The sequence below is a fragment of the Agromyces sp. Y558 genome (genome assembly GCF_059445415.1).
In genome coordinates this window covers 54,545-282,646 of record NZ_JCAIUH010000002.1, presented here as the reverse complement: position 1 = coordinate 282,646, position 228,102 = coordinate 54,545, and the positions used below count along the sequence as shown (strand labels likewise).

General features: G+C 68.2%; 211 protein-coding genes, 3 tRNA genes, 1 pseudogene and 1 riboswitch (2 of these 216 only partly in view). Of the genes and pseudogenes, 82 read left to right on the top strand and 133 right to left on the bottom strand.

The window, feature by feature from the left end:
- Positions 1–818, top strand: the 3' portion of a protein-coding gene (locus tag AC1C2T_RS13115) for an RNA polymerase sigma-70 factor (protein WP_495385606.1). 103 nt of this gene lie to the left of the window's left edge; 818 of the gene's 921 nt are visible here — the last part of the coding sequence; its start codon lies beyond the left edge, outside the window; the stop codon is at positions 816–818.
- 35 nt (positions 819–853) lie between these two features.
- Here the strand turns inward: AC1C2T_RS13115 and rdgB are convergent, their stop codons facing one another.
- From rdgB to murI, 3 genes are read right to left on the bottom strand one after another with little or no spacing between them, the layout of a single operon-like run.
- On the bottom strand, positions 854–1,471 hold the full coding sequence (gene rdgB, locus AC1C2T_RS13110) for an RdgB/HAM1 family non-canonical purine NTP pyrophosphatase (RefSeq protein WP_495385605.1): 618 nt from the start codon (positions 1,469–1,471) through the stop codon (positions 854–856).
- Positions 1,472–1,475: 4 nt separating this feature from the next.
- Positions 1,476–2,249: a ribonuclease PH gene (gene rph / locus AC1C2T_RS13105; protein WP_495360561.1), complete on the bottom strand. Its 774-nt coding sequence runs from the start codon at positions 2,247–2,249 to the stop codon at positions 1,476–1,478.
- The gene (gene murI / locus AC1C2T_RS13100) at positions 2,246–3,109 is read right to left on the bottom strand and encodes a glutamate racemase (RefSeq protein WP_495385604.1); all 864 of its coding nucleotides are present in this window, start codon (positions 3,107–3,109) and stop codon (positions 2,246–2,248) included. The genes rph and murI overlap by 4 nt, the downstream gene beginning before the upstream one ends.
- A gap of 55 nt (positions 3,110–3,164) precedes the next feature.
- On the opposite strand from murI, the gene AC1C2T_RS13095 reads away from it, so the two are divergent.
- Positions 3,165–4,484 carry a nicotinate phosphoribosyltransferase gene (locus tag AC1C2T_RS13095; RefSeq protein ID WP_495385603.1) on the top strand — a complete coding sequence of 440 codons (1,320 nt, stop codon included), beginning with the start codon at positions 3,165–3,167 and terminating at the stop codon, positions 4,482–4,484.
- A 110-nt stretch (positions 4,485–4,594) separates the two neighbouring features.
- Here AC1C2T_RS13095 and AC1C2T_RS13090 read toward each other — a convergent pair whose 3' ends face one another.
- The 3 genes from AC1C2T_RS13090 to AC1C2T_RS13080 are packed head-to-tail and all read right to left on the bottom strand — an operon-like array spanning position 4,595 to position 7,240.
- A complete protein-coding gene (locus AC1C2T_RS13090) occupies positions 4,595–4,882 on the bottom strand; it encodes a DUF3039 domain-containing protein (RefSeq protein WP_495360564.1) in 288 nt (95 codons plus the stop codon).
- A 10-nt stretch (positions 4,883–4,892) separates the two neighbouring features.
- A complete protein-coding gene (locus AC1C2T_RS13085) occupies positions 4,893–6,467 on the bottom strand; it encodes a hypothetical protein (RefSeq protein ID WP_495360565.1) in 1,575 nt (524 codons plus the stop codon).
- Positions 6,443–7,240, bottom strand: coding sequence for an ABC transporter ATP-binding protein (locus tag AC1C2T_RS13080; protein WP_495385786.1), 798 nt, complete (start codon positions 7,238–7,240; stop codon positions 6,443–6,445). The genes AC1C2T_RS13085 and AC1C2T_RS13080 overlap by 25 nt, the downstream gene beginning before the upstream one ends.
- A 508-nt stretch (positions 7,241–7,748) precedes the next feature.
- Here AC1C2T_RS13080 and AC1C2T_RS13075 point away from each other — a divergent pair.
- Together AC1C2T_RS13075 and AC1C2T_RS13070 are read left to right on the top strand one after the other, a co-directional pair.
- Positions 7,749–8,339, top strand: coding sequence for a hypothetical protein (locus AC1C2T_RS13075; protein WP_495385602.1), 591 nt, complete (start codon positions 7,749–7,751; stop codon positions 8,337–8,339).
- 240 nt (positions 8,340–8,579) lie between these two features.
- Complete coding sequence (locus AC1C2T_RS13070; RefSeq protein WP_495385601.1) at positions 8,580–9,272, top strand: phosphocholine cytidylyltransferase family protein; 693 nt, start codon at positions 8,580–8,582, stop codon at positions 9,270–9,272.
- A 203-nt stretch (positions 9,273–9,475) separates the two neighbouring features.
- Here the strand turns inward: AC1C2T_RS13070 and AC1C2T_RS13065 are convergent, their stop codons facing one another.
- Positions 9,476–10,018 carry an ECF transporter S component gene (locus AC1C2T_RS13065; RefSeq protein ID WP_495385600.1) on the bottom strand — a complete coding sequence of 181 codons (543 nt, stop codon included), beginning with the start codon at positions 10,016–10,018 and terminating at the stop codon, positions 9,476–9,478.
- 103 nt (positions 10,019–10,121) lie between these two features.
- Between AC1C2T_RS13065 and AC1C2T_RS13060 the strand changes: the two genes are divergently transcribed.
- Positions 10,122–10,949 (top strand): ABC transporter permease, encoded by an 828-nt coding sequence (locus tag AC1C2T_RS13060; protein ID WP_495385599.1) that lies wholly within the window; start codon positions 10,122–10,124, stop codon positions 10,947–10,949.
- Between the two features lie 23 nt (positions 10,950–10,972).
- Positions 10,973–11,737, top strand: a complete 765-nt coding sequence (locus tag AC1C2T_RS13055; protein ID WP_495385598.1) for an ABC transporter ATP-binding protein — start codon at positions 10,973–10,975, stop codon at positions 11,735–11,737.
- A gap of 20 nt (positions 11,738–11,757) precedes the next feature.
- Here the strand turns inward: AC1C2T_RS13055 and AC1C2T_RS13050 are convergent, their stop codons facing one another.
- Positions 11,758–12,168 (bottom strand): hypothetical protein, encoded by a 411-nt coding sequence (locus AC1C2T_RS13050; protein WP_495385597.1) that lies wholly within the window; start codon positions 12,166–12,168, stop codon positions 11,758–11,760.
- A 150-nt stretch (positions 12,169–12,318) separates the two neighbouring features.
- Positions 12,319–13,680 carry an HNH endonuclease gene (locus AC1C2T_RS13045; protein WP_495385596.1) on the bottom strand — a complete coding sequence of 454 codons (1,362 nt, stop codon included), beginning with the start codon at positions 13,678–13,680 and terminating at the stop codon, positions 12,319–12,321.
- A gap of 152 nt (positions 13,681–13,832) precedes the next feature.
- Between AC1C2T_RS13045 and AC1C2T_RS13040 the strand changes: the two genes are divergently transcribed.
- Genes AC1C2T_RS13040 through AC1C2T_RS13030 form a run of 3 tightly spaced genes read left to right on the top strand, consistent with a single transcriptional unit; the run spans position 13,833 to position 16,099 of the window.
- The gene (locus AC1C2T_RS13040) at positions 13,833–14,828 is read left to right on the top strand and encodes a hypothetical protein (protein ID WP_495385595.1); all 996 of its coding nucleotides are present in this window, start codon (positions 13,833–13,835) and stop codon (positions 14,826–14,828) included.
- Between the two features lie 19 nt (positions 14,829–14,847).
- Positions 14,848–15,654, top strand: a complete 807-nt coding sequence (locus AC1C2T_RS13035; protein ID WP_495385594.1) for an alpha/beta fold hydrolase — start codon at positions 14,848–14,850, stop codon at positions 15,652–15,654.
- A complete protein-coding gene (locus tag AC1C2T_RS13030) occupies positions 15,647–16,099 on the top strand; it encodes a GbsR/MarR family transcriptional regulator (RefSeq protein WP_495385593.1) in 453 nt (150 codons plus the stop codon). Before AC1C2T_RS13035 ends, AC1C2T_RS13030 begins: the two co-directional genes overlap by 8 nt.
- A 126-nt stretch (positions 16,100–16,225) precedes the next feature.
- Here AC1C2T_RS13030 and AC1C2T_RS13025 read toward each other — a convergent pair whose 3' ends face one another.
- The 5 genes from AC1C2T_RS13025 to AC1C2T_RS13005 form a co-directional block, all read right to left on the bottom strand.
- Entirely contained in the window at positions 16,226–17,530 is a 1,305-nt protein-coding gene (locus AC1C2T_RS13025) for a CDP-glycerol glycerophosphotransferase family protein (protein ID WP_495385592.1), read from the bottom strand.
- 185 nt (positions 17,531–17,715) lie between these two features.
- The gene (locus AC1C2T_RS13020) at positions 17,716–18,561 is read right to left on the bottom strand and encodes a glycosyltransferase family 2 protein (RefSeq protein WP_495385785.1); all 846 of its coding nucleotides are present in this window, start codon (positions 18,559–18,561) and stop codon (positions 17,716–17,718) included.
- An 85-nt stretch (positions 18,562–18,646) separates the two neighbouring features.
- Positions 18,647–19,459, bottom strand: a complete 813-nt coding sequence (locus AC1C2T_RS13015) for a CDP-alcohol phosphatidyltransferase family protein (RefSeq protein ID WP_495360577.1) — start codon at positions 19,457–19,459, stop codon at positions 18,647–18,649.
- Between the two features lie 5 nt (positions 19,460–19,464).
- Entirely contained in the window at positions 19,465–20,496 is a 1,032-nt protein-coding gene (locus AC1C2T_RS13010; RefSeq protein WP_495360578.1) for a glycosyltransferase family 2 protein, read from the bottom strand.
- Between the two features lie 151 nt (positions 20,497–20,647).
- Positions 20,648–22,489, bottom strand: coding sequence for a S1C family serine protease (locus AC1C2T_RS13005; protein ID WP_495385591.1), 1,842 nt, complete (start codon positions 22,487–22,489; stop codon positions 20,648–20,650).
- Between the two features lie 164 nt (positions 22,490–22,653).
- On the opposite strand from AC1C2T_RS13005, the gene AC1C2T_RS13000 reads away from it, so the two are divergent.
- Complete coding sequence (locus AC1C2T_RS13000) at positions 22,654–23,871, top strand: pyridoxal phosphate-dependent aminotransferase (RefSeq protein ID WP_495385590.1); 1,218 nt, start codon at positions 22,654–22,656, stop codon at positions 23,869–23,871.
- Here the strand turns inward: AC1C2T_RS13000 and AC1C2T_RS12995 are convergent.
- A complete protein-coding gene (locus AC1C2T_RS12995) occupies positions 23,858–24,700 on the bottom strand; it encodes a carbon-nitrogen hydrolase family protein (RefSeq protein ID WP_495385589.1) in 843 nt (280 codons plus the stop codon). The genes AC1C2T_RS13000 and AC1C2T_RS12995 overlap by 14 nt on opposite strands.
- A 199-nt stretch (positions 24,701–24,899) precedes the next feature.
- Here AC1C2T_RS12995 and AC1C2T_RS12990 point away from each other — a divergent pair, with 199 nt between their 5' ends.
- Positions 24,900–26,357, top strand: coding sequence for an MFS transporter (locus AC1C2T_RS12990; protein WP_495385588.1), 1,458 nt, complete (start codon positions 24,900–24,902; stop codon positions 26,355–26,357).
- Between the two features lie 165 nt (positions 26,358–26,522).
- Here AC1C2T_RS12990 and AC1C2T_RS12985 read toward each other — a convergent pair whose 3' ends face one another.
- Positions 26,523–26,684, bottom strand: a complete 162-nt coding sequence (locus AC1C2T_RS12985) for a hypothetical protein (protein WP_495385587.1) — start codon at positions 26,682–26,684, stop codon at positions 26,523–26,525.
- Between AC1C2T_RS12985 and AC1C2T_RS12980 the strand changes: the two genes are divergently transcribed.
- Positions 26,674–27,285, top strand: a complete 612-nt coding sequence (locus AC1C2T_RS12980; protein ID WP_495385586.1) for a hypothetical protein — start codon at positions 26,674–26,676, stop codon at positions 27,283–27,285. The genes AC1C2T_RS12985 and AC1C2T_RS12980 overlap by 11 nt on opposite strands.
- Positions 27,286–27,369: 84 nt before the next feature.
- Here AC1C2T_RS12980 and AC1C2T_RS12975 read toward each other — a convergent pair whose 3' ends face one another.
- From AC1C2T_RS12975 to AC1C2T_RS12960, 4 genes are read right to left on the bottom strand one after another with little or no spacing between them, the layout of a single operon-like run.
- Complete coding sequence (locus AC1C2T_RS12975; protein WP_495385585.1) at positions 27,370–27,813, bottom strand: PPOX class F420-dependent oxidoreductase; 444 nt, start codon at positions 27,811–27,813, stop codon at positions 27,370–27,372.
- 9 nt (positions 27,814–27,822) lie between these two features.
- On the bottom strand, positions 27,823–29,319 hold the full coding sequence (locus AC1C2T_RS12970; protein ID WP_495385584.1) for a carboxylesterase/lipase family protein: 1,497 nt from the start codon (positions 29,317–29,319) through the stop codon (positions 27,823–27,825).
- On the bottom strand, positions 29,316–30,020 hold the full coding sequence (locus tag AC1C2T_RS12965; protein WP_495385583.1) for a VC0807 family protein: 705 nt from the start codon (positions 30,018–30,020) through the stop codon (positions 29,316–29,318). The genes AC1C2T_RS12970 and AC1C2T_RS12965 overlap by 4 nt, the downstream gene beginning before the upstream one ends.
- Positions 30,013–30,612, bottom strand: a complete 600-nt coding sequence (locus tag AC1C2T_RS12960; RefSeq protein ID WP_495385582.1) for a TetR/AcrR family transcriptional regulator — start codon at positions 30,610–30,612, stop codon at positions 30,013–30,015. The genes AC1C2T_RS12965 and AC1C2T_RS12960 overlap by 8 nt, the downstream gene beginning before the upstream one ends.
- A 194-nt stretch (positions 30,613–30,806) precedes the next feature.
- On the opposite strand from AC1C2T_RS12960, the gene AC1C2T_RS12955 reads away from it, so the two are divergent.
- A complete protein-coding gene (locus AC1C2T_RS12955) occupies positions 30,807–31,802 on the top strand; it encodes a Glu/Leu/Phe/Val family dehydrogenase (RefSeq protein ID WP_495385581.1) in 996 nt (331 codons plus the stop codon).
- 122 nt (positions 31,803–31,924) lie between these two features.
- Here the strand turns inward: AC1C2T_RS12955 and AC1C2T_RS12950 are convergent.
- Positions 31,925–32,001 (bottom strand) — tRNA-Met (locus AC1C2T_RS12950).
- A gap of 461 nt (positions 32,002–32,462) precedes the next feature.
- Between AC1C2T_RS12950 and AC1C2T_RS12945 the strand changes: the two genes are divergently transcribed.
- Entirely contained in the window at positions 32,463–34,118 is a 1,656-nt protein-coding gene (locus tag AC1C2T_RS12945; RefSeq protein ID WP_495385580.1) for an MDR family MFS transporter, read from the top strand.
- Between the two features lie 145 nt (positions 34,119–34,263).
- On the opposite strand, the gene AC1C2T_RS12940 is transcribed toward AC1C2T_RS12945, so the two are convergent.
- Positions 34,264–34,337 (bottom strand) — tRNA-Met (locus AC1C2T_RS12940).
- Between the two features lie 251 nt (positions 34,338–34,588).
- Between AC1C2T_RS12940 and AC1C2T_RS12935 the strand changes: the two genes are divergently transcribed.
- The gene (locus AC1C2T_RS12935) at positions 34,589–35,974 is read left to right on the top strand and encodes a glycoside hydrolase family 18 protein (protein ID WP_495385579.1); all 1,386 of its coding nucleotides are present in this window, start codon (positions 34,589–34,591) and stop codon (positions 35,972–35,974) included.
- Between the two features lie 32 nt (positions 35,975–36,006).
- Here AC1C2T_RS12935 and AC1C2T_RS12930 read toward each other — a convergent pair whose 3' ends face one another.
- From AC1C2T_RS12930 to AC1C2T_RS12920, 3 genes are all read right to left on the bottom strand, one after another.
- Positions 36,007–36,882 carry a class I SAM-dependent methyltransferase gene (locus tag AC1C2T_RS12930; RefSeq protein WP_495385578.1) on the bottom strand — a complete coding sequence of 292 codons (876 nt, stop codon included), beginning with the start codon at positions 36,880–36,882 and terminating at the stop codon, positions 36,007–36,009.
- A 1-nt stretch (position 36,883) separates the two neighbouring features.
- Positions 36,884–39,715, bottom strand: a complete 2,832-nt coding sequence (locus AC1C2T_RS12925) for a UPF0182 family membrane protein (protein ID WP_495385784.1) — start codon at positions 39,713–39,715, stop codon at positions 36,884–36,886.
- Between the two features lie 131 nt (positions 39,716–39,846).
- Positions 39,847–40,971, bottom strand: a complete 1,125-nt coding sequence (locus AC1C2T_RS12920; RefSeq protein WP_495385577.1) for a YlbL family protein — start codon at positions 40,969–40,971, stop codon at positions 39,847–39,849.
- 220 nt (positions 40,972–41,191) lie between these two features.
- Between AC1C2T_RS12920 and AC1C2T_RS12915 the strand changes: the two genes are divergently transcribed.
- Positions 41,192–42,511, top strand: a complete 1,320-nt coding sequence (locus tag AC1C2T_RS12915; protein WP_495360843.1) for a zinc-dependent metalloprotease — start codon at positions 41,192–41,194, stop codon at positions 42,509–42,511.
- 920 nt (positions 42,512–43,431) lie between these two features.
- On the opposite strand, the gene AC1C2T_RS12910 is transcribed toward AC1C2T_RS12915, so the two are convergent.
- Together AC1C2T_RS12910 and nudC are read right to left on the bottom strand one after the other, a co-directional pair.
- Positions 43,432–45,207, bottom strand: coding sequence for an ATP-dependent helicase (locus AC1C2T_RS12910; RefSeq protein WP_495360593.1), 1,776 nt, complete (start codon positions 45,205–45,207; stop codon positions 43,432–43,434).
- Entirely contained in the window at positions 45,192–46,142 is a 951-nt protein-coding gene (nudC, locus tag AC1C2T_RS12905; RefSeq protein ID WP_495360594.1) for an NAD(+) diphosphatase, read from the bottom strand. Before nudC ends, AC1C2T_RS12910 begins: the two co-directional genes overlap by 16 nt.
- A 93-nt stretch (positions 46,143–46,235) precedes the next feature.
- Between nudC and AC1C2T_RS12900 the strand changes: the two genes are divergently transcribed.
- Positions 46,236–47,495, top strand: coding sequence for a phosphotransferase (locus AC1C2T_RS12900; protein ID WP_495385576.1), 1,260 nt, complete (start codon positions 46,236–46,238; stop codon positions 47,493–47,495).
- Here AC1C2T_RS12900 and AC1C2T_RS12895 read toward each other — a convergent pair.
- On the bottom strand, positions 47,405–50,701 hold the full coding sequence (locus AC1C2T_RS12895) for an ATP-dependent helicase (protein ID WP_495360596.1): 3,297 nt from the start codon (positions 50,699–50,701) through the stop codon (positions 47,405–47,407). The two genes, AC1C2T_RS12900 and AC1C2T_RS12895, sit on opposite strands and share 91 nt — an antisense overlap.
- On the bottom strand, positions 50,698–53,865 hold the full coding sequence (locus AC1C2T_RS12890; RefSeq protein ID WP_495385575.1) for a PD-(D/E)XK nuclease family protein: 3,168 nt from the start codon (positions 53,863–53,865) through the stop codon (positions 50,698–50,700). Before AC1C2T_RS12890 ends, AC1C2T_RS12895 begins: the two co-directional genes overlap by 4 nt.
- A 93-nt stretch (positions 53,866–53,958) precedes the next feature.
- Here AC1C2T_RS12890 and AC1C2T_RS12885 point away from each other — a divergent pair, with 93 nt between their 5' ends.
- Together AC1C2T_RS12885 and AC1C2T_RS12880 are read left to right on the top strand one after the other, a co-directional pair.
- Complete coding sequence (locus tag AC1C2T_RS12885) at positions 53,959–54,183, top strand: DUF3107 domain-containing protein (RefSeq protein WP_495353491.1); 225 nt, start codon at positions 53,959–53,961, stop codon at positions 54,181–54,183.
- A gap of 1 nt (position 54,184) precedes the next feature.
- Positions 54,185–54,490 carry a hypothetical protein gene (locus AC1C2T_RS12880; RefSeq protein ID WP_495360598.1) on the top strand — a complete coding sequence of 102 codons (306 nt, stop codon included), beginning with the start codon at positions 54,185–54,187 and terminating at the stop codon, positions 54,488–54,490.
- Positions 54,491–54,512: 22 nt separating this feature from the next.
- Here the strand turns inward: AC1C2T_RS12880 and AC1C2T_RS12875 are convergent, their stop codons facing one another.
- The gene (locus tag AC1C2T_RS12875; RefSeq protein ID WP_495360599.1) at positions 54,513–55,226 is read right to left on the bottom strand and encodes a ferritin-like fold-containing protein; all 714 of its coding nucleotides are present in this window, start codon (positions 55,224–55,226) and stop codon (positions 54,513–54,515) included.
- A 207-nt stretch (positions 55,227–55,433) separates the two neighbouring features.
- Here AC1C2T_RS12875 and AC1C2T_RS12870 point away from each other — a divergent pair, with 207 nt between their 5' ends.
- Positions 55,434–56,969: a DEAD/DEAH box helicase gene (locus tag AC1C2T_RS12870; RefSeq protein ID WP_495360600.1), complete on the top strand. Its 1,536-nt coding sequence runs from the start codon at positions 55,434–55,436 to the stop codon at positions 56,967–56,969.
- Between the two features lie 265 nt (positions 56,970–57,234).
- On the opposite strand, the gene AC1C2T_RS12865 is transcribed toward AC1C2T_RS12870, so the two are convergent.
- Positions 57,235–58,107 (bottom strand): PHP domain-containing protein, encoded by an 873-nt coding sequence (locus AC1C2T_RS12865; protein ID WP_495385574.1) that lies wholly within the window; start codon positions 58,105–58,107, stop codon positions 57,235–57,237.
- A gap of 110 nt (positions 58,108–58,217) precedes the next feature.
- On the opposite strand from AC1C2T_RS12865, the gene AC1C2T_RS12860 reads away from it, so the two are divergent.
- Together AC1C2T_RS12860 and AC1C2T_RS12855 are read left to right on the top strand one after the other, a co-directional pair.
- Entirely contained in the window at positions 58,218–59,234 is a 1,017-nt protein-coding gene (locus AC1C2T_RS12860) for an endonuclease/exonuclease/phosphatase family protein (protein ID WP_495385573.1), read from the top strand.
- A gap of 103 nt (positions 59,235–59,337) precedes the next feature.
- Positions 59,338–60,909: an aminopeptidase P family protein gene (locus AC1C2T_RS12855; RefSeq protein WP_495385572.1), complete on the top strand. Its 1,572-nt coding sequence runs from the start codon at positions 59,338–59,340 to the stop codon at positions 60,907–60,909.
- A gap of 97 nt (positions 60,910–61,006) precedes the next feature.
- Here the strand turns inward: AC1C2T_RS12855 and AC1C2T_RS12850 are convergent, their stop codons facing one another.
- Positions 61,007–61,348, bottom strand: coding sequence for a TIGR02611 family protein (locus AC1C2T_RS12850; RefSeq protein ID WP_495385571.1), 342 nt, complete (start codon positions 61,346–61,348; stop codon positions 61,007–61,009).
- Between the two features lie 67 nt (positions 61,349–61,415).
- Positions 61,416–62,153: a YflT domain-containing protein gene (locus AC1C2T_RS12845; RefSeq protein WP_495385570.1), complete on the bottom strand. Its 738-nt coding sequence runs from the start codon at positions 62,151–62,153 to the stop codon at positions 61,416–61,418.
- Between the two features lie 79 nt (positions 62,154–62,232).
- Here AC1C2T_RS12845 and AC1C2T_RS12840 point away from each other — a divergent pair, with 79 nt between their 5' ends.
- The 5 genes from AC1C2T_RS12840 to AC1C2T_RS12820 all read left to right on the top strand — a co-directional run bounded on the left by AC1C2T_RS12840 (position 62,233) and on the right by AC1C2T_RS12820 (position 66,619).
- A complete protein-coding gene (locus AC1C2T_RS12840; RefSeq protein ID WP_495385569.1) occupies positions 62,233–63,561 on the top strand; it encodes a magnesium transporter MgtE N-terminal domain-containing protein in 1,329 nt (442 codons plus the stop codon).
- Entirely contained in the window at positions 63,548–64,069 is a 522-nt protein-coding gene (locus tag AC1C2T_RS12835) for a DUF1003 domain-containing protein (RefSeq protein WP_495360607.1), read from the top strand. Before AC1C2T_RS12840 ends, AC1C2T_RS12835 begins: the two co-directional genes overlap by 14 nt.
- Complete coding sequence (locus AC1C2T_RS12830) at positions 64,056–65,267, top strand: Mrp/NBP35 family ATP-binding protein (protein WP_495385568.1); 1,212 nt, start codon at positions 64,056–64,058, stop codon at positions 65,265–65,267. The genes AC1C2T_RS12835 and AC1C2T_RS12830 overlap by 14 nt, the downstream gene beginning before the upstream one ends.
- A 4-nt stretch (positions 65,268–65,271) precedes the next feature.
- Entirely contained in the window at positions 65,272–66,192 is a 921-nt protein-coding gene (locus AC1C2T_RS12825; RefSeq protein ID WP_495385567.1) for a hypothetical protein, read from the top strand.
- A gap of 139 nt (positions 66,193–66,331) precedes the next feature.
- Entirely contained in the window at positions 66,332–66,619 is a 288-nt protein-coding gene (locus AC1C2T_RS12820) for a hypothetical protein (protein WP_495360610.1), read from the top strand.
- An 86-nt stretch (positions 66,620–66,705) separates the two neighbouring features.
- Here AC1C2T_RS12820 and AC1C2T_RS12815 read toward each other — a convergent pair whose 3' ends face one another.
- The 5 genes from AC1C2T_RS12815 to AC1C2T_RS12795 form a co-directional block, all read right to left on the bottom strand.
- The gene (locus AC1C2T_RS12815) at positions 66,706–67,497 is read right to left on the bottom strand and encodes an ABC transporter ATP-binding protein (protein ID WP_495385566.1); all 792 of its coding nucleotides are present in this window, start codon (positions 67,495–67,497) and stop codon (positions 66,706–66,708) included.
- The gene (locus tag AC1C2T_RS12810; protein ID WP_495360612.1) at positions 67,494–68,273 is read right to left on the bottom strand and encodes an ABC transporter ATP-binding protein; all 780 of its coding nucleotides are present in this window, start codon (positions 68,271–68,273) and stop codon (positions 67,494–67,496) included. The genes AC1C2T_RS12815 and AC1C2T_RS12810 overlap by 4 nt, the downstream gene beginning before the upstream one ends.
- Positions 68,270–69,169, bottom strand: coding sequence for an ABC transporter permease (locus AC1C2T_RS12805; protein WP_495385565.1), 900 nt, complete (start codon positions 69,167–69,169; stop codon positions 68,270–68,272). The genes AC1C2T_RS12810 and AC1C2T_RS12805 overlap by 4 nt, the downstream gene beginning before the upstream one ends.
- A complete protein-coding gene (locus tag AC1C2T_RS12800; protein WP_495360614.1) occupies positions 69,166–70,236 on the bottom strand; it encodes an ABC transporter permease in 1,071 nt (356 codons plus the stop codon). The genes AC1C2T_RS12805 and AC1C2T_RS12800 overlap by 4 nt, the downstream gene beginning before the upstream one ends.
- Positions 70,237–70,779: 543 nt before the next feature.
- A complete protein-coding gene (locus AC1C2T_RS12795; protein ID WP_495385564.1) occupies positions 70,780–72,357 on the bottom strand; it encodes an ABC transporter substrate-binding protein in 1,578 nt (525 codons plus the stop codon).
- A 464-nt stretch (positions 72,358–72,821) separates the two neighbouring features.
- On the opposite strand from AC1C2T_RS12795, the gene AC1C2T_RS12790 reads away from it, so the two are divergent.
- Positions 72,822–73,712: a serine hydrolase gene (locus AC1C2T_RS12790; protein WP_495385563.1), complete on the top strand. Its 891-nt coding sequence runs from the start codon at positions 72,822–72,824 to the stop codon at positions 73,710–73,712.
- A gap of 106 nt (positions 73,713–73,818) precedes the next feature.
- Here AC1C2T_RS12790 and AC1C2T_RS12785 read toward each other — a convergent pair whose 3' ends face one another.
- Complete coding sequence (locus AC1C2T_RS12785) at positions 73,819–75,384, bottom strand: ABC transporter substrate-binding protein (RefSeq protein ID WP_495385562.1); 1,566 nt, start codon at positions 75,382–75,384, stop codon at positions 73,819–73,821.
- 393 nt (positions 75,385–75,777) lie between these two features.
- Here AC1C2T_RS12785 and AC1C2T_RS12780 point away from each other — a divergent pair, with 393 nt between their 5' ends.
- A complete protein-coding gene (locus AC1C2T_RS12780; RefSeq protein ID WP_495360618.1) occupies positions 75,778–76,155 on the top strand; it encodes a hypothetical protein in 378 nt (125 codons plus the stop codon).
- 14 nt (positions 76,156–76,169) lie between these two features.
- On the opposite strand, the gene AC1C2T_RS12775 is transcribed toward AC1C2T_RS12780, so the two are convergent.
- Positions 76,170–77,735 (bottom strand): pyridoxal phosphate-dependent decarboxylase family protein, encoded by a 1,566-nt coding sequence (locus AC1C2T_RS12775; protein ID WP_495385561.1) that lies wholly within the window; start codon positions 77,733–77,735, stop codon positions 76,170–76,172.
- Entirely contained in the window at positions 77,732–79,108 is a 1,377-nt protein-coding gene (locus AC1C2T_RS12770) for an MFS transporter (RefSeq protein ID WP_495385560.1), read from the bottom strand. The genes AC1C2T_RS12775 and AC1C2T_RS12770 overlap by 4 nt, the downstream gene beginning before the upstream one ends.
- 55 nt (positions 79,109–79,163) lie before the next feature.
- Here AC1C2T_RS12770 and AC1C2T_RS12765 point away from each other — a divergent pair, with 55 nt between their 5' ends.
- Positions 79,164–80,714: a succinic semialdehyde dehydrogenase gene (locus AC1C2T_RS12765; RefSeq protein WP_495385559.1), complete on the top strand. Its 1,551-nt coding sequence runs from the start codon at positions 79,164–79,166 to the stop codon at positions 80,712–80,714.
- A gap of 42 nt (positions 80,715–80,756) precedes the next feature.
- On the opposite strand, the gene AC1C2T_RS12760 is transcribed toward AC1C2T_RS12765, so the two are convergent.
- The gene (locus AC1C2T_RS12760) at positions 80,757–81,149 is read right to left on the bottom strand and encodes a sec-independent translocase (RefSeq protein ID WP_495385558.1); all 393 of its coding nucleotides are present in this window, start codon (positions 81,147–81,149) and stop codon (positions 80,757–80,759) included.
- A gap of 92 nt (positions 81,150–81,241) precedes the next feature.
- Between AC1C2T_RS12760 and AC1C2T_RS12755 the strand changes: the two genes are divergently transcribed.
- Both AC1C2T_RS12755 and AC1C2T_RS12750 read left to right on the top strand, forming a co-directional pair.
- Positions 81,242–81,874, top strand: coding sequence for an O-methyltransferase (locus tag AC1C2T_RS12755; protein ID WP_495360623.1), 633 nt, complete (start codon positions 81,242–81,244; stop codon positions 81,872–81,874).
- A 50-nt stretch (positions 81,875–81,924) separates the two neighbouring features.
- Positions 81,925–82,965, top strand: a complete 1,041-nt coding sequence (locus AC1C2T_RS12750) for a zinc-binding dehydrogenase (RefSeq protein ID WP_495385557.1) — start codon at positions 81,925–81,927, stop codon at positions 82,963–82,965.
- A gap of 63 nt (positions 82,966–83,028) precedes the next feature.
- Here AC1C2T_RS12750 and AC1C2T_RS12745 read toward each other — a convergent pair whose 3' ends face one another.
- The 3 genes from AC1C2T_RS12745 to dapE all read right to left on the bottom strand — a co-directional run bounded on the left by AC1C2T_RS12745 (position 83,029) and on the right by dapE (position 85,701).
- On the bottom strand, positions 83,029–83,202 hold the full coding sequence (locus AC1C2T_RS12745; RefSeq protein WP_495353471.1) for a DUF3117 domain-containing protein: 174 nt from the start codon (positions 83,200–83,202) through the stop codon (positions 83,029–83,031).
- A 140-nt stretch (positions 83,203–83,342) separates the two neighbouring features.
- Positions 83,343–84,575 carry a hypothetical protein gene (locus AC1C2T_RS12740; protein WP_495385556.1) on the bottom strand — a complete coding sequence of 411 codons (1,233 nt, stop codon included), beginning with the start codon at positions 84,573–84,575 and terminating at the stop codon, positions 83,343–83,345.
- Positions 84,576–84,600: 25 nt separating this feature from the next.
- Positions 84,601–85,701, bottom strand: coding sequence for a succinyl-diaminopimelate desuccinylase (gene dapE / locus AC1C2T_RS12735; protein WP_495385555.1), 1,101 nt, complete (start codon positions 85,699–85,701; stop codon positions 84,601–84,603).
- A gap of 102 nt (positions 85,702–85,803) precedes the next feature.
- On the opposite strand from dapE, the gene dapD reads away from it, so the two are divergent.
- Entirely contained in the window at positions 85,804–86,757 is a 954-nt protein-coding gene (gene dapD / locus AC1C2T_RS12730; protein WP_495360628.1) for a 2,3,4,5-tetrahydropyridine-2,6-dicarboxylate N-succinyltransferase, read from the top strand.
- A 168-nt stretch (positions 86,758–86,925) separates the two neighbouring features.
- The gene (locus AC1C2T_RS12725) at positions 86,926–89,526 is read left to right on the top strand and encodes a penicillin acylase family protein (protein ID WP_495385554.1); all 2,601 of its coding nucleotides are present in this window, start codon (positions 86,926–86,928) and stop codon (positions 89,524–89,526) included.
- A 147-nt stretch (positions 89,527–89,673) separates the two neighbouring features.
- Here the strand turns inward: AC1C2T_RS12725 and AC1C2T_RS12720 are convergent, their stop codons facing one another.
- The 5 genes from AC1C2T_RS12720 to AC1C2T_RS12700 form a co-directional block, all read right to left on the bottom strand.
- Complete coding sequence (locus tag AC1C2T_RS12720; RefSeq protein WP_495360630.1) at positions 89,674–90,984, bottom strand: citrate synthase; 1,311 nt, start codon at positions 90,982–90,984, stop codon at positions 89,674–89,676.
- A 182-nt stretch (positions 90,985–91,166) separates the two neighbouring features.
- A complete protein-coding gene (dapC, locus tag AC1C2T_RS12715) occupies positions 91,167–92,282 on the bottom strand; it encodes a succinyldiaminopimelate transaminase (protein ID WP_495385553.1) in 1,116 nt (371 codons plus the stop codon).
- 2 nt (positions 92,283–92,284) lie between these two features.
- Positions 92,285–92,605, bottom strand: a complete 321-nt coding sequence (gene fdxA, locus AC1C2T_RS12710; protein ID WP_056658762.1) for a ferredoxin — start codon at positions 92,603–92,605, stop codon at positions 92,285–92,287.
- Between the two features lie 38 nt (positions 92,606–92,643).
- Positions 92,644–93,027, bottom strand: a complete 384-nt coding sequence (locus tag AC1C2T_RS12705) for a DUF6113 family protein (RefSeq protein WP_495385552.1) — start codon at positions 93,025–93,027, stop codon at positions 92,644–92,646.
- Complete coding sequence (locus AC1C2T_RS12700) at positions 93,024–93,473, bottom strand: hypothetical protein (protein WP_495385551.1); 450 nt, start codon at positions 93,471–93,473, stop codon at positions 93,024–93,026. The genes AC1C2T_RS12705 and AC1C2T_RS12700 overlap by 4 nt, the downstream gene beginning before the upstream one ends.
- A 161-nt stretch (positions 93,474–93,634) precedes the next feature.
- On the opposite strand from AC1C2T_RS12700, the gene AC1C2T_RS12695 reads away from it, so the two are divergent.
- Entirely contained in the window at positions 93,635–94,444 is an 810-nt protein-coding gene (locus tag AC1C2T_RS12695) for an enoyl-CoA hydratase/isomerase family protein (protein ID WP_495385550.1), read from the top strand.
- A gap of 87 nt (positions 94,445–94,531) precedes the next feature.
- Here AC1C2T_RS12695 and AC1C2T_RS12690 read toward each other — a convergent pair whose 3' ends face one another.
- From AC1C2T_RS12690 to AC1C2T_RS12665, 6 genes are all read right to left on the bottom strand, one after another.
- Positions 94,532–95,344 carry a M23 family metallopeptidase gene (locus tag AC1C2T_RS12690; RefSeq protein ID WP_495385549.1) on the bottom strand — a complete coding sequence of 271 codons (813 nt, stop codon included), beginning with the start codon at positions 95,342–95,344 and terminating at the stop codon, positions 94,532–94,534.
- Positions 95,345–95,575: 231 nt separating this feature from the next.
- Positions 95,576–97,480, bottom strand: a complete 1,905-nt coding sequence (gene typA, locus AC1C2T_RS12685; RefSeq protein ID WP_495360636.1) for a translational GTPase TypA — start codon at positions 97,478–97,480, stop codon at positions 95,576–95,578.
- A 237-nt stretch (positions 97,481–97,717) separates the two neighbouring features.
- A complete protein-coding gene (locus tag AC1C2T_RS12680) occupies positions 97,718–99,487 on the bottom strand; it encodes a dipeptide ABC transporter ATP-binding protein (protein ID WP_495385548.1) in 1,770 nt (589 codons plus the stop codon).
- Entirely contained in the window at positions 99,484–100,437 is a 954-nt protein-coding gene (locus AC1C2T_RS12675) for an ABC transporter permease (RefSeq protein ID WP_495360638.1), read from the bottom strand. The genes AC1C2T_RS12680 and AC1C2T_RS12675 overlap by 4 nt, the downstream gene beginning before the upstream one ends.
- On the bottom strand, positions 100,427–101,356 hold the full coding sequence (locus AC1C2T_RS12670) for an ABC transporter permease (RefSeq protein ID WP_495360639.1): 930 nt from the start codon (positions 101,354–101,356) through the stop codon (positions 100,427–100,429). The genes AC1C2T_RS12675 and AC1C2T_RS12670 overlap by 11 nt, the downstream gene beginning before the upstream one ends.
- A 187-nt stretch (positions 101,357–101,543) precedes the next feature.
- Positions 101,544–103,166 (bottom strand): peptide ABC transporter substrate-binding protein, encoded by a 1,623-nt coding sequence (locus tag AC1C2T_RS12665; protein WP_495360640.1) that lies wholly within the window; start codon positions 103,164–103,166, stop codon positions 101,544–101,546.
- Between the two features lie 207 nt (positions 103,167–103,373).
- Between AC1C2T_RS12665 and AC1C2T_RS12660 the strand changes: the two genes are divergently transcribed.
- Positions 103,374–104,138 (top strand): CPBP family intramembrane glutamic endopeptidase, encoded by a 765-nt coding sequence (locus AC1C2T_RS12660; RefSeq protein ID WP_495360641.1) that lies wholly within the window; start codon positions 103,374–103,376, stop codon positions 104,136–104,138.
- Here the strand turns inward: AC1C2T_RS12660 and AC1C2T_RS12655 are convergent.
- From AC1C2T_RS12655 to gcvT, 4 genes are all read right to left on the bottom strand, one after another.
- On the bottom strand, positions 104,084–104,590 hold the full coding sequence (locus AC1C2T_RS12655) for a hypothetical protein (RefSeq protein WP_495360642.1): 507 nt from the start codon (positions 104,588–104,590) through the stop codon (positions 104,084–104,086). The genes AC1C2T_RS12660 and AC1C2T_RS12655 overlap by 55 nt on opposite strands.
- A 140-nt stretch (positions 104,591–104,730) precedes the next feature.
- On the bottom strand, positions 104,731–107,649 hold the full coding sequence (gcvP, locus tag AC1C2T_RS12650; protein ID WP_495385547.1) for an aminomethyl-transferring glycine dehydrogenase: 2,919 nt from the start codon (positions 107,647–107,649) through the stop codon (positions 104,731–104,733).
- A gap of 8 nt (positions 107,650–107,657) precedes the next feature.
- The gene (gene gcvH, locus AC1C2T_RS12645; RefSeq protein ID WP_495360644.1) at positions 107,658–108,029 is read right to left on the bottom strand and encodes a glycine cleavage system protein GcvH; all 372 of its coding nucleotides are present in this window, start codon (positions 108,027–108,029) and stop codon (positions 107,658–107,660) included.
- A gap of 82 nt (positions 108,030–108,111) precedes the next feature.
- A complete protein-coding gene (gcvT, locus tag AC1C2T_RS12640) occupies positions 108,112–109,341 on the bottom strand; it encodes a glycine cleavage system aminomethyltransferase GcvT (protein ID WP_495385546.1) in 1,230 nt (409 codons plus the stop codon).
- A gap of 219 nt (positions 109,342–109,560) precedes the next feature.
- Positions 109,561–109,679: riboswitch (glycine riboswitch) on the bottom strand.
- Between the two features lie 178 nt (positions 109,680–109,857).
- Between gcvT and AC1C2T_RS12635 the strand changes: the two genes are divergently transcribed.
- From AC1C2T_RS12635 to AC1C2T_RS12605, 7 genes and pseudogenes are all read left to right on the top strand, one after another.
- Positions 109,858–110,592 carry an NUDIX hydrolase gene (locus AC1C2T_RS12635; RefSeq protein ID WP_495385545.1) on the top strand — a complete coding sequence of 245 codons (735 nt, stop codon included), beginning with the start codon at positions 109,858–109,860 and terminating at the stop codon, positions 110,590–110,592.
- Positions 110,589–111,911 (top strand): annotated as a pseudogene (gene nadA, locus AC1C2T_RS12630) (quinolinate synthase NadA); the annotation flags it as partial. The gene AC1C2T_RS12635 and the pseudogene nadA, both read left to right, overlap by 4 nt.
- Before the next feature lie 241 nt (positions 111,912–112,152).
- Positions 112,153–113,799, top strand: coding sequence for an L-aspartate oxidase (nadB, locus tag AC1C2T_RS12625; RefSeq protein WP_495385544.1), 1,647 nt, complete (start codon positions 112,153–112,155; stop codon positions 113,797–113,799).
- Positions 113,799–114,710, top strand: coding sequence for a carboxylating nicotinate-nucleotide diphosphorylase (gene nadC, locus AC1C2T_RS12620; RefSeq protein WP_495385543.1), 912 nt, complete (start codon positions 113,799–113,801; stop codon positions 114,708–114,710). Before nadB ends, nadC begins: the two co-directional genes overlap by 1 nt.
- A complete protein-coding gene (locus tag AC1C2T_RS12615) occupies positions 114,707–115,852 on the top strand; it encodes a cysteine desulfurase family protein (RefSeq protein WP_495385542.1) in 1,146 nt (381 codons plus the stop codon). Before nadC ends, AC1C2T_RS12615 begins: the two co-directional genes overlap by 4 nt.
- A complete protein-coding gene (locus tag AC1C2T_RS12610) occupies positions 115,849–116,016 on the top strand; it encodes a hypothetical protein (protein ID WP_495385541.1) in 168 nt (55 codons plus the stop codon). Before AC1C2T_RS12615 ends, AC1C2T_RS12610 begins: the two co-directional genes overlap by 4 nt.
- A 238-nt stretch (positions 116,017–116,254) precedes the next feature.
- Positions 116,255–117,712 (top strand): DHA2 family efflux MFS transporter permease subunit, encoded by a 1,458-nt coding sequence (locus tag AC1C2T_RS12605; RefSeq protein WP_495385783.1) that lies wholly within the window; start codon positions 116,255–116,257, stop codon positions 117,710–117,712.
- Between the two features lie 144 nt (positions 117,713–117,856).
- On the opposite strand, the gene AC1C2T_RS12600 is transcribed toward AC1C2T_RS12605, so the two are convergent.
- Entirely contained in the window at positions 117,857–119,620 is a 1,764-nt protein-coding gene (locus AC1C2T_RS12600) for a VWA domain-containing protein (RefSeq protein WP_495385540.1), read from the bottom strand.
- Positions 119,621–119,828: 208 nt separating this feature from the next.
- On the opposite strand from AC1C2T_RS12600, the gene AC1C2T_RS12595 reads away from it, so the two are divergent.
- Together AC1C2T_RS12595 and AC1C2T_RS12590 are read left to right on the top strand one after the other, a co-directional pair.
- Positions 119,829–120,959, top strand: coding sequence for an N-formylglutamate amidohydrolase (locus tag AC1C2T_RS12595; RefSeq protein WP_495385539.1), 1,131 nt, complete (start codon positions 119,829–119,831; stop codon positions 120,957–120,959).
- Between the two features lie 172 nt (positions 120,960–121,131).
- Positions 121,132–121,782: a phosphoribosyltransferase gene (locus AC1C2T_RS12590; RefSeq protein WP_495385538.1), complete on the top strand. Its 651-nt coding sequence runs from the start codon at positions 121,132–121,134 to the stop codon at positions 121,780–121,782.
- Here AC1C2T_RS12590 and AC1C2T_RS12585 read toward each other — a convergent pair.
- On the bottom strand, positions 121,771–122,586 hold the full coding sequence (locus AC1C2T_RS12585; protein ID WP_495385537.1) for a putative protein N(5)-glutamine methyltransferase: 816 nt from the start codon (positions 122,584–122,586) through the stop codon (positions 121,771–121,773). The genes AC1C2T_RS12590 and AC1C2T_RS12585 overlap by 12 nt on opposite strands.
- A gap of 212 nt (positions 122,587–122,798) precedes the next feature.
- On the opposite strand from AC1C2T_RS12585, the gene AC1C2T_RS12580 reads away from it, so the two are divergent.
- Together AC1C2T_RS12580 and AC1C2T_RS12575 are read left to right on the top strand one after the other, a co-directional pair.
- Positions 122,799–124,679: an anthranilate synthase family protein gene (locus tag AC1C2T_RS12580; protein ID WP_495385536.1), complete on the top strand. Its 1,881-nt coding sequence runs from the start codon at positions 122,799–122,801 to the stop codon at positions 124,677–124,679.
- Positions 124,680–125,044: 365 nt separating this feature from the next.
- Entirely contained in the window at positions 125,045–125,461 is a 417-nt protein-coding gene (locus AC1C2T_RS12575) for a hypothetical protein (RefSeq protein ID WP_495385535.1), read from the top strand.
- Positions 125,462–125,533: 72 nt separating this feature from the next.
- Here AC1C2T_RS12575 and AC1C2T_RS12570 read toward each other — a convergent pair whose 3' ends face one another.
- From AC1C2T_RS12570 to AC1C2T_RS12555, 4 genes are read right to left on the bottom strand one after another with little or no spacing between them, the layout of a single operon-like run.
- The gene (locus tag AC1C2T_RS12570; protein ID WP_495385534.1) at positions 125,534–126,148 is read right to left on the bottom strand and encodes a GNAT family N-acetyltransferase; all 615 of its coding nucleotides are present in this window, start codon (positions 126,146–126,148) and stop codon (positions 125,534–125,536) included.
- A gap of 30 nt (positions 126,149–126,178) precedes the next feature.
- Entirely contained in the window at positions 126,179–127,855 is a 1,677-nt protein-coding gene (locus AC1C2T_RS12565) for an ABC-F family ATP-binding cassette domain-containing protein (protein WP_495360658.1), read from the bottom strand.
- Positions 127,856–127,898: 43 nt separating this feature from the next.
- Positions 127,899–128,477, bottom strand: a complete 579-nt coding sequence (locus tag AC1C2T_RS12560) for a GNAT family N-acetyltransferase (RefSeq protein ID WP_495385533.1) — start codon at positions 128,475–128,477, stop codon at positions 127,899–127,901.
- 24 nt (positions 128,478–128,501) lie between these two features.
- Positions 128,502–129,362 (bottom strand): Fpg/Nei family DNA glycosylase, encoded by an 861-nt coding sequence (locus AC1C2T_RS12555; RefSeq protein WP_495385532.1) that lies wholly within the window; start codon positions 129,360–129,362, stop codon positions 128,502–128,504.
- 103 nt (positions 129,363–129,465) lie between these two features.
- Here AC1C2T_RS12555 and AC1C2T_RS12550 point away from each other — a divergent pair, with 103 nt between their 5' ends.
- Positions 129,466–129,831, top strand: coding sequence for a DUF4180 domain-containing protein (locus AC1C2T_RS12550; protein ID WP_495360661.1), 366 nt, complete (start codon positions 129,466–129,468; stop codon positions 129,829–129,831).
- A 10-nt stretch (positions 129,832–129,841) separates the two neighbouring features.
- Here the strand turns inward: AC1C2T_RS12550 and AC1C2T_RS12545 are convergent, their stop codons facing one another.
- From AC1C2T_RS12545 to AC1C2T_RS12520, 6 genes are all read right to left on the bottom strand, one after another.
- Positions 129,842–131,149, bottom strand: a complete 1,308-nt coding sequence (locus tag AC1C2T_RS12545) for a hypothetical protein (protein WP_495385531.1) — start codon at positions 131,147–131,149, stop codon at positions 129,842–129,844.
- A gap of 70 nt (positions 131,150–131,219) precedes the next feature.
- Positions 131,220–131,741 (bottom strand): RNA polymerase sigma factor, encoded by a 522-nt coding sequence (locus tag AC1C2T_RS12540; RefSeq protein WP_495360663.1) that lies wholly within the window; start codon positions 131,739–131,741, stop codon positions 131,220–131,222.
- A gap of 201 nt (positions 131,742–131,942) precedes the next feature.
- On the bottom strand, positions 131,943–132,404 hold the full coding sequence (locus tag AC1C2T_RS12535) for an NUDIX hydrolase (RefSeq protein ID WP_495385530.1): 462 nt from the start codon (positions 132,402–132,404) through the stop codon (positions 131,943–131,945).
- A gap of 137 nt (positions 132,405–132,541) precedes the next feature.
- Positions 132,542–133,396 (bottom strand): DNA-formamidopyrimidine glycosylase family protein, encoded by an 855-nt coding sequence (locus tag AC1C2T_RS12530; RefSeq protein WP_495385529.1) that lies wholly within the window; start codon positions 133,394–133,396, stop codon positions 132,542–132,544.
- A 157-nt stretch (positions 133,397–133,553) separates the two neighbouring features.
- On the bottom strand, positions 133,554–133,814 hold the full coding sequence (locus AC1C2T_RS12525) for a DUF6458 family protein (RefSeq protein WP_495360666.1): 261 nt from the start codon (positions 133,812–133,814) through the stop codon (positions 133,554–133,556).
- Between the two features lie 39 nt (positions 133,815–133,853).
- Entirely contained in the window at positions 133,854–134,036 is a 183-nt protein-coding gene (locus tag AC1C2T_RS12520; RefSeq protein WP_495353423.1) for a CsbD family protein, read from the bottom strand.
- A gap of 415 nt (positions 134,037–134,451) precedes the next feature.
- Between AC1C2T_RS12520 and AC1C2T_RS12515 the strand changes: the two genes are divergently transcribed.
- Positions 134,452–136,083 carry a helix-turn-helix transcriptional regulator gene (locus AC1C2T_RS12515; RefSeq protein WP_495385528.1) on the top strand — a complete coding sequence of 544 codons (1,632 nt, stop codon included), beginning with the start codon at positions 134,452–134,454 and terminating at the stop codon, positions 136,081–136,083.
- Positions 136,084–136,139: 56 nt separating this feature from the next.
- On the opposite strand, the gene AC1C2T_RS12510 is transcribed toward AC1C2T_RS12515, so the two are convergent.
- The 5 genes from AC1C2T_RS12510 to AC1C2T_RS12490 all read right to left on the bottom strand — a co-directional run bounded on the left by AC1C2T_RS12510 (position 136,140) and on the right by AC1C2T_RS12490 (position 140,630).
- Positions 136,140–137,285 carry an FAD-dependent monooxygenase gene (locus AC1C2T_RS12510; protein ID WP_495385527.1) on the bottom strand — a complete coding sequence of 382 codons (1,146 nt, stop codon included), beginning with the start codon at positions 137,283–137,285 and terminating at the stop codon, positions 136,140–136,142.
- Entirely contained in the window at positions 137,285–138,727 is a 1,443-nt protein-coding gene (locus AC1C2T_RS12505; protein ID WP_495385526.1) for an FAD-binding oxidoreductase, read from the bottom strand. The genes AC1C2T_RS12510 and AC1C2T_RS12505 overlap by 1 nt, the downstream gene beginning before the upstream one ends.
- Positions 138,728–138,927: 200 nt before the next feature.
- Complete coding sequence (locus AC1C2T_RS12500) at positions 138,928–139,743, bottom strand: alpha/beta fold hydrolase (RefSeq protein WP_495360670.1); 816 nt, start codon at positions 139,741–139,743, stop codon at positions 138,928–138,930.
- Between the two features lie 199 nt (positions 139,744–139,942).
- Entirely contained in the window at positions 139,943–140,188 is a 246-nt protein-coding gene (locus AC1C2T_RS12495; RefSeq protein ID WP_495385525.1) for a hypothetical protein, read from the bottom strand.
- Positions 140,157–140,630: an NUDIX domain-containing protein gene (locus AC1C2T_RS12490; protein WP_495385524.1), complete on the bottom strand. Its 474-nt coding sequence runs from the start codon at positions 140,628–140,630 to the stop codon at positions 140,157–140,159. The genes AC1C2T_RS12495 and AC1C2T_RS12490 overlap by 32 nt, the downstream gene beginning before the upstream one ends.
- Positions 140,631–140,718: 88 nt before the next feature.
- On the opposite strand from AC1C2T_RS12490, the gene AC1C2T_RS12485 reads away from it, so the two are divergent.
- On the top strand, positions 140,719–140,946 hold the full coding sequence (locus tag AC1C2T_RS12485; protein WP_495385523.1) for a hypothetical protein: 228 nt from the start codon (positions 140,719–140,721) through the stop codon (positions 140,944–140,946).
- Between the two features lie 499 nt (positions 140,947–141,445).
- On the opposite strand, the gene AC1C2T_RS12480 is transcribed toward AC1C2T_RS12485, so the two are convergent.
- Positions 141,446–141,751 (bottom strand): NIPSNAP family protein, encoded by a 306-nt coding sequence (locus AC1C2T_RS12480; RefSeq protein WP_495385522.1) that lies wholly within the window; start codon positions 141,749–141,751, stop codon positions 141,446–141,448.
- 146 nt (positions 141,752–141,897) lie between these two features.
- Here AC1C2T_RS12480 and AC1C2T_RS12475 point away from each other — a divergent pair, with 146 nt between their 5' ends.
- On the top strand, positions 141,898–142,242 hold the full coding sequence (locus AC1C2T_RS12475; RefSeq protein ID WP_495385521.1) for a LysR family transcriptional regulator: 345 nt from the start codon (positions 141,898–141,900) through the stop codon (positions 142,240–142,242).
- Between the two features lie 386 nt (positions 142,243–142,628).
- Here the strand turns inward: AC1C2T_RS12475 and AC1C2T_RS12470 are convergent, their stop codons facing one another.
- On the bottom strand, positions 142,629–143,255 hold the full coding sequence (locus AC1C2T_RS12470) for a TetR/AcrR family transcriptional regulator (protein ID WP_495385520.1): 627 nt from the start codon (positions 143,253–143,255) through the stop codon (positions 142,629–142,631).
- A 103-nt stretch (positions 143,256–143,358) separates the two neighbouring features.
- Here AC1C2T_RS12470 and AC1C2T_RS12465 point away from each other — a divergent pair, with 103 nt between their 5' ends.
- Together AC1C2T_RS12465 and AC1C2T_RS12460 are read left to right on the top strand one after the other, a co-directional pair.
- A complete protein-coding gene (locus AC1C2T_RS12465) occupies positions 143,359–144,216 on the top strand; it encodes an SDR family NAD(P)-dependent oxidoreductase (RefSeq protein ID WP_495385519.1) in 858 nt (285 codons plus the stop codon).
- A 66-nt stretch (positions 144,217–144,282) separates the two neighbouring features.
- The gene (locus AC1C2T_RS12460; protein WP_495360678.1) at positions 144,283–144,867 is read left to right on the top strand and encodes a DapH/DapD/GlmU-related protein; all 585 of its coding nucleotides are present in this window, start codon (positions 144,283–144,285) and stop codon (positions 144,865–144,867) included.
- Between the two features lie 154 nt (positions 144,868–145,021).
- On the opposite strand, the gene AC1C2T_RS12455 is transcribed toward AC1C2T_RS12460, so the two are convergent.
- The 4 genes from AC1C2T_RS12455 to AC1C2T_RS12440 form a co-directional block, all read right to left on the bottom strand.
- Positions 145,022–145,396 (bottom strand): hypothetical protein, encoded by a 375-nt coding sequence (locus AC1C2T_RS12455; RefSeq protein ID WP_495385518.1) that lies wholly within the window; start codon positions 145,394–145,396, stop codon positions 145,022–145,024.
- 222 nt (positions 145,397–145,618) lie between these two features.
- Entirely contained in the window at positions 145,619–146,692 is a 1,074-nt protein-coding gene (gene ychF, locus AC1C2T_RS12450; RefSeq protein WP_495385517.1) for a redox-regulated ATPase YchF, read from the bottom strand.
- A gap of 6 nt (positions 146,693–146,698) precedes the next feature.
- Positions 146,699–147,604 (bottom strand): DMT family transporter, encoded by a 906-nt coding sequence (locus AC1C2T_RS12445; RefSeq protein WP_495385516.1) that lies wholly within the window; start codon positions 147,602–147,604, stop codon positions 146,699–146,701.
- Between the two features lie 28 nt (positions 147,605–147,632).
- Complete coding sequence (locus AC1C2T_RS12440; RefSeq protein ID WP_495385515.1) at positions 147,633–148,430, bottom strand: class I SAM-dependent methyltransferase; 798 nt, start codon at positions 148,428–148,430, stop codon at positions 147,633–147,635.
- 143 nt (positions 148,431–148,573) lie between these two features.
- Between AC1C2T_RS12440 and AC1C2T_RS12435 the strand changes: the two genes are divergently transcribed.
- Together AC1C2T_RS12435 and AC1C2T_RS12430 are read left to right on the top strand one after the other, a co-directional pair.
- Complete coding sequence (locus tag AC1C2T_RS12435; protein WP_495385514.1) at positions 148,574–149,191, top strand: 3'-5' exonuclease; 618 nt, start codon at positions 148,574–148,576, stop codon at positions 149,189–149,191.
- Positions 149,192–149,395: 204 nt separating this feature from the next.
- The gene (locus tag AC1C2T_RS12430; RefSeq protein ID WP_495385513.1) at positions 149,396–150,796 is read left to right on the top strand and encodes a DNA recombination protein RmuC; all 1,401 of its coding nucleotides are present in this window, start codon (positions 149,396–149,398) and stop codon (positions 150,794–150,796) included.
- 37 nt (positions 150,797–150,833) lie between these two features.
- Here AC1C2T_RS12430 and AC1C2T_RS12425 read toward each other — a convergent pair whose 3' ends face one another.
- Positions 150,834–151,466, bottom strand: a complete 633-nt coding sequence (locus AC1C2T_RS12425; protein WP_495385512.1) for a MurR/RpiR family transcriptional regulator — start codon at positions 151,464–151,466, stop codon at positions 150,834–150,836.
- An 82-nt stretch (positions 151,467–151,548) separates the two neighbouring features.
- Entirely contained in the window at positions 151,549–152,499 is a 951-nt protein-coding gene (locus AC1C2T_RS12420) for a S66 peptidase family protein (RefSeq protein ID WP_495385511.1), read from the bottom strand.
- A 178-nt stretch (positions 152,500–152,677) separates the two neighbouring features.
- Here AC1C2T_RS12420 and AC1C2T_RS12415 point away from each other — a divergent pair, with 178 nt between their 5' ends.
- The gene (locus AC1C2T_RS12415) at positions 152,678–153,550 is read left to right on the top strand and encodes a serine hydrolase (protein ID WP_495360687.1); all 873 of its coding nucleotides are present in this window, start codon (positions 152,678–152,680) and stop codon (positions 153,548–153,550) included.
- Between the two features lie 6 nt (positions 153,551–153,556).
- On the opposite strand, the gene AC1C2T_RS12410 is transcribed toward AC1C2T_RS12415, so the two are convergent.
- The 4 genes from AC1C2T_RS12410 to AC1C2T_RS12395 all read right to left on the bottom strand — a co-directional run bounded on the left by AC1C2T_RS12410 (position 153,557) and on the right by AC1C2T_RS12395 (position 157,579).
- Positions 153,557–153,952 (bottom strand): VOC family protein, encoded by a 396-nt coding sequence (locus AC1C2T_RS12410; protein ID WP_495360688.1) that lies wholly within the window; start codon positions 153,950–153,952, stop codon positions 153,557–153,559.
- A gap of 76 nt (positions 153,953–154,028) precedes the next feature.
- Positions 154,029–155,372, bottom strand: a complete 1,344-nt coding sequence (locus tag AC1C2T_RS12405) for an MFS transporter (RefSeq protein WP_495385510.1) — start codon at positions 155,370–155,372, stop codon at positions 154,029–154,031.
- A gap of 78 nt (positions 155,373–155,450) precedes the next feature.
- Positions 155,451–156,452 carry a class II fructose-bisphosphatase gene (gene glpX / locus AC1C2T_RS12400; RefSeq protein ID WP_495385509.1) on the bottom strand — a complete coding sequence of 334 codons (1,002 nt, stop codon included), beginning with the start codon at positions 156,450–156,452 and terminating at the stop codon, positions 155,451–155,453.
- Between the two features lie 149 nt (positions 156,453–156,601).
- Positions 156,602–157,579 (bottom strand): fructose-bisphosphatase class II, encoded by a 978-nt coding sequence (locus AC1C2T_RS12395; RefSeq protein ID WP_495385508.1) that lies wholly within the window; start codon positions 157,577–157,579, stop codon positions 156,602–156,604.
- A 128-nt stretch (positions 157,580–157,707) separates the two neighbouring features.
- Between AC1C2T_RS12395 and fbaA the strand changes: the two genes are divergently transcribed.
- Positions 157,708–158,739 carry a class II fructose-bisphosphate aldolase gene (gene fbaA / locus AC1C2T_RS12390; protein WP_495360692.1) on the top strand — a complete coding sequence of 344 codons (1,032 nt, stop codon included), beginning with the start codon at positions 157,708–157,710 and terminating at the stop codon, positions 158,737–158,739.
- 7 nt (positions 158,740–158,746) lie between these two features.
- Positions 158,747–159,397 (top strand): DUF6264 family protein, encoded by a 651-nt coding sequence (locus AC1C2T_RS12385; RefSeq protein WP_495385507.1) that lies wholly within the window; start codon positions 158,747–158,749, stop codon positions 159,395–159,397.
- A 107-nt stretch (positions 159,398–159,504) separates the two neighbouring features.
- On the opposite strand, the gene AC1C2T_RS12380 is transcribed toward AC1C2T_RS12385, so the two are convergent.
- Positions 159,505–160,545: a 4-hydroxy-3-methylbut-2-enyl diphosphate reductase gene (locus tag AC1C2T_RS12380; RefSeq protein WP_495360846.1), complete on the bottom strand. Its 1,041-nt coding sequence runs from the start codon at positions 160,543–160,545 to the stop codon at positions 159,505–159,507.
- A gap of 87 nt (positions 160,546–160,632) precedes the next feature.
- Here AC1C2T_RS12380 and xseA point away from each other — a divergent pair, with 87 nt between their 5' ends.
- The 5 genes from xseA to AC1C2T_RS12355 all read left to right on the top strand — a co-directional run bounded on the left by xseA (position 160,633) and on the right by AC1C2T_RS12355 (position 164,963).
- On the top strand, positions 160,633–161,922 hold the full coding sequence (xseA, locus tag AC1C2T_RS12375) for an exodeoxyribonuclease VII large subunit (RefSeq protein ID WP_495385506.1): 1,290 nt from the start codon (positions 160,633–160,635) through the stop codon (positions 161,920–161,922).
- Between the two features lies 1 nt (position 161,923).
- Positions 161,924–162,172, top strand: coding sequence for an exodeoxyribonuclease VII small subunit (locus AC1C2T_RS12370; protein ID WP_495385505.1), 249 nt, complete (start codon positions 161,924–161,926; stop codon positions 162,170–162,172).
- Positions 162,172–162,813, top strand: a complete 642-nt coding sequence (locus AC1C2T_RS12365) for a DUF4245 domain-containing protein (RefSeq protein WP_495385504.1) — start codon at positions 162,172–162,174, stop codon at positions 162,811–162,813. The genes AC1C2T_RS12370 and AC1C2T_RS12365 overlap by 1 nt, the downstream gene beginning before the upstream one ends.
- A gap of 10 nt (positions 162,814–162,823) precedes the next feature.
- Positions 162,824–163,480, top strand: coding sequence for a carbonic anhydrase (locus AC1C2T_RS12360; protein ID WP_495385503.1), 657 nt, complete (start codon positions 162,824–162,826; stop codon positions 163,478–163,480).
- 67 nt (positions 163,481–163,547) lie between these two features.
- Complete coding sequence (locus tag AC1C2T_RS12355; RefSeq protein WP_495385502.1) at positions 163,548–164,963, top strand: class II fumarate hydratase; 1,416 nt, start codon at positions 163,548–163,550, stop codon at positions 164,961–164,963.
- Between the two features lie 95 nt (positions 164,964–165,058).
- Here the strand turns inward: AC1C2T_RS12355 and AC1C2T_RS12350 are convergent, their stop codons facing one another.
- A complete protein-coding gene (locus AC1C2T_RS12350) occupies positions 165,059–166,177 on the bottom strand; it encodes a hypothetical protein (protein WP_495385501.1) in 1,119 nt (372 codons plus the stop codon).
- Between the two features lie 244 nt (positions 166,178–166,421).
- Between AC1C2T_RS12350 and AC1C2T_RS12345 the strand changes: the two genes are divergently transcribed.
- Positions 166,422–167,048, top strand: a complete 627-nt coding sequence (locus tag AC1C2T_RS12345; protein WP_495385500.1) for an MSMEG_1061 family FMN-dependent PPOX-type flavoprotein — start codon at positions 166,422–166,424, stop codon at positions 167,046–167,048.
- Between the two features lie 80 nt (positions 167,049–167,128).
- Here the strand turns inward: AC1C2T_RS12345 and phoH2 are convergent, their stop codons facing one another.
- The 3 genes from phoH2 to AC1C2T_RS12330 form a co-directional block, all read right to left on the bottom strand.
- Positions 167,129–168,475: an RNA 5'-3' helicase PhoH2 gene (phoH2, locus tag AC1C2T_RS12340; RefSeq protein ID WP_495385499.1), complete on the bottom strand. Its 1,347-nt coding sequence runs from the start codon at positions 168,473–168,475 to the stop codon at positions 167,129–167,131.
- A gap of 281 nt (positions 168,476–168,756) precedes the next feature.
- Positions 168,757–169,875 carry an aminotransferase class V-fold PLP-dependent enzyme gene (locus AC1C2T_RS12335; RefSeq protein WP_495385498.1) on the bottom strand — a complete coding sequence of 373 codons (1,119 nt, stop codon included), beginning with the start codon at positions 169,873–169,875 and terminating at the stop codon, positions 168,757–168,759.
- Between the two features lie 71 nt (positions 169,876–169,946).
- Entirely contained in the window at positions 169,947–170,732 is a 786-nt protein-coding gene (locus AC1C2T_RS12330; RefSeq protein ID WP_495360702.1) for an isoprenyl transferase, read from the bottom strand.
- A 74-nt stretch (positions 170,733–170,806) separates the two neighbouring features.
- On the opposite strand from AC1C2T_RS12330, the gene trhA reads away from it, so the two are divergent.
- Entirely contained in the window at positions 170,807–171,610 is an 804-nt protein-coding gene (gene trhA, locus AC1C2T_RS12325; protein ID WP_495385497.1) for a PAQR family membrane homeostasis protein TrhA, read from the top strand.
- Positions 171,611–171,709: 99 nt separating this feature from the next.
- On the opposite strand, the gene AC1C2T_RS12320 is transcribed toward trhA, so the two are convergent.
- On the bottom strand, positions 171,710–172,039 hold the full coding sequence (locus tag AC1C2T_RS12320) for a hypothetical protein (protein WP_495385496.1): 330 nt from the start codon (positions 172,037–172,039) through the stop codon (positions 171,710–171,712).
- Positions 172,040–172,129: 90 nt separating this feature from the next.
- Here AC1C2T_RS12320 and AC1C2T_RS12315 point away from each other — a divergent pair, with 90 nt between their 5' ends.
- A complete protein-coding gene (locus AC1C2T_RS12315) occupies positions 172,130–172,540 on the top strand; it encodes a DUF4307 domain-containing protein (RefSeq protein ID WP_495385495.1) in 411 nt (136 codons plus the stop codon).
- Between the two features lie 106 nt (positions 172,541–172,646).
- Positions 172,647–173,138 carry a transcription elongation factor GreA gene (greA, locus tag AC1C2T_RS12310; RefSeq protein ID WP_495385782.1) on the top strand — a complete coding sequence of 164 codons (492 nt, stop codon included), beginning with the start codon at positions 172,647–172,649 and terminating at the stop codon, positions 173,136–173,138.
- Positions 173,139–173,164: 26 nt separating this feature from the next.
- Here the strand turns inward: greA and ilvA are convergent, their stop codons facing one another.
- Positions 173,165–174,403 carry a threonine ammonia-lyase gene (gene ilvA / locus AC1C2T_RS12305; protein ID WP_495385494.1) on the bottom strand — a complete coding sequence of 413 codons (1,239 nt, stop codon included), beginning with the start codon at positions 174,401–174,403 and terminating at the stop codon, positions 173,165–173,167.
- Between the two features lie 5 nt (positions 174,404–174,408).
- Positions 174,409–175,635 carry an AI-2E family transporter gene (locus AC1C2T_RS12300; protein WP_495385493.1) on the bottom strand — a complete coding sequence of 409 codons (1,227 nt, stop codon included), beginning with the start codon at positions 175,633–175,635 and terminating at the stop codon, positions 174,409–174,411.
- A gap of 107 nt (positions 175,636–175,742) precedes the next feature.
- Between AC1C2T_RS12300 and AC1C2T_RS12295 the strand changes: the two genes are divergently transcribed.
- The gene (locus tag AC1C2T_RS12295) at positions 175,743–176,954 is read left to right on the top strand and encodes a winged helix-turn-helix domain-containing protein (protein WP_495385492.1); all 1,212 of its coding nucleotides are present in this window, start codon (positions 175,743–175,745) and stop codon (positions 176,952–176,954) included.
- A 27-nt stretch (positions 176,955–176,981) separates the two neighbouring features.
- Here AC1C2T_RS12295 and AC1C2T_RS12290 read toward each other — a convergent pair whose 3' ends face one another.
- Entirely contained in the window at positions 176,982–177,857 is an 876-nt protein-coding gene (locus AC1C2T_RS12290) for a M48 family metalloprotease (protein WP_495385491.1), read from the bottom strand.
- 94 nt (positions 177,858–177,951) lie between these two features.
- A complete protein-coding gene (locus tag AC1C2T_RS12285; protein WP_495360711.1) occupies positions 177,952–178,518 on the bottom strand; it encodes a LemA family protein in 567 nt (188 codons plus the stop codon).
- Between the two features lie 131 nt (positions 178,519–178,649).
- On the opposite strand from AC1C2T_RS12285, the gene AC1C2T_RS12280 reads away from it, so the two are divergent.
- The 3 genes from AC1C2T_RS12280 to AC1C2T_RS12270 are packed head-to-tail and all read left to right on the top strand — an operon-like array spanning position 178,650 to position 180,818.
- Positions 178,650–179,312: a TetR/AcrR family transcriptional regulator gene (locus AC1C2T_RS12280; RefSeq protein WP_495385490.1), complete on the top strand. Its 663-nt coding sequence runs from the start codon at positions 178,650–178,652 to the stop codon at positions 179,310–179,312.
- Positions 179,302–180,087 (top strand): ABC transporter ATP-binding protein, encoded by a 786-nt coding sequence (locus tag AC1C2T_RS12275; protein WP_495385489.1) that lies wholly within the window; start codon positions 179,302–179,304, stop codon positions 180,085–180,087. Before AC1C2T_RS12280 ends, AC1C2T_RS12275 begins: the two co-directional genes overlap by 11 nt.
- A complete protein-coding gene (locus AC1C2T_RS12270; protein ID WP_495385488.1) occupies positions 180,084–180,818 on the top strand; it encodes an ABC transporter permease in 735 nt (244 codons plus the stop codon). Before AC1C2T_RS12275 ends, AC1C2T_RS12270 begins: the two co-directional genes overlap by 4 nt.
- A gap of 170 nt (positions 180,819–180,988) precedes the next feature.
- Here AC1C2T_RS12270 and AC1C2T_RS12265 read toward each other — a convergent pair whose 3' ends face one another.
- From AC1C2T_RS12265 to AC1C2T_RS12250, 4 genes are all read right to left on the bottom strand, one after another.
- Positions 180,989–182,302 (bottom strand): D-arabinono-1,4-lactone oxidase, encoded by a 1,314-nt coding sequence (locus AC1C2T_RS12265; protein ID WP_495385487.1) that lies wholly within the window; start codon positions 182,300–182,302, stop codon positions 180,989–180,991.
- 114 nt (positions 182,303–182,416) lie between these two features.
- Positions 182,417–183,664 carry an alanine racemase gene (locus tag AC1C2T_RS12260; RefSeq protein ID WP_495385486.1) on the bottom strand — a complete coding sequence of 416 codons (1,248 nt, stop codon included), beginning with the start codon at positions 183,662–183,664 and terminating at the stop codon, positions 182,417–182,419.
- Positions 183,664–184,953 carry an MFS transporter gene (locus tag AC1C2T_RS12255; protein WP_495360718.1) on the bottom strand — a complete coding sequence of 430 codons (1,290 nt, stop codon included), beginning with the start codon at positions 184,951–184,953 and terminating at the stop codon, positions 183,664–183,666. The genes AC1C2T_RS12260 and AC1C2T_RS12255 overlap by 1 nt, the downstream gene beginning before the upstream one ends.
- Complete coding sequence (locus tag AC1C2T_RS12250) at positions 184,950–185,546, bottom strand: TetR/AcrR family transcriptional regulator (RefSeq protein ID WP_495360719.1); 597 nt, start codon at positions 185,544–185,546, stop codon at positions 184,950–184,952. Before AC1C2T_RS12250 ends, AC1C2T_RS12255 begins: the two co-directional genes overlap by 4 nt.
- A gap of 84 nt (positions 185,547–185,630) precedes the next feature.
- Between AC1C2T_RS12250 and AC1C2T_RS12245 the strand changes: the two genes are divergently transcribed.
- Positions 185,631–186,557 carry a Ppx/GppA phosphatase family protein gene (locus AC1C2T_RS12245; protein WP_495360720.1) on the top strand — a complete coding sequence of 309 codons (927 nt, stop codon included), beginning with the start codon at positions 185,631–185,633 and terminating at the stop codon, positions 186,555–186,557.
- A 6-nt stretch (positions 186,558–186,563) separates the two neighbouring features.
- On the opposite strand, the gene AC1C2T_RS12240 is transcribed toward AC1C2T_RS12245, so the two are convergent.
- The 13 genes from AC1C2T_RS12240 to AC1C2T_RS12180 form a co-directional block, all read right to left on the bottom strand.
- On the bottom strand, positions 186,564–187,961 hold the full coding sequence (locus AC1C2T_RS12240) for a glycosyltransferase (RefSeq protein ID WP_495385485.1): 1,398 nt from the start codon (positions 187,959–187,961) through the stop codon (positions 186,564–186,566).
- Positions 187,954–189,279, bottom strand: a complete 1,326-nt coding sequence (gene wecB / locus AC1C2T_RS12235) for a non-hydrolyzing UDP-N-acetylglucosamine 2-epimerase (protein ID WP_495360722.1) — start codon at positions 189,277–189,279, stop codon at positions 187,954–187,956. Before wecB ends, AC1C2T_RS12240 begins: the two co-directional genes overlap by 8 nt.
- A 114-nt stretch (positions 189,280–189,393) precedes the next feature.
- Positions 189,394–189,467: transfer RNA gene (locus tag AC1C2T_RS12230), tRNA-Leu, on the bottom strand.
- A gap of 51 nt (positions 189,468–189,518) precedes the next feature.
- The gene (locus tag AC1C2T_RS12225) at positions 189,519–190,925 is read right to left on the bottom strand and encodes an NAD(P)/FAD-dependent oxidoreductase (RefSeq protein WP_495385484.1); all 1,407 of its coding nucleotides are present in this window, start codon (positions 190,923–190,925) and stop codon (positions 189,519–189,521) included.
- Between the two features lie 49 nt (positions 190,926–190,974).
- A complete protein-coding gene (locus AC1C2T_RS12220) occupies positions 190,975–192,252 on the bottom strand; it encodes a S8 family serine peptidase (protein WP_495360724.1) in 1,278 nt (425 codons plus the stop codon).
- 62 nt (positions 192,253–192,314) lie between these two features.
- On the bottom strand, positions 192,315–192,908 hold the full coding sequence (locus AC1C2T_RS12215) for a DUF501 domain-containing protein (protein ID WP_495385483.1): 594 nt from the start codon (positions 192,906–192,908) through the stop codon (positions 192,315–192,317).
- Positions 192,905–193,771, bottom strand: coding sequence for an FtsB family cell division protein (locus tag AC1C2T_RS12210; protein WP_495385482.1), 867 nt, complete (start codon positions 193,769–193,771; stop codon positions 192,905–192,907). The genes AC1C2T_RS12215 and AC1C2T_RS12210 overlap by 4 nt, the downstream gene beginning before the upstream one ends.
- Before the next feature lie 77 nt (positions 193,772–193,848).
- The gene (gene eno / locus AC1C2T_RS12205) at positions 193,849–195,129 is read right to left on the bottom strand and encodes a phosphopyruvate hydratase (protein WP_495360727.1); all 1,281 of its coding nucleotides are present in this window, start codon (positions 195,127–195,129) and stop codon (positions 193,849–193,851) included.
- Positions 195,130–195,385: 256 nt separating this feature from the next.
- On the bottom strand, positions 195,386–196,312 hold the full coding sequence (locus AC1C2T_RS12200; protein WP_495385481.1) for a putative endonuclease domain-containing protein: 927 nt from the start codon (positions 196,310–196,312) through the stop codon (positions 195,386–195,388).
- A 177-nt stretch (positions 196,313–196,489) separates the two neighbouring features.
- Positions 196,490–197,758 (bottom strand): histidine--tRNA ligase, encoded by a 1,269-nt coding sequence (gene hisS, locus AC1C2T_RS12195; RefSeq protein WP_495385480.1) that lies wholly within the window; start codon positions 197,756–197,758, stop codon positions 196,490–196,492.
- Between the two features lie 125 nt (positions 197,759–197,883).
- The gene (locus AC1C2T_RS12190; RefSeq protein ID WP_495360730.1) at positions 197,884–198,327 is read right to left on the bottom strand and encodes a DUF6841 family protein; all 444 of its coding nucleotides are present in this window, start codon (positions 198,325–198,327) and stop codon (positions 197,884–197,886) included.
- 167 nt (positions 198,328–198,494) lie between these two features.
- Positions 198,495–198,662 (bottom strand): hypothetical protein, encoded by a 168-nt coding sequence (locus AC1C2T_RS12185; RefSeq protein ID WP_495360731.1) that lies wholly within the window; start codon positions 198,660–198,662, stop codon positions 198,495–198,497.
- A gap of 10 nt (positions 198,663–198,672) precedes the next feature.
- A complete protein-coding gene (locus AC1C2T_RS12180) occupies positions 198,673–199,404 on the bottom strand; it encodes a MazG family protein (RefSeq protein ID WP_495360732.1) in 732 nt (243 codons plus the stop codon).
- Positions 199,405–199,555: 151 nt separating this feature from the next.
- Here AC1C2T_RS12180 and AC1C2T_RS12175 point away from each other — a divergent pair, with 151 nt between their 5' ends.
- Positions 199,556–200,755, top strand: coding sequence for a Na+/H+ antiporter NhaA (locus tag AC1C2T_RS12175; protein WP_495385479.1), 1,200 nt, complete (start codon positions 199,556–199,558; stop codon positions 200,753–200,755).
- A gap of 38 nt (positions 200,756–200,793) precedes the next feature.
- Positions 200,794–201,090, top strand: coding sequence for a hypothetical protein (locus AC1C2T_RS12170; RefSeq protein WP_495385478.1), 297 nt, complete (start codon positions 200,794–200,796; stop codon positions 201,088–201,090).
- Positions 201,091–201,245: 155 nt separating this feature from the next.
- Here the strand turns inward: AC1C2T_RS12170 and mfd are convergent, their stop codons facing one another.
- Positions 201,246–204,947 (bottom strand): transcription-repair coupling factor, encoded by a 3,702-nt coding sequence (gene mfd, locus AC1C2T_RS12165; protein ID WP_495385477.1) that lies wholly within the window; start codon positions 204,945–204,947, stop codon positions 201,246–201,248.
- Between the two features lie 143 nt (positions 204,948–205,090).
- Here mfd and AC1C2T_RS12160 point away from each other — a divergent pair, with 143 nt between their 5' ends.
- On the top strand, positions 205,091–205,801 hold the full coding sequence (locus AC1C2T_RS12160; RefSeq protein ID WP_495385476.1) for a ribonuclease H family protein: 711 nt from the start codon (positions 205,091–205,093) through the stop codon (positions 205,799–205,801).
- 111 nt (positions 205,802–205,912) lie between these two features.
- Here AC1C2T_RS12160 and pth read toward each other — a convergent pair whose 3' ends face one another.
- The 7 genes from pth to AC1C2T_RS12125 form a co-directional block, all read right to left on the bottom strand.
- Entirely contained in the window at positions 205,913–206,542 is a 630-nt protein-coding gene (pth, locus tag AC1C2T_RS12155) for an aminoacyl-tRNA hydrolase (protein WP_495385475.1), read from the bottom strand.
- A 116-nt stretch (positions 206,543–206,658) separates the two neighbouring features.
- Positions 206,659–207,288, bottom strand: coding sequence for a 50S ribosomal protein L25/general stress protein Ctc (locus AC1C2T_RS12150; RefSeq protein WP_495360738.1), 630 nt, complete (start codon positions 207,286–207,288; stop codon positions 206,659–206,661).
- Between the two features lie 323 nt (positions 207,289–207,611).
- A complete protein-coding gene (manD, locus tag AC1C2T_RS12145; RefSeq protein WP_495385474.1) occupies positions 207,612–208,850 on the bottom strand; it encodes a D-mannonate dehydratase ManD in 1,239 nt (412 codons plus the stop codon).
- A gap of 57 nt (positions 208,851–208,907) precedes the next feature.
- Positions 208,908–210,053 (bottom strand): galactonate dehydratase, encoded by a 1,146-nt coding sequence (gene dgoD, locus AC1C2T_RS12140; RefSeq protein WP_495385473.1) that lies wholly within the window; start codon positions 210,051–210,053, stop codon positions 208,908–208,910.
- Between the two features lie 7 nt (positions 210,054–210,060).
- A complete protein-coding gene (locus AC1C2T_RS12135) occupies positions 210,061–210,957 on the bottom strand; it encodes a carbohydrate ABC transporter permease (RefSeq protein ID WP_495360741.1) in 897 nt (298 codons plus the stop codon).
- Positions 210,954–211,904, bottom strand: coding sequence for a carbohydrate ABC transporter permease (locus AC1C2T_RS12130; RefSeq protein ID WP_495385472.1), 951 nt, complete (start codon positions 211,902–211,904; stop codon positions 210,954–210,956). Before AC1C2T_RS12130 ends, AC1C2T_RS12135 begins: the two co-directional genes overlap by 4 nt.
- A 48-nt stretch (positions 211,905–211,952) precedes the next feature.
- Positions 211,953–213,248: an ABC transporter substrate-binding protein gene (locus AC1C2T_RS12125; protein ID WP_495360743.1), complete on the bottom strand. Its 1,296-nt coding sequence runs from the start codon at positions 213,246–213,248 to the stop codon at positions 211,953–211,955.
- Positions 213,249–213,395: 147 nt separating this feature from the next.
- Here AC1C2T_RS12125 and AC1C2T_RS12120 point away from each other — a divergent pair, with 147 nt between their 5' ends.
- Positions 213,396–214,232, top strand: coding sequence for a FadR/GntR family transcriptional regulator (locus AC1C2T_RS12120; RefSeq protein WP_495385471.1), 837 nt, complete (start codon positions 213,396–213,398; stop codon positions 214,230–214,232).
- Positions 214,233–214,262: 30 nt separating this feature from the next.
- On the opposite strand, the gene AC1C2T_RS12115 is transcribed toward AC1C2T_RS12120, so the two are convergent.
- The 6 genes from AC1C2T_RS12115 to AC1C2T_RS12090 are packed head-to-tail and all read right to left on the bottom strand — an operon-like array spanning position 214,263 to position 221,140.
- The gene (locus AC1C2T_RS12115; protein ID WP_495385470.1) at positions 214,263–215,828 is read right to left on the bottom strand and encodes a mannitol dehydrogenase family protein; all 1,566 of its coding nucleotides are present in this window, start codon (positions 215,826–215,828) and stop codon (positions 214,263–214,265) included.
- On the bottom strand, positions 215,821–216,756 hold the full coding sequence (locus AC1C2T_RS12110) for an ABC transporter permease (RefSeq protein WP_495360746.1): 936 nt from the start codon (positions 216,754–216,756) through the stop codon (positions 215,821–215,823). Before AC1C2T_RS12110 ends, AC1C2T_RS12115 begins: the two co-directional genes overlap by 8 nt.
- Positions 216,756–217,688 (bottom strand): ABC transporter permease, encoded by a 933-nt coding sequence (locus AC1C2T_RS12105; RefSeq protein ID WP_495385469.1) that lies wholly within the window; start codon positions 217,686–217,688, stop codon positions 216,756–216,758. The genes AC1C2T_RS12110 and AC1C2T_RS12105 overlap by 1 nt, the downstream gene beginning before the upstream one ends.
- Complete coding sequence (locus tag AC1C2T_RS12100) at positions 217,685–218,824, bottom strand: ABC transporter ATP-binding protein (RefSeq protein ID WP_495385468.1); 1,140 nt, start codon at positions 218,822–218,824, stop codon at positions 217,685–217,687. The genes AC1C2T_RS12105 and AC1C2T_RS12100 overlap by 4 nt, the downstream gene beginning before the upstream one ends.
- 3 nt (positions 218,825–218,827) lie before the next feature.
- On the bottom strand, positions 218,828–220,057 hold the full coding sequence (locus AC1C2T_RS12095; protein WP_495360749.1) for an extracellular solute-binding protein: 1,230 nt from the start codon (positions 220,055–220,057) through the stop codon (positions 218,828–218,830).
- A gap of 51 nt (positions 220,058–220,108) precedes the next feature.
- Positions 220,109–221,140 (bottom strand): LacI family DNA-binding transcriptional regulator, encoded by a 1,032-nt coding sequence (locus AC1C2T_RS12090; RefSeq protein ID WP_495385467.1) that lies wholly within the window; start codon positions 221,138–221,140, stop codon positions 220,109–220,111.
- A gap of 280 nt (positions 221,141–221,420) precedes the next feature.
- On the opposite strand from AC1C2T_RS12090, the gene uxaC reads away from it, so the two are divergent.
- The 5 genes from uxaC (at position 221,421) to AC1C2T_RS12065 (ending at position 225,544) form a co-directional block, all read left to right on the top strand.
- Positions 221,421–222,842: a glucuronate isomerase gene (gene uxaC, locus AC1C2T_RS12085; protein ID WP_495385466.1), complete on the top strand. Its 1,422-nt coding sequence runs from the start codon at positions 221,421–221,423 to the stop codon at positions 222,840–222,842.
- A gap of 96 nt (positions 222,843–222,938) precedes the next feature.
- A complete protein-coding gene (gene gnd / locus AC1C2T_RS12080; RefSeq protein ID WP_495360752.1) occupies positions 222,939–224,402 on the top strand; it encodes an NADP-dependent phosphogluconate dehydrogenase in 1,464 nt (487 codons plus the stop codon).
- Positions 224,403–224,450: 48 nt separating this feature from the next.
- Positions 224,451–224,804: a YidH family protein gene (locus AC1C2T_RS12075; protein WP_495360753.1), complete on the top strand. Its 354-nt coding sequence runs from the start codon at positions 224,451–224,453 to the stop codon at positions 224,802–224,804.
- A gap of 39 nt (positions 224,805–224,843) precedes the next feature.
- Positions 224,844–225,182 (top strand): DUF202 domain-containing protein, encoded by a 339-nt coding sequence (locus tag AC1C2T_RS12070; RefSeq protein ID WP_495360754.1) that lies wholly within the window; start codon positions 224,844–224,846, stop codon positions 225,180–225,182.
- Positions 225,179–225,544 (top strand): hypothetical protein, encoded by a 366-nt coding sequence (locus AC1C2T_RS12065; RefSeq protein WP_495360755.1) that lies wholly within the window; start codon positions 225,179–225,181, stop codon positions 225,542–225,544. The genes AC1C2T_RS12070 and AC1C2T_RS12065 overlap by 4 nt, the downstream gene beginning before the upstream one ends.
- A gap of 39 nt (positions 225,545–225,583) precedes the next feature.
- Here the strand turns inward: AC1C2T_RS12065 and AC1C2T_RS12060 are convergent, their stop codons facing one another.
- A complete protein-coding gene (locus AC1C2T_RS12060; RefSeq protein ID WP_495360756.1) occupies positions 225,584–226,438 on the bottom strand; it encodes a helix-turn-helix domain-containing protein in 855 nt (284 codons plus the stop codon).
- A 111-nt stretch (positions 226,439–226,549) separates the two neighbouring features.
- Between AC1C2T_RS12060 and AC1C2T_RS12055 the strand changes: the two genes are divergently transcribed.
- Positions 226,550–227,245, top strand: a complete 696-nt coding sequence (locus AC1C2T_RS12055) for an SDR family NAD(P)-dependent oxidoreductase (RefSeq protein ID WP_495385465.1) — start codon at positions 226,550–226,552, stop codon at positions 227,243–227,245.
- Between the two features lie 42 nt (positions 227,246–227,287).
- Here AC1C2T_RS12055 and AC1C2T_RS12050 read toward each other — a convergent pair whose 3' ends face one another.
- Together AC1C2T_RS12050 and AC1C2T_RS12045 are read right to left on the bottom strand one after the other, a co-directional pair.
- The gene (locus AC1C2T_RS12050; RefSeq protein WP_495385464.1) at positions 227,288–227,812 is read right to left on the bottom strand and encodes a hypothetical protein; all 525 of its coding nucleotides are present in this window, start codon (positions 227,810–227,812) and stop codon (positions 227,288–227,290) included.
- Between the two features lie 11 nt (positions 227,813–227,823).
- On the bottom strand, positions 227,824–228,102 hold the final stretch of the coding sequence (locus tag AC1C2T_RS12045) for a long-chain-fatty-acid--CoA ligase (protein WP_495385463.1). The gene runs 1,422 nt beyond the window's last position; only the last 279 of its 1,701 coding nucleotides appear in the window; the start codon falls outside the window, past its right edge — the gene reads right to left on this strand; its stop codon occupies positions 227,824–227,826.

Genomic DNA, 228,102 nt, shown 5'->3' with positions numbered 1-228,102 from the left:
ACGCGTACGTGCGACTGCAGGAACGGCAGGCGGCGGGCAAGACGATCGACAATCCCGACGCTTTCGCCGCGACGGTCGCCACACGCCTCGCGATCGACGCGCTGCGCTCGGCCCGGCGCACCCGTGAGGTCTATGTCGGCCCCTGGATGCCCGAGCCGCTGCCGGATGACGACGCCGACCCGGCGCACCGGGTCGAACGCGATGAGACGCTCTCGTTCGCGTTCCTCGCGGTGCTCGAGCGGCTCGGACCGGTCGAGCGCGCCGTGTTCCTGCTGCGCGAGGTGTTCGCCTACGACTATCCGGCTGTCGCCCGCATCGTCGAGCGCGACGAGGCCGCATGCCGCCAGATCTTCCACCGGGCGAAGGCTCGCATCGCCGACGGACGGCCCCGATTCGACGGTGCGAGCGAACGCGACGCCGCACTCACCGACGCGTTCTTCGCCGCACTCGAGGCGGGAGACGTCGACCGGCTCGTCGGCGCCCTCGCCGACGACGTCGTGTTCTACGGCGACGGCGGCGGTCGAGCGCCGGCGATCCGTCAACCGTTGCACGGCGCCGTCGCCGTCGCGCGGTTCCTGGTCGGACTCGCCCGCCGCGGGGAGAGCTTGGGTGTACGGCTCGAACGCATGAACGTCAACGGCGCTCCGGCGCTGCGGATCACGGGGCCCGACGGCGCGATCCTCAGCGTGCTGATGGTGCACGTCGAGGGCGGCTCGGTGCACACGGTCGCGAACCAGCTGAATCCCGACAAGCTCGGTCACCTCGGAAAGGTCGGCGACCTCACCGCGCTCATGAGTTCGGCCGACGCGGAGGCGTAGTCGGCGCGCTCGGGCTTCGCGCTCGGGCTTCGCGCTCAGTCGCCGCGCTCGGCGACGATGCGCTCGAGTCGGGGCAGCAACGCGCCGAACGCACGCGCCCGATGGCTGTGCGCGTTCTTCACCTCGGGCGCGAGCTCGGCGGCCGAGACCTCGAAGCCCTCGGGCACGAAGATCGGGTCGTAACCGAACCCGTGCACGCCCGCGGCATCCGTTGCGATGCGACCGGGCCATTCGCCGACCGCAGCGAACTCGAACGCGCTGCCGGTCGCCTCAGGCGCGACGAGAGCGATCGTGCAGTGAAAGCGGGCGCCCCGATGCGGGTCGCGGATGTCGCCGAGCTGTGCGAGCAGCAGTTCGAGGTTCGCCTGCGCCCCCTTGCCCGGCCCGGACCAGCGTGCCGAGAAGATGCCGGGTGAACCACCCATGACGTCGACCGCGATGCCGGAGTCATCGGCGAGCGCGATTCGCCCGGTGTGGTGAGCGGCGGCACGCGCCTTGATGAACGCGTTCTCGGCGAAGGAGGTGCCGTCTTCGACGGGTTCGGGGCCGTCGTACGGGAGCACGGTGACCCCCGGCATCCGCTCGCCCAGGATCTTCTGGAACTCGTCGACCTTGTGCTGGTTGTGGGTGGCGAGCACGATCTCGAGCGGCAAGGCGTCACTCCCCCGCGGCGGCGGTGGCCTCGGCGAGCACGAGCTGCTGGATGAGCGTGAGCTCAGCCGTGCCGGCGAGCGCGAGGTCGAGCAGCGAGTCGAGCTCACGGCGGTCGAACGGCGCCCCCTCGGCAGTGCCCTGCACCTCGACGAACAGACCGCGTCCGGTCGCCACGACGTTCATGTCGGTCTCTGCACGTACGTCTTCGACGTAGGCGAGGTCGAGCATGGGCGTGCCGTCGATGATGCCGACCGAGACTGCCGAGACCGTGTCGATGAGCGGCTTCGCGCGCTGGCCGATGAACTTCTTGTCGCGCGCCCACTCGATCGCGTCGGCGAGGGCGACGTACGCGCCCGTGATCGCGGCCGTGCGAGTGCCGCCATCGGCCTGCAGCACGTCGCAGTCGATCTGGATCGTGTTCTCGCCGAGACCTTTCATGTCGACGACCGCGCGCAGGCTGCGGCCGATGAGGCGACTGATCTCGTGCGTGCGACCACCGATGCGGCCCTTGACGGACTCGCGGTCGTTGCGGCTGTTCGTCGCCCGGGGCAGCATCGCGTACTCGGCCGTCACCCAGCCCTTGCCCTTGCCGTTCATCCAGCGCGGCACGCCGTTCGTGAACGACGCGGTGCACAGCACCTTGGTGCGGCCGAACGAGATCAGCGCGCTGCCCTCGGCGTGCTCGCTCCAGCCGCGTTCGATGGTCACCTCGCGCAACTGGTCGACGGTGCGCCCGTCGGCGCGAATCACTGCGGTGGGCTCGGATGCCTCGGTCATGCGTTCTCCTGTCGAAGCCGGCTGCGGTTGCTGGCAGATCGGTGGTCTGGGATGGTGACGGTACCGGTCTCGACGAGCTCGACGCTCGGGATCTCGGGGCCGATGAGCCTGTGGGCGAGGTCGAGGAAGGCACTCGTGGAGTGACCGGTCGCCTCGTAACGGTAACTCGGCGGGGTCGCTGCGCGGCGCTCGAGTCCGGTACTGACGAGCACGCGGTAGACGTCGTTCGCCGTCTCGACGTCGCTTGAAACGAGCGAGACCGCTTCGCCCATGACGTAGGAGATCGCGCCTTTGAGGAAGGGATAGTGCGTGCAGCCGAGCACGAGGGTGTCGACACGGGCACGCTTCAGCGGGGCCAGATACTCCTCGGCGACCGCGAGCAGTTCATCGCCGGTCGTCACCCCGGCCTCGACGAACTCGACGAAACGTGGGCACGCCTGCGAGAACAATTGGAGGTGCGGCGCCGCCGCGAACGCGTCGTCGTAGGCGCGAGAGGATATGGTGCCGGCCGTGCCGATCACTCCAACCCGCCCGGTCTTCGTCGCGGCGACGGCGCGACGCACTGCCGGCTGGATCACCTCGACGACGGGCACCTCGTAGCGCTCGCGTGCGTCACGGAGCATCGCGGCCGACGCCGTGTTGCAGGCGATCACGAGCATCTTCACACCCTGCGCCACGAGGTCGTCGAGCACGGCGAGCGCGTACCCGCGCACGTCGGCGATCTTCTTCGGACCGTAGGGCGAGTGCTCGAGATCGCCGATGTAGAGGATCGACTCATTGGGCAACTGGTCTTTCACGGCCCGGGCGACGGTGAGCCCGCCGACCCCGGAGTCGAAGATCCCGATCGGTGCATCCGTCACGACATGCAAGCGTAGCGGTCCCCGCTGGGCGCACCCTCCTCGATAGGCTTGCTCTGTGACCGGGTCTGCTTCGCTCTTCACCGATCGATACGAGCTGACGATGGTGGATGCCGCGTTACTCGACGGCACCGCCCATCGCGAGAGCCTCTTCGAGGCCTTCGCCAGGCGCCTGCCCGACGGCCGCCGATACGGCGTCGTCGCCGGCACGGGGCGCCTGCTGGAACTCATCCAGCGCTTCCGCTTCGAAGAGTCCGAGCTCGAATGGCTGCGCGAGCACGACGTGGTTCGGCCTGCGACGCTCGATTGGCTCGCCGACTACCGGTTCACCGGCGACATCTGGGGGTACCGCGAGGGCGAGGCGTATTTCCCGGGCTCGCCCCTCCTGACCATCAAGGCGAGCTTCGCCGAGGCGGTCCTGCTCGAGACGGTCGTGCTCTCGACGCTCAACTACGACTCCTCGGTTGCGAGCGCCGCAGCTCGCATGGTCTCGGTCGCGCTCGGCCGGCCGATCGCCGAGATGGGTTCACGGCGCACGAGCGAGGGCGCGGCAGTCGCCGCGGCCCGTGCCGCGTACATCGCCGGCTTCGATGCGACGTCGAACCTCGAAGCGGGCCGCACCTGGGGCATTCCGACCATGGGCACCGCCGCACACGCGTTCACGCTGCTGCACGACACAGAAGAGCAGGCGTTCCGCGCGCAGGTCGATGCATTCGGCTCGAACACGACGCTGCTCGTCGACACCTACGACATCGCGCGCGGCGTCGAGCTCGCAGTGAAGGTCGCCGGTACCGAACTCGGCGCCGTGCGCATCGACTCGGGCGACCTGCCGACCGTCGTGGCGTCCGTGCGCGAGCAACTCGACACGCTCGGCGCCGTCGACACCCGCATCACCGTCACGAGCGACCTCGACGAGTTCACGATCGCCGGGCTCTCGGGCGCACCCGTCGACGCGTACGGGGTCGGCACCGCGGTCGTCACCGGTTCGGGCTTCCCTGCCGCCGGAATGGTGTTCAAGATCGTCGCGCGTCGCGACGATGCTGGCGAGTGGGTCGCGGTCGCGAAGGCGTCGACGCAGAAGGCGAGCGTCGGCGGCAGGAAGAACGCCGCACGACGCCTCGACTCCACGCTCACGGCGCGTGAAGAGCTGGTCTTCGTCGGTGACGGCCCCGACGGTGAGGCCGAGTTCGAAGCGGGCAGCCGGTTGCGCCCGCTCATGGTGCAGCTCATGTCGGGCGGCCAGGCCGACCCTGCGTTCCTCGGGCGTGCCGGCACGGAGGCCGCGCGAGCACACCGCGCCGAGGTCATGCAGGAACTGCCGATCGAGGCGTTCCGGCTCGGCCGCGGCGAGCCGGTAATTCCGACGACGTACCGCTGAACCTCACGTCGGTCGCGTGGCGAGCGTATCGAGACCCGGAAACCTCACGTCGGTCGAGTAGCGAGCGCCAGCGAGCGTATCGAGACCCGGAGCCCCTACCGCTGAGCCCTTTACGCCGACTTCATCCGCTCGTAGATCTCTTTGCAGCTCGGGCACACGGGAAACTTCTCGGGATCGCGCCCCGGAGTCCATTTCTTGCCGCAGAGTGCCTTCACTGGCTTGCCCGTCATCGCCGACTCGAGGATCTTCTCCTTCTTCACGTAGTGGGAGAAGCGCTCGTGGTCGCCGGGTTCGATGGCCTCGTCTTGGAGGAGTTTCTCGAGCTCACGGTCGAGAACGGAGGTGCCGCCACCCGGGGAATCAGGGTCGGCGATGCTCACGCGCACGGATGAAATCATGCGTTCGATTCTACGCGCGGATCGCAGCAGCGAGGATCTCGGGACCACGCCGATCGAACACCCGGCCGCCGACCAGCACGCCCAGCACGAGCACGAGGATGCCGAGCCCGACGCCCGAGGCGAAGGATGCCGCGTGCCACGCCGGATCGACGAGGAGGCCGAGCCCGGCGAACACCACAGCTGGCAGCGCGATGAGCAGCGAACCGAGCATCGTGATCGACTGCACGAGCGTGGTGATGCCGCCCGTGGACTGCGGCTGCTGGAACGGGCTGTCACCAGGCTTCACTGCCGGGTACGGGAAACGGGCCGAGGTGATCGACCCGACACCGAGGCCTGCGAGCAGCAGCGCGGTGCTCACTCCGAGGAGTGACGGCAGCAGCCGCCAGTCGTTCAGCACGAACACCGTCACGGCACTGCCGAGCCCGATCACGAGTACACCGGTGATGAGCACGGGAACGAGACGGCCGACACGATCGGCGACGCCGCGCACGCCCGACACCACGTGCAACCAGATCGCCGTCGAGTCGGACGCGGTGTCATTGTGCATGCTCCAGCCGAGCAGCAGGCACATGAGCGGCACCGGGATGAGTCCGAGGTACAGGTTCGGGATGCCCGCGAGGCTGAGCGGCACGATGACGATCAGAGGCGCGATCGGCACGATCACGAGCGAGACCCAGTAGCGTGCGTCGCGGAACCAGTAGGTGAAGCTGCGTGCGGCGATGGCACCGGTCGCGCCCTGCGGCATCCGGTCGAACCAGCCGAGGCCGCGATAGCTCTTGGCGGATGCTTCGCGGCCGGGTGTCGCGAGCATCTTCGCCACGAGCGACTGCCAGGCGAACCAGATCACGACGAGTGTCGCGACGGCGATGAGGAGCTTCAGGAACGCCGTGCCCCAATCACCGGATGCCGCGTCGCCGGGAATCGCGAAGACCGCGCCGAGCGGGGTCCAGGCGAGTGCACCCGCCAACGCCTCCAGCACTCGGAGCCCCGTGTTCGCCCAGTCGACGGTGACCAGCACCACGATGAGCGGCGAGGCCATGACGATCAGCAGGAGGCCCAGCACACCGCTCAGTTCGCGGGCTCGCCGGGTGGCCAGAAGCAGGGATGCGAGCCCCGTCGACACGCGCGCGAGCAGAAGGCACGTCGCGAATGCCAGAGCCGCGGCGATGATCGCCGCGAGCGTCTCCCCGACTCCGCGCGACCACGTGACCACCGTGCCGAGGAGCACGATCGCGAGCACGAGCGCGGGGATGCCGATGACGGCGGCGACGGCGAGGCTGACCGCGAGGGTTCGATCGGGCAGTCCGAAGAGGGCGAACCGTCGCGGGTCCATGGTGTCGTCGACGCCGAAGATCAGCGGCACGATGATGAAGCCCAGCACGGTGACCGCCCCGGCCACGACGAAGCCATCGCGAATCAGCTCGACGTCACCGACGAACCGCAGGCCGACGAGCGTCGCGAAGAGCAGCGCCGCAAGCCCCAGTCCATAGATCAGCCCGATGACGATGCCGACGACCTGCCAAGGACTCCGCCGGAAGATGTTCCCGAGCAAGCGCAGTTTCAGTCGGAGAAACTGTGCAACCATTCCATGCCTTCCGCAGCCTTGCGTCCGCCGGCGAGCTCGACGAATCGGTCTTCCAGGGTCTGACCGGCTCGCACTTCGTCGAGCGTTCCCGCCGCGAGCACGCGCCCGGCGACGATGATCGCGGCCGAGTCGCAGACGCGTTCGATGAGGTCCATGCCGTGGCTGGAGAGCACGACCGTGCCGCCGCCCGCGACGTAGCGCTCGAGAATCTCGGTGAGGTTCGCCGCCGACACCGGGTCGACCGATTCGAACGGCTCGTCGAGCACGAGCAGTCGCGGCGAGTGGATCATCGCGCACGCGAGGGCGATCTTCTTCGTCATGCCGGCCGAGTAGTCGGCGACGAGCCGATCGAGGGCATCTTCGAGGCCGAACGCCGCGATGAGGTCGGCGCTGCGCTCGCGCACCGTGCGCCCGTCAAGGCCGCGCAGGATGCCCGAGTAGTACAGGAGTTGCGCGCCGGTCAGCCGGTCGAAGAGCCGGAGTCGGTCGGGCAGCACGCCGGTGGCACGCTTGGCCGCCTGCGGGTTCGCCCAAGCGTCGATGTCGTGGATGCGTACGGTGCCGCCGTCGGGCCGGAGCAGGCCGGTGACCATCGACAGGGTCGTGGTCTTGCCTGCACCGTTCGGGCCGACGATGCCGAAGAACGAGCCGGCGCGCACATCGAGGGTGATGCCGTCGACGGCGGTATTCTCTCCGAAGCGCTTCACGAGCCCCTCGATCGCGAGCACCTTCGGTGCGTTCGTGGCCGGGGCAGGTCGAGCCGGTCGCAGCATGCGCTTCTTGCGTGCGGCGGACTTCTTGGGCGCCGCGATGACGGCGACAGCCTGCTCAGCGGTTCCGGATGACGCGATCGTCGACCCCGCAACAACCGCGGGGGCCTCCACGACTGCGGATGTCTCGGGCACGACGGATGTCTCGGGCACGACGGATGCCTCGGGGACGATGGATGCCTCGGGGACGGCGACGGCCGGCGCGGCCGGAGTCTCGACTGCCGGCGGAGCGGGCGCCGTAGCCTGAACTGCGGCCGCAGCCTGAACCGCAGCGGCGGTTCGAACCGGTGCGCGTTTGGGCACCCGTTCCACGGTCTCCTCGTCGATCTCCGATCGCGGGGCCGCCGACTCGGGCGTCGCGACAGGCTCAGCGACGACAGGCGACTCGAGGGCGGCGGCGGGCGACTCTTCGGTAGCGGCCTTGCGAGTCGTGCGCTCGGCCGCGGTGGTCTCGGTCGTCAGTGCGGCTGCGACCCGCTGAGCCTGACGCTGCGACGCCGCAGCGGCCGCCGTGCTCCGGCTGCTCGCGCTACCGACCTGGCTCTTCGCCGCCGAGGTGCGGGGGGTTCGAACAGTCTTGGCGGCGTCTCCGCGCGCAGCAGCGGCCTTCGTCGACGCCGAGCGCGACGCAGCGGTTCGCTTCGACGGCGCGGGACTCGTCACTTCATCGCTGTCGGCCACGTTCCCCGAAGCATCTTTCGTCGTCGCTGCGCTGGTCTTCGCCGCAGTGCTCTTCGCGGCAGTGCTCTTCGCGGCTGTCGTCTTCCCTCCGGCGCTCTTCGCCGCAGTGGTCTTCGCCGCTGTCTTCGCGGTGGTCGTCTTCGCCCCGGCGCTCTTCGCCTCGGCGCTCTTCGCTGCAGCACTGCTCTTCGCGGCAGTCGCATCGCCGCTGTCGACAGCTTCGGCCGAGGCAGTTTCAACCGGTGCGGCCGTCGTTTTCGCAGCGGTTGTACGTGTGCTGCGCGCAGGGCGCGTCGACGCGCCTGCCGATCGAGCCGGTTGGGATCCCCGCGTGTCGGACGCCCCCGTGCCGGTGCCTTCGGCAGTTTCGTCGTCGTGTTCTGAGCGCGAAACGGAAGTCACCCAGACAACCTATCAATGAGCGCCGCCAAATCGAGCCTTGCGACGAGCCGATCCGCATTGACAATGCTGGGTATCACCTGAAGACAACATCACGATCGCACTACGACCTTGTCCCCAGTTGGTGGGCCACAGGCACCCCTCGATATCCTGAAGACCGGCATAACGGCGTGTCCATATGTGAACTTCCGGATGATAATCGGGCGAAATCTCGGCGACGAGGGCGAACGCCCGTAACATCCGACCCACCAAAGGAGATGCAGTGACCACCCAGATCGTGATTCTCGCGGCCGGCATGGGGAGCCGGCTCGGGCGATCCCTCCCCAAGCCCCTCACCGAACTCGGCGACGGCCGCACCATCATGGGCCAGCAGTTCGACAACATCGAGCACGCGTTCGGCGCGAACGCCAACGTCACGATCGTCGTCGGCTACAAGCTCGAGCACATCATCGAGGCATTCCCGCAGGCGTCCTTCGTCTACAACGAAGAGTACGACCAGACGAACACCTCGAAGAGCCTCATGCGCGCCCTCGCTGCCTCGCAGTCGGGCGGCGTGCTCTGGATGAACGGCGACGTCGTCTTCGACCCGCGCATCCTCGATCGCGCGCTGCCGTTCATCGCGCGCGACCAGTCGATGGTCACGGTCAACACCTCGAAGGTGTCCGACGAAGAGGTGAAGTACACCACGAGCGCCGAGGGCTACATCAAAGAGCTCTCGAAGACCGTCAGGGGCGGTCTCGGCGAGGCCGTGGGCATCAACTACATCTCGAGCCGCGACAAGGCGACCTTCCTCGCGCACCTGCAGCACGTGGGCGATCAAGATTACTTCGAACGCGGCCTCGAGCTCGCGATCGAGAAGAACGGCCTCCTCGTCGAGCCGATGGACATCTCCGACCTGTACGCGGTCGAGATCGACTTCGCCGAAGACCTCGAGCGAGCCAACCACTTCGTGTGACCTGCACCACAGCACCGGTAACGCAGCACGGCAAGTAGCACAGCACCGCAAGTAGCACAGCACCGCAAGTAGCACAGCAGCAGAACAGAAGAGCGGATGCCTCGAGGCATCCGCTCTTCTCTGTCTCTGCGTCTCAGTCTCTGCGTCTCTGTCTCTGCGTCTCTGTCTCTGCGTCACCCGACTTCGGCTCCGGCGCACAGCCCTCAGGTGGTGAGGTTGCGCGCAACTCCGGCCCGCGCCAATGATGCTGCGATCACTCGACCGAGCCAGGTGAACACGATCGGGCTGAGCGTGAAGAGCGAGAGGTAGAGCGCCCAGAACCACGGGGCGTAGTGCTCGGGGCCGAGCGCGATGAACGTGCCCGCGGCGAGCAGCAGTCCGGATGCCCCGGCGGCGACGTAGTAGAGCCACGCCGACCAGTTCTTGTACCGGGTGATGAAGAACGGCAACTCGAGCAGGGCGCCGACGAGGAGGCCGGTGCCGAGGAACCGGAGGATCCAATGCGGCGCGAACGCCGCGCCGACGAGGCCGGCGATGAACCCGGTGAGCAGGCCGACGCCCGGACGCTTCAGCAGCGCGAGGGCAACGGCACTCGGCAGGAAGTGAGAGCCGATGGTGATGCCGTAGAGCATCGGCGCGATGCCGGCGATGAGCCCGGCGAAATACCCCGCCCCGGCGGCGAAGAGCCCACCAGCGACGCCGATCGCGGCGCAACTGAGGATTACACGGGTGCTGGTGCGGTGCACGAGGCTCCTTCCGACTGGGCTCGGCACTTGCCACCCATCTGCGTTCAAATCTACCTCGCCGATGCATTTCCGTTGGAGGGTGGCATCTACGATGAGAGGCGTGATGAGCACCGCATCTGCCGCGTACGGCGACGCGCATCCGCTGCAGCGGACGGCGTGGGCCCGGTACCGGCATTCGCTGTGGCTGCTCACGACGCGCGATCTGAAGGTGCGTTACTCGACATCGGCGCTCGGTTACGTGTGGTCGGTGCTCGATCCGCTCGTGATGGCGGGCATCTACTGGTTCGTCTTCACGCAGGTGTTCCAGCGGCCGGTGGGCACCGATCCGTACATCGTCTTCCTGCTCTCGGCACTGCTGCCGTGGATGTGGTTCAACGGGGCGGTCTCGGACTCGACGCGGGCGTTCCTCAAAGAGGCAAAGCTCATCCGATCGACGAAGATCCCACGCACCATCTGGGTGAACCGCATCGTGCTGTCGAAGGGCATCGAGTTCCTGCTGGCGCTTCCGGTGCTCGCGCTGTTCGTCATCGTGTTCTTCGTCATCGATCTCGGGCAATCGCTGCACTGGGAACTCGCACTGTTCCCGCTCGCGATCCTGCTGCAGGCGATCCTCACCGCGGGTGTCGCGCTCATCGTCGCGCCGCTCGTGGTCTTCTTCCGGGACCTCGAGCGGGCCGTCAAACTCGTGCTGCGGTTCCTGTTCTACGCCTCCCCCATCATCTACGGCGTCACCGACCTGCCCAGCGAGTTGCACTTCTGGGCGGCGTTCAACCCGCTCTCGGGCATCTTCGGGCTGTATCGCGCCGGCTTCTTCCCTGAAGAGCTCGACTGGTTCAATGTTGCAATCGCAGCTCTGATGTCGGTCGTGCTGCTCGCCGTCGGACTCTGGGTGTTCCGATCAGCCGAGCGCCAGGTGCTGAAGGAGATCTGACCAGGTGCTGAAGGAGATCTGAATTGGATGCCACGACCGCCGTCACCGCGGCACCCTACGCGATCCGAACCGATGGACTCGGCATCCGCTTCCGTCGCAACCGCCGAGGGCGCCGCTCGTTCAAGGACCTCCTCGCGGGGCGTCGCCGTCGCACCCGACCCGGAGAGTTCTGGGCGCTGCGGGATGTCTCGATCGAGGTGCGCCCCGGCGAGGCGATCGGCGTGGTCGGTCGCAACGGGCAGGGCAAGTCGACACTGCTGAAGCTCGTTGCCGGCGTCATGATCGCCGACGAGGGCACGGTCGAGGTCACGGGCGGCGTCGCCCCGCTGATCGAGATCACGGGCGGCTTCGTCGACGACCTCACGGTGCGCGACAACGTCTACCTCACGGCCGGCCTGCACGGAATGACAAACACGCAGATCGACGAGAGGTTCGATGAGATCATCGAGTTCGCCGACATCGGCGATTTTCTCGACACCCCGTACAAGCACCTCTCGAGCGGCATGAAGGTGCGCATCGCGTTCGCCGTGATCTCGCAGCTCGAAGAGCCGATCATGCTGGTCGACGAGGTATTGGCGGTCGGTGACAAGGCGTTCCGCGAGAAGTGCTATCGACGCATCGACGAGCTGCTCGCTGGTGGCCGCACATTGTTCTTCGTCTCGCACAACGAACGCGACCTGCGACGGTTCTGCACGCGGGGGCTCTATCTCGACAAGGGCGCTCTCGTGCTCGACGGTCCGATCGACGAGGTTCTCGACCTGTACAACGCGCAGTACGCCACGTCGTAGCGCATCGAACGGCGCCACGGTCATCGAGAGCGCAGCGATACGCGCGCCTGCCGGACAGCGTCGTCGAATTCCCAGAGCGCGCAGGCATGTCGAACGTCGACGATTCCGCGGGAGGTCATGAAGCGCCGACACTCCTCGGCAATTCGCAATTGTGCTCGCGCATCCTGAAGCGGGAGACGGGGTGATCGTTCGAGACGCACGAACGAGCACAGCGAGTAGAGCAGATCTTCGCCGGTCGCGACCCGGAGCAATGCGCCGAGCGGTTCGACTTCTCGTTCGATCTCGAGCATCGCGATTCCGGCTTCGAGGAGCATCCCCTCGCCGAGCCTCTCGAGGTGCGCTTCGAGCTCGGTTCGCGCCCGATGGTAGCGCAGGCACGTCGGATGCGTACGCCCGTCGGTGAGTCGTTCTTGAGCCGCGGTGATGATCATCTCCGCAGTCGGTTCGGGTCGGCGCACGGGTGTCAGGGGAAACGGCATGGCGAGCTCACTTTCGGGTTGGTGTTCGGATTCGTGCTGCACGTTTCGTGCTGCACGTTTCGTGCAGCTTGTTGCGCGCACTCACTGCGTGCTCGACGGAGTTCAGGCGGCCGGCGACTGCGATGTCGTGGGTGGGGAGGGAGGCATCGCAGGTGGAGACGATCGAGACGTGAATCGCACCGACTCGCTCACGTGATCGCGCCCGGCAGGGCTCGTCCAGCGGATTTCGCCACCGACCCCCTGTCTCACGCGCCAATGTGTCAGATGTTTCAGTCGATGATGCTTTCGGCACAGGTGCGCGAGATTCAGGTGCGTCGTCTCTCCGCCGTGCTGCCAATCGACGGTGTGATCGATGTCGCTGCTCGCTGCACTTCGACCGCAGCCCGGGAACCGGCACGTGCCGTCGCGGAGCCGCAGGAAGCCGGCGAGATCGGCCGGCACCCGGTACCTGTCACGACCGAACGAGAGGTACGCGCCGGTCTCGGGATGGGTGAGGATGCGCTGGAATGAGGGTGCGTGCGCGGCGAGCTCGCGTGCAGTTTGCGGGTCGATCGGCCCGTACCCGTCGAGCTCGGCGGGCTCTTCGCCGTAGCCGAGGAGAGTCAGCACCGGCACGGTGACGTAGATCGTCGGCCGCACGACGCCGAGATCGGTCGCGGACCCGGTCGCAGTCGCGGTCGCGGTCGCATCCGCTGAGGGAGTGGCGTTCGCCGGTGACGAGCCGAGCAGGAGCGTGGCCGCGCAATCGACCTCGCGCTGCCGTCGCGTGCGCGGGTCGTTCGCCTCAGCACGCGAGGCGCACTGCGCGACGTGTGCCAGGATGGCCGCTGCACGCTCAGCCTCGAGGAAGAGGTGCAGCCACGCCATGCCGTCGGCATCGGGCTCGAGTGCGATGCGCCGCTCTGAACGGGCCGACTCGCGGCGCTGCTCGAGATTCTGCGGATGCATCCGCTCGCGCAGTCGCCTCGCCGCCTGCCGGAACGCAGGCGGAGTCATGCACGCGGCCTTTTCGAGCGCGACGCCCTCGAACTCACTCCGCGACGCCTCAGGCAAGGTGTGCGAGGCGTCGAGCAGATCGCGCAGCTGCGTCAGACTGATCACCCCCGAGGCGAGTGCCTCGTGTGTGGCTTCGAACCCGTGCGCGAGATCGTCGGCATCGGCGAGCATGCGGGACGCGGTGCGCTCGTGCACCCGGAGCGTGGTCGCGAGTTCGGAGACCATCGCGCGGCGGATGCACTCGTCGTCGTCACGCCGCGAGCGTGACGGGTGCGACTCGATCGCCGCCATGTGCTCGTGGGCGAGGGCGATCTGTCGAAGCTGCTCGGCTTGCGCGGCCCGGAGCTCGGATTCGAGACGAGCGATGACGACGAGCGCAGCGTCGAGTGCGGCATCGAGCGAAACCTCTGGCGCGAGCGCTGCGCGCGGCCCGGCTGCCGTCTCGGATGCCGCGTGCGATGTCGTCATGAGATGAGTCAAGCACCACCCACCGACATCCTGTTCGAGTGGAAACAGCCGGTCAGCCTCGTTAAATCTGTGCAGAGATCGACGGCCACGTCACCTGTGGAGGACGAGTCGGTTGCTCGAATACACCCAGCCAGCTCACGTATCATCGCCACATGCCCGACCGAGTACACAGGATCACCTCGATGAAGACGGATGCCCCCCAAGAGGAGCATTCGGTTCCCGGTGCGCAGGGCGACGCCCAAGACGGCGCACAGGAGCCCCGTGCCCACGGCATGGAGCGCGGCATCGACCGGGTGCTCTCGATACAGCGCCCGATCGTCGTGGCCCACCTCCGCATCATCCGCAGAAGGTCGCCCAATGCCACGCCCGAGCAGATCGTGCGCATCCTCGAACGCCGTTACCTCGCGGCTGTGACCACCGGAGGCGCAGCCGTCGGCGCGACCGCGGTCATCCCGGGCATCGGAACCGGCGTGACCCTGGCGCTGTCGGGCGTCGAGACGGCCGGCTTCCTCGAGGCCACCGCGCTCTTCGCCCAGTCGGTCGCCGAGGTGCACGGCATCGTCATCGACAACCCCGATCGCGCCCGCGCGCTCGTGATGACCCTGATGCTCGGCAACGAGGGCGTCGATCTCGTGCGCCAGCTCGCCGGGCAGGCCTCTGGCACCGGCGTCGCTCGCAACGCCTATTGGGGCGAGCTCATCACCAGCAACCTGCCGAAAGCCGTCATGGGCACCGTCGTCGAACGCCTTCGCAGCGTGTTTATCAAGCAGTTCGCGGTGCGCGGCGGCGCCGGCATCATCGGCAAGGCGATCCCGTTCGGCATCGGTGCAGCCATCGGCGGCGCCGGCAATCACATGCTCGGCCGCCGTGTGCTGCGCCAGTCGCGGCTGGCGTTCGGCCAGGCGCCTGCGGTGCTCCCGTTCGAACTCGAGCCGCGTGAAGGCGACTCGATGCTGCGCGCCGCCGGGGCACGGATGTCGCGGGTCAGCGGCGCCGTCGGAGGCGCTGCCCTCTCGGCGAGCCGTGGCATCCAGTCGGCTGGGCGTGCCGCAGGGCGGGCTGCCAGGGGTGCGATCACACGGCGTTCCGGCGACGAGGACACTTCGGAGTCTCCCGACGCAGCCGGAGAGACCCACGACTCGAGCTGAGGTTTGCTATCTTCAGAAGATGCTGAATCTAGATCGCACACTCGATCGTCCAGGTGCGACACTCCGCTTCGCGGTGCTCGACGGTCACGCACAACCGGCCGTCTTCGTGCACGGCGCCGGCATCGACCACTCCATGTTCACCGCGCAAGCGCTCGCCCTGCACGAGGCCGGTCACCGGGTGGTGAGCTTCGATCAACGCGGGCACGGCGAATCGCAGCTCGCACCCGGCATCCGATTCACCGCCGATGCCGCACTCGACGACCTCGCGGCGCTCCTCGATCACCTCGATCTCGAGCGTCCGGTGCTCATCGGGCACTCGCTCGGGGGAAACGTCGCCCAAGCCCTGGTCCGGCGCGAACCGCGACGAGTCGGTGCGCTCGTCATCGTCGACTCGACCTGGAACACCGGCCCGCTCTCGCGCGGCGAACGCCTCGCACTGCGGCTCGCCGCCCCCGCACTGTCGCTCATTCCCACTGCACGGCTGCCCGGCTTGCTCGCTCGCGCCTCGGCAGTGACGCCCGACGCGATCGCCGCCGCCGAAGCAGTCTTCGCGCGCATGCCGAAGCGAGTGTTCCTCGATGTCTGGCGTGCCACCGTCGAGTTCGTCGAGCCCGACGCCGACTACCGGGTGTCCGTTCCGCTCGGCCTCGTCCGCGGCGAACTCGACCGCACCGGGAACATCGCCACGGCGATGCCGGCCTGGGCGAAGGCCGAAGGCGTCGCCGAGCGAGTGATCGCGGGCGCAGGTCACGTGGTCACCCTCGATGCGCCCGAAGCGGCCACGGCGGCGCTGTTCGACATCCTCGCGGCGGCGCCACGTGCCTGAGCACGACGAACGGGCGGAGTTCATCGAATCCGTCGGCGATGCGCTCGCCATCTGGCGGCTCTCCCGCGCGACCGGTCGGCTCTACGGATACCTGCTGCTCAGTACTGAACCGGCCACGCTCGACACCATCGGCACCGAGCTGGGCCTCAGCACCGGCAGCGTCAGCACTGCGGTTCGCGAACTGGTGTCGTGGGGACTCGCTCGAACGATCGCCCAGCCCGGGAGTCGGCGCCTCCGCGTCGAGGCGGTCGGCGGATTCGAGCAGTTGCTCGCGGCGAGCCACGAGCGCACCCGAGTGTTCATCCGCACGCTGCGCTCCGGTGAGTCGCTCACCGGCGACGCGCGGGCGGCTGAGCGCCTCCGCGCCGTCACCGGACTCTTCGAGGGCTATGTCGACGCCGGTGACGAGATGCTGCGCCGGCATCGGAGCATCGAGGCCGGCTGATCCGCGATCCTGCGGCGGGCGCCGGCACGCAACGCCGGCACCCGGCGACGGCACCCGGCGACGGCGCGCGGCGACGGCGCGCGGCGCGCCCGCGCACCCGCACCGCGCACCGCGCACCGCGACGAATCAGACCGCGATCGTGTCGCCGTCGTCTTCGTCGTCGTTCGCGCGCACGTCGCGCTCATCGATCTCACCGTCGGCCTCGTGCAGGGCGGCGAACCGCTCCCATTCGCTCATGAGGTGATCGATGGCTGCGTGGAATCGCGCCGTGGTGACGCCCGGCGTCGTGTCGCCGAAGTATCGCTCGACCCACACGCCGAGCCGCTCGAGGGCCGCGTCGTCGTGGGCGACCTCATCGACGCGCGCGACCATCGCCGCGCCATCCGTCACCTCGAGCCATTCGCACGCCTGCAGGTAGCCCGAGGCGTCGATCTGCGCCTCAGGGTTCGCCGGCCGGGTGACGAGCAACGGCTTGCCGGCGGCGAGCCGGTCGTAGACCATCGCGGAGATGTCGACGATCGCGACGTCGGCCGCCGCGAGTTGCCAGCCCAGCTTCGGCCCGTCGTCGTAGATGTGCTGTGCGGCCGGGTCGGCTGCATTCGCGGTCGCGATCGCGGCGATGATGGCACGGTTCGCCGCGCCGTACGCGGGGTCGACGACTCCCGACCGCGGATGCGGACGGTAGATCACCCGGTGACGCCCCGTGGCGATCAGACCCTGCACGAGCGACACGCCGTGCGAGGCGATCGAGCCGTAGGCCGCGGCATCGCGGTCGCCCTCCCAGGTCGGTGCGTACAACACGACCTCACGACCGTCTTGCGGGTACGGCAGCGAGGTGTCATCGAGGTAGTGGTCGGCCTGCGGGCGTCCGATGGGGATCGCACGCTTGTCGAAGTCATAGTCCCAGAGCACCTTCTCGAGCCGCGCCTTCGCAGCATCCCCAGCGATCAGGGCGTAGTCGTAGGCCTTGAACTGGTTGGTGGTCATGTACATCTTGTCGGACTCGCCGTGGTTGATGAACACGTGCCAGCGACGCCCGTAGCGCATCATCTGGAAGTTCTTGGCGTTCTGGTTCACGTAGAGGATGACGTGGAGGTCTTGCTCCTGGATGACCTGTTCGAGATCGGCCACGCGGCGCACATACGCGACCGGCAACGGCGACTCGTCGAGCAGGGCGAGTGCCGCGCCCGATGCCCGGCTCAGCACGAGCACTGGGTGGCGTTCGGCGAGTTCGGCGAGCGGGGCGTACCACTGCCGCAGCTGGTAGAGATTGACCTTGCCGTCGGCGAAGTACACCCCGATGCGGAAGCGGTGGGGCGGCAGCGGCTGCTGCTCGGCGAGTTTCACGCCGAGCGAGCGCTGCGCACGCCTGGACCACATGATGTCCTTGGCCAGCTTGACGGCTCGACGCGCGTCTTTCCTCAATCCCACTTTCCAAGGGTAGCGAGGCCGGGCTGAGCGGATGCCTCGTGGCGGGCGCGGCGGGCGCACTGAGAGCCGATCGTTACCGGGTCACACGCGAGAGGGGGAATAGGCGGGTCGCCCGACCTGCCTTCAGATCAGAAATCGGAGCACCCTCAGTGAACTCGAACGGTTCCACTCCTCGGGCGACGAAGTCACACCAATGGCGGCCGGCCGGCAAGGGTCATGCGCCACACCGTGCGCCATCGCATCGGGCGGCGCTCCCCCGGGTACTCACGCCACCCGGCACGCCAGCCGCCGAACCAGGCGCGGAGGGCAGACGGGTTGCGCGCCCACCGCAACACTTGGATCGCGGTCCACGAGCCGATGTAGAGGGGCACGAGCACTGCGGGCAGGTTGCGGCGCGCGAGCCAGACGCGGTTCCTGGCATTCAGCCGGTAGTAGTACGCATGCCGAGCCGGATCGATGACCGGATGGGCCGCCTCGAGGTCTCCGGCGTACCAGGCGACGTGCCCGGTGTCCCACACCCGCCACGCGAGCTCGATGCCCTCGTGCGCGTAGAAGAACGGGTCGGCCCAGCCGCCGGTCGCATCGAACACTGCGCGCGGCATGAGCACCGCACCCTCCCAGCACGAGAACACGTTGCTCGAGTGGGCGGGGTCGCCCTTGCGGATGCGCGGAATCCAGCGCCGCGGTGAGACCCGGCCAGTCGGGTCGACGACACGCGGCTGAAGCAGGCCGACCTCTGACCGGTCGGCGAGCACGCGGCATCCGTCGGCCAGGAAGGTCCCGCTCGGCAGGAACGCATCGTCGTCGAGGAAGAAGAGCGACTCGCCCGTCACGAGCGGCACCCCGCGGTTGCGGCCGGCCGGGATGCCGAGGTTCTCGGGCAGGTGCAGCGTCTTCACGCCAGCCGGCAGCGCCGGCGAAGCGGTCGCGGGGTCCCAGCCGTTGCCGACGCAGACGACGTCGGTCACGACCCCCTGCTGGGCGAGAATGCTCCGGATGCCGCGGGCGAGGTCATCGGGACGGGTGCCCATCGTGAGCACCACGACACCGACGCGGGGCAGTTCGCTTGCTGAGCCTGTCGAAGCGGGCGAGTTCCCTTCGACATGCTCTGGAAGCTCAGGAACGGACACGACGAGAGGCCATGATCGCGACGAAGTGCCCGATCACGGAGAGGATGGCGAGCGGCAGCAGGGCCGCGAGCACGATGCGGTCGACGAGGGGCTGGCCGGCGATGAGCCCGACCAGCGCCGCCGCGAACACGATGAGCGTGAGCTCGACCGAGTGGTACAGGCGATGGAACGGCAGGAACCGCGCCGTCTTGCGGAGCTTGGCGACGAGCCCGCCGCGCGGAGCGGTCTCGCCGTGGGTGTCGGCGAGCTTCGCGAGACCGGCGTTGGCACGAGCGACGTGCACCATGTCGTTGAGCGCCTTGTTGAGCACGATCACGAGGGCGAGGAGTGCGGCAATCGTGGTCCACAGGAAGTCGGCCGGGAACTCGAGCGGATACGCCGCTGCGCGGATGCCGAGCGCGAGCGGAATGAGCGCCTCGGTCGTGTAATGCCCCACCTTGTCGAGGAAGACACCCGCAGGCGACGAGGTACGCCGCCAACGCGCGACCTCGCCGTCGCAGCAGTCGACGAGCATCTGCAGCTGCCCCAGCACCACGGCGAGAAGCGCACCCCAGATGCCGGGGATGAGCAGGGCCGCGGCCGTGGACCAACCGACGAGGATCATGAGCCCCGTCACGCCGTTCGCCGAGATCGAGGTCTTCAGCAGCATCCACGTGAGGTATGGCGAGAGCTTGCGGAGGTAGAGCGACGCCGTCCAGTGCTCGGCGTTGCGTCGACCTCTCACCTCGGGCGGCTGGGTCACCTCGCGCAGCTCGGCGATGCTCGTGGGCCTCGTGGTGACCGGACCGGCTTGTGACATCGACGTCACCTTCCCGTGTGCCTTGCGATGTTGCTCGTCAGCGCCAGGTATCCGAGCACGAACCCCACTCCCCACGAGACGTGTATGCAGGGCAACACTACGAGAAACCACGCCGCCGTGCTCGCGCCGCGCCCTCGGGCGTACACGAGCACCGCCGCCACCACGAACAGCAGGTACACGATCGGCGCGGCGAAACCGAGGAGCAGCCACGGCGCGACGCCGAGTGCCGCCTGCACAAGGCCGCCGATGCCGGCGATGAGGCCGATCGCGACCCCCAGCACCATGACGGGCGGTACGAAGTAGCGGATGCCGTTCGCCGACGGGAAGCGACGTGCGAGTTCGCCGCGCCAGAGCCCGGTCGAGAACATCTGCCTCGCGAGCCGGCCGAGGGAGGAGCGTGGCCGGTACGTCACGCCGAGGCGCGGGGTGAACCACACGGTGCCACCGGTCTCGCGGAGGCGCCGGTTCAGCTCCCAGTCTTGCCCGCGCTTGATCGTCTCGTCGAAGAGCCCCACCCGAAGCAGCGCGGAGCGGCGGAATACGCCGAGGTAGACCGTTTCGGCGGGGCCCGCCGTGCCGCCGACGTGGAACGCGGAGCCGCCGAGACCGACTTTGGTCGTGTAGGCGAGGGCGACGGCACGTTCGAACGGCGTCTCGCCCTGCGCATCCATGATGCCGCCGACGTTGTCAGCGCCGGTGCGCTCGAGCTCTTCGACCGCGATGCGGGCGTAGTCGGTCGGCAGCATCGAGTGCGAGTCGACTCGCACGACCACGGGGTACTGCGCGGCCCTGATGCCGATGTTCAGCCCGGCCGGCGTCGAGCCGACCTCGTTGTCGAGCACGCGCACGCGCGCATCGCGTGCCGCGAGGTCGGCGACGAGCTCGTTGGTGCCGTCGATCGAAGGGCCGAGAGCGATGAGCACCTCGACTGGGCCGGAATAGTCTTGCGCGAGGATCGACTCGACGGCGGCCCGAACATGCGTTGCGTCGTTCAGCACCGGCATGACGTAGGAGACGCCGAGGAGCGACGCAGGCATCGCTTCAGGGTGTTGCTCGGGCATGTTCCTCACTCGCGCTCGGGTCGATCGAGCCTAGCAGCCGGTGCCTGCGAGAACACGGGATGGGCAGACGGCGACGGCGAGCCCGGATCCCTTCGGATCCGGACCCGCCGCCCGGGTCGTCGTTCGATCAGCCCTCGAACGTGCCGAGGGTGACGGTGACCGTCTGCGACGAACCGTCACGCGTGTAGGTGAGCTCGGCCTCGGCGCCACCAGGGAGGGCGCGCACCTGCGCGGTCAGGTCGGTCTGATCGGTGATCGGCACCCCGTTGAACTCGGTGACGACGTCACCCGCCTTCAGGCCCGCCTTCGCGGCCGCACCGTCTGCCGGCACATCGGCGATGAGCGCACCGACGGTGTCGCTCGATCCCTCGGCCTCGGCCGACGTGACCGTCGCGCCGAGCAGGCCGTGGCTGGCAGAACCGTCTTCGATGATGTCATCGGCGATGCGCTTCGCGAGGTTCGACGGCACTGCGAAACCGACGCCGATGTTGCCGGCCGTCTCGCCCGATGCCGCGCCGCCCGTGGAGAGGATCGCGACGTTCACGCCGATGAGCTTGCCCTCGGAGTCGACGAGCGCGCCACCGGAGTTGCCCGGGTTGATCGCGGCATCCGTCTGGATGACCGGAAGCGCGACCTGTCCGGCGGATGCGCTCGGCTGCTGCGGCTCGCCGCCGTCGGGGTCGGGCAGGTCGAAGAAGAAGTCGAACGGGCTGCCGGATCCGTCGTCGCCCTGCTCGCCCTGGCCGCGCTGCTCGCCCTGGTCGCCGCTGTCGCCCTGGTCGCCGCTGTCGCCCTGGTCACCCTCCGAGTCGTCGGGGGTCGTCGGCGCAGCAGAGGAGGCAACGTCGATCGAACGGTTCAGGGCGCTCACGATGCCGTTGGTCACAGTGCCCGAAAGGCCGAGCGGCGCGCCGATCGCGATCGCCGTGTCGCCGACGTTGAGCTTGTCGGAGTCGGCGAACTCGAGCGGGGTGAGGCCCGATGCGTCGACGAGCTTGATGACCGCGAGGTCGGAGAGCGGGTCGGTGCCGACGAGTTCGGCCTCGTAGAGGTGCCCGTCGTTCGTCTTGACCTGGATGGTCGGCTCGCCGGTCGCTCCGTCGAGCGTGACGACGTGCGTGTTCGTGAGCACGTAGCCGTCATCGGAGAGGATGATGCCCGAACCCGTGCCACCGGACTCGGAACCCGACACCGAGATGGTGACGACGCTCGGGCTCGCCTTGGCGGTGGCAGCCGTGATCTGGTTGACCGAGTCGGTGTCGTTCACGACGATGTTCTGCGCTGTGCCCGCACTCTCGCTCGCCGGCGTGCCGTTGTTGTTCGCGATGAGCGCGTTGATGCCGGCGCCCGATGCGCCGCCGATGAGGGCGGCCGCCACGATCGCGGCGGCGACGCCGAGACCGACGCGTCGCTGCTTCGGAGCGGCGGGAGCGCCGTCGTCGGCGCCCTGGATCGGCACGCCCGCGAGGGGCACGGTCGGCTGGGTCTCGTGCTGCTGGGTGTCGTGCTGCTGAGCAGCAGGCCCGCCGAAAGCGGGCGGAACCTGGCCGGGCTGGGCGGGCGCCTGAGCAGGCTGCGGGGCAGCGGATGCCACGGCCGCGGGCTGAGCCGGCTGCTTCGTGTATTGCGGGGCGGTGTAGGGCTGGGGCTGCTGCCCGGGCTCGTACACCGTGCCCGTCGCGGCCGGAGCGGGAGTCGCCGGGGCCGGAGTTGCCGGGGCGGATGTCGCGGAAGCCGGAGCTTCAGGCGCGGCCGAAGGGGCGGCGGGCGCTTCAGGCACAACCGGAGCGACAGGCGCAGCCGGCGGTTCGGTCTGCGCTGCGGCGACCGAGTCGGTCGGTGCAGCGGAAGTGGTGGGGATTGCAGGGGTCGCGCTTGCAGCGTCTGCGGGCGTTGCAGCGTCTGCGGGCGTCGGGGTGACGTCGGCCTCGCGGGGCTCCCCCGTGGCGCCATCTGTGGTGTCGGTCATGGTGTGCTCCTTCCAAGCGATGCCAGCATCCCGCCGCAAGCTGTGTCCCTGATCGGCGGAGTCTATGACTCTGCTATCCCCGAGCCGGGATTCGTCCGAACACGACCCGGGAGCGTCGCTGCCTGCGCCAGCGTACCGGCCCCACCCTCGCGTACGGTGAGAACGTGAGCGACTTCTCCCCCGCATCGAGCCTCGCCCCATGGCAGCGCACCGCGGCCGGCGCCGGCCTCCTCTCGTCCGAGGGCACGATCGCCGCGACGATCTTCGCCGAGATGAGTGCGTTGGCCACCCGAACCGGGGCGATCAACCTCGGGCAGGGGTTCCCCGACGAAGACGGCCCCGCCGAGGTGCTCGAGGCCGCTCGCCAGGCGATCGCAGACGGAGTCAACCAGTACCCGCCGGGCATGGGCATGCCGGTGCTGCGCAAGGCGATCGCCGCGCACCAACAGCGGCGCTACGGCATCGAGCTCGACGCGGCATCCGAAGTGCTCGTGACGGCCGGCGCGACCGAAGCGCTCGCGGCCACGCTGCTCGCCTTCGTCGACACCGGCGATGAGGTTGTGACGTTCGAGCCGTACTACGACGCGTACGCGGCCATGATCGCTCGTGCCGGCGGCGTGCATCGCACGGTGCCGCTCCGGTTCCCCGATTGGCGGCCCGATCCCGACGAGCTTCGCGCGGCGGTCACCGATCGCACGCGCATCATCCTCGTGAATTCGCCGCACAACCCGACCGGAGCCGTGCTCGACGCCAAGACTCTCGCGCTCATCGTCGAGCTCGCCGAACGGCACGATGCGCTCATAGTCACCGACGAGGTCTACGAACACCTCACGTTCGGCGTCGCACACACGCCGATCGCGACACTGCCGGGGGCGCGTGAACGCACGATCTCGATCTCCTCGGGCGGCAAGACGTTCTCGACGACCGGCTGGAAGGTCGGCTGGTTGACCGCGCCGGCGCCGCTCGTGACGGCCGTGCTCGCCGTCAAGCAGTACCTCACGTACGTCAACGGCGCGCCGTTCCAGCCGGCGATCGCGGCCGGGCTCGGCCTGCCAGACGCATTCTTCACGGATGCCGCGGCGACCCTTTCGGCCAAGCGCGACCTGCTCGCCGCCGGTCTCACCGCTGCCGGGTTCACGGTGTCGCTCCCGCCGGCCGGATATTTCATCGTCGCGGATGCCGCGCCGCTCGGTGCATCGGATGCCGCGGCGTTCTGCCGCGAGTTGCCGGAGCGTGCCGGGGTCGTGGGCGTGCCGGTCACGGCCTTCGTGCACGCCGATCGCCGGCCCGCGTACGCGAGCCTCGTGCGATTCGCGTTCTGCAAGCGGCGTGACGTGCTCGAAGAGGCGAGCACCCGGCTCGCCGCGCTCAGCGCGGGGTGACGTCGAAGCGACGCAGCGCGAGGGCGGGGTTCACCCGGCGCACGGCATCGATGCGCTCTTTCGAGACCCAGGTGACCGCGACATCCGTAGCCTCGCCGATCGTGGCGAGCTCGACGCCCATGGGGTCGACGATCATGCTGTTGCCCGCGCCGACGGGCGGAGCGTGGTCGGCGGCGGCGACGTAGATCGTGTTCTCGAGGGCGCGCGCCGTGGTGAGCACTCGCCAGTGCGCCTCTTTCAACGGTCCGCGCACCCACTCGGCGGGCATGCAGACGACATCGGCGCCGGCATCGACGATGCGCCGCGTGACCTCGGGGAATCGCGCGTCGTAGCAGGTCTGCAGGCCGAAGCGGAGGCCGCCGGCCTCGAAGATCTCGGGTGGCCCGATCGCTCCAGGGGCGACCCAGGCCGACTCCTGCTGCCCGAAGGCGTCGTAGAGGTGGAGCTTGCGGTAGCGGGCGACGATGCCGACGCCGGGTGCGAGTGCGACGACCGTGTTGGAGACGCGGCGGTCGTCGCTCTCGCGGTCGCTCTCGCTCTCGCTCTCGAGCCGCTCGATCATGCCGGCCACGAGGTGCACGCCGAGACGGTCGGCAATGGCGCTGAGATGTGCCGTGAAGTCGCCGCCGAGGGGCTCTGCCGCCACCCGCCAGTCGTCACCGGGCTCGGGCGTGAAGTAGCTCGAGTACTCGGGAAAGACGACGAGTCGGGCGCCACGCGCGACCGCGAGCTCGGTGAGGCGCGCGATCTCGGTGCGATTGCGGGCGACGTCGTCGGTCGGCGCGAACTGGGCGACCGCGACGCCGAATCCCTCGGTCGTGCTCTGCATGTGCTCAGCCTATTTGCTCGAGGCGGCACGCCCGGAGCCGCGGACATCCCACGCCTTTTCCTGATTCCTCAGCCTCGCTCGCTAGAATGATCGTCTGGCCAACTCCGATGTTGGCGTGGTCGAGCCGCCGGAGGGCGCAACGATCCGGGCTGGAAACCCCGGCATTCACGCGTTCTCATTCGAAAGGCGGGCTACGCCCATGTCCAAATCCTCCTCCCGGCGCTGGTGGGTTCTCGTGATCCTCGCGCTGACGCAACTCATCGTCGTGCTCGACGGCACCATCGTCAACATCGCGCTCCCCCAAGCCCAGATCGCACTCGGGCTCAGCGACGTCGAGCGCCAGTGGGTCGTCACCGCCTACGCCCTGGCATTCGGGGCACTCCTCCTGTTCGGCGGACGCATCGCCGACTACTGGGGGCGCAAGCGCACGTTCCTGGTCGGCATGGTCGGCTTCGGCGTGGCATCCGTCATCGGCGGAATCGCCCAGACCGGAGGCGAACTGATCCTCGCCCGCGGCCTCCAGGGCGTCTTCGCCGCCCTCATGGCGCCCGCGGCGCTGGCACTCCTGACGGTCACGTTCCCCGGGGGCCGTGAGCGCAACACGGCATTCGCCGTCTTCGGCGCGGTGGCCGGCGCGGGCGCAGGCGTCGGTCTCTTGCTCGGCGGCATCCTGACCGAGTTCGTCGACTGGCGGTGGTGCCTGCTCGTCAACGTGCCCATCGTGATCGTCGTCTTCGTGGCGGGTGCACTCCTCGTGACCGAGAGCAAGGCCGAGGGCAAGAACCGCTACGACTGGCTCGGCGTCATCACCGTCGCCCTCGGCCTCGGCTCCCTCGTCTACGGCTTCACGCTCGCCGAGGAGAGCTGGGTCTCGGTCGGAACGATCGGATTCATCGCCGCCGGCGTGGTGCTGCTCGCCCTCTTCGTCTGGATCGAATCTCGCGTGGCCCAGCCGCTGCTTCCGCTCCGCATCGTGCGCGACAAGGTGCGGGGAGGTGCGTTCCTGCTCCAGGCGATCGCGGGGAGCGCCATGATCGGCGCGACCGTCTATCTCACGTTCCACCTGCAGATCGTGCTCGGGTTCTCGCCGATGTGGGCCGGGCTCGCGAGTCTGCCGCTGGCGATCGTGATCTCGCTCGTCGCTCCGCTCGCCACCAAGTTCCTGTCGCGGTACGGTGCCCGGCCGCTCATGATCGGCGGCCCGCTGTTCGCCGCGGTCGGCCTGTTCTACCTGAGCTTCATCACCGTCGGCGGCAACTACTTCGTGCAGGTACTGCCCGCGCTCGTGCTGCTCGGCATCGGCATGGCGATGCTCTTCGTCCCGATGCAGAACCTCGCCCTCGCCGGCGTGGCCCCGCACGACGCCGGCGCTGCGAGCGCCACTGCGAACGCCGCGATGCAGATCGGCGGCTCGCTCGGTCTGTCGATCTTCACGACGGCGTACGCCGCAGCAGCCGGAGGCGTCGCGGTCACCAGCTCGGCGAGCCAGCTCGAGGCGTTCGTGAGCGGCTACTCGGCCGCCTTCGTCGCCGCGGGCGTCGCGATGCTCGTGGGCGCCGTGCTCGCGATCGTGTTGATCCGCCCGCGGACGTCCGAAGTCGAGGTCGAGGTCGAGGCCGAGGCCGACACGGCCGTGACCGTCGCCGTAGGCGACTGACAGCCGGCATGGGGATGGCCCGGACCCCTGCGGTTCCGGGCCATCCTTGTTGCGCAATTGGGAAATCCAGAAAGCCTTGTGCTTGCTGGGCACTTTCAGCGTTGGTGAATGAATTCGGCCCAGACCGGACCCAGCTGGCGCAGAAGCCACGAATGTCCGGTATTGTCACACGATCGACCGACCCGGCATGATGTTCTCAGGCCGCAGCCGGCTGTCCCGGAACCTGACGAGGAGAACCCAGACCGTGACGCAGACGCCGCCCGGACCGGGCACCTCCTTCTTTCGACGTCCGGTGTTCTGGATCAGCGCGTCCGTGGTGGCCGTCATCGTCGTCGTCGCATCCCTCGTGTTCGTGCTGACCAAGGCTGTGACGGAAGCCAATGCTGCACCGCCTGCATCGTCGGCGCCTCAGAGCACCGCGCCACAATCGACGCCGCCGGCGACCGAACCGACACCGCCGGCCGACCCGGCCACGGTGACGCTGCCCGCCGATTGCGCCGGGATCTACACACGCGACCTGACCCCGGACTTCGGCGGGCTGGTGTTGAACCCCGCCTGGGCCGTCGACGCCACCCCGAAAATGTACGGGTCGAACGACGAGGAAGCCATCGCACTGCTCAGCGACGTGTCGCAGCTCTCATGCCGTTGGGGGAACCCTATCGGCGGAAGCGACCGGAGCCTCATCACGAATGTGTCAGCGGTCACTGCCGAGCAGTCGACTGCGATGCAGGCACGGTTCGCCGAGGTCGGGCACTCCTGCTACGAAGAGTTAGACGGCGTCCGCTGCGTGACCGAATCGCCGAAAAGCAACGACGGCCAGACCGGCGAGTCCCACTTCTTCCGTGAAGGGGTGTGGATCGCAACGAAGTGGATGAACACCGGCCCTGACGGGTACACGCACGACATCATCGCAGCGATCTTCGGGTAACGACCCCAAGTAGCACCGAAGGAACGGAAGAGGCCGGGACTGAATTCCTTCAGTCCCTGTGTGATGCCGCCCGATCGGGGTAGGTCAGGGGTGGATCCTCGGGGCTGGGTGTTGCTGGTCGGTATCCTGCGGGGTGGTGAGTGTGATTTCGATTCCGACGGCGCGGCCACCGTGCTTGCGTAGTCGTCCTATGAACGTCACGATCGTGAACAGGCGGAAGCGGTTGCCGTATTTGGCTGTAAGTGCACGTTTGGCCTCGCGGAGCTGCGAGGGCGGAAGTGTCCGGGCACGGCCGGCGTGCCAGTCTCCGCTGGGCTCGCCATGGAAGGTGGATTGTGCGATCTGCACGTGGCCGTTGCGGCCGATGCGTCTGATCTTCCACGATCTGCTTGGTGTGTAGCCGTACCAGCGGCCGTTGGATTGTGCGAGCCAGATTGGTGTGCTGACCGCCGATCCGTCGGCGCGGAAGGTTCTCAGTGCGAAGAACTGATCGTCGCGTGGGTCGTGTCGAAACTGTAATGCGGGCATGGGGGCTGGTTACTGCTGTGACTGCCAGAAGTCGCAGTGGTGGTCGGCGCGGTATGGCGCTGGTCTGATGGCGTGATTGTCGAGTCGGAGCACGGGCTCATCGCCGGTGAATTGCGGCCAGGGCGGTGTAAGGGGGCCGTTGGGATTTCCGGTGTGCGCGAACGTGGTCCAGTAGTCGACCATGGTGTCGGCGAGGCGTTGTTGCGCGCGAGTGAGAAAGTTGCTGCCACCCAGGTCGAAGAGATAGGGCAAGTCGGAGGCGTGTGCTGCGCCCATGGGAAGGCCCGGGATGTTGATCCCGTTGATGTTCGGCGCCGTGCGGTCCGCGAATTCGTAGGCATAAACAGGGGTGTGTTGGGCCATGAGTCGGTTGCCCATCAGTGTGTCGGATGCCCAGGACGTGTCTGTGGTGATGGCCGCCCATGCCATCGCGGGCGACTGGTAGTCGGTCAGCGGGTAGCGGGCGGCGACCGCGCCTGCGTTCTCGTCGAAGGCGTTGCGCAGCAGCTGTGGGTAGCGCTCTTCTGTGATCGGGTCGTGCATGCTGAGGCCTCCGATGAAGGGGCGCATCTCGTCTCGGGTACCACCGGACATCACCGGAACCCTGTGGAACCGGCCGAGGCGAATCGCCTCCGCTGGATCGAGCGGCAGCAACGGCGTGTGGTAGGCGAGGTGGTTGGCGAAATCCTGCGTGTGCTCGACAAGCTCGTCGACCGGCTTCCCGCGCAGGCGCTCGAGCGCATCGGGCCCGCTGCAGCCGACCAATTCCGCCAGGCGTGCACCGGTCTCCTGTACCTCGGCCAGTTCGGCGTATGGGGCGTGGGCAGGAGAGGCAGGGAACATGATGCCCTTGGGCCAGCGCAGCATTCCGGATCCGGACTGGAGGATGGCTCTATGGAAGAGGCCGGTCGTCGCCGGACTGGTCAGCAGCGCGCTCGTGCTCATCGCGCCGGCGGATTGGCCGAACAGAGTGACGTTGTCGGCGTCGCCACCGAATGCCGCCGCGTTGCGCTGCACCCACCGCAGCGCGGCGATCTGATCGGCGAGTCCGAAGTTTCCCGACCCGGGCAGTCCTGGGTATCCGAAGTAGCCGAGAACGCCGAGGCGGTAGTTGATGGTCACGACGATGACGTCGCCTTGGCTGGCCATGCGTTGCGCGTCGTAGAGGCCGCCGCCGTCCCTGGTGTAGCCGCCGCCGTGCAGCCACACCATCACAGGAAGCGGTTCGCCGGCGGCTTGCGCGGGAGCCGTAACGTTGAGGAACAGACAATCCTCCGAAGAGATGCTCGCGAAGGCCCCCTGTTGCGGGCTGAGCTTGGCGGGCTTGGTGGCGTCGGCGACGCCGTGCCACGGTTGCACGGATTGCGGTAGCTGCCAGCGCAGCATGCCAACCGGCGGTTCTGCATAACGGATGCCGGTGAAAACCTGGGTGGGGCCCGTGTCGACACCGCGGATCAAACCAGAGTCGAGGCGCACCACACGCCCGCGACGCCGTGATTGCGTCACTTGGCTGTCCTCCGTTCGGTCGCGTTGCCGGCAGAGTCGGCCGCCCGGGTGCGCAGCTCGCTCCATAAGCCGACGCGAGTGAAGTAGAGGTGCTGAATGAGCTGCAGCAGTACGAATGTGCCAGCCCACAGTGCTCCGGCAATCCCTGGGACGACATCCACGGGTAAGGCGTAAGCCATGATTACACGCACCGCGGCGTCGGCGATCAGGCCGATGCCCCAGAACACGGTTGCCACCCGCCACGTACGGCGAAACCGAGGCTCGCTCTGCCAGATTTCGTCCCAGGCGTGCACGGCCAGTGAAGCTCCGAGCACCGAGTTCCGCAGCATCGCCCGAGCGATGGAGAAGGCGAACGGTCGCACAAACTGCAAGCTCACCAAGAACGCGATGCCGATCGCCGCGGTGAACCAGGCTTCTTTCGCGAGCAAGAACCGTGCGTTTCCAGTAACGAACGTCAGGACAACACTCCCAGCCAGGACGATCAGCACGAAGACGCCGACCGCATCCACCTTGCGCTGGCGGATCGCGCGGTACGCAATGGCCGCAGTCGTGGGTATGCCCGCGAGAATCAAGGCCAGCACCGGATCGAGCCCCGCCGCTCGCAGCAGATAGAACCCTGCAACGGGAACCACGAGGTCCATGAGCAGGGTGCCGAGCAGTCCGCCCGTGCCGGTCGGCTGGCCGCTTGCGGAGTTACTCATGCTGGCCACCATTGCTCCGAGTCGCGATGTCGAACAGGGTCACCAGCTCGTGGATATAGCCATCTAGATCCAGCTCGGGCTGGTGGGCGAACAGGAACGTGGGGCCCTCGACCGAGCGTTGCAGACTTGTAGCCATCACTCGGATATTGAACTCGCGGAACTCCCCGGTCTCCTGGCCCCAGCCCAGGATGTGCTCAATCGCAGAGGCCGCCTCCCGTTCGGCGTTCTCGTCGTACTCGAGACCACCGCTCACGAAGATGTTCATCAAGGCTCGCATCTGCGTACGGTGTGTCGCAGAGAACCGAACATTGCCCTCGATATAGGTGCGCAGTGCGGCTGTCGCGGTCGGCTGCCCCTCGAGCCGCGCGGTCATAAACCCCTGCAGCTGCGTGTACACCGTGACCACGACTTGCTCGACGAGTTCGCGCTTGGTCGCGAAGTGATACGAGATCAACCCTGTGCTGGACAGTCCCGCGCGCCCTGCGATCTTCGCGAAGGACGCGCCCGCATACCCTTCGGTCGCGATGACCTCGATCGCCGCGCTGACGATTTGCGTCCTACGTGAAGTCTCCGCCAAAGTTGTTGCTTGCATAAGCAAAAAAGTAGCTTGCTCAACCAAGCAATGCAAGTCGACAGTTCAAGAGACGACCGAAGATGCGGCACGAGAAGAACGGAACACGAATGGATGAGACGTCACCGAGTCCTGGTCGTGACCCATCGATCTTTCGTCAGCTCGAGGCGACCGGGGCCACGCAAGTTCTATTCGGCTCCGACCCAGCAACTGGATTGCGCTCCATCATCGTGATTCACGACGCCACGCTCGGCCCGGCGTTGGGCGGCGTCCGCATGTGGCCGTACTCCGATGAAGCCGAAGCAGTCGCCGATGGACTGAAACTCGCGCGAGCAATGACGCTGAAAGCGGCCGCGGCCGGACTCAACCTCGGCGGCGGCGCGAGTCTCATAATCGGCGACCCGGCGACCGATAAATCTGAGGCTCTACTTCGGGCACACGCCCGGTATATTGCCACGCTCGGCGGTCGCTTCGTCCCTGTCAATGACGTCGGAACTGACCAAGCCGACATGGCAATCATCTCGCAAATTGCCTCGCCTGTGTGTGACTCAGGGGACCCGTCCCCATTCACCGCACTCGGTGTCGTTGAGTCGATTCGTGCCTGTCTCCGGATCCAAGGCGAATCGGGCGACCTCGCCGGAAAGCGGGTGGCGGTCCAGGGCGCTGGGAACGTCGGATCGAATCTCACGAGGCTGCTTCGAGCAGACAACGCCCAGGTGGTGATTTCCGACATCGTGCACAGCAGGGCCGTGCGAGTCGCGAGCTTGTACGGGGCCGAGGTAGTCGCGCCGACCGCTGTGATGCGAGAGCACTGTGACGTGTTCGCCCCATGCGCATTGGGAGGCGTCCTCACTGACGCGACGATCCAGGAACTTCGGTGCCGCATAATCGCAGGCGGTGCGAACAACGTCCTCGCTGATCCGTCCCTGGCAAGCAAGCTCTCCGAGGCCGGAGTTCTGTACGCCCCCGACTTCTTAGCCAGCGCCGGCGGCCTGATCTTCCTCGAGGAGAAGTTGCTCCAACATGACGACCAGCACGCATTCGCGCGCGTGCGCTCGGTAGGAAAGCTGGTCGAAGACGCCTTAACACGAGCGTTGCGTGACGACATCCCAGTCTTGCAGGCGGCGATAGATGCAGCTCAGGCGAGAATCTCCGCCAGCCGTGCGGACCCGCCTCATGCCGCGCGCACGATCGATCCACCAAGCCGTTGACAGTAGCGACGCGCATCGCCCGATCGAGCCGAAGCACCACGTGAGACCAGTAAACGAACGTTGACCGAACTTCCTGCGGCACCGTTACATTGAACCAACCGGTCGATTCTCCAATACCGCCTTGGTTGCGGGGGCAGGATTTGAACCTACGACCTCTGGGTTATGAGCCCAGCGAGCTACCGAACTGCTCCACCCCGCGGCACCGACCGCCTTGCGGCGATCATCCTCGTAGCAACGCTCGTCAGATCATGTTTCTCAGTCGACCTGATGCGATGCTCCCTTGAGTCTACGTCACCGCTCGAGTCCGCTTCGACCATCATCGCTTCTGTTCTGTCATCACGTCACCCGCGATGCCGGCCGCCGTTGTGCAGAATCTGCAGCGATGCGATAATCCAAAAGTGCAGCAAGCACAAGGGCAGCGTCAATACAGAAGCCCCGTTTCGCCCTGGGGAGAGGCGTCAGCGAGAGGCATCAGCGACGGGCCTGATCGCACTGTGAACGGCGTTGCCGCTCTCCGTGATGCACGTCCGTCACCTTCAGCGAGAAGCGTCGGTCACCTTCAGCGAGAAGGATGAGGGAGCTCCGGTTCTTCGAGAAAGGCTTCTGGGGTCTCGGTGAGACGATCTGTGTCCTTGAGTGACGAGTACTGGAGAAGGCCAAATGAGTGATTCGCCCGCTTCCGCAACGCCGACTGCCGCCGCCGCCGCGGCCCACAAGAAGAGCATCTTGTTGGTTTTCGCGGGACTCATGCTGACGATGCTGCTCGCGTCCCTCGATCAAACCATCTTCAGCACCGCGTTGCCGACCATCGTCGGGGATCTGGACGCTGCCGACGAGATGGGCTGGATAATCACGATCTACCTGCTCACATCGACGATCGTGCTCCCGATTTACGGAAAACTCGGTGATCTTGTCGGTCGCAAAGGCATCTTCATCACCGCGATTTCGATCTTCGTCATCGGCTCGACCATCGGCGGTTTCGCTCCCGACATGACCTGGTTGATCATTGGTCGCGGTGTGCAGGGCCTCGGTGGCGGCGGGTTGATGATTCTGTCTCAAGCGATCATCGCCGACGTGGTGCCCGCCAGAGAACGCGGTCGCTATATGGGAATCATGGGCGGCGTCTTCGCGGTGTCCTCGGTAGCGGGTCCATTGCTGGGCGGCTGGTTCACCGACGCCATCGGCTGGCGGTGGTGCCTCTGGATCAACATCCCCCTGGGCATCCTCGCGATCATCGCGGCCGTGGCCTTCCTTCACCTGCCGAAGCACAGCACCACCGGGTTGCGGCTTGACGTATTCGGAGTGGCGCTCCTCGCGCTTGCCTCGACCGGACTCGTGCTGATCAGCACGTGGGGTGGGACAACCTACGATTGGGACTCCCTCGTTATCATCGGTCTGATCATCGGAACAGTTCTCGCCGCGGGTGGCTTCGTCCTCGTCGAACGACGCACTGCGGAACCGGTCATGCCTCTCGACCTGTTCCGGAGGCGCAACTTCAATCTGAGCACCAGCGCAGGTCTCTTGATCGGCGTCGCCATGTTCGGCACCCTCGCATACGCGCCGACCTACCTGCAGATGGTGACTGGCGCCAGCGCAACACAGGCGGGACTGCTGATGGTCCCGATGATGGCTTCGTTGCTGGTCGCCTCGGTCGCCTCCGGGCAGATCGTGAGCAGAACCGGCCGCTACAAGTGGGCGCCGATAGCGGGGACGCTCGTGACTGCTGTGGGCCTGTTTCTGCTTTCGACGATGTCGTCGACGACGGAGGTATGGGTGACCTGCGCATATCTGAGTGTCATGGGCTTGGGCTTGGGCATGTGCATGCAGAACCTGATACTCATCGTCCAGAACACGTTCCCGAACGCCGTTGTCGGTACGGCGACAGCGACCAACAACTACTTCCGTCAGATCGGTTCGTCGCTGGGTGCTGCCATCGTCGGCGCCGTGTTCACGTCACGGCTCGCGACCCTTCTGGCGGAACGACTGCCATCAGACGAATCAGCAGCCGCCGGCTCGAGCAACGCATTCACACCTGAGTCTGTAAAAGATCTGCCTGCGCCGATCCGCGACATCATCGTCGGTGCGTACGGCGACGCTCTCACACCCGTATTCTTCGCCATGGTTCCACTGATGCTCGTCGCGGCCATCATTGTTTCGTTCCTCCGCGAGGACCCACTGAAAACGACGTTGGACCATGGCGACGTGATCTCAGGCAGTTTGGAGATCGACGGAGCGAGCGCCGCGGCACTGAGCACTGCATCGCTGGCGATTATCAGTCAGGAGCAGATCGACTCCGAGCGGGCGCAAAAACGGTAGCCGCTGGACGGGGCCACCCGGCTGGTCAGACCTGCACTACCGGAGCGGCATCGCATTTGCGAGAGCGACGACTCTCCGTCTGTCAACGCAAAAGTCCCGGCCTCATACGAGACCGGGACTCATGGCGCTTCTGATAAACACAGCGTTGCGGGGGCAGGATTTGAACCTACGACCTCTGGGTTATGAGCCCAGCGAGCTACCGAACTGCTCCACCCCGCGGCACAAGAATTGACTCTAGCACGGCGCAGAAGCGCCGTCCAATCGAGGGCATCCACGACGACGGATGCCCCGGCGCATCCGATTCCCGACCGCGACGACGGGCGCCCGGAGCGCACGAACTCGATCGCACTTTCTTTGTTAGGACTCTTTCCAAACGGTTCGAGCGTTGGTACTGTCGCCGCAACAGTTCGCATTCAGCCGTCCCGGCCATCGGGATCGGCATGGCCAGACAACGATCGATGAGGATTCACATGTCACCACGCCATCTGTTCCGTGGAGCGGCCATCACCGCCGTCGCCACCGCACTCCTCGCCGCTGCTGCGGTCTCCCCCGCCCTCGCTCACGGCAACGGCCATGGGAATGGGCACGGCAACGGCCATGGACACGGCCACTCCGACTCGGCCGGCCCCACCGACATCAACGGGTACCGCTCGGTCGGCTACCTCATGTCGGACACCCCGGTCACTCGCGATTACCAGATCGAGGACCTCCTGCGCACAGGCGCGATCGAGGATGTCACGCACCTCAACTACGCCTTCGGCAACGTGACGACGAACCTCACGTGCGAGATCACCGACGTACCCGGTGAAGGCGACGCGCAGAACGACTACCTGCGGCTCGTGTCTGCCGCCGATTCGATCGACGGCAAGAAGGACAAGACGAACAAGCACCAGCGCCTGGCGGGCAACTTCAACCAGCTGCTGAAGCTCAAGAAGGAGAGCCCAGACACCAAGGTGCTCATCTCCCTCGGCGGCTGGACCTGGTCCGACAATTTCTCGGCCGCGGCCTCGACACCTGAGAGCCGTGCCACCCTCGTCTCCTCCTGCATCGACGTGTACCTCAAGGGAAACCTCCCGCGGGTCGGCTCGCTCGGCGGCCCCGGCGCCGCGGCAGGGATCTTCGACGGCATCGACGTCGACTGGGAGTGGCCGGTCAACGGCGGCGAGACCGCGAACGCCAAGCCCGAAGACCGTGAGAACTTCCTGGCCCTCATGGAGGAGTTCCGCGCACAGCTCGACGCCTACGGCGCAGAGACCGGCGAGGAGTACCTGCTGACCGCCTTCGCCCCGGCGGGGGGCTGGAACACCAACGCCGGCGGCTGGACCGACCCCCGGCTCTTCGCCGTCATCGACTGGCTGAACGTTCAGGGCTACGACTACGCGGGCGGATGGACCGGCACCACCGGTCACCAGGGCAACCTGCACCCCGACGGCGACCACAACTGGGGGCTCGCGATCGACAACGCCGTCGGCCTGTACACGGCCGCCGGTGCCCGACCCGACCAGCTGAATGTGGGCCTGGCCGCCTACGGCCAGGGCTGGGCGGGCGTCACCGTCGGCGACTCGGCGTGGCAGGCGACCACGGGTTCGCTCGGAACGAAGCCGTACTACGAGATCCGCGACGTCGGCGAGGGCTACTTCGACCCCGCCCTCGGCGCTTCATGGCGATTCGATGCGGCCACCGGCGAGTGGTGGAGCCTCGACGACCCGAAGTCCGTCACCGCGAAGGCCGAATGGATCGCGAGCCAGGGCTTCGGCGGCGCCATGTGGTGGGATCTCTCGGGCGACTACCGCAATGAGCTCGGCGACGCGCTGGGCGACGCGCTCCGCGACGCCGACGAGGGCCCGCTCGACTGAGGCCGCGGCGCGGCGACCGCGTCGGGCAGCACTCAGCTGCCGGTCGCGGCCGTCGACGTCTGCGGCGACGCCACGATCTCGAATGACAACGGCAGCCAGCGCTCGGCGGGCCAGCCGTACATGCCCTCGCCGAGGTCGACCGTCGCCGGGAACATACGCCACGGCACGCGATAGTGCTCCTGGAAGGAGTCGATGGCGAGGCCTGCACCGCGCACGGCGTCGAACACCTCACTGAGCGGATGCATCCACTCCCACGTGCGCGAGTTGACGAGGGCGGCATCGGGGTCGGCGTAGTCGCTGGGGTCGTCGATCACGTCGGGCTCGGCATTCGCATACGGGTACGCGAACGTCGGCATGCCGCCTGGACCGCCATCGTCGTCGAAGACGAGAGCCGCCGGGTGACCGTCGGCGAAGTAGAACCGACCGCCGGGCTTCAGGAACCACGACACGATGCGCGCCCACTCCGCGACATCCGGAAGCCAGATGATGGTGCCCCAGGTCGTGAAAACCAGGTCGAACGACTCGGGCTCGGGCAGCATGTGGCGAGCGTCGTAGACGTTCGCCTCGATGAACCGGGCACGTTCGGCGAGACCGAGCTCGTCGGCCATCCGGCGGGCCTCCGCGATCGCCGAGGGCGAGAAGTCGATGCCCACGACGGTCGCGCCGAGGTTCGCGAGGGAGAGCGTGTCGGAGCCGAAGTGGCACTGCAGGTGCAACACCCGCACACCCTCGAGCCCGTCGGGGTAGAGGCGCTCGATCGCCGCGCGCGTGATCGGGTCGAGCACTCCCCCGCCGGCGCGCAACGGCTCCTGGTCGTAGAACTCCGACGCAACGTGCACGCCGACGCGTTCATCCCAGTTCGCGAGATTGTCATCGAGCCATTCGCCGCCCCGCAGGTCGACCTCCACGTCACTCCTCAGAGGTGAGCACGAGCAGTTGCGCGATGATCTCCGCAAGCTGGGCATCGGCGGCGCCGTAGGCCGCCCAGTCTCCGTCGGTGAGCGCCGCCTGCTTGTTCTTCAACGCCTGCGACGCTTCGTTGAGCAGGGCCTGCACCTCTTCGGTCGGAGTCGCGGGCGTCGTGGGCTCTTCGCCCTCGGCTGGCGGCGTCGGCTCAGCTTCGGGATCCACCTCGTTGTCTCCCGCATCAGCCCCGGAATCACCGCCGAAGAGCACGTCGAGCGCGAGGTCGAGCGTGTCTTGGAAGGCGATCTGGTCGCCGAAGGCGACGAGCACCTTCTGCAGGAGCGGATAACTGGTGTTACCGGTCGACTCCACGAACACGGGCTGCACGTAGAGCAGACCGCCGCCCACCGGCACCGTCAGCAGGTTGCCGTTGATCACGTTGGACTGTCCCTGTTTCAGCAGGTTCAGCGACTGGGAGACCGTGGGGTCGGAGTTGAACTTCGCCTGCACCTGGCCCGGGCCGGGCACGTTGTCGTCTTCCGGCAGGGTCAGGAGCCTCAGGTCGCCGTACCCTTCTGCGCGCTTGCCGTCGGCGGCGCCGGCATCGGCATCGACCGCGAGGTAGCCGCGAAGCACGTTTCGACTCTGGTCGCCGCGCGCCTCAGGGATGAACGTCGAGTACAGCGAGTAGCTCGGAGCGTCTTGACCCGGCATCTGCATGGTCAAGTAGTACGGCGGCTGCAGCAACGTGCTGCCGGTCTCGGCGGTCGGGTCCTTCGGCGTCGTCCAGGCGTCTTCACGCGAGTAGAACGGAATCGCCTCGGTCACGTGGTAGCGGCCGAGCACCGAGCGCTGCACCTTGAACAGGTCGGACGGGTAGCGCACGTGGCTGATGAGGTCGCCCGACATCTCGCTCATGGGCTCGATCGATGTCGGGAAGACCTTCTGCCAAGTCTTCAGGATCGGGTCCTCGTCGTCCCACGCGTAGAGCTTGACGGTGCCGTCATAGGCGTCGACCGTCGCCTTGACGGAGTTTCGGATGTAGTTGATCTCGTCGAACGCCAGAGTGGGGGCGAGCCCCTCGCTGTCGGCGATCGCGTCGCTCATGCTGACCTTGTTGGAGTACGGGTACTGGTCGGAGAGCGTGTATCCGTCGACGATCCACACGATGCGCCCATCGACGACCGAGGGGTAGACGTCGGAATCGAGCGTCAGGTACGGCGCGACCTTCTGCACCCGTTTGAGCGGCTCGCGGTCGTAGAGGATCTGCGAGTCGGTCGAGACCTGGTCGGAGAGGAAGATCTGCTCTGACTGGAACTTCAGCGCGTAGACGAGTTTCGTGAACGCGTTGTCGAGCTTCGGGCCGCCGTTGCCATCGAACGTCGTCTGGGTCTGATCGGCGCCCTCGGTGCCCGACGGGTAGTCGAGCTCGATCGGCTTGGCATCCGTCGGCGCGCCGACGATCGAATAGGGCGGCGAGCCCTCTCCGAAGTACACGCGCGGCTGGAAGTCGCCGAGCACGCCCGATGACGGGATGCCGGACTGCAGGAACACGGGTTGCCCGTCGACTGAGCGCTGGTTGCCTGCAGCAGCCACGAGCCCGTACCCGTGCGTGTAGACGAGATGCGAGTTGAACCAGGTCTCTGCGTCACCGAGGCCCGAGATCTTCACGTCGCGCACGGCGACGACCGTGTCTTGCGTCGCGCCATCGATCTCGTAGCGGTCGACGTCGAGCTGCTCGGGGAACTGGTAGTACTGGCGGAACTGTTCGAGCTGCTGGAAGGCCGGCGAGATCACGAGCGGATCCATGAGGCGGATGCTTGCCGTCGTTGCGGCATCCGCACGCAGCGCGCCCGACTCGGCATCGGTCTTCGCCTCGAACGGGATCTCTTCGACGTCGGCGACGCCGTAGGCATCACGAGTGAGGTCGATATTGCGCTGGATGTACGGCTCTTCGAGCGAGCGAGCGCTCGGGTCGACCTGGAAACGCTGCACGACCCACGGGTACAGCGAGCCGATGAGCAGGCTCGAGACCACGAGAAGGGCCGTTCCGACGAGCGGCAGACGCCAGCGTCCGATGATCGCGGTGATGAAGAACAGGATGGCGACGACGGCCGCGATGGCGGCCAGGATGCCGCGACCCGGGATCGTCGCATTGACATCGGTGTACGAGGCGCCCGTGAAGAGAGAACCGGTCTCGGTGACGGTCGCGTACTGGTCGAGCCAGATGCTGACGGCCTGGAGCAGCAGGTAGAGCCCCGCGGTGACTGCGATCTGGATGCGCGCCGACTTCGAGATGACGACCTCGCGGCCGCTGACCCGCAAAGCGCCGTAGAGGTAGTTGGTGGCGATGACGAGCAGCACCGACAACAGCAGCACTGCCGAGGCGAACCCGACGACGGCACGGAAGAACGGAAGTTCGAAGACGAAGAAGCCGACGTCGAACCCGAACTGCGGATCGGTGGTGCCGAACGGCGTGCGGTTCAACCAAGCGAGCGTGAGCTCCCAGCGGCTGGACGCCGAGACGCCGGCGAAGATGCCGAGCACGACGGGGATGCCGTACATGGCGAGCCGGCGCAGGGGCTCGAAGACCTCTTGGTAGCGGTCGAGCTGTGAATTCAGCTTCGCGTACACCGGGCGCGAACGATACGCGATCTGAATGGAACCCCATACCGGCAGCGCCATGGCGAAGAAGCCGACCGCGAAGAGCACGATGCGGGCGATCCACTCGGTGGTGAGCACCGAGAGGAAGCCGAGCTGGTCATACCAGAGCACGTCGGCGTAGAGCCCTGCGAAGGCGAAGAAGGCGATAACGAGAACTGCCACCACACCGATCGTGATGGCTATCGGCGCGCGACGGCGCTGAGTCCTCGGTTCCTGCGGCTGTGCTGACACTCTCGGCCTCGTGTTCGGTCGGGTTGGGATCGAGACTCCATCCTAGAGTCGCGTTCCTTGGAATCGGCTGTTCAGGCGGCCGGGCACGATGGGTAGCTGCCCGTGATCTGCCCATCTGCGACGTCTTCGACGATCGAACGCGCCTGATCGAGGGTGGACACCGCGAAGACGTAGACCCCGTCGGGAACATTCCCCATGACCTCGTCGCAGTTCGCCTCGGGAGCGAGGAACCAGTCGGCACCGGCTCTTTCGGCACCCCAGAGCTTCTGCTGGATGCCGCCGATCGGCCCCACGGCACCGGCCGAGTCGATCGTTCCCGTACCCGCGACGATCTCGCCGCCCGTCATCGCACCCGGCGTCAACTTGTCGACGATGCCGAGAGCGAACATCATGCCCGCACTCGGTCCGCCGACGTTGTCGAGTTGCAATTCGACATCGATCGGGAATTCGTAGTGCATGCGCACCCCCACACCGAGCACGGCGACTCCGTCGCGGGAGACGGGGGTCACCTCGACGGTCAGCGGGGAACCGTCGCGGATGAGTTCGATCGTCGCAGGGGAATCCGAACCGTGCTCGCGCACCGCCGCTTGAAGCTCGCCGATCGAATTCACCTGGGTGCCGTCGAGCGAGACGATCACGTCGCCCGCCTCGATGATGCCGTCGGCCGGCGACCCCTCGAGGAGCCCGGCGACGGTGACTTCGCGCGGGAAGTCGTACCCGAGCTCGACGAGCGCCGCCGCGATCGCATCCTGTTGCGAATCGACCATCGCCGCTTCGTTCTGCGCGTCACGATCTTCGTTGCTGACGCCGGGCGGGAAGATCGCTTCGACCGGCACGACCGAGCGTGTGCGATCGAACCAGGCAGCAAGCACCTCGAGCCAGCTCGGCGTCTGGCCGGGCCGACCGACGATCGAAACGGTCAGGAGGTTGAGCTCGCCGTCGGTGGGGAAGGTGGTCTCGTCGAGGATCTCGATGAGCGGCACTTCTTCGTCGTCGCCGTTCTCGGCAACGCCGAGCGTGTCGTAAACGGGTCCGGGCTGCTCGATCACGTACGGCGACGGCAGCAGCGCGAAGACAATGCCGATCATGATCGCGACCGTGAGGGCGCTCCAGCCGATGCGTTCAGCGAGCGAACGGCGACCGTGGCGCGCCGGCTGCGAAGACGACGCCGATGGCTCGTCGGAGAAGAGGGCCATCCCACATTCCTTCCGGGGCGACGGGTCGTCGCTGTTGCAAGCGCCGGGGCCGGCGCTGTTCGCGAAGGGCGGACACCCGGAACGCCCAGCCTAGGCCATTTCCCAGACACACGGCCGTGCCTCCGCGTTACGGTTGACATGACGCGACTGGGAGGTGGCGAGAGTGGCCGATCGGCATGATGAGCCCGACGACCGGAGCCCCGAAGACGAGTTCCGAGAGATGCTCCGCGAGCTGCTCTCGGGTGAAGGCGGCATCGATCCGTCGAGCCTCGCGGGCGCCGCAGGTCTGCCCAACGACCCGGCGAGCCTCGCGGCGCTGTTCGGGCAGTTGCAGCAGGCGATGAACCGCGCCGATGACGGCATCGACTGGAGCGTCGCTCTTCGCCAGGGCGAAGAGCGCGCCGCAACCGACCAGCGCCAGATCACCGATGAAGAACGTGCCCGGCTCGGCCAGGCATTCCAAGTGGCATCCCTGTGGCTCGATGAGGCTGTCGATTTCGGCGCACTGCCCGGCACCCCCGAACTGCTCACCCGGCGTGCGTGGGTCACCGCGACGATGCCCATCTGGTCGCAACTGGCCGAGCCCGTCGCGCTCTCCATCTCCGATGCGCTCACCCGGGTCATGAGCGAGCAGGCACCCGAAGAGATGCGCGAGATGATCGAAGGCGCGAGCCGCATGATGCGCGGCATCGGCGGTGCGCTGTTCGCCATGCAGCTCGGGCAGGTCGTCGGCCAGCTCGCCACCGAGGTGGTCTCCGGCGGCGACGTCGGCATCCCGCTGTTCGACGACGGACGCGCTGCGATCCTGCCGCAGAACGCGGCGACGTTCGGCGAAGACCTCGACATCCCGACCGACCAGGTCGAGCTCTACCTCGCCGTGCGCGAACTCGCGCACGCGCGACTCTTCCGGCACGCACGGTGGTTGCGGCTCCACCTGATCACCGCGATCACGACGTTCGCCCGCGGCATCGACATCGACACCGACCGGCTCGAAGAACTCGCCGAGGGGTTCGACCCCTCGAACACCGAAGAACTCCGCAACGCGGTCGTCAACGGCGCCCTCATCCGGGCCAAGAGCGAACCGCAACAGGCCGCCCTCGCGCGGCTCGAGACGATGCTCGCCCTCGTCGAGGGCTGGGTCGACGCGGCCACGGCCGATGCGACCGGGCGACTGCCGAAGTCCGACGCGATCGCGGAATCGATCCGTCGTCGTCGCGCCTCTGGCGGCCCGGCGGAGTCCGCATTCGCGACGCTCGTCGGTCTCGAGCTCCGCCCCCGCCGCCTTCGTGAGGCGACCGCCATGTGGCGGGCCGTCACCGACGCCGTCGGCGTCGAGGCGCGCGACGCTCTCTGGTCCCACCCCGACCTCCTGCCGACCTCTGAAGACCTCGACGATCCGGCTCGCCTCGTCGCGCGCCTCACGGGCACAGACACCGCCGAGGCCGAAGCCGACGACGAGTTCGACCAGGCGCTCGAGCAGCTCCTCCGCGGCGAGACACCGGCAGCACCGGGCGAAGACGGCGAGGAACCGACCGCCTGAGTGGCAGCGGCAGGCTGCTTCGGGCGCAGCCTGTGGAGGAATTCCACGGTGACCCGCGCGATTCGGGCAAGCTCTCGGCATGTCACCGCGCATCGATCCGAACCTCCCCCTCGTCTGGCGCACGCCGACCGAGCTGCAGCTCGGAGCAACGCCGCGCGTGGTGCTGAGCGAGCCGGGTGAGTTCGAGACCGGACTGATCACGGCCCTACGTCACGGCGTCTCGGTGCGCACGCTGCAGACGATCGGCGCGGGGCTCGGCGGTTCGTCGGGCGACGTGCAAGCATTGCTCGACGTGCTCGCACCGGCGTTCGAGGCAGCACCCCCGACTGCGCCCGAGGCGGCACGCCGGGCAGCACCTGAGACGACCGCCGCCACCGTATCGGGCACCGCATCGGGTCCCGCATCGGGTCCTGCATCGGGTCCTGCATCGGGCCGAGCGGATGCCGCGGCATCCGCTCGCTCACCGCTCCTCGTCGCCCTCGACGCACCACCCGCCATCGCGCGCCTGCTCGCCGCGAACCTCGCCACCCTCGACTACGAGACGCTGCCCGCTGAGGAGGCCGCTGCCGCAGCCGACCCCGGCGACATCGCACTCGCCGTCATCGTCGCCCCATGGGTGATCTCCCCCGCACGGCACCTGCCCTGGCTCAGGGGCGACGTACCTCACCTCGCCATCGTCTTCGACGATGAGGGCACGCGCGTCGGTCCGTTGGTCGAGCCCGGGCGCGGTCCGTGCCTGCGCTGCCTCGACCTCGCCCGGCGCGACGACGACCCGGCGTGGCCGGTGGTCGCAGCCCAACTCGCGGGGCGACCGGCGGCGAGCTGCACGCCGCGGGCGGCGCACGATGCCGCCGCCCTGGCCGCATCCCTCGTCGACGATCGACTCGCCCACGGGCTCGAGCGACTGCGCGACGCCTCGCTCAGGCTCGCGCAGCCCGGCGCCCGCGTGCGGCAGACGCTCCACCCGGCGCATCCCGAGTGCGGGTGCCGAGCTCCTGCAGGAACCGTGACGGCTCCCGTTCGCCTCGGTATCCGCCGCCCTGGCGCGGCCAGCTCAGTTCGAGGCGCAGCCGTGCCCGCGTGATGCCGACGTACAGCAACCGCCGCTCTTCGTCGATCGCCTCGAGCCCCTTCGCATATGCGATCGGGAGCATGCCCTCCGTGAGGCCGACGATGAACACCTCGTTCCACTCCAGGCCCTTGGCCGAGTGCAGGGTCGCGAGCGTCACCGCGGCGACCGTCGGCTCGTGTTGCGCCTCGGCGCGGGCGCGCAGCTCGTCGGCGAAGGTGCGGAACGTGGTACCCGGCGGTGCGTCGTCGACGAGTCGGGCGATCGCATTCAGCGACTCCCAGCGGGCGCGCACCGCGCCGGGGCCGTCGGGAGCCTGCGCGGTCCAGCCGAGGGCGCGCAGCACATCGCTGACCGACTTGAACAGCGGCTCGCCCGCGATCGTGAGTGCGGCCGCGCGCAACGCGTGCACCGCCTCGCGCACCTCGGGCTGGTCGAAGAACCGTGCGGCGCCGCGCACCCTCGACCCGACGCCGACCTCCTCGAGCGCACGCTCGAGGATCGCCGACTGGGAGTTCACTCGCATGAGCACCGCGATCGACTCGGGCGGGATACCCGCATCGATGCGCGCGCGAACGCGAGTCGCGACGCCCCGAGCCTCGGCGAGGTCGTCGGCGTACTCGACGATCGTCGGCTCGGCGGAAGCCGCCGGCGCCGGGGCAACCGCTTCGCCGACGACCGCCTCGAGCCGCAGGGCGCCCGCACGACCGCGCATGAGCCGGTTCGCGACGTCGATGATCGCCGCCGTCGACCGGTAGTTGCGTTCGAGGCGCACGACCGTCGCGCCCTCGAACCGACGCTCGAAGTCGAGCAGGTAATCGGCGCTCGCGCCTGCGAACGAGTAGATCGTCTGGCTCGCGTCGCCCACCACGCACAGATCGCGACGACCACCGAGCCAGAGGTCGAGCAACTGCTGCTGGGCGGGCGAGACGTCCTGGTACTCGTCGACGATGAAGTGCCGATAACTCTCGCGCACATGCATGGCCACGGATGCCTCGGACTCGATCATTCCGGCCGTCGCGAGCAGCACGTCTTCGAAGTCGAGCATTCGCCGCTCGTCTTTCAGCGACTCGTAGGCGTCGACAAGTGCGAGGAACTGCTCCGCCGTGAGATTGCCGGGAACCCCGCGGGCGGCGAGCCGTGCCGTGTACGCGTCGGGCCCGACGCAGGCGACCTTGCGCCACTCGATCTCGGCCGCAACGTCGCGCAGCGTCGCGGCGTCGACTCGCACTCGTGCGCGTTCAGCGGCCTGGCCGAGCAGCCTGCCCTTGTACTCGAGCACCCGCGGCGCACCGCCGCCGACGACGATGGGCCAGAAGTGGTTCAACTGCGCCAGCGCCGCAGCGTGGAACGTGCGCGCCTGCACTCCGCCGGCACCGAGCGCCCGCAGCCGCGCCCGCAGCTCGGCGGCGGCTCGCGACGTGAAGGTGAGCGCCATCACGCGCGCAGGGTCGTAGGCGCCCGACGCCACTCCGTACGCGATGCGGTGCGTGATCGCCCGAGTCTTGCCCGTGCCTGCACCCGCGAGCACGCACACCGGACCGAGCAATGCCTCGGCCGCGACCCGCTGCTCGTCGTCGAGCGCATCGAGCAGCGGGTCGGATGCCTCGGTCACGACGTCGACCATGCGGGCCCGATCCCCTCGGGGTCGAGAGGTCCGCCGTACCAGCGCTCGAGCAACCAACGTGCGATCGAAGTCTCACCCGGCAGGCCGACATCGGCACGCGCGGCAGCGAGCTCGTCACGCGTGAACCAGCGCAGCTCGAGGATCTCCTCGCCATCGGGCACCGCCGATGACGGTGCGACCGACGGCGCTACCCGCGCACTGAAGCCGAGCATGAGACTCGCCGGGAACGGCCACGGCTGGGACGCGACATACTCGACCCGGTCGACCTCGATGCCGGCCTCCTCACCGATCTCGCGGATGACAGCGGCCTCGAGCGTCTCACCGGGCTCGACGAAGCCCGCGAGCAGTGAGAACCGGTGCTGCGCCCAGAGCGCGTTCGAGCCGAGCAGCACCCGGTCGTCGTCGTCGGTCACGAGCACGATCACGGCCGGGTCGGTACGCGGGAAGTGCTGGCTGCCGTCGGCGGTGCAGCGTCGCGCCCAGCCCGCCTGCTCGCTCTCGGTCGCCGCCCCGCATCGCGGACACCGCACGTGCCGCTCATGCCAGTTGGCGAGCGCCAGCGCTTCGGCGAAGAGGCTCGCATCCCGTTCGCTGAGCACCGGCGCCGCGTCGCGGAGGCCCTGCCAGCGTGCATCTTCGGGTTCGATCGTGCTCGCGGCATCCTCGTCGAAGACCCGCAGCTCGAACCTGACGTCTGCCTCACGACCGAGGTAGCAGCGAAGGAGGGGCGCCGGCAACCCTGCAGCGACGGCCAGTTGCAGCGCCGGCGCCGAACCGTCGACCCGTTCGGCGATGAGGGCGCGGCCTCGGTGCACGGCGATGACGCGGGTCTCGGGGTCGGCATCGAGCGACGCCTCGAGTCCTGGATCGGCCCGCGATGCGGCATCCCGGTCGATCGTCGAACGCGCGAAAACCGGCGATGTCGTTTCGGTCACATGCCACCTCTCGATGCCCGGGTCGGAGTCGGAGTCTGCCGGAAGGCGTGGCGGTCGCTCCCAGCCGCGAGAAGCCCGCTTAAGCTGTGTGCCATGGCCAGATCTCCACTCACTCTAGCCGCGTTGGCCACGGCGGCGGTGCCCGGACTCGAGGTGCGCGCGGTTCGATCGCACACCCGGAAGAGCCACGGCGCGTTCGATGCCGTGCTGCTGCGGAGCACCGACGATCGCCTGCTCGTGCTGCGGATTCCGCGATCGCAAGCCGCCGAATCCGAGCAGTCGGCCGATCTCGTCGCACTCCGCGCGCTCACCCACGGCATCCGCTCGCTCATGCCGTTCGGCGTTCCCGAAGTGGTCGGCCAGGCACCGATCGACGGCACCCGTGCGGTCGTCACGAGCTACGTGCCCGGGGCTGCTCGAACCGCCGACGAGCTCACCGAACACGACGGCATCGCCACCTCGGTCGGCCTCGCCCTCGCCGCGGTGCACAACCTGCCGAGCGCGTTCATCGCCGACGCAGGCCTGCCGCGACAGACGGCCGACGAAGCGCATGACGCCGTCGTCGACGTCATCGATCGTGCCGCTGACACCGGCCGCTTGCCCGCCGCCCTTTTGCGACGCTGGGAGGAAGCGACCGACGACGCCTTGCTCTGGCGCTTCCGCCCTACCGTCATCAACGGGGCACTCGCCGCCGACTCGCTGCTCGTCGATGGCGAGACGGTGACCGGCCTCATCGGGTGGTCGGCGCTCGCCCAGGGCGACCCGGCACGCGATATGCACTGGCTGCTCACCTCGCGAGGGGCCTCAGCCGAGCGCGCCCTCGACGACTACTTCGGCACGCGCGATGGCGGCGCCGACGCGCACCTGCCGCAGCGTGCGCTGCTCTACGGCGAGCTGGAGCTCGCGAAGTGGCTGTTGCACGGCGTCGAAGTGCGCGACGACGCCATCATCACCGACGCCGTCGCACTGCTCGACGGGCTCGTCGAGAGCGTTCACGACCGCTCGAGCGAGCCCCTCTCGCCCGAGACCGGCCCGATCCTCACGGTCGGCGACGTCGAGCGGCTCCTCGACGAGACGCCGCGGGAGACGTTGCCGCGCGAGGGTGGGGCGAGTCTCCTGACCGACAGCTATGACTTCTCCGAGCTCGAACGACGCGAGGCCGGTGAGCGCGACACGGCCCCGTTCGACGCCACCGCCCCGATTCCGCTCGATCTTTCCGACTGGGGTGACGCAACGCCCGAGCGTGGGAATGCGGCAGGGACTCAGCGAGACGACGAGGCCGCCGACGGCGCCCGAGCAACGCCGGATGCCGCGACCGACGCCCACGCGCGTCGCAATGCCGCTTCGTCGTAGATCGCATCGGGCCTGATGACCCGGTCGTCTTCGACGAAGTAGAACACGGCGTCGATCTGCGCGGGCTCGATGCCGGCCCAGTTGGCGTACGCGAGTCGGTAGAGCGCGAGCTGCGTCTGCTTCAACTCCAGATCGTGCGCGTCACGCGGCGCCTTGCCCGTCTTCCAGTCGACGACCTGATAGCGGATGCCGCGGCGCCCGAGTTCGCTCGAGGGCGCCACCTCGTACACCGCGTCGAGCTTGCAGACGAAGACGTTGTCACCGATCGGCAGATGCAGCTCGATCTCGACCGCGGACGGTTTGCGGTTGCCCCACTCTGACGCCTCGAATGTCGCCTGCAGCGTGCGCATCCGCTCGGGTGTGGCATCGGTGATGCCCTCGTCGCGGGCCGCATCGAGTTCGGCGAAGGCATCGAGACCGTCGAGCGAGCCGAACGCATCGATCGCCGCAGTCTCGTACTCGCCCATCGAACGCTGCTCGACCCACTGGTGGAACAGCGTGCCGATGCGGGTGGCCCGGAACGGTCGCTGCGGCATCGGCCTGCGCAGCTGCGCGGCGACGGCCGCGGGGTCGTCGACGTAGTCCTTGAACCGGGATGCCGGCACGCGTACGGGCACCTCGGCGTTCGCGGAGCCCTCAGCACGGAGGCGGCGCTCTTCGAGGAGCATCCGGATGCGATCGGCCAGAACCGGGCCGATGCCCTCACCGCTCGGGCGTTCGGCCGCGGCGCGCACCGCGGTCGCCGCCGCGGTGACGGCGTGCCGGCGAGCGCCAAGCGGGTCGAGCGGCCAGCGCACGCGCTCGGTCGACCCCGCCCTGGGGTTCTCATCGGACTCGGGTGCGACGGGAAGCACGCTCGCATCGAGCACACCGGCGGTCACGAGTTCGCGAAGGAAGGGGCTGGGCTTTCGCGGCGCCTTCTGGCCCGCCCACCATGAGCCCGATACGAGGAGGTCGCTTCGCGTGCGGGTGAGTGCGACGTAGGCGAGGCGCCGCTCCTCTTCTGCGTGACGCTCGCGGTTCTCTTCTGCGAACGCGGTGACGGCACGGTCGAAGTCCGCCTGGCTCTGCGAGCCGCGCCACGCCAGCTCGGGCAGTTCATCGGCATCGCCCCTGAACTCGTTGGGCAATTCGCCGAACGCGAGCCACCCTTTCGACGATCGTGGCTTCGACGGCAACTCGTCGTCGACCATGCGCGGTATGGCCACGACATCCCACTCGAGGCCCTTCGATCCGTGGATCGAGAGCACCTGCACGGCGCCAGGCTCGGGTTCGTCTTGCCGGGGCGCGAGCCGGTCGCGCTGCTCTGCTTCGGTGAGCCAACCCAGGAACGCGCCGAGTGTGGGGTGCTCGGAGACCTCCGCGAAACCGGCGAGCAGTTCGTCGAACGCCTCGAGGCTCGGCGCGCCGAGGGGCTGTGCGGCATTGGCTGCGACCTCGATGTCGAGCAGTAGTTCCTGCTGCACGAGGCTGACGAAGTCGATGAGACCGAGCCCTGCGCGGCGTCTCAGCGACTGGAGTTGCGCGCCCGCCCGGCGCATGCGCGCGAGCCCGACGTCGCTGAACCGGGCGAGAGCGGAATGGGAGTCGGGTGCCACGAGCAAGAAGTCGAGGGCGTCCACGATCGACGGCGATTCGTCGGGCGCGATGGAGGCGCGAAGCCCGGCTCGCACATCGTCGCCGAGCTTTCGGGTGGCGAGGTCACGGTCGGCAAGCCACTTCGCAAGCCCGTGCAGCGCGGCGAGATCGGCGGATCCGATGCGCCACCGAGCACCGCCGAGCACTCGCACGAGTTCTGAGCCCGCCGTCGGGTCGTTCAACACCCGGAGCACGCAGACGAGGTCGGCGATCACGGGCTGGTCGAGGAGACCGGCCATGCCGAGCACGTGCACCGGAACCCCTTTCGCCCGCAGCGCCGCCGAGAAGACGCCGACATTGGCGAAGGTGCGGCAGAGCAGGGCGCCGCTGCGGGCGGCTTCGCGCGGGCCGCCGTTCGTGCCGCGCCCGAGGCGCTCGCGGAACCACGCCGCCACGAGTTCGGCCTCGTGCTCGATCGTCTCCGCCCACGCGGCATCCAGTCGCCCCGGCTGCGCGAACGGCGACGCGCCGAGCGGCGCCTTCGGGATGCCTGCATCGAGCGGCTGGATGAGCGTGTTCGCCGCATCGAGCACGACGCGCGGATTGCGCCAGCTCGTGGAGAGGTCGTACACGGCGGCGTCAGCGCCGGCCGCGAAGTCGGGCCCGAAGCGTGCGAGGTTCGCGGCGCTCGCCCCGCGCCATCCGTAGATCGACTGGTCGGGGTCGCCCACCGCCATCACGGGCTGCCCGCCGAACAGCTTGGCAAGCAACCGGGTCTGCACGACGCTCGTGTCTTGGTACTCGTCGAGGAGCACGGTGCGGTACCGCTCGCGATGCCCGGCGACCACCTCTGGGTGCCCCTCGCAGATCGCGAGTGCGAGCGCGACCTGGTCGGAGAACTCGACGAAACCCTTCTGCTGCTTCGCCGCCGAGTACGCATCGGCGAGCTCGAGCAGCGGCGGCAATGCGCCGACGACGCCGAGTGCATCGACGAACGAGGTGAAGTCGGTGCGCTTGCGCGGAGCCTCGATGGGCAGCCCCTGCATCGCGAGGAAGTCGCGGGTCATGGCACGCACGTCGCGGCTGTCGGCGACGTTCTCGGCGAGCGCCCGGCTGAGCGCGAGCACGGCCGCCGTGACCTTGTCGAGCGAGGCGTCGAGTTCGACGAGTCGCGGGTCGGCCGATGCCGCGACCACCGAGCGTGCGAGCTGCCACGCGGATGCCTCGCCGAGCACGGCGGCGTCGGGCTCTCGACCGATGAGCATGGCGTGCTCACGGTAGATCGCGCTCGCGAACGCGTTGTATGTGCCGACCGAGGCGGACTCGAGCGGATCGAGGGACACCTCGGCGATGCCGAGCGAGACGAGTTGCGCGATGCGCTCCCGGATGCGCTCGGCGAGCTCTCCGGCTGCCTTGCGCGTGAAGGTGAGGCCGAGCACCTCGGGCACCGCCACGTGCGAGTTGGCGAGGAGCCAGACCACACGGTTCGCCATCGTCTCGGTCTTGCCGCTGCCCGCGCCGGCCACGACGATGCTCTGCCCCAGCGGATCGGCTTCGATGACCGCGCGCTGCTCGGCCGTGGGCGCATGCAGGCCGAGGCGTGCGGCGATGTCGGCGGCGGCGATCACGCCGAGACCGCCGGCACGAGATGCACCCGGTACTGCCAGCCGCCGAATCGCGAGCGGTAGCCGAGTTCGGCCGGTCCCTCGAACTCGCTGCCCGCCATGATGCGCGCCACTGCGCCGAGCCGCTCGCGGAACGCCACCTCGGCGTCGTCGTCGAACGGTTGCTGCGCTCGTTCGGTGAAGGCCATGCCGCGGGTCGGCTTCGCGAGGTAGACGAGCTTTGCGCCGCCGTGCGTGCCGGCGTCCGGTGCTTCTGGTGTGCCGGCGTCTGGTGTGCCGGCGTCTGGTGTGCCGGCGCCGGGCATGCCAGCTGGCACCTTCCCGGCCCGAGCGGCCAGCTGGTATGCGGCGAGCTGCGGGTGGGCTGCGGTCTCGGCCGCCGAGGGCGGCGTGCGGCCGGTCTTCAGGTCGACGATCACGGTGATGCCGTCGGGTGACGCTTCGACCCGGTCGATGGTGCCCGAGATGCGCACGCGATCGACGATGAGCGTGAACCGGCCCTCGGCGCCCAGCAGCACTTTGCCGTCGGCGGCGAAGTTCGTGAGGTAGTCGGACGCTCCTTCGGCCATGCGCCGCGCACCGCGGCGTTCGCGCTCGGCCACCCAGCCGGCCTCGAAGCGCAACTCGCGCCAGCGCTCCTCGACGGCCGCCCAGAGCGTCTCGACGCTCGTGTCGCCGTCGTCGCGGGCACCGGCCTCTTCGACGACGGCGTGCACGATCGTGCCGATCGAGGCGGCGAGCCCCGATGGCGGGGACGCGACATGGTCGATGAACCAGCCGAGTGGCGACTCTTCGGCGCGATCGATCTGCGATGGCGAAACGGCGACGAGCGCCTCGGGATCGCCGTCGAGATCGACGAGTGGCGCCGTCGTCGAGGGCTCGGCGAGCCCGTACCACTCGTCGGGGTGTGCCCCCGGCACCCCTTGTTCGGCGAGGAGTGCGAGCGCGGCCGACGCTTCACCCGTCGCTGTACTCGTCGCCTCTTCACGCAGCGCGCCGACGAGTCCGCGCAAGTGCAGGGGGCGCCGACGTGCGGCCTTGATCCGTTCGGTCGCGTACCCCATGAGCATCGACGGCTGCTCATCGTCGTTCGCGGTGCAGCTCAACACGAGTTGCCGGTTCGCGCGCGAAGCGGCGAGCACGAACAGCCGCAGTTCGTCGCTGCGCACCGAGACGCGCGCCTCGGCGACCGTCTCGGGCGCCGGAAGCGGAGCCCCGGCGCGCGCGGCAGCGACCACCCGCGGCACGAGCGCTGCATGCAGGAGAGTGCCCCGAGGGCGCAGGTTCGGCCACACGCCGTCTTGCAACCCGGCGATGACGACCACGTCGAACTCCCGGCCGATGACGGCGGGCGGGGTGGTCACGAGCACGGTCTCGGCTGAGCGTTGCGGCGCGAGCGAGTCTTCGGGCAGCTCGCTCGCGAGCACCTCGTCGACGAAGCGCACGGCCGGAGCGTCTGGTTCGCGTTCGACGAAACGCTGGGCCGCGGCGAACAGGGCGACGGCCGCGTCGAGGGACCGGTTGGCCTCTTCTGCCAGCACGCCCGTGCCGGCCGCTTGGGCGCCCCACTCGGTGGGGAGTCCACTGGCCTCCCAGAGCGACCACAGCACCTCTTCGATAGTGCCACCGCGCTGCGCGACGCCGCGAGCGGTCGAGAGGAGCTTGGCCAGGCGTGCAGCCCGTCGGGCCGGCGCCGCGTCGATCGTCTCGAACCCGCCGGGCACTGCGAGCGCTTCGACGAGAAGTTCGTCGGCCGTGCGCGAGCCGTCGACCGCGAGCTCTTCATGCCGCAGTGCGAGCCGCAGTCGGCGAAGGCCGACGCTGTCGAGCCGGCCGAGCGGCCCGGTGAGCACGGTGACCGCGAGTTCGGGCGTGAGCAGCTCGCGATCGAGTACCAGTGAAGCCGCGGCAAGCAGCGCAGCTGCCGCGGGTGCGTCGCGGAGGGCCGTTCGTGCGGCACTCCCGGCCGTGGGAACATCGGCAAGCGCGAGCCCCCGCTCGAAGGCGGGCACGTCGCCGCCGGAGCGCAGCACCACAGCCATCGACGACCACGGTACGCCGTCGAGCAGGTGACGCTCTCGCAGCACGGCCGCGACGGCCTGGCACTCGGCGGCATGCGACGGCGCCTCGATGCCGAGCACTGCGGCGAGCGGGTCGGGCTCGGTCGCCGCGTGACGCTCGGCCGTGCGATGCGTGCCGCCGAGTGCCGTGCCGATGTGCTGGCTCACCGACTGCACGATCGTGCGCAACTCGGGCCGACCCCGGTAGACGACGGGCAGCTCGACGCGATGCACGAGCTCGCCGCCGAGCACCGAGCCGAGTGAGCCGAGCAGCTCGGCGCGCCCGCCGCGGAATCCGTTGGACGCGACGTCAGGGTCGCCGAGCGCGACCACGGCGACGCCGCGGGCAGCGAACGCGCCGAGCAGCGCAGCGGTCGTCTCGGTCGCCTCCTGCGCATCGTCGACCACGACGAGGCGCACCCGTGCGAGTAGCCCGAGTGCCGCCGCGGCGGAGGCGTCCGTCGTGCTGCGCCTCACGATCGCCGCCGCGAACGCCCCGAGCTCTGAGGAGTCGTACTGGGTCGGCCGCAGCTGCGCCTTCACCTCGTCGTACTCGTCGAGGAATCCAGCGGCCGCAACCCAGTCGGGCCGGCCTGCACGTTCGCCGAGCGTCGCGAGTGCGCTGGCGTCGACGCCGTGTTCGACGGCCCGCATGAGCAGGTCGCGCAGCTCCGAACGGAAGCCTCGGAGCACCCGCACGTCGGGAGTCAGCGGGTCGGGCCACTCGGGCCCGAAGCCGTCTCGGATGCCGCCGTCGATGAGCTCGCCGATGATCTGGTCGTGCTCGGCGCCCGTGAGGAGTGTGACGGATGCGCCGGTGAACGCCCGCACCAACTGGAAGGCGATGGAGTTCGCCGTGCGGGCGAGCGGACCTCTCGTCGTCGTGCCGAGACGCACCGCGAGCCGGTCGCGGAGCGACGTCGCGGCGGCACGCGTCGCCGAGATCACGAGTACCTCGTCGGTGGCGTACCCGAGCCGCTCGACGCGGTCGGCGACGAGCTCGATCGCGAACGTCGTCTTTCCGCTGCCGGGAGCCCCGAACACCGCTGCATGCTCGCCCTCGGCGAGCCTCGGGAGTAGTGCTGCGGATGTCGCGGTGGCCTGCATGTTGGCAAGGTTAACGGGTTCCGCCGACAGTGAACGGGTACGGGCCCGGCCAGCCGGTGTCGTAGTGTTTGAGCAACAGGAGAAAGGCGCACAGTGGACGTTCGCATCGGTATTCAGAACTCCCCCCGTGAACTCGGTTTCGAGACCTCGCAATCATCGGCCGAGGTCGAGCAGGCGGTCGCCGCCGCTCTCGCGGGTCAGTCGGCGCTGCTGAAGCTCACCGACGACAAGGGCACGCTCTACGTGGTTCCGGCGGCGGCACTCGCCTACGTCGAGATCGGTTCAGAAGAGTCGCGTCGCGTCGGGTTCGTCGCCTGACATGGAACTCATCTTCGTCGTCGTGGGCGGTGCCATCCTCGGTCTGGCTGCACAGTTCGTGCTGCCGCTGCGGCACCTCCGCGGCGTCGCAGTGGGCCCCGCGATCGGAGCGGCGGTCGCCGCGGTCGTATGGGTGGCTCTGACCTGGCTGGGCTGGGCGTGGGACGGCGGCTGGATCTGGGTCGTCTCGCTCGTCGCGGCCGGTCTCGTGCCCGCGGCGTTCCTGTACCTCATCTCCCCGCGACGTGAGCGAGCGGATGCCGCGCTCTTCGAGCGTCTCTCCCGCCCGGGCGTCGTGCGCGCCTGACGCGCAGCGCAGTCGAACGGGCTCAGGCCGTCAGGCCGAGCGCGTCCATGCGACGCGTATGCGCAGCGATCAGTTCGGTGAAGACCGGTTCGACATCTGAACCGCGAGCCGCCGAGTCCGTCGCGCGAAGCGCGGAGCGGGCGATCAGCAGGGTGTCGCCGACGAGGCTCCGACCCCAGAGCGCCAAGCGATCGGCCAACCCGGGTTCGGCCTCGATCGCGACGCGAAGCTCTTCGTGCAGCACTGCGCCCGAAACCTCCTCGGCGAGGATCGCGCGCGCTCGCGAAGCGAGGTCTGCCGGAAGACCCTCGGCCAGTCGCGAGAAGTAGTCGTCGAGCATTCCCGACGTGACGTGGATGCCGAGCAGCAGCTCGTACCAGTCGGCCCCTGCGCTCGCCTGGCGGAACCGGTCGGCCGCGGGCGCGAACGGCGCCATCACGTCGTCGGGCTCCACGTCGAGTCGACGGATCTCGGCGATGAGCGCGTGATGCTTGCGCAACGCGATGCCCGCCGCGCGACTGAGTCCCTCTTTCGACGGCAGGGTCGGCGCCGTGGCCACCGATCTCGCGAGACTCTCGAAGAACTCGAGCTGAATGTATGCGGCCTGGCCGAGGAACGGCACGGGCTCGGGCACGAGTTCGGTGAAATCGACTCGTGTGAGATCGGTCGGCGCGACCCGCGGGCGCAGCCGCGGCAGTTCAGGGCGCGGGATGCGCCGCTTCGACCAGAGGACCACGCAGACAGCCTATCCGAGGCACTCAGACAGTCTCGGATCCAGAAGACCACGCAGACAGCCCGCGCTCACAACCCATCCGAGGCACTCAGACAGTCTCGGATAGGGTAGAAGGTGCATGCGGGCGATGGATCCGCTAGCCGTGCGCCTGGGGTTGAGAACAGGGCGCATCTCCGACCGCCACCTCGAGCAACACGAACAGGCAGACTTTTGACCACTTTCACCGACCTCGGCGTCGCGTCCGATATCGTCGACGCCCTCGCCGGGAAGGGCATCATCGATGCCTTCCCCATCCAGGAACAGACCATCCCCCTCGCCCTCGCCGGTCAAGACATCATCGGCCAGGCCAAGACCGGCACGGGCAAGACCTTCGGGTTCGGCCTGCCGATAATCCAGCGCCTTGGCGACAACCCCGAGGGCGGCGTTCAAGCGCTCGTCGTCGTGCCGACCCGCGAGCTGTGCGTGCAGGTCACCGAAGACCTCGAGCTCGCGACATCCAACCGCCCGACGAAGATCGTGTCGATCTACGGCGGCAAGGCGTACGAAGGTCAGATCGAACAGCTCAAAGCCGGCGCGCAGATCGTCGTGGGCACCCCCGGGCGTCTGCTCGACCTCGCCTCGCAGCGCCTGCTCTCGCTCAAGAACGTCAGCGAACTCGTGCTCGACGAGGCCGACAAGATGCTCGACCTCGGCTTCCTCGCGGACATCGAGAAGCTCGTCGCCCAGACACCGCCGACCCGGCACACGATGTTGTTCTCCGCCACGATGCCCGGCCCGATCGTCGCGCTCGCGCGCCGGTTCATGACCCGCCCGATCCACATCCGGGCGACCGATCCCGATGAGGGCCTCACCCAGGCGAACATCAAGCACCTCGTCTACCGCGCGCACTCGCTCGACAAAGACGAGGTGATCGCCCGCATCCTCCAGTCCGAGGGCCGCGGCAAGACGATCATCTTCACACGCACGAAGCGTGCAGCGGCCAAGCTCGTCGAAGAGTTGAACGACCGCGGCTTCAACGCCGCCGCCGTGCACGGCGACCTGAACCAAGACCAGCGAGAGCGTGCGATGGCCGCGTTCAAGGCCGGCAAGAAAGACGTACTCATCGCCACGGATGTCGCGGCTCGAGGCATCGACGTCGACGACGTGACGCACGTCATCAACCACACCATCCCCGACGACGACAAGGCGTACCTGCACCGCGTGGGCCGCACCGGCCGAGCAGGCAAGACCGGCATCGCCGTGACCTTCGTCGACTGGGACGACCTGCACAAGTGGGCGCTCATCAACCGCGCCCTCGAGTTCGGCCAGCCCGAGCCCACCGAGACCTACTCGTCGAGCCCGCACCTCTTCCACGACCTCGACATCCCGGCCGGCACCAAGGGTCGATTGAAGCCCGCCTCCGCGGTTGCCGCACCGACCCGCTCGGCAACGGCCGGTCGCAGCGAGGGTCGCTCCGGTGGTCGATCCGAGGGTCGCTCAGAGCGATCCGATGCCGCGGCAGAGACTGCGCCCCGCAACCGCACCCGCAGTCGCACTCGCGGCGGCAAGCCCGCCGGCGACGCCACCGCGACGACCGAGTCCGCGGCCGCTGCGCCCGAGGCCTCCTCGGCCGACGTTGCCGTCAAGGAGCCCGGCACGGGCACCCACGACGGCAAGGGTCACGAGCACCACGACGGCAACGCGGCTCCGCAGCGTCGTCGCCGTCGGCGCGCACCTCGCACGGGCGGCACTGCTCCGCAGGCGTAGGCAGCAACTCTACGATTCAGCGCCCGCTCGGCTTCGTCCGGGGTCACGGGGTCTGACTCGGTTCCAAGACCAACCGAAGAGCGGATGCCACGCGGCATCCGCTCTTCGCGGTCTGCGGCGCGCCCGTCGCCGTCGGTCCATCGATGCTCGTCCTTCCGAGGTCGGGGATGGGCGAACATCGATGGACCGACCGGCACAAGCGACCGGGTGGACCCGGGCCGACCGATCTGATCGTCTCGGATCGTGGCGGGTCGTGGTCACGGCGCTACGGCAGCACCGGCGCCGAACCGCGCCCCTCGGCGATGATCTCATCGACGACATCGGGGGCCGTGCGGCACTCGCCGAGCCGGTTTGGCTTGCCGGTGCCGTGGTAGTCGCTGGAGCCCGTCACCCGGAGCCCGAACCGCTTGGCGAGTTCGCGCAGCCGGGGCTTCGCGTCGTCGCGATTCTCGGGGTGGTCGATCTCGAGCCCGAAGAGGCCGGCCTCGACGAGCTGCTCGAGCCGCGCGGGCGGGATCACCCGCTCAGCGCCGCGCGTGCCGGGGTGTGCGAGCACGGGCACGCCGCCGGCGGCGCGGATGAGGCGAACCGCGGTCAGCGGATCGGGCGCGTAGTGCGGCTGGGCGTAGCCCGCGCGCGGATGCAGGATGCCGTCGAACGCCGCGGAGCGGGTGGCGACGTGGCCTCGGGCGACGAGTGCGTCGGCGATGTGCGGACGGCCGATCGTCGTGCCCTCGACTGTCTGCGCGAGCACGTCGTCCCAGGTGAGGGCGTAGTCACGCCCGATGCTGCGAACGATCGCTTCGGCGCGCGTCATGCGCGACTCCCGGATGCGCGCTGTCTCGGCCAGCAGAGCCTCGTCGAACGGATCGATGAGGTAGGCGAGCATGTGCACGCTCGTGTAGCCCTCGCGGGTCGAGAGCTCCATGCCGGGGATGAACGCGACGCCCGTCTCGGACACGGCGGCCGCCGCTTCTGCCCAGCCGCTGGACGAATCGTGGTCGGTCAGTGCGATGCCCCAGAGGCCGGCGCGAGCCGCCTGCCGCATGAGCACGGCGGGGGCTTCGGTGCCGTCGGAGACCGTCGAGTGCGTGTGCAGGTCGGCTTCGCCCGCGACGACGACGGTGGCTTCTGGCATCCTGCCATGCTATCCGTGGCCCGTCGGTGACCGGTCTCACCGGGGACTCCCAGCCGATCGGCAGCGCGTTGCCCGGCGCCGAGCATGCGCGCTCGCCTAGGGTGGATGGAATGCTCCCCCGCATCCTCGGCTGGGCCATCGTGCTCGGCACCGCCGTCGTGGCGCTCATCCTCCTCTGGCCGCAGGGCTTCGGCCTGCAGAACCAGTGGGTGGCGACGCACGTCGTCGCACTTCGCGGCACGGCTGCCGCTGGTGGAGTCGTCGCACTGGTCGTGTTCCTGCTGCTCGCGCTCGCGCGGCCGATTCGAGTCTTCGCGTTCGCCATGGCTACGGTGTTCGCGCTCTTCGCCGTGGGCAATGTCGCGGTGCTGGTCTCGCGCGGCTTCGGCGGTTCGAGCACCGAGTCCGGCCCAGACACGGTGACGGTGCTCTCGTGGAACACACTCGGCGAGGTGCTCGAAGCGTCGACGATCGCCGATCTCGCGATCGAGCGCGGCGCCGATATCGTCGTGCTGCCCGAGACGACCGACCCGCTCGGCGAAGAGGTGGCGATCGAGATGCGCGAGGGAGGCAGCCCGATGTGGGTGCACACGCTCGCGTACGACGACGTCGCGAAGGCGCGCTCGACGACCATCCTGATCAGCCCCGACCTCGGCGACTACGAGGTCGTCTCGGCGGATGTTCCCGGCCCGCCCGGCAACACGAACACCCTGCCGAGCGTCGTCGCCGACCCGGTGAGCGGCGACGGACCCCGCATCGTCGCCGTTCACGCCGTCGCGCCGATCCGATGGGAACTGCGCAACTGGCGCAGCGACCTCGACTGGCTCGCCGAGCAGTGCGCCGGCGAGAACGTCATCATGGCGGGCGACTTCAACGCCACAGTCGATCACTTCGCCGGTCACGGTATCGACGGCGGCGACATGGGCCGGTGCTCGGATGCCGCGGTCGAGGCCGGCGCAGCGGGCCTCGGCACTTGGCCAACCGACGTGCCGCCGTTCTTCGGCAGCCCGATCGACCACGTGATGGCGACCCCGAACTGGAGTGTCGAGGCGTTCGAGGTGCTCGACGGCTACGACGACGCGGGCAGCGATCACCGGCCGATCGTCTCGACGCTCGTCGCTCGCTGAGATCGTCGCTCGCTGAGCCTGCCGCTCGCTGAGCCTGTCGAAGCGCTGGGCACCCTTCGACAAGCTCAGGGAACAGGGCTCGCGAAGTGCGAGAATGGTCGGCATGGCGAACACCAGCGACACCTCCACGACTGAGACGGCGACTCCCGCCACGACCGCGAACGACGAGACGGTGCGCGATGCGAACCGCTCGACGACGCCCGGCTCAGAGGGCTTCAAGAACTTCATCGGCAGCGGCTGGGCCGAGCGCGACGAGACGCTGCCGCCGGCGCGTGAGCAGGCGGTCTTCGCCGCCGCACGCCGAGCGAAGGTCTCGGCGGCATTCACCGGCCAGCGCCTGATCGTTCCCGCCGGCGACATGAAGCAGCGGGCCAACGACACCGACTACCCGTTCCGGGCGCACTCCGCGTTCGCTCACCTCACCGGGTGGGGCTCCGACTCCGAGCCCGGCGCGGTGCTCGTCTTCGAGCCTACGGCCGACGGGCACGAGACGACCGTGTACTTCCGAGAGCGCGCAGGGCGCGACTCCGAGGAGTTCTACGCGAACCCCGCGATCGGCGAGTTCTGGATCGGCGCGCGTCCCTCGCTTGCGCACGTCGCCGCCGATTTGGCCGTCGCGACGCGTGCGCTCGAGGCGTTCGACCGGGTGATCGACTCCGTCGACACGGCGACCCTCGTGCTGCGCGAGGCCGACGCATCCGTCACCGAGCGTGTCGACCACGCACGCATCCGGTTCGCCGCCGAGCAGGCGCTGTCGACGAACGCGACCGACGCCCCGTTCTCGCTCGAGGTTGGCGGCGAGCACGAGCCCGACGCCGAGCTCGCTCGGATGCTCTCAGAGCTGCGGCTCGTGAAAGACGAGTTCGAGGTCGCCGAGATGCGCGCCGCGATCGATGCGACGCAGCGCGGCTTCACCGAGGTGCTCGAGGAACTGCCCCGCATCACGGCGGAGGTGCGCGGCGAGCGCGTCATCGAGGGCGTGTTCGCCACCCGCGCCCGACTCGACGGCAATGACGTCGGCTATAGCTCGATCGCCGCTGCCGGCCCGCACGCGACCGTGCTGCACTGGACCCGCAACGACGGCCCGGTGGTGCCCGGTGACCTCGTGCTCCTTGACGCCGGCGTCGAGATGGACAGTTACTACACCGCCGACATCACCCGCACCTTCCCCGTGAACGGCACGTTCTCGGTTGTGCAGCGTCAGGTCTACGAAGCGGTGCGCGAGGCCGCCGATGCAGCGTTCGCGGTCGTGAAGCCGGGTGCGATCTTCCGCGAAGTGCACGCCGCCGCGATGCAGGTCATCGCCCGCAAGACCGCCGAATGGGGGTTCCTGCCGGTATCGGCTGAAGAGTCGCTCGAGCCCGAGAACCAGTTCCACCGCCGGTACATGGTGCACGGCACGAGCCACCACCTCGGTCTCGACGTGCACGATTGCGCGCAGGCACGGCGCGACATGTACATGGACGGCGTGCTCGAGCCCGGCATGGTGTTCACGATCGAGCCGGGTCTCTACTTCCAGCCCGACGACCTCACCGTGCCCGCGGAGTTCCGCGGCATCGGCGTGCGCATCGAAGACGACATCCTCGTCACCGAGGGCGGCGCCGAGAACCTCTCATCGGCCATCCCCCGCACGGCCGACGAGGTCGAGGCCTGGGTGCGCGGCACGCTCGTCTGACCGACCGAACGACTGCACCGCGGGCGTACGCGAAAGTGCCGTCCACGCCTCGGGAGTGCAGTCTTCGCCCGGGACCGGGCGGAGACTGCACGCTCGTTCAGGCCGTCGTGCGAGCGGCGCGACGTGCCTGCCACCACGCCCAGAAGCGGGCCAACTGGCGCTTCGTGAATGCCGCGAGGCGCTTCGCCCAGGCGAACTCGGTACCGAGGATCGCAAGACCCAGAAAGACGACGAGCCAGCCCGGCCCCGGCAGCGGCACGAGAGCCAGCCCGAGGAGCGCGATCAACCCGCCGAGCACGCCGACGATCACGCGATACGCCCGGCGCAATGCAGGGCGGCGTTCGATGCGTCGACGGATGCTGCGAAGCATCCGCCTGATCGGTCGGTCGCTCCGCTCGCCCTCGGCGATCTCGCTGTCGAGCTCTGCCTGGGTCACCATGCCGGTCACGATATATCGCGAGTCTGGGAATGTGCCGCCCGGCCGGGAACCACAGTCGCGCGGCGGCTCAGCGCTCCGAAGCGGGCGGTTCCGATGCGGCAGCGTCGGTGTCAGCCTCGGGCGCAGCGGATGCTTCATCGCCGCTCTCCGCCGTCGGTGCCAGCTCCCCGTAGCGCGGTCGGGCGGGCGGCTGCGCGGCACGAGCCGCATCGACTTGGGCCCGCCGCGCGGCATCCGTCGCCTCGCCGTAGCTCATCGGCTGCGACGTGGGTGCCGATGACGTCGGCTGCGGCGACGCCGATCGTTCGGGTGCCTGCGCGTCGACGCCGAGCACGCTGCGGGCACGCTCGACATGGGCCGTCGCGGCGATGATCGCATACCGGCTCGCGAGCACCTGCATGACCGAGGTGAAATCGCGTCGACGCCGATTCAGCGAGTAGGAGACGACGCTGAAGATCATGCCGAACCCGGCGCCGATGAGCACCGCCGAGATGAGGATGCCGATCGAGGCGCCGGTCGGCGCGAAGATGAAGAACAGCAGACCGAGGAACGTGCCGAACCACGCTCCCGACAACGCGCCGGCGCCTGCGGCCCGCCCCCAGGAGAGCTTGCCGGTGATGCGTTCGACGCTCGTCAGGTCGGTGCCGACGATCGCGAGCTCCTTCACGGGGAACTCCGCCTTGGAGAGCGCATCGACGGCAGCCTGCGCCTCGGCGTAGGTCTCGAAGCTCGCGACCGTCTCCCCCTTGGGCAGGGTCGGGAATGCTCGGCCCACACGTCCGCCGAACGGCGATTGATTACTCACTCGGTCATTCTCCCACGGCCACCTGCGCCACAGGCCGGGAAGCGGACCGCACGCGGCATCCGGCACTAAGTTGGTAGACGTGAGCGCTACGAGAGTCTTCGTCGCCCGACTCGCCGGGTGTGCCGTCTTCGACCCCGCCGGCGATCGGGTCGGCAAGGTGCGCGACGTGCTCGTCGTGTACCGCAAGAGCGATCCGCCCCGGGTGGTCGGCCTCATCGTCGAGATCCCGGGCAAGCGCCGCGTGTTCGTCTCGATCGGGCGGGTCACTTCGATCGGCGGCGGCCAGATCATCACCACGGGCCTCATCAATCTGCGCCGATTCGAGCAGCGCGGCGGCGAGGTGCGCGTCATCGCAGAGATGCTCGGTCGCAAGGTCGCTTTCGTCGACGGCTCGGGCGAGGCGACGGTCGAGGATGTCGCGATCGAAGAGCAGGAACCCGGTGAGTGGGAGGTCGACCAGCTCTTCGTGCGTCGACCGAAAGGCGCGTCGCCGTTCTCGAAGGGCCAGTCGGCGTACGTCACCTGGCGCGAGGTACGCGAGGTGAACCCGAGCGGCGAGGCGCAATCTGCCGAGCATCTCATCGCGAGCTACTCCGAGCTGAAGCCCGCCGATCTCGCGAGCACGCTGCTCGACCTTCCGGCGCAGCGACGCCAGGAGGTCGCTGAGGAGCTCTCCGACGATCGGCTCGCCGACGTGCTCGAAGAGATGCCCGAGTCAGACCAGGTCGTGATCCTCGCCGGTCTCGGCGATGACCGGGCAGCCGACGTGCTCGACCACATGCAGCCCGACGACGCGGCCGACCTCATCGCCCAGCTGCCCGAAGAGCGCGGCGAGCACCTCCTCGAGCTCATGGAGCCCGAAGAGGCCGAAGACGTGCGCTTCCTCCTCTCCTACGGGCCAGACACCGCCGGCGGTCTCATGACGACCGAGCCGATCATCGTCTCGGCCGACGCGACCGTCGCCGAGGGGCTCGCGCTCATCCGGCGCCACGACCTGCCGCCCGCGCTCGGTGCGGCGGTCTGCGTCACCCTGCCGCCATACGAGCCGCCCACTGGCCGCTTCCTCGGCCTCGTTCACTTCCAGCGGATGCTCCGCTATCCCCCGCACGAACGCCTCGGCACGCTCATCGACCAGGGCCTCGAGCCCGTTCGCGCCGACACCTCCGCCGCCGAGGTGAGCCGCATCCTCGCGAGCTACGACCTCGTCTCGGTGCCGGTCGTCGACGAGAAGCACCGTCTCGTCGGGGTGGTGACGATTGACGACGTGCTCGACTACCTCCTGCCCGATGACTGGCGAAGTCATCCCGAAGATGCCGAGGTGGGTCGCCGCGCAGCAGCGCGGGCCCAGCTGACGACGGGGAGCATCCCCGTTCCACACGGAAGGAGGGCAGGAGATGGCACGCGCTGACGCCGACGACCGGCGATTCGAGACCCCGAAGGGCATTCGCCGTTCCCCGTCCTTCCGTGGTTCGGGTGACAACGACCGGTTCGGTCGTTTCACCGAATGGGTCGCGCGCGGCATGGGCACCCCCGGGTTCCTTCTCGGTCTGTCGGTGTTCGCGATCGGCTGGATGGCGTGGAACACCTTCGCCCCCGAAGAGCTGCGCTTCGACTCGTTCGCGATCGGCTTCACGGCGCTCACGCTCGTGCTCTCGCTGCAGGCGTCCTACGCCGCCCCGCTCATCCTGCTCGCGCAGAACCGTCAAGACGACCGCGACCGCGTACAGATCGAGCAGGACCGCCAGCGCGCCGAGCGAAACCTCGCCGACACCGAGTACCTCGCCCGCGAGGTCGTCGCGCTCCGCCTGGCCGTGAAAGACCTCGCGTCGAAGGAGTTCATCCGCGCCGAGCTTCGCGCGATCCTCGAAGAGCTCGACCGGCGCGACGAGGAGGACGCGGAGCATGCAGCACGCTGACGCCGGGGCACCCGGAGCGCCCGGAGCGCCCGACGCGGCGACGCTCGAGGCCGCGGTGCGCGCCGCGCTCACGGGCGTGATCGACCCCGAGATCCGCAAGCCCGTCACCGAGCTCGACATGGTCGATCGAGTCGTCGTCGGCGACGACGGTCGCGTCGAGGTCGGCATCAGATTGACGATCGTCGGATGCCCCGCATCCGACCGCATCGAACGCGACGTGCGTGAAGCGGCCGAGTCCGTTGCCGGAGCGGGCAACGCCGACGTCGTGCTCTCGGTGATGACACCCGAGCAGCGCGCCGCCCTCACCGAGCGACTCCGCGGCGGGCGTGCCGCCCGCGGCAATCCCTTCGGCCCCGGCAGCCTCACCCGTGTGATCGCAGTCACGAGCGGCAAGGGCGGCGTCGGCAAGTCCACGATCACCGCGAACCTCGCAGTCGCCCTCGCGGCACGCGGACTCTCGGTCGGCCTCGTCGACGCCGACGTGCACGGCTTCTCGATCCCCGGGCTGCTCGGCCTCGTCGACGCATCCGGACTCGCGGCGCGACCGACGCGCGTCGACGAGATGATCCTGCCACCCGTCGCGCACGGCGTGAAGGTCATCTCGATCGGCATGTTCGTCGAACCGTCCGAAGAGGGCGGGCGCGCGTCATCCGTCGCCGTCGCCTGGCGGGGGCCGATGCTGCACCGAACCCTCTCCCAGTTCCTCACCGACGTGTACTTCGGCGATCTCGACGTGCTGCTCGTCGACCTGCCGCCCGGCACGGGCGACGTTGCGATCTCGCTCGGGCAGTTGCTGCCGAACGCCGAGGTCGTCGTCGTGACCACGCCGCAGCCCGCTGCTGCTGACGTCGCCGAGCGTTCGGGCGTCGTCGCGCGTCAGACCGGCCAGAAGATCGTCGGCGTCGTCGAGAACATGGCCGGCTTCGCGCAGCCCGACGGCGAGGTGTTCGACCTCTTCGGCGCCGGTGGCGGCGCGATCGTCGCCGAACGCCTCTCGGCGGGCCAGCCCGCCCCGGTACCGCTCCTCGCGAGCGTGCCGCTCAGTGTGGCGCTGCGACGGGGCGGCGACGACGGGCTGCCGATCGTGCTCGCCGAGCCCGACGACCCGGCCGCGCGCGCGATCGAACAGGTCGCCGCGCAGCTCGCGGCCCTCCCCCGCTCACTCGGCGGCCGACGACTCGACGTCACGGTCCGGTGACCGGATGCCGCCCGCCAGCGTGACCCGCCGGCCCGGGATCCTCTTCGCCATCGCGGCCGTCGGCACGGTCGCGCTCGGACTCGGGGCGTGCGCCCCGCAGCCGACGCCGCCGTCGACCCTGCCCGACGGGCTCTCGGCGAGCATCCAGCAGGGCCGCCTCGACATCGAGGCGAACCAGCTCGTCGTTCGCGTGGCGAACGAGGGCGACGGGCCCGTCACGGTCGAGCACCTCGAGGTCACGTCGCCGACGCTCGCGCCCGGGATGGTGCTCGACGAGCCGTTCGATGTGGCAGCAGGTGGTGCGCTGCAGGTTCGCGTGGATCTCTCGCAGAGCGAGTGCGATTCCCGGGGCGAGACCGCCGCGAAGGCGGTCGCTGCGGTGCAGCTCGACGTCTCGACGGAATCGGGCCTCGCCTCTGGCGAACTCATCGCCGACGATCCGTTCGGCACGCTCGCCCGGGTGAACAACAGCAGTTGTCTCGCCGAGTCGGTCGACGCCGTTGCGGCGATCGAGATGCCCGAGCATCTCCGTTCGACCGGCAGCGGCACCGAGCGACGGGGGTTCATCGACGTGCTCGTCGTGCCAGCGGCATCCGTTCAGGCTCACGACGACGACGACGACGCCGGCGCCGGATCGTTCGTCATCGACCGCGTGTACGGCACGACCCTGCTGAACGCCGAGGGCGGCGTCGACTGGCCCGTCGGCGCCGAGGTGACGACCGGCGGCGAACCCTTCACGATCTCGTTGCCGGTGCGTCCGGCTCGATGCGACGCCCATGCGATCGCCGACGACAAGCGCGGCACGATCCTGCCGTTCGAGATCCGCGCGAGCGATGGACGCGAGGGTCGACTCGATCGTTCGTCGGGCGACACCTTGAAGGCCGAGCTCTACGCCTACTACGGCGAGCGCTGCGGGCTCGAGTGAGGCCGCCTCGCCGCGCGGCGAGACTCTGGGGTGGTTGGCCCGAAATGAGAATCGTCGTCACGTGCCATGCCTCGGCCACCACTCTGCAACCCTTGTGACGCCTGTGGCGCACCCGGTCGAACGCCGGTAAAGTTCGGGCATGAGCACCCCGAATCCGTCCCCAGCAGCGCTGTCCGACGAGTCGCGCGCCCAATTGCTCAATGCGGAGGTGGCGAAGTACGCGCAGCGCGGTTGGACGGTCCAGTCCGTCGCCGCAGGCCAGGCCGTGGTCTCCAAGAACAAGCGCATCGGTTGGTTCTGGAACCTCATCCTCGTGCTGCTCACCGGCGGCCTCTGGCTGATTTACGTGATCTACCGCGCACTCAACCGCAAGGTGCAGACCGTTGTCATCACGGTCGATGCCTACGGCAGGATCCGCACGAGCTGACGGCTCGTCTGCACAGCTGAAAAAGCAGACCAGCTACTGTTCTGCACCCGTTTGAATGTCGGTGTGCGGTGTCAGAGCCGTCTGCGCTACATGCCGCCGGGAATGACGCCCTTGCCGTCGACGCGCGGAATGGCCGCGAGGAGACGCTGGGTGTACGGATGCGACGGCTCGTTCCAGATCTGCGCGGTCGGCCCGGTCTCAACGATCCGCCCAGCCTCCATGACCGCGACGCGATCGGCGATCTCACGCACCACCGAGAGATCATGGCTGATGAAGATCATCGATGCTCCCGCCTCGATCGCGAGGTCGCGCATCATCTTCGCGATGCGCGACTGCAAGAAGGCATCGAGCGAAGCGATCGGCTCATCACCGATGAGCACCTTCGGCCCGGCTGCGAGCGCGCGAGCGATCGCAACCCGCTGCCGCTGCCCGCCGGAGAAGGCATGCGGGTAACGATCGGCCGCGTTGGCGGGAAGATCGACTGCGTCGAGCAGGGCGTCCACCGTCCAACGATGCGCAGAATCGAGCGCGAGCGCATCCTCGATCTGGGCGCGGATCTTTCGGCGGGGATTCAGGGACGCGTATGGGTTCTGGAACACCATCTGGATACCCATGTCGCTCTTCGGGCGGGTGCGAAGCCCGAGTGGGCGCACATCGTCGCCCTGGAACGTGATCGATCCCTGCGAGGTCTTCTCGAGACCGCAGATGAGCTTCGCGAGCGTGGATTTGCCGCACCCCGACTCTCCCACGAGCCCGAGCACCTCGGATTCACCGAGTTCGAGGGAGACACCGTTCACGGCCCGGAAGCGCCCGCCACCGTTGAGTTTGTACTCGCACCCGACGCTGTCGAGTGTCAGCAGAGCTTCATTCGAGCTCACTGGAGGACCTCCGTTCCCGGCAGGGACTCGATGAGTGAACGTGTGTATTCGTGCTGCGGCGCGGTGATCACCGATTCCCGGTCGCCCATCTCGACGACCACGCCGTTCTTCATGACGACGATCGTGTCGGCGACGGAGGACAGCACCCCGAAGTCGTGTGTGACGAGCAGCACCGCGAGATTGAGCTCGTCGCAGAGGTCGCGCAGCAGGCGCAGAATGCCCGCTTGCACCGTGACGTCGAGCGCCGTCGTCGGCTCGTCGGCGATGAGCACACGCGGATCGCAGATCACCGCCGAGGCGAATGCGATGCGCTGCAGCTGTCCACCGGAGAACTGATGCGGATACTTCTTCACCGCCTCCTCGGGGTTCGGAACCTTCGTCCGGTCGAGCATCTCGATCGCGCGCGCCATCGCCGCCTTCTTGCCGATCTTTCGGTGGTGGCGCAGATGATCGGTGAGCTGCTGGCCGACCGAGAGCATCGGGTGAAACGCCGAGGCCGGATCTTGAAACACCATCGCGAGCTGCACGCCCCGAAGCGCGTTGTGCTTCTTTGACGGCATGCCGACGAGCTCCGTGCCGTCGAAGTCGATGCTGCCCGAGAGCTCTGCTCCATCTGGCGAGAGGCCCATGATGGCCATGCCTGTCTGGGTCTTCCCCGATCCAGAAGCGCCCGCGACGCCGGTGATGGTGCCGGCCTCGAGGGGGAACGATACGTCCCGCAGAATGTGGTTCGAACCGACGGTGAGGTTGAGTTCGCGTACCGCGACGACACTCATACGTTGGCCCCCTCGATCTGTTTCGCCGTGCGTGGATCAAGCGCATCACGCAGGCTATCGCCGATGAAATTGAACGCCATGACGACGGAGAGCACGCAGATGCCCGGGAACAGTGCGATCCACCAGGCGTTGAACTGCGACACGCCCTCACTGATCATCGCGCCCCAGTCGGGATCGGGCGGCACGACTCCGAGCGCCAGGAACGACAGCCCCGCCATCGACAGGATCGCGTCGCCGACGCCGAGGGTGGCGAGCACGACGACGGGCGAGGCGACGTTCGGCAAGATGTCGCGGATGAGCGATCGCCAGGGGCTGAAGCCCAGCAGACGCCCCGCGACCACGTACTCGCTGTTGCGTGCGGTGATGACGAGTGCGCGCGTGGTACGCGCGTAGCCCGGCCACGACACGATGAGGATCGCGATGATGGCGTTCTTGAGCCCGGGGCCGAGTGCCGCCGCGATCACCATCGCGAAAATGATGGTCGGGAACGCGAAGAAGAGGTCGGCGATGCGCATGATGACCTCGTCGACGACCTTGCCGAAGTAGCCCGCGATCGCGCCGAGCACGGAGCCCACGATCGCGGAGCATGCGACCACGAAGAGTGCTGCGGGAAGCGTTGTGCGGGCAGCCATGATGACGCGCGAGAGCACGTCGCGCCCGAGGCTGTCGCTTCCGAGCACCGTGTCGACGCCGGGAGCGGTGAGTCGGGGGAAGATCTGCGCGAGGGGATCCTGCGGAGCGATGAGCGGTGCGAAGATCACGACCAGCAGCCAGAAGGCGAGGACGATCACCCCCGCGATACCGAGCGGAGTGCGCAACGACTTCGGGAAACGGAACCCCCAACGCCAACGCTTGACGCCGAGCGAGATGGCCGCGGTGGCACTTGGAGTTGTCATTTGACTCTCACTCTCGGGTCGATCAGACCGTAGATCACATCGACGAGGAGGTTCATGCCGATATAGATGATGCCGATGACCAGGCCGACCCCCATGATCACGGGGAGGTCGAGAGCCGTTGCGCCGCGGAAGGCGAACTGGCCGAGGCCACCCCAGGCGAACACCGTCTCGGTGAGTACGGCTCCCGACAAGAGGGAGCCGAAGGCAAGCCCGACGACCGTGATGATCGGAACCATGGCGCCACGGAAGATGTACGTGGAGATGATCCTGTGCGCAGGGAGCCCCTTCGCGCGGCCTGCGGTGACGTAGTCCAGATTCATGACGTCGAGCACGCTCGAGCGACTGAAGCGCGCGAGCAATCCGACGGTGAACAGTGCCAGCACGCACGAGGGCAGCAGCAGGTGGGACAGTGCGTTGCCGAACACGGCGGTATCGCCCGCGACCAGCGCGTCGACCGTATACAGGCCCGTGACGGTCGGTGGCGGGGTCATCCACGGATCGAGCCGGCCGGCACCGCTCACCACGCCGAGCCTGAACGACAGGAAGTAGTAGCTGATCGTCGCCACCCAGAAGGTCGGCGCTGAGATGCCGATCAGGCTGACTCCGCGGATGATGTGGTCGATCACCGTGTTGTACTTCAGCGCGGCGAGCAGACCGAGCAGGAGACCGAAGACGACCGCGATGAGGATCGCGCCGAGGCCGAGCTCCAACGAAGCAGGAAGGACCTTGCCGATCGACTCGAGCACCGGCACGCGGGTCTGGTTCGAGACGCCGAGGTTTCCGTGCAGCAGATTGGTGAGATAGGTCCAGTACTGCACGATGAGCGGCTGATCAAGGCCGAGCTCTCTCCGAGTCTGCTCCACGATCGCGGGGTCGGCAGACGCGCGGTCACCGAGGATCGCCTGCACCGGATCGGCGGGCACGAGATTGGTGAGCAGGAATGTCACGACAGTGACACCCCAGATCAGCAGCACGCTGATGCCCAGGCGTATGAGGATGTATCTCAGCAGCGGATGAAGCTTGGGCGGCTTGATCCGCTGCTGCACACCAGTATCGATCGCAGTCACGCGATATCGGCTCCTTATGCAGCGCGCGCGATTCGAACACGGATTCGGTGTTGGATTCGCGCCGAGTGATGGAAATGCCAACAGAGAGGCACGGCGCCGAAACGACAGTGCGAGGTATCGCTGACGGTGGGGTGACCGGGCGCGGGGTTCGCTCCATTGCGGCTTCCTTCTCTTTCAACGTTCGAAAGAGAGGCGTTCTTCACCCTATCCATCAGCGGGTCCCAGTTCAACGAAACTCGCAAAAGGGTTCGGGGTTATTGGAATCATATCCTTTCACCTATGCGCGAAGTATGCGCGTAATACAGGGAGACTACCGGAATGTTCGAGGCCTATACGATACGCAAAGCAAGGTGCGGGCGGGGGTGCGACGAGCCGGATCACCCGGATCCCGCGGCTCCCGTCAGCGAGATTCACCCCCGGAAAACCGCTCGGCGCGACGGGTGCGCCGAGCGCGCCAAGGGGCCGGGGAACCCCACGAGCATTCCCCGCCCCGGCGCGCCTACAGGGCTCCCCGAACGGGGCGGGCCTCCGTTGCGACCACCGCTACTTCGCGAGTGCGAACTCGAAGCTCACATCGGCATTCGACACGAAGTCGGTGATGTTCTTGCTCACCACGACGGTCGCAACGGGCTGAACCAACGGGATGAACGGGCCGACCCGTGTGGCCTCGCGGTACAGTTCCTCGTAGGCGGGTCCACGGTCAGCCCCCGAGGTCTTCGCGGCCGCTTCAATGAGCGGAGTCAGCGTCGGCGAGGCTTCGGGCAGCCAGCCCGCGCGCTGAGCCACACCCTCACCCGCGGGGGTGAATACCAGGTAATTGGTGGGATCCGGGAAGTCCGCTCCCCAGTTTCCGATGCCCATCGGCTGCGTGCCTGAACGGTAGCCGTCGAGTTGCGTCGCACCCGGTGCCGGCATGAGCTCGAGCACGATACCCGCATCCTTCAGCTGCGCCTGCAGCGATTCGGCAAGGAGCGCGACATTCACGCCGTTGATGCTCTGGTCACTGGCGTAGTGGAACGGAATCGGCTCGCCGTTGTAGTCGGTCTTCGCGAGCGCCGCCTTCGCCTTCTCGAGGTCACGCGCCGGCGCTTCGTCGGCGGGCACCTTGCCGAGGAACTCGTTCGGCACGATGCTCGCGAGCCGCTGCGACCCCTCACCCGCCAATTCGAGCACCTTGTCGTAATCGATCGAGTACCGAATCGCGTCGCGGAAGTCCTCGTTCGAGGTGAACTCGTTCACCTCGGGGTTATCGTTCGAGAAGAGATAGATGCTCTTCGTCGACGGCTGCGACGACACCTGAGCATCGCTGTCGGCGATGCTCGAGAGCTGATCCCGGCTCAGATCGAAGACCACGTTCGCCTGCCCCGACTGCACATCCGACAGCTGCGTGTCCTTGGCGACGTTCTTGAGCACAACGCGCTTGAACGCGGGTACGGGTCCGGTGTAGTGCTCGTTGTAGGTGAGCACGACCTGGCTGTTCGCGTCGTAGCTCTCCACCTTGTACGGCCCCGACCCCTGCGAATCGGTGTTCAAGAACTGCTCAGCCTCGTCGGATTCGTCGATGGTGCCGCCATTCTCCTTGACCACCTTCGAGTTCAAAATGCCCATGTTCGAGTTCGGCAGAATGAACGGGATCGCCGGGTTCGGAGTCTCGCTCGTCAGCGTCACAGTGTTGTCGTCGGCCTTCGCCACGGTCACACCGTCAAGGTAGAACGCGGGGTTTCCCTGCACCCCTTGGAGGCGCTGGTAGGAGAACACGATGTCGTCCACCGTCACCGGGTCACCATTGGAGAACTTCGAATACATATCGTCGCAGTGCAGCGTGGTCACCGTGCTGTCGTCTGAGATCTCGTACGAGCACAGTCCGTCGCTCGGGTTCGTCAGATCACCATCGGGAAACACCAGCGCCGTCTCGTACAGCTCGTTGTCGAGAATGGAGCCGGTGAACTCGAACTGACGCGCAGGATCAATCGTCATCAAGTCGAAGGTCGTTTCACCGACGATGGTGCCGCTCGCATCATTGCCGCCGGAGTTGCCTCCCTCGCCGCTGCACGCGACCATTGAGGCCGCGAGCCCCGCGGTCACGGCGACCGAGACCAATACTTTCGGAATTCGCTTCATCGCGTGTTCTCTTTCTCTGCTGCCGTGACGTCGGATTGAACGTCACCGCGTGGTCCGACATTTCCCTGGACTTGACGCTTTCCGAAGACGTAACTCTTCGGTCATCACCACGAAATCTGATTCGTATCACGGCACGGCTCGCTGCCTGTCTCCACCGTGAATTTTCAGCAATCTAGCACGTGGCCATTCGGGGTTGCGGCACGGAACTTGCACAAGTCACAGGATCGTTGACCCTCGGAGCAAGACATTCTGGTGCTCGCTTCCGCTCTTGCGCACCTTCCATACCCACCATGCGTCGCGTAACATCGACCCGCTGCATCGGCGGCGTCGCGGAATCGGCATACACTGCATCGAAGCTGTCGATCCCAGTTCATGAAGAATCAATAGTCTTTACGCGACGTAACTTGTCACTCTTGCGCGCGACAGCCGCGACAGTGCTTCGGCGCCGACCACGGGAGGAAACGATGGAAGCTACGGACAACGAAGACACGGTGAGTGCCGAACCCACCGAAACCTACGATCTGCCGCTCGATCCCGTGCACGGCGGCGTGCTCGCCGAGCAGTCGGACGGGTTGCCGATGATCTCGTACGCGCTCATCAAGAGCGACGGAACGCCCCTGCGCCTCTACGATGCCGAACGGATCTACTACTCGGCCTCGACCGTCAAGGTCGGTGTGCTCATCGCCGAGCTGCTCGAGATCCAGCACGGCCGGTGGAGCCTCGATGACGAGAAGACCGTCACACGAGAGTTCGCGAGCCTGATTCCCGGGGCGGACCGCTTCACCATGGTCGACGGCTACTACGACGCCGGCCTCGGTGAGCCCGGGGACACCGTCTCGCGCGCCCTGGTGCTCAACCGGATGACCACCGTCAGCGCGAACTGCGCGACGAATATCTGCTTCGAAGAGCTCGGCCCCGAACGGATCGCTGCGGTGTTCCAGGCCGCGGGTGCTCCAGAGTGCGGGCTCGGCCGCCCATATGCCGATGAGGCCGCCGAGGCCGCCGGGTATACGAACACGGTGTCGGCGATCGGGCTGACCCGTCTCATGGCCGCCCTCGTGCGTGGAGATCTCCTCGATGAGGAATGGACGGCGTACGCGATGCAGCTGCTGCACGATCGTGAGGGGCCGGTCATCAGCGCTGTCGCACTGTCGCAGGCCGACCGCCGTGGCGAGACGATCTACACGGGCGGCAAGGGCGGCAGCGTTGATGGCATCAAGCACGACTTCGCGTTCATCGAACGCGAAGGCGAGACGCTGTGTTTGGCCGTGTGCACCCGGGGCTATACCGTACCGCAGGGTGCCACGGTGATCACCGCGATCACGAATGCCCTGCTCGAGGAGGCGCACGGCTGAGTTCGACCGCGGCTTGCGAGGCCCGCGCGCATTCACCACACAGGAGACCCCCGAACCGAAGCGAATTCCTTCGGACCGGGGGTCTCATGCGTACGCGAGGTTCGACCTACTTCGCGAGCGCGAAGTCGAACGGCACGTCAGCGTTCGACACGTACTCGGTGATGTCATTGCTGAACACGACGGTCTGCACGGGCTGAACGAGCGGAATGAACGGTCCGGCCTCGGTGGCCGCGGCGAACGCGGTTTCGTACGCGGCACCGCGTGCATCTCCTGAGGCCGCTGCGGCCTCGGTGAAGAGAGCGGTCACGGCGTCATCGGTGACCCAGCCTGCGTTTTCGGCAGATGATCCGCCCGGCGCGAAGACCAGGTAGTTCGTGGGGTCCGGGAAGTCGGCGCCCCAGTTGCCGATGCCCATCTCCTGTTTTCCCGCACGCGCTCGCTCGAGGGTCGTAGCGGAGGGCGACGGGTTCAATTCGAGGTTGATGCCGGCTTCCTTGAGCTGCGCCTGGAGCGATTCCGCGATCAGGGCCAGGTTCACGCCGTTGACGCTCTTGTCGGTCGCATAGCTGAAGGGCACGGCTTCGCCGGTGTATCCCGCCTGCTCCAGCAGCGCTTTCGCCTTCTCAAGGTCACGCTCGGGCGCTTCGCTTGCGGGGCGGGCACCGAGGAACTCATTCGGGATCACGCTCGCCATCCGCTGCGCACCCTCACCCGAGAATTCGAGGATCTTGTCGTAGTCGATTGCGTAGCGCACCGCGGCACGGAAATCCTCGTTCGCGGTGATGCCGCCGACGTCGGGGTTGTCGTTGGCGGCGATGTAGATGCTCTTCGTCGAGGGGAGCGAGGCGATCTGGGCGGCCCCCTCGGGAAGGTTCGCCACCTGATCGGGACTCAGATCGAGCACGACATGGGCCTGCCCCGACTGGATGTCGGTGAGCTGGGTGTCGGCGGTGACGTTGTTGATCACGACGCGCTTATACGCCGGCTCGGGGCCCGTGTAGTGCTCGTTGTACGCGAGCACGACACTGTTCTCGGCGTCGTAGCTCTCGACCTTGTACGGTCCAGACCCTTGCGAGTTGTTGTTGAGGAACTGCTCGGCGTCGTCGGAGGCGTCGGTGCTCCCCCCGTTGGCCTGCACCTCTTTCGCGCTGACCACACCGAGGTTCGGGTTCGGAAGGATGAACGGGAGAGCCGGATTCGGAATCTCGCTGGTCAGCGCGATCGTGCCGTCGTCGACCTTCTCGACGGTGACCCCGTCGAGATAGAACGAGGGATTTCCGTTGACGCCCTGCAACCGCTGGTATGAGAAGACGATGTCGTCCACCGTCACCGGGTCGCCGTTCGAGAACGTCGCATCGATGTCATCGCAGTGCAGTGTCGTGACAAGGTTGTCATCCGATATCTCGTACGAGCAGAGGCCGTCACTCGGCTCCGAGAGATCGCCATCGATGAATCTCAGCGCGGTTTGATAGATCGCCTTGTCGATCGTGATTCCCGTGAACTCGAACTGACGAGCCGGGTCGATGGATTGCAGGCTGAAGTTCGTCTCGACGACCAGCGTTTCGCCGCCGCCCTCACCACCATTTTCGCCGCCACCGGCGCATGCCACCATCGTGACCGCAAGTCCCGTCGCCGCAAGGACCGACATGAGCACTCGGGGAGTTCGCTTCATTGCTGACCTATTCTTCCTTCGTTACCTGAGCAAATCAGCCCTTACGCTATCCGTCCGCGCTCTACATTTCAATGGAATCTGAGAAACTTTCTCAAAGGATACGTCTCGTATCATCATCACGTGAAACTCCCGTGGCAGTAGAATATGAGCTTTCGCATTCGAACCTTACTCTCGTTACGCTACGCAACTTTGCGTCCCCTCACCGTGAGCAGGGTTCTCCTCCTACTCCTCGAGCGCGCGACCCGCGTGCTCCACAAGCCCTCAGGTCGCTGCGGCGCCGGTCACGAAGTTCACTGCGAGCCCGACGAAGCGAGAGCGTCGCCGATGCTGGAGGATGAACACGACTCGGTGCGTTCGCGCCCAGACGCTCAGCATCACGACGATTGGAGAATCGTGGCAGTACCTGCCGACTGGATCGAGCATCGCCGCGGCGACGGTGAACTGCTCGGGTGGATGCGCCCCGAGGGCGAGGGCTTCGTCGTCATCGACCTACTCGGTCGGCCACTGACCGACGCGATCGACTGGCTGAGCGCCGAGGAGACGCTCGAGTCGACGGGCATCGGCTATCTCGCCGATCTCTACGAACTGCGCCTCGACGACGGCCGATGGCTTCGTGTGCGCATCACCGAGGTCTCCTCGGCGGTGCTCAAGCTGAAGAAAGACGACTTCGGCGCCATCGATGCGCCCGCGCTTCACTACGAGTTGCCGTTCCCGACCGACGACCGGCTCCGCCCCCTGACCGGCGAGCGAGCGTTCATCCTCGACCTGTGATCGACTGACCGACGTCAGGAAGCGGCAGCAGGCTCCACGACGCGTGCGAGTAGCTCCACCAGCAAGCGCTCGGTCAACTTCGGCGGCAGCGCACCGACGAGTGCGAGCACGGGGGCGAGCCGGTCGGGCAGCGCACCCTCGGCACCAGACGGCAGGGTGTCGCCGGCCGCAGCGCCGCCGCCGCTACCACCGCCCAGCAGGCCGAACGCGCGCAGCAGCGCCGCCGCGCTCTCCGAGTCGAGACCAGCGGATGCCGCGGCGAGCGCGCCGATGCCACCCGGCAACGACTCCGCGAGCCCGGCCAGGAGCACGGCGCCGTCGACGGCCGGCTCGCCGCGCACCGCGTCGGCCGCGGCGACCAGCACGGCCGAGAGATCGGGCACGACGGCCTCCGTCACCGGCGTCACCGTGAGGTGCGTGGTGTGCGGCAGGCGAGTGCCGTCGGCCTGAGTGAGACCGGGCTGCAGTTGCAGGTGCCAGCCCTCGGCACGCGCGGCATCCGCCCAGTGATGCGGATCGACCCGGCGCGAGGCCGGCACGCTCTCGTCGGTCGCGACGGCGAAGAGCGGCCCGGTCGGCGCGCCCACCACCCGCAAACCCTCGATGCCGTCGACGACTGCGCGGAGCGCATCCGTCGCGCGCGCGGTGCGCGCGACGAGCGACGTGAAGCCGTCTTCGCCGAGCGCCTCGGTGATCGCCCACGCCGCTGCGAGCGGACCGGCGGGCTTCGAGCCCGTGAGTGTCGGGTTGACGACGGGGTATCCGGGCCAGGCCGTGGTCGCGAAGTACTGGTGGCGCTGGCGGTCGCGCCCACGCGTGAGCAGCACCGAGACGCCCTTCGGCGCATAGCCGTACTTGTGCAGGTCGGCCGAGATACTCGTGACGCCCGGCACCCGCAAGTCCCACGCCGGCAGTGATTCGGGCCAGAAGGCGAGCGCGAACCCGCCGATGCAGGCGTCGACGTGCAGTGCGATGCCCCGCCTCGCCGCGATCGCCGCGACATCGACCACGGGGTCGAGGCCTGCGAACGGATACGAGGGCGCGCTCACCACGACGAGCGCGACGTCGTCGCCCAGGCGTTCCTCGAGCGCGGCCACGGAGACCGCACCCGTGTCGGGATCGACGGGCACCAGGTCGAGCTCGAGGCCGAAGTACTCAGCGGCCTTGTGGAAGGCCGCGTGCACGGTGACCGGCGCGACGATGCGCGGCACCCGCGGGGAACCCGCGCGGGCCTCTCGCCACGCGTCACGTGCCGACTTCACCGCGAGCAGGCAACTCTCGGTGCCGCCCGAGGTGACCGAACCGACGATGTCGTCGTCACCGGCGCCGCCCAACACTCGCCGGGCGAAGCCGACGAGACCCGACTCCATCACGGCGACCGAGGTGAACGTCGTCGGGTCGAGGCCGTTCACGGGTTGCACGAGACGAGCGGCGCGGGCCGCGAGCTCGTCGAGCTCCGGCAATCCCGAGTCGTAGACGTACGAGAGCACGCGGCCCCCGTGAGTCGGCGCATCGGCGGCGCGCAGCGCCTCGAGTTCGACGAGGATATCGGATGCCTCGCGCCTGAAGCCGAGCATCATGCCACCACCGTTTCGTTCGCCGCCGCGGCATCCGCTTGGATGTCGCCGCGTCTGAGCGGATATCGACGAATCGCGACGAGGCTCGCCGCGACGAGCAGTGCGGGGATCACACTGAAGCTGATCGCGATGCCGACGACGGCCGCCGGCGATTGCGTGACCGCCTGCGAACCGGTCGATTCGACGTACCCCGTGATCGCGAGCACGATGGTGAGCACCGTCGCGCCGAGCGCCATGCCGGCGGTCTCCCCGGCAGTCCAGACTCCGCCGAAGCTGCCGGCGCGCCCGACGCCGTGCGTGCGGGCGTCGTGCGAGATGACGTCGGGCAGCATGGCCATCGGCAACGACTGCATGCCCGCATAGCCGGCACCCGCGAGCGCGACCGGGAGGTACACCCAGGCGCCCGGTGCCCAGATCATGCCGACGAGGGTCAGCGCGGCGAGGCCGAAGAGTGCGCTCGCGAACACGAACCCGCGCTCCTTGCCGACGCGCGCCGCGACCGCCTGCCAGACCGGGGCGCACAACGCGGCCGGTGCGATGAGCGCGACGAAGAGCAGGGTCACGGCGCGCTCGTCGCGGAGCACCCAGGTCGCCACGAACTGGGCTCCTGCGAGCATGAGTCCCGTTGCGAGCCCCTGAAGTACGAACGCGGCGAGCAGGGTGCGGAACGCCGCACTTCGACGCAGTGCTGCGAGGCCCTCGGCGTAGCCGGCGCGGATGTCGCGCCCCGGCGGGGCATCCGTGGAAGCGATGCCCTTCGCCGCCGTTGACGTCGCGACGAACATGCCCGCCGCGATCACGAGACCGGCGACGAGTGCCATCACGAGGTAGCCGGTGTGCTCGTCAGCGAACGCGGCCCGGAGTTCGGGTCCGCCCGCTCCGAAGAACAGGATCGCGATCGTCAGCACTACGACTCGCCACGTCAGCAGCCGTGTGCGTGCGTCGTAGTCGGCGGTGAGCTCGGCGGGCAGCGCGATGTAGGGCACCTGGAAGAGGCTGAACGCCGTGGCCGTCGCGAGGAAGGCGACGAAGACCCAGATGCCGGATGCCGCGGGCGCGAGCCCCGCCGGAACCGCGAAGGTCGCGACGAACCCGATGGGAAGAGCGAGAGCGCCGACCACCATCCATGTGCGCCGGGTGCCCGTGCGGGCGAGCGCACGGTCGCTGCGTTCGCCGATCCACGGGTCGATCACGACGTCCCACACCTTCGCGGCGGTGACGACGAGACCGGCGATGAGCGCGGTCACGCCGAGCGTGTCGGTCAGGTAGTACACGAGCACGAGCCCGGGCAGCGTCGCGAAGCCACCGGTGCCGATGGAACCGATCGCGTAGCGGGTCACGACACCGCGGGAAATACTTCGCTCCATTGCGGCCATGGAGGCAGTGTACTCACCCGACGTCGAAGTGGGTCACTTGTCCTAGACTGTGCCCATGCGCGCCCCCACGGCCTCCCCTGAACTGTTCGAGAGCCTCACCGACGATGTCGTCGCCTCCGGCTCCGAGACCATCCCCGTGCCGACACCCTCGACCGGCGAGACGCTGCACGAGCTGCCGCGCTCGAGCGCCGACGACGTGCTCGACTCCGTCGCTCGCGCTCGTCTCGCGCAGCTCGCCTGGTCCCGAGCCGGTTTCGCCGAACGCCGACGCGTGCTGCTGCGCGCACACGACCTCATCCTCGAGCGTCGGGATCTGCTTGTCGACCTCATCCAGCTCGAGAGCGGCAAGACCCGCGGTCAGGCTTTCGAAGAGATCTTCGCCGCAGTCTCGGTCACCCGGTACAACGCGCTCGCCGCACACCGAGTGCTCGGCGGCCGACGGGTGCGCTCGGGGCTCCCGACCGTCGCGACCACCCGTGTGAGGTTCGCTCCCAAGGGCGTCGTCGGCGTCATCACCCCGTGGAACTTCGCGCTGAGCCTCGCCGCCATGGACGTCGTGCCCGCTCTCGCGGCCGGCTGCGGTGTCGTGCAGAAGGCCGACGACCAGGGTGCGCTCTCGATTCTCGCGCTGCGCCGCGCGTTCATCGACGCGGGCGTGCCTGCAGCGCTGTGGGCGGTCGTCACCGGCCCCGCGGCCGAAGTGGGCGAAGCACTGACGGATGTCGCGGACTACATCTGCTTCACCGGCTCGACCGCGACCGGCCGCACCATCGCAGAGAAGGCCGGCCGGCGGCTCGTCGGCGCTTCGCTCGAGCTCGGCGGTAAGAACGCCCTCCTCGTGCTCGACGACGTCGACCCGGCGACGGCCGCGGTGAATGCCGCACACGCCGCATTCTCCGCGATGGGCCAGGTCTGCGTGTCGGTCGAGCGCATCTACGTGCACCAGAAGGTCGCCGGTGCGTTCCAGCGCGCGCTCGTCGACTGGCTCCGCCGCGCGAAGCTCGGCTCCGGCCTGGGCTTCGACGCCGACTTCGGATCGCTCGCGAGCGCCGCACAGCTCGCTCGAGTGCGAGCCCACCTCGACGACGCCGTCGCGAAGGGCGCGACCGTGCTCGTCGGCGGCAACCACCGGCCCGACATCGGACCGTGGTTCTTCGAACCGACTGTGCTCACCGGCGTCACCCCCGAGATGCACGTCTACGCCGAGGAGACCTTCGGTGCGATCGCCTCGCTCTACCTCGTCGGCAGCGACGAAGAGGCCGTGCTCGCGGCGAACACGAGCGACTACGGCCTGAACGCTGCCGTCTTCACCGCTTCGGCCCGACGGGCCCGACGCGTCGCCGACGCCCTCCAGGCCGGCAGCGTCAACATCAACGAGGGCTATCGCGGGTCGTTCGCCTCGGTGGCCGCGCCGATGGGCGGTGTCAAGCAGTCCGGCCTCGGCCGGCGAAACGGCGAGATGGGCCTGCTCCGATTCGTCGAGCCGGTCACGATCTCGTCGACGACCGGACTCCTGCAACTGCCGCGCTCGGCGGGCGAGTACAAGCAGCAGGTGCCGCTCCTCCTCCTGCTGGCGCAGGCCATGAAGACGCTGCGGTTGCGCTGAGGCGGAACGCTGCTGCCGACCCCGGCCCGGAGAACAGCCGGATCAAGTCGCTTCGGAGTCGAACGGTGCCGTCTCGTCGGCGCCGAGCGGTTCGCGCTTCCGCCCGCGCTGCAGGTGTGGGGAGTTCTCATCGACTGATGCGCGAGCCACCACAGGTGCCGCCTTCTCGTCGGCGAAGGGGTCGGCGTCGGTCAGCGCCTCACGGATGATGCGGCGCGGATCGTACTGGCGCGGGTCGAGCTTCTTCCAGTCGACGTCGTCGAAGTCGGTGCCCATCTCGTCGCGCATGCGGTCTTTCGCGCCGTTGGCCATGTCGCGCAACGATCGCACGAGACGACCGAGTTGGGCCGCATAGTGCGGCAGCCGCTCGGGCCCGAGCAGGAAGACGGCGATCACCCCGATGATGAGGAGCTTCTCGAACGTCAGACCGAACACCCCTACAGGATAGTCGGCGGCGAGGCGTGCAGAGACCGTGTCGCCCGCGCTCTAGGCTTAGGGGCTGGAAGAGTCATCCCGGGAGCCGCCACGTGTCCGATCACGACCTGAACTGGAAGTACGTCGACGACTCGGTCGCCGTGCCCGAGTCGATCGCCAAGGCGCGCCAACAGTCACTCGAGCTCGGCATCGAACCGGTCTCGCCCGCTGTGGGCGCGCAACTCGCCGTGCTCGCTGCCGCCTCACGCGCCCAGTCGATCATCGAGGTCGGCACCGGCGTCGGCGTCTCGGGGCTGTGGATGCTCCAGACTGCGCGCCGGGCACTGCTGACCTCGATCGACACCGAGACCGAGTATCAGCAGCATGCCCGCCAGCACTTCGCCGATGCCGGCATCGCGGCCGCTCGCGTTCGGCTGATAGCCGGGCGCGCGGGCGAGGTGCTGCCGCGCATGAACGAGAGCTCGTACGACATCGTCTTCATCGACGCCGACGCGCCGTCGGTCATCGAGTACGCCGAGCACGGACTGCGCCTCGCCAAGCCCGGCGGCATCGTGCTCGTGGCTCGCGCGCTCTGGAAGGGTCGAGTCGCCGACCCGGCACGCCGCGACGAGTCGGCGAGCGCCTATCGCACGCTTGTCGCGGAACTCGCGACCTCGACTGCCGTCGCGACGGCCATCTCGCCGGCCGGCGACGGCCTGCTGCAGATCGTGAAGCTCGGCGCCTGACACGCGGTCCGACTTGACCTCAACAGAGGTTGAAGTTGGAGACTCACCGAATGGAAGCAATTCGCCTGCACTCGTTCGGCCCGCCAGAGAACCTCGTCCTCGAACAGGTTCCCGACCCCGCACCCGGCCCCGACCGAGTCATGATCTCGGTGCGCGCTCACGGTGTGCATCTGCTCGACACCACGCTGCGCCGGGGCGAGAGCGGCGGCCCGCTCGGGCTGCCGACGTTGCCGACGATTCCTGGCCGCGAAGTGGGCGGCACTGTCATCGAGATCGGCGAGGGGGTCGACCCGGCGTGGATCGGGCGGCGCGTCGCCGCACATCTCGGCGCAACGCCCGATGGCGGCGGGTACGCACGCCTGGCCGTCGCGCCGGTCGAGGCGCTGCATCCGATTCCCCTCGGACTCGACGAGGCGGATGCGGTCGCGATGATCGGAACCGGTCGCATGGCGGTGTACACGCTCGAGATCGCCGCGCTCCGCCACGATGACATCGTGGTCGTGACGGCTGCGGCCGGCGGCCTCGGATCGCTCTTCGTGCAGGCAGCCCTCGACGCGGGCGCGCGCGCGCTGGCACTCGTCGGTGGTGACGCGAAGGTGCGGGTCGTCGAGTCGCTCGCCCCCGATGCCGGGGCACGCCTGAACGTCGTCGACTACCGGCATGCCGATTGGCTGCCGACGGCCAGAACCGCACTCGGCATTGCTGCCGACGATGACGATGCGGCGCATTCCGCGGCCGGCAAAGTGGGAGCCACCGTCGTCTTCGACGCCGTCGGTGGCGAACTCGGGTCCGCGGCCGCGTCGCTACTCACCTCTGGCGGTCGGCTCGTCGTCTACGGCTGGGCATCAGGGGCGGCGAACCCGTTCGCCGACTCCGACCGGGCCGCGGCCGCCGGCATCGACGTGCGCCCAGCGGTCGGCCCCGGCGCGCCCCGACCCGGCGACATGCGCCCGTATCAGAAGCGTGCACTCGCGCTTGCAGCCGCGGGCACGTGGCAGGTGGTGACCCACCGGGTACCGCTCGCCGAAGCCGCGCGAGCCCACCGCGAGCTGGAGGAGCGCCGGACCACGGGCAAAGTGGTGCTCGTCTGACGGTCGTTAGAACGACTCGAGCCCCGAGGTGACTCGGGGCTCGACTCGAGGAGTGATGTTGACTCAGGCGGGCTTCACGACGCCACCGAGGACGTCGTGCAGCTCCTTGGCCTCAGCATCGTTCACCGAGACGACGAGGCGGCCTCCACCTTCGAGCGGAACTCGAACGATGATGAGCCGACCCTCCTTCACAGCCTCCATTGGCCCGTCTCCGGTGCGTGGCTTCATGGCCGCCATTGAGCTCCCCTTTCGTGGCTGAGCTTCCATTATCGGCCATTACAGGCGGTGCTGGGAAATCGCCGCGAGTTTGTGGACAACCCGGTTGAACCGATTCGACAGCTCGAGGGTGAGGTCGAGGCAGCGGATTCATGCTCCGATCAGGGCGGCGTCCAGTCGCGGCCGTCAATCCCCCATGCGATGAGCAGCCAGCCCAGTTGCAATATGAGGGAAAGCGCTACCACGCCCCAGCGGTACCAACCGGCTCGCGGCTGCGCCAACGCGCCCACGAGGGGGAACATCGGGGCCAGGATGCGGAAGGTGCTCGATTGCGGGAAGAATACCGCGAGGAGGTACAGCGCGTAACTCGCCAGCCACAGCCGGAGGTCGATGCCGAGCCGCCGCACCGCCGGCAGAAGCAGCACGAGCGCGAACCCGATGATGAGCGCAGCCACCGCGATCGTTCCGAACGGCTGGCCCAGCCACCAGTCGCCCGACTGGAACCAGGCTGTGAACGGCACGAGTTCCTGGTAGCCGATGTAGGCCGATCGCCAGGCGAGCTCGGTGGCGGTGTACCCGTGCAGGTCACCGGTCACGACCCAGACGATGCCCGGCCATGCGAGGCCGATGAGCCCCGTGAACACGGCGACGGATGCCGCGAGCACACGTTCCCGCATCGGGAACGGGTCGCTCTTGCGTGAGAACCACCGCCACAGCCAGTGCAGTCCGAGGGTGAGCGCGAACGCGAGCGCCCCGGGGCGCGTGAACGCCCACACGGTGATCACGGGCACGAGCCATCCGTAGCGTCGATCGACGAGCAGGAGCAGCGCGAGGGCGAGCCACAGGAGGCCGAGGGATTCGGCGTAACCGAACTGCATGATCGGCGACGCCGGTGCCACCGAGAAGAGCACGACCGCGAAGAGCGCCCGGTCGGGCTCCATGAAGCGCGACATCAGTCGGTGCACGACGAGGGCGGCACCGAGTCCGGCGAGCAGGGCGATGATGGCGGATGCCGCATTCCACGGCACCCCGAACCAGGTCACGACTCCCACGAGCAGCGGGTAGACGGGGAGGAACGCCCACGCGTTCTCGGCGACGTGCCCCGTCTCGGTGAGCGGGAGCTCCTGCGGATAGCCGCCGAGCCAGATGATCTGGTACCACCTGGCATCCCAGAGGTTGGCGTACTCGAAGTAGCCGGGTTTCGCCCCGGTCCACGGGTTCGCCCCCTGCACGCTCGCCATGACGAGCACCATCACCGTCGTGATCGCGCGCGCGCCGAGGTAGATGAGCGCGACTTTCGCCCACCAGGGCGCGATTCGCCAACGCACGCGAGGTGACCATCGCGTCACGCGGAACGGGTCGGGTTCGCGGATCGCGGCCGACGACGTGTTCATGCGTGCCTCGTTCGGATCGTGCCGCTCAGGCGGTCGTGCCGGTCAGCCAGGCTCGGAGCGCGAGCTCGGTGTGCCGGATCTGCGACACCTCGACCCGCTCGTCGTCGGCGTGCGCCTTGAGCGGGTCGCCGGGGCCGAAGTTCACCGCCGGGATACCGAGGGCGCTGAAGCGCGCGACATCCGTCCAGCCGTATTTGGGGTGCGCCTCGGCGCCGACGGCGCGCACGAACTGTTGCGCGAGCGGGTCGTCGAGTCCGGGTCGTGCGCCTGCTGCGCTGTCGACGATCGCGACGTCGAAGCCGGCGAAGAACTCGCGCACGAAATCGGATGCCTCGGCGACGCTGCGGCTCGGCGCGAAGCGGTAGTTGACGGTGAGTACGGCGTCGTCGGGGATCACGTTGCCCGCGATGCCGCCCGCGACGAGCACAGCGTTCAGCCCTTCCCGGTACGCGAGGCCGTCGACCTCGACGGTCTCGGCCTGGTACTCGGCGAGGCGAGTGAGCGCCGGAGCGAGCTTGTGGATCGCGTTCTCGCCGACCCAGCTGCGCGCCGAGTGCGCCCGCAGCCCGGTTGTGCGCACCTCCGCACGGAGGGTGCCGTTGCATCCGCCCTCGACCTGGCCGTTGGAGGGTTCGCCGAGGATGGCGAAGTCGGCCTCGAGGAGGTCGGGTCGGGTGCCGGCCAGTAGGCCGAGCCCGTTGAGGTCGGCAGCCACCTCTTCGTTGTCGTACCAGAGCCAGGTGAGGTCGACGACGGGCGAGGCGAGCTCGAGTGCGAGCTTCAGCTGCACGGCGACCCCGGCCTTCATGTCGACCGTGCCGCGGCCCCAGAGGTACTCGACGCCGTCGATCGTCTCGAACCGCGTCGGCAGATTGTCGTTGATCGGCACGGTGTCGAGATGCCCGGCGATCGCAACCCGCCGTTCTCGGCCGAGGTCCGTCCGCGCGACGACGGTGTTGCCTGAGCGGATGATCTCGAGGTGGGATGCCCCGGCGAGCGCCTGCTCGACGAGGTCGGCGAGCAGCGACTCATCGCCCGACACGCTCGGCACGTCGCAGATCGCGCGAGTGATGGCGACGGAATCGGCTGACAGGTCGAGCGGCGGCACGGTCGGCACGGGAGGCATGCCCTCGATTCTACGGTCGCGCTCGCTGCGCTCGTCGAAGCGCACGTTGCGCGACACGTCCCCTGCCGCCGGCTCAGAGAACGGGGCCGATACGCTGGACGCATGCCCGCGAACGACGACTCCAACCCGCCCCGCATCGCCCGGGGGGCTGCACTCATCACGGTCGCGGGCGATGGCACCGTGCTCGACGCCTGGTTCCCGGCACCGTCCCTCGGCGGCGACACCGCCACCCCGCTCTCAGCCGAGCACGTCGCGCTCGCCGGAGCCGACGAACGCCGTGGCGTCACCATCGAGGCCGTCGACGTCACGATCGATCTCGACGCTCCGCCCGCCGGCACCACCGACGCCTACCTCCGCCTCCACGTGCTCTCGCACCTGCTCGCCGCACCGAACACCGTGAACCTCGACGGCATTTTCGCGCACCTGCCCGCAGTCGTCTGGACGAACGCGGGCCCGGTGCATCCGAAGGACTTCGACCGTTTGCGGCCCGCCCTGCAGCGCGCCGGCATCCAGGCGACGGGCCTCGACAAGTTCCCGCGCCTGCTGGATTACGTCACTCCCGACCGGGTGCGGATCGCGGATGCCGCTCGGGTGCGCCTCGGCGCGCACCTCGCTCCCGGCACCACGGTCATGCACGAGGGCTTCGTGAACTTCAACGCCGGCACGCTCGGCACCTCGATGGTCGAGGGCCGCATCTCCCAGGGCGTCGTCGTCGGCGACGGCTCCGACATCGGCGGCGGCGCGTCGATCATGGGCACCCTCTCCGGCGGTGGCACCCAGCGTGTCAGGATCGGCGAACGTGCGCTGCTCGGAGCGAATTCCGGCATCGGCATCTCGATCGGCGACGACAGCGTCGTCGAGGCCGGCCTCTACGTGACCGCGGGCACCAAGGTCGTGCTGCTCGGCGGGGCGGGCGAGCGACCCAGCACCGTGAAGGCCGTCGTGCTCTCGGGGGTACCCAACCTCCTCTTCCGTCGCAACTCGCTGAACGGTCAGGTCGAGGCCATCTCCCGCACCGGCGAGGGCATACTGCTGAACGCATCACTGCACGCCTAGCGGCCGGCGAGGTTTCGATCGCTCGCTGCGCTCGCTCCTCAACCCACTGGGGTCAGCACACATCACAGCCCTGCAACGACCCGCCGCAACGCGCGCCGTCTCGGCTACAGTTGGTGACTCGGGCCGCCATGTGGCGGCCCCTCGTCTTGCGCATCACGAAGGAGTGGCGTGGGTACCGACGCACCGAGAACCCGCCGGCATCGGGGAGTGAGCTTCCTCATCGGCCTGCTCGTCACCGTGCTCGTGCTCACCGTCGTGGCGGCCGGGGTCGGCTGGTGGACGGTGCAGCGATCGTTCCCGACGACGAGTGGTCGCATCGAGGTTCCGGGCCTCACCGCGGAGGCCACCGTATACCGCGACGATGCCGGCATCCCGCAGCTCTACGCCGAAACAGACCACGACCTCTTCTTCGCCCAGGGGTATGTACATGCCCAAGACCGGTTCTGGGAGATGGACTTCCGCCGCCACGTCACCGCGGGCCGTCTCGCCGAGCTGTTCGGCGAGTCGCAGGTCGGCACCGATGCATTCATCCGCACCCTCGATTGGCGTGGCATCGCCGAGCAGGAGTACGGCTTGCTCGACGAGGTGTCGAAGGCGTACTACGACGCCTACGCCGAGGGCGTGAACGCCTACCTCGCCGAGCGCAGCGGCGCCGACCTCTCCCTCGAGTACGCCGTGCTCGGTCTGCAGCGGCCCGGCTACTCCCCCGAACCATGGTCGGGCGTCGACTCGATCGCGTGGCTGAAGGCGATGGCGTGGGACCTCCGCTCGAACCTCGGCGACGAGATCGATCGAGCCCTCCTGTCGACAGTGCTCCCGCCCGAAGAGGTGGCACGGCTCCATCCCGACTTCGCCTGGGGGCAGATGCCGACGATCATGGGCCCGCCACCCGCCGCGGCGCCGGCAGCGCTCTCGGTCAGACCGCTGGCCGAGGCCGAGGGCGAGTCGAGCGAGGGCGAGTCGAGCGAGACGGATGCTCCGGCGGCATCCGGGCTCGACGCCGACTACGCTGCTGCACTCACGAGCCTCAGTGCGGCGATCGACGGAGTGCCCGAGATGCTCGGGCCCGAGGGCGGCGACCTCGGTTCGAACTCGTGGGTCGTCTCCGGCGCTCTGACCGAATCCGGGCTGCCCCTGCTCGCCAACGATCCGCACCTCGGCCCCGCCATGCCCTCCATCTGGACGCAGATGGGCCTGCACTGCGTCGCGATCACCGACGAGTGCGGGTTCGACGTCGCGGGGTACTCCTTCTCGGGCCTGCCCGGCATCATCATCGGGCAGAACGACAGCATCGCGTGGGGGTTCACCAACCTCGGACCCGACGTCGCCGACCTCTATCTCGAGCGCGTCGACGGCGACGCGTACGAGCTCGACGGCGCCCTCATACCACTCGAACTCCGCGAGGAGACGATCGAGGTTGCGGGCGGCGATCCCGTCACGATCACCGTACGATCCACCGCACGCGGACCGATCGTCACCGACATCGGCGAGGACTTCAGCACGCTCGCGAGTGAGTTCCCGGCAGCATCGGGCCAGGCCGATGGGCAGTACGCGGTCTCGTTGCAGTGGACCGCGCTGACAGCAGGCAAGACGGCCGGTGCGATCTTCGCGCTCGACCGCGCGCGCGACTGGAATGCGTTCCGAGCGGCCGCGGCACTCTTCGACGTGCCGGCGCAGAACCTCGTCTACGCCGACATCGCCGGCAACATCGGCTACCAGGCACCGGGCAGCGTCCCGGTGCGAAAGTCGGGCGACGGCACAATGCCCCTGCCCGGTTGGACAAGTGCCAACGGGTGGGCGGGAACCATCCCCTTCGACGAACTCCCGTCGGAACTGAATCCCGCCGCGGGCTACATCGTCACGGCCAACAACGCCGCAGCCGGCCCCGACGGGCCGATGCTCACGAAGGACTGGGACTACGGCTACCGCGCCGCCGGCATCGACCGCCTCCTCACGGAGCAGATCGACTCCGGAGAGAAACTCACCGTCGACTCGCTCGCCGAGATCCAACTCGACACGAGTGACGCGAATGCCGAGGCGTTCCTCCCGGTGATCGCGTCGCTCGACCTCATCGGCGATGCCGGGCACGGAGCCGACCTCCTCCGCGGCTGGGATGGCACGGCGGACGCCGACAGTGCGCAGGCCGCCTATTTCGCAGTCTTCTGGCGCACCCTGCTCGACGACATGTTCGGCGACCTTCCCGAGGCGACTCGACCCCAGGGCGGCGACCGGTGGTTCGACGTCGTGGGCACCCTCCTCGACGAACCGGATTCGACCTGGTGGACGGACGAGGACCAAGACGTCAGCGGCCGTGACGCGATGATCGCGCACGCGCTCGGCGCGGCTTGGCGCGAGTCGGCGAACCGCATGGGATCCAACTCCGACACCTGGCGCTGGGGCCGCTTGCACACCCTGACGCTCACCAGCCAGAGTTTCGGCGAGTCGGGCATCGCCCCGATCGAGTGGCTCTTCAACCGCGGCCCCTACGAACTCGGCGGCGGCTCGGCGATCGTCAACGCGATCGGCTGGGACGCGAGCGTCGGCTACGGCGTCGACTGGGTGCCATCGATGCGCATGGTCGTCGACCTCGACGACCGCGATGCGTCTCGCTGGATCAACCTCACGGGCGCGTCAGGTCATGCCTTCCACGCGAACTACGCCGACCAGGCCCCGCTCTGGCAGCACGGCGAGCTTCGCGACTGGGCGTTCACCGCCGACGCCGTGAAAGTGAGCGCCCGCGACACCCTGACGCTGACGCCGGGCGGCTGAGACGGCGAACCGCCCGCCGAACAGCGAGACGTATCGAGCCCGCCGAAGGCTGGTCTCTATACGCTCGCTGGCGCTCGCTACTCGACCGGCGAGGTGCTCAGAACGCTGAGTGCTCAGAACGGCGCGGCGCTCAGAACGCTGAGTAGCTCAGGCCGAGGGGTAGTGCCGCTCGGCCTCGCCGATGTACAACTGCTGCGGGCGACCGATCTTCGTCTGCGGGTCGAGGTTCATCTCGCGCCAGTGCGCCATCCAGCCGGGCAGTCGGCCGATCGCGAAGAGCACCGTGAACATGCGCGTGGGGAAACCCATCGCCTTGTAGATGACACCCGTGTAGAAATCGACGTTCGGGTAGAGGCGTCGCTCTTTGAAGTAGTCGTCTTGCAGGGCGAACTGCTCGAGTTCTTTCGCGATGTCGAGCAGCGGGTCGGCCACGCCGAGCCCCGCGAGCACCTCGTCGGCCGACTGCTTGACGATCGTCGCGCGGGGGTCGTAGTTCTTGTAGACGCGGTGCCCGAAGCCCATGAGCTTGACACCGTCTTCTTTGTTCTTCACGCGCTCGACGAACTTCTCGACGCCTTCACCGGAGTCGCGGATGCGGGCGAGCATCTGCAGCACCGCTTCGTTCGCGCCGCCGTGCAGCGGGCCCGAGAGTGCCTGGATGCCCGCGGAGATCGAGGCATAGAGGTTCGCACCGGTCGAGCCGACGAGCCGCACCGTCGACGTCGACGCGTTCTGCTCGTGGTCTTCGTGCAGAATCAGCAACCGGTCGAGCGCGGTGGAGAGCACCGGGTCGACCTGGAACGGCTCGGCCATGTTGCCGAAGTTGAGCTTCAGGAAATTGTCGACGAACGACAGCGAATTGTCGGGGTAGAGGAACGCCTGCCCGACCGACTTCTTGTGCGCGTACGCGGCGATGACCGGCAGCTTCGCGAGAAGGCGCACCATCGTCAGCTCGACCTGCTCGGGGTCGTGCGAGTCCGAGGAGTCTTCGTAGTACGTCGAGAGCGCCGACACGGCACTCGAGAGCACCGACATCGGGTGAGCCGTGTGGGGCAGTGAGGAGAAGAAGCGCTTGAGGTCTTCATGCAGCAGCGTGTGGTGCCGGATCTTCTCATCGAATTCGCCGAGCTGATCGGCCGTCGGCAGTTCGCCGTAGATGAGCAGCCACGCGACTTCGAGGAACGTCGAGTTCGCCGCGACCTCTTCGATCGGGTACCCGCGATAGCGGAGGATGCCCTGCTCGCCGTCGATGTAGGTGATCGCCGATCGCGTCGAGGCGGTGTTCACGAACCCGTAGTCGAGCGCGGTGAGTCCGGTCTGACGAGTCAGCGTCGACACGTCGATGCTCGGGTTGCCCTGCACAGCGGCGCGGACGGGGAATTCGGCGGTGGTGCCGCCGAAGCTGAGGGTGGCGGTCTGGGGGTTCTCCCCTGCCGCACTGTTCACGACGTCGCTCACGGCGCCTCCTGTGATCGTCACTTGCGCGGTCACCTGCTTTCCGGGCATGACCGTTAGGGGCGGTCAACGGCCCGACTACAGCCTAGACGCGCTCCGAGCACACTGTTGCATCCGCCAATAGATCAGGGCATCCATTAGCGGTGATCACAAGACGGGCGATGAAACGGCCCAGCGAGCGGATGTCACGCCGCAGCGGCGGCCCAGAGTCGCCTGGCGGCCGCCTCGACCCGCTCATCGCTCGCGGTCAGCGAGAGCCGAACATGCTCGGGGTAGTGAACGCCGTAGAAATGGCCCGGACCGGCCACGATGCCGAGGTCGGCGAGGCGCCCGATCGAATCCCAGGCATCGCGACCCTCGGTCGCCCAGAGGTAGAGCCCCGCTTCGCTGCGGTCGATACGGAACCCCGCCGTCTCCAGAGCAGGCTTCAGAAGTGCGCGACGGGCCCGGTATCGCTCCTTCTGCACGAAAACGTGCTCGTCGTCGCGGAGCGCTGCGAGCATCGCCGCCTGCAGCGGCTGCGGGACCATCAGCCCGGCGTGCTTGCGCACCGTCGTGAGACGACCGATGACTGTGCTGCAGCCGGCGACGAACGCGGTACGGTAGCCGGCCATGTTCGACTGCTTCGACAGCGAGTATGCGACGAGCGTGTTGCGGCGGTTCTCGCCGATCACCCGCGGGTCGAGCAGGCTCGGCACAGGGGCATCCGCCCATTGGCCCTCCCACCCGAGCTCGGCGTAGCATTCGTCGCTCACGATGACCGCGCCGAGCTCGAGCGCCCGCTGACGCGCAGTACGCAGCTCCTCGATCGTGAGCACGCGGCCGTCGGGGTTGCCCGGGCTGTTCAGCCAGACGAGCTTGGTGGCGGCGGGCCATTCGGCCGGGTCATCGGAGGCCATCGCCGTCGCACCGACGAGCACGGCGCCCATCTCGTAGCTCGGGTACGCGGCACGCGGGTGCACGACGACGTCGCCCTCGCCGAGTCCGAGGAGGAACGGCAGGAGGGCGACGAGCTCTTTGGAACCCACCGTCGGCAGCACGTTCGCCTCGGCGAGCCCGGTCACGCCGCGGCGACGCGCGAACCAGTCGACGATGGCGGCGCGGAGCTCTCGGGTGCCCGTCGTCTGCGGGTAGGCGTGCGCGTCGCTCGCCTTCGCGAGCGCTTCGCGCACGAGCACCGGCGTCGCGTCGACGGGTGACCCGATCGACAGGTCGACGACCCCATCGGGGTGGACTGCGGCACGCTCACGATACGGCGCCATGAGGTCCCACGGGTAGTCGGGCAGCTCGCCGCGCGCCATGCTCAGTGCGCCTGGGGAGGAAGCACCGCGATCACCGGGTGATCCTTCGGGATGACGCCGATCTTCGCCGCGCCGCCGGGCGAACCGATGTCGTCGAAGAACTCGACGTTGGCCTTGTAGTAGTCGGCCCACATCTCAGGGAGGTCGTCTTCGTAGTAGATCGCCTCGACGGGGCACACGGGCTCGCACGCCCCGCAGTCGACGCACTCGTCGGGGTGGATGTAGAGCGAACGCTCGCCCTCGTAGATGCAGTCGACAGGACACTCGTCGATGCACGCACGGTCTTTCACGTCGACGCACGGAAGGGCGATCACATAGGTCACGGTGGTTCGCTGTCCCTTCGGAAGGCTGGAACTCCAGTCTAAGCGTCGCGCGGCCGCGCCGATGGCAGCTTCGGCCAGGCGACCACGAACACCGCGATGAGCGCGGGCGCGATCGACCACACCGTGCCGGTGAGATCTCCGACGATGATCACGGACCCGCCGGGGCCCGGCAGCGTGAGCACGGCGACCGCGACGATGATGCCCGCGGCCGCAGCGGCGGCGGCGAACCGACCGCCCGCGACCAGGCGCATTCCGAGGAGCAGCGCCGCGACGCCGACGAGCGCGGCGACGAGCCCCAGTGGAATCGTGAGGTCTGCGATCTGCAGGGTCAAGCGGTGGCCGACCGTTGCGAGGGCACCGTAGACAAGCCCGATCAGGAACGAGATGACGACGGTGCCGATGCGGTTCGCCGGCTTCGTCATTGCGGCTGCTGCGTCACCGTGTACGAGACGGTATCGCCGTCACCGGCCACGAGCACGAAGTACTCGCCATTCGAGAAGACCATGGCGTCGGCACCTTCGCCTGACAGGCTCGTGTCCTTCGTGAACCCTGCAGCCTCGAGGGCGCTCGCGGCGTCGGCGACCGGCTCGGCGGCCGTCGAAGTGATCATGACGATCCAGCCTTCACTGCCGCCGGCACCGGCGGCGAACGCGATCTCGCCGTCGATCAGCGCGACCGGCTCGGGGAAGTCGGCGGGCAACTCGCCGCCGAGACTCACCTCGCCACCCGTCGCGTCTTCGACGGCGTCTTCGAGGCCCTTGTTCACGAGGTCGCCCGGGTTCGGGAAGCAGCCCGACAGGAGCGTCATGGTCACGGCCACGATCGCCGCGGCGGTGCCCACGCGACGACGCGTACTGGAGTGTCGCATGGCTGGCTCCTCTGGTGCGAGCGATCAGGTGAAGAGTTCGGGGAACGGCGGAACGCAAGCATCCGCACCCTCGATCGAATTCTACCCGCCCCGCCGGGCGGGGGCGATGGCGTACCGTGGACCGGGACACGGAACGGACCGTGCGGGAAGGATCGACGACGATGGCCGAAACCGGTACCGAGGCATCCGCACCCGAAGTCCGCGTGGAACGCGACGACACTCTTGCGATCGTGACGATCGATCGGCCCAAGGCACTGAACGCCCTCTCGCCCGCCGTGCTGACGGCGCTCGACGGGGCATTCGAAGCCCTCGCCGCCGGTGGCCCCGCCGTGCGCGGCGTGATCCTCACGGGCGCCGGCGGCCGCGCGTTCGTCGCCGGCGCCGACATCCGTGCCATGGCCGACTTCACTCCGGAGCAGGGCGAGGAGACGGCGCGGCTCGGTCACCGTCTCGCGGACGCCATCGAACGCCTGACCGCTCCGGTCATCGCCTGCGTCGACGGATTCGCGCTCGGCGGCGGTCTCGAACTCGCCCTCGCCTGCGATTTCATCTACGCGACGGATGCCTCGATCTTCGGCCAGCCCGAAGCTCACCTCGGTCTCATCCCCGGTTTCGGTGGAACGGTGCGCCTGCCCCGCGCCGTGGGCCTCGCCCGGGCGAAGGAACTCATCTACACCGGCCGGCGCATCGATGCGGCCGAGGCGGCATCAGTGGGTCTCGTCAATCGCACCTTCACCGATCGCGAGTCGCTGTTCGAAGGCGCCCGGGCGACGCTCGCCGAGATCGGCGAGAACGCCGCGCCGGCGGTCGGCCTCGCGAAGCGAGTGCTCGTCACCGCGGCCGGCCGGCGCACCGAGAGCGCGAGCGAACTCGAGATCGCCGGGTTCGGCGACGCGTTCCGCACCGATGACATGCGCGAAGGCGTGGCCGCGTTCATCGAGAAACGCGAGCCGCACTTCTCCGGGGCGTGACCGGCGCGGCTCGACAGGCCCCTCTGCAGAACGATCCGTCACGTCGAATGGGTTCTGCAGTCCCGGTTTCGGGCTGGGCCAGCCGGGTCAGGCGACGTGGGCGCCGAGCCAGGCGAACCCGTCGAACCGCACACCGTCGACGCCGAACATCTCGAGGTGCATGTGCGGGCCGGTCGACTGGCCGGTCGTGCCCACGAGGCCGACCTGCTGCCCGGCGACGACGCTCTGGCCCACCGAGACGGCGAGCGACCCGAGTTGCATGTGTGCGTACGAGCTCGTGACGAGTTCACCGCCGATGTTGTGCTGCACCTCGACGTTGACTCCGAGACCGCCGCCGGCCTCGGTCGCGAGCACGACCACACCGTCGGCGAGCGACATCACCGGGGTTCCGTTGCCCGGGTTGAAGTCGACCCCGTCGTGGTTCGTCGAGCAGCCGGCGCAGGGCGCGGAACGCGGGCCGAAACCCGAACTCCGACGCTCGGGAGTCAGCACGGGCCAGACGACCGCCCCGGTGTCGATGAGCGAGACGCTGCCGAGGCTCGCCACCTGCGAGGTGATCGGCGGTGGCGCTGCCTCGACGTTGTAGGCCTCGGCGGCGAGCGTCGACATCACACCGTCGCCGCCGACCTCGATGGTCTGCGGTTCGTAGTGCAGCGTGTCTTCGATCGGAGCGTAGACCGAGGCGCGCGGCTCTGCGTCGGTCGCCGTGATGGCCAGGGCGGGAACGCTCGTGGCGACCATCATCGCACCGACGAACGACATCGCCACGACGGAGAAGATCGGCCGGAACGAGGCGCGCGCTCCGCGAGGCGCGCGCGGACTGCCGGAGACGGCAGTGGTGGGCGTGGGGCGGGCAGGAGCGGGTGCGGCCGCGCGGCGGCCACGCATGGGGGAAGTCATAGATTGAGTGCGTCGCGTATCTGTGGGGGTAGGTTCGAGACAGTTCGGGTTCGAGACAATCTCAGCTACCGTACGTAGCGACTCTGGGAGGAACCTTCGCGGAGCATGCGTGTTCCCCGAGTGCCGCTGAGAGCGGTCTCACGGCGGCCTGCCGGGAACGACGAAGCGGATGCCGCGGGCCCGTGTGGCCCGCGACATCCGCTCGCTTCACTCAGTACTGCTGCGCGCCGCTCAGCCTTGCTTCTTCAGGCGCGATGTCGCGCGAGCGCGTGCGGTGGCATCGAGCTCGACCTTGCGGATGCGCACGATCGCCGGGGTCACCTCGACGCACTCGTCTTCACGCGCGAACTCGAGGCACTGCTCGAGCGAGAGTTGACGCGACGGGGTCATCGACTCGAACGTGTCGGAGGTCGACTGGCGCATGTTCGTCAGCTTCTTCTCTTTGGTGATGTTCACGTCCATGTCGTCGCTGCGCGAGTTCTCGCCGATGACCATGCCCTCGTAGACCTCTTCGGTGGGGTTCACGAAGAAGGTCATGCGCTCCTGCAGGGCGATGATGGCGAAGGGCGTGACGACGCCGGAACGGTCGGCGACGATCGAGCCGTTGTTGCGCGTGACGATCGCGCCTGCCCACGGCTCGTAGCCGTGCGAGATCGCGTTCGCGATACCTGTGCCGCGGGTCGTCGTGAGGAACTCCGTGCGGAAGCCGATGAGGCCGCGGCTCGGCACGATGAACTCCATGCGCACCCAGCCCGTGCCGTGGTTCGCCATGTTGTCCATGCGGCCCTTGCGCCCGGCGAGCAGCTGCGTGATCGCGCCGAGGTACTCTTCGGGGGCGTCGATCGTCAGGTGCTCGTAAGGCTCGTGCACCTTGCCGTCGACCTGCTTCGTGACCACCTGCGGCTTGCCCACCGTGAGTTCGAAGCCCTCGCGACGCATCTGCTCGACGAGGATGGCGAGTGCCAGTTCACCACGGCCCTGCACCTCCCACGCGTCGGGGCGGCCGACGTCGACGATCTTGAGCGAGACATTGCCGACGAGTTCGCGGTCGAGGCGGTCTTTGACCATGCGGGCAGTGAGCTTGTGACCCTTGACCTTGCCGACGAGCGGCGAGTTGTTCGTGCCGATCGTCATCGAGATGGCCGGCTCGTCGACCGCGATGATCGGCAGGGGGCGCACGTCTTCGGGGTCGGCGAGGGTGTCGCCGATCATGATGTCCGGGAAGCCCGCGACAACGGCGATGTCGCCGGGGCCGGCGCTCTCGGCCGGGTAGCGGTCGAGAGCCTTCGTGAGGAACAACTCGGTCACACGCACGTTCTCGACGGAACCGTCATGCTTCACCCAGGCCACCGTCTGGCCCTTCTTGATCGTGCCGTGGAAGACGCGGAGGAGCGCGAGCCGGCCGAGGAACGGTGACGCGTCGAGGTTCGTGACGTGCGCCTGCAGCGGGTGCTCGTCATCGTAGACGGGGGCCGGGATGTGCTCGAGGATCGCCTCGAAGAGCGGCTCGAGATCGTCGTTGTCGGGAAGCTCGCCGTTGGCCGGCTTGTGGTGACTCGCGGCGCCGTTGCGCCCCGACGCGTAGACGACGGGCACGTCGAGGATCGCGTCGAGGTCGAGGTCGGGCACGTCGTCGGCGAGGTCGGAAGCGAGACCGAGCAGCAGATCTTGGCTCTCGGCGACGACCTCATCGATGCGCGCGTCGGGGCGGTCGGTCTTGTTGACGAGCAGGATGACGGGCATGCGGGCCTCGAGCGCCTTGCGCAACACGAAACGGGTCTGCGGCAGCGGGCCCTCGCTCGCGTCCACGAGCAGCACGACACCGTCGACCATCGACAGGCCGCGCTCGACCTCACCGCCGAAGTCGGCGTGGCCGGGGGTGTCGATCACGTTGATCGTGATCGGACCGTTCGTCGCGTGCGTGCCCTTGTACGAGATCGCCGTGTTCTTGGCGAGGATCGTGATGCCCTTCTCACGCTCGAGCTCGTTCGAGTCCATGGCACGCTCTTCGAGGTGCGCGTGCGCGGCGAACGAGTCGGTCTGTCGGAGCATGGCGTCGACGAGGGTCGTCTTGCCGTGGTCGACGTGTGCGACGATCGCGACGTTGCGCAGATCGTTCCGGGTGGCGTTGGCCATAGTTGGTCCTCGAGGATGCCGGCTGCCGAGCCGCCGCCCGCCGGGCTTGCGCACGGCACGACGACAGCGTGGAAGCGCTGAGATGTAGATCTGTGGGGAGCGCAGGATGCCGCAGTGACGGTGTGCGCCCCACTAGCCTACCCTGCCGGAGCACCCCGAGGCTGGGAACGCGAAACGCCCGGCATCAGTGGGTACGGATGCCGGGCGCTCGCGTTGTGCGTATGCCGGAACTGCCTACTATGCGCCGAGCTCGATGTTCGCACCCGGGATCGCCGCGAGGAGATCCTTCGTGTACTGCTCCTGCGGGTGGTCGAACACCTCGTCGGTGGTCGCTGCTTCGACGATCTTGCCCTTCTGCATCACGCAGACGTTGTCTGCGATGACCCGCACGACCGCGAGGTCGTGCGTGATGAAGAGGTACGTCAACCCGAGCTCTGCCTGCAGGTCGGCGAGCAGGCGCAGGATCTGAGCCTGCACGAGCACGTCGAGCGCCGAGACTGCTTCGTCGAGCACGACGATCTCGGGTTTCAACGCGAGCGCACGCGCGATCGCGATGCGCTGACGCTGGCCGCCCGAGAGCTCGTTCGGGTAACGGCTGATGAGCGTGCGCGGCAGCGACACCTGATCCAGCAGCTCGTACACCCTCTCGCGTCGAGAGTCCTTCGAACCGACCTTGTGCGTGAACAACGGTTCGGCGATGGTGTTGCCGATGTTGCGCAGCGGGTTCAGCGAACCGTACGGGTCCTGGAAGACCGGCTGCATGCGGCTGCGAAGGTCGAACAGCTCTTTGCCGGTGACGCTCGCGAGGTCGTGCCCGCCGACGACGATCTTGCCGCTCGTGGTGTCTTCGAGCTTCAGCAGCATCTTCGCAACGGTCGACTTGCCCGAGCCGGACTCGCCGACGAGCGCCGTGGTGGTGCCCTTGGCGATCTGGAACGACACATTGTCGACCGCGGTGAATGAGCCCGAGCCGCGGATCTTGAAGACCTTCGTGAGATCTTCCACCACGATCGCCGGCGGTGCGGCCGGAGCGGCCGCGAGCGCCTCGGCACGAGCCTCGGCAGTGGCGATCAGGTCGATCGTGTCGCCCGCGGCAGACGCTGCACCCTCGACCATCGCGGACTCTGCCGCCGCGAACGATCCTGATGCCTGGATACGGCGCGAGGCGAGGCTCGGTGCCGCCGCGACGAGTCGCTGCGTGTACGGGTGCTGCGGGTCCTGCAGGATGTCGACCGACGGACCGGACTCGACGACCTTTCCCTTGTACATGACCACGAGCTGCTCGGCGCGCTCGGCTGCAAGGCCGAGGTCGTGCGTGATGAACAGCAGGGTCGTGCCGAGTTCGCGGGTCAGCGACCCGAGGTGGTCGAGGATGACCCGTTGCACCGTGACGTCGAGAGCCGACGTCGGCTCGTCGGCGATGAGCAGCTGCGGGTTGGCCGCAAGGCCCATGCCGATGAGCACGCGCTGGCGCATGCCGCCCGAGAACTGGTGCGGGAACTGCTTCATGCGGCGGTCTGCGTCACCGAGACCGGCCTCTTTCAGCACCTCGATGGCCCGCTTCTTGACCTCTTTGCGACCGGTCGCGATGCCATTGGCCTTGATGGCCTCTTCGACCTGGAAGCCGATCGACCACACGGGGTTGAGGTTCGACATCGGGTCTTGTGGGACGAAGCCGACCTTCCGGCCGCGGATCGCCTCCATGTCTCGCGGCGTGGCCTTCGTCAGGTCTTGGCCGTCGAGCAGGATCTGACCGCCGGAAACGTGACCGGTGCCGGGGAGCAGGTTGATGATCGCGTGCGCGGTCGTCGACTTGCCGGAACCCGACTCCCCCACGATCGCGAGGCTCTGCCCGCGATAGAGGGTGATGTTCACGCCGTCGACGGCCTTGACGATGCCGTCTTGGGTGTTGAACCCGACCTGCAGATCTTTGATCTCGAGGAGCGGGCGTTCGGCGCCTGCGGCGCGTTCTGATTGCACGTTCGATCCGTTCGAAGTCTCACTCATCGCTGTGCCCTCGCCTTCGGATCGAGCGCATCACGCACGACCTCGCCGAGCATGATGAAGCTCAGCACGGTGACCGACAGCGCGATCGAAGGAAGGATCAACGTCTGGGGCGCGGTGCGCAACGACGTCTGCGCCTGGCTGATGTCGTTGCCCCACGACATGATGTCGGTCGGCAGGCCGACTCCGAGGAACGACAGCGTCGCTTCTGCAACGATCGCCGATGCGAGCGAGATCGTCGTGATGACGATGACGGGCGCGATCGAGTTCGGCAGCACGTGACGCACAAGGATCCGCAACCGCGAGACGCCGAGCGCCGTCGATGCCATGACGAAGTCGGCATTCTTCACGCGGAGGATCTCGGCACGCAGCACACGTGCTGTAGCGGGCCAGGCGAACAATCCGATGGCGAGTGAGATCACCCACACGTTCCGATATCCCGAGAACACCGACATGATGACGACGGCCGCGAGGATGTAGGGGATCGAGAAGAAGATGTCGCCCAGGCGCGAGAGCACCGAGTCGAGCCACCCACCGTAGAAGCCCGCGAAGGCACCGAACACGACGCCGAACAGGGCGACGAGGAACGTCACGATGAGGCCGACGGCCAGCGACGTCGACGTACCGTGGATGATTCGCGAATAGATGTCGCAGCCCTGCTTCGTGAAGCCGAGCGGGTGGCCCTCGGCCGGGCCGGCGTTGCTGTTCGCGAGGAGGCAGTCGTTGTTCGGCGGCGTCTGCGTGAACAGGCCGGGGAAGAGTGCGACGACGACCACGAGGAGGATCAGCACTGAGGAGATCCAGAACATCGGGCGTTTGCGCACGTCGTTCCAGGCATCGGTCCAGAGGTTGGAGGGCTTGCCCTCGGCCTTGACCACGTCGATGCCGACGAGCGGCGTCTCCTCGAGCGGAGCGACGAAGTGCTGCTGGTCTGGTCTGGTGTTACTTTGCATAACGGATCCTCGGGTCGAGAACGGCGTAGAGGAGATCTACCAGCAGGTTCACCACGAGGTAGATCAGCACCATGATCGTCACGAAGGAGACGACGGTCGGTCCCTCACCTCGGATGATCGCCTGATAGAGCGTGCGGCCGACTCCCGGCACGTTGAAGATGCCCTCGGTGACTGTGGCGCCGACCATGAGCGTGCCGAAGTCGACGGCGAGGTAGGTCACCACGGGGATGAGCGAGTTGCGCAGGATGTGCACGGGAACGATGCGCCGACGGGAGAGACCCTTGCTCGCGGCGGTGCGAACGAAGTCCTGCCCATCTGTATCGATGACCGACGCCCTCGTCAGTCGAACGATCTGGGCGAAGCTGATGGTGGCCAAGACTATGGCGGGCAATATCAAGTCTTGCGTTGGCGCGCCTGTACCGACCGTGGTTCTGAACCACCCCAGATAGATGCCGAAGAACCACTGCATCACGAACGCGAGCACGAAGATCGGCAGCGAGATGAGGATGAGGCTCACGACGAGCGCGCTCGCGTCGAAGATGCCGCCCTTGCGGAGGCCGGACACGAGGCCGATGGTGATGCCGGCGACCATCTCGAAGAACACGGCCATCGCCGCGAGGCGGAGCGTGACGGGGAACGTGGCCATCAGGATCTCGGAGACGGGCTGGCCCGAGAACGAGACGCCGAGGTCGCCCTTGAAGATGTTGCCGAGGAAGATGAAGTACTGGATGATGAACGGCTGGTCGAGGTGGTACCGCTCGCGCAGGGAGTCGATGACGGACTGCGGCGGAGTCTTGTCGCCGAACAGCGCGACGATCGGGTCGCCGGGCATGGCGAAGACCATGAAATAGATCAGGAACGTGGTGCCGAGCAGGACAGGGATCGCCTGCAGCAATCGGCGCAGGATATAGCCGGCCATGGATCAGGCCCTGCAATCTGCGAATGTGGACATGTTGAAAGAAACCTCACCGTTGTGCGAGTTCGACTCCACGATGTTACGCCGATCAGACGAACACCGGGGATACGTGGGAGTGGGGCGGCAGCCTGCTCGGCTGCCGCCCCACGGGCGCCTCAGAGTCTAACCCCGAGGCGTCCTCGATCGAGAATTACTCGCTCTTGGTGATCTGGTTGTACAGCGGCACCGAGTTCCAGCCGAACTCGACGTCGTTGACCAGTTCGCTCCATGCGCCGTTGACCGTGGCGTACCACAGCGGGATGACCGGAAGCTCCTGGAACAGGATCTCCTGACCGGCCTGGAACTTCTCGTTGGCGGCGGCGACATCGGTCTCCGCGAGGCCCTCGCTCAGCAGCGCGTCGAACTCGGGGTTCGAGTAGTCGCCGTCGTTGGAGCCTGCACCCGTTCCGTAGAGCGGGCCGAGGAAGTTGAAGAGCGCCGGGTAGTCCGCCTGCCATCCCGAACGGAATGCCGTCTGGATGGTGCGGTCGGTGATCTTCGTGCGAGCCTCGGCGAACGTCGGGTACGGGTCGCCCGAAGCGTCGATGCCGAGGTTGTTCTTCAGGTTGTTCGACACAGCGTCGACCCAGGCCTGGTGGCCGCCGTCGGCGTTGTAGGCGATCTTGAAGGTGCCGTCCCAGGGGGCGATGGCGTCGGCCTGAGCCCACAGTGTCTTCGCCTCTTCAGGGTCGTAGTCGAGCACCTCGGCACCCGGGATGTCTTCCGAGTAGCCGTCGATGACCGGCGACGTGAAGTCGTGCGCCGGGGTGCGGGTGCCGGCGAAGATCACGTCGGTGATCTCTTCACGGTTGATCGCGTGCGAGATCGCCTGGCGGCGGAGGCTGCCCTCTTCACCCGAGAAATGCGGCAGGCGCGCCGGGATCGTGAACGACTGGAAGATCGCAGCGGCCTGGGTGACCGAGCGGTCGGCGAACTCGTCTTCGAAGGTCTCGAGAGCCGAGTCGGGAATCGCGTCGAGCACGTCGAGGTTGCCGCCCTGGAGGTCGGCGTACGCGGCATCCTGCGAGGCGTAGAAGATGATGCTCAGACCACCGTTGACCGCCTTGCGGGGGCCGTCGTAGTCGGGGTTCACGACGAGGTCGATCTTCTCGTTGTGCTTCCAGGCGCCTTCGCCGTCGAGCATGTACGGGCCGTTGCCGACGGGGTTCTCGCCGAAGGCCGCGAGGTCTTCGAACGCCGACTCGGGCAGCGGGTAGAAGGCCGAGTAACCGAGACGCAGCGGGAAGTCCGACTCGGGCTGGCTCAGCGCGACCGTGAAGGTCGTGTCATCGACGACCACGAGGCCCGGGAGCTCGGGCACGGACTCGTCGTAGCTGAAGCCCTCGATCGACTCGAAGAAGTACTGCGAGAGCTGCTCGTTGGCCGTGTCGGCGCCGTAGTTCCACGCGTCGACGAAGGAGTTCGCCGTGACGGGCGAGCCGTCGGAGAAGGTCTGGTCGGCCTTCAGCGTGATCGTGTAGTTCTGCGCGTCGTCGGTCGTGATCTCGTCGGCGACGTCGTTGTGAGCAGCACCCTTGGCGTCGTAGTAGACGAGGCCCGCGAACGTCGCGTCGAGGATCTTGCCGCCACCGACCTCGTTGGTGTTGGTGGGGATCAGCGGGTTCTGGGGCTCGTTCCCGTTGGTCGTGATGATCGCTGTGGCGTCGCCCGCGGGTGCCGACGGGTCAGCGCCGCCGCTCGTGCAGCCCGACAGCGTCAATGCGCCGGCGGCAGCAAGAGCAATGGCGGCTACGCCGATTCTCTTGATCTTCAATGTTCCTCCTGATGAGATGTGCGACGGCAGCACGGCTCGTGGCCGCGCTGGAGCGCTGGTAGATCGAGACTATGAACCCGGTCACCCCGAAGCAAACCAGATGGGCAAACCGTTACCGACGCGCAACCTAGCGACACGCACCTCGCCGGAATTCGTCATCTCTTCGCACGATTCTTGCGTCACGACCCTTCATGCGAAGATTGCCACATGTCTTCTGCACGACGACTACGGCTTGAGGTCGCCATCGTGCTCGGGTTGTCGCTCGGGGCATCCGCAGTCTATTCGATCGTCTCGATCGTCGCGAAGCTCACCGCCGAGAGGCCGCTCGGCGAACAATCGGTCGCCCTGAACCCGTCACGAGCACCGCGCGAGTGGCTCGATTTCACCTACCAGTTCCTCGACGTCTTCTTCGGCGTCTTCGCCGTCGCTCTTGTGCTCTACCTCCTGTGGCAACCCGGCACGAACCCGTTCCGGCGCATCGGCCTCGACCTCACGAGACCGGGTCGTGACGCGGCATCCGGAGTGCTGCTGGTGGTCGCGATCGGCGTGCCGGGGCTCGCACTGTACGCTCTCGGCCGCGCCCTCGGTCTCACGGTCGCCGTGGAGGCCTCACCGGCCGATTGGCTGTGGTGGACCGTGCCGATCCTCGTGCTTCGGGCGCTCGAGGCGGCCCTCACGGAAGAGATCATCGTCGTCGGATACCTCTTCACCCGATTCAAGGAACTCGGCGTCGGCCCATGGGCGACGATCGTCTCGAGCGCCCTGCTCCGCGGCACCTACCATCTGTACCAGGGCATCGGGCCGTTCTTCGGGAACGTCGCGATGGGCGTCGTCTTCGGCTGGTGCTACCAGCGGTGGGGGCGCACGATGCCGCTCGTCATCGCGCACTGGATCCTCGACGTCGTGTCCTTCGTCGGCTATCCGGTCGCCGTGGCGTGGTGGCCCGCGTTCTTCGCAGCGTCGACGAGCTGATCCGGCGACCGACCGGGTGAAGGGGTCGACGGGGCCGGCGACGGCATCGGTGCATGAACGGGCGATGACGGATGCCGCCGGCGCGGCGTCTGCGGCATGTGCTCGCTCCGCGCGAGTGCGATGACCGTTGCGGGCATGGGCGGCAGCACTTCCTCGGCCGGCTCGACCCGCAAGTCGGAGTCCGTGCCGCGCACGCGCGCCATGTCGAGGCTGCTGCGCCGGGTCGGCGTGCAGACCGCGGAGAAGCCCTCACCGCCGTAGAGCCCGGCGCGTGCGAGGTCGCCGAACGATTCGCCGCGGCGGAGCGCCTCGGCCATGCCGGGATCGCGCCGCTCGACGAGGCCGGCGCGCTGCTCGAGGCCGAAGATGCGCGAGGCCGCGACCGAGCATCCGACGAACGCGCCGACGAAGCCGACAGCGGACAGGAGGGCGAGGAGATCGATCGATGACATGAGCACCCCCAACGTGCGAGTGAACCTCAGTGTAGACCTGAGGTTCACTCGGGTACAGGGGTGTCTCAACCCTCGACACGCGAACGCCGTGACTGCAACCGGCGAAAAGAGTCGCCGCTGCATTTCCCTCGAGGCGTCCGCTACGCGAACGCCTCGACCGGCGGGCAGGCGCACACGAGGTTGCGGTCGCCGTAGGCCTGGTCGATACGTCGCACCGGGGCCCAGTACTTGTTGCGCACGAGCGCGTGCACAGGGTAGACCGCCTGCTCGCGGGTGTACGGGTGCGTCCACTCCCCTGCGATGACCGACTCGGCGGTGTGCGGGGCGTTCACGAGCGGGTTGTCGTCGGCCGGCCACTGCCCGGCGGCGACGGCATCGGCCTCGGCCTTGATGAGCACCATGGCGTCGACGAAGCGCTCGAGCTCGGCGAGGTCTTCCGACTCGGTGGGCTCGACCATGAGCGTGCCCGCGACGGGGAACGACATCGTCGGCGCGTGGAAGCCGTAGTCGACGAGGCGCTTGGCCACGTCGTCGACCGTCACGCCCGTCGCCGCCGTGAGCGGCCGCAGGTCGAGGATGCACTCGTGCGCGACGAGTCCGTTGTCGCCCGTGTAGAGCACCGGGAAGTGCTCGCGCAGGCGAGAGGCGACGAAGTTCGCCGCGAGCACCGCCGACGCGGTGGCCTGCTTCAGCCCCTCGGAGCCCATCATGCGCACGTACGCCCACGAGATCGGCAGGATCGAGGGGCTGCCGTACGGCGCCGCCGAGACGGGGCCACCGTCGTGCGTGACGCCGCCCGAGTGGTCGGCGCGCTGCGCCATCGGGTGCCCGGGCAGGTAGGGCGCGAGGTGCGCCTTCGCGGCGACCGGGCCGACGCCCGGACCGCCGCCGCCGTGCGGGATGCAGAACGTCTTGTGCAGGTTCAGGTGCGAGACATCGCCGCCGAAGTCACCGAAGCGCGAGTAGCCGAGCAGGGCGTTCAGATTCGCGCCGTCGACGTAGACCTGGCCACCGGCGTCGTGCACGGCCTGGGTGATCTGCTTCACCTCGTGCTCGTAGACGCCGTGGGTCGACGGGTAGGTGATCATGAGCGCGGCGATGCGGTCGGCGTGCTCGGCGATCTTCGCTCGCAGGTCGGCGAGGTCGACGTTGCCGAGCTCGTCGCAGGCGACCACCACGACGCGCATGCCGGCGAGCACCGCGGATGCCGCGTTCGTGCCGTGCGCGCTCGAGGGGATGAGGCAGAGGTCGCGGTCGGCCTCGCCGTTCGCCTCGTGGAAGCCTCGGATCGCGAGGAGGCCGGCGAGCTCGCCTTGGCTGCCGGCGTTCGGCTGGAGCGACACTGTGTCGTAGCCCGTGACCTCGGCGAGCCAGCTCTCGAGCTGCTCGATGAGCCCGAGGGTGCCGACGACATCGGCCTCGGGCGCGAAGGGGTGCAGGTTCGCGAATTCGGGCCAGGTCACCGACTGCATCTCGGTGGCCGCGTTGAGCTTCATGGTGCACGAGCCGAGCGGGATCATGCCTCGATCGAGCGCATAGTCGCGATCGGCGAGGGTCTTCAGGTACCGCATCATCTGCGTCTCGGCGTGATGTGTGTTGAAGACGGGGTGCTCGAGGTAGCCGCTCGTGCGGCGCAGCTCGCCGCTCGCGACGGCAGGCGCGATTGCGGTGTCGATCGCGACCTCGGTGCGCTCGGGCAGCCCGAACGCCTGCGCGACGAGCGAGAGCTCGGCCTCGGTGGTCGTCTCGTCGACGGCGACGTGCACGGTCGCCTCATCGGCCTCCCACACGTTCACGCCGAGCTTTCGGGCGCGCTCGACGATGTTGCGGGCGAGCCCGGGCACGTGCACCCGGATCGTGTCGAAGTAGTCGTCGTTCGCGAGCGTCAGTCCGTAGCCGGTGAGCACCTCGGCGAGCGCGGTCGCCTTCGCCGCCGTCGACACCGCGATGTGACGGATGCCCCGGGGCCCGTGGTACACGGCGTACATCGACGCCATGACGGCGAGCAGCACCTGCGCGGTGCAGATGTTCGAGGTCGCCTTCTCGCGGCGGATGTGCTGCTCGCGGGCCTGCAGGGTGAGCCGGTACGCGGGCGCGCCGACGGCGTCTTTCGAGACGCCGACGAGGCGACCGGGGAGCTGGCGTTCGAGGCCCTTGCGCACGGCCATGTAGCCTGCGTGCGGTCCGCCGAAGCCCATGGGCACGCCGAAGCGCTGCGTGGTGCCCACTGCGACATCGGCGCCGAGCTCGCCCGGGCTCGTGATGAGTGCGAGCGCGAGCAGGTCGGCGGCGACGACGACGAGACCGCCCTGCGCTTTCGAGGTTGCGATGACGGATGCCGGGTTCCACACGCGGCCCGAAGCGCCCGGGTACTGCACGAAGAGGCCGAAGTGCTCGCCGAGGCTCTCGAGGCTCGGGCCGTCGTCGCCGATGCGGGCGAGGTCTGCGAGCGGTGCGACGACGAGCTCGATGCCGACCGCCTTCGCGCGGGACTCGAGGAGCGCGTGCGTCTGGGGCAGCGTGTCAGCGTCGACGACGAAGCGATTCGAGGTCGACTTCGAGGCGCGGCGGGCGAGGAGCATCCCCTCGACGACCGCGGTGCCCTCGTCGAGCATCGACGCGTTCGCCGTGTCGAGGCCCGTGAGGTCGGTCACCATCGTCTGGAAGTTGATGAGCGCCTCGAGCCGTCCCTGCGAGATCTCGGGCTGGTACGGGGTGTAGGCGGTGTACCAGCTCGGGTTCTCGAGCACGTTGCGCTGAATCACCGACGGCGTGATCGTGCCGAAGTAGCCGAGGCCGATCATCGACGTGCGCACGGTGTTCTGCTCTGCGAGCGCCGCGAGCTCCGCGAGGGCCTCGCGCTCGGTTGCGGCGGGCGGGATCGCCGAGTTCAGCACCTCCCCCATACGGATCGACGTGGGCACCGCGGCGGCCATGAGAGCGTCGAGGGAGTCGTAGCCGAGTTCGGCGAGCATGAGCCCGTGGTCGCTCGGGCTCGTGCCGATGTGGCGGCGGCCGAACGCGTCGAGGTCGAAGGCTGAGGAGGTGGGGGTGCTCATGTGATTCGTTACTCTCCGACCAGTGCGCGGTACTCGTCGTGCGTGAGGAACTTCCGAAGGCTCGAGGCGTTCACCTTGATGAGCCAACCCTCGCCGAACGGGTCGCTGTTGACGAGTTCGGGCGAGTCGACGACGGCCTGGTTCGCCTCGACGACCTCACCGCTGACGGGGGCGAACAGCTCGCCGACCGACTTCGTCGACTCGATCTCGCCGACGACGGTGCCCTCGGTCACGGTCGTGCCCGCCGCGGGCAGTTCGACGAAGACGACGTCGCCGAGCTTGTCTGCGGCGTAGTCGGTGATGCCGATCGTGGCGACGTCGCCGTCGAGCGCGATCCACTCGTGTTCTTCGGTGTAGTGCAGTGCGGTCTGGTCGGTCATGGGGTGCTCCTCGCGGTGGATTGTACGTTTCGTTCGAATCATCCGAGTTGCCCGAATATGTACGGAGTCGGGCAACTCGAGGTCAGGCGGTGCGCTTGTAGAAGGGCAGGGCGACGACGGATGCCGCGACGCGCGTGCCGCGCACGTCGACGAAGAGTTCGCGTCCGGCTTCGGCGGCGTCAGGGGCGACGAAGGCCATCGCGATCGGGTGGCCGAGCGTCGGCGACAGCGCCCCGCTCGTGACGACGCCGACACGAGTGGCGGAGGCGCCCTCGCCGTCGAACACCTCGTAGTCGGCACGGGCCGCACGACGGCCCTCGGCGGCGAGACCGACGAGCACCGGGGCATCCGCTGCAGGGCCCTGCTCGATGGCGGCGCGGCCGACGAAGTCGTCGGGCTTGCCGAGTGAGACGACCCGGCCGAGGCCGGCCTGCACCGGCAGGATGTCGCGGCTGAGCTCGTGGCCGTAGAGCGGCATGCCCGCTTCGAGGCGGAGCGTGTCGCGGCTCGCGAGGCCGCACGGGGTGACGCGCGGGCCGCCGGTCTCGGCGAGCGCCTCCCAGAGGTGAGTGGCCCGCTCAGGGGCGAGGTAGAGCTCGAAGCCGTCTTCACCCGTGTAGCCGGTGCGGGCGACGAGCACGGGCTCGCCCTCGAAGGTCGCGGGGAATGCACGGTAGTACTTGAGGGCTTCGAGCTTCGCGTCGAAGTCCTCTTCGTCGTTGCCCGGCCCTTCGACGCCGAAGCCGGGCGTCTCGAGCAGGACGGCGCGTGCGTCGGGCCCCTGGATCGCGATGAGGGCGATGTCGTCGCTCTCGTTCTCGATGATCGTGTCGAAGCCCGCAGCCCGGGTGCGGAGCTCGTCGGCGACGACGGCCGCGTTCGAGGCATTCGCGACGACCATGTAGCGGTCGTCGCCCGTGCGGTAGACGACGAGGTCGTCGATGATGCCGCCGTCGTCGTCGAGCAGCAGCGAGTACTTGGCCTGGCCGATCTCGATCGCCGAGAGCTTGCCGGCGAGAGCGTGGTCGAGTGCAGCCGCGGCCTCAGGACCGATGAGCACGATCTCGCCCATGTGGGAGAGGTCGAAGAGGCCCGCATGCTGCCGCACAGCGTGGTGCTCGGCGAGGTCGCTCGAGTAGCGCACCGGCATCTGCCAGCCGGCGAAGTCGGTGAAGCTCGCGCCCGCAGCGCGGTGCACGGCATCGAGCGGGCTGAGCCGCTCGGGGCTCGGCTGCGCAGAACTCGGCTGCCCAGGGCTCGGCTGCCCAGGGCTCGGCTGTTCGATGCTGGTGGTACCGGGGTCGTTGGTCACGAGAGTTCTCCAGACGTGCCGGCGGTCGCCGGCGTTGTCACGGTCGCGGTAGCTTGCCGTGTGGGAACTCCCCCTCTGTCATGAGCCTGAGAGTTTCACGCGGGTTTCGCGCTTTCACCGTGGGCGGCCCGTGTTCGCACGAAGCTCTCGATACGCGTCGCCTTCGGCGTCGCTGCTCGATCTGCTCCGTGCTCCGTACGGAGCACTTTTCAGAGCGGCCTCGTCATCGCGGTGTATTGACCTGAGAGATTGGCGGGGAGGCTTGCTCCTTCGGTGCCGGCGGAGTTGCGTCAGCGCACTGCGTTGACTGAACTGCCCGGCTCTCCCGCGACGCGTCGATGGCCCGGTATGAGATTGTACGGCGATCTTAGCAGCGGGGCCGGCCTGCCGCGTCGAGCAACGGCCGGACGACAGGGGGCGAGGCCGCGGCGCACGGACGGTGTTCGAGTCCAACTGACTGTAAGCTGACCACGTGGTGTTCGAGTCAGAATGACCCGAAGACTGGAGGAGGTACGGATGTCGCAGGCTCCCGGAATGCAACCGGACGCGCCGACGCGCCTCGCCGTCTCGACGGTGATCTTCGCGTTGCGCCCGGATCACACCGGCCGGCCGGTGCTCTGGACCCCGCTCGTGCGCCGCACGCGCGAGCCGCAGCTCGGCCTCTGGGCGCTGCCCGGCGGCTGGTTGCCTCCGAACGAAGAACTCGAAGCCGCCGCCGCGCGCACCCTGCGGTTGACCACAGGCCTCGCCCCCAAGTACCTCGAGCAGCTCTACACGTTCGGCGAAGTCGACCGCTCCCCCGGCATCCGCGTGGTCTCGGTCGTGTACTGGGCGCTCGTGCAGAGCGACGAGGCCGCGCGCGCGACGGCAGGGCCGAACGTGCGCTGGGTGCCGGCCGACACCCCGCCGAGGCTCGCGTTCGACCACAACCGCATCGTCGAGTACGCGCTCTGGCGCCTGCGCACGAAGGTCGAATACGCCGAGATCGCTCATGCATTCCTCGGCGAGACCTTCACCCTCGCCGAGCTGCGCGAGGTGTACGAGGCCGTGCTGCAGCGCCCGCTCGATCCGGCGAACTTCCGGCGCACGATGATCGCGTCCGGTCGACTGCGCGAGACCGGCGAACGACTGGCCGGCGCTCCGCACCGCCCCCCGAAGCTCTACAGCTACGACCCATCCGCCATCACGGCCGGGGCCGTCGAACCGTTCACGCGAACCGAACCATTCATGAGGGAGCGACCCGCATCATGACCATCTCCATCGACGACACCCGCACCGGCGACGACACTCGCGTCGCGGCATCCGTCGACCGCACCATCCGGCTGATCACCGCAGGCTCGGCCGCGGGCGAGACGTGCGCCCCCTATCTCGCGAACGGCCCGTGGACATTCGACCAGGGGCCGGCGGGGTACGGCCCCGGCTCGTCGATGGGCGACGTGATTCCGACCGGCTCACCGCGTCAGGGCGCGCTGCCCGAGGCATACCGCGCCGCGTCGAACGACGAGCTGCACGCTCGCATCCGCGCTGCGAAGGCGACCCTCGGCGACCGGGTCGTCGTGCTCGGCCACTTCTACCAGCGCGACGAGGTCATCGAGCACGCCGACTTCACGGGCGACTCGTTCCAGCTCGCGAATGCGGCGCTCGATCGGCCCGATGCCGAGGCCATCGTCTTCTGCGGCGTTCACTTCATGGCCGAGACCGCCGACCTGCTTTCACGCCCCGAGCAGGCCGTGATCCTGCCGAACCTCGCCGCTGGCTGCTCGATGGCCGACATGGCCGACGAGTCGAGCGTCGAGGAGTGCTGGGAGCAACTCGAGCAGATCTACGGCAACCTCGACGCGGTCGACACCGACGGCCGCGTGCCGGTCATCCCCGTGACCTACATGAACTCGAGCGCCGCACTCAAAGGCTTCGTGGGTCGCCACGGCGGCATCGTCTGCACCTCGTCGAATGCTCGCACCGTGCTGGAGTGGGCGTTCGAACGCGGACGGCGAGTGCTGTTCTTCCCTGACCAGCACCTCGGCCGCAACACCGCGAAGGCGATGGGAGTGCCGCTCGAGCGGATGCCGATGTGGAATCCGCGCAAGGCGCTCGGCGGCAACAGCGCTGCCGAGCTCGACGACGCCCGCGTCATCCTCTGGCATGGCTTCTGCTCTGTGCACAAGCGGTTCACCGTCGAACAGATCGCCGCGGCTCGCGTATCGCACCCCGGCGTGCAAGTCATCGTGCACCCCGAGTGCCCGATGCCGGTCGTCGACGCAGCGGATGCCGCGGGCTCGACCGACTTCATCGTGAAGGCGATCCAGGCGGCACCGGCAGGCTCGACGTTCGCGATCGGCACCGAGATCAACCTCGTGCAGCGGCTCGCGGCGGAGTACCCGCAGCATACGATCTTCTGCCTCGACCCGGTCGTGTGCCCATGCTCCACGATGTACCGCATCCACCCGGGCTATCTCGCCTGGGTGCTCGAAGAACTCGTCGCGGGCCGCATCGTCAACCGCATCACCGTCGCCGGGGACGTCGCCGACCCGGCGCGTCTCGCACTCGAACGCATGCTCGCGGCGACCCCCACCACCACTGGTCGAGTAGCGACGAAGGAGCGTATCGAGACCCCCACCACCGCTGGTCGAGTAGCGACGAAGGAGCGTATCGAGACCCCCACCACCGCTGGTCGAGTAGCGACGAAGAAGCGCATCGAGACCCCCACCACCGCTGGTCGAGTAGCGACGAAGGAGCGTATCGAGACCCCCACCGGAAGTCCCGACACGCTCGCCGGCGCCCACCCCTCGACCAGCGAGAACGTGGCCTGACATGGCGCACGTTCTCGTGATCGGCGGCGGCATCGCGGGACTCTGGACCGCGGTCAGAGCCGCCGACGCGGGGCACGCCGTCGAGCTCGTCACGAAGGCCGATCTCGCCGAGGGCAACACCCGCTGCGCGCAGGGCGGCATCGCCGCAGCGCTCTTCCCCGACGACTCGGCTGAACGGCACTACGCCGACACGATCGAGGCCGGCGCCGGCCTCGCCGATCCGGCCGCGGTGCGCGTGCTGGTCGACGAGGGCCCCGAGCGGGTGCGCGACCTGATCCGATTCGGGGTGGCGTTCGACCGCGACGAGTCCGGCCTCGAGCGCGGCCTCGAGGCCGCGCACTCCCGGGCCCGGATCCTGCACGCGGGCGGCGACGCCACCGGCGCCGCGATCGAACGGGCGCTCGTCGACACCGTGCGGCGCCGCGCCGTGCGGATCGATGAGAAGGCGATGCTCGTCGACCTCGTCGTCGAGGGCGGCCGCGCTGTGGGTGCACGGCTGCTCGAGGCATCCGGAACCATCGTCGCGCGTCGCGCCGATGCGATCGTGCTGGCCACCGGCGGCAATGGATGCCTCTACCGGCATACGACGAACCCGGCCGTGGCGACCGGCGACGGCGTCGCTGCCGCTTGGCGTGCGGGCGCGGTCGTCGCCGACCTCGAATTCACCCAGTTCCATCCCACCGCTCTCGCAGCCCCCGGTACGCCGCTCATCTCCGAAGCCGTGCGCGGCGAGGGAGCAGTGCTGCGCGATGCGCAGGGGCGCCGATTCATGTTCGATGTCGACCCGCGCGGTGAGCTGGCTCCCCGCGACATCGTGGCGCGCGCAGTGTGGCGGCGTTCGCTCGAGCAGGGCGGCACTCCGGTACTGCTCGACGCGACGATGCTCGGCGGCCAGACACTCGCGCGTCGCTTCCCCAGGCTCGACGCGGTCGTGCGCGCCGCAGGCTTCGACTGGTCTCGCGAGTCGGTGCCGGTGACGCCTGCCGCGCACTATGCGATGGGCGGCATCGTGACCGATCTCGACGGCCGCACGAGCCTACCTGGCCTCTTCGCGGTCGGCGAGGTGGCTCGCACGGGTGTGCACGGTGCGAACCGGCTCGCCTCGAACTCGTTGCTCGAGGCGGCGGTGTTCGCCGAGCGCGCTGTACGGGCGATCGGCAACGAGTCGGCCAGCGCGTTCGCGCACGAGTCCGCGCACGCGGCGTCTCGTGTGCACAACTCCGGAGATGCGACGCGACTCGCCTCGCCCCGAACACCGACACACGGTGCAAGGCTCGAGTCCTCCGGAGTTGTGCGCGACGATCACTCGGACGCCGGAGCCTCGGCGGCACGCGCAGACTTCGATCGCGAGCAACTGCGGGTGCTCATGTGGCAGCACGTCGGGCTGGAGCGCGACGAGGCGGGGCTCGGCGAGGCATCCGCTCGGCTCGGTGCGTGGCGCGCCCCTGAACCGCGCGACCGCCACAGCGCCGAGGATCGCAACCTGCTCGACCTCGCCCGGCTGACTGCCCAAGCCGCTCGAGCACGGCGTGTGAGCAGCGGCGCCCACTTCCGCACCGACGACACCGGAGCACCCGACGACACCGGAGCACCCGGCGCCGCCCGCGAGCACCCCATCCCGACGACACTCGACCGAGAGGCCGCCTGATGACCGACGCACGAGAGATCGACCGCATCGTCGGCACTGCGCTCGACGAGGATGCCCCGTGGGGCGACCTGACCTCCGAGACGCTCATTCCCGCCGAGGCGACGGCGACCGCGGAACTCGTTGCGCGTGAGCCGGGCGTGCTCAGCGGCATCGACGTGTTCGCGTCGGCCTTTCGCCTGATCGACCCGACCGTCGTGGTGGAGGCACTCGCGACCGACGGCGACGCCTTCACCGCCGGTGCGGTGCTCGCACGCGTCAGCGGGCCGGCGCGCGGCATCCTGCGTGCCGAACGCATCGGGCTGAACTTCGTGCAGCGGATGTCGGGCATCGCGACCCAGACGGCCTATTACGTCGCCGAAACCGCGGGCACTCGCGCCCGTATCGTCGACACTCGCAAGACCACGCCGGGGCTGCGCAGCCTCGAACGCCAGGCGGTGCGCGACGGCGGTGGGCGCAACCACCGGCGCTCCCTCTCCGACGCGGTCATGGCGAAGGACAACCACCTCGCGGTGCTCACGGCGGGCGGCCACGACCTCGCGACCGCGCTGCGGGCCGCGCGCGAGCGGATGCCGCACACCGCGCACCTCGAGGTCGAGGTCGACCGGATCGATCAGGTCGAAGCGGTACTCGCCGGCGGGGCCGACACCGTCATGCTCGACAACTTCTCGCCCGACGAACTGCGGGCGGGCGTCGCGCTCATCGCCGGACGCGCGATCGTCGAGGCATCCGGCGGAGTGACGCTCGAGTCGGTGCGCGCGATCGCGGCGACCGGCGTCGACGTGATCTCGGTGGGCGCGCTCACGCACTCGGTGCGCTCGCTCGACCTCGGCCTTGACGTGGTGGTCGAGACAGCCGTGGTCGAGACAGCGGTGGGCGAGACAGCGGTGGGCGAGACAGCGGTGGAGAGATGATCTTCCTCGACCACGCTGCGACCACACCGGTGCGCCGGGAGGCGCTCGAGGCGATGTGGCCCTACCTCTCGGTGGCGTTCGGCAATCCGTCGAGCCGGCACGGCCTCGGTGACGAAGCGGCCCGGGCGCTCGCCGGTGCGCGCGCCGAGGTCGCCTCGGTGATCGGCTGCCGGCCCGGAGACGTCGTGTTCACGAGCGGCGGCACCGAGGCCGACAACCTCGCAGTGAAGGGGCTCGCGCTGGCGAACCCGCGAGGCCGGCACATCGTCGTCTCGCCGATCGAGCATGAGGCGGTGCTCGAGTCGGCCGCCGCTCTCGCGCGGTTGCACGGCTTCGAGGTGTCGGAGGTCGCCGTCGATGCCGGGGGTGTGGTCGAGCCCGACGCGCTCGCCCGGGTCCTCCGCCCTGACACGACGCTCGTCTCCGCGCAGCTGGCCAACAACGAGATCGGCACCGTGCAGCCGATCGCCCGGCTCGCCGAGCTGGCGCACGCGGCAGGCGCGCTGATGCACACCGACGCGGTGCAGGCGGCCGGCTGGCTCCCGCTCGACATCGACGATCTCGGCGTCGATGCCCTCTCGCTCGCGGGCCACAAGGTCGGTGCTCCGAAGGGCACGGGCGCACTCATCGTGCGGGGCCGGCTCCCGCTCGAGGCTGTGCTGCACGGCGGCGGGCAGGAACGAGGGCGACGCTCGGGCACCGAGAACGTCGCGGGCGCGGTCGCCTTTGCGACTGCATTACGCCTCGCCGAGGCCGAGCGAGCGGATGCCGCGGCGCGCGTCGGCCGTCTCGGCGCGGTGCTCAGCGCCGGCGTCGCCGCGACGGTGGCCGGTGCACGCCTCACCGGAGACCCCGTGCGCCGGCTCCCGGGCACGGTGTCCTTCGTCTTCCCCGGCACGAGCGGCGAGGCGGTGCTGCTCGAGCTCGAGCGCGCGGGCGTGATCTGCTCCAGCGGTTCGGCGTGCGCGGCCGGCAGCGATGAACCCTCGCACGTGCTCACGGCGATCGGGGTGCCGGCCGAACTCGCGCAGACGGCGGTTCGGTTCACGCTCGGCGCCGAGACGACGACCGATGATGTGACGGATGCCGTGGCATCCGTCGCCCGTGCAGTGTCGGCGGTGCGCGCTATCGTGGAGTCATGAGCAATTCGATTCCGACCCCTGCAGGCGACGACGAGCTCAACAGCGGAGTCGCCGATGCCGATCTCGGCGCCGATGTCGATGCAGAGCTTGCGCCCGAAGAGCAGCTGCTGAAGGGCTGGCTCCCCGAGCCGACCCCGACCGACGGTCCGGCCCCGGCTCCGTAACCCACCCCACGACTACAATTCCCCAGCGGATTCGATTCATCGACTGAGCGCAGTTCCATAAGTTCCGATCGATATCGGAATCGGGGAATATCGCGTGACCCTTCGCGGGTTGACTCACCTATTCGACGCTCTCCCTGGCGCAGCTCTGCGCCAAATTGATTGGACGCATTTTTCCTTGACCGAACGAGCCGTTCCCGAACTCCGTGACCCCGGCGTCGCCTCAGCAGGCGACGCCCCGATGCATGAACACTCCGATGCCGAGGCGCTGCACGGCGCCCGCAACAACCGAGTGATCTGGCTGCTGCTCGCGGCTTCCTTCGTCGTCATCCTCAACGAGACGATCATGGGCGTGGCGATCCCGCAGCTCGTCGACGACCTCGACATCTCCATCTCCGCCGCCCAGTGGCTCTCCACCGCGTTCATGCTGACCATGGCCATCGTGATTCCGATCACGGGCTTCCTGCTGCAGCGCTTCGCGACTCGACCGATCTTCATCACGGCGATGAGCCTGTTCTCGGTCGGCACGCTCATCGCCGCCCTCGCACCGGGCTTCGAAGTGCTCCTCCTCGCCCGCGTGGTGCAGGCGAGCGGCACCGCGATCATGATGCCGTTGCTCATGACGACGCTCATGACTCTCGTTGCGCCGAGTGATCGCGGGCGGCTCATGGGCCGGGTCTCGATCGTGATGTCGGTCGCACCCGCCATCGGCCCGACCATCTCGGGGCTCATCCTGAACTCCCTCTCGTGGCGGTTCATGTTCTGGCTCGTGCTGCCGATAGCGCTCGTCATGCTCGTCATCGGCATGCGCCGCGTCGAGAACGTCAGCGAGCCGCGGGTGATCCCGATCGACGTCTTCTCGGTCGTGCTCTCGGCGTTCGGCTTCGGTGGCGTCGTCTACGGGCTGAGCCTCATCGGTGCCGAGACCGACGGCAGCGTCCTCGGCGCTGCGCCGATGTGGATCGCGCTCATCGTGGGCGCCCTCGGCATCGCCGCGTTCATCTGGCGTCAGATCGCACTGCAGTCCGACGATCGGGCGCTGCTCGACCTGCGTACGTTCCGATCGGGCAACTTCGCGATCTCCGTGGGCCTCATGACGATCATGATGGCGGCACTCTTCGGCACCATCATCCTGCTGCCGATCTACCTTCAGAACGTGCTGCACCTCGAGCCGATCACGACCGGGCTCCTGCTGCTGCCGGGCGGACTCACCATGGGTCTGCTCGGACCAGTCGTCGGGCGCCTCTTCGACCGGCTCGGGCCGACTCCGCTCCTCGTGCCCGGCTCGATCGTGGTCAGCGCTGCGCTATGGTCGCTCACCCTCGTGACCGACCAGACGTCGCCCTGGCTGCTGCTGATCGCGCACGTGGTGCTCTCAGCAGGCCTCGCGTTCATGTTCACGCCGCTCTTCACCTCGGCGCTCGGCTCCGTCGAGCCACGCCTCTACTCGCACGGGTCCGCGATCGTCGGCACGGTGCAGCAGGTGGCCGGTGCTGCCGGTACTGCCCTCTTCATCACGATCATGGCGGCGCAGTCCCTGACCAGCGCCGCGACGGGGGTGACGGCCGAGGCTGCCGCGGCATCGGGCGTTCGGTCCGCGTTCCTCGTCGGTGCGATCCTCTCGCTCGCGGCCATCGTCGGTGCGTTCTTCGTGCGCAAGCCCGCAGACATGATGGAAGGTGCGCCAGTCGCGCACTAGCGACGACGCTACCCGCAAGCACAACGAACGAAGGGCCCGGCAATGAACTGCTCCCCTGGAGTTGGACTGAGAAATCAGTTCTGACTCCAGGGGACCAGCTCACAATGCCGGGCCCTTCGTCATGCACTCCTTGGCTCTGGCGGCTCAGCCGCAGTTCGGCCGGCAGCTGCGCTGCGAGAGTGCGTCGACGAGCACGATGCCGAGGTCTTCGGGCTTCGACGCCGAGTAGGCGGCGCCCTTCGTGGCCTGCGCGATGCGCTGCATCGCCGCGAGGTCGGTGTCGGGGCCGAAGCCGATCATGATGACTGGCACCGGCTTCTTCGGGTCGTCGATCTTCGCGAGCTCGGCGAGCAGGGTATCGATGTCGATGCCGTTCTCGTCTTCGTTCTTGCCGTCGGTGAAGAGCAGCACCGAATTGACCTTCTCGGGGTCGTACGTCTCCCGCACCCGCTGTACCGCCGCGAGGGTCGTGTCGTAGAGGCCCGTGGCACCGCCGAGCCTGTCGGGCAGCGATTGGATGACGCCGGCGATCTGCTGCATGTGCGCTGCATCACCGAGCGGAGCGATCGGGGAGAGGTCTTCGTAGTCGAGGTCGCCGTTGCGCGCCGTCGAGAACACCCAGACGCCGAGCTCTACCTCTCCCGAGAACTTCTGCATCGCGCCGACGGCGGCCTGCTGGAAGATGTCGATGCGGCGGAGTCCGTTCTCGGCGGGCTCCTCCATCGACCCCGAGACGTCGATGACTGCGAGCATGCGCGAGCGGAGCGTCAGCACGCTCCAGGCGCGGAGGATCTCGAGCTGCGCGGCGCCGTCGAGCGCGGCTGCCACCGGGGGCGAGTCCGCACCGATACCGGCGATATCGAGCTCACCGGATCCGTCGGGCGCGCGGAATCCAGCTGCTGCGAGGGTCTTTGCGCCCTCGCGTACCGCTGCCTCGAACGCGTCGATCAGCTCAGCGTGCGATGCCGTGCCGGCGTCGGTACCTGCGTCGGCGTCGGTACCTGCATCTGCGTCTGCGTCGGCCGAGTCCTCGTCGGCGTCTGCTGATTCGTCGGAGGTCGCCGCAGCCGATGCCCCGAGTCGCACGAACGGGTAGTCGAGAGCGACCGTACCGTCGACCGGGTAGGCGGCGACGAGCCCCTCTGCCGGGTCGTCGAGGTTGTACGCGGCCACTTGCGCCTCGCTCGCGACGACGACGGCGGGTTGCCCGCTCGCACTCAGCGCGCCGAATGCCGCACTGGTCGACGCCGGGATCGACTTGCCGAGCTCGATCATGGCACCGGCGAACTGTCGCGGGTCGTCTGGTGAGGAGTGGCCGCGCAGAGCGAGAAGGCCCGCAAGGCTCGCAGCGGATGCCTCGGGGTCGGGCAGGATCGTCGGCAAAGTGCCGCCGAGCACTCGTGCCCAGCTCACCGGCTCGGCCGCGAGTTCGGTGGCTTTCGCCGCGGCGCCGGCGAACACGACCGGCGAGGACGCCACCGATTCGCGGACGTCCACTTCGGGCGTGCTCTGCCCGAGCGAGGTCGCAGTCGCGTTCATGCGATCGAGCCACACGGTCGACTCGGGCACCCAGGCGTCGGCATCCGAACTGCCGGTCGCGACGATCGCGGCGGTGTCGGCTGAGTCTTGGGCGACGATCTCGGTGGTGGCGCACAATTTCGAGCCCTCGTCGAACGCTGCAGCGAGATCGGTGAGTGCGGGCGCGATCGACGTGTCGGCGACGACGACGATCTCGTCGGTCTCGGCGCAGCCGGCCTCGGCCGAAGCGAAGATCGGGTTCAGGTAGCCGCCGACCCAGAGGAACACCCCTGACGCGACGACGCCGACCACTACGACGGCACCGATGATCGACAGAATGAGCTTGCGGTCCGGCATCTTCACCGGTGCCGCGACAGTATGACGCCCCACGGACACTCCAAGCCGACGGGTCGGGGCCCGTCGAATCCTTAGTTCGGGTTCCCCTCTCGGGGAAGGATTGCGTTTAGTGTAGGCGACGAGTCCCAGTAAGCGAACTTCACTCGTCTTCTTCACAGCCGGCCGTGAACCGACCGCGACTCGACACCGACCCGCCATCGCCCCGCCACCTCGTTCAGGCGCCGGGTCTAGGGTCGGAAACATGGATGCCGCAATGCCGCTGCTGATCCCCGCCGGAACTGTCTTCACGAGGGACGACATCACCCACTTCGCGGGCAAGGGCGAAGGCGGCGTGAAGCTCGATGAGGCGATCGCCCGCGCCGACGTGCTCGTCACCGCCCCGCACGCGGGCGCAGCGATCCCAGAGGAGCTCGCGGCGTTCCTCGCGCCCGGGTTCACCCGGCGCCTGCAGTTCGACTACACCGACTGCTCGACGAGCCCGATCGTGCGGCGGTGGGCCGAGATCGACCCGCGCATCGTGGTCGTCGAGAATCCGCATCCGCGTATGGTGCGCGACCCCAACCGCGAGAAACCGGCCGACCTCGCCGCCACTCTCACGGAGGCGTTCGCTCGAGTACGCGCCGCGGGCGCCTGGAATCCCGTCGATCTCACAGGCGTCGACGCGATCCGCCCGGTCACCTTCTCGTTCTTCCCGTTGCTGCGTGTGCCGCAATCGGCGACCGAATTGCACGAGCTCGTCGACCAGTTCTCCGAGGTCGCCGAGCGCGGGCTCGGCGTCTACGAGCTCGCACGCGACGAACTGATCGAGCGTTTCCAGCAGCGGGCTTTCGCGCTCGCCGCGCCGGGCTCACCGACCGCGTTCACGATGTTGGCCTTCCACGACACGATGAACCACACGACGACCCGCGATGGCGCGATCTCCGTCGAGCGCGCACCCGAGGCGCGTTTGCCTGACGTCGTCGCCCTGTCGAACCGCGGCGATCACCACGGCGACCCCATCGGCGACTCCCCCGTGACGATGCGCCCCGATCTGCTTCGCCGCCTCGCGGATGCCGCTCGCCGCGCGTTCGATGTCGACGCGCCCGATGCGGTCGCCCCCAACCAGCCATATCTTGGCAGCTACGAGATCATCGCGGCCGGCCGCCGCTTCGGCGACGTCGCCGGGCGAGCGGATGCCGCGGGCGTCGTGCTCTCGGCGGTGCAGGCCGAGTTCCGGCGCGAGTTCCTGCTCGGCGACGCGAACACCCGTGTGCTCATGCGACCCGGCACGGGGTGGATCGAGCCCGACGCGGATCGGGTCGACGCCATCGCCCATGCCTGCATGGCGATGTTCGATGACGTGCGGCCTGGCCTCATCGCATCGCGCGACTGACTTCCCGCCACCGGCATCGCGCGCCGTCGCCCCGGCCAGCTCGGCCGCCCCGGCATCGCGCTGCCGCACGAGTGCGCCCCCTTGGCAGCGCGCCGTCGCGGTGCGACCATGGAAGGGGTCGACGGGTCCGCGACCGACGGATCCGAATCGATGCTTCAACGGATGCGCACAAATGGAGCAGTTCCGCAACCGGACGGATGCCGGTCGGCGTCTCGTCGCCGCACTCGAGGAAGTCGACCTCGAGCGGCCGGTCGTGCTGGGACTGCCGCGCGGCGGCGTGCCGGTCGCGGCGCCGGTCGCGCGAGCGTTGGGTGCGCCCCTCGACGTGCTCGTGGTGCGCAAACTCGGAGTTCCGGGCCAGCCAGAGGTCGCGATGGGCGCGATCGGCGAGCAGGGTGCCCGTGTGTTGAACGACGACATCGTCGAGGCCGCGTACCTGTCGCCGGGCGAGTTGCGCGACATCGAGCGGGTCGAACGGGTCGAGCTCGAGGCGAGAGTCGCTCGTTTCCGTGGAGCCGAGTCGCCCGTGGCCCTCGAGGGGCGCACCGCGGTGATCGTCGACGACGGCGTCGCGACCGGGGCGACCGCACGCGTCGCGGCTGCGGTCGCGAAGGCCAGGGGTGCCGTGCGAGTGGTGCTCGCGGTGCCCGTCGGCGCCCCCGAAGCGCTCGCGACGATCGCCGCCGAGACATCGGTCGACGAAGTGGTGTGCCTCTCGGTGCCGCCCGGGTTCATGGCGGTCGGCATGCACTATCTCGACTTCGCGCAGACCACCGATGACGAGGTCGCCGCACTGCTGGCGGCCGCGCACTCAGGCGGCTGAGGCCCGCTCACCGATCACGAGCGTCGCGTCGGCTTCATCGTCATGCAGGATGCGCGCCGAGAGTCCCGCGGCCTCGAAGAAGTCCGCGGCCACGGGCGCTTGCCGATCGCTCGTCTCGATCAGCAGAGTGCCGCCGGGGGCGAGCCATGATCGAGCGGATGCCGCGACCTGTCGATGCACGTCGAGCCCGTCGCTCCCGCCGTCGAGTGCCATGCGGGCTTCGTGGTCGCGCGCCTCGGGCGGCATCATGGCGATCGCGTCGCTCGGCACATAGGGGGCGTTGACGGCGAGCACGTCGATGCGTCCTCGGAGGTCGGCCGGAAGCGCGGCGAAGAGGTCGCCCTCGAAGACGAGGGCGCCCAGCGGCTCGAGGTTGATGCGCGCCGCCTGTACGGCGACCGGGTCGAGGTCGGCGGCGACGAGATGCACGGGCGCCGCGGCTTCCGCGATGGCCGCGCCGATCGCACCGGCGCCGCAGCACAGGTCGACGACGACCGGCAGGTGTGCCGAACCGTCGTCAGCGCGCGCGAGCGTGGCGTGCGCGACGAGGCGGGAAGCCTCGGCCGCGAGGAACTCGGTGCGCCGGCGGGGCACGAAGACACCCGGCAGCACGCGAATGCGCAGCCCCGCGAACTCCGCCCACCCGAGCACCTGCTCGAGCGGCTCACCCGCGACGCGGCGTTCGACGAGCCGATCGAGTTCCACCGGATCCGGAGTCGCCTCCACGAGAAGTCTGGCCTCGTCTTCGGCGAAGACGCATCCTGCTGCGCGCAGGCGGGTGACGATCTCGGGTTCAGCAGGCATCCGTCGCAGCCTACTGCGGATGACCGTCGGGCGTCGTCGTCGGGCGCGCTGTTCGGGCGTGGTGCTACAGTGCTCTGCATGACCACGTCGAACCAGAACTGGTGGCTCGCCTCCTAGGCGGCCACGCGTTTCGACGTACTGACGACCGCCCGAGGGCGGTCGTTTTTCGCGTTTGCGGGAGGGCCGAGCCGAGGGCCCGACCGGAGAACACCATGACGCGACTGCTCGCTACCCTGCTCGCCGCCGACGAACCTGGGCCCTTCGCGGTCCTGCGCCGCGAGAACGAACCTCGACTCGACGTGCTCATCGGTGACGTCGTCGACGTCGACCGACTCGCCGACATTCCACTCGACGGCGCTGAGGTGCTCGCCCTCGTGCCGTTCCGCCAGGTGCGCGAACGTGGATTCGTCGCTCACGACGACGGGGCTCCCCTGCGGTGCCTCGTCGTGCGTGAACGCGAGTCGATCGACGTGGATGAGGCCATCGGCATGCTGCCGGAGCATCCGCTCGCCGTCGACGACCTCGCAGTCGACGTGAGCGATGTCGACTACGCCGCCCGAGTGCGCCGGGTGATCGATGAGGAGATCGGCCGGGGCGAAGGAGCGAACTTCGTGATTCGACGCGAGTTCGCAGGGCGCATCGGGGCACCGGCCGGCCGAGCCGTGCTCGGCTGGCTTCGTGCGCTGCTCGAGCACGAATCGGGTGCGTACTGGACGTTCGCGGTGCACACTCGCGGTCTTTCCGCAGTCGGTGCGACGCCCGAGCGGCACGTGAGCTCGATCGACGGGGTCGTGTCGATGAATCCGATCAGCGGCACCTTCCGCCACCTCAGCGGGCCGCCCTCCGACGACGAGCTCGCGGTGTTCCTCGATGACGTGAAAGAGCGCGAGGAGCTCGTCATGGTCGTCGACGAGGAACTGAAGATGATGAGCTCCATCTGTCCTGAGGGCGGGCGCATCCGAGGTCCGTTCCTGAAGCGGATGTCGCGGCTGACGCACACCGAGTACCTCCTCGAGGGGCGAAGCGACCTCGACCCGCGCGAGGTGCTGCGGCGCACGATGTTCGCCCCGACCGTGACGGGATCGCCGCTGGGCAACGCCTGCACGGTGATCGCACGCCACGAGGCGACCCCGCGGGGCTACTACGGGGGCGTCCTTGCCCGCTTCACGCCGACCGCAGCCGGGTACGACCTCGACGCACCCATCCTGATCCGCACCGCGTACGTCGACGGCGCCGGCGGGGTGCGCGTGCCGGTCGGTGCGACGCTCGTGCGGCACTCCGATCCCGACGGCGAGGTCGCGGAGACGCACGCGAAGGCGGCGGGCGTGCTGACCGCGCTCGGCGCCATCCCGCGCAGCGGCGGGCCGGTCGCGGCGGTCGTCGCCGCCGGGGGCCGCGACGACGACCGCATCGCCACCCTGCTCGCCGCCCGCAACGGGCATCTCGCGGCGTTCTGGAGCACGCCGCAGGGCGCTTACGCCTCGCGCGGAGCCACAGCGCTCGTCATCGACGCCGGTGACGACTTCACGACGATGCTCGCGCACCAATTGCGCCACCTCGGCGTCGCAGCACGGATCGTGCCGTGGAACGAGGCCGCGCCCGAGGCATCCGACGATCTCGTGGTCTTCGGCCCCGGGCCGGGCGACCCGCGCGACCCAGACGACGAGCGCGTCGCGCGCTTGCGCGAACTCATGGCCGCGCGACTTGCGAGCGGAGCGCCGCTCCTCGCGGTGTGCCTCAGCCACCAGGTTCTCGCCGATCTCGCCGGTCTGTCGATCGAACCGCTGGCCGCGCCGCATCAGGGCCTGCAGCTCACGGTCGACGTGTTCGGCGAACCGGCCGCGATCGGGTTCTACAACACCTTCACGGCGTCGGCATCGAACCGCTCGATCACTCCGCGACTCGACCTCGAAGTGGCATCGAATGCTGCGACGGGTGTGGTGCACGCGCTCCGCGGTCCCGGCGTGGCATCGGTGCAGGGGCACCTCGAGTCGGTGCTCTCACCCGACGGGCTCAGCGTGCTCGAGCGGCTCCTCGACGGACTGCTTGCTCCAGACCGGGCCGGGCTCGTCGGGGCTGGAGGTACAGCCTGACCATCGGGATGTCGGGATCGACCAGGCCGGCGACATCCTGAATCGACCGTTGCAGCATCGCCCATGCCTTGGGCCGATTCGCGGCGTACCGCAGCAGCAGCTCGCGACTTTCGTCGGGGTCCAGTAGCTCCGCGCGGGCGGGCACACGCCGCCGCCAGCCGATGCTCACACCGCAGCGCGATTCGGCCGCGAGATTCCGGTACCACTGCGCGCGGGTGCCGAACCCGGAGGCCACGACGACGCGGCCGGATGCTTCGCGCCTCTCCGGCCGGATCATCCCGCACTGCGGCCGGTTCCGCAAGGCGTTGCCACGCCGGGCCGGGCACGCTTGGCTTGGCGTGACCGACCTGAGGAGGCGGATCACCGTGGATACCACCATCGTCTGGATCATCATCGGCATCGTCGTCGTGATCGTGATCATCGTCATCATCGTCATGGCAACGAATCGGCGGCGCCGAGAGGCCCACGCCGAAGCCGGGCGCAGGAAGGCCGCGGATCTGCGGCAGGGAGCCGCCGAGACGGATGCCACTGCGCGGCAGCGTGACGCGGATGCCGCGAGCGCAGCTGCCGCGGCGAAGCAAGCCGACGCTGAAGCTGCGCAGGCCCGTCTCGAATCGCAACGGCTCTCCGACGAGAGCGCCGATCGCCAGTCCGCTGCCGCCGGCCTTCATGCCGAAGCCGACGATCGACTCCGCAAGGCCGACACGCTCGATCCTGACGTCGACGTCTCAGCCGACGAGGCCGTCGACGACGGCCGGCGCGGGGAGTCTCCTCCGAGGTGACCGTCGGAACACCTTGACACCGCGCGCGTGAAACAGTGCAAGACCAACATTCGGCCGACTGCCGAGAGCCGTTCAGCCGAGTGCGATGACCGCGTCGAGTGTTGCGTCGTCGAGGGAACGATCGGCGAAGATCAGACGCTCGAGATGCGTCGTGCCGCCGGCGTGCGATTCGTTCACGACGTCACCGCCGAGTCGCGCTGAACGCCCGCTCCACTGGTGCACGAGGCCGATTCGTTCGAGCACACGGATCGAGGCGAGATTGCTGGCGAGCACCCTGGCGGTGACCGGGGTGGCGGGCCGCGTCGCCTGTGCCGCGGCGAGTGCCGCCGTCGCGGCTTCGCTCGCGATTCCAGTACCCCAGGACTCAGGAGCGAACCGGTAGCCGAGATTCCACGCATCGAAGTCGAGCATCTTGGCACCGGCTGATCCGATGAAGGTTCCAGCGGGCAGATCGCGAACCGGCTCGCGGAGCACGACTGCGCAATGGGCGAAGCCGTAGGCGCGACGACTCTCGAGCGATGCCTGAATCGCTCGGACGGACTCGGCACGTGTCGTGTGGCGACCGCTCGGGAGGTGCTCCCAGGTGCGCGCATCTCCGTAGACCGCGAAGTACTCGTCGGCGTCGTCGAGGGTGAGGGGTCGCAGCAGCAGCCGGTCGGTCTGGAGCGTCTGGAGTTCGTCGATCATCCCCAGAAGTCTCGCAGCAACATCCGACAGTCAGCTGTCGCTGACTCGCCCGGCTTCGACGTGCCACCGGCGGTCGAGCCGGACGTTCGCGAGCATCCGTCGATCGTGCGTGACGAGCAGCAGGGTGCCCTCGTATGATTCGAGTGCCTCTTCGAGCTGCTCGATCGCGACGAGGTCGAGGTGGTTGGTCGGTTCGTCGAGCACGAGCACGTTGACACCGCGCGCCTGCAGCAGCGCGAGCCCGGCACGGGTGCGCTCGCCCGGCGAAAGCGCGTCGACGGGTCGGAGCACGTGGTCGGCCTTCAGCCCGAACTTCGCGAGCAGGGTGCGTACCTCTCCGGCCGAGTACTCGGGCACGAGTGCTTCGAAGGCATCGGCGAGTGCGGCCTCTCCCGTGAGTTGGGTACGGGCCTGGTCGATTTCGCCGATGGCGACGGATGCACCGAGGCTCGCGGTGCCGGCATCCGCATCACGCCGACCGAGGAGGAGGCCGAGGAGCGTCGACTTGCCCGCCCCGTTCGGGCCCGTGATGCCGATACGCTCCCCTGCATCGACCTGCAGCGAGACCGGGCCGAGCGTGAAGTCGCCCTGCGTGACCACCGCCTCGTTCAGGGTCGAGACGACCGAGCTCGATCGCGGCGCCTGGCCGATCGTGAACTCGAGCTGCCATTCCTTGCGCGGCTCCTCGACCTCGTCGAGGCGCGCGATGCGGCTCTCCATCTGGCGCACCTTCTGCGCCTGCTTCTCGCTCGACTCGGTCGCAGCCTTGCGCCGGATCTTGTCGTTGTCGGGAGACTTCTTCATGGCGTTCCGCACGCCCTGGCTCGACCACTCCCGCTGGGTGCGTGCGCGCGAGACGAGATCGGCCTTCTTCGACGCGAACTCCTCGTAGTCGTCGCGCTGCTGCCGTCGCGCCGTCGCGCGTTCTTCGAGGTAGGCGTCGTAGCCGCCGCCGTAGATGCGGTTCGAGTGCTGGGCGAGGTCGAGCTCGAGCACGCGCGTCACCGAGCGGGCGAGGAACTCTCGGTCGTGGCTCACGAGCACCACCCCGCCGCGAATGCCGCGCACGAACGACTCGAGCCGGTCGAGACCATCCAGGTCGAGGTCGTTCGTGGGCTCATCGAGCAGCACCAGGTCGAAGCGGGAGCACAGCAGTGCGGCGAGACCGACGCGAGCGGCCTGCCCGCCCGACAACGACGTCATCAGCGAGTCGGCCGAGAGTTGGGCGTCGAGTCCGTCGAGGGTCAGCCCGAGCTCTGCGAGCACGGCCGGCAACCGCTCGTCGAGGTCGGCGGCGCCCGATGCGAGCCAGCGCTCCAGGGCGACGGAGTACTCGTCGGCAGGGTCGGGGGCGCCCGGCGCCGGGACATCCGTCGAACCCAGCGCGGTCGCTGCGGTATCAAGGCGAGCGGATGCCTCGGCTGCCCCCGTGCGCCGTGCGACGTAGGCGGCGATGGTCTCGCCTGGCACGCGCTCGTGCTCTTGCGGCAGCCAGCCGACGAACGCGTCGGACGGCGAGAGGTGCACGGATCCGGCTTGCGGCCCCAGCTCGCCGGCGAGGATGCGCAGCAGCGTCGACTTGCCCGCCCCGTTGACACCGACGATGCCGACGACATCGCCCGGAGCGACCGTCAGGTCGAGGTCTTCGAAGAGCGTTCGGTGGGCGTAGCCGCCGGCAAGGCCCTGAGCCACGAGTGTTGCAGTCACCGGTCAACTGTAGTCAGCCCGCGCTGCGAACTCACCACGCGGGTCACCGCGCCGCGCGCCACTCCTCGTCGAGGATCGCGTAGGTGTAGCCGTCGATCCAGCCGAGCTCCGCATGCCACGAGTCCTGCACCCCGTGCTGCTCCCGCCGCATACCGAGCTTCTCCATGACCTTCCACGAAGCGATGTTGTCGGCGAAGCAGCCCGCCGTCACCCGGCGCACGCCGAGCTCGCCGAACGCGAGGTCGAGCAGTGCCCGGGCGATCTCGGTGGCGTAGCCCTTGCCCGCATGCGCGGGATCGAGCAGGTACCCGAGGCCCGCCTCCGCTCGGCGCCACGGCCCCTGGTCGACGTGCGACTGCCCCATGGCGTCGGTGATCCAGAGGGAACCGGTGCCGAGAACTTGGCCGTCGATCAACGCAACGGCCGAGTGGTCGTTCGGGTCGTCGATGCCGCCGAGCCAGTTTGCACGGAATGCCTCGGAGTCGACCTCAGTTCGTATCAGCCAACGAGTGACCTCCGGGCGGTTGCGCCACACGAGAACCTGGTCGAGGTCGGCGCTCGTCGGAGGGCGGAGGATCATTTGGCCAGCAGGGCGCGGCCACTGCACTTCAGGGGTGGTCATACCTTCTGCTTAGCAGGTAATGGGCTACTTCAGGAGTCGCGACAACACCCGGTCGGCAAGCGGCTTGCCGCCCGTCTGGCACGTCGGGCAGTACTGGAAAGTCGAGTCGGCGAAGATCACCTCGCGCACGGTGTCGCCGCACACCGGGCAGGCCTCGCCGGTGCGGCCGTGCACCTGCATGCGTGTGCGCTTGCCGTCTTTCAGCTCGTCTGGTCGTTTGCCGGATGCCCCCGCGACCGCCTCGCCGAGCGTGGTGCGCATCGCGTCGTAGAGGCGCTCGACCTCGTCTGGGCTGAGCTTCGCGGCGAGCGCGTACGGGGACATGCGCGCGGTGTGCAGGATCTCGTCGGAGTAGGCGTTGCCGACTCCCGCGAACACCGACTGGTCGCGGAGAAGTCCTTTGATGCGGGTGCGTCGGTCGTGGAGGATCGCCGCGAAGTCGTCGAGGGAGAAGTCGGGTGCCGTCGGGTCGGGGCCGAGCCGCGCGATGCCGGGTACTTCGGCGGTGTCACGCACGACATAGACGGCGAGCGACTTCTTCGTGCCGGCCTCGGTGAGGTCGAAGCCCGAGCCGTCGTCGAGCCGCACACGGAGCGCGATGGGCGACTTGCCGGGCTTGATGATCGTCTTCGGCACCTCGTCGTACCAGCGAAGCCAGCCGGCGCGCGCGAGATGGAACACCAGGTGCAGCCCGCCCGTGTCGAGGTCGAGGAACTTGCCGTATCGATTCACCCGCTCGATGCGTTCGCCATTGAGCGCCGACAGCGGCGGATCGAAGGTCTTCAGCGCAGCGATGGCCGCCACCGAAGCCGACGAGACGGCTCGACCCACGGCGTGCTCGCGCAGGAATCCGGCGAGCGCTTCGACCTCTGGGAGCTCGGGCACACGACCATCCTGCACCCGGATACCGACAACGGCACCCCGGAAACCAACTCGACACCGGAACTTCGACGAGCACAACGAGCGCGGCCGCAGCTATGGTCGACCCATGCGCACCGAAGAGAGCAACGGCACCAGGGTCCTGCACGTCCCTCTTGATGGGCCCGTCATCTCCACCCCCGACGATGCAGCCGATCTCGTGGGTCATGCCTGGGCGCACGCCGCCACGCTCGTCGCTGTGCCCGTCGAGCGCATCGACCCCGCGTTCTTCAAGCTCGGTTCGGGAATCGCGGGCGAGATCACACAGAAGTTCGTCAACTATCGACTCCGGCTCGCGATCATCGGTGACATCGCTGAGCATGTCGAGGCGAGCGACGCCCTGCGCGACTACGTCTGGGAGACGAACCGCGGCACGCAGGTCTGGTTCCTGCCCGACGGTGCTGCGCTCGACGAGAAACTCGGCCGACGCCACTGATCTCGTCACATCATTTCGAGCTGAAGTCGAGCATCGAGTCAGCGACCGCGATGACCGACCACGTGCCACCCTCGGCATCGGTGAACTCGTAGGCCGGAACGACGAGTACGGCGCCGTCGGGTTGCCAGTGGCTCGCGAGACCGAGGCGCGCGCTGACGATCTCGACCTCGTTCACAGGCCATGAGAGCGACGTGCCCTTCGTCGGGGTCACCGGCGGCTCGGTCGGTGGCACCCACTCCTCTGCGACAGCCGGCTGCTCGCGCAGGGCGATCGGCAGGTTCGTCATCTGCGCACCGAACCGCGGGTCCGAGAGCCGCTCGAAGGCCAGCTGCTCGCTGACGATGGCGTAATCGCCCACCGTGACGAGGTCTGCGAGTGCACCGTTGACGGTGAGCACACCGCCCTCAGCCAGCTCGAGCGACCAGGCTTGGTCGAGGCGCTGCCCGTTGACGACGGGCCACGCCTGGGCGGTGCGCGTCACCGCCCCCTCCCAGGTCTCCGACGTGAACTCGAAGGTCTCAGGATCACGCCCCGCCGAAACGACGAACGAGCGAAGCGCATCGATCGCGGCCTCCTCGCTCGGAATCTCCCCCGCCGGTTCGCAGTCGTCGTCGACGCACTGCCACGGGTCGATGAGCGGGTTCCAGAACGAGAAGTTGAGCGCGCCGTCGAGCCCGACGGTGAGGGACGGGCCGGTGCCGTCCTGCGTGCCGACCGTCCAGCCGCCGTTCTGCAGCACGGCCGTTCCCTCGATGCCGAGCGCGGCCGCGAGTGCCGTGACGGTCTCGGAACTCAACGAGCCCTGTGCATCGAAGGCGTACGCGGGCGCTGTGCCCTCGCTGCCGGCGAGCCCGGAGGCGCTGAAGCTGTTGCGACCGAATCCGGAGGGGTACATCAGGTCGGCCACCCCCGAACCCGCCATCTTCCGGCCATCGATGCCGATGGCCTCGGGCCCGGCGCCCTGCATCGCACCGTCCTGCGTGGCACCCTCCTGCATCGCATCGCCCTGCAACGAGATGGGCGGGGCCGCGGCGGCCCCATCGGCGAGATTCGAAGCATCGCCGTTCGCCGCACCCAAGCCGTATCCGACGCTGCCGACGATTGCGATCGAGGCGGCAACGGCGGCGATCGGCAGCCACCGGGGGCGACGACGGGTACGCTCGACGGCCAGATCGGCCGCCGCGGACGAACCATCCGTCGGCTCGGCCGTCGCACTCGCGACGACCTCGTCGGCGAAACTCGCTCGGGGTTCGACACCGGCAGCTGGGTCAGCCGCGCGCAGTCGCGAAATCGGGTCGAGCTCGTTCTCGTCGTTCATGTCGATCATCCTCCGTGCGTGCCGTTCACCTACGGATATGTGCGGCGCGACCCGAACCTTGCACGAGCAGTCAGAACGACATCCGTTCGCCCCATGCGTCCCGCAATCGTTTGCGGGCTCGGGAGAGCGCGGCATCCGCACCCGACCGGGAGATGCCGAGCACCTCGGCGAGCTCTGCTCCGTCGAGGCCCTCCCAGGCGTGCAGCAGCAGAATCCGCCGGTCGCGCTCACCCACACTGGCGAGCGCACCCCGGAGCTCGGCGTCGAACAGGGCACTCAACTCGGGGTCGTCGGCGACGCGCACCGCTCCCGACTCGGGCACCTCGTCGACCGGAAGGTCGATGCGCTTGCGGCGCTGGTTCGCAAGCGTGAAACCGGCTGTGCGGTAGAGCCACGGCAGCACGGCATCTCGGGGAACGTCAGCGCGTCGACGCCACGCCGTCGCGAAGACGTCGGCGGCGAGATCCTCGGCATCCTGCCGCGGGCCACGACGAGCGAAGTAGCGCACGAGCGCGGTCGAATGCTCGCGAACGGTCTCGGTGAACCATGCCGCGTCTGCGTTCATCACGGGTGGTTCCGATCGCTCGGGCATCGCCACCCCCTCGGCCACATCGGCGCTTGCTGCGGTGCTGGCGATCCTCACACCAGGTATGTGTCTCGTCAGCCGCGAGTCTTGCACGTCGCACGCGCAGATTCCGCTCGCACGCGCAGATGTTCCGACGACGGTTTGCGCGCGCGAGGACGCTCCCCCAGCACCCGCAGCGACGCAAACCGTCGTCGGAACTGCCGCGCCTCACGAAACCAGGGGGTACCAGTGGCGCTCTCGCAGCACCGCGGCATCACCCTCGATGCTGAACCACTCACCGGCGATCACTGGGTCGCCCTCCACCATCCACACACCGAAGTACGACAGGGGGGTCGGCCATTCATAGTCCGCCTGACGCGCCCCCACGATGTTGCGCACGGCACCGACGAACGTCGGATGATGTCGGCGGCCGGTCACCTCCTCGACGAGGACGCCGATCGATCTGGAACCATCTGCATCGTCCGCCTCGACGGCGCGCGTCGGCAGGTCGAGCTTCCCGGTCGGATGCCTCGGTACACAGAAGACACGGTCGCCGCGGCGGAGCAGCAGTCGAACGAGGCTCATGGGCCGCGGCGGCACGACAGCTCGAACGACCTCGGCGCGCCCGCCGCGCGGAAGCCAGGACGCGTCGACCGTCGAATGAACCACGAACTCCCCGGCATCCACCACTTGGGCAGCCTAACTCGTGTGCGCCTCGTCCGTTCCGACGACGGTTTGCGCGCGCGAGGACGCTCCCCCAGCACCCGCAGCGACGCAAGCCGTCGTCGGAACGGCGCCTCGGCAACGCCTCGGCAACGCCTCGCGCGCTATTTCGCGGGGCGGAGCGGCAGGTGCTCCCCACCCGTCTGACATGTGGGGCAGTACTGGGCCGTCGTGCTCGCGAACGAGAAGTCGCGGATCGTGCCGCCGCACACCGGGCACGCCTCCCCCGCGCGTCCGTGCACCCGCATCGACGCGACCTTCGCCGCCTTCAGTCGATCGATCGGCACCCCGCGCTGCGCGGTGATCGCGTTCCTGATGGTGCCGACCGTCGCCTCGAACAGGCGGTCGAGCTCGACGCCGGTCAGCGAGGCGGCGTGCACGACCGGCGAGATCTTCGCCGCATGCAGGATCTCGTCGGAGTACGCGTTCCCGATGCCCGCGAGCGACTCCTGTTCCTGCAGCACGGCCTTCACCTGCTTGCGACGGCCGACGACGGCCCGATCGAAGTCCGCGCGCGAGAATCCGGCATCGGCCGGGTCGGGTCCGAGTTTCGCGATCGCCGGCACTTCGGCCGGGTCGTCGACGACCCAGCAGCCGAGCGACACCCAGCCACCGGCATCCGTGAACTCGACGACCGTGCCATCGTCGAAGGTGAACACGACGAGGGCGGGCGGCGCCTCGGCGGCGGCATCGGATGCATCCGCCCCACTGCCTGCGTACCGCGCCCAGCCGTGCCGGCCGAGCGAGACGACGAGGTGCGCGGCGTCGCTGACGGCGAGGTCGACATGCTTGCCGTGCCGCGAGACGCCCGTCACCCGCTCGCCGACGAGTGTCGACGGCGGGCGAGTTCGTGTCTTCGTCGCGCGGAACTCGACGACGTCGACGCCGCTGATCTCATGGCCACTCAGTCGGGAGTCGAGATCTTCGACGAGTGCCTGTACCTCGGGTGACTCTGGCATGACGTCAGCCTCGCACAACCCCCCACCACTGGGGAGCGTTCTCGCGGGTCACGATCGACGCGACGAACCATCGATGAGGCAGGTGGTTTGCGGTGTCATGCGCAGAGAAGGTCGAGCGGATGTCGCGGCCCCCGCATGCGACATCCGCTCTCTTCCCTCAGGCCTCACCCCTCAGGAGGTGCTGCCTGGCCCTCGGTCCGTGTGACTGCTGCCCGGCCACCGGATCGGCGGTCGCGCTCGTCGTGGAGTTGCTCCGACGACGCCGCATCATGAAGACGAGACCGAGGATGATGACCGCCCCCGCGATCATCAGGACGTAGCCGACGAGATCGAGGTCGATCCAGTCGGCGGTGATATTCAGCGCGAAAGTGAGTACGGCGCCGGTCGCCACGAGCGGAATGCCGAGTCCGATGCTCATGTCGTTGCCTATGGTCCTGCTCGATCGTCAGATCTACTTCTACTTCGTGCCGTCCTTGAAGGCGTCCTTGACGTTCTCAGTCGCCTTCTTGGCGTCGGCCTTGACCTGGTCGGCCTTGCCCTCGGCCTCGAGCCGCTCGTTGTCGGTCATCTTGCCGATGCCCTCCTTTGCCTTGCCCGTCAGTCGTTCGGCAGTATTGCCGAGATCGTCCTTGGCGCTCATGGCGTCCTCCTCAGGAATCGGTGTCGCCGCGCGTATCCTGCGCGTCGGTGTTTCCACGTTAGGCAGCCGTGCTCGGGTCGACAACGGGTTGACAACGCGCCAGGCACCTCGTAGGGGCTCGCGTTCGCCATCTACGAGGTCACCAAGCTGACGCGCATCGGCCGCGGGAATCGGGTCCACTACATCGCCACCGACGGCGCAGCCGGGCGGTTCACTGCCGCGCCCGAAGCGGTCAGCCGAGTTCTGCCCGCCCGCGCGGAGGCGTCGGACTCGCACGTCGCCTGACGCGGTGCCGAGGCCCGTCGTGCGCGGCGCCACAGCGGCGCGCTGGTGCGTCTGATCGCACGGCGGTAGCCTGACCACATGACGGGCGGCCGGCGTCTTCTGCGCGGGACTCTCACCGTCAGCTGGCATCATGACCTCATCAGTCGAGCTCGATCGCGGCCGGACCGCCTATGCGGAGCATCGGTGGAACGATGCGTTGCGAGCCTGGAAGGATGCCGATCACGTCGGCGAGCTCCCTGCAGAAGATCTCGAGCGATTCTCCACGGCGGCCCTACTGATCGGTCAGGAGACCATCGGTATCGACGTTGCGACTCGGGCGCACCGGGAGTTCCTCGCCATCGGGAATCTCGTGGGTGCCGCCAGAAGCGCCGGATGGATCGGCATGTACCTGATGAGCGTCGGCGAGATGGCAAGGAGCGCCGGCTGGTTGGCACGTGCCCAGCGAGTCCTTCAGCAGAACGCTGAGCCCAGTTCGGTCGAAGGATTCCTCCTCATTCCCGTTGCACTCGAGAAACTGCGGTCCGGCGATCCGAACGGGGCGGCAGACAGCTTCGACGAAGCATTCGCCGTTGGTGATCGCTTCCGCGACCCCGACCTGATGGCCCTGGCCCAACTCGGGCAGGGTCAGGCGAAGATCATGCTCGGAGAGCTGAACGAAGGGCTGGGCCGGCTCGACGAGGCGATGGTCGCGGTGACAGCTGGCGAAGTCTCACCGGTTCCCTCAGGCATCGTCTACTGCGCCGTGATCTGGAGCTGCTACCTCGCCTCTGACGTGCGCCGCGCCCAGGAGTGGACGATTGCACTCGACCACTGGTGCGGCGCACAGCCGGATATGGTCCTGTTCAGCGGTCAGTGCCAGACGCACCGTGCCCAGCTCTACTTCCTGCACGGCGCATGGAGCGACGCGCTCGCCGCCGCTCGCGCGGCACAGGAACGAGCCCGGCGCGGGGACCGGAACGCGGTCTACGGGGCCTGGTATCAGCAGGGCGAAGTGCAGCGGCTGCGCGGAGAGATCGACGCGGCCGAGGAGTCGTACCGTCAGGCCAATCGATCAGGGTACGAGCCCGAACCGGGGCTCGCGCTTCTCCGTCTGGCTCAAGGCAAGCCCCTGCTCGCACAATCATTGATCCGTCGAGCCATGGACGGCGTCGACCCGGCGACCCGACGCCAGCTGTTGCCGGGGCGGGTGGAGATCGAGCTCGCGGCCGGCGATGTCGCAGCGGCGCGAGAGGGAGCGGAAGAGCTGAGCGGGATGACCCAGGCTGATGCAATGCCGATGGCGCAGGCCATCGCCGCCCAGTGCGAGGGCGCCGTGCTTCTCGGGGCGGGTGATGCTCGGGGTGCGCTGACGAGCTTGCGTCGAGCGTGGTCGCTCTGGCAGGAGGTCGATGCTCCCCATGAAGCCGCGCGCTGCAGGGTACTCACGGCACGCGCTTGTCGCGCTCTCGGTGATGAGGACTCGGCAGCGATGGAGCTCGAGGCGGCAAGAGCGGTCTTCGTCGACCTTGGCGCGGAACCCGCGCTCGTCGAGATCGTCGCCTTGTCACGGTCGGGTTCCGAAGATGCCAGCGGCCCCCTGACTCCGCGGGAGATCGAGGTCCTGCGCCTGGTGTCTGCAGGCAGAACCAATCGGGCCGTCGCGACCGAGCTGTACCTCAGCGAGAAGACCGTGGCCCGCCACCTCAGCAATGTGTTCACGAAGCTCGGCCTCTCGTCGAGGTCGGCCGCGACCGCGTACGCCTATCAGCACGGGCTGGTCTAGTGTTCCCCTCCGGCGTTCATTCGGGCTCAGGGCTGGTGCACGGGCGCCTCGATTCCTCAGGTCGCGTCGTCGACCTCACCGGGTAACGAGACGGGCGAGCGTAGCGGCTCGTACGCCTCGCGGAAAGCTCGAGGGCCGAGAACCGGTCCGACGACGTCACGCAGCCAGATCGGCAGCCCTGCGATGCGCGACATCCTGTCGGTCGCGGCCCGAACGAGCTCCACCCGGGGGCGCCTGAGTCTCTCGAACTCGGCGCCCACTGCGGCCCAGTCGGAACGATTGCTCAGCAGCCCAGCGAGGACGAGGCCATCCTCGAGTCCCAGACCGGCGCCCTGCGCCCAGACCGGCCCCATGGCGTGAGCCGCGTCACCGATCAGGGTGATCCGCTGCCGACTCCAGTGCTCGGCATGCACCTCCTCCACCGGTGAGTGGTAGAGCCCGTCTCGGGTGGCCAAGGCGGCAGCGACCGCCTCTCGCACCGGTCGCGGAAAACGCGCCGAGGCGTCCGCGAGCAGTACGGGGTCGTCGATACTCACACCACGCCGGGTAGTCGATGCGTAGCCGTAGACGTTCTCCCGATCGATCGGAATGAGCAGGAAAGTATTGTCGCGACCCGACCACACGGTCCAGCACTCCACCCCGGGATTCGGCGCGAGGAAGCGCCAACTCGTGGCCGACATCAGGGAGAGGCCTACTCCGTCGTCACCCGCCACCGCAGAACGCACAGCTGAGTGGACTCCGTCCGCGCCGACGACGTAGTCGTAATCCTCGGTGGATCCTGATGCCAGCTCAACCCGAACACTCCTCTCAGCAGGATCCACTCGGACGACCTCGGTGCCCCACCGAACGGTCGTGTGAGTCGCACCCGTCCGCAGCACGTCGAGGAGCGCTGCCCTGCGCAGACAGACCGAGGCACCGACATCACCCCAGAACGACTCCTCGTCCACGGCGAACAGCACGCGACCCGATCGGGTGCGGTACTCACGTCGCCGTATCCTGCTCCCCGCCTGCGCCACCTCCTCGGCCACGCCGAGCATGTGCAGAGCTCGAAGTGCATTGCCGGGAAGGTTCATGCCGAGGCCGGATTCCGAAGGTGCCGGCATCCGCTCGACGATCGAGCACGACACTCCGCGGAGCGACAATGCTCTGGCCAGACCGAACCCGGCGATACCGCCGCCGACGATGAGCACGCCGCCTGGCATCAGCGCACCTGCTGGTCTGCCGACACGATATTGCGGTTCGTCCGGAACAGGTTGTCGGGATCGTATCGGCGTTTGATATTCGCGAGCCGCTCATAGTTCACGCCATAGCTCGCCCGCACCCGGTCATCACCCTCCTCGGCGGTTTGGAAGTTGATATACGTGCGGCCCGTCGCGAATGGGCGCTGCCGCTCCCATGCATCACGGATCCATCGTCGGTATGCGACCGCCTCAGGCTCATCCGGCTCCCACATCCCGTTCACTCCCAGGACGTAGCGGGCGTTTCTGTTGCCGACGACTCCATCGTCCTCGGCGCGTTCGTTCAGGGCGCCGCCGATATGGAGGAAACCCAGTTCCGCGCCCGGGACGGGACACTCGGCGAACTGCTCGCTGACGGTCGCGAGGAGTGCGTCGCTCAACTCGACGGCGAACTCGGTCTTCCAGTAGTAGTGCAGGCCCTTGGGCTCACCGTCGTCGAGGTAGGACTGGACCTGTGTGTACGGCTGCTCGGCGAGCAGATCCACGATCGGCGCCCCGATCGTGCGGATCGGCGCGAGCACGTCCTCGATCCGATCCAGCCCGCCGCTGTAGCAAACGGTCATGGCGCAGATCTTCCTGCCATGCCATTCCTCCGGGATGAACGGCTCCGATGGTGCCTGAATGAGGAGAAGCCATACGGCGAGCTCTCGCGGAGCCGCACTCGTCATCGTTCGGTAGGCCCGGAGAATCTCGTCAGTTCGATCGGACGGCCACGCGATGAAACCGCCGAACACCGTCGGGCCGACCTCGTGCAGCCGGAGCGTGAATCGGGTGACAACGCCGAAGTTGGCGCCGGCTCCGCGTACCGCCCAGAACAGATCGGAGTTCTCGGCGCGACTGGCGATGCGGATCTGGCTGTCCGCTGTCACGATCTCAACCTCCTCCAAGTTGTCGACCGTCCATCCGAACCGGCGGGTCAGATAGCCCAGGCCACCGCCGAGGGTGAGGCCGGCGACGCCGACCTCGGAAATGAAGCCGAGGACGGTCGCCAGCCCGTGCTCCTGGGTGGCCCGGTCGACGTCGTGGAGTAGGCACCCGGGTCCGACCTGAGCACGCATGGCGCGCGGGTCGACGGTGATGGCATCCATGAGGGACATGTCGAGGGCCAGCCCGCCGTCGGCGAGACCGGTGCCCGCGATGTTGTGACCACCGCCCTTGATGCTCAGCAGCAGTTCGTGTTCTCTCGCGAACCGAACAGCCGAAGCGACATCGCGTGCGTCGCGCGGCCGAACGACGAGGGCAGGCGACTTCGTCGTGTCGCCGTTCCAGAGTTGGATGGCTTCATTCCAGCCGTCGTCGTCGGCATGCAAGAGCGGGCCGGCAAGACCCGAGGCGAGGCCTTCGAGCTGCTCATCCGTCAGGTGAACCTCCACGCCCCTGAATCCGGTGAGGTCGAACCCGCTCATGATCGCGCCGCTTCCGACAGTACGGTTTGCCTGGTTTCCATCGTGGCCCTCCCCGGGTGTCGAGCGGGATCTCGAGCACGAGGCTAATTGTCGGCGGCGGGATGGCGCGTCGGGTGAACTGCTCACATCGTCTGCCTCGCCGAATGGGTGATTCTGCCCAGTCCGGCGCGACTGGGCCGATCAAGCCGGCGTGGCGATTGCTACAGGTCGTGCCGCGACCCGGCCGGCGGCGGCGAGGCGCGCGCGTCGCGCGCCGCGGTGACGAGTACGGCGTCGAGCTCCGGCCCAGAGCAGTCGTGTCCTGCGTGGGCGATCTCCACGAGGCGCGCATCAGGAAGAAGTTCGCAGATCTCCACTGAGGCGCTGAGCGGACTCCGCGCGTCGGCGACGCCACGCACGACGACGGTCGGCGTTCGGATCGTCGGCAGGCCAGGCCGGAGATCCTGCACCATCACGTCGAGCAGCGCCAGCGTTGTCGCGGGCCGCCAGTCGCCGAGGAGGCTGCGAACGCGAGCACGACGCTCCGGCGGCGCATCCGGCGCGAACACGGAATCGAGGAAGTCGTCGGCCCACTCTTCGATCGGGTGCTCGAGCGTGAATCGCGTCGCCGCGATGCGCTGTTCCAGCGACACAGCATCGAGGGACCCGCCCCAGCCCGCGTAGGCGCCGATGAGCACAAGTCTGCCGACGGAGGCGGGATGGTCCCTGGCGAGCAGCAGCGCAATCATCGACCCGAGCGAGAGACCCGCGACGGCGGGACTCCTCAGGCCCAGGGCGGTGATGAATCCGGATGCCGCGTCCGCCCAGTCCCCATCACTCCACCCTCGGGGCACGTCGTCCGAGGCGCCGCACCCCGGCGCATCCCACGCGATCACGTCGACGAACGGGCTGAGGGTCTCGAGCTCCTCCGCCCAGGCCCGAGAGTCCTCGAATGCACCATGGAAGAGCACGAGCGGTGCCCCGCGCCCGCGCCGTCGGTACGCGATGCGCACCCCGCCGACGACGACCTCGGCCATAGCGCGACAGTACACCTCAACGCGCCGCACGTCGCGGGCGGTCGCCCGATCGTTCAGTCGTCGACCTGAGAGGCACACATCGAAGCGGAACTCCACCGCGTTCGGCACGGAGAAACGTGACCCTTGCGAAGCTGCCGCCCGCCCGGGCCGATCGCGATCAGCGTCGCCGAGGCCCGTCGCTGCTTCGATGCTCCCGCCGTCACCGCAAGTTGACACCTGGGCCCGGTCCCAGGAGTGCCCCACGGGCAGGGCGTGGATGCGCCGGAAGGTCAGAACCATCGGCGTTGCCGAGGAGGCTGCGAAGACTGTCGTCCCAGCCGTCGATCAGGTCGAACGCGAGCGTCTTGGTGCCAGCGGCGTCGGTGACGTCGACCTGGTCGATCCAGTTCTCGTCGACGCGATGCTGTGCCGGGTCACCACGATCCGAGCGGGGTTTGCTCCGCATCGGCGATGACTCGGTCGATCCATTCGAACCGCGAGAGTTCAGCGATCGCCGCTGCCTCGAACCACCCCACTTCCGAGAGCTCGTCGGCCTCGAGCGAGTCGGGGGTGCCGACGATGCGGCAGCGGTACGCAGTGGTGACGTACGCGACGATGTCGCCGTTGTCGCAGGTGTTCACGAGTTCGGGGCCGCCGTAGGCACCCAGGATCGAGAGGATCTCGACCTCGGTGCCGAGTTCCTCACGTACCTCGCGAATCAGGGCATCCCGTGGCTCCTCGAGCGGCTCGGCGGCACCGCCGACGAAGCCCCAGCGGTCGCCATCGACGTGCTTGGCGAGGAGATACTCACCGCGTTCGTTCGTGACGACCGCGGTGACGCCGGGAAGCATCAGGAGTTGTGTGCCGATCCGGCGACGGATCTCGGTGACGTACTCGGAGGCGGGCATGCGTCGAGGCTAGGACATCCGAAGTGCCCTGCGATACGCACATCCGGGTGGGCCGTGGAATGTCAGTGGTTACTGAGACACTCTCACTATGGAGACGATCGAACTGCGACAGACCCGGCACCTCGCCGTCGGCGACACGCTCGTCAACGCCGCCGGCGCCACCTACGAGGTCACCAAGCTCACACGCATCGGCCGCGGCATCCGAGTTCAGTACACCGCCACCGACGGCGCGGCCGGGCGCTTCACCGCAGCGCCCGAAGCGATCAGCCGAGTGCTGGGTGGCCGAACAGGTGCTTCGACCTCGCACGTCGCCTGACGTCGGGCAGCGAACGAAGTGTCGATTCGTCCAGACGCTCCGGATGTACGACATCGTCGCCGGCCAGACGATGCCCGCCGTGAGTGGCAACGACGACTACCCGCTGGCCTGGATCCTCGACGTCACCTGTCACGACCAGCCCGAGTAGGCAACGGGTCGAGGCGCGCTTCAACGGCCGTCGAGCAGACGCTCATCCTCCAGGTAGGCGGTACCGAATACATCGATGCCGAGCTGTCCCAATGAGGCCAGGAGATCGCGGGCATGACGAATCCACCCTGAGTCGAATCAGAATCGCCGTCCCACCAGATCCTCAGGTCGCAATCCGCACGGAGCCCATCGACGGCGGCGCGGTTCGGTGCAAGTACGTCGACGAGGCGGCGTAAGGATCCCGTCCCCGTCTCGTCCGCTGATTCACTCGGATCATCCGAAATATCGAGGATCCACACCGAGCGGCCCGTGGAAGCGCGCTTCTTGTTCGCAGCGCTCGCCGATCGACGCATCACTCGAAGACCGGCGAGACGAACCGCCGCTCGTAGCGACGGATGCACTTCGTCTCGGCGGCGAACTGGATTGCCTCGACGCATTCCGGGTCGTCGGCGGCGGCCAGCCGGTATCGCTCGTAGTCGGCGAGCGAGGGGAAGGTGAACAGCGCGAATGCCTCATCACTGTCGCCTTCGCTCGGCAGGAAGTAGCCGTGATGCACGCCGCCGAGCTTGTTGACCAGGCGGATCCAACGCTGGCCGTACTCACGGAATTCGGCGAGCTTGTCGGCGTCGATTTCGTATCGCAGGTGCACGGTGATCACGAGTTCGGCTCATTTCAGGTCGGGCGGGCTGTCGCGGCTCCCGTCATGGGAGGCCGCGCTCAATTCAGATGGTCTCACGTGACGAACACCGATCCGCGTAACCTGAAGAATGGGCCGCGATTCGCGCGGACCGACGAAAGGCTCCCGTGAACATCATCCTCCTTCGACGTTTCGTCGCAGTCGCCGAGGAGTTGCACTTCCCGCGTGCCGCAGACGCCCTCGGCATCCCGCTCGCTTCGCTCTACTCGTCGATCGAGAAACTCGAAACCGAGGTCGGGCACCCGCTCTTCACCCGGCACGGCGAAACCCAGCTGACCAAGGTCGGAATCCTCTTCCTCGACGAGGCCAGGGCGGAGCTCGCCACGGCTCCCGTTGCCGCCGAGGCACCCGTGGTGAAGGCCGGCGGCAAGGCGAAAGCCTCGAAGGGCAAGGGCCGTGCCCCCGTCGTGAAGGGGCAGCCCAAGCCGTACAAGAGACGTCAGGGGCGCTGATCCGAAAGTGCGTTGACGCGGGAAAGTCCTCACTGCGATCTCAGACAAGGGAGTCCGCCCGAGTTCAGAACGACCGCACGCCTCCTGAACTCGGGAAGGTGCGTCACGTCAGCAGCTCACTGCGCACTTCGGAGGCGCGCTCAAGAAGGCCTTCGATCAGGCGACTTACCCCCGCGCAACGCGCATCGGCTCAGCCGCCGGTGCAGCGCAGAGTCCCGCTTGGAGCGGAGACAGCGCCTGGTTCTTCGGTTTAGAACGAACGCTCGACGGTTTGGCAGCACTCATCGACGGGCGCAAAGACACATCAGTTTCGGCAGACGAGGCACGAACGCTTCGATGGGCTCACCGAGCATGGTGGCCAAAACCACTCCTCTGAGGAATGCGCCTCAGCGTGGCCGTAGTCCCGTCAGCGCAATGGCGAGCACACCGTCGGCGAATTTCTCGTCCAGGTCACCGGTTCGCAACAGCCAGCGGTGGAAGATCGACCCGAACAGCAATTCAACCGCCAGTCCCGGATCCACGGACTCGTCGACCTGGCCGGCCCGGATACCGACCGTGATCCGTGCGGCGATCGCATCGAGCTGCGGGCGGAGCAGCCGACGCACCAGTTCCTCGGCGACCACGATGTCGGTCTGGATCTCTGCGATTATCGCGCGTTGAAGGCGGTCGCTGGCCGGCTCGATCAGTGCGGCGACGGCTTCCCGGAGCACCAACCGAAGATCGGATTCGAAATCTCCGGTGTCCGGCAGCGTGACCAAGCCCGCCTCCTGCGAGTTGGCATCCAGGATCGCGTCGAAGAGCACGGCGGCCTTCGAACGCCACCATCGATAGATCGTCTGCTTGCCTACGCCCGCTGCGGCGGCGATTCCCTCCATGGTCAGCCGGGTGTATCCCACCTCGGCAATGAGGTCCCGCGTCGCGTCGAGAATCGCCCGACGGGCTCGGTCGCTTCGCCGAGTGACGTCGGGGCCAGGCGCACCGGAAAGCGCGGGGCCCGAAGGGATGGAAGCCATGGAGTCATGCTACATCCCGGCGAGACGAGACGCACCGTCTTGACAGTGCGATCAGCCACATATATTCTGACGAGACGAACCGTATCGTTGGAAGGAACTCAATATGACCCAAGCGTCACGCTCTACTCGCACCTGGCTCATTACCGGAGCCGGGCGCGGGCTCGGCCGGGCATTTGCGCAGGCAGCCCTGCAACAAGGAGATCGCGTCGTCGGAACGGTTCGCCACCCCGGAGCGATGGCGGACCTGCAGGCCCGCCACCCGAACTCGGTGCAGGAGATCCTGCTCGATGTCCGTGACGCCGCCGCAGTCGCCACTGCTGTCGATAACGCGGCGCAGGTCTTCGGCGGCATCGACATCGTCGTCAATAACGCGGGCGGCGGGCTCGTCGGAGCCATCGAAGAGCTCGACGAACAGCAGGCCCGTGATCATCTCGACCTGAATCTGTTCGGCGCGATGTGGGTCTGTCGGGCTGCGATCCCACACCTGCGGGCCCGCGGTGGTGGCGATATCGTGCAGATTTCGACGGTCGGTGCCATCGGCTCGATGCCGACGTTTGGCCTGTATAACGCGGGCAAGTGGGCGCTCGAAGGTTTCAGCGAAGCCCTGTCTGCCGAGGTCGCACAGTTCAAGATCCACGTGACAATCGCCCAACTCGGCGGATTCGCAACCGACTGGGCAGGGTCGAGCATGTCATTCGCGACCCCGAAAACGGAGTATGACGATCTCCGCAATGCGATGTTCGGCACTGCGGAGATCCCTTGGCCGACAGTCGACCCCGATGCGCCTTCGACAGACACCGATCCGCGCACTGCGGCCGAAGCGCTGGTCGCACACCTGTCAGACCCCGACCGCCCTCTGCGGGTGCTGATCGGTGACGATGCACGAGAGCATGCAGCCCTGGCGTACACCTCCCGCCGCGATTCCTACGGTGAAGGCAGGGACTTCAACTGGCCGTCGTGAACACCGGGATCCAAGGTTCAGTCCCACCCCGCTCCTGTGCCGTCAATGGCACGATACCGTCGGTACATGGTGGAGATTCACGGACTCGACGACCTTCTGGCGGCATTGAACGCCGGGGAGACGATCCCGGGAAGTTCGCCGCACCACGCAGCCATGCACGCCACGAGCCAGGAGTCGCTGCGTATCACCGCCGAGCTCAACGGGCGATACCACTCTCCCGATGGGGTACGAGCCCTGATGAGTGAACTGACCGGGCGCGAGGTCCCCGAGTCCTTCCAGCTCTTCCCGCCATTCAGCGCTGACTTCGGCAAGAACATCCGCTTCGGTGAGGATGTGTTTGTCAACAGCGGTTGCCGGTTCCAGGACCAGGGCGGAATCGATATTGGCGATGGCGCGCTCATCGGCCACAACGCCGTCATTACGACGTTGAACCACGACATGTCGCCCAGTCGACGTGCTGACATGCACCCGGCGCGAGTAGTCATCGGCCGAGGCGTGTGGTTCGGGGCGAACGTGACGGTACTACCGGGCGTGTCGATCGGCGATGGGGCGGTAGTGGGCGCGGGTGCGGTCGTCACGAAGGACGTACCTGCGGGGGCAGTGGTCGTTGGCGTGCCAGCGAAGCAGGTCGGCACGGTGTCGGACGGGTAGTCGAAGCGCACTGTCCGCAACGATGCGGTCGTATTGGCTCATCGCGTGCGGAAACTAGGCAACTCCGCTCAGCCAATCGACTGCGCAGCGTTATTGCACGAGCGGAACTCACGCGTTGAAGCGGAACTCCACGACGTTCAGTCACTAAACAACCTCAGCGCAGCCTCTCTTGGTCGTCGCTGGCTGAGGTCGGCCATGGCTCTCGCCCTGCCACGTTCGGCAACAACTCAGCCAGTTCTGCGAGGCCTTGCACGAAACCACTGGCCCAGACGACGGCTTCTTCAACGGACGACAACACGTCGAGGCCTTCGACTGCTTCCGCATAGAGAGTGCCCCAATGGTCACCTGCGACGATGAGCGGCGGCCAGGTTCGTTGCCGCCGGTAGTTGAAGAGCCGGACGCACGTCGCGGCTACCCGTGCAAGGTCGAGATCCTTACTCTTGTCGAGAAGTTGGAGGTCAACGAGGTCGCGAGCACGTTCGCTTCCCTCACTGGAAACGGCGTGGAACTTCTGTGACTCGCGCAGCATCAAGATCCAAGCAAGAACGGCGAGAGCACCTGGCAAATCATTCAGTCACCGAGAGTGCGACGGTCGACCGAGCTCTGAAACGGATCAGGTAGCCGTCGGGTTCAGTCACGAGAAATTGCCGTACCCCTGCATGTTCACCGTCGCTCACGCGGTAGCGCTTCGTCCCAGGCTGCGAGGAGGAAGCGCAATACATTTGGCCCAAGACGTTGAACCGGAACGCGACTACACGTTGAAGCGGAACTCCACCACGTCGCCGTCGTGCATGACGTAGTCCTTGCCCTCCATGCGGGCCTTGCCTTTGGCGCGGGCCTCAGCGACCGAACCGGTCTCGACGAGGTCGGCGAAGGAGATGACCTCGGCCTTGATGAAGCCGCGCTCGAAGTCGGTGTGGATGACGCCCGCGGCCTGCGGCGCCTTCGTGCCCTTCGGGATCGTCCAGGCGCGCGACTCCTTCGGTCCGGCCGTCAGGTAGGTCTGCAGGCCGAGGGTGTCGAAGCCGATGCGGGCGAGCTGGTCGAGACCTGACTCCTCCTGCCCGGTCGAGGCCAGCAGTTCTGCGGCGTCGGCGGGGTCGAGGTCGATGAGCTCGGACTCGATCTTCGCATCGAGGAAGACCGCCTCGGCGGGAGCGACGAGCGCTGCGAGCTCGGCCTTCTTCGCGGCATCCGTCAGCACCGCCTCGTCGACGTTGAAGACGTAGATGAACGGCTTCGCCGTCAGCAGGCCGAGTTCCTTGATGGGCGCGAGGTCGACGGATGCTGCGGAGAGCGGCGTGCCCTTCTGCAGCTCCTCCTGCGCGGCCTTCGCAGCTTCGAGCACCGAGGGGTCGATCTTCTTGCCCTTGAGCTCCTTCTCGAAGCGCGGGATGGCGCGCTCGAGCGTCTCGAGGTCGGCGAGGATCAGCTCGGTGTTGATCGTCTCCATGTCGGACTTCGGGTCGACGGCACCCTCGACGTGCACGACGTCGTCGTCGGTGAAGCCGCGCACGACCTGCGCGATGGCGTCGGCCTCGCGGATGTTCGCGAGGAACTTGTTACCGAGCCCTTCGCCTTCGGAGGCGCCGCGCACGATGCCTGCGATGTCGACGAACGAGACGACGGCGGGCAGGATTCGCTCCGAGTTGAAGATCTCAGCGAGCGTCTCGAGCCGCGGGTCGGGCAGATTCACCACGCCGATGTTCGGTTCGATCGTCGCGAAGGGATAGTTCGCCGCGAGCACCTGGTTTTTGGTGAGTGCGTTGAACAGGGTGGACTTGCCGACGTTGGGCAGGCCGACGATGCCGATAGTGAGAGCCACGGGGGTCTATCGTACCGGCAGGCTGCCCGGGGCATCCGCTCGGCTGCGTCCCCCGACCCTGAGGGTCAGGTAGACGCCGACGATCACGAGTGCTCCGCCCGCCATCGTGATGGGCTCGAGCGACTGGCCGAGCAGCACCGCGATGAGCACCGTGAAGACCGGCAGCAGGTTCAGGAAGATGCCGGCGCGGGCCGGGCCGACCGCTCCCGCGCCGAGGTTCCAGAACGCATACCCGAGCATCGACGGGAAGATCACGATGTACGCGAGCCCAAGTGCGCCGCCCGTCGAGGCGGGGAGCGTGACGCCGACGACGGCGATGAGCGGCAGCATCGTCACGACGGCCATCACAGCTTGCACCGCGGTCGCCGTGATCGGCGGGGTGGTGAGTCGCCGGGAGAGGATCGAGTACGCGCACCACGAGATGACGGCCGCCACGATGAGGAGGTCGCCGATCTGGAAGCCCTGCCGCACGACGGCGATCACGTCGCCGCCGGTGAGCACGAGCAAGACGCCCGCGAACGCGACGACGAGACCGGCGATCTGCGGGCCCCGCAGCCGCTCGTGCAGGAAGATCGCCGCAGCGAGCGCGATCGTCGCGGGGTTGATCGCCGAGATGACGGAGGCGTTCACGGCCCCGGTGAGCCCGAGCCCGCTGTAGAGGAACAGGGTGTAGCCGGTGAGACCGAGCACCGAGAGCAGCAAGTGCCACGGCCACTCGCGGGCGGCGCCGCGCCAGTCGGGGCGTTCGATCGCCCACGCGAGCACGAGCAGCGGAACCGCGGCGAACGCCCAGCGCCAGAAGGTGAGCGAGGCGGGCGAGATCTCGGCCGTGACCATCTCTGCCGAGATGTAGTTGCCCGCCCAGAAGAGATTGGCGAGCGCGAGTGCCAGGTACGCCCGTCCGCGATTCATCCCGTTCACGATACGGGCATGCCGCGGTTCACTTCGCGAGTACGGTGCGGAAGCACCGGGTGACGTACGGCACGACGAGCTCCTCGGCGCCCGCGAGGTCGGGATGCGTCGTGAGCAGCGTCTCGAGGGCCGCGATGGTCGCCTTCTGTTCGTCGGATGACGCGGTGATGAAGTAGCTGCGGGAACGCACGAGGTCGAGGAACCCCTCACGAGACATCCGTGCGCCCCATTCGACGGTATGTTCGGCGATCTCGCCGAACGGCGGCCCGACCTTCGCGTAGCTCTCGAACGTCGCGCTCGCATCGTGCCGCTCGTGCATGATCTCACCCGCCTCGCGCAGCCAGTCGACGCTCGTGTCGCGACTGTTCCACACGAGGCCGAGCACGCCGCCGGGTTTCAGCACCCGGGCGATCTCGGGGACCGCACGATCGGGCTGGAACCAGTGCCACGCCTGACCGGCGACGACCGCGTCGACCGCGGCGTCTTCGATCGGGATGTCTTCAGCCGTGCCGAGAATGCGCGGAACCCCGGGTACCGCGACCTCGAGTTCCTCGAGCATCTCCTCGACGGGGTCGACTGCGATCACCTCGCGGTCGAGCGCGACGAGCGCTTCAGTCAGCTTGCCGGTGCCTGCGCCGAGGTCGAGCACGCGCGTCGCATCGCCGATGAGCCAGGCGACGGCTTCCATCGGATAGCCGGGCCGGGCCTGATGGTAGACGGATGCCGCGGCGCCGAACGAGCGCGCACTCTCGAGTGTCTCGGGGTCGGTCGGGTCGGCGACGAGACCGTGCTCGCGCGCCGCAGCCGCCTCGGGATTCTCGTTCATTCTCAACCTCTCCTCCCTGAGCCCGTCGAAGGGAACCTCCCGCTCAGTGGTGCCATTCCACGCCCTGCCCGGGGCATCCGTCAACCTCGGCGTTCTCGGCGCGGGCGGTGGGCGGTGTCAGCCCGGCGTGCGACGATGCCTGTGTGCCACTGGACTTCACCGCGATCGACTTCGAAACCGCCAACTCCTCTGGCGCCTCCGCCTGTTCGGTCGGCCTCGTGAAGGTGCGAGACGGGCAGGTCGTCGATCGCGAGCACTGGTACATCCGCCCTCCGTTCCCGCACAACGAGTTCTCTGAGTGGAACGTCCGCATCCACGGCATCACCCCCGACATGGTCGCGGGTGCATCGGACTGGCGGGTGCACCTGCCGGCGCTCCGGGAGTTCGCCGGCGATGACATGCTGGTCGCGCACAACGCCGGTTTCGACATGGGCGTCATCGCCAAGACCTCGACCGCATTCAGCCTCGACGTGCCCGATTTCCGCTACCTCTGCAGCCTGCAGGTCGCCCGGCGCACCTACCACCTCGACTCCTACCGGTTGCCGGTCGCGGCGATGGCCGCGGGCTTCGAGAGCTTCTCGCATCACGACGCGCTCGCCGATGCCGAGGCGTGCGCCGCGATCGTCGTGCACGCCGCGACTCGCCACGAGGTCGACGATCTCGACCGGCTCGCCCACATCACCCGCGTGAAGATCGGCGCGATCGGGCCGGTGGCCACGCGCGATGATCGTGCCGCGCACGGCCCCATGGCGCTGCAGTAGTCACCCTTCTCTGCCCTTTCCCGCTGGCCCCTCCCCCGCTGGCCCCTCCCCCGCTGGCCCCTCCCCGCTGGCCGAGTAGCGAGCGCCAGCGAGCGTATCGAGACCCCGCCGCCGGTCGAGTAGCGACCGACGAAGGAGGCCACGTATCGAGACGCTCCGCCCGCGCCGACGCCCGATGTCGGCAGCCCCTGCGACACTGTCGACATGGACATCCTCGCCCTCGTCATCGGCCTCATCGTCGGCGGTGCCATCGGCGCACTCGTGGCCGCGCTGCTCATTCAGCGCCGCACCACCGCCACCCCCACCGAAGACCCCGCGCTGATCGAGGCACGCCACCAAGCGCAACTCGCCGAGGTCCGTGCTGCCGAGGCTGCGGCGCTCGCCGAGCAGCGAGCCCACGAGCAAGAGGTGCGCGCGAGCCTGCAGGCCGAGCTCGCCTCGACGCTCTCCACTGTCGACGCCCTCGAAAAGCAGATCGACGAGCATCGCGCCCGCTACCGCGACCTCGTCGAGCAGCAGCGCACCGACCAGACCGAGCGAACCGAGCGGGAGAAGCGCGAGAGCGCAGTGCTCCAGGCGCTCAGCCCCGTTCGCGAGACACTGCAGACGATGCAGACCAAGGTCACCGAGCTCGAGCGCCAGCGCAGTGAGCAGTACGGCTCGCTCGCCGAGCAACTCAAGCAGGCTCAGGTCTCCGGCGCCGAACTGCGTGCCACGACCGAGTCGCTCGCGTCCGCGCTGCGCTCGAACAGCACGCGCGGTGTGTGGGGGGAGACTCAGCTGCGACGCGTCGTCGAGGCCGCAGGCCTCACGCAATACGTCGACTTCTACACCCAGCAGAGCATCGTGACCGATGCCGGCTCCGGCCGGCCCGATATGGTGGTGCGCCTGCCCGGCGGCAAGTCCATCCCGCTCGATGCCAAGGTGCCGCTCGAGCACTACCTCGAAGCGAGCCAGATTCCCGTCACCGCCACCGGCGACGAAGGCGCCCGTCGCAAAGAACTCGTGAACCGCCATGTGAAGGCCGTGCGCGGCCACATCGACGCGCTCGCGAAGAAGACGTACTGGGAGGGGCTCGACGCCAGCCCCGAATTCGTCATCGCGTTCATCCCGAGCGAGTCACTGCTGTCATCCGCACTCGAGGCCGATCCGGCGCTTCTCGACTACGCGTTCGGCAAGCGCGTCGCGCTCGCGTCACCCGTGAACCTCTGGGCTGTGCTGAAGACAGTGGCGTTCACGTGGCAGCAGCAGGCCGTCTCCAACGAGGCGAAGAAACTCTTCGACCTGGGCAACACCCTCTACCAGCGCATCGGCACCCTCGCAGGGCACGCCGATGGGCTGCGCAAGGCCATCGAACGCACGGTCGACAGCTACAACAAGTTTGCGAACTCGCTCGAGACTCGTGTGCTGGTCACCGCCCGACAGTTCCCGGGCATCGACGAGACGAAGATCGAGCTGCTCACGACCCCTGCTGCCGTGCACGAGCAGCCGCGTCGGCTGACGGCACCCGAGGTCACGGGCGGCGACACCGCCGACGCCTTCGACGAACGCGACGCCGAGGGCGAACCGCTCCTCGAGCTCGACCCCGACATCCGTTCGATCTGACGGTCTGGCCGGGTACTCGGCCGTCGGGTGACAGATCTCAGTCGTAGTACAGGTCGAGGCTCTCGCTCAGTCGATCCCGTTCTCGCAGACGCCGACCCGCGCCTTTCGCGCTGGCAGTGGTCATTGTGACGAGCAGGTGTATGACGAGCGCAACCGTCGTCGGCGAGTTCGCGAACGACGCACTCTCGGTGTTGACGATCAACGTTTCCTGCGCCACGGAAACGAGCGGCGCGTCCGGTGAATCGGTGATGACGATGACGGTGCCGCCCGCCTCGGCGAAGCGACGCGCGATGTCGACGGTGTACCTGCGGTACCGCGCGAGCGAAATCGCCACGAGCACGTCGGTCGAGCGTACGTCGCTCAGCACGTCCAGCGGACGCACGATGGTGCCGTCCATGAGCGTGACGTTCGCGAGGCCGGCGCTCAAGTCGATCGCGAGCAGCGACGCGTACGTGAACGACTTGGCCGCGCCGAGGATGAACCGTCGACGGGATGCGACGATCAGCGCCGCGACGCGCTCGAAGGAACCGTCGTCGCGCGCCCATTCCAGCGCGGCGAGGTAGTGCTCGCGTTCCTGGTCGACGATGCGGCGCTTGAGGAGGATCGCGGAGCGGCGCTGCAGGCGCGCGTCGAACCGCTCATGAGGACTTCCGAGACCTTCTGGCGACATGTCACCCCTTCCGATGCCATCGTGCCCGGTCGGCGCGGCGCGGACAACCGCGACACCCCGGATTGGGGGTATGTGCGCCGGTTCACCCGATCGCGAGGTGCGGTGTAGCGCCCGCATGGAGCGTGCCGCGCACCCCGAGCGGGATGCTCGATGCGTGTGGCCCGTGGCCGAAGCCGAGTTCCCAGACCAGTGGAATGCCGAGCGGAACGAGCATCTCCTCCACGAGGGCGCGCACCTCGGCGAGTTCGCCGCACGTCTTCCAACTCCCTAGTGCGATGCCGGCCAGCCCGTCGAACCACCCCGCCCGGAGCAACGAGGAGAGCAGCCCGTCGAGACGATAGACCTCCTCATCGACGTCTTCGAGCAACGCGATGCACCCGCCGTTGTCGGGTGTCCGGCGCCCTCGAGCCCCGAGTGTCATGGCGAGCAGACTGAGGTTGCCGCCGACCAGTCGGCCGCTCGCCTCACCGGAGACGAGCGTCTCGGCGGCAGGTCCGCTGTAACGCCGGCCATCGACGGGCTCGAAGACCGCACATCTGAGACTCGAGATGGCTTCGGGATCGTCGAGCAGGTCGGCGGTCGACAGCATCGGGGTGAACCAGGTGGCGAGGCCGAGATGCTCGAACCAGTACTCGTGAATGCCGGTGATGTCGGAACTGCCGTACAGCGGCTTCGGTCTCGCGGTGGCGAGTGACTCAGGGTCGAGTAGATCGAGGATGCGGACCGATCCGTACCCACCCCGCGCGCAGAACACGGCGTCGATCGTCGCGTCGCACCAGGCCTCCTGCAGGTCAGTCGCCCGCTGCCGGTCGGGGCCGGCGAGATAACGCGCTCTCGGGTGCGCTGCAGTCGCGCTCGGGTACACGACGGGATCGAGTCCCCATGTCGCCAGCAGGTCGACTGAGCGCGCGAGCAGCTCCGCCGGTGGCGGTCCGCTCGGTGCGACGAGGGCGACGCGGGCTCCGGGAGCGAGCGGTCCGAGTTCAGCGGCGGTCATCGCGGGCATCTCTTCCTTCAGTTGGGTGGCAAGCATACGTTCCGCATTCTGCTGCAACGACAACCCGGTTGGGCCATCGAACCACGAAATCGATGAGCACGGGTGCGGAATCAAGCCGGGCGATTGCGCGGGCGTTGCTCGATGATACGGTGCGTAACAGGCGCACTCATGACTTTCCGACTCTCCGGCGCCACAGACCCCCGAAGGAGCCGGCATGGCCGATCAGTGGACGTTGCAGGGCCTCGATGACGCGATCTCGGACGACGCCGAGAACCTCGGGCCGGTCGAGTGGTCCGCCGCCGTCGCAGATGCTCGTACGGGCGGCGTGCTCTGGTCCCACGACGCTGAGCGGGTGCTGAAGACCGCGAGCGTGGGCAAGGTGTTCCTCCTCATCGAAGCGGCACGTCGAGCGGAAGCCGGCGAGCTCGACCTCGACGAGCGCGTGCAGCGCACTCCGGAAGATCTGGTCGCCGACTCCGGTCTCTGGCATCTCCTCGACGCCGGTGACCTGACGATCCGCGACGCGTGCTCGCTGATCGGCGCAGTCAGCGACAACCTCGCGACCAACGTCCTCGTGCGCCGACTCGGCATCAACCGAATCGGGCAGACCAGTCAGGCGCTCGGGTTCACCGGCTCGGCGCTGCTCGACCGCGTGCGTGAAGACCGCGGCCCGGAGCATCCGCCAACCCTGTCGCGCGGCAACGCGGCCGAACTCGTACGGCTCATGGCCGATCTCTCCCGCGGCCGGATCATCTCACCGGCGGTCTCGGCACGCGTGCTCGATTGGCTCGCGCTCAACACAGACCAGTCGATGGTCGCCGCTCCGTTCGGCGTCGATCCGCTCGCCCACACCGAACCCGACAACGGCTTCGTGCTGCGCAACAAGACCGGCACGATCAGCACCGCACGCATCGACATCGGCGTCTGCGATATCGCCGACGGCGGCGGGCTCGCGTGGGCAGTGCTCGCGAACTGGAGCGACGCGGTCGACGGGCGGGATGCCGTGCTCGCACGCATGACGGCTATCGGAACGATACTGCGTGGCGCACTCGAGGAATCGGCCGCGACCACCGCGAACGCCGGGTGACGCGCGTCAGCCGACGAGCACGCTGAGCACGTTGCCGGCCGGGTCCGTGAACCAGGCGATGTCGGGCCCTTGCCCTGACGCCGAGCCTCGCGCGATTCCGCGTTCGTCGGTGCCGAAATCGTCGGGAGCCGCATAGATCTTCGTCACGACACCAGCAGCATTGAGCTCGTCGACGGCACGATCGATGTCGTCGACGACGAGGTTCAGGATCGTGAAACTCGCAGGCGTGTGGTTCGGCTTCGGATAGATGAACACACCCTGGCCCGATGGCAGCGTGATGCGCAGCGCGCCCGCCCCCCGTTCATCGCCGACGGGCAGCCCCAACTTCGTGCCGTAGAACTCGCGTGCCGCCTCGATGTCATCGACGCTGAACCCCGGGAATGCATCTCGAACCGTGACCATCGTGGTCTCCCCCTCGCAACCGTTGTGCCCAGACTTGCACGATGCGATGCCGGCGTCGACCCCTGGCGTTTTCGCGCTATCGTCGCTCGGGGTCGACCGGGGGCTCGAAGCCCGCAACGGCTTCCGCTCCGGTCACGGCGTCGGCCTCGGCGTCGGCGTCGAGCGGATGCGCGAGCTCGTCTTTGCCGAGGCGGGCGAACGCGAGCGTCGCGAGCGCGAGCAGCGGCGCGACGAGCCCGGCGATGAGGAACGTCGGTGCAAGGCCGATCCATTCACCGACCGGGCCCGCGACGGCCATCGAGATCGGCATGAGCGCCAGCGAGACGAAGAAGTCGAGACTCGACACCCGACCGAGCATCGAGGGCGGCACCCGCCGCTGCAGCAGTGTGCCCCACACCACGCTCGCCGAAGAGAACAACAGTCCGCAGATGAAGAGCGCCACGACCATCACCCAGAGCAGCGAGGTGAAGCCGATGATCGCGAGCGGGAGGCACCCGAAACCCCACGCCAGGATCATCAGGGTGAGGTAGCGGCGAGGCAGCCGCATCGAGGCGACGGCGAGCGAGCCGATGGCGCCGCCCACGCCGAACGCGGCGAGCGCGAGCGCGAATGCCCCGGCCCCTCCCCCGGTCTGGTCTTTCACTGCGAATGGCAGGAGCACCTCGATCGGCCCCATGATGAGGAAGACGAGCACGATGGAGAACAGCAGCGTCGCGAAGAGCCAGCGGGTGCGCAGCAGGTAGGCGAAGCCGTCGCGCAGGTCGATGAGCGTCTGGCGCACCGGATGCACCGGCGGCCCGTCGAGCTCACGGCGCACGGGTGTCGTGCGCATGATCGCGAGAACGGCCGCTGCAACGACCTGCAGGCCGGCAACGACCGCGAAAGCGAGCCACGGCCCCTGCATCGCGATGAGCGCGCTCGCGACCGCCGGCCCGGCGGCGTTCATCACCGACGGCCGCAGCACACCCTCGATGCCGTTGGCGGCGAGCAGCTGCGACTCGGGAATGATCGCGGGAAGCCACGCCGAGTACGCGGGATAGAAGAAGCCGTCGGCCAACCCGAGTGCGAACGAGATGACGGCGATGTGCCACACCTCGATCTGCCCGCTGATCGCGAGGAACGCGGCGACAGAGAACCCGACGCCTCGCACGATCTCGACGGTCAGCAGGATGCGTCGCTGGGGTATGCGGTCGGCGGCCACCCCGCCGAACAGCACAGCGAGCACGAGCCCGAGGCTCGAGCCCACCGCGACGAACGAGAGATCGATCGGCGTGCCGCCGAGCTCGACCACTTGCCACACCGCGGAGACGATCCAGGCGCCGGCACTCAGCAGCGATGCTGCGAGCGCCGCCGTCAGCAGGCGATACTGGCTCGACCCGAACGGTCGGAGCGCCCGCGGCAGCCGGTCGACAGTGGTCACCGATCCATCATGGGCGGCCGCACCGACATCCGCACTCTGCCGAAAGCGAACGACGGGCGGGCAGCACGCGGCTGAACCTCAGAGCACGTCGTCGACGAGCCACTTCGCAGCGAGGTGATCGGCCCGCACACGCCGGATCGTGCCCGACTTGCCGCGCAGCACGATCGACTCGGTGCGGATGATCGGCCCTTTTCGCGAGACGCCGTCGAGGAGCTCGCCGTCGGTGACCCCCGTCGCGACGAAGAAGGTGTTGTCGCCCTTGACGAGGTCGTCGAGCTCGTAGACCTGGTCGCAATCGAGGCCGGCCGCCTCGCCGCGCGCTCGCTCGGCATCGTCGCCCGGCGCGAGCCGGCCCTGCATGAATCCGCCGAGCGCCTTGATCGCGCAGGCCGTGGTGATGCCCTCGGGGCTGCCGCCGATGCCGACGCACATGTCGATGCGCGACTCGTAGCGTGCGGCGTTGATGCCGCCCGCGACGTCGCCGTCGCTGATGAGGCGGGTGCCTGCCCCCGCCGCACGGATGTCGGCGATGAGCTGCTCGTGACGCGGACGGTTCAGCACCGTCACCCGCAGCTCGTTGGCCTCTTTGCCCTTGGCCGCCGCGAGTGCCCGCAGGTTCTCGCCGATCGGCTTGCGGATGTCGACGACGCCGATGCCCGCGGCATCCGTCACGATCTTGTCCATGTAGAAGACGGATGACGCGTCGAGCATCGATCCCCGGTCGGAGACCGCGATCACCGAGAGCGCGTTCTGGCGCCCGGCCGCGGTCAGCGAGGTGCCGTCGATGGGGTCGACGGCGATGTCGCACGCGGGGCCGCGGCCGTTGCCGACCCGCTCGCCGTTGAAGAGCATCGGGGCTTCGTCCTTCTCGCCCTCGCCGATCACGACGACGCCGTCGAAGTCGACCGTGCCGAGGAATGCGCGCATCGCGTCGACCGCCGCGCCGTCGGCGCCGAGCTTGTCGCCCCGGCCGATCCACGGGTACGAACGGATCGCCGCCGCCTCGGTGGCGCGCACGAGTTCGAGCGCGATGTTGCGGTCGGGGTGCAAGAACAGGCTTGCCGTATCGGTGCTCACCATCGAGGGTCCTCCCGGACGCTAGTGCGATCGGCCCGTCGAGGCCGGCATGGATGGACGATCGTCCGCCTTCAGCCTAGGCAGCGACGGTGCGGAAAGCCGCTCGGATCAGGCCGAAGGCGATGAAAGAATGTGCATTCTTAACGCGTCGTTCAGGGAAGTCGCGACTCGACGAGGGTCGGGCCGACACCCGGGCCGGCGTACCAGGTGGCGACCTGCGCGCTGCCATCCGGCGCGAACCGCACGCCGGCCACAGCCGCCCCACCGGGTGCGCACTCGGTCACAGCGCTGAGGAACACCCACGCCGGTGCCCCGCACAGCGCGGTGAGCGGCCACACACGCTCGAGGTCGATGCCGGCCGCCACGAGCCGGTCGCGCTCGGCGCCGGATTGCGGGGCGAGCCTCGCCCACATCGAACCGCCCAGCGCCCGCACGGCGGCGGCGGTCAGCACGCCCTCGGGAGCTCCGCCGATACCCGACACGAGATCCAGCCCCGAGCCTTGTTGCGCAGCGCGCAGGCTCCGCTCGACGTCGCCGTGCGCGAAGAGGTCGACGGATGCCCCTGCAGCCCGAGCCTCGGCGGCGAACCGCTCGTTCCTCGGCCGCTCCTGCACGGCGACGTGCACTCGGCTCGCAGGTACGCCCCGCGCCGTCGCGATGCGGGCGACGAGCTCATCGACGGGGGCGCCGGCCGGGGCATCCGGAAGCCACGTGACGTGCTTCTCGAGGTAGTGGGCGGCGCCGAGTGTCGCGAGCGAGCCGCGCGGGGCGACCGCGAGCACTGCCATCGCGCCGGGCTCGCCGGCCGCCGCGAGCCGGGTGCCGTCGACGGGGTCGACCGCGAGATCGACGGCGACCTCCGACCGGGGCGACCCATCGGAAGCACGGCCGAACCGCTCACCCACGTAGAGCATCGGCGCTTCGTCCTTCTCGCCTTCGCCGACGACGACCAGGCCGTCGACCTCGAGCCGGCCGAGCGCCGAACGGAGCGCTCTCACCGCACGCTCGTCGACGCCGTGCCCATCTCCGGAACCGACGAGCGGGGCTGCGGCGAGAGCGGCGAGAGCCGTCGCACGGCCGAATCCGTCGACGAGTCCGCGTTCGCTGAGGCGGAGCGGGTCGGTCGTCACGAGTCCATCCTGCCGTGCGCGAGCGCGCTGAGGCATCGCTGCCCCCTCGACACCGCGGCCGACACGTGAGCACCCCTCGGCAAGTCGGTAGACTGGACCCCAACCCCACTGTCGTCCGAAGGAGCACCATGCCCATCGCAACACCTGAGCAGTACGCCGAGATGCTGGACACCGCGAAGGCCAAGGGCTTCGCGTTCCCGGCCTTCAATGTCTCCTCCTCGCAGACGCTCAACGCGGTGCTGCAGGGCCTCACCGAGGCGGGTTCCGACGGCATCATCCAGGTCACGACGGGCGGCGCCGACTACTTCGCCGGCCACACCGTGAAGGCCCGCGCCACCGGCGCGCTCGCGTTCGCGCGCTTCGCCCACGAGGTCGCGAAGAACTACCCGATCACCGTGGCGCTGCACACCGACCACTGCCCGAAGCCTGCACTCGCCGACTTCGTGTTCCCGTTGATCGAGGCCTCCGAGGCCGAGGTCAAGGCCGGCCGCAACCCGATCTTCCAGTCGCACATGTGGGACGGCTCGGCCGTGCCGCTCGACGAGAATCTCGAGATCGCGAAAGAGATCCTCCCCCGCATGAAGGCGATCAACGCCATCCTCGAGGTCGAGATCGGCGTCGTCGGCGGCGAAGAAGACGGCGTGCAGCACGAAGGCTCCAACGACGCGCTCTACACCACGCTCGACGACGCGATCGCGACCGTCGAGGCGCTCGGCTTCGGCGAGCAGGGCCGCTACATGGCCGCCCTCACCTTCGGCAACGTGCACGGCGTCTACGCCCCGGGCAACGTGAAGCTGCGCCCCGCGCTCCTCAAAGAGATCCAAGACGGACTCCAGGCCAAGTTCGGCACGGCCGCGAAGCCGCTCGACCTCGTCTTCCACGGCGGCTCGGGCTCGACCGACGCCGAGATCGCCGAGGCGGTGGCCAACGGAGTCGTGAAGATGAACATCGATACCGACACGCAGTATGCGTTCACACGTTCGATCGCCGGCTACATGTTCGACAACTACGACGGCGTGCTGAAGGTCGACGGCGGTGTCGGCAACAAGAAGCAGTACGACCCGCGCGCGTGGGGCAAGGTCGCCGAGACCGCCATGGCCGTGCGCGTCGGGGAGTCGACGCGTCAGCTCGGCTCCGCCGCCCAGTCGATCAGCGCGTAAGGCCCGGATGTCGCAGAACGAGACCGCTCGAACGCCCGACGAGTCGGGTGACGCCGCAGTGACGCACGGCGGCGGTGCGGCGAACACACCCGCCGCTCCGTCATCGCGCGACGAGCGGCCTCGTCCGCAGTACGGCGAGTACGCCCCCGAGGGCTGGACGTGGACCCCGCCGGTCGACCCCGTCGCGGCGCCGGATGCAGCGGCCGAGCCCGCGGCTGCCGCGCACGCCGCCGCTCAGAGCACCGGCGCGAGCGTCTCCGCCCCGCGTGCGCGCCCGATCGACCGTATGTGGACCATCGCACTGCTCGTGTTCGGCGTGTTCGGCGCGCTCTACAACAGCCTGGTGCTCTTCCAGCTGCCGACCACGGCGCTCGAGTCTGCGAAGCTGTCGGCGTCGATGCTCGGCGTCGACGCACCGACCGAATTCACTCCCGGCCCGGTCGTGCCGTCGGCCATCATCGTCGGCATCGCCCTGCAGCTCGCATTGTGGATCGGAGCCTTGCTCTGGTCGCGTGCGCGCCTGCGCGCCGGCCGATCGGCATGGTGGATCCCGCTCCTCGCGGGCATCGCGGCGTTCTTCGTGGTGTTGATCGTCGGCTTGATCGTGTTCGCGAGCGACCCCGCGTTCCTGCAGTCACTGACCCCGACTCAAACGTAGGTCGCTTCGAAACCGGGCGTGTCCGCCGACGGCGAACTGCTCGATCAGGCTCAGCACCCGTTCACCCGTTCACCCGTTTTGGCAGCGGGTGATGCTCGCGACGACGGTCAGCGCTGGGCGCGATCCCGCCCGCCGAGCGCCCGTGCATCGAGCTTGCCCGCGAGATCTTTGCGCAGCTCTTTCGGCAGCGAGAACATGAGGTCTTCTTCAGCCGTCTTGACCTCGGCAACCTCGCCGTAGCCGGCATCGGAGAGCGCTTCGAGCAGCTCGTGCACGAGTTCTTCAGGCACGGATGCCCCGCTCGTCACGCCGACGGTCTCGACGCCGTCGAGCCACTCCTGCTTGACCTCGCTCGCGTAGTCGACCCGGTAGGCCGCCTTCGCACCGTATTCGAGGGCGACCTCGACGAGGCGCACACTGTTGGAACTGTTCGCCGAACCGACGACGATGACGAGATCGGCGTCTTGCGCGACCTTCTTGATCGCGACCTGACGGTTCTGGGTGGCGTAGCAGATGTCGTCGGACGGCGGGTCCTGCAGGTTCGGGAACCGCTCGCGGAGGCGCCGCACGGTCTCCATGGTCTCGTCGACCGACAGCGTGGTCTGCGAAAGCCAGACGACCTTGTCGGGGTCTTGCACCTCGATGTTGTCGACATCGTCGGGGCTGTTGACGATCGTGACGTGGTCTGGCGCCTCGCCTGCCGTTCCCTCGACCTCTTCATGACCCTCGTGGCCGATGAGCAGAATCTCGAAGTCGTCGCGCGCGAAGCGCACGGCCTCGCGGTGCACCTTGGTGACGAGCGGGCAGGTCGCATCGATCGCGTGCAGGCCTCGGTCGGCTGCGGCGTTCACGACGGCGGGAGACACGCCGTGCGCACTGAAGACGATGTGCGCGCCCGCCGGCACTTCGTCGACCTCCTCGACGAAGATCGCGCCCAGGGCCTCGAGCTCGGTGACCACGTGGATGTTGTGCACGATCTGCTTGCGCACGTAGACCGGTGCGCCGTAGTGCTCGAGCGCCTTCTCGACGGCGATCACGGCACGGTCGACGCCGGCGCAGTAGCCTCGCGGCGCTGCGAGCAGTACACGCTTGTGTCCGGGGACCGGGTTATCCTTGAGCCGGCCGCGCACGCCCGGAACTCTAGGCATGCCAAGGCCGATTCGCGGGGCACCAGTCAAGCTCGTCACGGTGTCCATCCTACGTGGCTGAGACGGGCGGGTGGCTGGGAGGCCCAGATGACGGATGCACCGGCGACACGCGATGCGCCGTGGCCGGTCGCGCTCCTCTCGGGCAAGCTCAAGCAGTACATCGACCGCCTCGGCACGGTGTGGGTCGAGGGCGAGATCACGCAGTGGGGGGTCTCGGGCGGCAACGTCTACGGCAAGCTCAAAGACCTCGATGCCGAGGCGACCCTGTCGTTCCAGGTGTGGTCGTCGGTGCGCGCACGCTTCGACGAGCAGTTCAAGCAGGGCGACCGGGTGATCGCGCTCGTCAAGCCCAGCTGGTGGGTCAAGGGCGGTTCGCTGTCGATGCAGGTCTTCGAACTCAAGCACGTCGGCCTCGGCGACCTGCTCGAGCGACTCGAGCGGCTGCGGGCGCAACTCGCCGCCGAGGGGCTCTTCGACGTCGGGCGCAAGCGCCGGCTGCCATTCCTGCCCGGAGTCGTGGGGCTCATCACCGGCAAAGACAGCGACGCCGAGAAAGACGTGCTGCGCAACGCCCGCCTGCGCTGGCCCGCCGTCGAGTTCCGCGTCGTGCATGCCGCGGTGCAGGGTGATCGCACGGTGCCCGAGGTCGTGGCGGCGATCGAGCGGCTCGACGCCGACCCTGAGGTCGAAGTCATCATCGTCGCGCGCGGCGGCGGCGACTTCCAGAACCTGTTGGGGTTCAGCGACGAACGCGTCGTGCGGGCGGCCGCCGCGGCATCCACCCCGCTCGTGTCGGCGATCGGGCACGAGGCCGACCGCCCGCTGCTCGACGAAGTCGCCGACCTTCGGGCCTCCACACCCACCGACGCCGCGAAACGTGTCGTGCCCGACGTGAATGAAGAGCTCGTACGGGTCGAGCAGACACGCGCGCGCCTCGGCATGCGGCTGCAGGCGATCCTCTCCCGCGAGATCGACCGCATCGGCCACCTCCGTTCGCGCCCGGCGCTGGCCGAGACTTCGTGGATCGTCGACCGGCGTGCGGAAGACCTCACCCGCTGGGTCGCCCGTGGCGCCGAACTCGTCGAGCGCACCATCGACCGCCAGACGCACCGCGTCGCGGAACTGCGCGGGCATCTGCGCGCGCTCTCCCCGCAAGCGACGCTCGACCGCGGTTACGCCATCGTGCAGGGGCACGACGGCCACGTGGTTCGGGGGCCCGCAGGTGCGCCCGATGGCGCGGAGCTCACGCTCACGCTCGCCGAGGGGTCGCTCGCAGCGGTGTCTCGCGGCGCTGTGACATCGGTGCATGACGAAGCGCCGGTGGGGTCGTCGGCATCAGCCTCACCGCCGACCGGTCCTGTCAGCAGCGGCGAATAGAATGGATGCCATGCCCACCCCCACCGACGTCGCCGAGCTGAGTTACGAGCAGGCGCGAGACGAACTCGTGCAGGTCGTCGGCGAACTCGAGCAGGGCTCCGCGACCCTCGAGCAGTCGCTCGCGCTCTGGGAGCGCGGCGAGGCCCTGGCGGCTCGATGCGAAGAGTGGCTCATCGGCGCGAAGGCGCGCCTCGACGCGGCTCGCGCCGGCAACGCCCGCGCTGCTGCCGACGATACCGGCGCCCGCTGATGGCGACGCGCCCGCCCCAGGTGGTCGCCGAGCTCGGCCGACCCGAGACTCCCGAAGAGACGGCAGCCCGCAAGGCCGAGAACTCGCAGAATCACCGGCAGCGTCAGAATCTGAACAACCTGCTCCTCGCGCTGGGTGCGAGCCTCATCGTCGTGCTCGTCATCGTGCTGCTCGTGCCGCGCACCGACACGGCCATCGAGCGCGACGTCGACGTGGCATCCGTCGCCCAACAGGCGCAGGTCGCCAGCGACGACCCGTTCGCCGTTCCCGAGCTGCCCAATGGGTGGCGTGCCAACGCGGCAGAGCTGCGAACGAGCCAGGCCGACGACGTCACCGCATGGTACGTCGGCTACCTCACACCCGGCGACGAGTTCATCGGGCTGTATCAAGGGCTCGATGCGAACCCGACCTGGACGGCCGCCCTCCTCGCTCGCACACTCGCCGCGGGCACCACCACGATCGACGGCGTCGAGTGGACGGTCTACGACAACCGCAACTCGGCCGCCGACGTCGGCAATGCCCGCTACGGCCTCACCACCGAGGCGGGCGGCAGCACGTTCGTGCTGCTCGGCACCGCGACTCCCCAAGAATTCGAGACGCTCGCGTCGGCGCTCACGCCGACGATCGAGGCGCAGAACTGAGAGGCACGCCGTGACGACGCAGCCGATCGACCTCCCCGAGACACCGGCCGAGACGTGGCGCGAGCTTCGTGCCGGCAACGCCCGCTTCGTCGCGGGCAACCCGCAGCACCCCCGGCAAGACGTCGACCGGCGAGCTTCGCTCGCCCACTCCCAGCGCCCACTCGTGACGATCTTCGGTTGCAGCGACTCCCGCCTCGCCGCCGAGATCATCTTCGACGTGGGCCTCGGCGACGCCTTCGTCGTACGCAATGCCGGGCAAGTGGTCACTCCGTCGGCGCTCGGCTCCCTCGAATACGCCGTCGGCCTGCTGCACGTGCCGCTCATCATCGTGCTCGCCCACGACGAATGCGGTGCCGTGCGTGCCGCGATCGACTCTGAGGCCGCCGACGCCGCGCCGCTGCCGCCGTACATCGCCGGTCTCGTCGAGAAGATCGTGCCCGCCGTGCGCAAGGTCGCAGGTGGCGAACCCGACACCCCCGTCGACGCCGATCACGTCGATGTCGGCTTCGTCGGTCGCGAGCACCTGCGCAACACCGTCACCGAGCTCGTCGAGTCGTCCGAGATGATCAGTGACGCGATCGCAGCGGGTACGCTGGCTATCGTCGGAGCGAACTACCGACTCTTCGAGGGTCGCGTCGAGACCGACATCGTCGTCGGCACGGTCTGACGGTTGACACGGCCGCACGAGCGGCATCGGCCGGGGCATCCGGCAAGCACATCGAAGGGAACACACCGTGGTGGACAACGCCGCCGACTATCGCATCGAGCACGACACTATGGGCGAGGTGCGGGTGCCCGCAGCGGCGCTCTACCGGGCGCAGACGCAGCGCGCAGTCGAGAACTTCCCGATCTCCGGCGCGGGCCTCGAGCCCCAGCAGATCCAGGCGCTCGCACGCATCAAGAAGGCGGCCGCGCAGGCGAACGCGCAGCTCGGCGTGCTCGATCCGGCCATCGCGAAGGCCATCGAAGACGCCGCCGACGAGGTCATCTCGGGCGTGCACGGCTACAGCGAGCACTTCCCGGTCGATGTGTACCAGACGGGTTCCGGCACCTCGTCGAACATGAACATGAACGAGGTGCTCGCCACCATCGCGACGGGCAAGCTCGGCAGCCCAGTGCACCCCAACGACCACGTGAACGCATCGCAGTCGTCCAACGACGTCTTCCCGACCTCGGTGCACATCGCGGTCACTGCGGCGCTCATCGACGAACTCATCCCGGCACTCGACCACCTCGCCGTCGCCCTCGAGGCGAAAGCCGTCGAATGGGCCGACGTCGTGAAGGCCGGCCGCACCCACCTGATGGACGCCACCCCGGTCACGCTCGGCCAGGAGTTCGGCGGCTACGCCCGCCAGGTGCGTCTCGGCATCGAACGTGTGCGCACTGCCCTCCCCCGCGTCGCCGAGGTTCCGCTCGGCGGCACCGCCGTCGGCACCGGCATCAACACCCCCGCCGGCTTCCCGCAGCTCGTGATCTCCCTCCTGCAGGCCGAGACCGAACTGCCGATCACCGAGGCCGCCGACCACTTCGAGGCGCAGGCCAACCGCGACGGCCTCGTCGACGCTTCGGGAGCGCTCCGCACGATCGCCGTGAGCCTCACGAAGATCTCGAACGACCTCCGCTGGATGGGCTCCGGCCCGAATACCGGTCTCGGTGAACTGCGCATCCCCGACCTGCAGCCTGGTTCCTCGATCATGCCGGGCAAGGTCAACCCCGTCGTGCCCGAGGCAGTGCTCATGGTCTGCGCCCGGGTCATCGGCAACGACGCCACGATCGCGTGGGGCGGGGCATCCGGTGCCTTCGAACTCAACGTGCAGATCCCCGTCATGGGCACTGCACTGCTCGAGTCGATCCGCCTGCTCGCCAACTCGGTGCGCGTGCTCGCCGACAAGACCGTCGACGGGCTCGAGGCCGACGTCGAACGGGCGACCGCACTCGCCGGCATGTCGCCGGCGATCGTGACGCCGCTCAACAAGCTCATCGGCTACGAGGCCGCCGCGAAGATCGCGAAGCACTCGGTGGCCAAGGCCATCACGGTGCGCGAAGCCGTGATCGACCTCGGCTACGTCGAGCGCGGCGAGCTCACGCTCGAGCAGCTCGACACCGCCCTCGACCTGCTGTCGATGACGCGCCCGCCGCAGGCGAAGTAATCGCTCGGCACCTGAGCCGAACCGAAGCGCCCCGCCGATCCGGCGGGGCGCTTCGTCGTTCGTGCGTTCAGGTGCATCGTCTCTGGTCGCAGTCGTCAAGCGGTCGTGCTCGTCGACACGGCGGCGGATGCCGGTGGCAGCACGCGCAGCGCGACGATGACGCCGGCGGCCGTCGCCGCAGCGGTCAGCATCAGGCCGCTGACCGCACTGTCTCCGCCACTGACGAAGAAGGCGTCGGCGATCGACATGCCCATGGAGAATCCGGCGACCCACTGCGTGAACCCGATGCCGACGACGGCGACGAGGGCCGCGCGGGCGATGCGTCGGGCGTCGAGGCGACGGAGGATGCCCCGGTTGCCGAAGACGGCCGTCGCGAGGAACAGCATCGCGAGCGGCGCCCACGTCGCACCCCAGACGATCGCCCACGTCATCGCGGCACCGGCCGGTTCGCCGCGGTCGGCCATCTGCGCGTAGATCTCGGGAAGCACGGACCCCGGCACCTTCGAGAGCGGATTCCAGACCAGGATGTGCACGACGGCGAACGCCGCGCCGCCGAGCACGACGACCGCACCGACAATGGCCGTCGCGCGAGTGCCGAGGCGCGCGGGCATGCCCGGCCGGGTGCGGCGGAGTACGGGATCGGTCTCGGCGGGGAGCGCCCAGGCGACGACGACGGTCGCCGCACCGGCGAGCATGCCGCCGAGCATCATCACGGGCATGAGCGCGACGGTCAGCACCGCGATCGCCGGCAGTGCGAGCACCGCGACGCCCAGGCTGACCGCCCAGCGCAGCCCGAGCCTGCATGATGCGAGCAGTCCGTGCAACGCTGCGGCGAGCCAGACCAGCCCGACGCCCCCGATGAGGGCGACGACGACGAACACGCCTGAGCGCAGGTCACCGAACGCACCGCCGTCGACAAACGGCATCGTGAAGAAGCTCCCGAGCGCGAGCATCACCGCGGCCGTCGACCACGCGGCCGCCCAGCGCAGCCGGCGGCCGGCCAAGGCGCTCTGGGTGAGCCCGAACGCCTCCGGCGAGCGCGGCGCCCGTAGGACGACGCCGAACGCGCCCGTGACGAGCTGGGCAGTCGACACGCCCGCGACGGGGGCATCCCGCAGGTCTGCCGCCCACTCCTCGCGGTAGCGCTCGCGCCGGGCATCGGGCAGCAGCCGCACGGCGACGGCGAGCGCACTCCGGGCGATCCGCCCGCTCATGCGAGTCCGCCCGCGACGGCGGGTGACGTCGTCGCCATCGCGGCGGACCCTGCCGAGGTGCGGGCCGACCGAACGGCGATCGCCTGTCGGCTCGCCGACGCGCCGCCCTCGCTCAACGTGTAATACCTGCGTCGCGGCCCGGCGCGCGAGGCATCCTGCTCCCATTCGCTCTCGAGCCAACCCGCCCGGACCCGGGAGATTCGCCGTGACGATCGACGTCGAGGAACGGGCGTAGCGTGGAGGCATGGATCATGGAGGCAGCCCCGTCACGACCACCGCCGAGCTCGAGGCGATCATCGGCCCGCCGCTGCCCGCCGCTCGTGACAAGTCTCGCGCTCGACTGCACGACCTCGATCTGCAGTGGCTCGCGGCATCCCCGCTCTGCTTCATCTCGACAGCTGATGCCGCCGGCAACGCCGACGTCTCTCCCAAGGGCGACCCCACCGGCTTCGCGATCGTGCTCGACGACACGACGATCGCGATCCCCGAGCGGCCGGGCAACCGCCGGGCCGACGGCTTCCACAACGTGCTCGAGAACCCGCATGTCGGGCTGCTCTTCGTCATCCCCGGCCGCGGCGACACACTGCGCATCAACGGGCGCGCCCGGCTCCTGCGCGATGCGCCCTACGCCGATCGGATGCAGGTGCGCGGGCACGAGCCCGTGCTCGTGCTCGAGGTCTCGATCCACGAGATCTTCTCGCACTGCTCGAAGGCGTTCCTGCGATCGCAGACCTGGAAGCCCGAGACCTGGGACCCCGGTGCGGCGCCTCGCCGTGCGGTGATCGCGCAGACCCTCGAGCGGCCGAACGAGTCCGTCGAGGCGCTCGACGCGTACTACGGTCCCACGTACGACGCGAAGCTCTACGGCTGACGCGACACCGCTGAGCCCTCGACGGCACGCGTGCGGGCCCCGGTCTCCCGGGGCCCGCACGCAGCCGTCGTCCTCGCGGCCTACGCCAGTTCGTGCCCGTCGAGCATCTCGGAGACGAGCGCCGCGATCGCCGAGCGCTCCGATCGGGTCAGTGTGATGTGGGCGAACAGCGGATGCCCCTTCAGCGTCTCGATCACGCTCGCGACTCCGTCGTGACGGCCGACGCGCAGGTTGTCGCGCTGGGCCACGTCGTGGGTGAGCACGACCCGTGAGTTCTGGCCGATGCGTGAGAGCACGGTCAGCAGCACGTTGCGCTCGAGCGACTGCGCCTCGTCGACGATCACGAACGCGTCGTGCAGCGAGCGGCCGCGGATGTGGGTGAGCGGAAGTACCTCGAGGATGCCGCGGTCGATCACCTCTTCGAGCACGTTGTCGGAAACCACCGAACCGAGGGTGTCGAAGACGGCCTGACCCCAGGGGTTCATCTTCTCGCCCTGGTCGCCCGGCAGGTAGCCGAGTTCCTGCCCGCCGACGGCGTAGAGCGGGCGGAACACCATGATCTTCTTGTGCTGCTGGCGCTCGAGCACCGCCTCGAGGCCGGCGCACAGCGCGAGCGCCGACTTGCCCGTGCCTGCGCGCCCGCCGAGCGAGAGGATGCCGATCTCGGGGTCGAGCAGCAGGTCGATCGCGAGCCGCTGTTCGGCCGAGCGTCCGTGCAGACCGAAGACCTCACGGTCGCCGCGCACGAGCTTCACCTCGCGCTCGCCCACGACCCGGCCGAGCGCCGAACCGCGGTCGGAGTGGATGACGAGCCCGGTGTTGATCGGCTGTTCGACGTCGGCCGGCAACGTGAGGTGTTCGTGTTCGTACAGCTTGGCCATGTCGTTGGACCCGAGGTCGAGTTCGGCCATGCCGTTCCACCCGGAGTCGATGGCAAGCTCGTGCCGGTACTCCTGCGCGTCGAGGCCGACCGAGGCGGCCTTGACCCGCAGCGGGAGGTCTTTCGAGACCACCGTGACGGCGAGGCCGTCGTTGGAGAGGTTGAGCGCGCACGCGAGGATGCGTGAGTCGTTGTCGGAGAGCCGCAGCCCAGACGGCAGCACGCTCTGGTCGCTGTGATTCAGCTCGACACGCAGCGAGCCGCCGTCGCCGACGGTGATCGGGAAGTCGAGCCGCTCATGTTCGACGCGGAGTTCATCGAGGATGCGCAGCGCCTGACGGGCGAAGTAGCCGATCTCGGGGTCGTTCCGCTTGGCCTCGAGTTCCGTGATCACCACGACGGGCAGCACGACGGCATGCTCGTCGAAGCGGAACAGGGCCTTCGGATCCGACAGCAGCACCGAGGTGTCGAGCACGTAGGTGCGCTCCTGTTGTGCTGCTGCGGCATTCGCCGCGAGATCGGTCGACTTGGAGGTAGAGAGTGACACGCCAGCTCCCGCCCCGAGCTTCAGCTCGGCATTCCGCGCCGGCGGCGATCCTCCCACGAGCGGTTCACGAGCCGACTCGAACAGACGCTTTGCCTGTTGAGCCGAACCTACGTCCGTCTCGCGAGAACCCGGGAAGCGACACGCGGCAGGTCGTCTCGTGTTCATTTTCTGCGGGTTGAGCGTATCGAAACCCCACGTTCGAGCAAGCGGTTTCGACAAGCTCAACCCGCAGAAGTGTCAAGCTCAACCCGCAGAAGTGTCAAGCTCAACCCGCAGAAGTGTCAGTAGCTCGCCGCCGTGCCGTACGACACGAACGCCGCTCGCAGCATCTCGAGCGTCTCGTCGGAGGTCGCCGCGTGCACCGACAGCCGGACGTGCCCCTGGCGGGTCGTCGCCGTGACGCCGTGGTTGTGCAGCGACGCGGTCAGCAACGTGACCTGCTCGGTCGGCGGTTCGAGCACGACGATGCCGGCTCGCTCGCGCTCGGCGCGCGATGAGATGACGGCGATCGCATACTCGTCGGCCAGTTCGATGGTGCGGCTCACCCGGTCGGCGACGGCCGAGTTGATCGCGGCGACGCCGACACTCGCGATCTCTTCGAGGCCCGCAGCCAGGCGTGCTTCGGCGATCGGGTCGGGGCTCGACACGCGGAACGCGCGGGCGTCGGCAGCGGGCGGCGGCACCTCACCCCACACCTCGGCCTCTTCGGTGCCGGTGAAACCGGAGAATACGGGTGTCAACTGTTCGAGCGCGCGCGCTGAGACTGCCATGAAACCGGTGCCCCAACCGGTGCGGCACCATTTCTGACCACCGGTGAGCACGATGTCGGCCGCCTCCCATGGCGCGTCGACCGCGCCGAAGCCTTGGATCGCATCGACGATCAGCAACCGGTCGCCGATGACTTGCCGGATGCCCTCGATGTCGCACAGGTAGCCGGTGCGCGAGTCGACGAGGCTCACGGCGACGGCGGCGACGTTCGACTCGAGCTGCTCCCGGATCTGACCTGGAGTCACCTTGCCGTGGTCGGTCTCGAGCCAGACCGGTTGCACCGTGTGCAGCGCCTCTTGCGCGCGCACGGCGGCGATGGGCAGGCTCGGGAACTCCTCGGCGGAAAGCAGCACGCCGCCGGTGAGACCGAACATCGCGTGCATGATGCCCTGTGTCGTGTTCGGCTGGAAGACGATCTGGTCTGCGGGAAACCCCGTGACGGCCGATGCGGCATCGCGCACCCGTCGATCTTGTTCGGTGAACGCGTCGAGGCTGCCGTAGCGCGCGCGCTGGAGCACCTGGGTGAACACGAGGGTCTCTTCAGCCGCGACCGTCGAGAGCGGCCCCACCCGGCCGTAGTCGAGGTAGCCGGGTTCGGCGGTGAATCCGGCGATGAAATCGTCAATGGTCACGTGAACGTGCCCCTTCGTCCGAGGCAGAGATCTGCCAGCCCACACAGTCTTTCAGACCGAGGCGACGCCGGTCACCCTCCAAAGCGACGATGACGCTTCGCGTAGTCGCGCAGCGCCCGCAGGAAATCGACCTTGCGGAGGTCGGGTCCGAGCGCCTCGACGAAATAGAACTCGCTGTGCGCGGCCTGCCAGAGCATGAAGTCGCTGAGCCGTTGCTCACCCGAAGTGCGGATCACGAGGTCGGGGTCGGGCTGCCCGACCGTATAGAGGTGCTGGCCGATGAGGTCGGGGGTGAGTCTCTCGGCGAGGTCCTCGAGGCTGCGCCCTTCGGCGTGGTGGTCGGCGACGATCGACCTCATCGCGTCGGTGATCTCTTTTCGGCCCCCGTAGCCGACCGCGAGGTTCACATGCAGGCCGTTCTTGTCGGTTGTGCGGTGCTCAGCGGCGTCGAGCGCGGCGACGAGCGGCTCGGGCAGCCCGGCATCCGACCCCACATGCTGCACGCGCCAATCGCGGTAGTGCGAGAGCTCTTCGGCGAGCTCGGCGATGATCTCGATGAGGTCGGCGAGCTCGGCGCTCGACCGGTTGCCGAGGTTGTCGCTCGAGAGCAGGTAGAGGGTGACGGTCGCGATGCCCGCGTCATCGCACCATTCGAGGAACTCGCGCATCTTCGCCGCGCCCGCACGGTGGCCATGCGCCGCGGTGTCGTAGCCGAGCTGCTTCGCCCAGCGCCGGTTTCCGTCGATGATCATCGCGACATGGCGCGGCATCGTCGCCGGGTCCAGTCCGCGTCGGAGCCGGTTCTGGTAGAGGCGATAGAGGATGCCGCGACCGAGGGGCTGATCGCTCGTCTGCACGGCACTACGCTACCGCTCCGGCGCATCCGCCACTCGCAGACGGGCGTGACGGAGAAGGCGGATACGCTGTCTGCATGTCCTCGAAGCGCCGCCGCGCAGCACACGATCCAGCGGAAGAACTCTCCCGCCCGGTCGCGGCGGAGGATGTCGGCGATACCGCGGTCTCCCGCGAGGCGCACGGCCCCGACCTGCCGAACATCCCCCTACTCGACGACTCGCTCGCCCATCCCGGCGAGGTGAAGCCGACGTGGCGGGGCTGGATCCACGCCGTCACGTTCCCCATCACCGTCGTGGCCGGGGTCGTGCTCATCGTGCTCGCCGATGGTGCGCCGGCGAAGTGGGCGTCGGCGGTCTTCGTTCTCACCTCGATGCTGCTCTTCGGCAACTCCGCGCTGTACCACCGGTTCGACTGGGATCCGAAGACCAAGCTCGCGCTGAAGCGCATCGACCACGCGAACATCTTCCTGCTGATCGCCGGCACGTACACGCCGCTCGCGATTCTCGCGTTGCCGCCCGACAAGGGCTGGCTGCTGCTCGGCCTCGTCTGGGCCGGCGCGCTCCTCGGCATCGGCTTCCGGGTGTTCTGGATCACCGCACCGCGCTGGCTCTACGTGCCGCTCTATCTCCTGCTCGGCTGGGCGGCCGTCATGTACCTCGGCGACCTGCTCGCGGTGAATTCCACGATGATGGTGCTCGTCATCGTCGGCGGCTTGCTCTACACGGTCGGTGCGATCGTCTACGCCCTGAAGAAGCCGAACCCGTGGCCGGGCGTCTTCGGCTTCCACGAGATCTTCCATGCCTGCACGGTGCTCGCGTTCATGTGCCACTGGACCGCGACGCTGCTCATCGCGATCGCACCGGCGTACCATCTCGGCTGAACGGCCCCTGAGCCTGTCGAAGCTTCCTGAGCCTGTCGAAGGGGCCGGCCTTCGCTTCGCCGGGCTCAGCGAACGAAGATTCGGCGAACGAGCCCCAGGTCAGCGAGCGGATGCCCCGTCGGGGCCGTCGTTCGCGTCGTTCGGCGTCTCGCCCGAGGCATCCGTCGCCTGACCGTCGGCCTCCCCCATCTCGGCGTCGTGCTCCCCTGCCGCGAGGCGCTCCGCCTCGAGCCGCTCAGCCTCGAGCTGTTCGCGCACTTCGGCACGGTAGTTGACCCTGCGGATGCGTCGCACCATATCGATCACGAGGAGCACCACGACCAGCATGACGAGGAACGTGAGCACGAACCCCCAGATGCCTGGCGTGACGGTATCGGGGTCGAATTCCTCATCGTCTGCCAAGAGGATCAGCGTGGGCAGGACGAGCATCGGACTCTCTTTCACGGGCGAACTCCGGCTCGACCGGGCGGGTTAAGCTTGGGTACAAGACTAGACGATCGAAATCGAAGGAGCCGTGCGGTGGCAGAGCTCGAGAACGACGCGCTCGCCGCGCGATACGGGCGCACACGCTCGCATCGCACCCGTGATCGACTGCTGCTGATCGCCGGTGCGGTGGCCGTCGCGATCGTGCTCGTCGCATGGGTCGTCTGGGCCGGTCTCGATGGCCAGAAGCCGCAGATCGAGGTCACCGACACGGGTCACCGTCTGATCAACGAGGAGCGCGCGGTCGAAGTCAGCTGGAACCTCTCCGTACCGGCCGGCAACGACACGGCCTGCATCGTGCAGGCGCTGAATGAAGACTTCACCGTCGTCGGCTGGAAGGTCATCGAGGTGCCGGCCTCGACACGGCATATCCGCAGCCTCACCGAGACGGTGCGGGTCGCGCAAGAGGCGAACACGGGTTTGATTTCCCGCTGCTGGCTCACCTAACATGGGACATTCGCCCCGGCATTCGTCGGGGCGTCACGTCTATACAGCATGAAGAACGTATACAGCGTGAAGAACGCGAAGCGTGAAGAACACGGGAGTGTGCATCATGGCCCAAGACGCCACCGTCACCTGGCTCACCCAAGAGGCCTACGACCGCCTCGCGGCGGAGCTCGAGCACCTCTCCACCCGCGGCCGTGAAGAGATCGCGAAGCGAATCGAGTCCGCGCGCGAAGAGGGCGACCTCAAGGAGAACGGCGGCTACCACGCCGCCAAAGACGAGCAGGGCAAGCAAGAGGCCCGCATCCGCCAGCTGAAGGAGCTGCTGCGCACCGCAGAGGTCGCCGACGCACCCGTGTCCACGGGCGTCGTCGAGGCCGGCACCGTCATCACCGCGGTCATCGCGGGCGACGAAGAGACGTTCCTCATCGGCAGCCGTGAGATCGCCGGCGACTCCGAGCTCGACGTGTGGAGCACCCAGAGCCCGCTCGGTGCCGCGATCCTCGGCCTGAAGGTCGGCGCGAAGACCAGCTACACCGCACCCAACGGCCGCGAAATCCCGGTCGAGGTCACGGGCGTCGCAACCTGGGGCGGCCAGTAGTCGAGACGCGTCGGTTCTGACCCCGTCTACTCGTTGTAGATGACCGGTTCGTATCCGGCACGGCGCAGCACCGCGACGACCTGCGCGCGATGGTCGGGGCCGCGAGTCTCGACCGAGAGCTTCAGCTCGACCTCCGAGATCTGCAGGCCAGAACCGTGCCTGGTGTGCAGCACCTCGATCACGTTGGCGTTGGCTTCCGCAAGCAGCTCTGCGATGTGCGCGAGCTGCCCCGGGCGGTCGGGTAGGCCGATTCCGAGCGTGAGATAGCGGTCGGATGCCGCGAGCCCGTGCGCGATCACCCGTTGCATGAGCAGCGGGTCGATGTTGCCGCCCGAGAGCAGCGCGACGACGGGGCCGTCGGAGGAGATCTGGCCGGTCATGATCGCGGCGACCGACACCGCGCCGGCAGGCTCGACCACGAGCTTCGCGCGCTCGAGCAGCACGAGCAGCGCCCGGGCGATGTCGTCTTCGGTGACGGTCACGACCTCGTCGATGGCCTCGCGGATGATCTCGAAGTTCAGCTCTCCGGGCCGATAGATGGCGATGCCATCGGCGATCGTCGGCACCACGGGTACGCGCTGCGGCGACCCGGCCGCAAGGGACGCGACGTACGGCGCCGCGTTCTCCGCCTGCACCCCGACGACCCGGATCGTACGTCCGAGTTCGGCAGCGCGTTGCTTGACCGCGCTCGCGATGCCCGCGGCGAGGCCGCCGCCGCCGATCGGCACGACGATGGTCGCGACATCCGGCGACTGCTCGAGGATCTCGAGACCGAGGGTGCCCTGGCCGGCGATCACGTCGGGGTGATCGAACGGTGGAATGATGACCGCGCCCGTTTCATTCGCGAAGGCGGCCGCAGCTTCGAGCGTCTCGCCGACCGAGTCGCCGCGAAGTACGACTTCGGCCCCGTACGCGCGGGTCGCCTCGAGCTTCGGCAACGCCACACCGACGGGCATGAAGATCGTCGCGCGGATTCCGAGCTCACGCGCCGCGAACGCGACGCCCTGGGCGTGATTGCCGGCCGAAGCCGCGACGACGCCTCGTGCCCGTTCGGACTCGGTCAGTGCCGAGATGCGGTGGTAGGCGCCACGAAGCTTGTAGGAGCCCGTGCGCTGCAGGTTCTCGCACTTGAGGTGAACGGGAACGCCCAGCAATTCAGCGAGGAAGCGGGACGACTCCATCGGAGTCACCCTCGCGACGGTGGAGACCACGCCCCGCGCGTGCTCGAAATCGTCGAGGCTCGGCCCGGGGATCGCAGTCGTCAACTCGTTCATTCTCCTCGCTTGTATCCGGGACGTCGCGGCACGGTGTGCCAGAGCGGGGCGCGCCCCGGCGCCGTGGGCGGACTCGCATCGCCTTTCCATGCGCCACTTGCGACGGAGAGGATCATGACGTTGAGCACGGCAGCCACGGGCACGGCGAACAGCGCGCCCGGAATGCCGGCGAGGAACCCTCCGGCGGCAACTGCGAGGACGACGCCGAGCGGATGCACCTTCACGGCCGTGCCCATGATGAGCGGCTGCAGCACGTGCCCCTCGATCTGTTGCACGAGCAGCACGATGCCGAGCATGATCACTGCCGGCCAGAACCCGAGGTAGACGAGCGCGACGAAGACCGCGAGCGCGCCGGTCGCCACCGCACCCACGATCGGGATGAACGAACCGAGGAAGACGAGGATCGCGATCGGCACGGCGAGCGGCACGCCGAGGAAGAACGCGCCGAGGCCGATGCCGATCGCATCGATCGTGGCGACGAGGATCTGCACCTTCACGAAGTTCTGGAGTGTCGCCCAGCCCGCGTTGCCTGCCTCGTCGATGGCGGTGCGGGCTCGGCGGGGGAAGATCCCGACGATCCAGTTCCAGATGCCGCGGCCGTCGATGAGGATGAAGAGGGTCGCGAAGAGCGCGAGCAGCATGCCTGCGAGGAAGTGGCCGAGGCTCGAGCTCAGCGAGAGCGCGCCACTCACGAGCACGCCGGTGTCTTGCTGCGCGGACTGGATGATCTGATCGACCCAGTCGTTCAGTTGGGACTCGGTGATGTGCATCGGACCTTCGAGAAGCCACTCGCGGAACGAGTCCCACGCGACGAGCGACTGCGCGCCGAGCTCATCGGAGCCGCGCACGATCTGCGTGATGCCGAGCGTGAGCAGGCCACCGACGACCACGAGTGCCGAGAGCATCGAGGCGGTCACTGCGAGCCACTTCGGCCAGCGGTGCTTCTGCAGGAAGCCCGAGAACGGCACGAGCAGGGCGCCGACGAGCACCGCGACGAGGATCGGGATGACGATGAGTCGCAACTGGATGATCAGGAAGACGACGACTGCGAGCACCCCGCCGATGAGCAGGAGCCGCCATGCCCAGCCGGCCGCGAGTCGCACCCCGAACGGGATCGACTCGGTCACTTCGTCGGGTGCATCCTCCGTCGGCTGCGCCGGTGCCCGAGCATCCGTCGCGCGCCGTGACAACCGCCCCCGTATCCGCCCCCTGGAGTCCGTCATCGCTCCAGTCTAAGCGCGGCGTATGGACCGCGGGGCATGCGACGATGGATGTCTTGCGGCCGCCCGAGCGATGAGTGTCGGCGGCCCCGGCTATCGTCGAACGCATCATGGTCGACGCCGTCAGCCCAGCCCTCGCCCGCCGCATCGCCCTCGCCGCGCAGGGCTTCGCGCGGCCGCTCCCCGAGGCGCCGGGCACTCGCGCCGTCAACGGGGTGATCGATCGACTCGGCCTGCTGCAGATCGACTCGGTCAACGTCTTCGAACGCAGCCACTACCTGCCGGCGTTCAGTCGCGTGGGGGCGTACGACCGGGGTGCGCTCGATCGCATCACTACGGGTCGTCACGGGCGCATGGTCGAGTATTGGGCGCACCAAGCGGCGTACATCCCCCGCGAACTCTGGCCGCTCTTCGAGTTCCGGCGCACGGCATTCCGCACCAGAGGCACCGACTGGGGCGGGTGGGTCGCCGAGAACGCCCCGTTGGCCGAGTGGCTCAAGGCTGAGCTCACCGCGAACGGCCCCATGCGGGCGAGCGAGATCGAGCACGACGCCAACGAACGGCGCGGCCCGTGGTGGGGCTGGTCCGACGTCAAGCGCACGCTCGAGATGATGTTCCGCACCGGCGAAGTCGTGTGCGTCGAGCGGCGCCGCTTCGAGCGTGTCTACGCGTTGCCCGAGCAGGCGTTGCCTGGCCACCTGCTCGGCGTCGCCCCGATCGAGGCCGACGCCGTGCGCGAACTCGTCGCGCTCGCGGCATCCGCGCTCGGCATCGCTACCGAGGCCGACCTCGCCGACTACTGGCGCATGAAGCGCGTGCCGGTGCGGCAGGCGATCGGCGAGCTCGAAGAGGCCGGAGTGCTGCTGCCGGTCGAAGTGCCCGGGTGGAAGATCGGCGCTCGCCAGACGCCCGCGTGGCTGCACCGTGACGCGAAGCGGCCGCGTCGCATCGAGACGGCCGCGGTGCTCTCACCGTTCGACCCCGTGGTGTGGTTCCGGCCGCGCACCGAGCGGCTCTTCGACTTCCATTACCGCATCGAGATCTACACGCCCGAGCCCGATCGCAAGTTCGGGTACTACTCGCTGCCGGTGCTCATCGACGACCGTGTCGTCGGTCGCGTCGACCTGAAGAGCGATCGCAAGGCCGGGGTGCTCAGAGTGCAGTCGGCCTGGACCGAACCGGGGGCGCCGGCAGACACCGCGGCGCGCATCGTTCCGGTGCTGCAACGCGCGGCCGCCTGGCAGGGGCTCGGCGAGGTGGCCGTCACCGGTCGCGGCGACCTCTCCCCTGCGCTGACGGCAGAATTGCGCTCGGTCGCCTGAGCGCCGGCACCGCAGTCGCACTCAGCGTTAGAACGAGCCGCCCATCTGCTCGAGCCGCTTGACGCGCTCGGCGATCGGGGGGTGGGTGGCGAAGAGCTTGTCCATGATGCCGGGCTTCAGCGGGTCGGCGATCCAGAGGTGGGCCATCGAGGAGTTCTGCCGCTTCATCGGGCGCCCGTAGGTCTCGAGCTTCAGGAGGGCGCTCGCAAGCGCGTCGGGGTGACGAGTGGTCATCGCGCCCGTGGCATCCGCGAGGTATTCACGCTGACGCGACACCGCGAGCTGCACGAGGCTCGCGACGAACGGGGCGATGAGCAGCGCGACGAGCCCGAAGATCATGACGATCGGGTTGCCGTTGTTGTTGCCACGGCCGAAGAACGCCATGCGCACGAGCATGTCGGAGATGAAACCGACGGCGACAACGAGGCCGAACACGACCATCGAGAGCCGGATGTCGTAGTTGCGCACGTGCCCGAGCTCGTGGGCCATGACGCCCTCGAGTTCGGCGTCGTCCATGATCTCGAGGAGGCCGGTCGTCGCCGCGACGACGGCGTGTTCGGGATCACGCCCCGTGGCGAATGCGTTCGGCGCGGAGTCGGTGATCACGAAGACGCGCGGCATCGGCGTGCCGGTGGTGATCGAGAGGTTCTCGACGGTGCGCCAGAGCCGCGGGTTGTCGGCCTTGGATTGCAGTTCGACCGCGCCCGACATCGAGAGCGCCTGCTTGTCAGCGGTGAAGTACTGGAACAGCGCGTAGGCGCTCGCGATCACGATCGTCACGATGACGATCGTCACGTCGCCGTAGAGGTAGGCTGCGAGCCACCCGAGCCCGCCGATGATGGCGAGGAAGAACAGCACGATGAAGACGGTGTTTCGTTTGTTCTTCGCGATCGCGCGGTACATCAATGACCCTTCGGGGTCTCGATACGCGTCACGCTCCGCGCAGCGCTACTCGACCTTGATGGGCGCCTGACGGCGTCCATCAGCACGACGTCCATCAAAACTGAACGCGGGGCGGCTCTGCGATGGCCGCGGGCTCCGTGACCTCAAAGAAGTCGCGCTCGTGGAAGCCGAGGTTGCGCACGAAGAGCGTGTTCGGGAACACCTTGATCTTCGTGTTGAGTTCGCGCACACCGCCGTTGTAGAACCGGCGCGACGCCTGGATCTTGTCTTCGGTGTCGACGAGCTCGGACTGGAGCTGGAGGAAGTTCTGGCTCGCCTGCAGCTGCGGGTACGCCTCGGCGACGGCGAAGATCGACTTCAGCGCCTGCTGCATGTGGTTCTCGGCGGCACCGGCCTGAGCGGGACCCTGTGCCGACAACGTCTCGGCGCGCGCCTGGGTGACAGATTCGAAGACCGACTTCTCGTGCGCCGCGTAGCCCTTGACCGCCTCGATGAGGTTCGGAATCAGGTCGGCACGACGCTTCAGCTGCACGGTGATGTCGCTCCACGCCTCATCGACCCGCACGTTCAGCGTGACGAGGGAGTTGTAGGTCGCCCAGAGGTAGATGCCGATGATCACCACGAGCGCAACAACGATGATGACGGGGATGAGCCATTCCATGGCACGGACTCCTAGCGCTTCGAGCTTGCTTTGCTGTGTGCGTCCATCTTATCGAGGGCGTTCGTGGCCACCCGTGCTTCCCATGAGACTCGGAGGAACCCGACGGCCCGCTTCGGGCATAGGCTCAGCCTGTGACGGAGCACGCCGAACACCGACGTCGTGGCCGGCCCCGCGGCGCGAAGGCCGGCGACACCCGCGCGCGCATCCTCGAGGCGGCGACCGCCGAGTTCAGCGAGCACGGCTACGAGGCGGCGTCGATGCGCGCGATCGCTCGGCGCGCGCGGGTGGATCCCGCGCTCGTGCACCACTACTTCGACGACAAGCAGTCGCTGGTGGCGGAGGTCGTCGAGGTGCCGTTGCGCCCCGACCGTGTGGTGCGCGACGCACTCGCCGCCCCGATCGACGAAGTCGGCGAACGGCTCGTGCGCGCGGTGCTCGGCGCCTGGGATTCGGGCGCGGTGCGTCCGGCGGCGGTCGCGGCACTCCGCTCGGCGATCGGTCAGGGCCCCGTCTCCCGTATGCTGCGCGAGTTCCTGCGCCGCGAGATCATGCAGCGAATCGCGTCGGCGCTCCCTGATGCCGACGACGCGGATCTGCGTGCGGAGCTCGCCGCCTCGCAGCTGGTCGGCGTGATCATGATGCGGTACGTGCTCGAGTTCGAGCCGGTGGCATCGGTCAGCGTCGACGAGCTCGTGCGCCGGGTCGCGCCCGCGGTGCAGTGGCACCTGACCGGGCGTCCCGACGCACTTGACAGCGTCGTTCGCCCGGCACACAATTCAGCACATGATGAATAGCTCGGATGCCGCGGCGGATTCCGCACCCGGCGCCGGGGGCATCGTCGAGAACCTCACGATCGTCCGGGGCGGCGCGACCGTGCTCGACCGACTCTCGCTCGCGGTCCCCCGCGGCCGCATCGTCGGTCTGCTCGGTCCGAGCGGCAGTGGCAAGACCACGCTCATGCGTGCCATCGTCGGCGTGCAGGTCGTGAAGTCGGGCACCATCGAGGTGCTGGGGCTGCCGGCGGGAAGTCGCCCGCTCCGCAAGCGCATGGGATACGTCACCCAGCAGGCGAGCGTCTACGACGACCTCACCGTGCGCCAGAATCTCGCATACTTCCGGCGCATCATCGGCGCACCGGCATCCGACATCGACCGTGTCATCGAGCGCACCGACCTCGGCGCCGTCGCCGGCCGCCTCGTCGGCTCGCTCTCGGGCGGGCAACGCAGCCGGGTCTCACTCGCGGCGGCGCTCCTCGGCCGACCCGAAGTGCTCGTACTCGACGAGCCCACCGTCGGCCTCGACCCCGTGCTCCGCGTCGAGTTGTGGGGCCTGTTCCGGAGCCTCGCCGATGACGGCACCACCCTGCTGATCTCGAGCCACGTCATGGACGAGGCCAAGCGATGCGACCGCCTGCTGCTCCTGCGCGACGGCCGGCTGCTCGCCGACGACACGGTACGCGGCGTGCTCGAGATCACCGGCACCGACGATGTCGAGCAGGCGTTCCTGCGCCTCATCGAGCGCGGCGAGCCCGACCTGCGGCCGACGAGCGAGACGGAAGCGCAGCGATGACACTCACGCGCACGTTCGCGACCGCGGGCCGCGTGCTCACCCAGATCCGCCATGACCCGCGCACCGTGGGCCTCCTGCTCATCGTGCCGAGCCTGCTCATCGGCCTCGTCGCGTGGATCTTCACCGACACCGACGTCTTCTCCGACATCGGCCCCGCGATGATCGCGCTCTTCCCGTTCATCGTGATGTTCCTCGTGACGAGCATCTCGACCCTTCGTGAGCGCCGCAGCGGCACCCTCGAGCGTCTCCTCTCGATGCCGATGGGCAAAGGCGACTTCATTCTCGGCTACGCCCTCGCGTTCGGCTTGCTCGCAGTGTTCCAGACCGCGATCGCCGTCTCGTTCGCGGTCTGGGTGTGCGGGCTCGAGATCGCGGGGTCGATCTGGCTGCTCTTCGCCGTCGCCGTCGCCGATGCCCTGCTCGGCACTGCGCTGGGCCTCCTCGCGAGCGCCTTCGCGCGCTCAGAGTTCCAGGTCGTGCAGTTCATGCCCGTGCTCGTGTTCCCGCAGATCCTGCTGGGCGGCATCTTCATTCCCCGCGACCAGTTGCCCGAAGCGCTCGAGGTGATCAGCGAGTGGTTGCCGCTGAGTTTCGCGATCGACGCTCTGCAGGCTGTCGCCGACGACTCCGAGAGCGCCGCGTGGATCACGGCGAAGCTCCTCGTGATCTGCGCGTGGATCGTCGGGTCGATCGTGCTCGGTTCGGTGACCCTGCGCCGGCGCACTCCCTGACCCTCGCGCTCCAGCCTCTTGCCCTCCCCGACCTCGACTCCCGGACCTTGCTCTTCGGCCCGTAGGTCGTTCACCTCGTTGTAGGTCGGAAACTGCGAAGAACGTCCTCCGAACTGGACGACGTCCTACAAACACCGCACGAGGAGAAATGCCCGCAGGGCGACGCACGGCTACTCGCCGAGCACTCGATCGAGGTACGGGTTCGCGAAGCGACGTTCGGGGTCGAGCTCGTCGCGCACCCGCAGGAAGTCGTCGAAATGCTGGTAGACCTCGCGCAACGACGCAGCATCGCGCGCATGCATCTTGCCCCAGTGCGGCCGGCCGCCGAAGCCGCGCATGATCGCCTCGACCGCGGTGAAGTACTCCGTCGGGTCCTCGCGGAAATACTTGTGCACGGCGATGTACCCGGTCTCGCGGCCGTACGCCGTCGAGAGCCAGTTCTCATCGGATGCCGCGGTGCGCACCTCGATCGGGAAGCTGACGCGCCAGCCCTTCCGCTCGATGAGCGCGCACACCTCGCGTACCGCATCGGGAACCGCCGCGAGCGGCACGGCGTACTCCATCTCACGGAAGCGCACCGTGCGGTTCGTCACGAACACCTTCGGTGAGAAGTCCGCGAAGTCGCGGTTGCCCGTGAGCTTCTCGATCTGACGCGCGATTCCCGGGATGGCTCCGGGCGCGACCCGGCCGAGCCCGCAGACGCCGCGATAGAGGCCATTGGCGAGCATCTCGTCATCGACCCAGCGCGAGAACCGGCCGAGTGGATGCCTCGGGGCATCGCCGGGAAGCCGGATGTTGGTCTTCGTGAGCGCCGTCTCAGTGTGCGGGAACCAGTAGAACTCGAAATGGTCGGCAGAGCGCACACGCTCCTGCCACCCATCGAGCACCTCGCCGAGCGGCGCGGGCTTCTCGATGGCGTGCAATACGAACCGCGGCACGAGTTGCAGTGTCACCTCGACGAGAACGCCGAGTGCACCGAGCCCGAGTCGCACCGCCGGCAGCAGTTCAGGTCGCTCGGTCTCGCTCACCGTGACGAGCTCGCCGCGGCCCGTGACGAGCTTCACGGCCACGATCTGCGTCGCGAGTCCGCCGAAGCCGAGGCCCGTGCCGTGCGTTCCCGTGGAGGTCGCACCGGCGATGGTCTGCCGATCGATGTCGCCCATGTTCGGCAGGGCGAGGCCGTACGGCGCGAGCAGCGCGGGCAGCTCGTGCAACCGGGTGCCGGCGCGGAGCGTCACCCGGCGGGTTGCGCTGTCGGCGTCCACGACCCCCGACAGTGTGGTGAGATCGAGCTGCACCCCCGGCGCGACAGCGATGCCGGTGAAGCTGTGGCCCGCACCGACCGCCTTGATGCGCAGGCCGGATGTCGCGGCGGCGGCGACCGCCCGTTGCACCGCGCCGGCCGTGGCCGGTCGCTCCACGCGAAGGGGCCGAACCGATTCCGTGCGACCCCAGTTGCGCCATGTGGCCCCGGTCGCAGTCACGACAGAGCCCTTCCTCGACGCCCGGTCAACACAGGCCAGATGGCCCCGGTCGCAGTCACGACAGAGCCTTTCCTCGACGCCCGGTCAACACACGCCACGTGGCCCCGGTCGCAGTCACAGGAACGCCTTCCCTTCGCCCCGATAGCTCGGGATCATGTCGACCACCTCGCCGGCCTCGACGACGGCGAACTCGTTCAGGTGCTCGGAGATCTCGCCCGACTTCGTATGCCGGAACCACACCCGATCGCCCACCGCGAGGCCGCGAGCGGCCCGCCCGCTCACCGGTGTCTGCACCTCACCCGCCATCTCGCGAGGTTCCATCTTGAGATTCTCCGGCCACGCGATCTTCGGCAGCCGGTCTCCGGTCGGTGGGCCGGAGGCGACCCATCCTCCACCGAGGATCGTCGCGTGATCACGGCTCGGGCGCCGGACCACGTCGAGCGCGAACGCCGCAGCCGGCGCCGGGGTGAAGTGCTGGTAGCCGTCGAACAGGTGACCGCCGAAGATGCCCGAGCCGGCGGCGATCTCGGTGATCGAGGCATCCGCCGCGGTGACCTCGAGCGAGCCGGTGCCGCCGCCGTTCACGAATTCGAGCTCGGCCTGCTCGCGCACCGCGGCGACCGCACGGCCGCGGCGTTCGACGAGCTCGGGCATCGAACGCGACTGCATCCAGCGATTCACCGCACCGTCGAGGGGCCGGCCGGCCGGCCGGTTCACGACACCGGCGATCTGCGCCTCGTACGACATCATGCCGACGAGCTCGAATCCAGGCCGCTTCACGATGTAAGCGGCGAGCGCGGTGGCGTCTTCGGGCGCATGCACCGGTGAACGACGCACGCCGAGATGGCCGAGCACGGGAGCGTTCCACGAGGCGTCGAGCTCGAGGCACACCCGGATCGACTCGCGCCTGCCGGGCGGCAGCACCGCGTCGATGAGATCGAGCTGCGCGGGCGAGTCGACCATGAGGGTCACGCGCGCGGCGAAATCGGGGTCGCTCGCGAGCCGGCGGATGCTCGCCCGCTCAGCGGTCGGATAGCCGACGACGATGTCGTCGACCGTGTCGGCGAGCCAGAGCGCCTCGGCGAGCGTGTAGGCGAGCACCCCGTGGTATCCCGGCATCGCGAGGAGCGCCTCGACGACGCCACGTACTCGAAGCGACTTCGACGCGACGCGGATCGGCTTGCCGTTCGCCCGGCGCAGCATATCGAGGGCGTTGTGGCGCAGCGCCCCGAGGTGCAGCGCCCCGACGGGGGCGTCGAGATGCGAGGTCGCGGCGCTCAGTGCCGGCCAGTACCGCTCGGGTCGCAGCCATTCCGCGGCATCCGTCGCCGGCACACCCGTCTTGCGCAGGTCGAGACCCATCAGCGCACGCCCCTCACTCGGGCGACGGCGAAGGCGCCGGCGAACGAGAACGCGGCACCCAGTAGGAACACGAGCATGAACGAGCCCGAGACGACCACCGCAGCCGCGCCGATCATCGGAGCGACGGCCTGCGGCACGGCCGAGGCGATGTTCATGATGCCGAGGTCTTTGCCTCGCGAGGCGGCGTCGGGCAGCACCTGGGTCGCGAGCGCCTGGTCGACCGACAGGAAGCACCCGTAGCCGAGCCCCAGGAGGCCGGCTGCGACCATCGCGACGGTGAAGTCAGGGAAGAGCGCGAGCAGCAACGCCGCGATGCCCTGCAACGCCGAAGCGAAGAAGACGAACATCTTGCGACGGCCGAGTCGGTCGGAGAGCTTGCCGAGCAGCAGCGAGGCAGCGATCACGAACACCATGTAGATGAGCGTGAGCACGATGAGATTGTCTTCGGCGTGCGCGTCATTCAACTGGAACATCAGGAAGTAGAGCAGCAGACTCGTGCCGAGCGCGTTGCCGACGGAGACGAGCACTCGGCTGAGCAGAGTCCAGCCGAAGTCGGGGTGCTTCCGCGGGCTGATCCAGAACCCGGCGACGATGCCCTTCGCCGTGACGCGGGCGCGCTCGGCCGTCGCGAGCGGCTGATCGGCACGGAAGAGGAACGGAACGGCGAGCACGACGAGGATCACGGCGAGCAGGATGTAGCCGAGTGAGGCGTCGGTCACGAGTTCGGTGACGAGCACGAGCCCGACGATGATGCCGACCGCCTGCGGCGCCGACATCCAGCCCGAGACGAAGCCGCGCTGGTTCACGGGCACCTGGTCGGAAATCGTCGCCGTGAGTGCGGCGGTCATGATGCAGAAGCCGACGGATGCCGCGACCCACGCCGCCCCGATCGCCCAGATCTCCGTTTGGAAGCCGAGCGAGACGAGCGCGATCGCGAAGACGACCGCGCCGATCGCGATCCACGGCCGGCGGCGCCCGAACCGCGACGTCGTGCGGTCGGAGATTGCACCGGTCAGCGGATAGGCGATGATCGTTGCGATCGCGGCGATGCCCGAGATCGTGCCGAACGCGACGACGCTGTCGATCCAGTTCTCGGGGTGCAGTTGCGCGTCGATCTGGGCGGGCAGCAGCAGCTGCACGGGCGTCAGCTGCGCCATCCAGATGCCGAGCCAGACGGTCGCGAACGAGGCGATCCAGCCGGCCGAGACTCGTCGAACCGGCTCGCCGAGCGCGGACGCGGGCGGTGGCACGGGAGGTTGCGCCGAGGGCGCGGCGTCGAGACTCGTCATCGGGGTTCGGCCATTCTCGAGAGGGCGTCGGCGGCCGCGTGCGCGACCGCCCGGGAAGCGGCATCGTCTCGGTCGACGAGCCAGGTGAGTGTGAGCCCGTCGGTGAAGGCGACGAGCACGCGGGCGACCTGCTCGACGGGGACGCGCCAGACGGTGTCGGCCGCGCGGGCGGCCGCGTCGAGGGAGCGGGCGGCCAGTTCGGTGTACCGCGCGTATTGCGCTGCAGCGAGCGGATGCCGCTCGGGCGAGCGCAGCGCGTACTGGGTGAGCTCGAGCATCGCCTGTTCGTGCTCGGGGTCGGCGCGAAGGTGCTCGAAGTACCGCAGCAGCCCGGCCTCGAGCATGTCGCGCAGGTCGTCGCCCTCGAGCTGATCCGGCAGCACGGCTGCCTGCTCGCGGGCGACGACCGTGGTGATGAGCTCGTCGATGAGTTCGTCGCGGGAGTCGAAGGCGTAATGGAAGCTCGCGAGCGACATGCCCGCCTCTGCGACGATGGCTCGGGTGGTGGCCTGCGCGATGCCACGGCGCGAGACGACTCGCAGGGCCGCTTCGACCAGGGCGGCGCGCCGCTCCGGTGCAGGGATGCGGGCCACACGACTCCTCTCGACACCATTGCCGCGAAGTGGGACGCCTGTCCCAGTCGCATCAGTATGCACGAAAACCGTTACGCTCGCACCATGCGCCTCGGAGTTCTCGACGTCGGTTCCAACACGGTGCACCTCCTCGTCGTCGACGCGCATCGCGGTGCCCGGCCGGTCCCGATGTCATCGAACAAATCGGTGCTTCGGCTCATGCGCTACCTCGAGCCAGACGGCGCGATCAGCGAGGTCGGCGTCAGCGCGATCATCGAGGCCGTGGGCACCGCGGTCGACGCGGCCGGTCGAGCCGGACTCGACGAGCTCCTCGCGTTCGCGACTTCGGCGATCCGAGAGGCCGCGAACGGCGAGGCGGTGCTCGACCGCGTCGCCGAGGAGACCGGCGTGCGCCTGAGCGTGCTCTCGGGCGAGGAGGAGGCACACCTCACGTTCCTCGCCGTGCGCCGCTGGTACGGCTGGTCCGCGGATCGGATCCTGGTCTTCGACATCGGCGGCGGCTCGCTCGAACTCGTGCAGGGACTCGACGAGATCCCGGATGTCGCGCGTTCGCTCCCCCTCGGCGCCGGCCGGTCGACGATCGAGTTCCTGCCCGACGACCCGCCGTCGACCGAGCAGGTCGCCCACCTCCGGGGGCACGCCCGCGCCGTGCTCGCGGAGGCGATCGCGCCGTTCCGCGAACTGCCCTCACCCGATCACGTCGTGGGCTCGTCCAAGACGATCCGATCGCTCGCGCGGCTCGCGGGCACGGTAGAGGAAGGTGTCGGGTCATCCGATCGGATCGTGCTCACGCGCCGCGCTCTCGACGACTGGACGCCGCGCCTTGCGAAGATTCCCGCTGATGCGCGGCCCGCGCTCCCCGGTATCACCGCCGACCGAACCTTCCAGATCGTCGCAGGCGCCGTCGTGCTCTCCGAGACGATGCGCGCGTTCGGCGTCAACGAGCTCGAGGTCTCGCCGTGGGCGCTCCGCGAAGGGCTCATCCTCCGGCGACTCGATCGGCTCGGCTGAGACCGATCACGTTTCGGGACGGAGCGGGCCGGCGACACCGGGGGGGCCCGTCGGTTCACCCGCGAGCGGGTCGACCGGTTCGGGAAGCTCGGGCTCGATCACCTCGCGCGCGGTCTTCGCCCAACTCGTTCGCCCCGTCCAGTGGCGCACGAGCGCCGTGAGGAAGACCGGGAAGACGATCCAGGTGTAGGCGGCGTACGGCACCGTCTCGACGAGCGCGAGCAGGAATCCGCGAATGCTGCGACGACGGAGGAAGAGCGTGATGAAGCCCGGGCCGAACCCGAGCGTGAAGAACAGCAGGAGGATCGTCAACGTCGCCGGGAGGATGGGCACCTGTAACACTACGGCCAGCACGATGGTCGCGAAGAAGTTGAGCCCGGCGACGGAGATCAGCACGGGCGTCAGCATGTAGAGCACGGCGTCGATCCTCGCGATCGGGCCCTGGTCGATGCGGGTGGTGCCACCGAGCAGGCCGAGCGCCTGCCAGCCGCCCTGCGCCCAGCGCACCCGCTGGCGGTAGAGGCGCCGCAGGGCGGGAACGCCCTGCTGGTCGATCGCGGCGCCGTTCTCCTGGGCGCCGCGCCATCCCTCCTGGATGAGCCGCACGCCCAGATCCTGGTCCTCGGTGAGGCGATCCCGCCACGGCCCGTCGTCCACCGTGATCGAGGTCAGCGCGGACAAGCGGTTGAACTGGCCGTTGCCGCCCATGTTCGCCGTCCCCCACGAAGCGCGCCCGGCTTGGTAGACGAACCCGAACGACGAGAACTCGACATCCTGCGCCCAGGTCAGGAATCGATTCGAGTTGTAGATGCGTACGAGCACCTGCACTCCGGCCACGAGCGGATCGGCGAAATGCCATGCGACACGGCTCGGCGCATGTCGCTCGAGTCGACCATCGGCGTCGACGATGCCGACGATGACCCGGTCGTGTGGGATTCCGCTGAACGCGGGCTCGCTCAGCAGCTCGTCGCGGATGTGATGGTAGGCCTCATTGAGGGCGGCCGCCTTGCCGCGCCGAGCGTTCGGAGGTGTGCGGGTCAGCACCCGCAGTCTCGGGTCGTCGATGCCACGCAGGATCTCTCCGGTCCGGTCGGTCGACCCGTCGTCGACGACCAGGATGACCGCGCGAAGTGCGTCGGCGACGCGGAGGCGCGCCACGCTGTCGGCGATCGTCACCTCCTCGTCGAGCGCCGGCACCACGAAGACCCAGAGGAAGTCGTCCGCGTCCGGCGCGCCCTCGGGAATCGGACGACTGCGGCCTCGCCGATACCGGTAGCCCGCGATCGCGAGAGCCGAGATGGAGACGAAGGAGATCACCGTCAAGGTCAACGCGATCCAGAAGAGCACCTGGAAGACGACCGGAACCCCGGCGAACAAGTCGCCCCAGACGATCGGTTCAAGCACCCGCGACACCACCGAGGCCGTCGGCGACACCATCGTGGTGGAGCTCGGCGAGATCGTCGGCCGGGTCTTCGAGGTACCCCGCCGCGCGAAGCACGCCCTTGCGGTCGAGCCCGGTGCCGAACTGCTGCGGGGCGCGACCGTCGAACACGACGTGCTCGGTGAGCGCGAGAATCCGTTCGGCTGCGTGGCCGTCGCCGTACGGGTTCGACCGAGCCGAGCGTCGGGTGTACTCCCGCGGATCGTCGAGCAACAAGGATGCGGCCGAGATGATGAGTTCGGGGTCGGAGCCGACGAGCTCGACCGTGCCCGCCTCCACGCCCTCCTGCCGCTCCGTGGTCTCGCGCAGCACGAGCACCGGCCTGCCGAGCGCCGGCGCTTCTTCCTGAATGCCGCCCGAGTCGCTGATGACGAAGGCGGCTCGACCGAGGAGCCGCGAGAATCCCGCGTAGCCCATCGACTCCACCAAGGAGGCATTCGGGCGGGATGCCAGGTGTCGGCGCAGCACCTCCTGCACCGCCGGATTCGGATGGAGCGGCACGATGAAGCGCACGTCGGGATACGCCGCTGCGAGGTGTGCCACGGCCCCCGCGATGCGCTCGAGCGGATCGCCCCAGTTCTCTCGTCGGTGGGCCGTCACCACGACGACGCGCGTCGTCTCGTCGTCCTCGAGGTCCTCGAGGCCGGCGACCCCGTAGGGTACGTCGAGCGAAGCCGCGAAGAACAGTGTGTCGATCGCGGTGTTGCCGCTCACGAAGATGCGTCCCTCATCGATCCCCTCGAGGATCAGGTTCTGCTCGTTGCGGAACGTCGGGGCGAGGTGGAGCGCAGCGATGCGCGAGATGAGCTGACGGTTCAGCTCCTCGGGGAACGGCGAGAGCGTGTCATCCGTGCGCAACCCGGCCTCGACGTGCACGACCGGCACCCGGGTGTGGAACGCCGCGAGCGCCGCCGCTGCAGCACTCGACGTGTCGCCGTGCACGAAACAGGCCACCGGGAATCCATCGGGCGGCGCACCGTAGTTCGTCTCCCGAGTGGGCCCGAACCCCTCGAAGACACGGCTCATGCCGCCGAGCACGTCGGCGAAGAGCTGGTTGAGGCTGCGTCCGGGCGCTGCGACATCGAACGTGACGTCTGCCTCGACTCCGCCCAGGGCGAGCACATCCGCGACGAGCTCGGCGTGCTGACCCGTCGAGACGACGAACGAGGCGAAGCGGCTGCTGTCGCGGAAGGCCCGGATGACGGGCAGCATCTTGATCGCCTCCGGCCGCGTGCCGACGACGAAGACGACGACGAGCGTTCCCTGCACGGCGTTCTCCATGCGCCCACCGTATCCATGTGACGCGACCGGTGCCAGAGACGCGCGATCGGATCCGCCGCGCTCGTCGGCATCCCAGACGGGGTCCGAATCGCACGGGAATGGTGGAGCGCGAGGTGCTCCCGCTGGGACTCGAACCCAGACTGAGGCGATTTTAAGTCGCCTGCCTCTGCCGATTGGGCTACGGGAGCGCGGCGCCACCCGAAGGGCGGCGCCGCGTCACAGCATAGTCAGAGCCGTCGCTACTTGGCGGCGACGGTCTCTCTCTTGGTCGACTTGCTCGCCTTCGAGGCTGCATCGGCAGCCGGGACCGGCGCCTCGACGGCCGGCGGCCTCGGACGCGCGGCGAACAGCTCGAACTGTGCGCGCGGCTGCTGCACCGCAGCGAGCGAGACGATGTCGCGGCCGAGCCAGAAGTTGTTCCACCAGCCCCAGAAGACGCGGAACTTGCGCTCCCAGCTCGGGATGGCGAGGCCGTGGTACCCGCGGTGAGCGAACCAGGCGATGAGGCCCGTCAGCGCGAGCTTGCCCGACTGGAAGACGCCAGAGCCGATGCCGAGACCGGCGACCGCGCCGAGGTTCTTGTGGAAGTACTGCTTCGGCTCTTCGCCGCGCAGTACCGCGACGATGTTCTTCGCGAGGAGCTTGCCCTGACGCACCGCGTGCTGGGCGTTCGGCACGCAGTAGCCGCCGACGCCGCCACCGGTCAGGTCGGGCACCGCGGCGATGTCGCCGGCTGCCCAGGCGTCGGCCACGAACTCCTCGTCGTCGCCGATGCGAAGGTCGGCGCGCGTCTTGATGCGGCCACGCTCTTCGACGGGCAGGTCGCTCGAGCGCACGATGGCGGGGTTCGCCATGACGCCGGCGGTCCAGACGATGAGGTCGGTCTCGAAGCTCTCACCGGTCGACAGCTCGATGACGCCGTCGACGGCGCTCGTGAGCTGCGTGTCGAGGTGGATCTCGGCGCCGCGCTGGGCGAGGTGCTTGATGACCCAGTGGCTCGTCGGTAGGGACACCTCGGGCATGATGCGCCCCATGGCCTCGATGAGGTGGAAGTGCGTCTCGTCGAAGGTCAGCTGCGGGTAGTACTCGAGCAGTGAGCTCGCGAAGGAACGGAGCTCGGCGAAGACCTCGATGCCCGCGAAGCCGCCACCGACGACGACGAACGTGAGCAGCCGCTCGCGCTCGGGGCCGGGGGGCAGGTTCGAAGCCAGGTCGAAGTTCGTGAGCACGCGGTCGCGGATCGCGACCGCCTCTTCGATCGACTTGAGGCCGATGGCGTTGTCGGCGATGCCCGGGATCGGGAAGGTACGTGAGACGGCGCCGCCCGTGACCACGACGACGTCGTAGTCGAACTGCCACGGCTCGCCCAACTCGGGCGTGATCGTCGCGGTCTTGGCCGCGTGGTCGATTCGGGTGACCTTTGCGGTCACGACGTTCGTCTTCTTCAGGTGCCGGCGCTGTGCGACGACGGCGTGCCTGGGCTCGATCGAGCCGGCCGCCACCTCGGGCAGGAACGGCTGGTACGTCATGTAGGGCAGCGGGTCGACGATCGTCACCTCGGCCTCGCCGGCACGCAGCCACTTCTCGAGCTTCCACGCCGTGTAGAACCCCGCATAGCCACCGCCGACGATGAGAATCTTGGGCACGGTGAATGGACTCCTCAGTTTTGGAACGTGCGGGCTGATTTGCGTGCGATCACTGCTCGCGAATGCGGACAGTCCGCCTGGTATGCCGAGTGGCGCCGATGCCCAGCAGCGCTGCTAGCGTACCAAATCCTGCGACCAGCGAGAGCGGCACCGTGATGTAGGCGAGCGTCCAGGGCGTGGGCAACAGCGTCTGCGCGCCATCCGACCTCGGCAACGGCGGATCGGCGATCGGCACGATCGGCGCTTCCTCGCCGCCTTCTTCGGTGGGCGTGACCGCGGCGCGGCGATGCAGGGTGATCCAGTCGGCGAGGCTGCCGAGCGGATTCTCGTCGACCTTGGTCACATGCGCCGTGAGAGCGGCGACGGGGTCGATCAGGCCGTAACCGTAGAGCGCACTGGGCACCGCCTGGTCGTTCGGGTCGGCCGTCGCGATGAGACGTTTGATGACGTTCGCCGCGTCGAGCTCGGGATGCTCGGCGCGAATGAGCGCGACGAGCCCCGAAACGATGGGCGCCGCACCGCTCGTGCCGTCCCAGATCACGTATCTGCCGTCGGGTTGCAGACCGACGAGCTGTTCGCTCGGCGCCGCGACGGCGATCGTGATGCCCTGAGAGCTGGCGTCGAGGCTCGCGTTCTTCGACTTGTCGACGCCTGCGACCGTCAGCACGCCCGGGATCGTCGCCGGCGCGCCGACCTCGCTCGTTCCGCTGCCTCGGTTGCCGGCCGCCGCCACGACGACGACGTCGTGATCAAACGCGTACATGAACGCGTCGTCCCAGCTCTCGGGCCAGACGCGGGTATTGCGGGTCAGTGACATGTTGATGATGTCGGCGCCGTTGTCGACCGCCCAGCGCACCGCCTCGGCGATCTGGTCGTCGTTCGACTTCACCGCGCCGGTGTCTTGACCGAATGCGACCGAGACGGTCAACAGCGACGCCTCGGGGGCGATGCCGATCATGCCGTTGCCCTCGCCGGTGCCGCGACCGGCGAGCAGGCCCGCGACCATGGTGCCGTGGGTGTTGTCTTCGCCCACAGGCGTCTGCCCGTCAGGGGTGCCGAGTCCCGAGACATCCGTGCCGCCCGTTACCGCGCCTCGCAGCTCGGCGACGTTGCCGTTGACGCCCGTGTCGATGACCGCCACCGTGACGCCCTTGCCCCGGGTGGTGTTCCAAGCGGTCGTGAAACCGTAGTCGGTGAGCCAGTACTCGTAGTCGCGCACGAGGTCGGCGTGCGCCGGCGCCGCGCCCGCGAGCGCGAGGAGGGTCGCCGCAGCGACTGTGGCAGTCGCCCGCGCGAGCAGCGCGAGAGGGCGGCGGCTACCGTGCACACCACGAGCACGGCGCGCAGGACCTGGCGGGCGCTCTGCAGATCGAGTGCGACGACGAAGAATCACGCGGTCGTACCCCCGGCCGCGTCTGCCTCGAACTGCACGTCGTCGGCCCCAGTCGCGTCTGCCTCGAGCTGCACGTCGTCGACTCCGTAGTCAGGGCAACGGCACACTGCGGGCGACCAGCTCGAGCGCTCGAGCGCGATGTCGCCCATCGGGTTGGCGCCCGGCCCCGCAGCAAGCGCATGTGCCGCGACCGCGTGCAGGCACTTCACACGCGTCGGCATGCCGCCCGCGGAGATCCCGGCGAGCTCGGGAACCACCGCGATGGACTCCCGGTCGGCGAGGTAGTCGCGATGCGCGCGCCCATAGGCGTCAGCGACCTCGAGATCGCTCTCGAGAAGCTCGCTGCACTCGACCATCAATTGCGCCGCTTCGAGGAACGACATCGCCGCGGTCGCGACGGGGTGCGAGAGGTAGTAGAACGTCGGGAACGGAGTGCCGTCGGACAGGCGCGGGGCCGTCGAGACCACGGTCGGCGCGCCGCAGACGCAGCGGGCGGCGATGCCCACGACATCGCGCGCGGGGCGGCCGAGCTGTGCCGAGACGATGCGAACGTCGCGCTCGCTCACCGTCTCAAAGGGCGGGCGGCTCATCGGATCTCCTCGGCGGCGGGCGGCGCGGTCGTCGCCGCGGGGTCGGTCGGAGCGGGGTCGGTCGGCTGCGGCACGGCTTCGGGCGCCAGCCCCGCGGCGAGCGCGGAGTCGAGCAGGGTGCGCATCCAGTCGCCTTTCGATTCGGTCACGTCGGCGGAGACCTCGGCCGTGGCATCCGCCTTCACCGCTGCCGTCCGGTCGTCGTAGACGAGGTAACTCACCTCGCCCGGCATCACGTAGTAGAGACGCTCTCGCGCCTGGGTCACGATGAACGTCTCGTCGTTCCAGCGCTCACGTTCGTCACGCAGACGCTGCACCTCCTCCTCTTGTGCGGAGACGGCGGCGCGGAGCTCTGCGATCTGCTGCCGCTGTTGCGCGTACGCCCCGATGGTCGGCGCGAGCACCACCACGGCGAGCACGAGCACTCCCATCATGATGAGGGAGAAACCTGAGAATCGGATGCCGCTGAGCCAACCCGATCGCACCGAGCCGGTCGCCTTGGCGGGCCCACGGGTGCGCGCGGCGGCCTTCGCGGAGCCATTCGCCTTCGCGGAGCCCTTCGGCTTGCCGGCCCCCGTGGCCTTCGCGGAGCCCGTCGCCTTCGTGGAACCCTTTGGCTTGCCGGCCCCCGTCGCCTTCGCGGAGCCCGTGGCCTTCGCGGAGCCCGTGGCCTTCGCGGAGCCCGTGGCCTTCGCAGTCGCCGCGGGCTTCGCGGAGCCCGTCGCCTTCGGGGTCGAGGCGGGCTTCGGCGACGCGCCCGCCCCCCGCTTGGTCGAGGCGGGCTTCGGGGTCGAGGCGGGCTTCGGGGTCGGAACCGTCGGACGTCTGGGGGCACGGCCGGAGCGACCGGTGTCGTCGCGCATCGCCCCTCCTCGTCGTCGACCCGGAAGAACGCGATGACGGGGGCGGCCACTCGGCCGCCCCCGTCACGCGAACTGCTCTAGGCCGTGTAGCGGGGGAACGCCGTGCGGCCGGCGTACACCGCGGCCTCACCGAGCTCCTCTTCGATCCTCAGAAGCTGATTGTACTTGGCGACTCGCTCGCTGCGGGCGGGCGCGCCCGTCTTGATCTGACCGCAGTCGGTCGCGACCGCGAGGTCGGCGATCGTCGTGTCTTCGGTCTCGCCGGAGCGGTGCGACATGACGGCCGTGTAGCCCGAGCGCTGCGCGAGCGTGACCGCGTCGAGCGTCTCGGTCAGTGTGCCGATCTGGTTCACCTTGACGAGGATCGAGTTGCCGGTGTGCTTGGCGATGCCCTCGGCGAGGCGCTTCGGGTTGGTGACGAAGAGGTCGTCGCCGACGAGCTGCAGCTTCGTGCCGAGCTCAGCGGTGAGCTGCGCCCAGCCGTCCCAATCGGACTCGTCCAGCGGGTCCTCGATCGACACGAGCGGGTATGCAGCGGCGAGCTCGGCGTAGTACGCGCTCATCTCGGCCGACGTGCGGTCTTTGCCCTCGAACTTGTAGACGCCGTTCTCGTGGAACTCGCTTGCCGCGACATCCAGGCCGAGGGCGATGTCGGTGCCGAGCGTGAAGCCGGCCTTCTCGATCGCCTCGGAGATGAAGTCGAGCGCTGCACGGTTGTGCGCGAAGTCGGGGGCGAAGCCGCCCTCGTCGCCAAGGCCGGTCGACAGGCCCTTGGCCTTCAGCAGGCCCTTGAGCGCGTGGTACGTCTCGACGCCCCAGCGGAGGCCCTCGGAGTAGGTGGGTGCACCGATCGGCAGCACCATGAACTCCTGGATGTCGACGCCGGTGTCGGCGTGCGCGCCGCCGTTGATGATGTTCATCATCGGCACGGGCAACACGTGCGCGTTCGGGCCGCCGAGGTAGCGGAAGAGCGGCAGGTCGGCCGATTCGGCCGCGGCCTTCGCGACGGCCAGGCTCACGCCGAGGATGGAGTTGGCGCCGAGGCGGCTCTTGTTCTCGGTGCCGTCGGCCTCGATGAGGGCGGCATCGACGAGGCGCTGGTCGGCAGCGTCGAGGTCTTCGATGGCGGGGCCGAGGTCGTCGAGCACGGCGTCGACGGCCTTCTGCACGCCCTTGCCGAGATAGCGGTCGTTGTCGCCGTCGCGCAGTTCGTACGCTTCGAAGGCGCCGGTCGATGCGCCCGAGGGCACCGCGGCGCGAGCGAGCGAGCCGTCGTCGAGCAGCACCTCGACCTCGACGGTCGGGTTGCCGCGCGAGTCGAGAATCTCGCGTGCGCCTACAGCTTCGATGATTGCCACAGTGAACTCCTCTGTGATGGGTGGGTGTGCAGCGGACGACTCCGTCGTGATCCGCCAGCCAGTCTAGTAATGCTCACGACTGGCGCTCGTCCCGGCCGGACGACCTGCCCTCCGGGGCATCCGCTCGCCGCAGTGGGCTCGCGCTCGAAGCCCGCCTGCATCCCTGCGTCCCACCCACCGCACGCGAGACGTCGCAGATGGCGACTGCTGGGGCGGGACGTCGCCATGTGCGACTTCTCGGTGAGCTCCCCAGCGTTCAGTGGGCGATGCGGGCCTCGGCGAGCGCGATGAGCGATCGGACCCGGGCGATGAACGCCGCCTGGTCGACGAAGAGATCGTCTGCCGTCACGCGGATCACGATCCAGCCGGCAGCCTCGAAGTCGCGCTTGCGGCGGATGTCTCGCTGCCAAACTGCACGGTTCGTGCGGTGACCGTCGCCTTCGTACTCGAACACGATCCGCCAGCGCTCCCACTTGAGATCGGGATGCAGCACGGAACCGTCCGTCATGGGCGTCGGGTCGTTGGGCACCGGCTCGGGGAGGCCGTGCGCGACGAGCACGAGGCGAGTGAGCGACTCGGGTCGCGACTCGGCTCCGGCCCTGACCCTCGGGAGCGCCCACGCGAGGTTGCGTGCGCCGCGGCGCGCTGCCCAGCCGTCGACGGCCCGCGCGAGCTCCTCGAGGCTCGTGATCGCCACGCTCCGCTCGCTTCGCGTGCGGGCTCCGGTCACGAGCGCATCGCCGGCCGCGACGAGGTCGTCACGATCGAGCGAGGCGGCGAGCTGACACCACATGAGCGAGGGTTCCGCCACTGGCAGACCGTGCTGCAGCACCAGCGGTACAGGTGCATGGCTGGTGTGGCCGGCGACCCCTCGCCCGCGTGCACGGACGAGCCCGGGAGGTGCGATGACGTGGAGCAGCGGAGCCGGCGCGGGCAACGGGACCCCGAAGAGCAGTGCAGCCGTCTCGTGGCTGAATGCCTCACGCGGCCGCAGAAGCGGCTCGTAGGCGCGGCATCGATCGAGCGTCGAATCGAGATCGAGCCCGATCGAGCGCACGGCCGTGAACGGATGCTGCACGTCACTCGCGCGGAGTCTGCTCCGACTCGATTCGTGCAGGTCGACGTCGCGCACGTGGAACGCGAGGCCGGTCAGGAAGCCGGGCAGAGTTGATCGATGCCGCACGACAACGACTTTGGCCGTCAGGCCGGAGTCGCGGCTCGATCTCTCCACAGGCCCGTCAACGCGCACGTCGAGAAGTCGCAGATGGCGACGAAAGGGCGGAGAATCCGCCATCTGCGACTTCTCGGTGCACGAGAAGACCATGAGGGGGAGAAAAGAGGGAGAAGAGCGCGCGGCGCGCTACGCGCCGAGGTCGCGGAACGCGAGGGACGCTGCATCCGTGGTGCCGACGCCGACCTGCGCGAAGGCGTCGAAGCCGTCGGCGGTCACGCGGTCGAGCAGGGCGCGCAGGTTCTTCACGCGACGCTCGAGACGAACCCGGGTGCCGGATGCCACGAGCTCGCGTTTCAGGGCGAGCAACTGTGCCGCAGGGACATCCGCGTCGTGAACGAGCACGACGGCACGGGGACGCGCCTCGTCGCGCACGGCCAGCAGGTCCGCGATGCGCTCGAAGCCGATCGAGAAGCCGCAGGCCGGCACCTCCTGGCCGAGGAAGCGCCCGATCATGTGGTCGTAACGGCCGCCGCCGCCGAGCGAATAGCCGTAGTCGGGGTGGGCGATCTCGAAGATCGTGCCGGTGTAGTAGCCCATGCCGCGTACGAGGGTCGGGTCGAACTCGATCGCAGCATCGGGCAGGGCCGCGCGCAACGCGAGCAGTTCGGCAAATGCCTCGCGGTCGAGCCACGCTGGCGGGGGCATGACGCCATCGGCCAGGTGCCAATCGGCGGCGGTCAGCGCCTCGAGCTCGGCCGCGACATCCGTATCGCCGGTGACGATGCCGAGGTCGGCGAGCTCGCTCGCCACTGCCCCGGTGCCGATCTTGTCGAGCTTGTCGATCGTGATGAGCGCGCGCTCGCGGAGTTCGTCGGGCACGCCCCACGAGCCGAGGATGCCGGCGAGGATGCGGCGGTCGTTGAGCCGGATCGTGCACCCGGCGAGACCGAGCGCGTCGAGCGTCGCGACGGTCGCGGAGAGCAGCTCGAGCTCGGCGAGCTGCCCCGACTCGCCGATGATGTCGATGTCGCACTGCACGAACTGGCGGTAGCGCCCCTTCTGCGGGCGCTCTGCGCGCCAGACGGGCGCGATCTGGATGGCCCGGAACACGGGCGGCAGGGCGGCCCGGTGCGTCGCGTAGAACCGGGCGAGCGGCACGGTGAGGTCGTAGCGCAGGCCGAGATCGGCGAGCGAGAGGGCATCGTCCGATGCCGCGGCGCGCGCCAGGTCGTCGGCGGTGAGACCGCGCTTCATGACCGCGAAGGCGAGCTTCTCGTTGTCGCCGCCGAGACCGGCGTGCAGGCGCGACGCGTCCTCCATGACCGGCGTCTCGATCTCGTCGAACCCGTGCGCCGCATACACGTCGCGGATCACCCCGAGCGCGTGCTCGCGGCGGGCCTTCTCGGCGGGCAGGAAGTCGCGCATTCCGCGCGGTGGGGTGACGGATGCGGCCATGCCGACCATTCTTCCAGCACGGGTGGCGTCGGCGGTGCGTGGGCGCGCGCGAGCCACGGGTGGCGTCGGCGGTGCGTGGGCGCGCGCGAGCCACGTCCGGCGCCAGAACCGCGTCGGGCGCGGCCTCAGCCGAACAGGTCGAGATCGACGCCGCGCGCGCGGGCCGCCCGTTGCAACGCGTCCGCCTCGTCGATGCCGACCGCGAGATAGACGTGCAGGCCGTCGGCGTCATCGCGCACGAGGTACTCGTAGTCGGTTGTGACGATGACCTCATCGTTCGCGTCGAGGTAGCTCCACCGCACGCGCACGGTCGAGATGGTGTCGGTGAGCGCGCTCACTGCGAGGAGTTCTGGCACCGCCGACTCCAATCCGAGCCGACGGTAGATGGGGTACGACGATGCGAGGCCCGCCTCCATGTCGGCGCGACTCTCGAACGCGCCGGCGTATTCGTCGGTCATGATCATCCCGGGCAGTCCCCAGAGATGTGCGGTCGCGTCCGCGTCGAACTCACGGAGCGCTGCGGCATACGCGTCGAAGAATTCGGCCAGCCGCTCCGATGCGATCCCCATGGGGCCCTCCCGATGCCGATGACCCGACGGTACGCCGGCTTCGGGGCATCCGCGATCATTTCCGTGCGAGCCGCGGCGTCCTGTCGCTGCACGCGAGCGCCTGGCCAGGTGTTGCGGGCGCGACGACTCTCGCCCGTCGCCCGTCGCAGCGTGGCCGCGGGCCCGAGTCAGGGCTGTTTCGTCTCGCCGTGGTTGTCGTCGATGACCCTCGGCGGCCCCTCGGGATCGAATGCTCCACCTTCGTTCACCCAATCCGCGATCTCGGCGGCGTCTTCCTTGGTCACCGGCCGACGTCGGCGGAAGAGCGCCTTCACCCTGTCCGTGAACTTCGACATACCTCGGACCTTAGCCCACAGCGTCGGGCGCCGCCTCGGCCTCAGCCTCACGCACCTCGTGTTCGAACGCGCGCACCGCGTGCCGCAGTGCCCGTTCGGCATCGAGTCCCTGTGAACGAGCGGATGCCACGAGGGCGAACAACGTTCGGCCGAGCTCCTTCTCGGTGGCGGGCGAGATCGTGCCCGCGGCATCCGTCACCGAATCGGTGAGAAGGGCCTCTGACGTGACGCCCGCCCGCTCGGCCTTGCCGAGCACCTTCTGCGCGAGCGCGAGTGCCGGCATGCCGCGCGGGATGCCGTCGAGCACGCTCGTACGGTGCGGCTTCTCATCGGCCTTGAGGTCCTCCCAGAAGGCGACGACGTCGGCGGCGGTCTCGGCTTCGCGATCGCCGAAGACATGCGGATGCCGCGCCACCATCTTCGCCGTCATATGACGGGCGACATCGTCGATGTCGAAGTCTTCACCTGGCGTCTGCGCGGCGATGTCGGCGTGGAAGAGCACCTGGTAGAGCACATCGCCGAGCTCTTCGAGCATTTCCTCGCGACTGCCGGACTCGATCGCGTCGATGAGTTCCCAGCTCTCCTCAACGAGGTACTGCACGAGGCTCTCGTGGGTCTGCTCCGCATCCCAGGGGCATCCGCCCGGCGCACGGAGCCGGGCGACCATCGCGACCAGCTCCGTGAGTCCCTCGTGCGTTTCGCGGGACTCGGCCGATGCGTGTTCGGTGCGGGCGTCGCTCATGCCTGCCAGCCTACGTCGGCCCCACCCCGATAGGATCGAACACGGAGCGCCGGGAAGTCTGGTCGGCCGACGGGAGACCGTCGTCATCGTCCCTTCGACGTCGCAGGCGGTCTCCGTGACCGATGCGCACGAGAGTTCCTTGGAGTCCCACATGAACTTCCTTCGCTCAGAACGCTGGTCAGCGGCCCTCCTCCTCCTCGCCGCAGTGCTCGGCCTCGTGATCGCGAACCTGCCCGTGGGCGCCGAGCTCATCGCAATGAAGAACGAGCACCTCGACCTCTCGTGGCTCGGCCTCGACCTCTCGGCTGGGCACTGGATCAGCGACGGGCTGCTCGCCGTCTTCTTCTTCATCGTCGCCGTCGAACTGAAGCGTGAACTCGTCATCGGCGAGCTCAACTCGTTGTCGAAGGCGCTGCTGCCGGCGATCGCAGCGCTCGGCGGCGTGGTCGTGCCCGCGCTCATCTTCCTCGCGTTCACGGCGGGCACCGAGACAGTCGACGGATGGCCCATTCCGACGGCGACCGACATCGCCTTCGCCCTCGGCGTGCTCGCGATGTTCGGCAAGTGGATCCCGACCCGCGTGCGCATCTTCCTCCTCGCGCTCGCGGTGCTCGACGACCTCATCGCGATCCTGATCATCGCCTTCTTCTTCACCGACGACGCCGATCTCGCATCACTCGGCGTCGCCGGCATCGCCATCGCCCTCTTCGGCGCGGTCAGTCGCATGATGAAGCCGCGCTCGACTTGGATCCTCTCGCGACGGCCGCAATGGCCGATCGCGCTCGTGCTCGTCGCGCTCGGCGGGCTCGCCTGGTACTTCGTCTACCAGTCGGGTGTGCATGCGACGATCGCGGGCGTCGCGCTCGGCCTCGTCATGTCGCGTCGCCCGGGCGGGCGGGCGGTGCACTCTCTCGAGCCGTGGTCGAACGGCGTCATCCTGCCGCTGTTCGCGTTCTCAGCGGCGATGGTCGCGGTGCCGCAGGTGCAGCCGAGCGAACTCGACCCCGCGTTCTGGGGCATCCTCGTCGGGCTGCCGGTCGGCAAGATCGTCGGCATCTTGCTGGCCGGCAGCCTCGGCGCGCTCGTCGTTCGCCGTCGCACCGGAATCCCGCTCACGCTCGGCGACCTCTTCGTCGTGGGTACGCTCGGCGGCATCGGCTTCACGGTCTCGCTGCTCATGAACGAGCTCGCCTTCGCCGGGCTGCCAGAGGTCGCCGACGAGGGCACGCTCGCGGTGCTGCTGGGCTCGGGTATCGCGATCGCGGCCTCCGGCGTCGTCGTGAGTCTGCGCTCGGCGCAGTATCGCAAGCACGGCGGTCACGCGGGCGTCGGCGGAGCGTTCTCGCGCTGACCGCGTGCCAGACCGAGCCTACGTGTCAGACTGATCTGATGAGCGACAGCACGCCCGCCGCCCGCTACCTCCGCGCTGAACTGCACGAACCGCGCCGTCGGGGCCTCGGCAAGGCGTGGCACACCGCCCTGCTGCTCGCGGGCGAGGCAACTGGTCTCGGCGGGCCGTCGATCGCCGGCCTCGTCGTGATGCGCGCGGGTACCGGCTCGCCGGTGATCCGAACGAAGGCGGGCACGCTCGACGAGGCCGACGCCCTGCTCCGGGCGATCAACGCCGATCTCGAGCGGATGTCGGTCGAGGAGTTCCTCGCCGAATGGGGCCACCTGAAGGTCTAGCTCGCGGCGTGGTTCCGGCACCTCCGGGGGCACCTCGCTCCGGGTTCCGGCACTACCCGGGTCACTTCGCTCCGGATACCAGCACATCCGAGATGAGCTCACTCCGGATTCCAGCACCTCCGGGCCACCTCACTCCAGATTCCGGCATCTCCGGGTCAGCTCACGGCATCGGTCGGAGCCGCCGCGGCATCCGTCGATTGCGCCTCGGGTACCGGGAAGATCGCGATGATGAGACGCGATACCCAGTCGATGAGGTCGGCGTCACCCGGCAGCTCGCCGTTGGTGACCGGAAACGGCACGAGGATCACGTCGTTCTGGGCGAAGTGCTTGGCGCCCGGGTACATGCGCTCGAGGCGCACGCGGCGCGAGTCGGGAATGTTCGCGGGAGCGATGCGGAGCTTCGACCCGGTGGCGATGACGTCGGAGAGGCCGGCGCGCTGTGCCTCGCGGCGCAGTCGGGAAATGGCGATCAGATGCTTGACCTGCTCGGGGGGCTCACCGTAGCGGTCGACGAGTTCGTCGAGCACCTGGTCGATCTGCCCGTCTTTGGCGGCAGGGCCGCTCGCGGCGGAGAGTTTCTGGTAGGCCTCGAGCCGCAGTCGTTCACTGTCGACGTAGTCTTCGGGGATGTGTGCGTCGACCGGCAGTTCGAGCCGGAGCTCGGTCTGCCCTTGCGCCACATCGCCGCGGAACGCGGCGACCGCTTCGCCGATCATGCGCAGGTACAGGTCGAAGCCGACGCCCGCGATGTGGCCGGCCTGTTCGGCACCGAGGAGGTTGCCTGCGCCACGGATCTCGAGGTCTTTCAGCGCAACCTGCATGCCGCTGCCGAGCTCGTTGTTCGCGGCGATGGTCGAGAGGCGGTCGTGCGCGGTCTCGGAGAGCGGTTTCGCCGGGTCGTAGAGGAAGTAGCCGTACGCGCGCTCACGGCCACGGCCCACGCGGCCGCGCAGCTGGTGCAGCTGGCTGAGCCCGTACTTGTCGGCGCGATCGATGATGATCGTGTTCGCATTCGTGATGTCGAGGCCTGTCTCGATGATGGTCGTCGAAACGAGCACGTCGAACTTGCGCTCCCAGAAGTCGCTCACGATCTGCTCGAGCACGTGTTCGTTCAGTTGGCCGTGCGCGACGGCGATTCGCGCCTCGGGCACGAGCTCGGCGAGTTGCGCGGCGGCGCGGTTGATCGAGGAGACCCGGTTGTGCACGAAGAAGATCTGCCCCTCACGGAGCATTTCGCGGCGGATCGCCGCGGAGACCTGCTGTTCTGAGTACGGCCCGACGAAGGTGAGGATCGGATGCCGGTCTTCGGGCGGCGTCGCGAGCGTGGACATCTCGCGAATGCCGGTGACGGCCATCTCGAGCGAACGCGGGATCGGAGTCGCGCTCATCGCGAGGATGTCGACGTTGGTCTTCAGCTTCTTCAGTGAGTCTTTGTGTTCGACGCCGAAGCGCTGCTCCTCATCGATGATGACGAGGCCTACGTCTTTGAAGATCACCTTCTCGGTGAGGATGCGATGCGTGCCGATGACCATGTCGACTGTGCCGTCGGCGAGCCCCGCGATGGTGTCCCTCGCCTCTTTGTCGGACTGGAACCGACTGAGGGCGCGCACGTGCACGGGGAATCCGGCGTACCGCTCGTTGAACGTCTCGAGGTGCTGCTTCACGAGGAGCGTCGTGGGCACGAGCATCGCGACCTGCTTGCCGTCTTGGATCGCCTTGAACGCGGCGCGAACGGCGACCTCTGTCTTGCCGAACCCGACGTCGCCCGCGAGCAGGCGATCCATGGGGATCGGCCGCTCCATGTCGGCCTTCACCTCGTCGATCGTCTGCACCTGGTCGGGTGTCTCCACGAACGGGAATGCCTCTTCGAGTTCATGCTGCCAGGGCGTGTCGGGCCCGAACGCGTGGCCCTTCGCCGCCATGCGCGCCGAGTAGAGCTTCACGAGCTCGACGGCGATGTCGCGCACCGCCTTGCGGGCACGGCCCTTGGCCTGAGACCAGTCGCTGCCGCCCATCTTCGAGAGCGACGGGGCTTCGCCGCCGACGTATCGGGAGAGCAGATCGAGCTGATCGGTCGGCACGAAGAGCCGGTCGCCCGCGTGACCTCGCTTGGATGGCGCGTACTCGATGACGAGGTACTCGCGCACCGCGGTCGGCTGCTGCTGGATGCCCGCAGTGCGGCTCGGTCCGGTCGGGCGTGAGCCGGTGGCTACCTCGCGCTGGACCATCTCGATGAACTTGCCGATGCCGTGCGTCTGGTGCACGACGTAGTCTCCGGTCTTCAGCTGCAGCGGATCGACGACGTTGCGGCGACGACTGGCGAGCTTCTTGCCCTGCCGTGCGTCGTAGCCGGCCGAACGACCGTAGAACTCGGCTTCGGCGATGAGGCCGAGCTTCAGCTCGGGCACTTCGTAGCCGCGCGCGGCATCGGCCTGCACGAGGTAGGCGACGCCGGGCTCGAGCTTCGGCGGAACCTCGTCGACGATCCGCGCGGCGAGTCCTGCTTCTGCGAGCACGTCGCGTGCGCGCTCGACGAGACCGTGACCGGCGGATGCCACGACGAGACTCCACCCGTCGCGCAGGCGTTCGGCGGCGTGGTCGACCGCGCCGGCGACGTTGCCCTGGAAGCTCGGCATCGCGTTCGCCGCCAGACGCAGCGTGGCCGAACCGCCCGCGACGCGGGCCGCGGTCTCGCCGCCGGCCGCCGCGACGACCTCGGCCGCATCGCCCATGTCGAAGCCCGAGAAGTTCCACCACACCCGCCGGGGGTCTGGCTGCCCTGGCGCACTGAACAGCACCGAATCGCGCAACTGGCGCACCGTGAGGAAGTCACCTGCCGCGAGATCGATCGGCGCTTCGGCGCCCGCTGTGGCTGCGCTCCAGGCAGCTCCGAGGAACTCGCGGTTGGTCTCCCCAAGGCTCACGGCCCGGCCGGCGACACGCTCCGGCGCGAGCACCGCGACGGCGGCCCCCTCCGGCAGATAGTGCGTGAGCGGCACGAGCCGGTCGAGGAGTGCCGGCGCGAGCGATTCCATGCCCTCGACGGGGATGCCTTCCGAGATCTTCTCGAGCAGCCCCGACAAGCTCGGGAACTCGTGCACCATCTCGCGGGCCCGCTGGCGTACGGGCCCGGTGAGCAGCAGTTCACGGCTCGGCGGCAGTGAGACGCGCTCGATGACCTCGGGCAGCGAGCGCTGGTCGGCGACTGAGAACGCGCGCAGCTCTTCGACCTCGTCGCCGAAGAACTCGACCCGCATGGGGTGATCGGCGGTGGGCGGGAAGACGTCGAGGATGCCGCCGCGCACGGCGAACTCGCCCCGACGCGCGACCATGTCGACGCGGGCATATGCAAGGTCGACGAGCTTCGTTGAGAGGTCGGCGAGGTTGTACCCGCGCCCTCCGGCGACGAGCTCGACGGGCTCGAGCGAGGCGAGATTGTCAGCGAGCGGCTGCAGTGCCGCGCGCACCGAGGCGACCACGACGAGCGGATGCTTCGAGCCGGCCGCCGCCCAGTCGTGCATGCGGCGCAGCGCATGCAACCGTCGGCCGACGGTCTCGGCCGACGGGCTCAGCCGCTCATGCGGGAGTGTCTCCCATGCGGGGAACTCGATCAGCTCTGCATCGGCGAGGTACGGCGCAAGCGACGCCCTCAGGGATTCGCCCTCACGGCTCGTGGCGGTGATGACGAGCAGCGCCGGCGGGAGTCCTGCCTCTGCGCGGCGCTGCAGGAGGCCGGCGAGCAGTGGAGCGTCGAGGCCGTCGGGGGCCGAGAAGTCAGCGTTCCTCTGGGCTTCGGCGAGCGCGGCGTCGACGGTTGCGGCGCGCGAAAGCGCCGTGAGAAAGCCTTGGAGGTTCACCCGACGAGTCTACGCGGCACCTCCGACACACGGTCCGGCTTCGCGGCTCCCGAGACGATCCGCACGCGACCTGCCGCCGCACGCGCGCACGGCGTCGCGCCGATACGATGGGCGCGCACGTCGAACGCCAGGAGGCTCCCGTAATGATCACCGCTGCCGCAGACGGATCCGCCCTCGGCAACCCAGGCCCGGCCGGCTGGGCCTGGTACGTCGACGACAGCTGCTGGGCCGCCGGCGGGTGGAAGCACGCCACCAACAACCAGGGCGAGTTGAAGGCGGTGCTCGAACTCTTCCGCGCTACGGCCCACCTCGACGATGACCTCCTCGTGCAGTGCGACAGCCAGTACGTGATCAACTCGGTCACCAAGTGGATGCCCGGCTGGAAGCGCAAGGGCTGGCGAAAGGCAGACGGCAAACCGGTCATGAACATCGAGCTTCTCCAGGAGCTCGACGAAGCGCTCGCCGGGCGCCGCTACCGCTTCGAGTGGGTGAAGGGCCACGTTGGCCACGAGCTCAACGAGGCGGCCGACGCGCGCGCTCGCGCAGTCGCAGAGGCGTACCAACGCGGCTCGTCGGTTCCCGGCGGCCCGGGGTGGAGCGGGGCCTGTGCGACAGACGGCTCGGCGACGATCGCCGAACCCGCGCCTGCAGCCGACGCCGTACCGGAACCCGCGCCAACACCCGACGCCGTCGCGCCCGCCTTCGACGACGGCGCGCTGTTCAGCCTCGACCCCGAGCCCGAGGCGTGGCACAGCATCACGCTCGAGCTCTCGACCGAAGAACTCGATCGGCTCCGCGTGCGCGCCCAAGCCGAGGGCCTTCCGCCCGACGAATTCCTCCGCGGGCTGATCTGAGTCCGCGGCGAGCTGATCCTGTCGTCCTGCACCTAGCCGGGCGCGTGGAACCGCTGTTGCGCCGCCACGAGCCTCTGAGTCCGCGGGGAGCTGATCCGGACCGTCTTGCGCCTAACTCGGTGCGTGGAACCGCTGTTGCGCCGCCACGAGCCCCTCGCTCGCCACCGCCTCGACCGCGTCCGCGGCATCCGACACCAGGTTCGGAAGGTTCGAGCGCTCGGCGCTCGAGAAGTCCTTCAGTACGAAATCGGCTGGGTCCTGCCGGCCGGGAGGGCGGCCGATGCCGACACGCACGCGCGTGAACGGCCCTGAATCGGTGGCCTTCTGAATATCGCGGAGCCCATTGTGCCCGCCATGCCCGCCGCCCTGCTTCAAGCGCACGGTGTCGAACGGCAGGTCGAGCTCGTCATGCACGACGATGAGTCGCTCCGGCTCGACCGAATAGAACTTCAGGAGCGCCGAGACCGGCCCGCCCGAGGTGTTCATGTAGCCATTGGGCTTGGCGATGACGAGCTTCGGGCCGCCCGGGCGGAGGAATCCCTCGGCGACGCGCGACGGCGTCTTGTGGCTCTTGAACTGCGCTCCGAGTCGTGCGGCGAGCTCGTCGGCGACCATGTGGCCCACATTGTGCCGGTTGCCGGCGTACTGCGCGCCGGGGTTGCCGAGGCCGACCACGAGCCAGGTGTTCTGGGCCACGGTGTCGTCCTTCCGGCGAGGGCGCAGCAGGTCGAGGAATCCCATCTGACCTCCGAGCGAGCGAGAAACGGCCGGAGCCCCGCGCCCCGCATTCCGAGCGTACCCGGATGCGGGAGGCGAGGCCCCGACGCGGTAGTGGTGCGAGTGCAGTGGTGCGAGTGCTACTCGGCCGCCTCGGCCTCGGCCTCTTCGGCGCCTTCAGCTGCTTCGCCCTCGGCGGCCTCTTCAGCGGCCTCTTCGCCCAGGTCGACCTTCTGCGGCGTGTGCACGTTGATGACGAGCGCCTCGGGGTCGGACAGGAGCGTCGAGCCCTTGGGCAGTTCGACGGCGCCCGCGAGGATCTGCGCGCCCTCTTCGAGGCCTTCGACGTTGACGACGACGCGCTCGGGGATGTGCGTCGCCTCGGCCTCGAGCGAGAGGGTGTGCTGGTCGAGGTCGGCGATCATGCCCGGGGCAGGCTCGCCCTCGAGGTGCACGGGCACCTCGACCTGGACCTTCTCGCCCTTCTTGATGACGATGAGGTCGAGGTGCTCGATGACCTGGTGCACCGGGTCCTTCTGCACGTCCTTCACGAGGGCGAGCTGGCTCTTGCCGTCGATCTGCAGGTCGAGCACGGCGTTCGCCTTGCGGAGGATCAGGCCGATCTGGTGCGCCGGGAGCGCGACGTGCACGGGGTCGGTGCCGTGACCGTAGACCACCGCGGGGATCTTGCCGGCGGCGCGGAGCTTGCGGGCCGCACCCTTGCCGAACGATTCGCGCGCGTCTGCGACGACCTTGTTGTCTTCAGCCATTTGTTTCTCCTTGCTGGGCCCGGCTTTGGAGGCGCTGGCGGCCCAGATCGTGTGTCTGTTGTCTCGACTCGAACGCGCGCAACGAATGTGCGCAAATGCGTGAGGAAAAGCCGTGGAGCCTGCTCCTACCGCGTCGATCACGGATGCCGCCGCCCGCTCTCGCGACCAGTGAGGCATCCCTCGCCGAAGTCCAATGGACAAGTCTACCGGATGCCGCGCGGCCTCGTCACCGCGGCCGCCACGACCTCGTCTGCGGGAGCGCCGACATCGACCCCGGCCCCGGCCCGACGACCGCGCGGGACTCGGTGTTCAGAACGCGGTGTTCACCAGTCGTGGACTGTGCCGTCCGCAAGTCGGTTGTACGGGAGGTAGGCCTGCTCGTACGGGTACTTCCCCGCTTCATCCACGTTGAGGTCGACGCCGATGCCCGGGTTGTCACCGGGGTGCAGCAGTCCGTCCTTCCAGGTATAGGACTGCTCGAAGACCGCGTCGGTCTTCGAACCGTGCTTCATGTACTCCTGGATGCCGAAATTGTGGATTGAAAGGCCGAGGTGCATGGCTGCGGCCATACCGACGGGTGAGATGTCGGTCGGCCCGTGCATGCCCGACTTGATCTGGTACTGCGCCGCGTAGTCGAGCACCTTCTTCAGGTGCGAGATGCCGCCCGTGTGGGTGACCGCGCTGCGCACGTAGTCGATGAGCTGCTCACGGATGATCTGCTGGTAGTCCCACACCGTGTTGAAGATCTCGCCGATGGCGAGCGGGGTGGTCGTGTGCTGGCGCACGAGCCGCAGCGCCTCGGGGTTCTCAGCGGGCGTGCAGTCCTCGAGCCAGAACAGGTCGTAGGGCTCGAGGGATTTGCCGAGCTGGGCGGCCTGGATCGGCGTCATCCGGTGATGGCCGTCGTGCAGGAGCGGCAACTCCGGCCCGAACTCCGCCCGAACGGCCTCGAACACCGTCGGCACGTGGCGCAGGTACGAGCGGGTGTCCCAATCCTCCTCCTTCGGGTACGCGCCGCGCTGGGCGGGCTCGTAGTCGTAGCGAACGCCCGTGTTCCCCTCGAGGGTGGCATTGGAGGCGATGCCGTAGATCGATTCGAGACCGGGCACCCCGGTCTGGATCCGGATCGCCCGGTACCCCTGTTCCTGGTACGAACGCACGCTGTCGAACAATTCCTCGTTCGACTTGCCAGAGGCGTGACCATAGGCGAGCAGACCGGTTCGCGATGCCCCGCCGAGCAACTGGTAGAGCGGCATCCCGGCGGCCTTCGCCTTGATGTCCCAGAGCGCGACATCGACGGCCGCGATCGCCGCCATCGTGACCGGACCACGACGCCAGTACGCGCTTCGGTAGAGGAACTGCCAGGTGTCCTCGATCTTCGACGCATCGCGGCCGATGAGCAGAGGCACCACGTGGTCCTTGAGATAGCTCACCACCGCGAGCTCCCGGCCGTTGAGGGTTCCGTCGCCGAGCCCGGTGATGCCCTCGTCGGTCGTCAGCTTGAGAGTGACGAAGTTGCGATCGGGGCTGGTGACGATGACTTCCGCGCGTTCGATCTTCATGATGGATCCTATTCTGCTGAGAGTGGCTCTGGCCGGCGAGATCTCCGGGTCATCTCGTCACCATTCCGCCAGGGAACCGTCGTCGTGCCGCCAGATCGGCGAACGCCATTCGTGCCCGGCCCTGTCGGCCGCTCGCACGGCGGCCTCGTCGATCTCGATGCCGAGGCCCGGCCCGGTCAGTCGCTCGATGGCGCCGTCGACGAATTTGAGCGGCCCCGTGTCGAGCACGTAGTCGAGCACCTCGGCGCCCCGGTTGTAGTGGATGCCGATGCTCTGCTCCTGGATGAGGTAGTTCGGCGTCGCGAAGCCCACCTGCAGGCAGGCAGCGAGCGCGAGCGGCCCGAGCGGGCAGTGCGGCGCCAACTGCACGTCGTAGGTCTCGGCGAGGGAGGCGATGCGACGCACCTCGCTGATGCCGCCTGCGTGCGACAGATCGGGCTGCGCGACGGCGATTCCGGCCGCGAGCACGGGAAGGAACTCCTGCCTGCTGTACAGCCGCTCGCCCGTCGCCACGGGGATCGTCGTCGACGAGACGAGTGCACCGATCGCATGCGAGTTCTCGGGCACGATCGGCTCCTCGAGGAAGAACGGGTGGAACGGCTCGAGCAGCGGCGCGATGCGGCGCGCGGTCGCGAGCGTGAACCTCCCGTGGAAGTCCACGGCGATGTCGCGGGCCGGGCCGAGCACCTCACGGGCAGCGGCGACCCGCTCGACGACGGCATCCAGTTCAGCCGCCGAGCCGTTGCGGCTCATCCGGCCGCTCGCGTTCATCTTCACCGCGGTCAGCCCGACATCGAGCTGAGCCCCGATGGCATCCGCGATCTCCGCCGGGTCGTCGCCGCCCACCCAGCCGTAAGCCCGGATTCGGTCGCGCACCGCTCCGCCGAGAAGTTGATGCACGGGCACGCCGAGGTGACGTCCGGCGATGTCCCACAGCGCTTGGTCGATACCCGAGACAGCGCTCGAGAGCACCGGCCCGCCCCGGTAGAAGCCGGACTTGCTGAGTACCTGCCAGTGGTCCTCGATCGTGAGCGGGTCGCGCCCGATCAGGTACTCGGCGAATTGCTCGACGGCGGTGCGGACGGTTGCCGAGTGGCCCTCGAGGGATGCCTCGCCCCAGCCGACGACGCCCGAGTCCGTCTCGATGCGGACGAACAGCCAGCGGGGCGCGACCATGAAGGTCTCGACGCGATCGATGAGCACGGCGGGATCAGCCCTTCGTCGCGCCGGCGGTGAGCCCCGACACGATGTACTTCTGGGTGAACAGGGCGATGACCATGATCGGCACGGTCACGACGACGGCGGCAGCCATGAGTCCTCCCCAGTCGATGCTCGCGTACGACACGAAGTTGAAGATCGCCACGGGCAGGGTTTTCGTGTTGGCGCCGGAGAGCACGAGCGCGAACATGAAGTTGTTCCACGAGAAGATGATCGACAGGATTCCCGCCGTCGCGATACCGGGGGTCGACAGCGGCAGCGTGATCCTGAGGAACGCGCCGATCGGTGTGAGCCCGTCGACCTGCGCCGACTCTTCGAGGTCCTCCGGAAGCGAGTCGAAGAACGACATCATGATGTACACGATGAGCGGCAGCGCGACGAACATGTGCGACAGGATCAACACGCTGTAGTCGCCCACCATGCGCAGGTTCGCGAAGATGAAGTACCACGGTACGAGCAGACTGACACCTGGAATGATGCGTGCCAGCAGCACGATGCCCGCCGACTTCTGCATGCTGAACCGGCTCATCGCGTAGGCGGCCGGAACCCCGACCAGCAGGGAGAGCGCCGTCGAGGCGAATGCGATCCAGGCGCTGTTGAAGATGAACTGGAAGTAGTTGTCGCGCCCCAGCACGTTCGCGAAGTTGTCGAGCGTGGGCGTGAACGCGAGCGTCTTGCCGACGTCGTAGATGTCGACGTTCGTCTTGAACGACGACAGCAGCATCCAGGCGAGGGGCAGGATGAAGACGACGACGATGACGATGAGCGAGACGGCGCGGAACCACTTGTAGGCGCGGGAGCGCAGCGGCGTGCGCCGACGGGCCGACGGCGGAGGCGGTGAACTCGCTGGGGCAGCCTGTGTCGTGGTCGATTCGACGGTCGTGGTCATTGCGACGCCTTCTCCTTTCTTCTGAACGTGATGGCCCACATGATCGCGATGATCAGCAGGAAGAAGATCATGAGCACGGCGGATGCGACGCCGTAGTCGTTGTAGTCGAAGCTGAGCCCGTAGGCGTAAACGTTGAGCGTCTCGACCTCGTGGAACGAGCCGCCGCCCTTGCCCTTCGTCGCGTACAGGATGTCGAAGGTCTTGAGCGCATCGATGCTGCGCAGCAGAATGGCGACGATGACCGTCGTCCTGAGCAGCGGCAGCGTGACATACCAGAAGCGCTGCCACGCGCTGGCGCCATCGATACGGGCCGCCTCGTCGGGCTCGTCGGAGAGGGAGGTGAGGCCTGCGAGCAGGATGAGCACGACCATCGGCGTCCACTGCCAGATGTCGACGAACATGAGGGTCGGCAGGGCCGTCAGCTCACCCGACAGCCACGGCTGCGGCGGGATGCCGAAGAAGCCGAGCAGCTGGTTGGCGAAGCCGATGTTGGGGTCGAAGATGAGCTTCCACATCATGCCGACTGCGACGGGGGTCGCGACGAGAGGCAGCAGGATGGCGACACGCACCCAGCGCTCGCCGCGGAACGGGCGCCAGAGGAGCAGGGCGATGGCCATGCCGAGCACGAGTTCGACGATGAGCACACCGCCCGTGAACAGGAAGGTGCGCCAGACCGCCGGCCAGAAACGGTCGAAGTCGGTGAAGACCTCGGCGTAGTTCTCGAAGCCGATGAACTCGTGCTCGGCACGCACCGATCCTTCGGAGTTGGTGAAGCTCAGGTAGATCGTCCAGACGAGCGGGATGGCGACCAGCAGGCCGACGATGATCATCGCCGGGGAGGCGAACAGCCACTTGCGGCGGCGATTCGCCCAGTCAGAGAACGCCTTCTGTGGCGATGGGCGGATGCCGGTCTCTGCCGCTGTACGGGCGCTGGTCGTCGCAATCATCGTTCACCTCCTTGTGAGTGAGAATCCAGGGTTGGATGCTGGGTGCTGCTACTGGTTCTCTTCGTCCAGGAGCGCCTGGAGCGCCTCGTTCGCGGCATCCGCGGCGGCATCCGAGTCTCCACCGGTGATGGCGACGACGATCGGATCGCCGACGATCTCACGCGCCTCGGGGACCTTGATGACGAGCGGTCGGTCATGGCCGACGCCGTTCTTGGTGCTGATGGCGATCGCCTCGGCGAGGTCGGTCGGGTAGGTCGAGATTCCCGCGGGGTCGTCCCACACGGAGGCGCGGGCGCCGGGGACGCCGGCCTGCTGGATCTCGAGCGTCATCTCCTGGCTGGTCGCCCATTCGATGAACTTCCAGGCGTTGTCCTGGTTGGAGGAAGTCTCGTTGACGCCGAGCGCCCACGAGGGCACGTTGTATGCCTTGGAGCCGTCGGGACCGGCCGGGATGGGGGCGAAACCGACGGTATCGGACACCTTCGAGTTCTCGGGGTCGGTCGCGTTCTTGTAGAGGCTGTCAGCCTCGGTATAGAACGCCGCACCGCCTTGCGTGAAGATGGCCATCGCCTCGGACCAGCTCATGTCGGTGCTGACGTTTTCGGGGCCGAAGTCGTGGATCAGCTTGCCGTAGGTCTCGTACGCGGCCTTCGCTTCGGGCGTGTTCACGCTCGCGTTGCCGTCTTCGTCGATGAAGTCACCGCCATAGCTGTACAGGAAGCTCGAGAACTGGGTGACCGCCGCGGACTTGCCGGTGCGGGCCACGAAGCCCGCGATGCCGGGGTTCTCGTTCTTGATCTGCTCCGCCGCGGCGAGGAGGTCGTCCATCGTCTTGGGAACTTCGAGGCCGGCTGCCTCGAGCAGATCCTTGCGGTAGTAGAGCACCTCCTGCTCGGTGATGATCGGCACGCCGACGACCTGGCCGTCATAACTCGTCGAGCTGACGGGGCCCTCCTGATAGTCGGACCAGTCCCAGTCGCTGCTCGCGGTGACGCGGTCGCTCAGGTCGGCCATGTAGCCGTTCTTGGCGAAGAGCTTGCCCTCTTGGAGGGGGCGGTACATCATGACGTCGATCTCGTCGGTGCCCGCGTTGAGCTTGACGTTGTACTGGTCGGAGAGCTGGTCTTCTCCGAACTGGGCGACCTCGACCGTGATGCCCGTTTCCTTCTCGAACTCGGGGATCTTCTCCTTGATGATGTCGGTCCACACGTGGTTGACGAGCGTGACGCGCACCGTGTCGGAGCCCTCCCCGCCGTCGCCGCCCGAGCTGCAGGCCGAGAGCCCGCCTCCCAGGAGCAGGGCGGCGGTCGCAAGCCCGGTGATTCGGATGACAGATCGCTTCATTACGACTTCCTCTGTGTCTTGGTGATGATGCACTCCTCTGTGCACGAGATTCCGCACTTCACAATCGCTACGTCATCTCAATGCAGGCAACATAACAAATAACGTCATACTTATTCAACTCACAAGCGGGTCCGGTATGATTTATACGTGACTATCGACGCAAAAGGGACGGCCGTCGAGAACGACCACGGCCCCGCCTCCCCCGTGATGGGCCTCCACGCGCAGGTCCTCGACAGGCTGGGCCTCGCCCTGTGTTCGGGAGAACTTCCCGCAGACGTCGTCGTCCGCATCGACGAACTCGAGCAGCGCTACGACGTGTCCCGCTCGGTCGTGCGTGAAGCGCTCCGTGTGCTCGCCGCGATGGGCATGATCTCCTCGCGGCGTCGCGTCGGAGTCAAGGTGCTGCCCCAGTCCGAATGGAACCTCTACGATCCCCAGTTGATCCGCTGGCGCCTCGCATCCCCAGGCCGCATCGCCCAGCTGCGATCGCTGACGGAGCTGCGCACGGCGGTCGAGCCCGAGGCTGCGCGGCTCGCCGCCATCCGAGCCCCCCTCACGGGAGCGAGCGAGCTCATGGGCCTCGCCGGCAAGCTGTGGGCGGCGGGCCAAGAGGGCGACAGCGAGCGGTTCCTCGAACTCGACATCGAGTTCCACCGCCTGGTGCTCACCAACTCGGGCAACGAGATGTTCGGCAAGCTGCACACCCTCGTCGAGGAGGTGCTCGCAGGACGCACCCACTACGGGCTCATGCCGACGAATCCGCATGTCGAAGCGCTGCAGTTCCATGTCGACGTCGCCAGCGCCATCCAGCGTGGCAACCCCGAAGACGCACAGGCCTCGATGCTGCGGATCATGCAACGCACCTTCCTCGAGATGAGTTCCATCTGGGAGGGAGGGGAGGCGGACGCCGTCTCCGGAACCTCGGGACCCCGCGTGCTGGGGCCGAATGAGACGCCGGGCTCGAATGAGACGGTGGCCGAATGAGACGGCCTGACCGGCACCCCGGCCCGAGGCTCAGCCTCTGACCGACGACGCGGCCTCGCCCAGACGCCGAACGGACGCCACCAGGTCGTGCACGACGGCGAGCTGTTCGACGACGGCGTCGCGGAACACCGTCGAATTGCGCACGGGCTCGGGGAACACCTCGCCGATCGCGAAGAAGCGGTCGACGATCGCACCCGGCTCGTCGGCGAGCGCCGCAGGTGTGCCGACTGCTGCGTGCAATCGGCCGGCCAGCGGATCGTCGAGCGCGGGGGCATCCGGCTCCAGCGACCTCGCGACGTAGGCGATCCACGCAGCCACGACGAGCGCGAGCCCGGTCGGCACCGCACCGGCGGCCAGCCGGTCGGCGGCGGTGCCGAGCACCCGGATGGGCAGTTTGTGCGATCCGTCCATCGCGACCTGGGAGGTGGCGTGCGCGAGCGCCGGATTGGCGAACCGCGTGAGCACGCTGTCGCGATACTCGGCGAGGTCGATGCCCGCCGGCGCCGAGAGCGTGGGCAGGATGTCGTCGTCGAGTACGCGACGAGCAATGGCGTGAAGGCGCGGATCGGCGATCGCCTCTGCGATCGTGGCGTACCCGCTGAGCGAGCCGAGCCAGGCGAGCAGCGAATGCGTCGCGTTGAGCACTCGGAGCTTCACCTGTTCGTACGGCGTCACGTCATCGGTGAACGTCGCCCCGGCGAGCTCCCAACGCGGGCGGCCGGCGGCGAAGTCGTCTTCGATCACCCACTGCGCGTACGGCTCGGCAACGACGAGCGCCTCGTCGCGGAGCCCCAGGAGCGAGGACGCCGCCAGGCGGTCGGCCTCGGTCGTCGCCGGGGTCAGTCGATCGACCATCGACGACGGGAATGCGACGGATGCCTCCAGCCAGGCGCGGAAATCGCGACCACCGGCGCCGACCGCCTCGGCGATCGAGAGCACGAGCTCACGTGAGACGGCGCCGTTGTGCGCAAGGTTGTCGCACGAGAGCACGGTGAACGGGCCGCCACCTGTACGGAAGCGGCGGGCGAGCCCTCGCACGAGGAGCCCGAGCGGGGTGCGTGACGCCGATGCCCCCGGCGTGGCTGCGAGCTCGCCGGCGATCAGGTCGACGTCGTTCGCGATGCCGAGATGACGCCGGTCGATGCCGCCCGTCTCCGCCCGGTGGTAGCCCCGCTCGGTGAGAGTGAGGGTCGCGAGCTGCGTCGACGCGGCAGCGAGCGTCGCGACGATCCGTTCCGATTCGATGCCCGGCCAGGCGCAGTCCACCACCGAGCCGACGAGCCGCAGCGACACCTCGTGCTCCCCCGAGACGAGCACGCCGTAGAGGCAATCCTGCGGTCGCAGTTGTCCCACCACCCGGTCACTGCGACCGGTGACGCCGAGGATCCCCCAGCAGGTCTCGCCGGTCGCGGCCGCGGCATCCTCGGTCAGCAGAGCCTGATGACTGCGGTGGAACGACCCGATGCCGAAGTGCACGATGCCGACCGTCAGCTCGGCGGGATCCACTCGAGGGCGGGTCACCTCTGCGGGGAACTTCGAGGGCGGCAGCGCCGCGAGCGCCTCGCGAGTCAGACGCGGCGGCGCAGCATCACTCATCGCGGGACTCCTTGACCTGTGCCACGAGTTGGGTCGGGTTGATGAAGCGCAGAGCGATGATCAGGATGAGGAGCATCAGGCCGGTGTAGACCACGCCCATCGAGGAGATCAGCTGTCGTGCCTCTCCGCCGCCGGCGCTCGTCATGGCCCGGTAGATCGCGACCACGAGCGTGTCGGACGTCGGACCCGACACGAGGAACGTGAGCTCGAACATCCCGACGGTTCGGACGAGCACGAGGATGCCCGCCGCGAGGATCCCGGGGATCAGGAGCGGCGCGAGGATTTTGGTGAAGACCTGCATCATGTTCGCCCCGCACATGCGAGCGGCATTCTCGATCGACGGGTTGATCTGCTCGATGAACGGCGTCATCGTGATGATCACGAACGGGATCGACGGCACGAGGTTCACGAGGATCACGGCGAGGATCGTCCGGCCGAGGCCGAAGTTGTACATGACGGTCGCGAGCGGGATGCCGAAGGTGATCGGTGGAATCAGGATCGGGAGCAGGAACAGCAGCAGCACGAGCCGCTTGCCCGGGAAGTTGCTGCGCGCCAGCACGTACGAGGCCGGCACGCCGACGAGGATCGACACCACGATCACCGCGAACGCGACGAGGAGCGTCACACCGATGATCTGGCCGAGGTCGAAGCGAGTCCAGGCCTCCGCGTACCAGTTGAGCGTGAAGGTCTCGGGCAGCCACGTGTTGAACCAGGGCTTGCCGAGTGAGTCCACGAGCACACTCAGCACGATGCCGAAGAGGAACACGAAGAACACCGCGATGCCGGCCCAGACGAACCATGTGCCTGGGGAGGCGGCGAGCGAGCGCTCGCCGGGAGGCATCTTGCCGCGCTGGGTTCCGGAGATGTCGACCGATTCGGTCGGGGGCCCCGCATTCGCGGGAGGCGTGGTGAGTGTGGAGACGGACATCAGCCCTTCCCTCCTGTCGAACCCTTGTAGAGGAAGGAACGGCCGAGGAACACGATCGCGATGACGATCAGTTCGACGACGCCCATCATGATGGCGATGGTGGAAGCCATGCTGTAGTCGAGCTGCTCGGCGAACGAGCGGTAGGCCATCAGCGCGAGCACGCGCGTTTCGCCTGCCGCGTCACCCACGAGTCTCGCCGAGGGGAACACGCTGAATGCGAGCACGAAGGTGAGGATGAAGGTCGTCGCGAGGCCCGGTGCGAGCAGCGGAAGCGTGATGCGCCGGAAGCGTTGCTGCCAGTTCGCACCGAGCGTCTTCGCGGCAGCTTCGAGCGACGGGTCGATGCCCGAGAGGTACGAGGAGATCAACAGGTACGCGAACGGAAATCCCGAGATCACAAGTGAGAAGAAGACGCCGAGGTAGTTGTTCACGAGTTGCAACGGCTCCGAGATGACCCCGATGTCGAGCAGGAATCGGTTCAGCCAGCCCTGCCGCCCCGCGAAGATCAGCAGCCCCTGCGCCGTGAGCACCGTTCCCAGTGCGATCGGCAGCACGAGGAGCGTCTGCATCGTGCGCTTTCCCCTGAACTTGCCGCGCAGCTTGTAGGCGATCGGAATCGAGACGATCACGTTGAACAGCGCCGCCGGCAACGCCAGCCGCATCGTGAGCCATACGGAGTCGAAGATGAACGAGTCCTGGAAGAACGCGATGTAGTTGGCGAACGGCCCGCCGCCCCAGCTCTGCTGAGTGGTCGCGAGCGGCTGAAGGGTCAGCCCGATGCCGTACGCGAAGGGATAGACGAACAGGGCGAGCGCGAAGACCACCGCCGGAGCCAGCAGCCAGAGTTTCGAGTCGATGCCGCGCTCGGCGAGCCGGTGCCTGCGGCTCGCCGAGCTCTTCGCCCGCGAAGCCGCATCGGTCGACGAGGTCACCCCCGCACCTCCGCGAGCGGAGCCCGTTCGACGGGGGCGGGCTCGAGTGCGGTGTCGAGTTCGCTGCGATACACGAGCGCGCGGTCGGGGTCGACCGAGAGTGTCACCGTGGCACCGGGAGCAGGTGCGAAATCAGCGTGCACGTGCAGGTTCACGCCCTCGCGTGTGGTGACACCGACCGCGAACTCCCTGCCCTGGTACTCCACGACGTTGACTGTTGCCTCGATGGCATTCGTCGGCGGCGTAGCCGCGGTGTGCACGGTCAGGTCGGAGGGCCGGATGGCGAGCCGGATGCGCTCACCGACCGCGGCATGCTGCACGAGGCTGCCGACGAGCGAGAGCCCGTCGCCCGAGACGCGGGCGTGGCGTCCGTCGACGGTCTCGACGGTGAGGTCGAGAAGGTTGCGATAGCCCATGAAGTCGGCGACGTGCCAGTTCGCGGGATGGTCGTGCAGTTCCTCGGGAGTGCCGATCTGCTGCACGCGACCCTCCCGCAGCACCACGAGGCGATCCGCGAGCGAGAGCGCCTCCTCCTGATCGTGCGTGACGTAGACGGTGGTGAGGCCGAGCGACTGGTGCAGCCGCCGGATCTCGGTGCGCATCTCGAGGCGGAGCTTCGCGTCGAGGTTCGAGAGCGGTTCGTCCATGAGCACGAGTCGCGGCTCGAGCACGATGGCTCGGGCGATCGCGACGCGCTGCTGCTGTCCGCCCGAGAGCTGGCCGGGCAGCTTCTTCGCGTGCTCCTCGAGCTTGACGAGCGCGAGGCCCTCCGCCACCCGGCGGTTGACCTCCGCGCGCGGCAGCTTGCGCATCTGCAGGCCGAACGCGATGTTCTTCGCGACGGAGAGATGAGGGAACAGTGCGTAGTTCTGGAACACCATGCCGAAGTCGCGTTTCTCGCTCGGCAGCACGTCGATGCGCTTACCGTCGATGCGGATCTCGCCATGGGTGAGCGGAAGCAGCCCGGCGAGGCAGTTCAGCGCCGTCGACTTGCCGCAGCCCGACGGTCCGAGCAGGGCGATGAACTCCCCCGCTCGGATCGTCAGGTTGAGGTCGACCAATGCCTCTCGACCGCCGAAGCTCCGCCCGACATCGTTCAGCTCAAGGGACTCGAATGCATTGGCCGTGAGTGGCATGATCTACTGCGCCTCGTACTTCCCGGCACCGATCTCGCGGTCCCAGATGTCGAACGCCTTCACCAGTTGCTCGGCAGGCAACGGGGTCGCCTTCGGCATCTCTTCGATGAGGTCGTCGTACCAGTCACGACCGAACTCGGCGATCAGGTCCTGGCTGGCCTGCGGCGCCTTGTCGAGCGTCGCGCCCTCGACCGCCGGGCCGGGGTAGAAGTACCCGCTGTCATACGCCATCGCGTTGACCTCGGGAGTCAGGATGTAGTCGAGCAGCAGCAGGATCGCCGACAACTTGTCGGCTGACTGCCCCTTCGGGACCAGCGCGTAGTGCGCGTCGGTCACCCAGGTGAAGTCGTCGAACGGCGCGGCTTCGATCGTCGCAGGCTCCTTGGCCGTCGCGCGAGGCTCGATGTCCCAGCCCGTGGTGGTGGGGATCAGCGCCCAGCTTCCATCGGCCATGTTGGTGATGACCTGGCCGGTGCCCGTCGGGTAGTTGTCGATCGTGGCGCCGAGTTCCTTGAGGTAGGCCCAGGTCTTGTCCCAGCCGTTCTCGGGATCGCTGGGATCGTCGTCGCCGAGGATGTAGGGCAGTCCCTGCAGGAACGTGCGGCCGGGGCCCGAGTTCGCGGGCCGTGCATACCCGAACTCGCCCGGGTTCGCCTGCGCCCACTCGAGCAGTTCCTCGGGTGTCGACGGCACGTCGGTGACGACGGCCGGGTCGTACTGCAGCAGCGGCCCGGATGGGTAGTACGTCGTGACGACCCCGTAGTCCTCTGAGAGTTCCTGCATGGCCGCGGCCGGTTCGAGGTAGTTCTCCTGGTTCGACACGCGATCGCCGTAATCGGTGACCAGCGGGATCCAGAGATCTTGGGCGATGCCCGCCGACAGACCGTCGGTGCCGCTCATCACGAGATCGACCGAGAGGTTGCCGCTGTCGACCTGCGGCTTGATGGTGCCGACGACGTCGGGTGCGCCGGCGCTCTCCCAGGTGACGGCGGAGACGACGTCGGGGTGCTCCTTGATGAACTCGTCGACCATCGGGCCGGTGAGCTTCTGGTTGCCCGCGACGTCGAGGATGTTCAGGGTGACCGGCGCCGAGGGCTTGTCGGGCACCTCGTTCGGGTCGCTCGCCGCGCTCGCGTCGCCGCCGCCTGTGTTCGGGGCGGTGCAGCCGGTCAACGCGAGGGCCGTGACAGCGGCGAGTGCAGCCGCGATCTGGGTGGTACGTCGGATGCGCATTGGTGGTCCTTCCTCTTCTCTGGGTTCCAGACACCGCTGTCTGGAAGAAGCTCAGACGCTGAGTGCGCCCGAATGCGGGGTGGGCTCTGCGGTCGCGACGGGCGCGACGCCGGTCGACTGCCGCACGATGAGCTGCACGGGTACGTCGGGGAGTTGCTTCGCCTCTGTCGAACGGCCGAGCACCGTGTCGAGCAGCGTGTCGACACACGAGCGACCCATCTGCACCCGCGGGTTCTCGACGGTCGTGAGGTTCGGCCAGATCATGGTGGACACCGGGATGTTGTCGAACCCGGTGACGCTGAAGTCATCGGGAACGCGGGCACCGCGCTGGCGCAGCCGATCGAGGAGGCCGAGCGCCATGAGGTCGTTGTATGCGACCACGGCGGTCGCACCGGAGGCGATCGCAAGGTCGGCCGCCTGAACGCCGCCGGCGAACGACGGCGGGAAGGTGCCGAGCTCGACGAGCGTCAGCCCGGCGTCCGCCTCGCCGAACGCGGTGAACGCCGCGGCGCGTTGCGCGTTCGACCAGGAACTCGGCGGGCCGGCCGCATAGGCGATCGACCGGTGCCCGAGCGCCACCAGGTGCGCCATGATGGCGCGAATACCGCTCGCGTTGTCGAAATTGATCGAGGGCACGCCGGGCACCGACCGATTCAGGAGCACGAGCGGCGTCTCGGCGGCGAGTGAGAGCACCGTCTCTTCGCTGCCTCGCGCCGAAGCGAGGATGACGCCGTCGACCTGTTTCGCGAGGCTGCGCACCACCTCCGCCTCGAGCACGGGGTCTTCATCGCTGTCGGCGATGAAGACGGCGTAGCCGGCGGCTCGAGCGCGATCCTGCACGCCCTTGCTGATCGAGCCGAAGAACGGGTTCTCGAGGTCGGGTACGACGAGACCGAGGCATCCGGTGCGCCCGGTGATGAGCCCGCTCGCCGCGCGATTCGGACGGTATCCGAGATCGCGGGCCATCTGCTGCACCTGCGTGCGGGTGGGTTCGGCCACCAGCTCGGGCGAGGCCAGGGCACGTGAGACGGTCGAGATCGACACGCCGGCGGCCTTCGCCACGTCTCTGATCGTCACAGCCATGTCACACCGCCCTGTGCTTCGACCGGCGCACGCCGCCGGCAGTCGATATATTCTGCAAACCTTTTCAGAGTTCTGTCAAGCAGTTCGCGCAGAATGCCCGACATCGAGTCGATGGCCGCACCCGGCATCACGACGAGCCGCAGAAATACGCCTATAGTGTGGGATCAGATGCCGTACGCAGCGGCAGGGCCGGGATGTTCGACGCTTGAAACAACACCGCGCTTGTTTCACTGCATGATCGAGCCGATACAAGAGTCGATACTTCGACAGGGGGCGGACATTGCCTGCACCATGGACACTTCACCCCGACCGCGCGCTGCCCGTCGATCCGGGCCAGCGATCGATCGCGCGCGAGATCTATCGAGAGATCGCCTCGCTCCCGATCGTGTCCATGCATGGTCACGTCGACGCCGCGGCACTCAGTCGCAATGAGCGCTTCGGTGATCCCGCCGAGCTGCTCATCATTCCCGACCATTACCTGGTGCGCATGCTCGTGTCGCAGGGACTCCCCCACCGTGACCTCGGCATCCGCCCGCTCGACGGGTCGGCGATGGAGACCGACCACCGCCGCATCTGGCGTCGGTTCGCCGAGAACTGGAAGCACTTCCGCGGCACGCCGACTCGCTATTGGCTCGAGCACGTCCTCGTCGAGGTGTTCGGCGTCGCGCAGCCACCGAGCGCTGAGAGCGCCGACGCCCTCTACGACGAGCTCGCCGAGAAGCTCGCCCGCCCCGAGTTCCGCATCCGCGAGCTCTTCGATCGGTTCGGCATCGAGATACTGAGCACGACCGACTCGCCCGACTCGGATCTCGCCGACCACGCCGCGCTCGCGGCGGAGGGCTGGGGGGAGCGCGTCGTACCGACCTTCCGTCCCGACTGCCTGTTCCTCCCCGACCGCGCAGGGTGGCGCAGCGACCTCGAGTCGCTCGAGGCGAGCGCCGACCTCGAGATCGTCGACTACTCGCGCTTCCTCGAGGCGCTGCGAATCCGGCGCCGGGCGTTCGTGGCGGCGGGTGCCCGGGCGAGCGACCACGGCCACCGCACCGCCGACACGACTCCGCTCGAACCGCACGAGGCCCGCCGACTGTTCGCAGCGGCGCTCCGCGGCGGACTCGACCGGGCCCAGTCCGAGGCGTTCGCCGCGAACATGCTCTTCGAGAGCGCTCGGATGTCGCTCGACGACGGGCTGGTCATGCAGCTGCATCCGGGGGTGTCCCGCGATCACTCCGACACGATCCTCGGCACGTACGGCGTCGACCAGGGCTTCGACATCCCCGAAGCGGTCGAGTTCACGCGTTCCCTTCGGCCTCTGCTGAACGCGTTCGGGCACGACCCCCGGTTCCGCCTGATCCTGTTCACGATCGACGAGACCGTCTACTCACGAGAACTCGCCCCGATCGCAGGGGCCTACCCGGCGGTCAAACTCGGCGCACCGTGGTGGTTCCTCGATTCCCCGGCCGGCATGACGCGCTTCCGGGAACTCGTGACCGAGACGGCGGGCTTCTCCAACACCAGCGGGTTCGTCGATGACACCCGGGCGTTCGCATCGATCCCCGCCCGCCACGACCTCGCGCGTCGAATCGACGCCGGATACCTCTCGAAGCTCGTCGCAGAGCATCGCCTGCCGCACGACGAGGCGATCGAGACCGCGATCGAACTGAGCTACACGCTGCCGCTCGCGGCATACGCTCGGCGCGACTGATCCCACCTACGGCCCTCACCGAAACAGCGCGCAACGGTGAGGGCCGCTCAGACTACGCTGGATTACGGAACCCATCCCGTGTCGAGGAGATCATTCGTGCCTGTCACCCCTTCAGCAAACATCGGCGTCGTCGGCCTCGCGGTCATGGGGTCGAACCTCGCCCGTAACCTCGCGAGCCGCGAGGGCAACACGGTCGCCGTGTTCAATCGTTCCCCCGAACGCACGCACACGCTGACGAGCGAGCACCCTGAGGCCGGGCTCGTCGCGTCCGAGAGCTACGACGACTTCGTCGCCTCGCTCGTCAAGCCCCGCACCGCGATCATCATGGTGCAGGCCGGCAAGGGCACCGACGCCGTGATCTCCGAACTCGTCTCCCGCTTCGAGCCGGGCGACATCATCGTCGACGGCGGCAACGCGAACTTCCACGACACGATCCGCCGCGAGGCCGAGATCAGCCCGACGGGCATCCACTTCGTCGGCACCGGCATCTCGGGCGGCGAAGAGGGCGCGCTCAACGGCCCGTCGATCATGCCCGGCGGCAGCGTCGAGTCGTACAAGACCCTCGGCCCGATCCTCCGATCGATCGCCGCCATCGCGCCCGACGGCGAGCCGTGCGTCACGCACGTCGGCACCGACGGCGCCGGCCACTTCGTCAAGATGGTGCACAACGGCATCGAGTACGCCGACATGCAGCTCATCGCCGAGGCGTACGACCTCATCCACCAGGGCACCGGCAAGTCCCCCGCCGAGATCGCCGACATCTTCGCCGAGTGGAACACCGGCGAACTCGAGAGCTACCTCATCGAGATCACGGCCGAGGTGCTTCGCCAGACGGATGCTGCGACGGGCGAGCCGCTCGTCGACGTCATCCTCGACGAGGCCGGCGCGAAGGGCACCGGCGCGTGGACCGTGCAGAACGCCCTCGACCTCGGCGTGCCGACCTCGGGCATCGCCGAGGCGGTCTTCGCGCGCAGCCTCTCCTCGAAGCGCGCCCAGCGCGAAGCATCCGTCGATCTGCCCGGCCCTTCGACCGAGTGGAAGGTCGACGGCGCCGACGCCGACGCGTTCATCGAAGACGTGCGCCGCGCCCTCTACGCGTCGAAGATCATCGCCTACTCGCAGGGCTTCGACGAGATCGTCGCCGGCGCCGAGCAGTACGGCTGGGACATCAAGAAGGGCGACATCGCGAAGATCTGGCGTGCAGGCTGCATCATCCGCGCCCGGTTCCTGAACCGCATCGCCGAAGCGTACGCCGACGACCCGTCGCTCGTGGCGCTCGTCGTTGCACCCTACTTCCGCGACGCCGTCGCCGGCACGCAGGAGTCGTGGCGCCGAGTCGTCGCGATCGCGGCACAGGCCGGCATCCCGACGCCCGCCTTCTCCTCCTCGCTCGCCTACTACGACGGGCTCCGCGCTCCACGGCTCCCCGCCGCGCTCATCCAGGGCCAGCGCGACTTCTTCGGCGCACACACCTACAAGCGGGTCGACAAGCCCGGCGTGTTCCACACGCTCTGGTCGGGCGACCGCTCGGAGATCGAGACGACTCCCTCGTCGCACTGACCCAGGCAACGACCGAGCTGGAGTAGACCGAGACGGAAAGGCACCCGCGTGGGCGAGCCGAAGTGGCGTGAAGAGGGCGAAGAGCCCGACTACCGGTTCACGCTCGCCAACGAGCGCACCTTCCTCGCCTGGATTCGCACAGCACTCGCGCTCCTCGCGGGCGGCGTGCTGCTGCACCAGTTCGCGACCGAGCTCGACCCACGGCTCGTCGTCACGGTGCTCTCCGTCGGCTTGGGGCTGGTGGCCGCCGTGCTCAGCTTCATGTCGTACACGAGATGGCGAGCGAACGAGATCGCGATCCGGCGCGGGCGCCCCCTGCCGTTCAGCTGGGTGCTGCCAGGGCTCGCCGCAGTCTGCCTCCTCACGAGCGCCGTGCTCGTGGTGCTCCTCCTCGTGGCGTGAGCGTCGGCGAAGTGAGCGTCGGCGAAGTGAGCGACTGAGGTGGCCTCGTACAGCGTGCCCGCGACCGGCGATCCTGGCCTGCAGCCCGAACGCACGGCGTTGTCGTGGAGCCGTACCGCCTTCGCGCTGGCCGTCAACGCCCTGCTGTCGATGCGGTCAGGCCTCGTCGCCGGTGAGCCGTGGCTCGTCGCGGTCGGGGCGCTGCTGTTCGCGGCATCCGGAACCGCGGTCGCAATCGGTACCGTGCGTCGTCGGCAGCTTGCCGGCGACCACCTCGTGATCACTCCCCCGCGCGGCGCTCTCGCCGGTGTCGCCGTCGCAACGCTCCTCGCAAGCGTCGGCGGCATTGCTTCGATCCTCGCCGGCGGTGCCCCGTGAGCGACGTGCATCCCGAGCTGCAGGGCGCCGACGATGACGGCGACGGCCCCGTCTTCGGCGAACGTCGGCGCCGAATCATCCGTGTCACCGTGCTCGTCGCCCTCGTCGCGATGCTGCTGCCTGTCGTGCTCTCGGTCTACGGCACGGCGCATTCGGCGGCCCAGCGCGCGTGCGCGGTGTACGTGTCCGTTTACGACACGGATGCCGCGAGCGCACGAGTCTCACTCGAGCTGTTCAGCTCGACCGGGCCTGGCTGGCAGTGCTTCGCCGTGTCCGCGACCGGCAACCAGACGCTCGTCGCCGAGCTCGGATTGCTGCCAGGGGCACCGCGACCGATCGATGCGGACGAGCGCGACGCCTGATCGTGCCGCGTCGGCCATGTGGCGGCGCACGCCGCGTCATCATCGGGCCGCCTCTGGCTGCTGCACCTGCCCGATGACGCGAAGCAGGTCGAGGCCCGCTGCCGCCTGGCTCCCGACCTCGGCCGAGTAGGCGACGATCCGCAGGTCTGCGCCCTGCACCGTGAGCACGTCGCAGTCGAGGGTCAGCGGCCCGACCTCCGGGTGCTCGATCGTCTTGTGATGGGCGGTGTGAGCCGCCACCTCGGCATGATCCCAGAGGTCGGCGAACCGTGGGGATCGCACCTGGAGGTCGCGCACGAGATCGGCGAGTTCCCGGTCGTGCGGGTAGCGGGCGCTCGCCTGTCTGAGGTCGGCGGCGACGTCGGCCTCGAGCGCCGACCGCTCCGCGGGGCTGTGCCGCACCCGTCCGACGGCACCGAGGAAGAGCTGCCACGGCAGGTTGCGTTCACGTGCTGTGCCCCCGAGCGTCGAGCCCATGAGCGCGTTCCAGAGCGGGCTCGCGGTGACGAGCGTCCACCGAGCGTCGTAGACGGCGACGGGCAGGTCGCGCATGCGCTCCACGAGTCGTTGCACGCCGGGCGTGAGATGCGAGTCGACGACCCCGGCCGACGGCGCGAGGAGTCCGGCGAGCAGGAACACGTGATCCCGCTCGGCGACGGTCAGCCGAAGGGTGCGCGCCAGAGCGGAGAGCACCTGAGGCGACGGATGCAGCGAACGGCCCTGTTCGAGACGGGTGAGGTAGTCCACCGAGACTCCCGCCGCGAGGGCGACCTCCTCCCGTCGGAGTCCGGCCGAGCGGCGGCTCGGACCGACGACGATGCCGACCTCGCGCGGGTCGGCGCGATCGCGCCACGCGCGCAACATCCTGCCGAGTTCGCGCTGCTCGTCATCCATGCTTCGAGTATCTCCCCGATCACGACCAGACGGGCGCCCGAGGGTGGTACCGCCGGTCCCAGGATCACGGGGCTACTGGGCAGCACACCCGCGACATCCGACGATGGAGCCATGACCATCACGCTCATCACCGGAGGCAACAAAGGCCTCGGATTCGAAACCGCCTGCACACTCATCGAGTCCGGTCACACCGTGTACCTCGGCTCCCGCGATCCTGCGCGCGGCGAACCGGCGGCCACCGCGATCGGCGCCCACCACCTAACGCTCGATGTCACCGCCGACGCCTCCGTCACTGCGGCGGCCGATGCCATCGCCGAACGCGAGGGGCATCTCGATGTGCTCGTCAACAACGCCGGCATCGCGGGCTCGTTCGCCGCGCCGCGCGACGTCCTGGCGCACGAAGTGCAGCACATCTACGAGACGAACGTATTCGGCATCGTTCGCATGATGCATGCGTTCATCCCGCTGCTCGAACGGTCGGAGACCCCGGTCGTCGTCAACGTCGGCAGCGGAATGGGATCGCTCGCGGTCACGACCGACCCCGAGCGGCTCGAGTCCGCGTTCATCGGCATCGGCTATCCATCCTCGAAGACCGCGGTCAACATGCTCACCTCGCAATATGCGAAGGCCTTCCCGCGGTTCCGCATCAACGTCGTCGACCCCGGCTACACCGCGACCGATCTGAACGGCAATCAGGGCACGCAGTCCGTCGCGGAGGGCGCGGCGATCATCGTGCGCATGGCTCGGATCGGTGAGGACGGCCCGACCGGCTCGTACTTCGCCGCTGCCGGGCCGGTCGACTGGTGAACCGCATCGCCGAACGGTGAACCGGATCGCACCGACGTCGCCTCAGCGTTCGTCGGATTCGCGGGACTCGTCGGGGAACACCCGCTTGTACTTGCGTCCGTCGGGCAGTTCGACGGTCTCGGCGCGCAACAGCCCGCGCGTGACCCGCTGGTAGATCGCCTGCGGCGTCACGCCGAGCTGCGCGGCCGCCTCGGCGACCGAGCGTCCGGGCAGCTCGGTCGGCACACTCGAGGGCCGCTCGCGCTTCCGCTTGCGGCTCGCCTCGTGCCGCGCGGAGATCTCGTCGTCGTCACCCGCCCAGCGGTGCTTCGCGGCCGAGGGGCTGAGCCCCGCGGCATCCGCGATCTCGTCCCACGACCGGCCGGCCTCGAGCGCCTCGCGCACCGAGGCGAGCGACGCCGGGTCGGCCTCGAGAGCGGCACTGAGCGAGCGGATGCCTCGGAGCCGCTCGAGCGGCGAGGCATCCGTCTCGTCATCGGAGCCGGCGTCCGTACCGGGGACTGCGAGCGCATCGAGCGCCATGAGCTCGGCGAGCGCGCGGGCCGTCTCGGCGGAAAGGAAGGACACCTCGACCCCGTTCAGCCGTTCAGGAGGCCGTTGCGCACCTCGCGGCGCAACACCTTGCCGATGAGCGACTTCGGCAGTTCGTCGGCGGCGAGCACGCGCTTCGGCACCTTGTAGGCGGTCAGACCGTCGCGGGCGAAGTCGCGAAGCTCCTGCTCGTCGAGCGTCGCACCGTCGCGCAGCACGACGACCGCGACGACCTGCTCGCCGGAGTGTTCGTCGGGCAGGCCGACGACTGCGACATCCTCGACGTCGGGGTGGGCGCGCAGCGCCTCTTCGACCTCGCTCGGGGC

Coding starts and splice junctions, on each gene's coding strand:
- AC1C2T_RS12740 (WP_495385556.1), bottom strand. CDS start 84,575: ATGAACACGTCGTCGGCCGCGATCCGCGAACCCGACCCGTTCCGCGTG.
- AC1C2T_RS12990 (WP_495385588.1), top strand. CDS start 24,900: ATGTCCAAATCCTCCTCCCGGCGCTGGTGGGTTCTCGTGATCCTCGCG.
- AC1C2T_RS12570 (WP_495385534.1), bottom strand. CDS start 126,148: ATGATCGACGAACTCCAGACGCTCCAGACCGACCGGCTGCTGCTGCGA.
- AC1C2T_RS12985 (WP_495385587.1), bottom strand. CDS start 26,684: ATGACGGCCACCACGGACGCGCTGATCCAGAACACCGGACGTCGAAAG.
- AC1C2T_RS12900 (WP_495385576.1), top strand. CDS start 46,236: ATGGCCAGATCTCCACTCACTCTAGCCGCGTTGGCCACGGCGGCGGTG.
- AC1C2T_RS12190 (WP_495360730.1), bottom strand. CDS start 198,327: ATGGGGATCGCATCGGAGCGGCTGGCCGAATTCTTCGACGCGTATGCC.
- AC1C2T_RS12595 (WP_495385539.1), top strand. CDS start 119,829: ATGGATGCCGCAATGCCGCTGCTGATCCCCGCCGGAACTGTCTTCACG.
- glpX (WP_495385509.1), bottom strand. CDS start 156,452: ATGGTGAGCACCGATACGGCAAGCCTGTTCTTGCACCCCGACCGCAAC.
- AC1C2T_RS12590 (WP_495385538.1), top strand. CDS start 121,132: ATGGAGCAGTTCCGCAACCGGACGGATGCCGGTCGGCGTCTCGTCGCC.
- AC1C2T_RS12860 (WP_495385573.1), top strand. CDS start 58,218: ATGCTCCCCCGCATCCTCGGCTGGGCCATCGTGCTCGGCACCGCCGTC.
- AC1C2T_RS12385 (WP_495385507.1), top strand. CDS start 158,747: ATGTCGCAGAACGAGACCGCTCGAACGCCCGACGAGTCGGGTGACGCC.
- AC1C2T_RS12795 (WP_495385564.1), bottom strand. CDS start 72,357: ATGAAGCGAATTCCGAAAGTATTGGTCTCGGTCGCCGTGACCGCGGGG.
- trhA (WP_495385497.1), top strand. CDS start 170,807: ATGTCCTCGAAGCGCCGCCGCGCAGCACACGATCCAGCGGAAGAACTC.
- AC1C2T_RS12635 (WP_495385545.1), top strand. CDS start 109,858: ATGTCGCAGGCTCCCGGAATGCAACCGGACGCGCCGACGCGCCTCGCC.
- AC1C2T_RS12115 (WP_495385470.1), bottom strand. CDS start 215,828: ATGAGTGATGCTGCGCCGCCGCGTCTGACTCGCGAGGCGCTCGCGGCG.
- AC1C2T_RS12550 (WP_495360661.1), top strand. CDS start 129,466: ATGCGCACCGAAGAGAGCAACGGCACCAGGGTCCTGCACGTCCCTCTT.
- AC1C2T_RS13040 (WP_495385595.1), top strand. CDS start 13,833: ATGCCCGACCGAGTACACAGGATCACCTCGATGAAGACGGATGCCCCC.
- AC1C2T_RS12995 (WP_495385589.1), bottom strand. CDS start 24,700: ATGCAGAGCACGACCGAGGGATTCGGCGTCGCGGTCGCCCAGTTCGCG.
- AC1C2T_RS12560 (WP_495385533.1), bottom strand. CDS start 128,477: ATGACCACCCCTGAAGTGCAGTGGCCGCGCCCTGCTGGCCAAATGATC.
- AC1C2T_RS12150 (WP_495360738.1), bottom strand. CDS start 207,288: ATGGCTGAAGACAACAAGGTCGTCGCAGACGCGCGCGAATCGTTCGGC.
- AC1C2T_RS12505 (WP_495385526.1), bottom strand. CDS start 138,727: ATGAGCGGGTTCGACCTCACCGGATTCAGGGGCGTGGAGGTTCACCTG.
- nadC (WP_495385543.1), top strand. CDS start 113,799: ATGACCGACGCACGAGAGATCGACCGCATCGTCGGCACTGCGCTCGAC.
- gcvH (WP_495360644.1), bottom strand. CDS start 108,029: ATGACCGACCAGACCGCACTGCACTACACCGAAGAACACGAGTGGATC.
- AC1C2T_RS12920 (WP_495385577.1), bottom strand. CDS start 40,971: ATGGCCCTCTTCTCCGACGAGCCATCGGCGTCGTCTTCGCAGCCGGCG.
- AC1C2T_RS12705 (WP_495385552.1), bottom strand. CDS start 93,027: ATGACGAAGCCGGCGAACCGCATCGGCACCGTCGTCATCTCGTTCCTG.
- AC1C2T_RS12430 (WP_495385513.1), top strand. CDS start 149,396: ATGGACATCCTCGCCCTCGTCATCGGCCTCATCGTCGGCGGTGCCATC.
- AC1C2T_RS12260 (WP_495385486.1), bottom strand. CDS start 183,664: ATGGGTCTCGACCTGCGCAAGACGGGTGTGCCGGCGACGGATGCCGCG.
- AC1C2T_RS12580 (WP_495385536.1), top strand. CDS start 122,799: ATGACGCGACTGCTCGCTACCCTGCTCGCCGCCGACGAACCTGGGCCC.
- AC1C2T_RS12960 (WP_495385582.1), bottom strand. CDS start 30,612: ATGCAAGCAACAACTTTGGCGGAGACTTCACGTAGGACGCAAATCGTC.
- nadB (WP_495385544.1), top strand. CDS start 112,153: ATGGCGCACGTTCTCGTGATCGGCGGCGGCATCGCGGGACTCTGGACC.
- AC1C2T_RS12445 (WP_495385516.1), bottom strand. CDS start 147,604: ATGAATCGCGGACGGGCGTACCTGGCACTCGCGCTCGCCAATCTCTTC.
- AC1C2T_RS12690 (WP_495385549.1), bottom strand. CDS start 95,344: ATGACTTCCCCCATGCGTGGCCGCCGCGCGGCCGCACCCGCTCCTGCC.
- AC1C2T_RS12490 (WP_495385524.1), bottom strand. CDS start 140,630: ATGCCCGCCTCCGAGTACGTCACCGAGATCCGTCGCCGGATCGGCACA.
- AC1C2T_RS12245 (WP_495360720.1), top strand. CDS start 185,631: ATGCGCCTCGGAGTTCTCGACGTCGGTTCCAACACGGTGCACCTCCTC.
- AC1C2T_RS12455 (WP_495385518.1), bottom strand. CDS start 145,396: ATGCTGCGCGAGTCACAGAAGTTCCACGCCGTTTCCAGTGAGGGAAGC.
- AC1C2T_RS12765 (WP_495385559.1), top strand. CDS start 79,164: ATGCGCGCCCCCACGGCCTCCCCTGAACTGTTCGAGAGCCTCACCGAC.
- AC1C2T_RS12850 (WP_495385571.1), bottom strand. CDS start 61,348: ATGGTGACCCAGGCAGAGCTCGACAGCGAGATCGCCGAGGGCGAGCGG.
- AC1C2T_RS13085 (WP_495360565.1), bottom strand. CDS start 6,467: ATGGTTGCACAGTTTCTCCGACTGAAACTGCGCTTGCTCGGGAACATC.
- AC1C2T_RS12810 (WP_495360612.1), bottom strand. CDS start 68,273: ATGAGTGTCGTCGCGGTACGCGAACTCAACCTCACCGTCGGTTCGAAC.
- AC1C2T_RS12835 (WP_495360607.1), top strand. CDS start 63,548: ATGGCACGCGCTGACGCCGACGACCGGCGATTCGAGACCCCGAAGGGC.
- AC1C2T_RS12110 (WP_495360746.1), bottom strand. CDS start 216,756: ATGTCCGTCTCCACACTCACCACGCCTCCCGCGAATGCGGGGCCCCCG.
- AC1C2T_RS12485 (WP_495385523.1), top strand. CDS start 140,719: ATGGAGACGATCGAACTGCGACAGACCCGGCACCTCGCCGTCGGCGAC.
- AC1C2T_RS12540 (WP_495360663.1), bottom strand. CDS start 131,741: ATGCCCGAGCGATCGGAACCACCCGTGATGAACGCAGACGCGGCATGG.
- AC1C2T_RS12805 (WP_495385565.1), bottom strand. CDS start 69,169: ATGACAACTCCAAGTGCCACCGCGGCCATCTCGCTCGGCGTCAAGCGT.
- AC1C2T_RS12910 (WP_495360593.1), bottom strand. CDS start 45,207: ATGGTCGACGTCGTGACCGAGGCATCCGACCCGCTGCTCGATGCGCTC.
- AC1C2T_RS12965 (WP_495385583.1), bottom strand. CDS start 30,020: ATGAGTAACTCCGCAAGCGGCCAGCCGACCGGCACGGGCGGACTGCTC.
- AC1C2T_RS12615 (WP_495385542.1), top strand. CDS start 114,707: ATGATCTTCCTCGACCACGCTGCGACCACACCGGTGCGCCGGGAGGCG.
- AC1C2T_RS12410 (WP_495360688.1), bottom strand. CDS start 153,952: ATGGTCACGGTTCGAGATGCATTCCCGGGGTTCAGCGTCGATGACATC.
- AC1C2T_RS12865 (WP_495385574.1), bottom strand. CDS start 58,107: ATGCCAGAAGCCACCGTCGTCGTCGCGGGCGAAGCCGACCTGCACACG.
- AC1C2T_RS12180 (WP_495360732.1), bottom strand. CDS start 199,404: ATGAGCGACGCCCGCACCGAACACGCATCGGCCGAGTCCCGCGAAACG.
- AC1C2T_RS13045 (WP_495385596.1), bottom strand. CDS start 13,680: ATGACGACATCGCACGCGGCATCCGAGACGGCAGCCGGGCCGCGCGCA.
- AC1C2T_RS12185 (WP_495360731.1), bottom strand. CDS start 198,662: ATGTCGAAGTTCACGGACAGGGTGAAGGCGCTCTTCCGCCGACGTCGG.
- typA (WP_495360636.1), bottom strand. CDS start 97,480: ATGGCCAACGCCACCCGGAACGATCTGCGCAACGTCGCGATCGTCGCA.
- AC1C2T_RS12830 (WP_495385568.1), top strand. CDS start 64,056: ATGCAGCACGCTGACGCCGGGGCACCCGGAGCGCCCGGAGCGCCCGAC.
- AC1C2T_RS12130 (WP_495385472.1), bottom strand. CDS start 211,904: ATGATTGCGACGACCAGCGCCCGTACAGCGGCAGAGACCGGCATCCGC.
- AC1C2T_RS12135 (WP_495360741.1), bottom strand. CDS start 210,957: ATGACCACGACCGTCGAATCGACCACGACACAGGCTGCCCCAGCGAGT.
- AC1C2T_RS12415 (WP_495360687.1), top strand. CDS start 152,678: ATGGCCGATCAGTGGACGTTGCAGGGCCTCGATGACGCGATCTCGGAC.
- AC1C2T_RS12290 (WP_495385491.1), bottom strand. CDS start 177,857: ATGTACCGCGCGATCGCGAAGAACAAACGAAACACCGTCTTCATCGTG.
- fbaA (WP_495360692.1), top strand. CDS start 157,708: ATGCCCATCGCAACACCTGAGCAGTACGCCGAGATGCTGGACACCGCG.
- AC1C2T_RS12975 (WP_495385585.1), bottom strand. CDS start 27,813: ATGCCCGCATTACAGTTTCGACACGACCCACGCGACGATCAGTTCTTC.
- AC1C2T_RS12350 (WP_495385501.1), bottom strand. CDS start 166,177: ATGAGCGGGCGGATCGCCCGGAGTGCGCTCGCCGTCGCCGTGCGGCTG.
- wecB (WP_495360722.1), bottom strand. CDS start 189,279: ATGGAGAACGCCGTGCAGGGAACGCTCGTCGTCGTCTTCGTCGTCGGC.
- AC1C2T_RS12345 (WP_495385500.1), top strand. CDS start 166,422: ATGGATCATGGAGGCAGCCCCGTCACGACCACCGCCGAGCTCGAGGCG.
- AC1C2T_RS12790 (WP_495385563.1), top strand. CDS start 72,822: ATGGAAGCTACGGACAACGAAGACACGGTGAGTGCCGAACCCACCGAA.
- AC1C2T_RS13060 (WP_495385599.1), top strand. CDS start 10,122: ATGAGCACCGCATCTGCCGCGTACGGCGACGCGCATCCGCTGCAGCGG.
- AC1C2T_RS12775 (WP_495385561.1), bottom strand. CDS start 77,735: ATGATGCTCGGCTTCAGGCGCGAGGCATCCGATATCCTCGTCGAACTC.
- AC1C2T_RS12820 (WP_495360610.1), top strand. CDS start 66,332: ATGAGCACCCCGAATCCGTCCCCAGCAGCGCTGTCCGACGAGTCGCGC.
- AC1C2T_RS12495 (WP_495385525.1), bottom strand. CDS start 140,188: ATGCGGAGCAAACCCCGCTCGGATCGTGGTGACCCGGCACAGCATCGC.
- AC1C2T_RS12425 (WP_495385512.1), bottom strand. CDS start 151,466: ATGTCGCCAGAAGGTCTCGGAAGTCCTCATGAGCGGTTCGACGCGCGC.
- AC1C2T_RS12090 (WP_495385467.1), bottom strand. CDS start 221,140: ATGGCTGTGACGATCAGAGACGTGGCGAAGGCCGCCGGCGTGTCGATC.
- AC1C2T_RS12680 (WP_495385548.1), bottom strand. CDS start 99,487: ATGAGTGAGACTTCGAACGGATCGAACGTGCAATCAGAACGCGCCGCA.
- AC1C2T_RS12605 (WP_495385783.1), top strand. CDS start 116,255: ATGCATGAACACTCCGATGCCGAGGCGCTGCACGGCGCCCGCAACAAC.
- AC1C2T_RS12945 (WP_495385580.1), top strand. CDS start 32,463: ATGAGTGATTCGCCCGCTTCCGCAACGCCGACTGCCGCCGCCGCCGCG.
- AC1C2T_RS12525 (WP_495360666.1), bottom strand. CDS start 133,814: ATGAGCATCGGACTCGGCATTCCGCTCGTGGCGACCGGCGCCGTACTC.
- AC1C2T_RS12370 (WP_495385505.1), top strand. CDS start 161,924: ATGGATGCCATGCCCACCCCCACCGACGTCGCCGAGCTGAGTTACGAG.
- AC1C2T_RS12500 (WP_495360670.1), bottom strand. CDS start 139,743: ATGGCCGAGGTCGTCGTCGGCGGGGTGCGCATCGCGTACCGACGGCGC.
- AC1C2T_RS12460 (WP_495360678.1), top strand. CDS start 144,283: ATGGTGGAGATTCACGGACTCGACGACCTTCTGGCGGCATTGAACGCC.
- AC1C2T_RS12420 (WP_495385511.1), bottom strand. CDS start 152,499: ATGCTTGCCACCCAACTGAAGGAAGAGATGCCCGCGATGACCGCCGCT.
- AC1C2T_RS12300 (WP_495385493.1), bottom strand. CDS start 175,635: ATGACGGACTCCAGGGGGCGGATACGGGGGCGGTTGTCACGGCGCGCG.
- AC1C2T_RS12160 (WP_495385476.1), top strand. CDS start 205,091: ATGATCACCGCTGCCGCAGACGGATCCGCCCTCGGCAACCCAGGCCCG.
- AC1C2T_RS12825 (WP_495385567.1), top strand. CDS start 65,272: ATGCCGCCCGCCAGCGTGACCCGCCGGCCCGGGATCCTCTTCGCCATC.
- AC1C2T_RS12695 (WP_495385550.1), top strand. CDS start 93,635: ATGGCCGAAACCGGTACCGAGGCATCCGCACCCGAAGTCCGCGTGGAA.
- AC1C2T_RS12270 (WP_495385488.1), top strand. CDS start 180,084: ATGACACTCACGCGCACGTTCGCGACCGCGGGCCGCGTGCTCACCCAG.
- AC1C2T_RS12655 (WP_495360642.1), bottom strand. CDS start 104,590: ATGTCATCGATCGATCTCCTCGCCCTCCTGTCCGCTGTCGGCTTCGTC.
- dapE (WP_495385555.1), bottom strand. CDS start 85,701: ATGCCTCCCGTGCCGACCGTGCCGCCGCTCGACCTGTCAGCCGATTCC.
- AC1C2T_RS12275 (WP_495385489.1), top strand. CDS start 179,302: ATGATGAATAGCTCGGATGCCGCGGCGGATTCCGCACCCGGCGCCGGG.
- AC1C2T_RS12880 (WP_495360598.1), top strand. CDS start 54,185: ATGGAACTCATCTTCGTCGTCGTGGGCGGTGCCATCCTCGGTCTGGCT.
- AC1C2T_RS12515 (WP_495385528.1), top strand. CDS start 134,452: ATGACCTCATCAGTCGAGCTCGATCGCGGCCGGACCGCCTATGCGGAG.
- AC1C2T_RS12285 (WP_495360711.1), bottom strand. CDS start 178,518: ATGGAATGGCTCATCCCCGTCATCATCGTTGTTGCGCTCGTGGTGATC.
- AC1C2T_RS12210 (WP_495385482.1), bottom strand. CDS start 193,771: ATGCGCGACGACACCGGTCGCTCCGGCCGTGCCCCCAGACGTCCGACG.
- AC1C2T_RS12610 (WP_495385541.1), top strand. CDS start 115,849: ATGAGCAATTCGATTCCGACCCCTGCAGGCGACGACGAGCTCAACAGC.
- AC1C2T_RS12320 (WP_495385496.1), bottom strand. CDS start 172,039: ATGCTCGTCCTGCCCACGCTGATCCTCTTGGCAGACGATGAGGAATTC.
- AC1C2T_RS12670 (WP_495360639.1), bottom strand. CDS start 101,356: ATGGCCGGCTATATCCTGCGCCGATTGCTGCAGGCGATCCCTGTCCTG.
- AC1C2T_RS13090 (WP_495360564.1), bottom strand. CDS start 4,882: ATGATTTCATCCGTGCGCGTGAGCATCGCCGACCCTGATTCCCCGGGT.
- AC1C2T_RS12545 (WP_495385531.1), bottom strand. CDS start 131,149: ATGAACGACGAGAACGAGCTCGACCCGATTTCGCGACTGCGCGCGGCT.
- AC1C2T_RS12215 (WP_495385483.1), bottom strand. CDS start 192,908: ATGAGCCGCCCGCCCTTTGAGACGGTGAGCGAGCGCGACGTTCGCATC.
- AC1C2T_RS12520 (WP_495353423.1), bottom strand. CDS start 134,036: ATGAGCGCCAAGGACGATCTCGGCAATACTGCCGAACGACTGACGGGC.
- AC1C2T_RS12125 (WP_495360743.1), bottom strand. CDS start 213,248: ATGAAGCGATCTGTCATCCGAATCACCGGGCTTGCGACCGCCGCCCTG.
- AC1C2T_RS13010 (WP_495360578.1), bottom strand. CDS start 20,496: ATGCCTGCGTCGCTCCTCGGCGTCTCCTACGTCATGCCGGTGCTGAAC.
- xseA (WP_495385506.1), top strand. CDS start 160,633: ATGACGGATGCACCGGCGACACGCGATGCGCCGTGGCCGGTCGCGCTC.
- AC1C2T_RS12510 (WP_495385527.1), bottom strand. CDS start 137,285: ATGCCAGGCGGCGTGCTCATCGTCGGCGGCGGTATCGCCGGGTTCGGT.
- AC1C2T_RS12675 (WP_495360638.1), bottom strand. CDS start 100,437: ATGCAAAGTAACACCAGACCAGACCAGCAGCACTTCGTCGCTCCGCTC.
- AC1C2T_RS12890 (WP_495385575.1), bottom strand. CDS start 53,865: ATGCAGGCCACCGCGACATCCGCAGCACTACTCCCGAGGCTCGCCGAG.
- pth (WP_495385475.1), bottom strand. CDS start 206,542: ATGGGATTCCTCGACCTGCTGCGCCCTCGCCGGAAGGACGACACCGTG.
- greA (WP_495385782.1), top strand. CDS start 172,647: ATGGCCCAAGACGCCACCGTCACCTGGCTCACCCAAGAGGCCTACGAC.
- AC1C2T_RS12060 (WP_495360756.1), bottom strand. CDS start 226,438: ATGGATGACGAGCAGCGCGAACTCGGCAGGATGTTGCGCGCGTGGCGC.
- rph (WP_495360561.1), bottom strand. CDS start 2,249: ATGACCGAGGCATCCGAGCCCACCGCAGTGATTCGCGCCGACGGGCGC.
- gcvP (WP_495385547.1), bottom strand. CDS start 107,649: ATGAGCACCCCCACCTCCTCAGCCTTCGACCTCGACGCGTTCGGCCGC.
- AC1C2T_RS12530 (WP_495385529.1), bottom strand. CDS start 133,396: ATGCCAGAGTCACCCGAGGTACAGGCACTCGTCGAAGATCTCGACTCC.
- AC1C2T_RS12175 (WP_495385479.1), top strand. CDS start 199,556: ATGAACTTCCTTCGCTCAGAACGCTGGTCAGCGGCCCTCCTCCTCCTC.
- AC1C2T_RS12465 (WP_495385519.1), top strand. CDS start 143,359: ATGACCCAAGCGTCACGCTCTACTCGCACCTGGCTCATTACCGGAGCC.
- AC1C2T_RS12170 (WP_495385478.1), top strand. CDS start 200,794: ATGAGCGACAGCACGCCCGCCGCCCGCTACCTCCGCGCTGAACTGCAC.
- AC1C2T_RS12295 (WP_495385492.1), top strand. CDS start 175,743: ATGGTCGACGCCGTCAGCCCAGCCCTCGCCCGCCGCATCGCCCTCGCC.
- AC1C2T_RS12440 (WP_495385515.1), bottom strand. CDS start 148,430: ATGAACGAGAATCCCGAGGCGGCTGCGGCGCGCGAGCACGGTCTCGTC.
- AC1C2T_RS13050 (WP_495385597.1), bottom strand. CDS start 12,168: ATGATCATCACCGCGGCTCAAGAACGACTCACCGACGGGCGTACGCAT.
- AC1C2T_RS12100 (WP_495385468.1), bottom strand. CDS start 218,824: ATGCCACTCACGGCCAATGCATTCGAGTCCCTTGAGCTGAACGATGTC.
- AC1C2T_RS12660 (WP_495360641.1), top strand. CDS start 103,374: ATGTCTTCTGCACGACGACTACGGCTTGAGGTCGCCATCGTGCTCGGG.
- AC1C2T_RS12380 (WP_495360846.1), bottom strand. CDS start 160,545: ATGCCTAGAGTTCCGGGCGTGCGCGGCCGGCTCAAGGATAACCCGGTC.
- dapC (WP_495385553.1), bottom strand. CDS start 92,282: ATGGCGCGCGGCGAGCTGCCCGACTACCCGTGGGACCTCATGGCGCCG.
- AC1C2T_RS12750 (WP_495385557.1), top strand. CDS start 81,925: ATGGAAGCAATTCGCCTGCACTCGTTCGGCCCGCCAGAGAACCTCGTC.
- AC1C2T_RS12470 (WP_495385520.1), bottom strand. CDS start 143,255: ATGGCTTCCATCCCTTCGGGCCCCGCGCTTTCCGGTGCGCCTGGCCCC.
- AC1C2T_RS12915 (WP_495360843.1), top strand. CDS start 41,192: ATGCTCCGCGAGCTGCTCTCGGGTGAAGGCGGCATCGATCCGTCGAGC.
- AC1C2T_RS12935 (WP_495385579.1), top strand. CDS start 34,589: ATGTCACCACGCCATCTGTTCCGTGGAGCGGCCATCACCGCCGTCGCC.
- hisS (WP_495385480.1), bottom strand. CDS start 197,758: ATGGCCGCATCCGTCACCCCACCGCGCGGAATGCGCGACTTCCTGCCC.
- AC1C2T_RS12365 (WP_495385504.1), top strand. CDS start 162,172: ATGGCGACGCGCCCGCCCCAGGTGGTCGCCGAGCTCGGCCGACCCGAG.
- AC1C2T_RS12855 (WP_495385572.1), top strand. CDS start 59,338: ATGGCGAACACCAGCGACACCTCCACGACTGAGACGGCGACTCCCGCC.
- AC1C2T_RS12055 (WP_495385465.1), top strand. CDS start 226,550: ATGACCATCACGCTCATCACCGGAGGCAACAAAGGCCTCGGATTCGAA.
- AC1C2T_RS12785 (WP_495385562.1), bottom strand. CDS start 75,384: ATGAAGCGAACTCCCCGAGTGCTCATGTCGGTCCTTGCGGCGACGGGA.
- AC1C2T_RS12770 (WP_495385560.1), bottom strand. CDS start 79,108: ATGGCCGCAATGGAGCGAAGTATTTCCCGCGGTGTCGTGACCCGCTAC.
- AC1C2T_RS13035 (WP_495385594.1), top strand. CDS start 14,848: ATGCTGAATCTAGATCGCACACTCGATCGTCCAGGTGCGACACTCCGC.
- dapD (WP_495360628.1), top strand. CDS start 85,804: ATGCCCGCGAACGACGACTCCAACCCGCCCCGCATCGCCCGGGGGGCT.
- AC1C2T_RS13015 (WP_495360577.1), bottom strand. CDS start 19,459: ATGTCACAAGCCGGTCCGGTCACCACGAGGCCCACGAGCATCGCCGAG.
- AC1C2T_RS12095 (WP_495360749.1), bottom strand. CDS start 220,057: ATGCGCATCCGACGTACCACCCAGATCGCGGCTGCACTCGCCGCTGTC.
- AC1C2T_RS13005 (WP_495385591.1), bottom strand. CDS start 22,489: ATGACCGACACCACAGATGGCGCCACGGGGGAGCCCCGCGAGGCCGAC.
- AC1C2T_RS12745 (WP_495353471.1), bottom strand. CDS start 83,202: ATGGCGGCCATGAAGCCACGCACCGGAGACGGGCCAATGGAGGCTGTG.
- AC1C2T_RS12585 (WP_495385537.1), bottom strand. CDS start 122,586: ATGCCTGCTGAACCCGAGATCGTCACCCGCCTGCGCGCAGCAGGATGC.
- AC1C2T_RS13080 (WP_495385786.1), bottom strand. CDS start 7,240: ATGCTGCGACCGGCTCGACCTGCCCCGGCCACGAACGCACCGAAGGTG.
- AC1C2T_RS12255 (WP_495360718.1), bottom strand. CDS start 184,953: ATGACGAGTCTCGACGCCGCGCCCTCGGCGCAACCTCCCGTGCCACCG.
- manD (WP_495385474.1), bottom strand. CDS start 208,850: ATGAAGATCGAACGCGCGGAAGTCATCGTCACCAGCCCCGATCGCAAC.
- AC1C2T_RS12700 (WP_495385551.1), bottom strand. CDS start 93,473: ATGCGACACTCCAGTACGCGTCGTCGCGTGGGCACCGCCGCGGCGATC.
- AC1C2T_RS13020 (WP_495385785.1), bottom strand. CDS start 18,561: ATGGGCACCCGTCCCGATGACCTCGCCCGCGGCATCCGGAGCATTCTC.